Annotated in this window: 168 protein-coding genes, 21 pseudogenes and 1 riboswitch; of the genes and pseudogenes, 114 read left to right on the forward strand and 75 right to left on the reverse strand. The window is 56.8% G+C overall.

Going from position 1 to position 197,567, the window contains the following annotated elements:
- The first annotated feature begins 2 nt into the window (after positions 1-2).
- Positions 3-200 (forward strand): hypothetical protein, encoded by a 198-nt coding sequence (locus AC5YUO_RS26220; RefSeq protein WP_496156696.1) that lies wholly within the window; start codon positions 3-5, stop codon positions 198-200.
- Positions 201-221: 21 nt separating this feature from the next.
- On the opposite strand, the gene AC5YUO_RS26225 is transcribed toward AC5YUO_RS26220, so the two are convergent.
- Positions 222-452: a hypothetical protein gene (locus AC5YUO_RS26225; protein ID WP_496156697.1), complete on the reverse strand. Its 231-nt coding sequence runs from the start codon at positions 450-452 to the stop codon at positions 222-224.
- 151 nt (positions 453-603) lie between these two features.
- Between AC5YUO_RS26225 and AC5YUO_RS26230 the strand changes: the two genes are divergently transcribed.
- Positions 604-771, forward strand: a complete 168-nt coding sequence (locus AC5YUO_RS26230) for a hypothetical protein (protein ID WP_496156698.1) — start codon at positions 604-606, stop codon at positions 769-771.
- Between the two features lie 121 nt (positions 772-892).
- Positions 893-1,417 (forward strand): sigma-70 family RNA polymerase sigma factor, encoded by a 525-nt coding sequence (locus AC5YUO_RS26235; RefSeq protein ID WP_496156699.1) that lies wholly within the window; start codon positions 893-895, stop codon positions 1,415-1,417.
- A 1,058-nt stretch (positions 1,418-2,475) separates the two neighbouring features.
- Here AC5YUO_RS26235 and AC5YUO_RS26240 read toward each other — a convergent pair.
- The 3 genes and pseudogenes from AC5YUO_RS26240 to AC5YUO_RS26250 all read right to left on the reverse strand — a co-directional run.
- Positions 2,476-3,258, reverse strand: coding sequence for a Crp/Fnr family transcriptional regulator (locus AC5YUO_RS26240; protein ID WP_496156700.1), 783 nt, complete (start codon positions 3,256-3,258; stop codon positions 2,476-2,478).
- A gap of 15 nt (positions 3,259-3,273) precedes the next feature.
- Complete coding sequence (locus AC5YUO_RS26245; protein ID WP_496156701.1) at positions 3,274-3,633, reverse strand: hypothetical protein; 360 nt, start codon at positions 3,631-3,633, stop codon at positions 3,274-3,276.
- Between the two features lie 822 nt (positions 3,634-4,455).
- Positions 4,456-4,908, reverse strand: a pseudogene (locus tag AC5YUO_RS26250) (UdgX family uracil-DNA binding protein); the annotation flags it as partial.
- Between the two features lie 90 nt (positions 4,909-4,998).
- Between AC5YUO_RS26250 and AC5YUO_RS26255 the strand changes: the two are divergent.
- A complete protein-coding gene (locus AC5YUO_RS26255) occupies positions 4,999-5,649 on the forward strand; it encodes a Crp/Fnr family transcriptional regulator (RefSeq protein WP_496156861.1) in 651 nt (216 codons plus the stop codon).
- Here the strand turns inward: AC5YUO_RS26255 and AC5YUO_RS26260 are convergent.
- Positions 5,632-5,964: a DUF6894 family protein gene (locus tag AC5YUO_RS26260; protein ID WP_496156702.1), complete on the reverse strand. Its 333-nt coding sequence runs from the start codon at positions 5,962-5,964 to the stop codon at positions 5,632-5,634. The genes AC5YUO_RS26255 and AC5YUO_RS26260 overlap by 18 nt on opposite strands.
- Entirely contained in the window at positions 5,927-6,115 is a 189-nt protein-coding gene (locus tag AC5YUO_RS26265) for a hypothetical protein (RefSeq protein WP_496156703.1), read from the reverse strand. Before AC5YUO_RS26265 ends, AC5YUO_RS26260 begins: the two co-directional genes overlap by 38 nt.
- A gap of 149 nt (positions 6,116-6,264) precedes the next feature.
- Between AC5YUO_RS26265 and AC5YUO_RS26270 the strand changes: the two genes are divergently transcribed.
- Genes AC5YUO_RS26270 through AC5YUO_RS26280 form a run of 3 tightly spaced genes read left to right on the forward strand, consistent with a single transcriptional unit; the run spans position 6,265 to position 7,011 of the window.
- On the forward strand, positions 6,265-6,468 hold the full coding sequence (locus tag AC5YUO_RS26270; protein ID WP_496156704.1) for a hypothetical protein: 204 nt from the start codon (positions 6,265-6,267) through the stop codon (positions 6,466-6,468).
- A 42-nt stretch (positions 6,469-6,510) separates the two neighbouring features.
- Positions 6,511-6,699, forward strand: a complete 189-nt coding sequence (locus tag AC5YUO_RS26275; protein WP_496156705.1) for a hypothetical protein — start codon at positions 6,511-6,513, stop codon at positions 6,697-6,699.
- A gap of 21 nt (positions 6,700-6,720) precedes the next feature.
- The gene (locus AC5YUO_RS26280; RefSeq protein ID WP_496156706.1) at positions 6,721-7,011 is read left to right on the forward strand and encodes a DUF3175 domain-containing protein; all 291 of its coding nucleotides are present in this window, start codon (positions 6,721-6,723) and stop codon (positions 7,009-7,011) included.
- A 724-nt stretch (positions 7,012-7,735) separates the two neighbouring features.
- Here the strand turns inward: AC5YUO_RS26280 and groEL are convergent.
- Entirely contained in the window at positions 7,736-8,548 is an 813-nt protein-coding gene (gene groEL / locus AC5YUO_RS26285) for a chaperonin GroEL (protein WP_496156707.1), read from the reverse strand.
- A 3-nt stretch (positions 8,549-8,551) separates the two neighbouring features.
- A complete protein-coding gene (locus AC5YUO_RS26290) occupies positions 8,552-8,722 on the reverse strand; it encodes a transposase (protein ID WP_496156708.1) in 171 nt (56 codons plus the stop codon).
- Positions 8,723-8,934: 212 nt separating this feature from the next.
- On the opposite strand from AC5YUO_RS26290, the gene istA (AC5YUO_RS26295) reads away from it, so the two are divergent.
- Positions 8,935-10,440 (forward strand): IS21 family transposase, encoded by a 1,506-nt coding sequence (gene istA / locus AC5YUO_RS26295; protein WP_496156862.1) that lies wholly within the window; start codon positions 8,935-8,937, stop codon positions 10,438-10,440.
- Positions 10,437-11,329, forward strand: a pseudogene (gene istB / locus AC5YUO_RS26300) (IS21-like element ISRel5 family helper ATPase IstB). The gene istA (AC5YUO_RS26295) and the pseudogene istB (AC5YUO_RS26300) overlap by 4 nt, the downstream one beginning before the upstream one ends.
- A 78-nt stretch (positions 11,330-11,407) precedes the next feature.
- Here istB (AC5YUO_RS26300) and AC5YUO_RS26305 read toward each other — a convergent pair.
- On the reverse strand, positions 11,408-12,829 hold the full coding sequence (locus AC5YUO_RS26305) for an IS4 family transposase (protein ID WP_496156667.1): 1,422 nt from the start codon (positions 12,827-12,829) through the stop codon (positions 11,408-11,410).
- Between the two features lie 549 nt (positions 12,830-13,378).
- Here AC5YUO_RS26305 and AC5YUO_RS26310 point away from each other — a divergent pair.
- The 5 genes and pseudogenes from AC5YUO_RS26310 (at position 13,379) to tnpC (ending at position 18,205) form a co-directional block, all read left to right on the forward strand.
- A complete protein-coding gene (locus tag AC5YUO_RS26310; protein ID WP_496156709.1) occupies positions 13,379-14,086 on the forward strand; it encodes a Crp/Fnr family transcriptional regulator in 708 nt (235 codons plus the stop codon).
- An 86-nt stretch (positions 14,087-14,172) separates the two neighbouring features.
- Positions 14,173-15,272, forward strand: a protein-coding gene (locus tag AC5YUO_RS26315) for an IS3 family transposase (RefSeq protein WP_496156710.1) whose coding sequence is annotated in 2 segments (ribosomal slippage) — positions 14,173-14,425 and positions 14,425-15,272 — 1,101 coding nt in all. Because the reading frame shifts where the segments join, the coding sequence is not laid out codon by codon here.
- Between the two features lie 579 nt (positions 15,273-15,851).
- Positions 15,852-16,202, forward strand: coding sequence for a transposase (locus AC5YUO_RS26320; RefSeq protein WP_496156711.1), 351 nt, complete (start codon positions 15,852-15,854; stop codon positions 16,200-16,202).
- The gene (gene tnpB, locus AC5YUO_RS26325) at positions 16,199-16,543 is read left to right on the forward strand and encodes an IS66 family insertion sequence element accessory protein TnpB (RefSeq protein ID WP_012478067.1); all 345 of its coding nucleotides are present in this window, start codon (positions 16,199-16,201) and stop codon (positions 16,541-16,543) included. The genes AC5YUO_RS26320 and tnpB overlap by 4 nt, the downstream gene beginning before the upstream one ends.
- 74 nt (positions 16,544-16,617) lie before the next feature.
- Positions 16,618-18,205: pseudogene (gene tnpC / locus AC5YUO_RS26330) on the forward strand (IS66 family transposase).
- Positions 18,206-18,223: 18 nt separating this feature from the next.
- Here the strand turns inward: tnpC and AC5YUO_RS26335 are convergent.
- Positions 18,224-18,725, reverse strand: a pseudogene (locus AC5YUO_RS26335) (DDE-type integrase/transposase/recombinase); the annotation flags it as partial.
- A 106-nt stretch (positions 18,726-18,831) separates the two neighbouring features.
- On the opposite strand from AC5YUO_RS26335, the gene AC5YUO_RS26340 reads away from it, so the two are divergent.
- The 8 genes and pseudogenes from AC5YUO_RS26340 to fhuB all read left to right on the forward strand — a co-directional run bounded on the left by AC5YUO_RS26340 (position 18,832) and on the right by fhuB (position 26,536).
- Positions 18,832-19,329 (forward strand): transcriptional repressor, encoded by a 498-nt coding sequence (locus AC5YUO_RS26340; RefSeq protein WP_496156712.1) that lies wholly within the window; start codon positions 18,832-18,834, stop codon positions 19,327-19,329.
- Between the two features lie 35 nt (positions 19,330-19,364).
- Positions 19,365-20,528, forward strand: coding sequence for a CobW family GTP-binding protein (locus tag AC5YUO_RS26345; RefSeq protein ID WP_496156713.1), 1,164 nt, complete (start codon positions 19,365-19,367; stop codon positions 20,526-20,528).
- 47 nt (positions 20,529-20,575) lie between these two features.
- Positions 20,576-21,685, forward strand: a complete 1,110-nt coding sequence (locus tag AC5YUO_RS26350) for an NAD(P)/FAD-dependent oxidoreductase (protein ID WP_496156714.1) — start codon at positions 20,576-20,578, stop codon at positions 21,683-21,685.
- 37 nt (positions 21,686-21,722) lie between these two features.
- Positions 21,723-22,070, forward strand: a pseudogene (locus tag AC5YUO_RS26355) (class I tRNA ligase family protein); the annotation flags it as partial.
- 8 nt (positions 22,071-22,078) lie between these two features.
- Positions 22,079-22,447: a hypothetical protein gene (locus AC5YUO_RS26360; RefSeq protein WP_496156868.1), complete on the forward strand. Its 369-nt coding sequence runs from the start codon at positions 22,079-22,081 to the stop codon at positions 22,445-22,447.
- Positions 22,448-23,257: 810 nt separating this feature from the next.
- On the forward strand, positions 23,258-23,632 hold the full coding sequence (locus AC5YUO_RS26365) for a TonB-dependent receptor domain-containing protein (RefSeq protein WP_496156715.1): 375 nt from the start codon (positions 23,258-23,260) through the stop codon (positions 23,630-23,632).
- Positions 23,633-23,661: 29 nt separating this feature from the next.
- The gene (locus AC5YUO_RS26370) at positions 23,662-24,561 is read left to right on the forward strand and encodes an ABC transporter substrate-binding protein (RefSeq protein WP_496156716.1); all 900 of its coding nucleotides are present in this window, start codon (positions 23,662-23,664) and stop codon (positions 24,559-24,561) included.
- Position 24,562: 1 nt separating this feature from the next.
- Positions 24,563-26,536, forward strand: coding sequence for a Fe(3+)-hydroxamate ABC transporter permease FhuB (gene fhuB / locus AC5YUO_RS26375; protein ID WP_496156717.1), 1,974 nt, complete (start codon positions 24,563-24,565; stop codon positions 26,534-26,536).
- A 186-nt stretch (positions 26,537-26,722) separates the two neighbouring features.
- On the opposite strand, the gene AC5YUO_RS26380 is transcribed toward fhuB, so the two are convergent.
- Both AC5YUO_RS26380 and AC5YUO_RS26385 read right to left on the reverse strand, forming a co-directional pair.
- A complete protein-coding gene (locus tag AC5YUO_RS26380; RefSeq protein WP_496156718.1) occupies positions 26,723-27,142 on the reverse strand; it encodes a BLUF domain-containing protein in 420 nt (139 codons plus the stop codon).
- Entirely contained in the window at positions 27,139-28,809 is a 1,671-nt protein-coding gene (locus tag AC5YUO_RS26385; RefSeq protein WP_496156719.1) for a putative bifunctional diguanylate cyclase/phosphodiesterase, read from the reverse strand. The genes AC5YUO_RS26380 and AC5YUO_RS26385 overlap by 4 nt, the downstream gene beginning before the upstream one ends.
- Positions 28,810-29,150: 341 nt before the next feature.
- Between AC5YUO_RS26385 and AC5YUO_RS26390 the strand changes: the two genes are divergently transcribed.
- Complete coding sequence (locus AC5YUO_RS26390) at positions 29,151-29,510, forward strand: response regulator (RefSeq protein WP_496156720.1); 360 nt, start codon at positions 29,151-29,153, stop codon at positions 29,508-29,510.
- 94 nt (positions 29,511-29,604) lie between these two features.
- Positions 29,605-30,678, forward strand: coding sequence for a sensor histidine kinase (locus AC5YUO_RS26395; protein WP_496156721.1), 1,074 nt, complete (start codon positions 29,605-29,607; stop codon positions 30,676-30,678).
- 348 nt (positions 30,679-31,026) lie between these two features.
- On the opposite strand, the gene AC5YUO_RS26400 is transcribed toward AC5YUO_RS26395, so the two are convergent.
- Complete coding sequence (locus tag AC5YUO_RS26400; protein WP_496156722.1) at positions 31,027-31,320, reverse strand: hypothetical protein; 294 nt, start codon at positions 31,318-31,320, stop codon at positions 31,027-31,029.
- 172 nt (positions 31,321-31,492) lie between these two features.
- Here AC5YUO_RS26400 and AC5YUO_RS26405 point away from each other — a divergent pair.
- The 3 genes from AC5YUO_RS26405 to AC5YUO_RS26415 all read left to right on the forward strand — a co-directional run bounded on the left by AC5YUO_RS26405 (position 31,493) and on the right by AC5YUO_RS26415 (position 34,653).
- Positions 31,493-32,274, forward strand: a protein-coding gene (locus AC5YUO_RS26405; protein WP_496156723.1) for an IS5 family transposase whose coding sequence is annotated in 2 segments (ribosomal slippage) — positions 31,493-31,823 and positions 31,823-32,274 — 783 coding nt in all. Because the reading frame shifts where the segments join, the coding sequence is not laid out codon by codon here.
- 189 nt (positions 32,275-32,463) lie between these two features.
- Complete coding sequence (locus AC5YUO_RS26410) at positions 32,464-34,119, forward strand: sensor histidine kinase (protein ID WP_496156724.1); 1,656 nt, start codon at positions 32,464-32,466, stop codon at positions 34,117-34,119.
- A 171-nt stretch (positions 34,120-34,290) separates the two neighbouring features.
- The gene (locus AC5YUO_RS26415; RefSeq protein ID WP_496156725.1) at positions 34,291-34,653 is read left to right on the forward strand and encodes a response regulator; all 363 of its coding nucleotides are present in this window, start codon (positions 34,291-34,293) and stop codon (positions 34,651-34,653) included.
- A 216-nt stretch (positions 34,654-34,869) separates the two neighbouring features.
- Here AC5YUO_RS26415 and AC5YUO_RS26420 read toward each other — a convergent pair whose 3' ends face one another.
- The 3 genes from AC5YUO_RS26420 to AC5YUO_RS26430 form a co-directional block, all read right to left on the reverse strand.
- A complete protein-coding gene (locus AC5YUO_RS26420) occupies positions 34,870-35,250 on the reverse strand; it encodes a cupin domain-containing protein (protein WP_496156726.1) in 381 nt (126 codons plus the stop codon).
- Positions 35,251-35,298: 48 nt separating this feature from the next.
- Positions 35,299-35,628, reverse strand: coding sequence for a hypothetical protein (locus AC5YUO_RS26425; RefSeq protein ID WP_496156727.1), 330 nt, complete (start codon positions 35,626-35,628; stop codon positions 35,299-35,301).
- Between the two features lie 1,067 nt (positions 35,629-36,695).
- Positions 36,696-37,208, reverse strand: a complete 513-nt coding sequence (locus tag AC5YUO_RS26430; protein ID WP_496156728.1) for a transposase family protein — start codon at positions 37,206-37,208, stop codon at positions 36,696-36,698.
- A gap of 82 nt (positions 37,209-37,290) precedes the next feature.
- Here AC5YUO_RS26430 and AC5YUO_RS26435 point away from each other — a divergent pair, with 82 nt between their 5' ends.
- Positions 37,291-37,539, forward strand: coding sequence for a hypothetical protein (locus AC5YUO_RS26435; RefSeq protein WP_496156729.1), 249 nt, complete (start codon positions 37,291-37,293; stop codon positions 37,537-37,539).
- A 7-nt stretch (positions 37,540-37,546) separates the two neighbouring features.
- Here the strand turns inward: AC5YUO_RS26435 and AC5YUO_RS26440 are convergent, their stop codons facing one another.
- Positions 37,547-37,807, reverse strand: coding sequence for a hypothetical protein (locus AC5YUO_RS26440; RefSeq protein WP_496156730.1), 261 nt, complete (start codon positions 37,805-37,807; stop codon positions 37,547-37,549).
- A 1,420-nt stretch (positions 37,808-39,227) separates the two neighbouring features.
- On the opposite strand from AC5YUO_RS26440, the gene AC5YUO_RS26445 reads away from it, so the two are divergent.
- The gene (locus AC5YUO_RS26445; RefSeq protein ID WP_496156731.1) at positions 39,228-39,698 is read left to right on the forward strand and encodes a hypothetical protein; all 471 of its coding nucleotides are present in this window, start codon (positions 39,228-39,230) and stop codon (positions 39,696-39,698) included.
- Between the two features lie 583 nt (positions 39,699-40,281).
- Here the strand turns inward: AC5YUO_RS26445 and AC5YUO_RS26450 are convergent.
- Positions 40,282-40,467: a DUF3072 domain-containing protein gene (locus AC5YUO_RS26450; RefSeq protein WP_496156732.1), complete on the reverse strand. Its 186-nt coding sequence runs from the start codon at positions 40,465-40,467 to the stop codon at positions 40,282-40,284.
- Between the two features lie 40 nt (positions 40,468-40,507).
- On the opposite strand from AC5YUO_RS26450, the gene AC5YUO_RS26455 reads away from it, so the two are divergent.
- The 3 genes from AC5YUO_RS26455 (at position 40,508) to AC5YUO_RS26465 (ending at position 42,855) form a co-directional block, all read left to right on the forward strand.
- Positions 40,508-41,590, forward strand: coding sequence for a HipA domain-containing protein (locus AC5YUO_RS26455; protein ID WP_496156733.1), 1,083 nt, complete (start codon positions 40,508-40,510; stop codon positions 41,588-41,590).
- Positions 41,591-42,115: 525 nt separating this feature from the next.
- Positions 42,116-42,553: a VOC family protein gene (locus AC5YUO_RS26460; RefSeq protein ID WP_496156734.1), complete on the forward strand. Its 438-nt coding sequence runs from the start codon at positions 42,116-42,118 to the stop codon at positions 42,551-42,553.
- Between the two features lie 116 nt (positions 42,554-42,669).
- Positions 42,670-42,855 carry a hypothetical protein gene (locus tag AC5YUO_RS26465; protein ID WP_496156735.1) on the forward strand — a complete coding sequence of 62 codons (186 nt, stop codon included), beginning with the start codon at positions 42,670-42,672 and terminating at the stop codon, positions 42,853-42,855.
- Positions 42,856-43,268: 413 nt separating this feature from the next.
- On the opposite strand, the gene AC5YUO_RS26470 is transcribed toward AC5YUO_RS26465, so the two are convergent.
- Entirely contained in the window at positions 43,269-43,391 is a 123-nt protein-coding gene (locus AC5YUO_RS26470; protein WP_496156736.1) for a hypothetical protein, read from the reverse strand.
- Positions 43,392-43,435: 44 nt separating this feature from the next.
- Here AC5YUO_RS26470 and AC5YUO_RS26475 point away from each other — a divergent pair, with 44 nt between their 5' ends.
- A complete protein-coding gene (locus AC5YUO_RS26475; RefSeq protein ID WP_496156737.1) occupies positions 43,436-44,809 on the forward strand; it encodes an alpha/beta hydrolase family protein in 1,374 nt (457 codons plus the stop codon).
- 655 nt (positions 44,810-45,464) lie between these two features.
- Here the strand turns inward: AC5YUO_RS26475 and AC5YUO_RS26480 are convergent.
- Positions 45,465-45,596: pseudogene (locus tag AC5YUO_RS26480) on the reverse strand (transposase domain-containing protein); the annotation flags it as partial.
- Between the two features lie 333 nt (positions 45,597-45,929).
- On the opposite strand from AC5YUO_RS26480, the pseudogene AC5YUO_RS26485 reads away from it, so the two are divergent.
- Positions 45,930-46,199, forward strand: a pseudogene (locus AC5YUO_RS26485) (tyrosine-type recombinase/integrase); the annotation flags it as partial.
- A gap of 101 nt (positions 46,200-46,300) precedes the next feature.
- Complete coding sequence (locus tag AC5YUO_RS26490; RefSeq protein WP_496156738.1) at positions 46,301-46,438, forward strand: hypothetical protein; 138 nt, start codon at positions 46,301-46,303, stop codon at positions 46,436-46,438.
- Between the two features lie 722 nt (positions 46,439-47,160).
- Here the strand turns inward: AC5YUO_RS26490 and AC5YUO_RS26495 are convergent.
- Together AC5YUO_RS26495 and AC5YUO_RS26500 are read right to left on the reverse strand one after the other, a co-directional pair.
- Positions 47,161-47,328, reverse strand: a pseudogene (locus AC5YUO_RS26495) (ISL3 family transposase); the annotation flags it as partial.
- A gap of 44 nt (positions 47,329-47,372) precedes the next feature.
- Positions 47,373-48,794, reverse strand: coding sequence for an IS4 family transposase (locus AC5YUO_RS26500; RefSeq protein ID WP_496156667.1), 1,422 nt, complete (start codon positions 48,792-48,794; stop codon positions 47,373-47,375).
- A 228-nt stretch (positions 48,795-49,022) separates the two neighbouring features.
- Here AC5YUO_RS26500 and AC5YUO_RS26505 point away from each other — a divergent pair.
- Both AC5YUO_RS26505 and AC5YUO_RS26510 read left to right on the forward strand, forming a co-directional pair.
- Positions 49,023-49,753, forward strand: a pseudogene (locus AC5YUO_RS26505) (ISL3 family transposase); the annotation flags it as partial.
- Between the two features lie 63 nt (positions 49,754-49,816).
- Positions 49,817-50,506 (forward strand): FAD-dependent oxidoreductase, encoded by a 690-nt coding sequence (locus tag AC5YUO_RS26510; protein ID WP_496156739.1) that lies wholly within the window; start codon positions 49,817-49,819, stop codon positions 50,504-50,506.
- 273 nt (positions 50,507-50,779) lie between these two features.
- On the opposite strand, the gene AC5YUO_RS26515 is transcribed toward AC5YUO_RS26510, so the two are convergent.
- Positions 50,780-51,817 carry a PAS domain S-box protein gene (locus AC5YUO_RS26515; RefSeq protein WP_496156740.1) on the reverse strand — a complete coding sequence of 346 codons (1,038 nt, stop codon included), beginning with the start codon at positions 51,815-51,817 and terminating at the stop codon, positions 50,780-50,782.
- Between the two features lie 1,167 nt (positions 51,818-52,984).
- On the opposite strand from AC5YUO_RS26515, the gene AC5YUO_RS26520 reads away from it, so the two are divergent.
- Positions 52,985-54,766 (forward strand): methyl-accepting chemotaxis protein, encoded by a 1,782-nt coding sequence (locus tag AC5YUO_RS26520; protein ID WP_496156741.1) that lies wholly within the window; start codon positions 52,985-52,987, stop codon positions 54,764-54,766.
- A gap of 22 nt (positions 54,767-54,788) precedes the next feature.
- Here the strand turns inward: AC5YUO_RS26520 and AC5YUO_RS26525 are convergent, their stop codons facing one another.
- Positions 54,789-55,019: a hypothetical protein gene (locus tag AC5YUO_RS26525; protein WP_496156742.1), complete on the reverse strand. Its 231-nt coding sequence runs from the start codon at positions 55,017-55,019 to the stop codon at positions 54,789-54,791.
- A complete protein-coding gene (locus AC5YUO_RS26530; protein WP_496156743.1) occupies positions 55,016-55,936 on the reverse strand; it encodes a cyclic di-GMP phosphodiesterase in 921 nt (306 codons plus the stop codon). Before AC5YUO_RS26530 ends, AC5YUO_RS26525 begins: the two co-directional genes overlap by 4 nt.
- A gap of 250 nt (positions 55,937-56,186) precedes the next feature.
- Here AC5YUO_RS26530 and AC5YUO_RS26535 point away from each other — a divergent pair, with 250 nt between their 5' ends.
- A complete protein-coding gene (locus AC5YUO_RS26535) occupies positions 56,187-58,016 on the forward strand; it encodes a bifunctional diguanylate cyclase/phosphodiesterase (protein ID WP_496156744.1) in 1,830 nt (609 codons plus the stop codon).
- Positions 58,017-58,321: 305 nt separating this feature from the next.
- Positions 58,322-58,579, forward strand: a pseudogene (locus AC5YUO_RS26540) (transposase); the annotation flags it as partial.
- Between the two features lie 256 nt (positions 58,580-58,835).
- Here AC5YUO_RS26540 and AC5YUO_RS26545 read toward each other — a convergent pair.
- A complete protein-coding gene (locus AC5YUO_RS26545; RefSeq protein WP_496156745.1) occupies positions 58,836-59,879 on the reverse strand; it encodes an IS110 family RNA-guided transposase in 1,044 nt (347 codons plus the stop codon).
- Between the two features lie 64 nt (positions 59,880-59,943).
- Between AC5YUO_RS26545 and AC5YUO_RS26550 the strand changes: the two are divergent.
- A pseudogene (locus AC5YUO_RS26550) lies at positions 59,944-60,782 on the forward strand (IS3 family transposase); the annotation flags it as partial.
- Positions 60,783-61,118: 336 nt separating this feature from the next.
- Here AC5YUO_RS26550 and AC5YUO_RS26555 read toward each other — a convergent pair.
- The 6 genes from AC5YUO_RS26555 to AC5YUO_RS26580 all read right to left on the reverse strand — a co-directional run bounded on the left by AC5YUO_RS26555 (position 61,119) and on the right by AC5YUO_RS26580 (position 69,358).
- Positions 61,119-63,416: a penicillin acylase family protein gene (locus AC5YUO_RS26555; protein ID WP_496156746.1), complete on the reverse strand. Its 2,298-nt coding sequence runs from the start codon at positions 63,414-63,416 to the stop codon at positions 61,119-61,121.
- Between the two features lie 120 nt (positions 63,417-63,536).
- Positions 63,537-64,940 (reverse strand): hypothetical protein, encoded by a 1,404-nt coding sequence (locus AC5YUO_RS26560; protein WP_496156747.1) that lies wholly within the window; start codon positions 64,938-64,940, stop codon positions 63,537-63,539.
- Positions 64,941-65,021: 81 nt separating this feature from the next.
- Positions 65,022-66,545, reverse strand: a complete 1,524-nt coding sequence (locus AC5YUO_RS26565; protein ID WP_496156748.1) for a tripartite tricarboxylate transporter permease — start codon at positions 66,543-66,545, stop codon at positions 65,022-65,024.
- On the reverse strand, positions 66,545-67,024 hold the full coding sequence (locus AC5YUO_RS26570) for a tripartite tricarboxylate transporter TctB family protein (protein WP_496156749.1): 480 nt from the start codon (positions 67,022-67,024) through the stop codon (positions 66,545-66,547). Before AC5YUO_RS26570 ends, AC5YUO_RS26565 begins: the two co-directional genes overlap by 1 nt.
- A 10-nt stretch (positions 67,025-67,034) precedes the next feature.
- Positions 67,035-68,000 (reverse strand): Bug family tripartite tricarboxylate transporter substrate binding protein, encoded by a 966-nt coding sequence (locus AC5YUO_RS26575; RefSeq protein ID WP_496156750.1) that lies wholly within the window; start codon positions 67,998-68,000, stop codon positions 67,035-67,037.
- 116 nt (positions 68,001-68,116) lie between these two features.
- Positions 68,117-69,358 carry a CaiB/BaiF CoA transferase family protein gene (locus AC5YUO_RS26580; RefSeq protein WP_496156751.1) on the reverse strand — a complete coding sequence of 414 codons (1,242 nt, stop codon included), beginning with the start codon at positions 69,356-69,358 and terminating at the stop codon, positions 68,117-68,119.
- Between the two features lie 248 nt (positions 69,359-69,606).
- Here AC5YUO_RS26580 and AC5YUO_RS26585 point away from each other — a divergent pair, with 248 nt between their 5' ends.
- The 8 genes from AC5YUO_RS26585 (at position 69,607) to AC5YUO_RS26620 (ending at position 77,303) form a co-directional block, all read left to right on the forward strand.
- Positions 69,607-70,539, forward strand: a complete 933-nt coding sequence (locus AC5YUO_RS26585; RefSeq protein ID WP_496156752.1) for a hydroxymethylglutaryl-CoA lyase — start codon at positions 69,607-69,609, stop codon at positions 70,537-70,539.
- Between the two features lie 86 nt (positions 70,540-70,625).
- Positions 70,626-71,930 carry a CitMHS family transporter gene (locus AC5YUO_RS26590; protein WP_496156753.1) on the forward strand — a complete coding sequence of 435 codons (1,305 nt, stop codon included), beginning with the start codon at positions 70,626-70,628 and terminating at the stop codon, positions 71,928-71,930.
- Positions 71,927-72,328, forward strand: coding sequence for a PaaI family thioesterase (locus AC5YUO_RS26595; protein WP_496156754.1), 402 nt, complete (start codon positions 71,927-71,929; stop codon positions 72,326-72,328). Before AC5YUO_RS26590 ends, AC5YUO_RS26595 begins: the two co-directional genes overlap by 4 nt.
- Positions 72,329-72,445: 117 nt before the next feature.
- Positions 72,446-73,156, forward strand: coding sequence for an IclR family transcriptional regulator (locus AC5YUO_RS26600; protein ID WP_496156755.1), 711 nt, complete (start codon positions 72,446-72,448; stop codon positions 73,154-73,156).
- A 311-nt stretch (positions 73,157-73,467) separates the two neighbouring features.
- On the forward strand, positions 73,468-74,436 hold the full coding sequence (locus AC5YUO_RS26605; protein WP_496156756.1) for an ABC transporter substrate-binding protein: 969 nt from the start codon (positions 73,468-73,470) through the stop codon (positions 74,434-74,436).
- A 44-nt stretch (positions 74,437-74,480) separates the two neighbouring features.
- Complete coding sequence (locus AC5YUO_RS26610; protein ID WP_496156757.1) at positions 74,481-75,458, forward strand: FecCD family ABC transporter permease; 978 nt, start codon at positions 74,481-74,483, stop codon at positions 75,456-75,458.
- Between the two features lie 2 nt (positions 75,459-75,460).
- On the forward strand, positions 75,461-76,498 hold the full coding sequence (locus AC5YUO_RS26615) for a FecCD family ABC transporter permease (RefSeq protein WP_496156758.1): 1,038 nt from the start codon (positions 75,461-75,463) through the stop codon (positions 76,496-76,498).
- Positions 76,499-76,505: 7 nt separating this feature from the next.
- Positions 76,506-77,303: an ABC transporter ATP-binding protein gene (locus tag AC5YUO_RS26620; RefSeq protein ID WP_496156759.1), complete on the forward strand. Its 798-nt coding sequence runs from the start codon at positions 76,506-76,508 to the stop codon at positions 77,301-77,303.
- On the opposite strand, the gene AC5YUO_RS26625 is transcribed toward AC5YUO_RS26620, so the two are convergent.
- The 3 genes from AC5YUO_RS26625 to AC5YUO_RS26635 form a co-directional block, all read right to left on the reverse strand.
- Positions 77,293-77,985, reverse strand: coding sequence for a class I SAM-dependent methyltransferase (locus AC5YUO_RS26625; RefSeq protein ID WP_496156760.1), 693 nt, complete (start codon positions 77,983-77,985; stop codon positions 77,293-77,295). The genes AC5YUO_RS26620 and AC5YUO_RS26625 overlap by 11 nt on opposite strands.
- A gap of 461 nt (positions 77,986-78,446) precedes the next feature.
- Entirely contained in the window at positions 78,447-79,646 is a 1,200-nt protein-coding gene (locus AC5YUO_RS26630; RefSeq protein WP_496156863.1) for a GTP-binding protein, read from the reverse strand.
- A 72-nt stretch (positions 79,647-79,718) separates the two neighbouring features.
- Positions 79,719-80,159, reverse strand: coding sequence for a Fur family transcriptional regulator (locus AC5YUO_RS26635; protein WP_496156761.1), 441 nt, complete (start codon positions 80,157-80,159; stop codon positions 79,719-79,721).
- A gap of 212 nt (positions 80,160-80,371) precedes the next feature.
- On the opposite strand from AC5YUO_RS26635, the pseudogene AC5YUO_RS26640 reads away from it, so the two are divergent.
- The 12 genes and pseudogenes from AC5YUO_RS26640 to AC5YUO_RS26695 all read left to right on the forward strand — a co-directional run.
- A pseudogene (locus AC5YUO_RS26640) lies at positions 80,372-81,500 on the forward strand (CobW family GTP-binding protein).
- Positions 81,497-81,811, forward strand: a complete 315-nt coding sequence (locus AC5YUO_RS26645) for a hypothetical protein (RefSeq protein ID WP_496156762.1) — start codon at positions 81,497-81,499, stop codon at positions 81,809-81,811. Before AC5YUO_RS26640 ends, AC5YUO_RS26645 begins: the two are co-directional and overlap by 4 nt.
- Before the next feature lie 160 nt (positions 81,812-81,971).
- Complete coding sequence (gene aztA / locus AC5YUO_RS26650; RefSeq protein ID WP_496156864.1) at positions 81,972-82,775, forward strand: zinc ABC transporter ATP-binding protein AztA; 804 nt, start codon at positions 81,972-81,974, stop codon at positions 82,773-82,775.
- A complete protein-coding gene (gene aztB, locus AC5YUO_RS26655) occupies positions 82,772-83,647 on the forward strand; it encodes a zinc ABC transporter permease AztB (RefSeq protein WP_496156763.1) in 876 nt (291 codons plus the stop codon). The genes aztA and aztB overlap by 4 nt, the downstream gene beginning before the upstream one ends.
- Before the next feature lie 23 nt (positions 83,648-83,670).
- Entirely contained in the window at positions 83,671-84,609 is a 939-nt protein-coding gene (gene aztC / locus AC5YUO_RS26660) for a zinc ABC transporter substrate-binding protein AztC (protein WP_496156764.1), read from the forward strand.
- 67 nt (positions 84,610-84,676) lie between these two features.
- Positions 84,677-86,497 (forward strand): ZinT/AdcA family metal-binding protein, encoded by a 1,821-nt coding sequence (locus AC5YUO_RS26665; RefSeq protein ID WP_496156765.1) that lies wholly within the window; start codon positions 84,677-84,679, stop codon positions 86,495-86,497.
- 88 nt (positions 86,498-86,585) lie between these two features.
- Positions 86,586-87,167, forward strand: a complete 582-nt coding sequence (locus AC5YUO_RS26670; protein WP_496156766.1) for a class I SAM-dependent methyltransferase — start codon at positions 86,586-86,588, stop codon at positions 87,165-87,167.
- Positions 87,168-87,205: 38 nt separating this feature from the next.
- Positions 87,206-87,395: riboswitch (cobalamin riboswitch) on the forward strand.
- A gap of 141 nt (positions 87,396-87,536) precedes the next feature.
- Complete coding sequence (locus AC5YUO_RS26675; protein ID WP_496156767.1) at positions 87,537-88,553, forward strand: ABC transporter substrate-binding protein; 1,017 nt, start codon at positions 87,537-87,539, stop codon at positions 88,551-88,553.
- A 44-nt stretch (positions 88,554-88,597) separates the two neighbouring features.
- Entirely contained in the window at positions 88,598-89,611 is a 1,014-nt protein-coding gene (locus AC5YUO_RS26680) for a FecCD family ABC transporter permease (RefSeq protein ID WP_496156865.1), read from the forward strand.
- Positions 89,608-90,366: an ABC transporter ATP-binding protein gene (locus AC5YUO_RS26685; protein ID WP_496156768.1), complete on the forward strand. Its 759-nt coding sequence runs from the start codon at positions 89,608-89,610 to the stop codon at positions 90,364-90,366. Before AC5YUO_RS26680 ends, AC5YUO_RS26685 begins: the two co-directional genes overlap by 4 nt.
- 11 nt (positions 90,367-90,377) lie before the next feature.
- Positions 90,378-90,803, forward strand: coding sequence for a pseudoazurin (locus AC5YUO_RS26690; protein ID WP_496156769.1), 426 nt, complete (start codon positions 90,378-90,380; stop codon positions 90,801-90,803).
- Positions 90,804-90,847: 44 nt separating this feature from the next.
- Positions 90,848-91,411: pseudogene (locus AC5YUO_RS26695) on the forward strand (transposase family protein); the annotation flags it as partial.
- Between the two features lie 85 nt (positions 91,412-91,496).
- On the opposite strand, the gene AC5YUO_RS26700 reads toward AC5YUO_RS26695, so the two are convergent.
- Positions 91,497-92,222, reverse strand: coding sequence for an aspartate/glutamate racemase family protein (locus tag AC5YUO_RS26700; protein ID WP_496156770.1), 726 nt, complete (start codon positions 92,220-92,222; stop codon positions 91,497-91,499).
- A gap of 482 nt (positions 92,223-92,704) precedes the next feature.
- Between AC5YUO_RS26700 and AC5YUO_RS26705 the strand changes: the two genes are divergently transcribed.
- The 6 genes from AC5YUO_RS26705 (at position 92,705) to AC5YUO_RS26730 (ending at position 100,842) form a co-directional block, all read left to right on the forward strand.
- The gene (locus AC5YUO_RS26705) at positions 92,705-94,042 is read left to right on the forward strand and encodes a purine-cytosine permease family protein (protein ID WP_496156771.1); all 1,338 of its coding nucleotides are present in this window, start codon (positions 92,705-92,707) and stop codon (positions 94,040-94,042) included.
- Positions 94,032-94,430 (forward strand): hypothetical protein, encoded by a 399-nt coding sequence (locus AC5YUO_RS26710; protein WP_496156772.1) that lies wholly within the window; start codon positions 94,032-94,034, stop codon positions 94,428-94,430. The genes AC5YUO_RS26705 and AC5YUO_RS26710 overlap by 11 nt, the downstream gene beginning before the upstream one ends.
- A gap of 727 nt (positions 94,431-95,157) precedes the next feature.
- Positions 95,158-95,703 carry a VOC family protein gene (locus tag AC5YUO_RS26715; protein WP_496156773.1) on the forward strand — a complete coding sequence of 182 codons (546 nt, stop codon included), beginning with the start codon at positions 95,158-95,160 and terminating at the stop codon, positions 95,701-95,703.
- Between the two features lie 164 nt (positions 95,704-95,867).
- Positions 95,868-97,907, forward strand: a complete 2,040-nt coding sequence (locus tag AC5YUO_RS26720) for a hydantoinase/oxoprolinase family protein (RefSeq protein ID WP_496156774.1) — start codon at positions 95,868-95,870, stop codon at positions 97,905-97,907.
- Positions 97,904-99,628, forward strand: a complete 1,725-nt coding sequence (locus tag AC5YUO_RS26725) for a hydantoinase B/oxoprolinase family protein (RefSeq protein ID WP_496156775.1) — start codon at positions 97,904-97,906, stop codon at positions 99,626-99,628. The genes AC5YUO_RS26720 and AC5YUO_RS26725 overlap by 4 nt, the downstream gene beginning before the upstream one ends.
- 92 nt (positions 99,629-99,720) lie before the next feature.
- Positions 99,721-100,842 (forward strand): porin, encoded by a 1,122-nt coding sequence (locus tag AC5YUO_RS26730; RefSeq protein WP_496156776.1) that lies wholly within the window; start codon positions 99,721-99,723, stop codon positions 100,840-100,842.
- Positions 100,843-100,924: 82 nt separating this feature from the next.
- Here the strand turns inward: AC5YUO_RS26730 and istB (AC5YUO_RS26735) are convergent, their stop codons facing one another.
- Positions 100,925-101,719: an IS21-like element helper ATPase IstB gene (istB, locus tag AC5YUO_RS26735; RefSeq protein WP_496156777.1), complete on the reverse strand. Its 795-nt coding sequence runs from the start codon at positions 101,717-101,719 to the stop codon at positions 100,925-100,927.
- Positions 101,709-102,650: pseudogene (locus tag AC5YUO_RS26740) on the reverse strand (Mu transposase domain-containing protein); the annotation flags it as partial. The gene istB (AC5YUO_RS26735) and the pseudogene AC5YUO_RS26740, both read right to left, overlap by 11 nt.
- A 59-nt stretch (positions 102,651-102,709) precedes the next feature.
- Between AC5YUO_RS26740 and AC5YUO_RS26745 the strand changes: the two are divergent.
- The gene (locus tag AC5YUO_RS26745) at positions 102,710-103,714 is read left to right on the forward strand and encodes an IS110 family RNA-guided transposase (protein ID WP_496156778.1); all 1,005 of its coding nucleotides are present in this window, start codon (positions 102,710-102,712) and stop codon (positions 103,712-103,714) included.
- Between the two features lie 229 nt (positions 103,715-103,943).
- Here the strand turns inward: AC5YUO_RS26745 and istA (AC5YUO_RS26750) are convergent.
- Positions 103,944-104,558, reverse strand: a pseudogene (gene istA, locus AC5YUO_RS26750) (IS21 family transposase); the annotation flags it as partial.
- Between the two features lie 86 nt (positions 104,559-104,644).
- Here istA (AC5YUO_RS26750) and AC5YUO_RS26755 point away from each other — a divergent pair.
- The 4 genes and pseudogenes from AC5YUO_RS26755 to AC5YUO_RS26770 form a co-directional block, all read left to right on the forward strand.
- Positions 104,645-107,173, forward strand: a pseudogene (locus tag AC5YUO_RS26755) (Tn3 family transposase); the annotation flags it as partial.
- A gap of 69 nt (positions 107,174-107,242) precedes the next feature.
- Entirely contained in the window at positions 107,243-107,647 is a 405-nt protein-coding gene (locus AC5YUO_RS26760) for a hypothetical protein (protein ID WP_496156779.1), read from the forward strand.
- Positions 107,648-107,724: 77 nt separating this feature from the next.
- Complete coding sequence (locus AC5YUO_RS26765) at positions 107,725-108,480, forward strand: carbon-nitrogen hydrolase family protein (protein WP_496156866.1); 756 nt, start codon at positions 107,725-107,727, stop codon at positions 108,478-108,480.
- Between the two features lie 1,160 nt (positions 108,481-109,640).
- A complete protein-coding gene (locus tag AC5YUO_RS26770; RefSeq protein WP_496156780.1) occupies positions 109,641-110,207 on the forward strand; it encodes a recombinase family protein in 567 nt (188 codons plus the stop codon).
- A gap of 407 nt (positions 110,208-110,614) precedes the next feature.
- On the opposite strand, the gene AC5YUO_RS26775 is transcribed toward AC5YUO_RS26770, so the two are convergent.
- Positions 110,615-111,334 (reverse strand): GntR family transcriptional regulator, encoded by a 720-nt coding sequence (locus AC5YUO_RS26775; RefSeq protein WP_496156781.1) that lies wholly within the window; start codon positions 111,332-111,334, stop codon positions 110,615-110,617.
- A gap of 478 nt (positions 111,335-111,812) precedes the next feature.
- Here AC5YUO_RS26775 and AC5YUO_RS26780 point away from each other — a divergent pair, with 478 nt between their 5' ends.
- The 13 genes from AC5YUO_RS26780 to AC5YUO_RS26840 all read left to right on the forward strand — a co-directional run bounded on the left by AC5YUO_RS26780 (position 111,813) and on the right by AC5YUO_RS26840 (position 127,698).
- Positions 111,813-112,847 carry an amino acid ABC transporter substrate-binding protein gene (locus AC5YUO_RS26780; protein ID WP_496156782.1) on the forward strand — a complete coding sequence of 345 codons (1,035 nt, stop codon included), beginning with the start codon at positions 111,813-111,815 and terminating at the stop codon, positions 112,845-112,847.
- A gap of 73 nt (positions 112,848-112,920) precedes the next feature.
- Positions 112,921-114,057 carry an ABC transporter permease subunit gene (locus AC5YUO_RS26785; RefSeq protein ID WP_496156783.1) on the forward strand — a complete coding sequence of 379 codons (1,137 nt, stop codon included), beginning with the start codon at positions 112,921-112,923 and terminating at the stop codon, positions 114,055-114,057.
- A gap of 11 nt (positions 114,058-114,068) precedes the next feature.
- Positions 114,069-115,148 (forward strand): amino acid ABC transporter permease, encoded by a 1,080-nt coding sequence (locus AC5YUO_RS26790; protein WP_496156784.1) that lies wholly within the window; start codon positions 114,069-114,071, stop codon positions 115,146-115,148.
- A 7-nt stretch (positions 115,149-115,155) separates the two neighbouring features.
- Positions 115,156-117,318, forward strand: a complete 2,163-nt coding sequence (locus tag AC5YUO_RS26795) for a N,N-dimethylformamidase beta subunit family domain-containing protein (RefSeq protein WP_496156785.1) — start codon at positions 115,156-115,158, stop codon at positions 117,316-117,318.
- Positions 117,319-117,417: 99 nt separating this feature from the next.
- Positions 117,418-118,797, forward strand: coding sequence for an aspartate aminotransferase family protein (locus AC5YUO_RS26800; RefSeq protein ID WP_496156786.1), 1,380 nt, complete (start codon positions 117,418-117,420; stop codon positions 118,795-118,797).
- An 80-nt stretch (positions 118,798-118,877) separates the two neighbouring features.
- Positions 118,878-119,621: an amino acid ABC transporter ATP-binding protein gene (locus tag AC5YUO_RS26805; RefSeq protein ID WP_496156787.1), complete on the forward strand. Its 744-nt coding sequence runs from the start codon at positions 118,878-118,880 to the stop codon at positions 119,619-119,621.
- Positions 119,622-119,635: 14 nt separating this feature from the next.
- Positions 119,636-121,192, forward strand: a complete 1,557-nt coding sequence (gene betC / locus AC5YUO_RS26810; protein ID WP_496156788.1) for a choline-sulfatase — start codon at positions 119,636-119,638, stop codon at positions 121,190-121,192.
- 237 nt (positions 121,193-121,429) lie between these two features.
- Positions 121,430-122,308: a 4-hydroxy-tetrahydrodipicolinate synthase gene (dapA, locus tag AC5YUO_RS26815; RefSeq protein WP_496156789.1), complete on the forward strand. Its 879-nt coding sequence runs from the start codon at positions 121,430-121,432 to the stop codon at positions 122,306-122,308.
- 59 nt (positions 122,309-122,367) lie between these two features.
- Positions 122,368-123,606, forward strand: coding sequence for an NAD(P)/FAD-dependent oxidoreductase (locus tag AC5YUO_RS26820; protein ID WP_496156790.1), 1,239 nt, complete (start codon positions 122,368-122,370; stop codon positions 123,604-123,606).
- A 34-nt stretch (positions 123,607-123,640) separates the two neighbouring features.
- Positions 123,641-125,116: an aldehyde dehydrogenase family protein gene (locus AC5YUO_RS26825; protein WP_496156791.1), complete on the forward strand. Its 1,476-nt coding sequence runs from the start codon at positions 123,641-123,643 to the stop codon at positions 125,114-125,116.
- Between the two features lie 11 nt (positions 125,117-125,127).
- Positions 125,128-126,162 (forward strand): proline racemase family protein, encoded by a 1,035-nt coding sequence (locus AC5YUO_RS26830; protein ID WP_496156792.1) that lies wholly within the window; start codon positions 125,128-125,130, stop codon positions 126,160-126,162.
- A gap of 9 nt (positions 126,163-126,171) precedes the next feature.
- On the forward strand, positions 126,172-126,930 hold the full coding sequence (locus tag AC5YUO_RS26835; RefSeq protein ID WP_496156793.1) for an SDR family NAD(P)-dependent oxidoreductase: 759 nt from the start codon (positions 126,172-126,174) through the stop codon (positions 126,928-126,930).
- A gap of 12 nt (positions 126,931-126,942) precedes the next feature.
- Positions 126,943-127,698: an SDR family NAD(P)-dependent oxidoreductase gene (locus tag AC5YUO_RS26840; RefSeq protein WP_496156794.1), complete on the forward strand. Its 756-nt coding sequence runs from the start codon at positions 126,943-126,945 to the stop codon at positions 127,696-127,698.
- Positions 127,699-127,819: 121 nt separating this feature from the next.
- On the opposite strand, the gene AC5YUO_RS26845 is transcribed toward AC5YUO_RS26840, so the two are convergent.
- The 7 genes from AC5YUO_RS26845 to AC5YUO_RS26875 all read right to left on the reverse strand — a co-directional run bounded on the left by AC5YUO_RS26845 (position 127,820) and on the right by AC5YUO_RS26875 (position 135,674).
- The gene (locus AC5YUO_RS26845; RefSeq protein WP_496156795.1) at positions 127,820-127,981 is read right to left on the reverse strand and encodes an SDR family NAD(P)-dependent oxidoreductase; all 162 of its coding nucleotides are present in this window, start codon (positions 127,979-127,981) and stop codon (positions 127,820-127,822) included.
- 186 nt (positions 127,982-128,167) lie between these two features.
- The gene (gene acs / locus AC5YUO_RS26850; protein ID WP_496156867.1) at positions 128,168-130,144 is read right to left on the reverse strand and encodes an acetate--CoA ligase; all 1,977 of its coding nucleotides are present in this window, start codon (positions 130,142-130,144) and stop codon (positions 128,168-128,170) included.
- A gap of 148 nt (positions 130,145-130,292) precedes the next feature.
- Complete coding sequence (locus tag AC5YUO_RS26855) at positions 130,293-131,093, reverse strand: BtpA/SgcQ family protein (RefSeq protein WP_496156796.1); 801 nt, start codon at positions 131,091-131,093, stop codon at positions 130,293-130,295.
- Between the two features lie 344 nt (positions 131,094-131,437).
- On the reverse strand, positions 131,438-132,307 hold the full coding sequence (locus AC5YUO_RS26860; protein ID WP_496156797.1) for a carbohydrate ABC transporter permease: 870 nt from the start codon (positions 132,305-132,307) through the stop codon (positions 131,438-131,440).
- Positions 132,304-133,260, reverse strand: coding sequence for a carbohydrate ABC transporter permease (locus AC5YUO_RS26865; RefSeq protein ID WP_496156798.1), 957 nt, complete (start codon positions 133,258-133,260; stop codon positions 132,304-132,306). Before AC5YUO_RS26865 ends, AC5YUO_RS26860 begins: the two co-directional genes overlap by 4 nt.
- Positions 133,261-133,271: 11 nt before the next feature.
- On the reverse strand, positions 133,272-134,546 hold the full coding sequence (locus AC5YUO_RS26870) for an extracellular solute-binding protein (protein WP_496156799.1): 1,275 nt from the start codon (positions 134,544-134,546) through the stop codon (positions 133,272-133,274).
- Between the two features lie 69 nt (positions 134,547-134,615).
- Positions 134,616-135,674, reverse strand: coding sequence for an ABC transporter ATP-binding protein (locus tag AC5YUO_RS26875; protein WP_496156800.1), 1,059 nt, complete (start codon positions 135,672-135,674; stop codon positions 134,616-134,618).
- 383 nt (positions 135,675-136,057) lie between these two features.
- Here AC5YUO_RS26875 and AC5YUO_RS26880 point away from each other — a divergent pair, with 383 nt between their 5' ends.
- The 8 genes from AC5YUO_RS26880 (at position 136,058) to AC5YUO_RS26915 (ending at position 143,826) form a co-directional block, all read left to right on the forward strand.
- Complete coding sequence (locus AC5YUO_RS26880) at positions 136,058-136,888, forward strand: DeoR/GlpR family DNA-binding transcription regulator (protein WP_496156801.1); 831 nt, start codon at positions 136,058-136,060, stop codon at positions 136,886-136,888.
- A 141-nt stretch (positions 136,889-137,029) separates the two neighbouring features.
- A complete protein-coding gene (locus AC5YUO_RS26885; protein WP_496156802.1) occupies positions 137,030-137,863 on the forward strand; it encodes a DeoR/GlpR family DNA-binding transcription regulator in 834 nt (277 codons plus the stop codon).
- Positions 137,864-138,156: 293 nt separating this feature from the next.
- A complete protein-coding gene (locus AC5YUO_RS26890) occupies positions 138,157-138,933 on the forward strand; it encodes an SDR family NAD(P)-dependent oxidoreductase (RefSeq protein ID WP_496156803.1) in 777 nt (258 codons plus the stop codon).
- A 267-nt stretch (positions 138,934-139,200) separates the two neighbouring features.
- A complete protein-coding gene (locus AC5YUO_RS26895) occupies positions 139,201-140,532 on the forward strand; it encodes an ABC transporter substrate-binding protein (protein WP_496156804.1) in 1,332 nt (443 codons plus the stop codon).
- 93 nt (positions 140,533-140,625) lie between these two features.
- A complete protein-coding gene (locus AC5YUO_RS26900) occupies positions 140,626-141,501 on the forward strand; it encodes a carbohydrate ABC transporter permease (protein WP_496156805.1) in 876 nt (291 codons plus the stop codon).
- Positions 141,502-141,503: 2 nt separating this feature from the next.
- Positions 141,504-141,752 carry a hypothetical protein gene (locus AC5YUO_RS26905; RefSeq protein WP_496156806.1) on the forward strand — a complete coding sequence of 83 codons (249 nt, stop codon included), beginning with the start codon at positions 141,504-141,506 and terminating at the stop codon, positions 141,750-141,752.
- Position 141,753: 1 nt separating this feature from the next.
- Entirely contained in the window at positions 141,754-142,569 is an 816-nt protein-coding gene (locus AC5YUO_RS26910) for a carbohydrate ABC transporter permease (RefSeq protein ID WP_496156807.1), read from the forward strand.
- Between the two features lie 39 nt (positions 142,570-142,608).
- Positions 142,609-143,826, forward strand: a complete 1,218-nt coding sequence (locus AC5YUO_RS26915; RefSeq protein WP_496156808.1) for an MFS transporter — start codon at positions 142,609-142,611, stop codon at positions 143,824-143,826.
- 323 nt (positions 143,827-144,149) lie between these two features.
- Here AC5YUO_RS26915 and AC5YUO_RS26920 read toward each other — a convergent pair whose 3' ends face one another.
- Positions 144,150-145,607, reverse strand: coding sequence for a caspase family protein (locus AC5YUO_RS26920; RefSeq protein WP_496156809.1), 1,458 nt, complete (start codon positions 145,605-145,607; stop codon positions 144,150-144,152).
- 569 nt (positions 145,608-146,176) lie between these two features.
- On the opposite strand from AC5YUO_RS26920, the gene AC5YUO_RS26925 reads away from it, so the two are divergent.
- Positions 146,177-146,749, forward strand: coding sequence for a hypothetical protein (locus AC5YUO_RS26925; protein ID WP_496156810.1), 573 nt, complete (start codon positions 146,177-146,179; stop codon positions 146,747-146,749).
- A 62-nt stretch (positions 146,750-146,811) separates the two neighbouring features.
- Here AC5YUO_RS26925 and AC5YUO_RS26930 read toward each other — a convergent pair whose 3' ends face one another.
- Positions 146,812-147,141, reverse strand: a complete 330-nt coding sequence (locus AC5YUO_RS26930; protein WP_496156811.1) for a hypothetical protein — start codon at positions 147,139-147,141, stop codon at positions 146,812-146,814.
- 231 nt (positions 147,142-147,372) lie between these two features.
- Here AC5YUO_RS26930 and rpe point away from each other — a divergent pair, with 231 nt between their 5' ends.
- The 10 genes from rpe (at position 147,373) to AC5YUO_RS26980 (ending at position 158,590) form a co-directional block, all read left to right on the forward strand.
- Positions 147,373-148,047, forward strand: a complete 675-nt coding sequence (gene rpe / locus AC5YUO_RS26935) for a ribulose-phosphate 3-epimerase (RefSeq protein WP_496156812.1) — start codon at positions 147,373-147,375, stop codon at positions 148,045-148,047.
- A gap of 62 nt (positions 148,048-148,109) precedes the next feature.
- Complete coding sequence (locus tag AC5YUO_RS26940; protein WP_496156813.1) at positions 148,110-149,603, forward strand: FGGY-family carbohydrate kinase; 1,494 nt, start codon at positions 148,110-148,112, stop codon at positions 149,601-149,603.
- On the forward strand, positions 149,603-150,283 hold the full coding sequence (locus AC5YUO_RS26945; RefSeq protein ID WP_496156814.1) for an HAD family hydrolase: 681 nt from the start codon (positions 149,603-149,605) through the stop codon (positions 150,281-150,283). Before AC5YUO_RS26940 ends, AC5YUO_RS26945 begins: the two co-directional genes overlap by 1 nt.
- A complete protein-coding gene (locus tag AC5YUO_RS26950; protein ID WP_496156815.1) occupies positions 150,273-150,578 on the forward strand; it encodes a N,N-dimethylformamidase alpha subunit family protein in 306 nt (101 codons plus the stop codon). Before AC5YUO_RS26945 ends, AC5YUO_RS26950 begins: the two co-directional genes overlap by 11 nt.
- Positions 150,579-150,670: 92 nt before the next feature.
- Positions 150,671-152,929, forward strand: a complete 2,259-nt coding sequence (locus AC5YUO_RS26955) for a N,N-dimethylformamidase beta subunit family domain-containing protein (protein ID WP_496156816.1) — start codon at positions 150,671-150,673, stop codon at positions 152,927-152,929.
- A 120-nt stretch (positions 152,930-153,049) separates the two neighbouring features.
- Complete coding sequence (locus AC5YUO_RS26960) at positions 153,050-153,838, forward strand: SDR family NAD(P)-dependent oxidoreductase (protein WP_496156817.1); 789 nt, start codon at positions 153,050-153,052, stop codon at positions 153,836-153,838.
- 436 nt (positions 153,839-154,274) lie between these two features.
- Positions 154,275-155,654: an ABC transporter substrate-binding protein gene (locus tag AC5YUO_RS26965; protein ID WP_496156818.1), complete on the forward strand. Its 1,380-nt coding sequence runs from the start codon at positions 154,275-154,277 to the stop codon at positions 155,652-155,654.
- A gap of 103 nt (positions 155,655-155,757) precedes the next feature.
- Positions 155,758-156,651, forward strand: coding sequence for a carbohydrate ABC transporter permease (locus tag AC5YUO_RS26970; protein ID WP_496156819.1), 894 nt, complete (start codon positions 155,758-155,760; stop codon positions 156,649-156,651).
- On the forward strand, positions 156,651-157,517 hold the full coding sequence (locus AC5YUO_RS26975) for a carbohydrate ABC transporter permease (protein ID WP_496156820.1): 867 nt from the start codon (positions 156,651-156,653) through the stop codon (positions 157,515-157,517). Before AC5YUO_RS26970 ends, AC5YUO_RS26975 begins: the two co-directional genes overlap by 1 nt.
- A gap of 11 nt (positions 157,518-157,528) precedes the next feature.
- On the forward strand, positions 157,529-158,590 hold the full coding sequence (locus AC5YUO_RS26980; protein WP_496156821.1) for an ABC transporter ATP-binding protein: 1,062 nt from the start codon (positions 157,529-157,531) through the stop codon (positions 158,588-158,590).
- 278 nt (positions 158,591-158,868) lie between these two features.
- On the opposite strand, the pseudogene AC5YUO_RS26985 reads toward AC5YUO_RS26980, so the two are convergent.
- Positions 158,869-159,048 (reverse strand): annotated as a pseudogene (locus tag AC5YUO_RS26985) (IS21 family transposase); the annotation flags it as partial.
- Between the two features lie 94 nt (positions 159,049-159,142).
- Between AC5YUO_RS26985 and AC5YUO_RS26990 the strand changes: the two are divergent.
- Positions 159,143-159,400: pseudogene (locus tag AC5YUO_RS26990) on the forward strand (transposase); the annotation flags it as partial.
- 256 nt (positions 159,401-159,656) lie between these two features.
- Here AC5YUO_RS26990 and AC5YUO_RS26995 read toward each other — a convergent pair.
- A complete protein-coding gene (locus tag AC5YUO_RS26995) occupies positions 159,657-160,700 on the reverse strand; it encodes an IS110 family RNA-guided transposase (protein WP_496156822.1) in 1,044 nt (347 codons plus the stop codon).
- Between the two features lie 64 nt (positions 160,701-160,764).
- On the opposite strand from AC5YUO_RS26995, the pseudogene AC5YUO_RS27000 reads away from it, so the two are divergent.
- Positions 160,765-161,604: pseudogene (locus AC5YUO_RS27000) on the forward strand (IS3 family transposase); the annotation flags it as partial.
- Between the two features lie 73 nt (positions 161,605-161,677).
- On the opposite strand, the gene AC5YUO_RS27005 reads toward AC5YUO_RS27000, so the two are convergent.
- Positions 161,678-161,854 (reverse strand): hypothetical protein, encoded by a 177-nt coding sequence (locus AC5YUO_RS27005; RefSeq protein ID WP_496156823.1) that lies wholly within the window; start codon positions 161,852-161,854, stop codon positions 161,678-161,680.
- Between the two features lie 26 nt (positions 161,855-161,880).
- Here AC5YUO_RS27005 and AC5YUO_RS27010 point away from each other — a divergent pair.
- Positions 161,881-162,481: pseudogene (locus AC5YUO_RS27010) on the forward strand (SDR family NAD(P)-dependent oxidoreductase); the annotation flags it as partial.
- A gap of 122 nt (positions 162,482-162,603) precedes the next feature.
- Here AC5YUO_RS27010 and AC5YUO_RS27015 read toward each other — a convergent pair.
- The 8 genes and pseudogenes from AC5YUO_RS27015 to AC5YUO_RS27050 all read right to left on the reverse strand — a co-directional run bounded on the left by AC5YUO_RS27015 (position 162,604) and on the right by AC5YUO_RS27050 (position 171,765).
- Complete coding sequence (locus AC5YUO_RS27015; RefSeq protein WP_496156824.1) at positions 162,604-163,722, reverse strand: DUF2218 domain-containing protein; 1,119 nt, start codon at positions 163,720-163,722, stop codon at positions 162,604-162,606.
- Positions 163,712-164,527: an ABC transporter ATP-binding protein gene (locus tag AC5YUO_RS27020; protein WP_496156825.1), complete on the reverse strand. Its 816-nt coding sequence runs from the start codon at positions 164,525-164,527 to the stop codon at positions 163,712-163,714. Before AC5YUO_RS27020 ends, AC5YUO_RS27015 begins: the two co-directional genes overlap by 11 nt.
- Positions 164,527-165,609 (reverse strand): FecCD family ABC transporter permease, encoded by a 1,083-nt coding sequence (locus AC5YUO_RS27025; RefSeq protein ID WP_496156826.1) that lies wholly within the window; start codon positions 165,607-165,609, stop codon positions 164,527-164,529. The genes AC5YUO_RS27020 and AC5YUO_RS27025 overlap by 1 nt, the downstream gene beginning before the upstream one ends.
- Complete coding sequence (locus AC5YUO_RS27030; RefSeq protein ID WP_496156827.1) at positions 165,606-166,769, reverse strand: ABC transporter substrate-binding protein; 1,164 nt, start codon at positions 166,767-166,769, stop codon at positions 165,606-165,608. The genes AC5YUO_RS27025 and AC5YUO_RS27030 overlap by 4 nt, the downstream gene beginning before the upstream one ends.
- Before the next feature lie 17 nt (positions 166,770-166,786).
- Positions 166,787-169,267, reverse strand: a complete 2,481-nt coding sequence (locus AC5YUO_RS27035; protein ID WP_496156828.1) for a TonB-dependent siderophore receptor — start codon at positions 169,265-169,267, stop codon at positions 166,787-166,789.
- Between the two features lie 115 nt (positions 169,268-169,382).
- Positions 169,383-170,315 carry a FecR family protein gene (locus AC5YUO_RS27040; RefSeq protein ID WP_496156829.1) on the reverse strand — a complete coding sequence of 311 codons (933 nt, stop codon included), beginning with the start codon at positions 170,313-170,315 and terminating at the stop codon, positions 169,383-169,385.
- An 88-nt stretch (positions 170,316-170,403) separates the two neighbouring features.
- Entirely contained in the window at positions 170,404-170,913 is a 510-nt protein-coding gene (locus tag AC5YUO_RS27045) for an RNA polymerase sigma factor (RefSeq protein ID WP_496156830.1), read from the reverse strand.
- Positions 170,914-171,133: 220 nt separating this feature from the next.
- Positions 171,134-171,765: pseudogene (locus AC5YUO_RS27050) on the reverse strand (recombinase family protein).
- 129 nt (positions 171,766-171,894) lie between these two features.
- Here AC5YUO_RS27050 and AC5YUO_RS27055 point away from each other — a divergent pair.
- Complete coding sequence (locus AC5YUO_RS27055) at positions 171,895-174,867, forward strand: Tn3 family transposase (RefSeq protein WP_496156831.1); 2,973 nt, start codon at positions 171,895-171,897, stop codon at positions 174,865-174,867.
- A gap of 675 nt (positions 174,868-175,542) precedes the next feature.
- Here AC5YUO_RS27055 and AC5YUO_RS27060 read toward each other — a convergent pair.
- The 6 genes from AC5YUO_RS27060 to AC5YUO_RS27085 all read right to left on the reverse strand — a co-directional run bounded on the left by AC5YUO_RS27060 (position 175,543) and on the right by AC5YUO_RS27085 (position 181,749).
- Positions 175,543-177,282, reverse strand: a complete 1,740-nt coding sequence (locus AC5YUO_RS27060) for a M14 family metallopeptidase (protein WP_496156832.1) — start codon at positions 177,280-177,282, stop codon at positions 175,543-175,545.
- A 143-nt stretch (positions 177,283-177,425) separates the two neighbouring features.
- On the reverse strand, positions 177,426-177,830 hold the full coding sequence (locus AC5YUO_RS27065; protein WP_496156833.1) for a RidA family protein: 405 nt from the start codon (positions 177,828-177,830) through the stop codon (positions 177,426-177,428).
- An 89-nt stretch (positions 177,831-177,919) separates the two neighbouring features.
- Positions 177,920-179,323, reverse strand: coding sequence for an FAD/NAD(P)-dependent oxidoreductase (locus AC5YUO_RS27070; protein WP_496156834.1), 1,404 nt, complete (start codon positions 179,321-179,323; stop codon positions 177,920-177,922).
- On the reverse strand, positions 179,320-179,610 hold the full coding sequence (locus tag AC5YUO_RS27075) for a (2Fe-2S)-binding protein (protein ID WP_496156835.1): 291 nt from the start codon (positions 179,608-179,610) through the stop codon (positions 179,320-179,322). Before AC5YUO_RS27075 ends, AC5YUO_RS27070 begins: the two co-directional genes overlap by 4 nt.
- A gap of 1 nt (position 179,611) precedes the next feature.
- Positions 179,612-180,805, reverse strand: a complete 1,194-nt coding sequence (locus tag AC5YUO_RS27080; protein WP_496156836.1) for an NAD(P)/FAD-dependent oxidoreductase — start codon at positions 180,803-180,805, stop codon at positions 179,612-179,614.
- Complete coding sequence (locus tag AC5YUO_RS27085; protein WP_496156837.1) at positions 180,802-181,749, reverse strand: dihydrodipicolinate synthase family protein; 948 nt, start codon at positions 181,747-181,749, stop codon at positions 180,802-180,804. The genes AC5YUO_RS27080 and AC5YUO_RS27085 overlap by 4 nt, the downstream gene beginning before the upstream one ends.
- 146 nt (positions 181,750-181,895) lie before the next feature.
- Between AC5YUO_RS27085 and AC5YUO_RS27090 the strand changes: the two genes are divergently transcribed.
- Positions 181,896-182,786: a LysR family transcriptional regulator gene (locus tag AC5YUO_RS27090; RefSeq protein ID WP_496156838.1), complete on the forward strand. Its 891-nt coding sequence runs from the start codon at positions 181,896-181,898 to the stop codon at positions 182,784-182,786.
- Between the two features lie 245 nt (positions 182,787-183,031).
- Here AC5YUO_RS27090 and AC5YUO_RS27095 read toward each other — a convergent pair whose 3' ends face one another.
- The 9 genes from AC5YUO_RS27095 to AC5YUO_RS27135 all read right to left on the reverse strand — a co-directional run bounded on the left by AC5YUO_RS27095 (position 183,032) and on the right by AC5YUO_RS27135 (position 191,029).
- Entirely contained in the window at positions 183,032-184,090 is a 1,059-nt protein-coding gene (locus AC5YUO_RS27095; RefSeq protein WP_496156839.1) for a DMT family transporter, read from the reverse strand.
- Between the two features lie 135 nt (positions 184,091-184,225).
- Positions 184,226-185,008 (reverse strand): SDR family NAD(P)-dependent oxidoreductase, encoded by a 783-nt coding sequence (locus AC5YUO_RS27100; RefSeq protein ID WP_496156840.1) that lies wholly within the window; start codon positions 185,006-185,008, stop codon positions 184,226-184,228.
- A gap of 5 nt (positions 185,009-185,013) precedes the next feature.
- Positions 185,014-185,862, reverse strand: coding sequence for a fumarylacetoacetate hydrolase family protein (locus AC5YUO_RS27105; RefSeq protein WP_496156841.1), 849 nt, complete (start codon positions 185,860-185,862; stop codon positions 185,014-185,016).
- Complete coding sequence (locus AC5YUO_RS27110) at positions 185,862-186,287, reverse strand: cupin domain-containing protein (protein ID WP_496156842.1); 426 nt, start codon at positions 186,285-186,287, stop codon at positions 185,862-185,864. The genes AC5YUO_RS27105 and AC5YUO_RS27110 overlap by 1 nt, the downstream gene beginning before the upstream one ends.
- 23 nt (positions 186,288-186,310) lie before the next feature.
- Entirely contained in the window at positions 186,311-186,709 is a 399-nt protein-coding gene (locus AC5YUO_RS27115) for a RidA family protein (protein WP_496156843.1), read from the reverse strand.
- Positions 186,699-187,118 (reverse strand): acyl-CoA thioesterase, encoded by a 420-nt coding sequence (locus AC5YUO_RS27120; protein ID WP_496156844.1) that lies wholly within the window; start codon positions 187,116-187,118, stop codon positions 186,699-186,701. The genes AC5YUO_RS27115 and AC5YUO_RS27120 overlap by 11 nt, the downstream gene beginning before the upstream one ends.
- Positions 187,119-187,130: 12 nt before the next feature.
- Entirely contained in the window at positions 187,131-187,841 is a 711-nt protein-coding gene (locus AC5YUO_RS27125) for an enoyl-CoA hydratase-related protein (RefSeq protein WP_496156845.1), read from the reverse strand.
- 35 nt (positions 187,842-187,876) lie between these two features.
- Positions 187,877-188,671 carry an SDR family NAD(P)-dependent oxidoreductase gene (locus AC5YUO_RS27130; protein ID WP_496156846.1) on the reverse strand — a complete coding sequence of 265 codons (795 nt, stop codon included), beginning with the start codon at positions 188,669-188,671 and terminating at the stop codon, positions 187,877-187,879.
- A gap of 9 nt (positions 188,672-188,680) precedes the next feature.
- Positions 188,681-191,029, reverse strand: a complete 2,349-nt coding sequence (locus AC5YUO_RS27135) for a bifunctional salicylyl-CoA 5-hydroxylase/oxidoreductase (protein WP_496156847.1) — start codon at positions 191,027-191,029, stop codon at positions 188,681-188,683.
- 230 nt (positions 191,030-191,259) lie between these two features.
- Between AC5YUO_RS27135 and AC5YUO_RS27140 the strand changes: the two genes are divergently transcribed.
- The 5 genes from AC5YUO_RS27140 to AC5YUO_RS27160 form a co-directional block, all read left to right on the forward strand.
- Positions 191,260-193,413 (forward strand): thiamine pyrophosphate-dependent enzyme, encoded by a 2,154-nt coding sequence (locus tag AC5YUO_RS27140; protein ID WP_496156848.1) that lies wholly within the window; start codon positions 191,260-191,262, stop codon positions 193,411-193,413.
- Between the two features lie 9 nt (positions 193,414-193,422).
- Complete coding sequence (locus AC5YUO_RS27145) at positions 193,423-194,970, forward strand: indolepyruvate oxidoreductase subunit beta family protein (RefSeq protein WP_496156849.1); 1,548 nt, start codon at positions 193,423-193,425, stop codon at positions 194,968-194,970.
- A gap of 142 nt (positions 194,971-195,112) precedes the next feature.
- On the forward strand, positions 195,113-196,414 hold the full coding sequence (locus AC5YUO_RS27150) for an MFS transporter (RefSeq protein ID WP_496156850.1): 1,302 nt from the start codon (positions 195,113-195,115) through the stop codon (positions 196,412-196,414).
- 51 nt (positions 196,415-196,465) lie between these two features.
- A complete protein-coding gene (locus tag AC5YUO_RS27155; protein WP_496156851.1) occupies positions 196,466-196,825 on the forward strand; it encodes a hypothetical protein in 360 nt (119 codons plus the stop codon).
- A gap of 420 nt (positions 196,826-197,245) precedes the next feature.
- Positions 197,246-197,567 (forward strand): hypothetical protein (locus tag AC5YUO_RS27160; protein WP_496156852.1); only part of this gene is annotated, 322 nt, incomplete at its 3' end.

Below are 197,567 nucleotides of genomic sequence, written 5' to 3' on the forward strand. Positions count from 1 at the left end.
CCGTGACAGAAGCCATTGATCACGAAACCAGTAACAGTCTGCACATTGAGGCTTCGACCCCCAAGGTGATCAAGATTGTTGTGGGTGAGCGTACGGTTCTGGAAGGCGTGCTGAACACCGGCAGCGTCTTGACAGTACAGACAAAGGAAGGCGCCGAGCCACAGTCCATCGAACTTTTTGTCGAGGATTTGGCCCGGTGAAGATCGTCGTTTGCGATAGCACTACCCCCTGAAATCGCCCTCGTTCGTTTCCCGTTCGCCGTAGTTGATATCCCAGTCCTTCTCGGGTTTCTTGACGCCGGGCGGCGGCTTGTTGGCGGTTGCATCGTCGGAGCCGGTGATAACCCTTGGCTTCGCGCTTGCCACGCCATTGTTATCAGAGGTTTTTTTACCGCGTGCGAATTGCGGTTTGCTGTCCTTGTGGATCTGCTTGAGCGTGTCGTCCTTGTTCATGACATCCTCCTTGATGTCTCCCTAACCTTTTTCCTTGGTCTTTGTTCCCTCAAAGCCTCCGCCAGCCCGGAACCTCTTCAGGTTGTCTGGGTTAGAAAGGTGGGCCGGATGAGCGATCCATCATTCTGTACTCACAAGCGGAGATGAAGCGATGAGTCGATCAGAGGACGATACAAAGCCGGAGCCCGGTACGGACGACGCCCGTTCCGGCGATAGCGAAGAAAGCCGCCGGGATCGTGAACAGACGCGAAAAAACGCGGAACGCATGATCGAACAGAGGCATGGTGGGCAACAATCTGGTGGCGCGGAAAATACCTGACCATCAAGCCGGGTTCACGTGGCTTAGATTTTCCAGATCAACGCGCCCCTACCCTTTGTACGCTGTCGTACGGCAACCAAGCGGCTGCCGGGGCATTTCCTCATTGTGAAAGGATGGGAAAATGGCCAAGCACGCTGTGAGTGGAGTTTCCGGAAACACATTGAGTGATGCGCAACTGGAGGTGTTGCGTGTCGGTATTGCCGATCAAGCGCCGGCTTTGACAGCTTTTGCACGGCGCTTCGTCAGAAATGAGGAGGATGTGGACGATCTCGTTCAGGAGACGATGTTACGGGGACTTCGCTCTATCCATGGTTTTACCCCCGGCACGGCGCTGAAATCATGGCTCTTCACCATTTTGCGCAACACTTTCTGCACCCGTTACAAGGTGTCGAGACGTGAATGCATCGGTCTGCCTGTCGGTATCGAGCAAGCCATGTCAACGCCCGCCAGCCAGGAATGGCGGGTGCGGCATCAGGAGGTCATGCGGGCTATTCGCGATCTGGACAAGGATCAAAAAAAAGCTCTGCTGCTCGTGGCCGGAGGGACGAGTTATTCCGATGCCGCTGCGATTTGCGGCTGCCGCGTGGGCACCATCAAAAGCCGTGTCAACAGGGCAAGGGAGTCGCTACGGCGAAATCTGGACTGAGGGTTGTGCGCGTCGATCGTAAATCGTGCGATGCAGCCTTCGTATAGCCTTCATCAATGCTGTCATGCGGGCTCATCGCCTGCGATTCGTCCGGGAACCTCAACTCCCAGTCTTGCCAGTTGCCTCCGGCAGAGTGCCAGCCCATGGGGCAATCCATCAGTTCTGAATGAAACATGGCGGCGGTAACGCAGAAACCCGCATTTGCGGCCTCCAGAAACCAGGTTGATCCGTGACTGCGAGGAGCCCGGAACGAGGTACAACCCACCTGAACAGGTGAACGCTATCTGTCCTGCTGGTGACCTTGATGGGTCGTGTTTATCTTTATGTCTGCCTGTCTGCCTGTCTGGGTCGAAACCTTCTCTCCCTGATGGAGGAAGTATCTTCAGTGCTTAGCCGGTCATTGTCGCCAGGACCTTCCTGGCTTCGGTTGTCTTCGGGAATAGGGAGTGTTTTCTTGGTCATGTTGCACCTCGTCCCGTAATATTTCTGTGGCGCAACCCGAACCATGCTTGCGCAGGTTTGTTCCCGGTCCGCCTACGAGGTTTCATACTGCAACCAAATAACGTCTGGCGGGAAACCGGAATGCAACATCATCCCATCTACCGGCATCACAAAGCGCACAATTTTTCCCGGAGACGGCAAGAAACGTCCCGTCTAGCGAAATCGAGCCTGAGATTAAGGCGAGTTGCGTCGCGTAAGACCGGACATCAGCCGACGAGCAATTTGGTTCTAAAATAGAGAATTGCCAGCCGCTGAAGTTTCAAGGGATCGACAACGCCGCGATCATACATTTTCAGGACATAACGGGCGACGTCCGCCCGGCATAAAGCAGGATCTCGTTCCGCAGACAGAACATTCTCGTAGGCTGCCTTAACGATGTTGATGTCTTCGTTCAGAAAATTCCGGAACTCTGGTACTCGTGATTGGCGTGCATTTCACCTCCTTGAAACGCTTCCGGCGTTTCATAGCGCGAGGGAAGATACATCCATGCTATAGGGAAACGACCAAAGGTAAATGTCCGCAAGAGTACCCAACGGTGATTGAAAAGACAGTCCGGCTTAGCGAACCAAGCCGTTCCCAACCGCAGTGAGGTCGCCAAGCGGGATTTCAGACCGGTAGTCATGCAGGAACCGGGCGAACATGCGATTGCTCTCCTCCTCGGGCATGCCGTAGAGGTCGTGTGCATAGGTTGCGAGCGTCTCGCGGTTCCTGATCGTAATTCTTCCCCTTTCGGAACGAATGAACCCATGGCTTTCGAGAACGTGGAGAGCGTCCGTCACACTCGCGCGTCTGACTGCCAGCATGGTGGACAAAAAGTCGTGGGTCAGTGGCAGATGATTGCCTTCGACCCGGTCGTGGCACATCAGGAGCCACCGGGCGAGGCGCTCCGTTACGGACTGGGTGGCATTGGAAGAGGCCGTGTATTCCACCTGGGTTCTTGAAACGTGCAGGGCGCAGACAAGGATATCGTAAAACACCCGATATTGTGCAAGAAGGGCGTCAAACGACCTTATGCCCATGAAAAGTGCTTCGCCCGGAGCCTGCGTAATGATCTCAGTCTGGTTTGTTTGCGCGCCAGCCACCGCTCCTGTTGGCGCAAAACCCTCTCGCCCGACAATTCCCGCTTCGATTTTGCGCCCTGATTTGGTGACCACCACGACGGAGGCGATGCCCGATGACAGGAAGAAAACACGCTCGATGGGTGCGCCGGCGGATATCAGCACATCGCCCAATGCCAGCTTGAGGGGGCTGCAGGCGCCCAAAATCTCATGCCGGATGTCATCGGGCAGAAGAGAAAGCAGGATGTTTACTTCACCATGGCCCTCGGGTCGTTCCAGCATAATATGAGCCTCGCTTTAATGTCTGATGCCCCCTCCTTGCGCCATCAGAGCGGAAACAATGGTTTCGATGTCTTCCGAACGTCCGGAGAGGACAAAAGGTCCCGGCTCGCCGTCGATAATCGTCTCCGGCACAAAAAAAAGATAGGGAATGGCTTCTTCATCGAGTTGCTCGGTGAGGCGCAGCATGACATCCGCCTCGTAACGTACGTCGATAATTGCAGCCGCAAATTTGAGGGCAACCTCACTCTCAATGAAGCTGGCGGCGTAGGGTCCCTCCAGGCCGATCTGGGCATGAAACCAGGCCATTCTGATTTCCGATGTAACAGTATCTGTCATACCGATGATCGCGATGGTGAGGCGTTTAACAGTCTGCATCCTTTACTCCTCGCATGCCACCGGCATGCGTGTGCCTGTCTGCCCACCATAACGCCTGAACGGGACGATTTCAGCCGCCCAGTCAACGAATTTATTAAATAGGCACGGGTGCCGGGGGATATCCCATGCCGGTGAAAAAAAGATGATTGATGCGACGTGGGAAAGTTTCGGACACGAAAAGGACATGAACCGACTTTTACGCGAAAGGCTCGATGCGAAATTCTGGGCCGTCGTATAGATGATGGGGATTTTCGCGGGCGAAAACGACCGTGGAAAGCCTTGACGACGTAAATGCTGGCTGTTGCGATCACGCCCTATTTTTTCTGATGGAAATGCACCCTGGCCGCGCCGCATGAGGTGAGGCCGGCCGCCATCGGGTTATACTTTGCCGTCTGCCAGATTGAGGCCGCCGATCGATGATGGAAAACTGACTTCTCCGCTTCTCCGCCGCAAGGGAATATCCACCTGATAGGGCACAGCCACCACTAGCTGGAGCGAACTGCGCAACAGGCTGGGTGTCGCGGCGTCGGTCAAGGTCAGATAGGTAGTTGCAGTAAAGCGTTCCGCCTCCTGCGTCGGGAGCACATCGCTCTCCAGCAGCTTTGCTGCCGCCAAAGCCAGATGCCGGCTGGGGTAAACAGCCCTCATGACCTCAGACACGACAAGAGCCCACCCGTTTTCATGCGCCACGATCTGGTATTCGATATTCTTTTCCATGGTGTTCAAGCCTCCCTGTTCGGTCGCACCTAACCACGATGGGAAAAGCTTGTTCCTGACAGTGGGGGGCGAATGCGGCAGGCCGGTTTCGCTAGGTCGCCTCGCCAAGAATTCCCCTATTTTATGCAGGTCGGACACAAAGGCGCGCTGCTGTCGATCCGCCTCCTGCCGGTCGCGAAGGCGCAACAGGTAGGACGGATGAATGGTGACGAGAAGACATGTGCCGCGCGGCGTCAAAAGGACGTGTCCGCGCTCCTTCGTCACACCGCTTGTCCGTCCCGTCAGCGCATAAAAGGCCGTGGCCCCCATCGCCACGATAAGGTCTGGATCGATAAGACGCAGCTCCGCTCCCAGCTACCAGGCGCAATGCTGCACTTCCCCGCCGTTTGGCCGGGCATGTATCCGACGTTTCCCACGCTGCTCGAATTTGAAATGTTTTACGGCGTTGGTCACGTAACATTGCGAACGATCTATACCGGCCTCCAGGCATTGGTGGAGTAAACGGCCGGCCGGGCCGACGAAAGGCCGGCCTTTCAGGTCTTCTTCATTGCCGGGTTGCCGGGCGGTTTCCATTCGTGCTTCTGGCCAAGGTGTGGCTCCCGCTGAAATAGTCGTCATTCCCGATTCCGTAACGGTGCGGGACGACATCTGCCGGCGGGACACCAGCTCGTTGCGGCTGGCAAGCCCATTTCCCATCTCTGTTTTATCGAAGCCGGTCTCGCATCGACCGTTGTTCATGATGACGGCGGCAAAAGCATTGAAACTGTGCTGGTCGGGCGGGAAGGGATTACCGGCTGGCCCGTTCTTCTGGGCGCGGAAACCACGCCGGATGAAACCATCATGGGCGTGGGCGGCCGTGGCTTCCTGATTCCGGCTGCTGACATACGACGGGAAATGGAGGAAGATGCGCGCCTGCGTGTGCTTTTGCTGGGCTATATCAATGTCTGCCTGCTTCAGGTCGGCCAGCTTGTGCTTGCAAACGGACAATATAGTCTGCGGGAAAGGCTCGCACGCTGGCTGCTGATGTGCCATGACTGTCTCGATACGGATGACCTGCCCATTACGCATGAGTTTCTCTCCACGGTTCTCGAGGTGCGGCGGCCGGGCATCACCAACGAGTTGCATGTTCTCGAAGGCATCCATGCCATCCATCCCAGCCGCGGAAACATCAGGATCATCAGCCGCAGCATATTGGAAGACGTTGCCAACATGACCTACGGCGTCCCGGAAAAAGAATATGATAGGCTGATCGCCCGTATGCAGATGCATGTTACCGCACCATCACTCTTTTCTGTCTAGCGCGTCGGCGAAGCGGACGACCTTCAGCACTTCCTGTTGTTGGTTCCGGATAATGATGCATCCCTCGGAAATGTCGCGGCCTTGCAGGATCGCTTCGCTCATCAGGGCGCGCGCATCCTTGAGAGCCTCTTCGATCGCCCGATCCAGCGACGGGAGGTCGCTCCCCTCCAGGTCATCAAGGAAATTTTTGCCGCTGATCACGGTGAAGAAAAATCTTGGCATTGCGGTATTCCCAAGAAATGGCATGGTCGCCGCCGGCGCATTGAACGGCTTCTCTTCAGCCAAATTGCCGCAGATATTGGGCTTGTTTCTCAAGCCGCGTTGCAAGTTCGGAAATGCTCATATTCGTCGCGCACAAATTAATCGCGCATTCCAGGAATTGCAGCGACGAGCGTCTGAGAAAATCCTGTTGCTGCTTATACGCAATTCTGGAAATGCGATCGGATTTTCCGGATTTGTCCGTCATCGTTCGCTCCCTCGGATTGAATGTCTGGCTCGCCTAACCGGGGGAGAGCGTAATTGTTTCGAAAAAATCCTCCTTCGGCCTCCCGGTCTTTGTGGAACATTGCCGCAGCAAAGTGGTTGGGGAGCGTTAAAATCCAACCGGAGGCTACGATGCCCAATAATTCTCCACGAGATGGCGCTCCCGGCACCACCGACCAATCGCCACGCTGGGAAGGGCCCAAGGAAAGCCGGCCCCGAGGCTATATGAAACCCACGGACGATCCCCAGCACGACCGGGACGCCGTTGGCGAAAACCTCAAAGACCCGCGGAAGAAGCGAGTTTCCGATGCGATGAAAACCCGCGACGACCAATAGGTGCAGCGGCTTATCCACTGCCACCAACGACAGGAGGAATAGATGTCCACCTCGACCAAAACACCGGTAAGCATCCGGCAGGGCGGGCTGGGGGCCTCGCACGAAAACGCAAAGGCACCTCTGGAAGTCAAGAAGCCTGCAGCAGACAATGGCAAGCGCTCAAAGAGCAGGGTTTCCGGGGGAGTGGGCGAACGTGACAGTCACCATACCCATGACCCCGAACGAAAATAATGATTTGCCGGGAGAAGAACGATGAAAAAGGCAAAAAAGAAAAAGAAATGGTCGCAGAAGGTGACCGAGGAAAGCGATGCGCTCAATCTTGAGAAAGGCGTGTTCACCAAAAACGATCCCTCGCAGATCGCACGTTCGCTAAAAGCCTCAGCGGAGCAATCCTCCAGACGCAAGGCCAGTCCATTCCGGTCTGCGGTGTCGATGCTGGTCTTCTACATCAACCGTGCCGGTCGGACGCTGCCCGGAAAACGCAAGGAAGTGCTGGAGGACGCGAAGGATGAGCTTCGCAAGGAATTCGGTAAGTCGCGATAGACGCGTGCTGATGGGTGCCACGGCCCATGGATCTGGTCGGGATCGTCAAGGCTACAGCAAGGTAAAAAGGGGTGTATGATGTCAAGATATTCAACAATGCCGCCCATCCCTGGAGCCACGTCGCCTATTGGGATCAGCTCGTTCCAGGCGGACCGAGCCACCCGGCAGGGAGGCTCGCAGCCTCCCTATAGCGCCTCCCTTTATTGTGCAGACAATCATGGGAAACGAGGGCGTACGATCGAGCACAATCCCAGCGCGTCTTCAATACTGTTTCAGGTATGAATTGTAGGGGCAGGGTCGGCGGGGGTTCGCTTTGGTCTTCGCACTAGAGGAGTGGGGGTCGAGGTGCTTCTGGTGGAGGCAGGATAGCGCTGTTGCTTGAGATGGTCTGCTCCGCCTTGGAACGGATCGCTTCAAAAGATTCAAGCGCTGCCGACAGCAACTGCGCGCGATCTCGTATTCCCTTGTTATACAGTTTTGCCACCGAGGTGGTCAGCTTCCCGATAGCAGCCGCGTCGCGAGCAACGCCCCGCAACGCGGCGATTTCTTTGACAACGCTGGCGCAAAGGCGTGCGTGTTCTTTCGACGGTAAGCTCATAGATACTCCGCTAGTGGCTCGCCCAGGTGTTGAGGCTAGCCTGACTTGATAGCTTAGAAATCCATGCTGGTGCCAGCCGGGAGGGCCGGAGCGGATTCCTTCTTGGGCTTCTCGGCGATCATCGCTTCAGTCGTCGCCAGAAGACCGATCGATGACGCCTTGCGTATAGAGTTCACCATATTCGCCGGTCTGGGCGTTCCAGCTGTAGGAGAAGTCGGTCTTCTCGCGCAATTTGCCGACAATGATCGAGCCTTCCCCGCCGGCATTCTCGGCGATCTGGCGAACAGGTGCCTCGATCGCCCGGCGAACGATCTCGATACCGACCTTCTGGTCCTGGTTGGCGGCGTCGAGATTATCGAACGCCTTCACGGCACGCAGCAGAGCGACACCGCCGCCCGGCAGGATGCCTTCCTCGACGGCGGCGCGGGTGGCATGCAGCGCATCATCGACGCGGTCCTTCTTCACCTTCACTTCGACTTCGGTCGAGCCGCCAACACGGATTACGGCAACGCCACCAGCGAGCTTGGCAAGACGTTCCTGCAGCTTTTCGCGGTCGTAATCGGAGGTCGTCTCCTCGATCTGGGCGCGGATCTGCGCCACGCGGCTGTCGATCTCGGTCTCGGACCAGACACCGTCAATGATAGTGGTGTCTCTTTCTCTATCGCCACTTTCTTCGCGCGACCGAGCCTTATTGAATGTAACATTCTCGAGCTTGATGCCGAGATCTTCGGAAATAACACTACCGCCAGTCAGGATGGCGATGTCTTCGAGCATGGCCTTGCGGCGGTTGCCGAAGCCAGGAGCCTTGACGGCTGCGATCTTCAGGCCACCACGCAGCTTGTTGACGACGAGCGCCGCAAGCACTTCGCCTTCAACGTCTTCAGCGATGATGACCAGCGGCTTGCCGGACTCGACGACGGCCTCGAGAACCGGAAGCATGGACTACAGATTCGAGAGCTTCTTTTCGTGGATCAGGATACCCGCCGCGCGAGCAATCTCAGAGATAACCGCGCCTGGCTCAAAGCAGACCGAGACGAGGCGCTCTTTGTCTTCGGGTGACCAGCGCCGACGGCGCTCTACGGACGTGATCACCTCAATTGGATGCTTCGTCATATGACTACTCCTAACGTTACCACTAGGACTGGCTGCATAGCGGCAATCTAGGTGAGATTCAGCGTCAATCAGGATGAGACTCGCGCCGGGGTGTGACGGAGTGAGGGCGTAGCCCGATCGTAGTCATACCCCGGCGTGGCGCAGATTTTCGGCGTCTCAAGATCGCGGTCGGTTCGGTACATTTGCGGTTTTCTGGATTGGAGAACCAGTTTGTGCCGGGTCGCCATGTAACCGATCATCAGATGAGACTCTTCATGAAGTACCGACAAACGCATTCCGTCGAGGTCGCCGCGTCAAAGGCGTCGATCAGCCGAGCCACGGCATACCGCCTTGATAAGGAGGTACAACTGCCATCTCAGAGTAAAGCGCCGCGTGGACGCCGCCGCCCTGATCCCTTGGAGCCGATATTCGAGACCGAGGTCATCCCGCTGCTGAAGGCGGCACCCGGCATCCGTGCTGTCGCCGTCTACAACGAGATGCTGCGCCGACATCCAGAACTCTTTGAAGGCATCCGCCGCACGCTTGAGCGACGCATTCGGTCGTGGCGTGCTGTCCATGGCGAAGCGCAGGAGGTCATCTTCCGCCAGACGCACGAGCCAGGCCGGCTGGGCCTGTCGGATTTTACCGACGCCAGCGGTCTTGGTGTGACGATCGCCGGCCAGCCGCTTGATCACCTGTTCTATCACTTCCGGCTTGTCTGGTCGGGCGTCGAACATGCCCATGTCATTCTCGGCGGGGAAAGCTTTGTCGCGCTGGCCGAAGGGCTTCAAAATGCCCGGTGCTCCGTGGGCGGTACGCCGCTTTATCATCGCAGCGACAGCCTATCGGCGGCATTCCGCAACCTCGACGCTGATGCCAAGGTCGATCTCACGCATTGTTACGACCAGCTTTGCTCTCATTATCGGATGACCCCGACGCGCAACAACAAGGGCGCCGCGCATGAGAACGGCTCGATCGAAAGCTCCCACGGTCATCTCAAAAATGCCGTTCATGATGCCCTGCTGATGCGGGGGACCAAGGAATTCGACGATCTCGGTTCTTATCGCGCCTTTGTCGACGAGATCGTCAGCCGTCGCAATGCTGCCCATGGCAAGCGCATTGATGCAGAGAGATCCCATCTGCAGGCACTGCCCGAGCGCCGGACCACGGACTTCGAGGAGATTGTCGTTACGGTGTCCCGGACGAGCGGCTTCACCTTGCGCAAGGTCTTCTACACCGTGCCATCCCGCCTGATCGGCCACAGGTTACGAGTTCGCCTGTTCGACGATCGGCTGGATGTCGTCGTTGGTGGTACGCATCTGATGACGTTGCGTCGGGGACGTGGCCACGCTGACGGGCGACACAACCAGGTCGTCAACTATCACCACGTCATCCATTCCCTGCGTAAAAAGCCGATGGCGCTCCGTGGCCTCGTTTATCGCGACAAGCTCTTCCCGCGCGAGGAATATTGCAGAGCTTTCGATACCCTCATTGAACACCTTCCCGACAAGCAGGCTTGCAAGATCACCGTCGAGCTTCTGGCAGTGGCGCATGATCGCGGCTGCGAGCGTGAGCTTGCCGAAGAATTGGCCAGAACACTCGATGCCGGCGATTTACCGGATCTGGTCGCCATGCGAACGCTCTTCGGCCCGGATCCAGCCAAGCTGCCGACCGTGCATGTGCAGCTCGCATCGCTCAACGGCTATGAGGCCTTGATCGGGACGGGAGAAGCCGTATGAAGAACGCCCACGCCATCGATGAAGCACGGCTCGGCATCATGCTCAACGAACTTCGGCTGCCGACCATCAAAACGCTGTGGCCGCAATTTGCCGAGCAGGCGGACCGGGAAGGATGGCCAGCAGCTCGCTTCCTGTCGGCTATTGCCGAGCACGAGCTGGCAGAGCGTGCCAATCGCAGGATTGAACGGCATCTCGCCGAGGCGCACCTGCCGCCCGGAAAGACCTTGGACAGCTTCGCCTTCGACGCTGTAGCCATGATCTCGAAGGCGCATGTCATGGCAATTACCGCCGGCGACAGTTGGCTCGCCAAAGGAGCCAACATCCTCATGTTCGGTCTCCCCCGGCGGAGGAAAGAGCCATCTCGCCGCCGCTATCGGCCTTGCGCTGATCGAGAACGGATGGCGGGTCCTCTTCACCCGGACCACCGATCTTGTGCAGAAGCTCCAGGTCGCCCGCCGGGAACTGCAGCTCGAATCCGCTATCGACAAACTCAACAAGTACGACCTGCTCATCCTCGATGATCTCGCCTACGTCACCAAGGCAGGCGGAAACAAGCGTGCTCTTCGAGCTGATCTCGGCACGATACGAGCATCGATCGATCCTGATCACTGCCAACCAGCCATTTGGAGAGTGGAACCGGGTCTTTCCCGATCCTGCCATGACACTCGCCGCAGTCGACCGGCTCGTGCACCATGCCACAATCTTCGAGATGAACGTCGAAAGCTATCGCCGCAGAACAGCTCTTGAGGAAAAGCGCCAACGGGGCCGGCCGGCTTCGTTGGCGACAATCAAAACCTCAACGCTGTCTGTCGCGGAGCGGCAATCAGAAAACGACGAAGACCTTGTCAGCGACAATCAGCGTGATCACTTGATCCCGACCGCGACCTAAGAATCTCATCCTGATTGCCGCGCTATAGACTGGCAGTCAGCAGGCCGTCATCGCAAGACGGCCTTCACCGTCTTGCAATTACCCACATCTGAGTGTCGTTGCCATTTCGGTTCCGAGGCGAATGTCTGTCAGCCGACTGAGGCCGCGCCAGACGACCGTATTTCCCGGTGGCGGATCTGATGTTCTTGCAAGATAACCACCCAAACGAGCGAGTTTGGTGAGATAAAAGTTCAGCGATCCCGGCGTCGCTTGCCGGTTGCCTGCGTTGCTGACCATTTGATCGAGAATTTCAATTTCCTGTTCGGTGAGAGCCACGGTTGGCGGTGTTTCGGGCGCAGTGCGCGCGAGCATTGTCAACCAAAGCACTCTCCAGCTCATGATGCAGAACACAGCGACGAGGTTTGCCAGTCGATCGGCTGTTCGTAATCTTGCATCTTCAGCCCGGCAACCGGACTTGAGGATCTTATGGAAGACTTCAATCTTCCAGCGCATTGCATACCATTTGATTTTTTCGATTGCGTCCTCGCAGCTATTCACCTCCAGATCGGTCAGTAGCTTCCACTCGATGCCCTTGCGGCTGGCCGGGGGGTTGGGCTCCACTGCATGGATGACGGTCAGGTCTAAAGCAGGATATCGTTTCTTCTTGCCGATGGGCGGCAGCACCCGGATCCGTTTGAATCGGATATCCAGGTGGACTTTGGTGACCTCGTCGGTATCGGCGCGAACTTCGATGAGATGCCGGCCAACATTTTCAACATCGCGCATTTCAGCCGATATCGTGTGATCCCCGTTGCCAGCTAGCCGGTCCACGATGGTGCGCACGATGAAGTGCGTGCCAAGCTCCTTGGTCAGGCAGTAGAGTTCGTAGATATCACTTTCGCGATCGCCTACATGAATGCATCGGTCCGGTTGACCGAGAAGCCCGACGGATTGGCGCAGATTTTCAAGCCAACGGATGCTTTCCTTGGTTTCGATCGGAACACGTGTCGGATTGATCTTGCGTTTGAGCTGAGCCGTGCCCTTGAATTTGTCGCGGCTCCAGAACTTGACGGCCGCCAACCCTAAGGGTAGCCCATCCAAGGTTACCGCAAGGCTCGAATGCATCAATATCCCGCAGACCGTATGGTGGCGCAGTCGCTCCTGTTTGTCGCGGCCACTGTTGACGCTCTTCGTAAAGCCGACGGCATGCGGATTGCGGCGTTGATAGGTAAACTCGGTCGTATCCTGCAGCACCAAGATCGGACCATTGGATGCGTCGTAGCGTTGAGCGGTCGCGGCGAAATGCCCGTTGAGGATATCACCTTCCTCAACGTTCGGATTGGAGAAAAACCGATAAGCGGCTTTTGTGTTGGCCCAGTCCTGGCAGGCGAAAGGAATGGAGCCGCCCATATGCTCTCCAAGCTGTCGTAAAAGTTCTGTGCAACGTCGGCCAAGACGAGCATCCTTGAAAGACCCCGCGTCTATTTCCTGCTTGCTCCAATGGCCGTCACTATCAGCCATCACATCGTCTCGAACCGACATAAAGCACCGCCTTAAAAGAATCAGGTGCTCGACACAGAATCACAAGTGATTCTTTCGATTCAAGATTTCGGCGAAAGCTTTTCGTAAACGAGTCCGTTACTTATGGGTAATTGCAAGCTTCACCATGGGCTTACAGCCAGTCGGCGTTCTCAAGGACAGTGAATTCAACCACCTCGAGTTGCGCCGTGGCTATCCACGATAAACCCGCTTTGCAGAGTGCCAATTTTAACACGAAACCGTTTCTTGGTGATATCTTTGATATTACGACAGATGAGAGCGTGAAATCTCAGGCGCTCCGGGCAGCCTTAGACTAAATAAAATCTCAGAATAGTCAGGCCCACGGCGGCGAATTCTGCCCCTTGTGTCGATCCGTTGCTTCCGAGATCACAGCCGCATTTCGCGAATTATCCTGGGACAAAGGGAGGTGGCGGTTTCGTCCTACCTTATAGCGATGGGAGGACGTTTCTTCTAGTTGACACCGCTCGTACTTCAGTTTTTCTTCCACACAACAGCGCTATGGAGGACGTTATGACGAAGTGGTCAACTGGCCCGGTGGACGTTGCTGCAAATTGTCTCGCTTGTAATGTCAGGCTAACAGGGATTTGCGCGGCCATGACGCCTGATCAGCTGAAAGTGGTAGGGCGCCAGATCATAAAACGGTTAGTTCCTGCAGGAGCAGTATTGTTTTATGAAGGCGATGATGTTCGCACGCATACGAATATCGTAAAAGGTGTCGTCCAACTGTCAAAGGGTATGGCGGACGGGCGTCAGCAGATCGTGGCCTTGCAATTTGCACCTTATCACCTGGCATCGAGAACCAGTCGGGTATCGGCATTTACGGCAACCGAGAGCGAGATATGTATGATTCCAGCCTCGCTGATGCAGTATGTGACGGATCACAACCCTGAGGTGGAGAAGGTGATGTTCAGGCAAACATTAGCAGACCTTGACGAGAGTAGAAACTGGATGCTCTTGATTGGGCGAATGACAGCTTTAGAGAAGGTAGCGAGTTTGCTTTTTATGATTCTATTGCGTGGCAATCCTGCCGCTCAGAATGGCCAGCAGTTTGATCTACCGCTAACAAGATCTGATATGGCGGACTTTCTGGGCTTAACGATAGAGACGGTTAGCCGCCACATGACGAAACTGAGAGTGCTTAAGGCTATTGAAGTGACAAACAATCGAACCGTCACTGTCCTTTCGATACAGCGCTTGAAAGAAATCGCGAGTGGTTAACCGGGATCAAATGAAGCCTTCTGACCTGAGCCCCTGAACTTCCTCCAGATTTTGGTAGAGTCCGTCGTATCAAGGAGACGGACGGAATGAAGCATTCACGGTTCACGGACGAGCAGATCATCGGGATATTGAAAGATCAGGAGAGCGGCATGCGGACTGCCGATGTCTGCCGCAAGCACGGGATATCCGAGGCGACCTTCTACAAATACAAGGCGAAGTTCGGCGGCATGGAGGTATCCGATGCCCGCAAGCTGAAGGCTTTGGAAGACGAGAACGCCAAGCTGAAGAAGCTGCTGGCCGAGACCATGCTGGACAATGCCATTCTGAAAGATGTCGCTTCAAAAAAGTGGTGACGCCCGATGTGAAGCGGGACGCTGTGGCTCATGTCTGCAAACAACATGGGGTGAGCCAGCGTCGGGCGTGTGAGGTTTTGTCCGTAGATCGGTCGAGCGTGCGATATCGTAGCGTTCGACCGGATGACGCTGATATCCGTGAGGCAATGAAGCTGGTGGCGTCCGAGCGCCGTCGTTTCGGCTATCGCCGCATCCACGTCATGCTGGGTCGGCAGGGCATCATCATGAACCTGAAGAAACTGCGGCGTCTCTATCGCGAAGAGAAGCTGACGGTGCGCAAACGTGGTGGACGCAAACGGGCTTTGGGGACGAGACGCCCTCTGGCGCTGCCCTCGCGTGCCAACGAGCGTTGGAGCTTGGATTTCGTCAGCGACGCTTTCACAGATGGTCGTCGCTTTCGGGTTCTCGCCGTCGTCGACGACTTCACCCGCGAATGCCTGGCGCTGGTCGCCGACACGTCGCTCTCAGGCCGGCGGCTTGTGCGTGAACTCGATGCTGTCATCGCTCGACGAGGCAAACCGCGAACAATTGTCTCCGACAACGGCACGGAGATGACCAGCATGGCCGTTCTGGAATGGTGCCAAAGCACGCATGTCGAATGGCATTATATCACACCGGGCAAACCCATGCAGAACGGTTTCGTAGAAAGCTTCAACGGCAGCTTTCGTGACGAGTGCCTCAACGAAACACTGTTCTCGTCACTGACACAGGCGAGGATCGAAATCGCGGCATGGAAGGAGGACTACAATCGGAACAGACCGCATTCCTCACTGGGCAACATCACACCCAGCGAATTCGCAATGAAAATGGCTATGGAAAAACAGGCCGCATAAGGCCAGATTGAAAATCCAAGACTCTCCTGAAAATTGGAGGGACGATGGGGCTCAGGTCACTTCTTAAGGATAATCCGTTATGACTTTCAGTGCATGGGTGGGCCCCTTTAAGTAAACGGAGAATGGTCTGAGGCGGAGATTATCGCTTTAGCGCGCAATCGATGCAGTCTGCTACCGTTTGCAGCAGGCTGGAGACGACTCCGCCGCCGATAGCGGCGAGTGCGGACGTAGCCATCCAGCCCCCGCCAAGACGGGATCATCGCCGACGCGAGCGGCCCAAGCCCAGAACACGCCATTCCGATGAGAAGCATTGCTTGGTGGACGGCAAGAAGTGTCAGCCACTGAACCTAGTCGTCATCTCTTTTCCTTTTGTTAATTGACCACTGCTCTGGGACCAAACCTTGGGCCGCCAGATGCTTGAGTTTTCCGGCTTTGATCACGATGGCTGGCTGGTTGTTCCGTAAGCGGCAAGCTGACCCCATCTAGCGTAGTTGGATCGTTCGCCTGTATTTGAGACAGACGATTTACTAACTGTGAGCTTCTATGTCTGCGCCTAGCTCTGGAACCAGGAACTTCCATATGATCGAGGCCGTTGCGGAACGGCTTGAAGGTGCGCCGAAGCAGTTTCGGCGGCGTTGGTCCGATGATTTCAAGGAGCGAGCGGTGGCTGAGGCGATGGAGCCTGGAGCGAGTGTCTCGGCAATTGCGCGTCGCATCGGCATACACCCATCACAACTATTTTGCTGGCGTCGTGATGCTCGCGCCAGACAAGAGGGCTTTTCGGTGCCTGCGGCTGTCGAGGCGTGTTTTGGGCCGATTTGTGCGCGGGCGGTGATCGAGGTGGTTATCGGCGACATGATTATCCGGGCGGGGATGGATGCCGATGAAGCACACCTCAGTCGCGTGATCCGAGCGGTGCGGTCGGCATGATCCCGTCGAACGTAAAAGTCTTTCTGGCGAGCCATCCGATCGACTTCCGTAAGGGACCTGACAGCTTGCTGTCACTGGTTCGAGATGCTGGCAGTGATCCGTTCAACGGAGCTCTTTATGTCTTCCGGGCGAAACGAGCAGACCGTATCAAGATCGTATGGTGGGATGGCTCCGGCGTTTGCCTTTACGCCAAGCGGCTGGAGAAGGCCCAGTTCTGCTGGCCGCGCATCGGACATAGCCGGGTCCAGCTCAACAATGCCCAGCTTCTGGCTTTGGTGGATGGGATGGACTGGAAACGCGTTCGATCAACACCCATCAAGCCGCCCGAGATTGTTGGGTAAAACCCCTGCGGCGAATTGAATCATGCACCTGAAACTGCGGGCGGATCACAGCAAAATATGCTCTGATCATACCAATGACGCGACCCGATATAGAGCTCCCGGATGATGTAGAGGCACTCAAGGCCATGGTTCTTGCCATGGCCGAAAAGGCCGCTCGCGTCGAGGCTTTGGAAAAGCAGGTCGATGATCTCGAGGCCCGAAATGCTGACGCCGATGAGCGCATCGAGCGGCTGACACAGATCCTAAAAGCTTTTGACCGCGCGCTTCGGACGGCGTTCAGAGAAGCTTGCAGCGGCCAGTGTTGATGACGAGCAGCATGCTTTTGTCTTTGAAGAGATCGAGACCGGTATTGCGGCGATCAGGGCCAAGGTTACGAGTGGCATCAACAAAGATGGCAAACGTCCACCGAGGCCACGCAAGGGCTTTGCGGCGCATCTGGAGCGTATCGAGGTGGTGATCGAGCCGGAAGATTTGCCGGAGCATGCGGGTAAGACCAAAATCCTGATCGGAGAGGGCATATCCGAACGCTTGGATGTCGTTGCAGCGAAGTTCCGTGTCATTGTTACGCGCCGTCCCAAATACGCTTTTAAGAACGAAGACGGCGTGATCCAGGCTGCGGCCCCGACACATATCATTGAGGCGGGCATTCCAACAGAAGCGCTTCTGGCTCAGATCGCCGTGTCCAAATATGCCGATGGCCTGCCACTCTATCGGCAGGAAGCGATTTACGCCCGCGACAAGGTCGAACTTGACCGCAGGCTCATGGCTCAATGGATGGGAAAGCTGGCGTTCGAGCTCGACATCCTCGCCGATTACATCCTGGACGAAATCAAGAAGGCGGAACGAATATTTGCCGACGAGACGACCCTGCCGACACTGGCGCCTGGATCCGGGTCGGCGAAGACAGCTTGGTTATGGGCCTATGCCAGGGATGACCGAACGTTCGCAGGCAACAGCCCGCCCATGGTGGCCTATCGCTTCGAAGACAGTCGGGCGACCGACTGCGTGGCACGACACCTCAGCGGCTATCGCGGGATTTTGCAGGTTGACGGGTACGGGGCCTACAGCAAACTCGTCCGCAAGGACGGCGGCAACGACGGCGTTATTCTGGCTGGCTGCTGGGCACATAGCCGTCGCAAGTTCTATGAATTGCATGTCGCCAAAAGCTCCAAGGTGGCAACAGAGACAGTCGAGCGAATGGCAACGCTCTGGGAAATAGAAGATACCGTCCGTGGTCAAAGCCCTGAGGCGCGTGTCGCTGCCCGACAAGAACGCTCGGCGGCGATAGTCCGTGACCTCTTCGTTCTCTGGCAGACGACTTTGCCGCGAGTATCAGGTAAATCCAAACTCGCCGAAGCTTTACGGTACTCGATCAAGCGTCGTGACGTCTTCGAACGCTTCCTCACGGACGGCCGTGTCGAGCTCGACTCCAACATCGTCGAGCGAGCGATCAGACCTCAGGCGATCACAAGAAAAAATAGTCTCTTCGCCGGCAGCGACGGCGGCGGCAAGACATGGGCGACAATCGCGACACTTTTGCAGACTGCAAAAATGAATTCTGTCGATCCCCAGGCCTGGCTGACGCAGACGCTCGAGCGCCTTGCAAACGGCTGGCCTAGCAGCGAAATCCATACCCTTATGCCGTGGAGCTACAAGGCCTGAACGGCCTCAGCTTGCCGCTTACGTTGTTCCACCGGGATTATGCAGGTCAATCGGGACGTTATATCCGATCGCCGCGTGAGGACGTTCCTCGTTATAGTATCGACGCCAAGTCTCCAACTTTTCGCGCGAATCCGCAAGGGTCAGGAACCAATGGGCGTTCAGGCGCTCCGCGCGCAGCTTGCTGTTGAACGCCTCGATGAAGCCATTGTCGGTCGGCTTACCAGGCCGCGAGAAGTCCAGGGTGACGTTGTTGGCATAGGCCCACAGGTCGAGATCACGAGAGATGAACTCACTGCCGTTATCCACCCTTATTGTCTTCGGATAGCCGGTCTTCCTGCAGATGCCTTCCAGAGTCTGGACCACGTCTTCGCCTCGATAGGTGAAGCGGGCGTCGGCGGCTGGGCAGTAACGCGAGTGCGTATCGACCACGGTTAGGATACGCAGCTTCTTGCCCGGTCGCGAGCTGATCGTGAACGAAGTCCATCGCCCAAACATCGTTCGGTCCGACAGCTGCATGACGGCCAAAGCCATCTCTCGTCACTCCGGATGTTGTCCTTGATTTGCAGTGTGCAACGTTATAACATTTCAGGCAAGAGACAAACGGCAGCCGAGGGAAGCTGGCTGAAATGTATAACCATCTGCGCCAGATGACGCATCGGAGTGCTGAAGTGATTGCAGCGGGCATGCGAACCGCCAAAATCCTGTGTCTCGCTCGCGGACTCAATCTCACCTGTACCCGTCGGCTCGTTCTGGAGATCCTTTGGCGGTCCAGCCAACCGATGGGAGCTTACGACCTTATCAGGGATCTCGCGGACCAACTGGGGCGCCGTGTTTCGCCGCCGACGGTCTATCGAGCATTGGAGTTTCTTCAGACGAAGGGGTTCGTTTCGAAGATTGAGACGAAGAACGCGTTTGTCCCCTGCGCATACGCGGAGCAGAGCCAAGCGTATGTCTTCTTCATCTGCGAGCATTGCGGCACCTCCGCGTCGATCGAAAACGAAAAGGTCGAAGCGTTGTTCGCCGAGTGTGCGGCGTCGCTCGGGTTCAGCATCGGCAAAAGCGTCGTCGAAATGCAGGGCCGTTGCGCGGAATGCCTTTCAACAGAAGAAGCCGACCGAGGCTGATCTCCAATCAACAATCTTGTATGAGGACACGTCCATTGGAGCCGGAGCATATTGCGCATCCCATTCCTGTCTCCCTGTTGACCGGCTTTCTCGGAACCGGAAAGACGACGGTTCTCAACCATCTGCTGCGACATCCCGACCGTTCGAAGACTGCGGTCGTCATCAACGAGTTCGTTAAGATTGGGCTCGATCACGAACTGGTCGAGTCGAGCACAGAGAACATGGTCTTGCTGCAGTCGCGATGCCTTTGCTGCACCATTCGTGGCGATCTCGTCCACACGTTGCATAATCTGTTTGACCGGCGCGAGCGCGGCGAGATCACCGCATTCGATCGCGTGATCAGCGAAACGACAGGCCTGGCCGATCCGGCGCCGATCCTGCACACGCTGATGACGGACGGCATGCTGTCGCACGAGTTCGTGCTCGATGGAGTAATCACATTGGTCGACGCGGCCGCCGGATCAGCGACGCTCGACGCCCAGATCGAGGCGGTCAAGCAGGCTGCGGTTGCCGACCGCATCCTGCTGACGAAGACTGATCTGGTCGATCCCGCCGAGACAAAGATGCTTGAAGAGCGTCTTCGTGCGCTTAATCCGGCCGCCCCGATCATCCGGGCTCACAATGGCGCGATTGATCCCTCACGCATCCTGGATGCCGGGCTTTACAATCCGACCGACGTCCAGAACTGGCTCAAGGCGGAAGCCTTTGCGGGGCCGGGGCACCACCACGCCCATCATCATGATCATGATAGCCGCGGTCACGGCGATGCCCATAGCGGCCATGATCATTACGACCATGACGTGAACCGGCACGATGACCGGATTTCGGCTGTCACCTACACACTCCACGAACCGATCCCGGCTTCTCTCTTCGATGTCTGGCTCGAGACTCTGATGCTGCTGCGAGGGCCAAACATCCTGCGCATGAAGGGCATCGTCAACGTGGGAGGCGCGCCGACGCCGTTCGTTCTCCATGGCGTCCAACACATATTCCATCCGCCGGTTTTGTTGAAGGACTGGCCGAGCGACGACCGCCGGTCCAGGATCGTGCTGATCGGGCGTGACCTCACCGATACATTCCTGCAGCAGAGCTTCGGCTTCCTGGGCTCTGCGTCTCGCCGGCACCACAACCATCGTCATGCCGCCGATCATCATCATGGTGACACGGGACACGAGCATGTCCGGGAGGCCCATGCTTGAGTGCATCTGCCGCAAACCACACAGTGAAGCGTGATCGGAACCGCTCTTTGAACGCCAATGTCGTCATCGTCGGCGCCGGTCCCGCCGGCCTCGGAATGGCCCGGGTGCTGCGGGACCTTGCCATTCCCGATGTGCTTATCGTCGAGCGTGAACGGGTGGGGGCATCCTTTCGCCGCTGGCCGCAGGACATGCACTTCATCTCGCCATCCTTCACCGGCAACGCCTTCGGGCTCACCGACCTCAACGCCATCAGCTTCGACAGCTCTCCGGCCTTCGCCCTGAAACAGGAGCATCCGAGCGGCGCCGACTATGCGAGCTATCTCGACCAGGCCGTTCAGATATTCGGGTTGAATGTGACGACAGGCATCGACGTGAAGGGGATCGAGCCTCGTGGCGAAAAAATCGTACTCCATACAAATGCCGGCGAAATTCGCGCACGTTTCGTGGTCTGGGCGGCTGGGCAATTCCAGTATCCGGGCACAGGGGACATTCCCGGAGCCGAGCATGGCTTGCACTCGAGCCGCATCCGGCGTTGGTCGGAGCATCCGGGTGATGAGGCGATCGTCATTGGTGGTTACGAAAGCGGCATTGACGCGGCGATCGGTCTTGCCGCAGCTGGAAAACGCGTCACCGTTCTTGCCCGGTCGCCCGCCTGGGAGAGAAATGACACAGATCCGAGCGTGGCCCTCTCACCTTACACCCGCGGCCGCCTCGCGGCGGCACGCCGCAGTCAACTGATCACCCTGGTTGGCGATGCAGACATTCTGGGCCTCGATCGTCCGAATGGCGCCGTCCATGTGCTTGCCGCGGACGGACGAAGCTGGTCAACGCAATCGGCGCCGATCCTTGCAACCGGATATGTCGGCAGCACCTGCCTGATTGAGGACTGGCTCGATTTCGACAACGACGGATGCCCGGCTGTGACGGCGCAAGATGAGTCGACCCGCTTGCCCGGTCTGTTTCTCGTTGGGCCGGAACTGAAGCATCGGGGCCACCTGTTCTGCTTCATTTACAAATTCCGCCAGCGCTTCGCCGTGGTCGGCCGCGCTATCGCCGGCCGGCTCGGCATCGATACCGACCCGCTCCAGGCTTACCGGGCCAACAACATGTTCCTCGACGATCTGAGTTGTTGCGACATCGAGAACTGCCGCTGCTGAGCCATTGCCCGCGTTCGCGCGCCTTTTTGAGGAATCCATGACCCTTTATCTCACCAACAGCCTTGGAGGCCGCAAGGAAGTCTTCGTTCCGCAAAATCCGGACGAGGTCAGAATGTATGTCTGTGGTCCGACGGTTTACAATTTCGCGCATATCGGCAATGCGCGGCCGGCCGTCGTCTTCGATGTGCTGGTGCGTGTGCTGCGCCGCCATGTTTTGAGAGTGATCTATGCCCGCAATCTGACGGATGTGGATGACAAGATCAATATCGCTGCTTCGGTTGAGGGCGTCCCGGTCCGCGTCGTCACCGAACGTTATACACGGGCATATCGTGACGACATGGCCGCTCTCGGAGTCCGCCCGCCGACGATCGAACCGAAGGTTACGGATCCCACGTGCTCGATGCGGCCAATCTGGCGGCCGAGGGTTATGTACTGGTTTCAGAGGACATGTATTTCCGCCAGTGGGCGGAGGCGGCGACCTCGTCGAAAGGCGTTTGGCTGCAGACCGTTTTCTCCTTTGCTCACGAGACCGGAAAAATCGATCACAAGCGGTTCTCGGCCTTGCTGGTCAAGCTTGCCTGGCGTCGACATGGCCATTTGTCGATCGGCGTGGAATCTCTTCTTAATGCGTTTGACGCGGATGCCGCTAAGCAATTGCCTGACTTCAAAGCCCTCGCACATTTCATCGGCACCAAAAATGCTGAGATGAAGTCCCATCTCAGCGTCGTCATAACCTTTTTTGAACCGCATCTGGAGCGATAGCTCACCGGACACCGCCCTCAGGGCCATGAACGCTACAGGGATGTTGCTCGAGAATCTGGTCCGCTATACGGGTCGCAATTGGGCGCTGACCCTCGCGCTGATCAAAAGCAGTTCGGGTGGCGACTTGCAGGACTACATCGACGGGTGGGTGAAAGGACATTTCTTTTCACCAAGTGATTTCGCCAATGCAGAACGCGAAATCAAGCAGATGAGCGCCCGGATCAGAGCGGGCCGCACCAGAGGGGTAGCCGCACCTCAAAAAATCTCGCCGAGACTGGCAGTCGGCAAAAATGGGAAAGGAAAAGGTCGTAGATCGAACCGGAGTAGGCGACGTCTCTGAGGAACGACCAGTTTAAGGACGTACCTCGGCGATCGCCACTGAAGAGCGCCGGGCTTTGGCCATTCTCAAACACAAGCATCCAAAAGCGCCTTGATCTGAGGTTATTCCTCTTTGATACCCGCTTGGGTTTTCCAGGGTGCTTGGTTCAAATCCCTTCACATCATGGCCGCCTGTGTTGTCTTGCGACAACAGTTACATACAAAAACATGACAACGATGATCATGATTTTTATTATGCGTCGTCAAAAACGTTGCGAAATCAGTGATCTAAGTAAAATGAGCGCTCTGCAGGTAGCTGTATCAGTGGGTTGCCGTGCTTATAACATGACAGTATCGAACTGCTTGTTGGCGGTAAATACAGCATAGCCAGCAGAGCGTCTTCGGGTTGATAGAGTCCAAACCTTCATGACTAGCTGGTTCAGCAGAATTGAGCTCCTCTTCCAAACGCATCGATGCCGCCTGGAATCGGTTGTGCGCAAGAGTATTCGGGATCCGGATAACAGCGGAGCAGTGCCCAGCCCGGAAGAGCCTCGTCACACTTTCAAGTTCTGGGGGCAGTATGCCGTTCAGGGCGGCAACTATGAGGGACTGACCTTTGGTGCTGGCGGGCGCATCATCAGCAGCACGCAACGCGGTTCAGGAAACGGATTGACGGATACATCGCGGCAGGGAGGCTATGCCGTGATCGATGCCCAGGTCGGCTACAAGTTCAATGAACACCTCGACGCGTCACTGACAGTCAAGAACGTATTCGATCGCGTCTACTTCGACCGGTTGCCAACGAACTTCTTCGGGATTTACGGCGAGCCCCGTAGCGTCATGGTCAGTCTGAAAAGCCACTGGTAGATCGGCGCGGAAAACCGACCGGTTACGACATGACAATCCCATTCACACGTCGGAAATTGATAGCCTCGTTCGGTGCTGCGGCTATCACTAACGGGTGTTCTCCCAGGTCGTTCGCCGCGACCTTTCGGGACGATCAAAGGACCGTTGTTCTCGATTGGGCGCTGGCAGCGACAGCGCTGGCGTTGGGAGCAACCGTCATTGGTGTTCCCGCAATCGATTACTATCGGGAAGCAGTCGTCCAGCCGGAAATGCCAGACAGTGTGCACGATGTCGGCCTGTTGTTCACGCCGAACTTCGAGATGCTCGACGCGCTTAAACCCGATTTGATTGTCATTCCTCCCGCGCTCAGCCCAGCACAGTCGTTTTTGGAGCGGATTTCTCCTGTGCTGACTGTTGATCTTTCACCCGATGGTACCTCATCACTCGCCGCCGCAAGGGCGGGCACGCTTCGCTTTGCCGATGCGTTGAGTTTGAGATCGAGCGCACTCCATCTCATCGAGGAGACCAACCAGGCGATCGAGGGGGCGGCAAGAAATGCCGAAGGCTGGCGCAGTCGTCCCATCCTGATCGGTTCTCGTCTCGATGATCGGCATATGATGCTGTACGGTCCGGGTAGTCTCTTCGCTGACGTGGTCGACGCGATGTCTCTCTCCAATGCCATCGACAAAAGTGGACCTTTCGGTGGGCGGGCGACGGTTGGTCTTGAACGGGTTGCCGAACATCCGGAAGCGATCCTGTTTCTGATCGATCCGGATAATAATGCGGGTGCCGACCAGGCTCCCAAGGCTAGCCTGTTCTGGCAGGCGCTTCCGGCTGTGCGCGAAAATCGCGTGGTGAGACTTGCCGTGGTCATGGAGAATGGCGGACTCCCCGCGGCCGCTCGCCTCGCGAACTTGCTTTCCGCGTCATTGGCGGAGCGCAACCGATAGCATGGAACACGCAAGCAAGCATCGTTCCTTTTTCGTCATATGCCTCATCTTGGCTGCGATTTCGATTGGCTTGTGTGTCCGCGCCGTGATGGGCTTGCTGCCTCCCACTGCCTGGTGGAACGCAATCCTGTCGCCCAATCCAACCTCGTTGCCACAGCTGACCCTGCATTATGTCGCGTTGCCGCGCATCGCCTGCGCATTGACTGTCGGAGCGGCATTGTCACTGGCAGGGAGGCTCATGCAGTTGGTGCTGCGTAATCAGGCTGCGGAACCAGCCACCCTGGGTGTAGCTCCGGGCGCATTCCTCGCGCTTGCAGCAGCCTCTATATGGATGCCGTCGATCCTGCAGGAGAACCGAACCGCGGTGGCCCTGGTTGGCGGCGCTCTTGCTGGTTTTCTGGTCTTTGCGATAGCAAGCCGTAGTCGCTTCAACCCGCAAGTACTACTGCTTGCTGGCCTCCTGATCGGCCTATTGGTTGGTGCGCTCAACACCCTGCTCATCATGCTGCACGGCGGCCTGATCCGCCTGTTCGTATGGGACAGCGGTTCACTGGTGATGCAGGACTGGAGTGTTTTTTCGTATCTCGTTCCGAGGCTATTGCCCGCCTGCTCGTTGAGCTTTGCGTTGGTTCGCCCGATCTCGCTTCTGGCATTGTCGGATGAGACAGCCCACGGCCTCGGTGGATCGCCAACGTTGATCAGGACCGTGGTTCTCGCACTTGCGGTCTGGATGGCGGCTGTGTGCGTTTCGGCCGTCGGCGTGATCGGCTTCCTAGGTATCGCTGCCGGCGAGATCGTACGCAGTGTTGGACACAGGCGCATTGGCGCCCAACTCACGGCATCAGCGGTGATCGGCGCGTTGTTGCTACTTTGTACTGACCAGATACTGCAGGCGCTCGACACACCATCGGAAATACCAGCTGGCGCCGCAGTGGCATTTATCGGTTCTCCATTGCTTCTCTGGTTGATGGGGCGCCACAGTCCCAATCAGGTGCCACTGATCGAGCCCATGGGCTTGGTACAGCGGGTTCAACGACCGGGCTTCGTCATGGTACTGCTCGCGAGCGTCGCCGTCCTTGCGGCAGCTACATCTCTGCTCGTCGGCCGCGGCATCGACGGCTGGACATTTGCAGGACTTTCCGCGCCTGAGGCGACGCTGTTCTGGAGAGGGCCGCGGTTGGTCGTTGGCGCTGCTGCGTCAATTTTGGTCTCGATCAGCGGGGTCATCGTACAGCGGCTAACGCTCAATCCGCTCGCTAGTCCCGAGATGCTTGGTATTAGCGCCGGTGCGGCATGCGGCGTGATCGTAGCGATCCTGCTTCCTGCCGGCGGCGCTTACTTGGCTTCTCTGCTGGGAATGGCTGGAGGTGGACTGGTTCTGACCCTGATCTTTGCCTTCGGGCGTCGGAACCACTTCGCTCCTCACAACACGCTGATGGTCGGGATCGCTGTCACGACATGCTTCAGCGCCGTCGTGTCTGTTCTGATGAGCAGCGGTGATCCGCGCATGTTTGATCTGATGGCCTGGCTCAGCGGTTCCACATTTATGGTGCAGCCATGGGAAGCGTTCGGCCTTGCTGCTGCTGCGATGCTCGCTCTGGCGTCGCTCCCGTTATTGAGCCGTTGGCTCGCCCTATTGCCATTGGGAATGGCGGTGCCAAGGGCACTCGGCATGTCTTTGCAAAAGAGCAGAGGATTTCTGATCGCCTTTGCATCGGTGTTGATAGGTCTTTCCGTATTGGTGATTGGCCCGTTGAGCTTTGTCGGTCTCATGGCGCCCCATATGGCGAGGATGCTGGGGTTTCGCCGACCATTGGCCGAAATCGCCTCGGCGTCTCTCATTGGCTGCTGCTTGATGATCGTTGCCGATTGGGTGGGGCGAAACCTGCTGTTTCCGGATCAGATTCCTGCCGGCCTGATCGCGACGCTCATCGCTGCACCCTACATGCTGGTGCTGATGGCGTCGCGCAGATAGCTGCTAAGGCTCCCTTCCAGTCGCGAAGCTGCAGATTTCGCAAGTGTTTAGCAGATCAAGTCAGCGGGTCAAAGGTTCGGATTCGTTCAAGACCCCAGGCTTGTTACTGCGCACATCCCCTTCAAGTCCCTCTTTGCGCCGGTCTCGATCATTGTTCAGCGGCAATATCAGAAATGTGTTACACCTCTACTGCGGATCGTTTAGAAGATCCTGCAAGCGGCTGAGCAACTGCACCCCGTCGAGATTTCTGGGATCGAATCCGCTGCGCGAAGCAACGGTCGAGAGGCTCGGCGAAACGTTATCGGGCAGGCCAATAAATGCCATCGACCATGTCTGGAAACTCCGTGTCGGCGCTGCTGCAAACTCCAAAAGGTGAACGTTGCCATGCCGCTGATCCTGCTGGATCCGCTCAAACGTGCTCTCGATCGCTGGTTGCGTGCCTTCAAGCACCTGCGCGAAGTAGCCGGAGTTGAACATCAGCGCTCCCGAAATTCTCACAAGCACATTGTTCTTGCGGCTCGCTGCCAGGATCGCCTCGATCTCACTTTCCAGCCTGTCGGGCGGAATTCGGTTTTCGCTGTAATAGACAAGGCGGAAGTCGGTCATGGTGTGCTTTCGTTGGTTTGTACGTTTGAAGCGACAAGCTCGTCAGCCAGTTCCGCGATTAGCGGCCTTCCGGTGAGATAGCCCTGGACCTGCTGACAGCCCTTCTTTTGAATCTGTGTGAACTGGTCTTCAGTTTCCACCCCTTCGGCGATGGTCGTCAGTCCAAGAGTTTTGCCAAGTGCACAAATCGCCCGGATGATCGACAGGCTGTCGTGATTGGCGGAAATGCTCCTGACGAAGGACTGGTCGATCTTGATCTTGTCGAATGGGAATTGCTGGAGATAACTGAGCGACGAGTATCCGGTTCCGAAATCGTCCATGGAAAAGCGCACGCCGATTGCCTTCACCTGGCGGAATGTCTCCATGACCGACGCGCTGTTCATCAGGATTGCACCTTCGGTGACTTCGAGATCAAGTCGCTTCGGCTCAAGCCCTGAGCTCTCAAGCGCCGCTGACACCATCGACACGAGGGTCGGGCTACGAAATTGCAACGGCGATATGTTGACCGAGATCGAGATGCCTCCTGGCCACGATGCCGCCTTTCGGCAGGCGGTCCGCAGGACCCATTCACCGATCGGAACAATCAGCCCAAGTTCTTCCGCGAGCGGTATGAATTCGGCCGGGGAGATCGGGCCTTGCTCCGGGTGGTTCCAGCGTAGCAGCGCTTCGAACCCGACGAGGCGGCGACCCTCCACTTGGTATTGCGGCTGATAGACGAGCGAGAACTGTCGTAGCGCCATCGCCTTTCGCAACTCGGCCTCAAGCATTCGTTTTCGCTGCAGGGTGTCATGCATTTCGGCGGTGAATGTGCTGGCTTGATTACCACCATCGGCTTTGGCTTGTCGGAGCGCCAGGCTGGCGTTGCGCAAAATCGCCTCAGCATCCAGAACATTGATCGCTGCGATGCCGATGCTTACGGTGGAATAAATCATCTTGCCATCGACGAGGTGTGGACGGCCGAGAACGTCAAGCAGTGCCTCGGTCAACAACGGTCCTTCCTCTTCGCTTGCGACGAAGAGGAATTGACCACCACTCGGGTGGGCAAGATACGCACCGGTCCCGCCGACTTGAGCGGCAATGCGTTCAGCGATACGGCGGACGAGATGGTCTGTAACGGCATTCCCATAACGTTCGGTCAGCTCACCGAAATTGTCGATTTCGAGTTGGAAGACGAGCGATCCCCGGGATTGTTCGACTGATCCATCCAGCGCCGCCAGGAAGCCGCGTCGTGAAAGCAGACCAGTTGCCGGGTCGTTGTGGTCCGCCTCCGCCAGAGCACTTGAGATGTCCGTCCACTCGATGCGTCGCTGACCGCTACCGAGCGCCTGACTTTGCAAAAGGAATGTTCGGCCGTCCTCCATGCGAAACGTTGTCGATCCTTTCTGAAGGCCAGCGACGATGCGATCGACAGTCGATCGCGACATGGTTCCGAATCTTGTCGCTTCATGCAGCAGGTCGACAAATGGCCTACCGACCGGGTTCTCGCAGCTGAGCGTTATACATGCCGCGGAGTTGCACCACTCGACAGTGCCTTGCCTGTCGAGATCGACGAAGCTGGTCAACTGATGATGGATCGTTCTCTCGTTGCACGGAGCACCGTCATTTCTTACCATCAAGCTCAAGCCCTTCGCATAATTGCGCTCATCATAGGCCTCCGGCGAAAACACCTGGTTAACCGGGATAACTGAATGCTGGGGGGAGGGTTCAGTTGCCCGCCATGCGTTGGCCACATCGACAGAGGTTCGGTGAACGACGCCCAGGTTCTCGTACAATGTTTGTGAAGGAGCGCCACTTGGCCGTCTCATAAGCTAATTGTTCAGCGCCATAAGCCATCCGCACTTTTGCGTTGGTGGCAGTCCGATCGCCAATCCACTATGTCACTGACAATGAACGGAAAGGCAATGGCAGGCGGTCCGCGATCTCCTCGCGAGAAGAGGGAATGCAAGTGAAGGAACTAGTCGCCTTGACGCGTGTTTCCAATTTCTGAATTTTAACCGGTAAAAGTATCGTGCCGCATCTGACCGTTCTGATCATCGAAGACGAGCCGATTATCCGCATGACCGTTGCTGGCGACCTTGCATCTGCTGGGTTCGATGTGGTGGAAGCATCGAATGCGGATGAAGCGCTCGCCGTGCTTGAAACCCATCGATCAATCGCGGCGATTTTCAGCGACATCGACATGCCCGGATCAATCGATGGTCTCGCACTTGCCCGGATCGTCCGGGATCGATGGCCGCCGGTCCATATCATCCTGACCTCTGGCCACATGCGGCCAACTGATGAGGATCTGCCTGATCGGGTTCGCTTCTTGCCAAAGCCCTACCTCCATCAAACGGTAATCGGCACCCTCAAGCAATTCCTAGCGTAGGACAAGTGTCGCACACCGTTTCGTCGAAATCGATAGCAACCCATAACTCGACCTGTTATGCACGGTTTGTTCTCCTCCTAAGCAAAGTATCCCGATGACCGAACCCGAAGATCAGCGACCAACGGCTGCCAGTGTTGCAGATCTTCCGCATCTTGCCGAAGCGCTCGACGATGATCGGTTCCGGCAGTTCCTCGACCATGTGCCGTTTGCGGTCGCGGTGTCGGAGCTGGGAGAAAACGAACATCTTATCTACGGAAATATCGAGTTCGAACGATTGACGGGCCTTCATGCCGAGGATCTCCAGGGGCAACCCTGGACCGTCCTGCCGTCCACTCCCTCTGTTGCGAACGGTCCCGAACTTGCTGTCGCTTTGCTCGAGCAGGAAGAATATCTCGGCGCATTCATTTTGCAGGGATCGGATGGGACTAACACTGTTGATGCCTGGTCGAACACGATCGTCGATGACGCCGGCACGCCGCTATTTCGCCTGCTGGCAATCTCAGAACGGGAACGGTCGGATGTCGAGGCATCGCTGACGCAATCGCTTGCTGAAAAGGACATCCTGCTGAAAGAGCTTCAGCACCGGGTGAAGAACAACCTTCAGATGATCACGGCGCTGATCCGCATGGAGGCCCGCAACGCGCAGCGCCAAGAGGAGAGCGAGCGCTTTGCTCAGCTCGCCGGTCGGATCGAGGCACTATCCATTCTGTACCGCTCACTTTATGGCAGCAACGAAACGGAAACCGTCGATCTCGGCATCTATGTGAGCCAGATCGCGTCGTCCGTCATGGCTGCACACGCTCTCGAGGGGATCCGCCTCGACATGAAGGTCGACACATGGCCCGTCTCCGTCAATGTCGCCATGCCCGTCGGACTGGTTGTCAATGAACTCATGACGAACGCCCTTAAATACGCCTTTGCCGGCCGGGATGGTGGCGAGATCAAAGTCCGTTGCACGGTCGATGAGGAGGGCTGCAAGGTCCTCGTCGCGGACGATGGGATCGGGCTTGCTGACAAAGCCGACTGGCCGCGCCGCGGGAAGCTCAGCGCGATGATTGTGCAGTCCGTCAGACACAATGCTCACGCAGAGATTGACGTCGTGTCAGAACCGGGTTCGGGAATGGCCGTCACGATCACGTTCAAGCGAAAGGATGCGGTCGAAGCTTGAACCCGATTGATTTCCTTCACCAAAATCTCTGCAAATTCACGTTTTGAGCGGCGAATGGAGCTATCTCAGCCTGGTGCCAGATAATAACCATCCGTTTCGATGCCTTTGACGACAGTCTCGGCGTCAGCGCCTAGTATGGCCTTGTCCAATTTCACGGCCTTCCAGGGAACCCACGATTTTCCATCGGGATGACCGGGCCTGGAAGAGTTCTGATCAGGAACGAACAGATAGGGTCCGAACGAGCCGGCGTGGTCTGTCGAGAATATGTAAGCGTCCACCACGTTCCCTCGCAGCTTTCGGTTTAGCGCCGCTTCGTCGAGCGACGTGGCAACTCGACCTCACTTCAGGTCAATCGCCGGCTTCAAACTTTTCTGGCCGCGCTTTTATCAAATGCCTGCGTAGCGAATTTGGCCGAAACACCGACGGCAATCGGTCACCGGTATTCTTGGCGATGTACATGTATTCGTCGGCGCGCTCAATACGCGCCGTGTCGCCGGCATGCAGGAATGTTGCCCCGTCAGCCGCCCCTTCGAATTTGACCTTTCCACCAATCCGCATGGGCTTGAACACCCGCTCCATTCGCTCCTTGAGGGAAGACTGCAGCTCACTGGCAATTCTGCGGTCCATGTCGAGTATGATCACAAATTCATCTGCTCCCGATCCTGTCTAAGAAGTTCGTTGTCGGTGCTCCGATCAGCCTCGAAACGTCCATTGGTTTTACGATAAGATCGGATACGAGTTCTAGGTCCTGTTGACAAAGTGGATTCCCAAATCAGCGGAAGCATGATTCAAGACTGGCTTTTAGGAGGCAGTTTTGGCTCGCGGCGACCTGACGGATATGGAATGGCGGATCATGGAGGGGTTTTTGCCCACCGAACGCGGCAGGAAATCCCGGCCCTCGCACGATAATAGACGATACCTGAACGGTATGCTGCATGTTCTTCGGGTCGGATGCCCCTGGCGCGACATGCATGAGCGCTACGGAAAGTGGAATTCGGTCTATGTGCGCTTCCGCCGTTGGGCCGAACAAGGCGTTTGGGATGCTCTGCTTGAGACCCTCGTCGAACTGGGGCTGACGGATGACTGGCAGCACATGATCGACAGCACCACGGTTCGCGGCCACTCTCAGGCTGCGGGCGCTAAAGGGGGACTTATCAGGAGGCTTTTGGTCGATCACGCGGCGGCTTTACGACGAAAATCCACGCCCGAGCAGACGGTCAGGGCCGCCCTCTTGGCTTCATCCTGACAGGAGGCGAAGCTTCGGATTACAACGCTGTTCCAGACTTGCTGGCGAAACCGGTCGGCAAGCCGAGGCTGTTCCTTGCCGACAAAGGCTACGACGCTGACTTTCTGCGTGAAGAACTCCTGATCCACGGGATCAGGCCGGTCATTCCGCCGAAAGCAAACCGGAAGAACCCGCCTGCCTGCGACTTCCGGGCTTACAAGGACAGGAACCGCATCGAGCGGATGTTCAACCGCCTCAAGCAGTTCCGTCGCGTGGCGACCCGTTACGACAAGACCCGAAAATCCTTCTCAGCATTCCTCGCCCTCGCCGCCGCAAAGATATGGCTGCCATACTTTGTCAACAGGACCTAGAACTGCGCTGGCAGCCTAGGCGTTTTTCGCGATCCGTCGAGTTCTTCTGATTTGGCTGTTGGACAACGCTGCACATCAGGGTTGCAGCATGGCCCGGTCTTTCCGAAATGGTTTTGGCGCCCGCCCGAAAACGTTGTAGCATTTGGAACTGATTTGGGCACGGAGGGCGGGGGCAGCATGAGGAAGCGGTTGTTCGCGGTCGCGGCTGCGGCGTTGATACCCGCTTTGGGACTTCTCGCCTATAACGAGCTGTCGTTGCGCACCATTCGCAATGCCGAGGTCCATACAGAGGCGGAACGCGCCGCAAAACTCGCAGCCTCCGAAATCGACCTGGTCATCGAAGGGGTCCGCAGCCTGGTCATTGCCGTGTCGGCGATCCCGGCGGTCAACGAGATGACGCCAGGCGATTGCGAAACCGTCGTGTCGGATGTCGTTCGACCGGTGGATTCTATCGAAGCGATCCTCGTTCTCGACAAGACCGGAAAGGTTGTCTGTTCCACGACGGGCGTGCCGCCTGGGGTTATGATGGCTGACCGGCAATATTTCCAGGACGCTCTGCGGCGAGACGATGTCGCGGTCGGCGGCTACACACTGGGCCGGCTTTCCAAAACGCCGGTTCTACCGGTCGCACGCGTCATGAAACGTAGCGGCCAGGTTACCGGCGTCGTCGTTGCCGGCATCAAACTCGACTGGCTGCAGCAGCGGCTCAACGAGCGCGGTGTCGTTCCGGGGGGCGCCTACACGATCGCGGACCGCGACGGCATAATCATCGCGCGCAATCCGTTTCCAGAACGTTTTGTCGGGACCGTCATCCCGGAGAGGTTCAAGCAGCTCGTCAATGCCCAACATCCAGGCACTTTGGAAATCCTTAGCCAGGATGGCACGGAAAGGATTTTGAGTTACCGACCGGTCTCCCCGACATCGCCGCTTTATATCAGCGCCGGCCTGTCGCGCGCGGAAGCATTTGCCAACATCAATAGAGCGACTTGGGCCAGCATCGCGATTATTGTCCTCGGCGCTATCCTGGCACTAAGTGCTGCCAACTTCGTCGGGGTTCACTTCATCATCAGGCCTATCGAGAGGATCGTGCAGGTCATCCATCGTTGGGCGGCCGGCGACATCGCCGTGCGCACACGAATGGCGGGGGCTTACGGCGAGATTGGCCAGGTTGGAGCCTCAGTGGACGAGCTTCTCGACGAACTCGACCGTCGGTCTCAAACGACCCGCGAAGCCGAAGCCGCCAAAGAGCTGGTTTCGCGCGAACTCGCGCACCGGGTGAAGAACACGATGTCGATCATCCAGGTGATCGCCAGGCAGACATTAAAGCGGTTGGGAAACACGGCCGAGTTCACGACCTTCACCGAACGCCTTGCATCGTTGTCAGGCGCCTACGACGTCCTGCTTTCGAACAGTGGCCACGGGGGCAACATCGGCGACGTGATTTCCAGGGCGATCGGTCCGCACAACGACCCGGAACGACCCCGCTTTAAGTTGCGGGGCTCTGAAGAGGTCGAACTTCCCCCGGACGCGGCACTCGCTCTGACGATGGTCGTGCACGAGCTCGCCACCAATGCCGCCAAGTACGGCGCGCTTCGGCATGACGACGGTCGGATTGACGTCGCATGGCAGGTAGACGGCAACAAGGTTTCGATGTCCTCGTCAGAGCATGACGGCCCGCCGGTGGAGCCGCCGAAAGGGGAGGGCTTCGGCTCCATGCTTATCAAGCGCGCGTTCACGCAGGAGTATCATCCACAGACTCGATCTGTTTTTGAGCCCGACGGATTGAAATTCCGTCTTGATTTCGAGTTGCCGAAACTCGACTTTGCCGTCAAAGAGCCGGTCTAGCTCGATGTCCCAAGAGCAGAATTATGCGTCCGGGAGCCCAGGCCGGCCGAGGTGCCATTCGCGTCAGCCACTTTCTGTAGCCGAAAACTTTTGGACCGCCGCCCACGGATCAAACAGCGGCGTTGGACGTTCATCGGCAATCGGAGAGCTGGAAGTGCCAAGAGCCTGGTGATGTGTGAGTCGACTGTCGTTCTGATCGTTGAGGATGAGCCTCTGGTTCGCCTGGACATGGCGGACTGTCTGACCGATGCAGGGTTCGAGGTCATCGAAGCGTCCAACGCCGACGAAGCAATCAAAGCGCTAGAGGCTGACAGTCGCATTCGGCTGTTGTTCACGGATGTCGACATGCCCGGGACGATGGATGGCCTGAAGCTCGCCCGCTTCGTCGCCGACCGCTGGCCTCCCGTGAGAATTATCGTGACATCTGGACATCGCCTCGTCGAAATCACCGATATACCCAACGGAAGTGTCTTTTTCGCCAAGCCCTACCGGCAGGATGCGATCGTGGCATCAATGCGCGAGATGATCCTGTAGGAGTTGCAATAGCGGTTGCGGGTTGACTTGTCGAACGTTGTCCCGTTCAAACGAAAACGGCTTTCCAGCGGCACCATTCGAAGCGGAGCGATCAGCTTGTGGATCATCCAGGGTGCTCATCCTTTCCCAGCTTTCTTCATGCCGGATTAACGCGAAGCTTGCCGGCGACAAAGAACTGCACGTGCTGTCGAATGCCATAGTTGAGGTTGGCCTGAGCTATCTATCGCCGTCGCCGATTTGGCTTTCAATGGATTTCGTCAACGGCGTTTCGACATCGCCGGTGTGCTTAGTGGTGACGGTTTCGATCAAGACGATCGAACACTCCTCGTCGGCAACAGGATTGTGGAGCACGCCCTTCGGCACGACGCACATTTCGCCGGCATTGAGCACTGTTTCCTTGCCCTGTTCGAATTGAATGGTGAGGCGACCTTTGACGACGAGAAACAGTTCATCTTCGTCGTCGTGCTTATGCCAGGCGATCTGTCCCAGCACCTTGGCGACCTTCACGTATTGATCGTTGACCCTCGCGATGACCTTTGGCGACCAGTGCTCCGTGACGCCCTCGAGCGCCTTCCCAAAATTCACGACCCCTACCACCGCATTCTCCTTTATGTCTCGTTTAGCTGGCATTTTCGTTTGTTGACATCAATCTGTATTGAACGATTGTGCAGGCATCACATTGTATATACGCCGGTCGAGAGCACCTTTCGCCTGGCTCTCTTTGATGATGGCGGAAGCTTCTCTTGGCCAACGATCGGGAAGATAACATCGTAGACCCGTCGCCGGTTCATGGATCGAGGCGACAGCGATGTCGACCGGCAGCTTCTCCTTGCTGTAATTCCGTTCGATACCCTTGGCGATTTCGCCGATCACGTTGGGCTTCGAGCGCGACCCGATCTTGTGGACGGTCTCGACCAGCAGATCGACCATCGCGTCCGTCAACTGCGCTTGCCGCGACAAAAAGGTAAATCGCATAGAAACCGACCTGCGTTGTCGGCGTCTCCCGTCGCATCTCCCAGGCCTTCTCGCCGGCGACACGCCGAACGATCTGTTACATCAATACCCTGTCTGTCGTGGCCACAATGCCGTGTGGCAAGGCAAGATTCTGGTGAAAGAGCTTGGCTGTCATGCCGAGAATGTTGTCGAGGGAAGCCTGCCCGGCGTCCCATCTCTTCGTACTGAAGCCGGTCAGGCGGTCCGCATCGGTACGCGATCCTTCAATGCGATAGTGCGTCCAGGCAAGCGAAGACCTGTCCCGGCCACCAGGTCCTCCTGATATTTCCTGATATTGCTGACGCTGCGACCGAACCAGGCGTTCCAGCTCCTTCGGCGACGGGGCCGTATATGCGCCGGTCCCGACACCAGAGGAAGACCTCTTCCAGCATGGCGCTTGCCGATTGCCTGGTAGGGCAAAGGTCGCTGGCGATCCAGGAGACCAGTTCCTTTCGGTCCGTCTGCTTCAGGCGCCGAAAGCCATGATGCTGCAAAATCTCGGCGCAGTGCCGGCGGGCAGTTCGGCCACCGAAGTCGTATTCGCATGGCATTGACATCAAAACCGAGCTGCTCTGCCAGATATGTGACACTGTCAGCCGGGATTGCGCTGCCAGCCCAAGGCGTGCAGCCCTCGGTTTTGCGGTTACAAATTCGATATAGGAGAAGCTCAGGCTCCAGCGCTCGTCCAAATTCTCATGACAAATACTCAAACCCGCTAATCCCACTGGATAAGACGGGAGCGGAATGTCGGGTTCCGGCAAATCATCCTCCAATCATCGAGTCGCTGTTGTCACAACGTTTTTCAACTGGCGAAAATCGCACCTTCGAGCCGACAGGTCCTACGCGCGGCCAGGGTTACGTACGAGCGCATTCCAAACGCTAGAGAGCCCTTGCCCTCTCCAGTCCTAGGTCTGCCGAACATGTTCTCGATCTTGTGGCGCTTTTTGTAGAGTACCGGCTCATGCGAGATCAGCGCCTTGTGGTTTGCCCGTGATGGAATGCAGGCCGATATCTTGCGTTGCGCCAAAGCTTCTCGAAACCAGTAAGCGTCATATCCCTTGTCGGCCGAGGGTCTTTGCCTTGGGAAATGCGTGGAGCACCCGCGCGGCGCCTTTATAGTCGCTCATCTGCCCTTCGCTCAGAAGCAGGATCAGTGGGCGGCCGTGGCCATCACAGACGGCATGCAGCTTGGAGTTCAACCCGCCTTTGGTGCGCCCGATACGTCGGGGAACATCCCGTTTTTTCGCAGACTGGCTGCGGTGCGGTGGGCTTTCAAATGGGTGGCGTCGATCACCATCCGTTCTGGTTTGCCGCGCCTGGCGATCAATTTGGCCAAAATCCGGTTGAATACGCTGGCCTGCTCCAGCGGATGAAGCGGTTGTAGATCGTCTTATGCGGGCCATATTCCCTGGGCTCATCGCGCCATCGCAACCCGTTGCGGAAGACGAAAATATGCCACTCAGGATCAATCGGTCATCAACCCGTGGAGCGCCGTGTGACAGCGGAAGGTAGGGCTCGATCCGGCGCATTTGCCCGTCGGACAGCAGTAGCAGATCACTCATCGAAGGCCTCCTTCGATCAAAGTGAATCAAAACATCTTCGGCCACGCTAGCTATTTAACAGGTCCTGAGCCTTGTCAATGCAGTGGTCGCCAACGCTTTCAAATACGCGTTTGATAATTCTAACGGTGGAAATCTGTCCATTTCATTGGCGAGCGAAACCGATGAGGCCGTGTTGATCATTCGCGACACCGGAAAAGGCTTCAATTTGGAAGCTGTTCGCCATGGCATGGGAAACAGACTGATCGCCGGCTTTGTCTCCCAGTTGAAAGCGACCCAAACTTACACATTTGATGGTGGGATGGTCTTTACGCTGCGAATGCCCCTCGACTGAATCTACTTCAAGGCGTCGCCGCGGCGGGCAAGAGTCGTTTGAGCTGAACCAGCTCTGAGCCAGATGAATCACCTTCATCAAGCCCCGTCTTCTCGGTCGGCTTGCCGTGTTCGAGTTTTTGCCAATAGCCCGCAATGGGTCGCGGAATTCCGTGCTCATCGCATTTTTTGGCGAGCTTTATCGCGTCCACGCCATATTCAGCGGCAACGGTTCGCATCGGCTTGGCCCAGATCAGATCGTATAGTTGCGCCCGCGTGAAAGTGATCATGTTGTCGCCTTAAAAATCAATCGCTCGAAAAAGATATCTGTGGTCAAACGCTTTGATAAATCAATCGAAGCGTTGCTAGAATCCGCTGAACCTTATCTGCCCGGCATCGATAGAATATCTGCTGCGCCTGACGCCGGGTTTCAACGAGTTCCGCTGCTCTGAGCTTAGCAAGATGTTGTTTTCCGCGTCGTCAGCAAAGCGAAACAACGTTTCTCGTTCTTTTGCATCCTCGCTCATTCGCCGCCCTGCTATATCTCCGTCTTCTTCCAGTTTAGACGCTTCAGGTGGCCATGCCAATAAGCTAGCGGCAGATGTATGGCCAAATCCGGCAACCTCGGGTGAAAGGCCGGCGGGATGAAGTGGTCTACCGGTATGACGATCAGTCACATTTCGCGTGTGCGCAAGTGTCTGGCGGATGCCGGAGGAAGTATAATAATCCACATCTAATGGGGCTTTTCTATTTGCTGAGAGAAGGATGATGCCGGGCCGGTTCAGTCAGAAATAGCTCAGGGGGCAACTGGTGACGCGGTTCTCCCTCTTTCTCGGCCTGCTAAGGGTAACGATGATCGCAGGCATACTTGGCCCCATTTCGCTGGTCCTACAACTATAGGCGACACTAACCGCTCGGTCCGTCCAATTATCGCCGAGAGCGTTGCTGGAAGTTTAGGAAAAATCCGCATCGACGTTTTTCAGGACGGCACCATCGAGGCGGCAGACGACGGACCTGGTATTTCGTTATCTGAAAGGGAAAAAATCGAGCCATTTACCGGGTGACACCGAAATCGGTTGGAGCAGGGCTTGGTCTCAGTGTTCTCAGCCAGATCGCATGACTGCAAAAAGGCTCGTCGGCGTGATCGAAAACCCTTGGGGCGCGAGGGTTCGCTTACAACTTGGCGAACGTTGCGGATCTGAATTAGTAAATGCTCATTGACGCGCAGCGTAATGTTGCTGCAATCTTGACGCTAACATAGGGAGTTTGGCAATAAGGTCCGACGTCTCCAAACAGACCCGGTATTGCAGAACTTCGCCAAAGCACCGAAAGAAATCCAAGGATATCCCTTATGACTGGCAGGTACCTCTCTATCACCGTTTGTTTCGCCTTGGCGTCCATTGGCCAATGCATGTCAATGCGCAGAGCGTCGAGGAGACAAACAAGAACATCGATCAAGTTCTCGGGGACTATGTTGCCTACCAAGAGTTTTTTGAGGCTTTGAAGGCCGCTACAACTCTTGGAGATAAGAAAGCGGTATCGAATATGTAAGATATCCGCTCAAAACTAAGGTGTACGGTAAGTCGGGGGTCATAAAAACTGCTCAGGAGTTTGTCAAAAATTACGATGGGATAGTCACAGCCAACGTCTGGAATGCTATTTCGTGACAGACATATTCTTCAGTCGTGGCGAGCTGGCAAGGTATTAGCGTTGGCGACGGGATTGTCTGGTTCAATGGGGTCGGTGGTAAGCCGCCATCCGTTAAAGTTCGCATCATTGCTTTCAACAACTAAGAAGACGCGTTGTTGTCGCACCTTAAACATTTTTGAAGGAATGGAAATGACTGAGCCAAGCCCCGGCGATCGCACGCCGGAAGAGCAAGTGCATTATGAAATAGACGAGCGTGCAAGAATCCGCATGATGGGCGAAATCATGCGCGTAATCCAAGAGACACATAATCAAACGACTATTGAATTGGCGGATGCTGGGCTCGTTCATATGCCAATCCCTTACGAGTATCTGGTCGCCGTCGTGGGCCACCAGATGTACTGTATTGAGTGTGGGGCTGATCCACAGGATATGAAAGGCGGGGATCCGGAAATTGCATATGCACTGATCCGGAACCGTCAAAATATTGCGAAGCATTATTGGGGGGCTGATATCGAGCCATATCCATACTGATGCGGCCATCAGTCTACACCGTCACCTAAATATCGGCTAAGCGGTAAGGCCATTCCGGCAAAGGTCACCCATGTTGCGCATACTGCCCATCATCCCGCTAGCCATATTGATGAGTACTGAGAGGGAGGCATTAGCCTCTCAGTCTTGGGAGCAGAAAAAGTGCGAGATTTATGGAACCGCATGGCAGGAAGCACGTGAGTTTTTCGGAACTGGATTCAGAGAGGATTTCGTAGAGCGGAACCAGAAGTTCGAGGGCATAAATAGTTCAGTCGTGGTTATGGTCAGAGCAGGAGCGTCTGGGACATTTCTTCCCGTTAATAGCACTTCATCGACAAGCGGGGCGCAGGCAACCGAGTGCTCTTGGGTGAGATGAAATACCCCATGTGGTTGTTTTGGGAACACTTTTGTCGGTCCCCTGATCACGCCCCTGAATGACGGTCGCTTCCTGCCGATCAAGGCGTCCTTTCGCGGTTGACGATCCGTAAGTGCTGCATCGCGCAAAAGTTCCGAAAGTATGGGACCCCGATGGCTCACCTGTGGTCAGAGACTGCACGTCACTCCAGGAAGAGCGATGCTTGAGATCCTAAATCCGTTTTGACGCTTCCGCCTTGGTCAGATCCTCGGCATAGGCATCGGGCTGATGCGACTGCTCCGACAAGGTCTTTAGATAGGAGCGTTGCGCGCCGGTCATCGGTTCATCACCGCCGATCCAGTCGTCCGGGTCTTTCTGCGTGTTGGACGAGGTATCGGTTTTCGGGTTCTTACTCATAACGATCTCCTGAATTCGTTCTGAAAAACTTCTGTGGTGGTTGTCGGAGCATCACAACTTTTCATGGGGAAGTCAGGAGATTTTCAATGCCCCTGTTGGAGTGCAGACGATCTTAAACCTGCCGACACGTCTTCAAGGGGCAAAACAGCCATATAACGTCGTTACACGTCTCATGGCGAAGTCGTCCCATGTACTCAAGACGGGCCGCCGATATAAGTCGAACATCGCGATCGTCGAAGATCTCCACGATTTAGCCGGCCTTCCGGAGGATGTCCTTGAAGGTCGGCTGGCAAACTTTCAATCCGAGGGCTTGTTCACTGGCGCTGACAATGGACCCAAACAGCGAGAATTTGACGATAATTTCCAGGAAAAGCTGGCGCGCCTGTTCTCGTCGGCTGCGACACCGCGCCTCGCGGGCGTTCAGATCAAGGCGCCTATGTGCCTTCGCGAAAACGGTGAGTTGATCGTAGCAGTCAATGCCCCCTTCACCCACATTCTCAAACCCGTCGGCACGAACGGGTTTGAACACCTCCCGATATTCGAGTGGATTGGTCTTTCGTTCGCGCGGGCCGTCGGTTTCGAGGTGCCCGAAGCAGCCCTTGTGCCGATGCCGGGCGGTATGACGCCAGCCCTTCTTGTGGAACGGTTTGATGTTCGCCGATCCGGAACGATAGCCGTCGGTTGGCTATGGAGGATCTCTGCTCGATCCTGGAGCTTCCTGCAGAAAGAAAATACGGGGGACTATCGAGCGGATGGCAAGGGGCCTGCGGCCGTTGTCGACCTCACTGGAGGAGGATCTGAAAACTCTATTTCTTCGAGCATTGTTTGCATGGTTCATCGCCGACGGAGACATGCATTTGAAGAACTTGGCCATGTTGAAGGTAGCGGAGAGGGGGAGGACCAATTCACCTCAGTTCGCTTTGCGACTGTATATGACGCCGTCACCACCCGTGTCTTTCCAAGCCTGGAGACGGATCACATGGCGTTAAAGCTCAATAGCAGGGATGATCGTTTATCACCAGAGGATTTCATGACACTGGCGCGAACAAGCGAATTTTCGCTCCGATGGGCATCGGATGCCATGGCGAGGTTTTGCGCGCAGCATGACGGATGTGTCTGGTGAGCTTGCCGTGCCTCGAAGTCTCGAGAACGAAGGCAGGAGAACAGTCGAACGCGTCTACGCAATTATTCGCGCTCGAGCCGAACCATTTATATAGATGGCCTGCCTGCAAGCACCGAGACGAGGTCGGATTAGCCAGATCGCCCTCAGCACAAACCCATAAGCAACTCGATAGGCCATCAAGGCACGTGGCCCACACCACCCGTCAAGATAAGGGGTGAAGCGGCAGGTACAATTGAGTAGTCCCGGGTTTCGTAGACACCCCTAGGCTAGATTGTTTTCTGCTGCTCTCGAACTCGATGTGCGATAGCATCGCTTTCCTGATGTGCTCGCCACCTCGGATTTGAAGACGGTTTCACCTTTCTAGACATGTGGAACCATTTGAGCGGCAGTGATCGAGTCGCAAAGCATCTCTAATGGAGAACGATCTGTCGCAATCTACTAGAAACTCGCAACGAACCGGCTACTGCCATAGGACGGACTAACTTCTTAGATATGTCGGGGCAGTGATTCAGGAAGAGGCGTAAAATGATCGAAGATATTAGTATTCAGCTTTCCTTTTTTGTCGAACATGGGCGAGAGCGAGAAGCCGCGAATTTCTATACAGCGGCTTTCGATGTGCAGGAGATGGACACCTACACCATAGACGGCGCACTTGCTGGCGTCGCCATGCGGTTTGGCGAGTTGGCCGTGACGGTTGCCGGTTCAAATCCAAATCGAGAAAGGACGCCCTCCTATGGCGGCCCATTCTTCCCGAAGCAGAAGGGGGCAGTCAGTGCGATATTCCAGATCAGTGTTGGTGATATCGATACCGTGTTCAGGCAGGCCATCGCGGCAGGCGCTCTGATCCGCGACGAAATCCAGATCGACACGCTCGGCCGGCGTATAGCCTCGATCTTCGATCCCTTCGGCCACATTTGGGCGCTGGTGGAACGGAAGCCGAAAGCTGCCTCATTGGCGGCGTGATCGTCGCACTTGCATGGAGATTGCGTTCCGGTCCTTGGAACCAGCGACATTCTCGAACTCCGATCATGGTTCGCTGACGCCGAGTTGTCGCGTCGTCTGTCATATCCAACCGACGAATGGTTCGCCTACGTGACGGCTGGAGCGGGCTCCCACTGCTGGGCGAGGAGGGCGGCAGCACCATCGGCGTGGCGCAGGTTGATCAGGAGGATTCCGAACGGGGTTATCTCGATCTTGCTGCCCCGATCTCAGAAGCCAAGGGATCGAGACGACGTTTCTGTCAGGACCAGGACGCGCATATTTGACCTTGGAGGGACGCATTGAGCCGGACAACGTGGCAAGTCTCGCTTGTAGCCAACGTTGCGGGTTCGAACTCCTTCCGCAACTGGATGCGGATGGCTTGCTTCGAGCGATCTACCATTCGTCACGCACGTCCTGAATTTCGAGTGCGTCAAAACTCATATCTTTTCACGCCGAATCGGTTTATGAACCTCGCGTTCCGTGTATCTTGCAAACGCTTCTAGCATTAAAGGGTAGCGGTTATTTTGCATCCTCTTACTATTGATGACGTCCTTGCGCTACGAGAGTTTCCAGTAATCTGCGGGCCGCAATTCGATATTGATCCAGCCGGAGCCCTATTGGCGTTCTGTGTCCCCAGAAGCCTGAAGGATGCCTCGCGGTTCTTCCTCTCTGCAATTGGCGGTGGCGAGGGTGAGCTTCAGATAATCGACTTGAATACGGGTGATTTGCGGCTGCCGATCGCCTGTGGTGATCTGGGCGTGCTTTCACCGCTGTGGTCGCCCGATGGCGCGATGATCGCCGTGGCCGTAACAGACCACATTTCTCCATCCTGCCATCGTTGACCCAGAACTGGGGACGATGCGGGTGTTAATCGAGCGCAACCTCGAACTCCCCGGTACCCGCCATTTCTTCAGATGGCTTGATAATAACACCCTTGCATGTGAGCTTACCTCTGGAAACACGCCTACTCTGTGGCTCGATGTAGAAACGCGGGGTGCGCGCGCAAGCATCGAGGCGTGGAAGCGAGCTTGGGCCGGTCGGAATACCACGGCGAGCAAACTGACCAGCGAGCAGTGCGCCGTAAAGTGGAATCTTTCCGAACCTTGTGCGATTGATATCTCCACCGGCAACTATCGGACATTCGAGCCAAATGCGGAGCTACCGGAAATGATGCGCGCGTTTGTTGAGCGGACAGGGTCGGACTACCCGCCTCGCTGCGTTGGAGAAGGGAAGCCAGTCCCTTATGAAAGTGTAGAGGTCACATCTCATCCCGAAAGAGGGCAGACCATCTATCTTGCCCGCAGCGATGACAGCACACGGGTTCTGCGGCTGGCGAATGGTGAAGTCAGCACCTTGTTCGAAACCGATACCCATATGCGAGCGGTGCTTGCGTCCGCGAGACGGCATATTCCATTCACGACGACGCAGGGCCGTCATGAAATGCTTCTAGCTATCCTGCCTCCCGACTATCGCGGCGGCGAGAAACGCCCGGCCGTTGTTTGGGTGTATCCGGGGACATCTGTTGCGGACAATCTGGTTCATCGGCAGCATGGCATTAACGAGCCTGGCGCTTTCAATTTGCACCTTCTAGCCGCGCGTGGTTTTGTCGTCATCGTACCGGGCATTCCTATCGATGACGAGGCGCGAGGTGGTCGGGAACTGTCCGAATGCCTCGCGGATTCGATACTGCCAGCTTGCGAAGCTGCCATGGCGGCTGGCTATGTCAATCCGGAACACATCCATGTAGCTGGCCATAGTCTCGGCGGCTGGGCGGCGCTGGTGTTGCTGTCCGAAACGGATGTCTTCCGCTCCGGTGTTACCCTTGCGGCTACCAGCAATCTTCTGTCGAGGTGCGACGATGTTCGGATGCGATACGGGGAAATCTGTCAGGATGATCAGCAGGTGATGATGGAAGAGAATTTCTTTCTTTCGGGACCTCCTTGGCGAATGCTCGATCGCTATGTCCGTAACAGTCCATTGTTTTCGGTCGAGAAAATCAAGGTGCCTGTCCTGATGCTGCACGGGGATCAAGACTATGTCGCGATCGGTCAGTCCGAACAGATGTTTTCCGCTCTCCGTTCGCTTGGCGGGAAAGCAGAGCTGGTGCGCTATTGGGGAGAGGGCCATGTTCTGGAGAGCCCAGCGAATATCAGGGATGCCTGGGTTAGGATAATTGACTGGTTGGGAGCTTTCTGTTTGTCAGATAGCCACGAGACACCTGCGTCGCATAATTCCTAATTTTGCGCTGTTGCAGAAATCAGCTAATCAAATCGGACAAAACTAGGGATTTTAGCAAGAAGAAGGATCGGGGGCGCTTTTGAGCTCGATTCCATCTTCCGATCTGCGCCGAACCTTGATTTTTCGGCTATGGCGGTTCCGGAAAAGTTGGTTGGCTCGCAAGCTTGGCGATTTATTGCAACGCGCGCCAGCCCATCTCAACTATCTCCGATGAGAGCTTAGAAATTATGGGATAGTCCGAAATACTCAGCTAATCGCGGAAGCCGGAAACGCTGACAGTTGGTTTTAGGGGGATGTGTATGAATGGCTAGCGAATGTCGTCCTGCACAGGGCTACAATATTAATCCGGATCGACCCGCCAGAAATGAGTGTATCGCCAACTCCACAGAGCGTGGACTACCAAGAGTGGTGGTAGCGAGGAGGCATTTTAAGAACTCCTAGAGTTGATCGCGTGCACATAATTGAAGCTGTTTGAAGGAACCAGAGCAACCCCGTCTCGAATGGGGGGGCCGGAGTGGGATGGTCATTCGAGCTACATTCGATGGTCGTAGATCATTGCAAAATTTGGCATTCTTTGAATTGCAATGATGATTGAGCGGAGAAAACAAAATGAGCGATCATCCGGAAGAAAATCCATTTGATGGTAAGCGTCCGGTCAAGCCACTTCTGACGGAACTTTCAGGTTCCATGGCAAGAGCTCATCGATCCGGTTTATCGGATGATCCGAGCTACGGGTAAGGAAATCCCGGAGATAGGCTTCGGGATTGAGACCGTTGAGCTTTGCGGTTTATGCCGACCGTCGAACTATGCCGATTAATCAACTTTCTGCCAACGTTTCCGGTATCATAGCGGGCAGCTAGTCGGCATAGTTTAGGGTCTCTCCGTCGCGGTTGACGCGAAGGAGAGGACACATGAACGCAAGTGACTATTTGAATCGCAGCGCCCTATACCGGAAGCTGGTCTATGGTCCGTATCGGGAGTTTGCATCTGAAGGGCTTAATCTCGAAGGCGCTGGCCGACTGTGTGCCGTCCATCCGCCGCTGGCGACTTGCCGGCCTTCCAACATTCCTGCCACGAGAAGGTCCAGAAGGTTCTCGATGCCTGTGATCGGACGACGGCAATGGGGCATCGCGACTATGCGGTTCTGATGATCCTTGCCAAGCTCGGTTTGCGCGCCAGCGAAGTTGCCACCCTCAATCTCGATGATATCAACTGGCAGTGCGGCACGATACTCGTAAATGGCAAGGGGCGGCGGCAAGCGACAATGCCGCTACGTCACGACGTCGGAACAGCTATCGTCGCTTATATCCGGCATGGGCGGCCGGCTTCCGCGTGTCGGCGAGTTTTCTTGCGAACCCTTGCGCCGCACGTGGGTTTTGCCTCCGGCTGCGCCATCACGATGATCGCGAAGCAGGCGCTCGAACGGGCGGGCATTGACGGCTATGCGCATCACGGTGCCCATCTTTTCGCCACAGCCTTGCGACCGACCTTTTGCGGTCAGGCGCCAGCTTTGCGGAGATCGGCCAATTGCTTCGCTATCGAAGCATCGACAGCACAAGTATCTATGCCAAGCTCGATATCGAGAAGCTGCGTGAACTGAGCCTGCCCTGGCCGGGAGGTGTCCAATGAGCCAGCTTCGAAGCTGAACAGCTACCAGAGTTCATCGGAGGATAGGGAGCATTCTCTCATGAGGCAATACGAATCTCACCTAGATTGCCGCAATGCAAAGAAACTGCGATATACCTCAATCTTATCGGTTTCCGCCTCGAAACTGTATCCTTTAAGATACTCAAGGGATAACCACGTACGATTTACAACCGCGCTTTGTCGCCCCGTGAGCCCTCCGGCTAAAATATCGCCCAAGATACTAATTGCGCAGTGCCTGAGATTGTCATATTATAAAATAATCAATTTTGACGTGCACATATGTTTTTATAATTTATAGTACTATGCAAAAAAATATTGGAGATACGATTGCGATACGTAGTAATTCTGAGAACGAAGAATGGTGAAACACCTGTCTTTGAAGATGACGACATCACCCGTTGCGTTAGGTGGATTGACAATCAGGAGAAAAACCATCCGGCAATTTCATCGGAAAACTGTAGGGTAGCCGATCGCGATTTTGAACAAAGCGCTGTTTGGCAGAACGAGGGCTATTCAACGAAAAGGGTATGACGTCCGGTCGACTTGTTGTCCTTGATCTCGTCAACCTTCACCAATTGTTAATTGTCACTGAAAACAGGTAGCACGGGATATTTCCACCCAGATGGCTCTGACGCACATTTGCTGACGTTCCGCTCCTACTATGCGCCGATCAGTCGTGCTTGCAGCAAATCGAGCTTTGCTCTTCAGTACATCTGGCGGTTGACGAGCTTCGAGCGTGTGATCTGACCTTCCGTTTGCCCATTTGACCACGGTGAGATGATTGCATTCCTCACGGCTTCGAGGTCCTTCTCGACGCCGCCAGCAAACGACCCGACCAAGCTGTTCCGAGCGGCTTCCAACCATTCGTGGAGCTTTCGCGCGGTCTTCGAGCGTAACCGCCCGGTTGCTCTTGCAATTACCCACATCTGAGTGTCGTTGCCATTTCGGTTCCGAGGCGAATGTCTGTCAGCCGACTGAGGCCGCGCCAGACGACCGTATTTCCCGGTGGCGGATCTGATGTTCTTGCAAGATAACCACCCAAACGAGCGAGTTTGGTGAGATAAAAGTTCAGCGATCCCGGCGTCGCTTGCCGGTTGCCTGCGTTGCTGACCATTTGATCGAGAATTTCAATTTCCTGTTCGGTGAGAGCCACGGTTGGCGGTGTTTCGGGCGCAGTGCGCGCGAGCATTGTCAACCAAAGCACTCTCCAGCTCATGATGCAGAACACAGCGACGAGGTTTGCCAGTCGATCGGCTGTTCGTAATCTTGCATCTTCAGCCCGGCAACCGGACTTGAGGATCTTATGGAAGACTTCAATCTTCCAGCGCATTGCATACCATTTGATTTTTTCGATTGCGTCCTCGCAGCTATTCACCTCCAGATCGGTCAGTAGCTTCCACTCGATGCCCTTGCGGCTGGCCGGGGGGTTGGGCTCCACTGCATGGATGACGGTCAGGTCTAAAGCAGGATATCGTTTCTTCTTGCCGATGGGCGGCAGCACCCGGATCCGTTTGAATCGGATATCCAGGTGGACTTTGGTGACCTCGTCGGTATCGGCGCGAACTTCGATGAGATGCCGGCCAACATTTTCAACATCGCGCATTTCAGCCGATATCGTGTGATCCCCGTTGCCAGCTAGCCGGTCCACGATGGTGCGCACGATGAAGTGCGTGCCAAGCTCCTTGGTCAGGCAGTAGAGTTCGTAGATATCACTTTCGCGATCGCCTACATGAATGCATCGGTCCGGTTGACCGAGAAGCCCGACGGATTGGCGCAGATTTTCAAGCCAACGGATGCTTTCCTTGGTTTCGATCGGAACACGTGTCGGATTGATCTTGCGTTTGAGCTGAGCCGTGCCCTTGAATTTGTCGCGGCTCCAGAACTTGACGGCCGCCAACCCTAAGGGTAGCCCATCCAAGGTTACCGCAAGGCTCGAATGCATCAATATCCCGCAGACCGTATGGTGGCGCAGTCGCTCCTGTTTGTCGCGGCCACTGTTGACGCTCTTCGTAAAGCCGACGGCATGCGGATTGCGGCGTTGATAGGTAAACTCGGTCGTATCCTGCAGCACCAAGATCGGACCATTGGATGCGTCGTAGCGTTGAGCGGTCGCGGCGAAATGCCCGTTGAGGATATCACCTTCCTCAACGTTCGGATTGGAGAAAAACCGATAAGCGGCTTTTGTGTTGGCCCAGTCCTGGCAGGCGAAAGGAATGGAGCCGCCCATATGCTCTCCAAGCTGTCGTAAAAGTTCTGTGCAACGTCGGCCAAGACGAGCATCCTTGAAAGACCCCGCGTCTATTTCCTGCTTGCTCCAATGGCCGTCACTATCAGCCATCACATCGTCTCGAACCGACATAAAGCACCGCCTTAAAAGAATCAGGTGCTCGACACAGAATCACAAGTGATTCTTTCGATTCAAGATTTCGGCGAAAGCTTTTCGTAAACGAGTCCGTTACTTATGGGTAATTGCAAGCCGGTTGCTACCGCGTAGATTTGGCTTTGATGCGAGCGACGAGCAGCTCGTTGTCAACAAAGCTGTCGAGGAAATCGTACCATTCTTGGGATGCAGTATGAGGGATATCTGCGGCGTGAAGAGGCAAACACCGTCATTCGTGATCTCGTCGGCGAAGGTGTATCCATCAAGGAGATCGTGCGCCGAACCGGGCACAGCCGGAAGCTGGTCCGTAGTGTCGTTCGCGGTCAGCGGACCGACATCTTCAGGGTCCGGCAAACTTCCCTGGAACCGCATCTGCCTTGGCTTGAAGCGCAATGGATGCGGGATTGCGAAACGGCGCTGAACTTTGGCGGCAGCTTCGGCTGGCTGGGTTTGGCAGAGGCCTCCGCGTTGTCACGGAATGGGCAACACGACGAAGGTGGGCGGAAAAGGCCGAGAACGGAGTCGGCCACGCGCCCGCAGCACGCACCGTCGTCCGTCTAATGACCCTTGACCGCAACAATTTGACCAAGGCTCAGACGATGACGGTCGCTGCGATCGAGGAGCGACTACCAGACCTTGTCGAGGCCAGAGATGTCGTGGAGAGCTTCCACGAAATGCTGCGGCGCAAGTCTAAAGATGACATGGACACGTGGATCGACCGCGCAGCAACAAGCTTGGTCGCGTCATTTGCCAACGGCGTAATCCGCGACAGAGCCGCGGTTCAGAATGCAATCACTTCAATTTGGTCGAACGGCCAGACAGAGGGCCAAATCACCAAGCTAAAACTCATCAAGCGCCAAATGTACGGACGCGGGAAAATCGATTTGCTTGAGGCACGTATCGTCGGAGCACCCTAATGTCATCGAGATTGCGTCAGACCCCGTTTGGACGCCGATTGCCCCATGTGGGGTCCTTATTCCATGCCTAATCACATTCTGCAGGCCGAATACGTCGTTGCTGCTCTCCCGCCGCGGCTGTTCGAGGCAACGGTCGCGTTCACGCCGGAACAGGAGACCGGAACGGCAGCGCGCTGGCGCAACACGCCGACATGGATGGCACCGCACGCGAAGTTTTTCGCCGTTTACGACCAGCCGTTCTGGCGATCCGCCGGGCTTGCGGGCACGGGGCAGAGCATGGTCGCCCCATTGGTCAAGATCCACGACGCGACCGGGTCTTCGAGCAAGGCGGCGCTTTTCGGCTTCCTCGGCGTCGGTGCAAGCCAGCGGACCGTCCTCGGTGACAACGCCATCAAGCACGCTTGTCTTACCCAACTCGGAAGGCTGTTCGGACCGGAGGCACTGGCGCCAAGGGCCGCTATCCTGAAGGACTGGGCGTCCGATCTCCTGACGTCGACGGAAGCCGATCTTTCCGACGGCGGTCATCCTGAACCCGGCGACGGTCGATGGGTCGACGGTCCTTGGAACGAGCGCCTCGTGCTGGCGGGCAGCGAAACCAGTCTGTCCGAACCGGGCTACCTTGCCGGCGCCGTCGTGGCCGAGAAGCGCGCGGTATCCGATATATTTTCGAGAATGGATCCCGATGACGCCGAAGATGGGGTGAACGCCGATCAATCGATCGGCGATCGATTGCCACGGCAACGCTCATGTTAGCTTCCGCCAGGCAAGTGATGCAACTGGAACAGCGGACATCACCCACATCCAACGCGAAGCTCTGAGAGAGACTGCCTATTTCCGGCACCACCGTAAAGCGGGTAAGGGGTGGCTAATCCATTCTTAGAGAACCTGATCAGCAACTGGAACCGATGGAACCGGTGGAATAGAGCTTCATCGGCGGGCAGCCGATACTGCGATCGACAATCGTCGGCAAGACTATCCAGCCCTATCTACGCTAAGGCCGTGTCGCGGATGCGTTTTGCAAAATCGTCAGATCGTTAATCGCTCCAGGGGCACGTCGAGCACGATATGCAATCCGTCGGCGAGCCATTCGCGGGACAGGGTCCCCTCGATCCCCTGCAGCGCCGCCCGCTCCAGCGTTGAGCCGAAACCTTCACTTCGCTCGCTCTCCCCCAACGGCGCGCCCCTCTCCGACCATGTCATGCGAAAAACGTCGCCGGTCGTTTCACAGTGAACCCCTAGAACGCCCTGGGTCACGGAAAGCGCTCCATACTTCACGGCATTGGTCGCCATCTCATGCAGAAGCAGGGCGACCGATGTCAGAGCGTTATTAGAGAGCGGCGCATCAGTCCCACCGATCGATATTCTCGAGCCATACTGGTGATCGTGAGGCGCGAGAATAGCTTTCAAAAGGGTTGCGAACGTGGTCGCTGTTTCCGCTGGCACAGCGCCTGAGAGATCGGGAAGGGTCAGGGAGTGAGCCCTGGCCAAAGCCTGCATTCTCGCCGAAAGGTCGGTGACGAGATCTGCTGTGTTGGTGGAAGACTTCGCACTGATGGATATAAGCGCTCCTGCGAGCGTGAAGAGATTTTTGATGCGGTGGTGCATTTCCCTGAGCAGGATCGATTGCTGAGCGGCAGCCCGCTTCTGGGTGCTGATATCTCGCGCGATTTTGGAGGCACCGAGAATTTCGCCCATTTCATTGCGGACAGGCGATACTGTTAGCGATACTTCGATGAGCTCTCCGTTTTTGCGGCGCCGAACGGTCTCGAAGTGGTCGATCCGCTCTCCAGCACGCAGACGGCTGAGAATGTTGCCTTCTTCGTCATGACGATCCTCGGGAATGACCAGAATGATCGGCTTGCCGACAGCTTCGGCTGCGGTATAGCCAAACAAGTGCTCGGCGCCGCGGTTCCACGTGGTTATGACGCCGTCTAAGGTCTTGCTGATGATGGCTTCGTCCGAGTTTTCGACAACGGCGGTGAGCCATGCAGCCGTTTCGAACGCCGCCCTTTTGGTTTCGGCGGCGGCGCGTATTAGCTGAGAATCGTTGGCGTTATCTATCATGGGGTCCTCTAGGCGAACATATTCCCGAGGGATCTTGTTGCTAGGTGAAAAGCGAAGCGGTACATATAGTGGGCTTATCCGACAATCCCAAGTGTTAAAACCATTACCACCTTATCAGGCGCTTGGGCCGACGGCCGAAGGAGCCGCGACCATGATCCAGAAAGATTGGTGCCGTCGAGGTGTGATTCCAACAAGTCGGTGTCGTTGACATCGAGCCTTTGCGGCATCCGATGGAGAGTTGTCATCGCCCACGACCAGAAAAAGACGCGGCTTATCGCGGCAGGAAACAAAGGCGACCGCTTACCGATATATACAGGCACCTCATTTTGAAGGCCTCCCAAACCGATATGGACATCTCGCCGGACTATATCGCTCGTCGCGGGAACCCCGTTAGTTCCTGAAGACCTATTCGATCAAAGCTGGGACGGGTTTAATCTCAGGCAAGGCGCCCCCATTGGCCGCGCCGGAAAGGAGGGCAAGATATTCGTTGCCGTTCAAACCTTCTATCGAAACCAGCAACGGCGACGTCGAAATACAACGGGCGCTAGAAGACCTCGCCATCGCGTCTCCGAGCCGAAACGGTCGAGGAGGCAATTAGGTCCAACAGGCTCGTGCGCTGTTTTACAGCAATTCAACTCTGGCGACGGTGACGACCTGCGTCGCGTCGGGGTGAATATGCCGGCGCGGGTGCTGTGCTTCGTCGACTGTGTCGTGCAGCGAATGAGTACATAGTCCGCAATCCTCGCCGGACCAAGAGACAGACATCCCATCACTGCGGCGTCGTTGGCCGCTCCCATTCAATGACCTGCGCGCAGATCAGCAAGTGTTCGGCGATCTCTCGGCATTACGCAGGCGTTAGCGAATATTGCTCCGAGTGCTCGCCCTTCTCAGCTTGTGGATCTGCGACCGTCAACTTCAGGAGGCAGGCCGTGCCTTGCTCGATGAAGCGGGCGAAAGCAAGTAATGGCAGACCGATCATCCGACCATCCGACCCAATTATGGGCTGGCTCATCATGCTATCCCGCTTCGCGTTCTTGATTTTTCCTGCAGATGAAGTGTGTCCTGAAGAGGTTAAAATTATCGTTAAACTGTAATTAAGATCGGGGTGCGACTATTGGCACTGCGGCTTTTGAGGGGTTCGCCGCTTTTTAACACTGGAGCACGGGCATGAATTTATTTGGTCGTGGTGCAAACGCCGCCACAGCGCTGGCTGCGATCTCAAGATCTCAGGCAATGATTGAATTCGATCCGCACGGCAAGATCCTGACGGCGAACGAAAACTTTTGCCGGACACTCGGTTATCAACTGAGTGAGATCGCCGGCAAGCACCACAGCATGTTCGTGGAAAAGGACTACGCCGCAACCCCCGACTACAAGGCGTTCTGGGCAAAGCTGACCTCCGGATCGTTCGACCAGCGGCAATACAAACGGATCGGCAAGGGTGGCCGGGAAGTTTGGATCGAAGCGTCCTATAATCCGGTGATCCGCGGCGGCAAGGTGATCCGGGTCATCAAGATCGCCACGGATATCACCGTTCAAAAACTGAAAGCCGCGGAAGACGCCGGTAAGATCGCCGCACTCTCTCGCGCCCAGGCCATTATCGAGTTCACGCCGGCGGGCGAGATCGTTGACGCCAACGACAATTTCCTGGGCGCACTCGGGTATTCTTTGCCGGAAGTCAAAGGCCGGCATCATTCGATGTTCTGCGAGGCTTCCTACGTCTCTTCTGATGAATATAAGGCCTTCTGGCGAAAGCTTTCGAACGGAGAATTTGTCGCCGACGAATTCATGCGCCTCGGCAAGGGCGGTCGCAAGGTCTTTATCCAAGCGTCATACAACCCGATCTTCGATATGAATGGCAAGGTATTCAAGGTCGTGAAATTTGCGACGGACGTCACGCCACGTGTCGAGAATGTCGAGCAGCTTGCCGCCTGCCTTACCAGGCTGTCCGATGGCGATCTTTCCCAGTCGATCGACCGGCCGTTCATTCCATCGCTCGATCGGCTGCGCGTCGACTTCAACACAGCCACCGACAAGCTCAAAAACGCCATGGCAACAGTCGCCGACAACGCTCGCGCCATCTCATCAGGTTCTAAGGAGATTGGTAGCGCGGCTGACGATCTCGCCAAGCGTACGGAGCAGCAGGCTGCCTCGGTCGAGGAGACCGCCGCGGCTCTTGAGGAAATCACCACGACGGTAAAAGATTCCAGCAAACGCGCGGTCGAAGCCGGCGAATTGGTCAACCAGGCCAGGACGCACGCGGAACATTCGGGTCAAATCGTGCGCGATGCCATCGCGGCCATGGATCAGATTGAGAATTCGTCCCGTGAGATCTCCAATATCATCGGGGTGATCGATGAGATTGCTTTCCAGACAAACCTGCTTGCTCTGAATGCCGGCGTCGAAGCAGCGCGTGCCGGAGAAGCCGGTAAGGGCTTTGCGGTTGTAGCTCAGGAGGTCCGCGAATTGGCGCAGCGGTCAGCCAACGCCGCTAAGGAGATCAAAACCCTCATCACTGCCTCGACTGGGCATGTTGCCAACGGCGTCTCTCTCGTCAGCAAGGCAGGCTCGGCACTGGAAGAAATTGCCACGCAGGTGAACCAGATCAATGGCAATGTTGTTTCGATTGTCGAAGCGTCCCGGGAACAGTCGACAGCGCTTGGTGAGATCAACCACGCCGTCAACACCGTCGACCAGAGCACGCAGCAAAACGCTGCTATGGTCGAGGAACAGACCGCTGCCAGCCACAATCTGGCGCAGGAAGCGGCAGCACTGTTTGCGCTACTGGAACAGTTCAAGTTCGGTGGTGACGTGCCCACCCGTGTTGACATCCCTGCCCCGGTCTCACGCCAACCCGCCACAAGGATAGCGCACGCTCAGCCGCGATCGGCGCCGCTTGCCGCCGCTTCCGCGGCTGTTGCTCACCAAGCAAGCTGGGAAGAGTTTTGACGGTGGGACATTCGGGGCCGGCCTACTGGACAAGGTGGTCGCGCAGTTCCCGAAACCCGTGCAGCCCGATTGCTTTACAAAGCCGGAAGATGGTTGCCTCACTGACATGCGCCTCGACAGCGATTTCCGGGGGGCTCATCAATCCAAAGGCGTCGGGGTCCGCGAAAAAGAGATCCCGCGACCCGTTGCTCGAATGGTCTGAGCGTTTCGTAGGCGGCCTTAAACCGATCGATGATTTGCACGCGACGATCATTCATCCGCTGACTGTGCCTCAAAATCGAGACTGTGAAAGAACCGCATGAGCAGACGGCGGTCGAACTGTCCCTCGGCCGCCAGCATAAAACGGGCAGCGTCAGCCGCACTCCATGGTTTTTTGTAAGCGCGACGCGAGGTCAGCGCGTCATAGACATCGCAGATGGTGCAAATCTTGACCGGCAAGCTGATCTGATCGCCGTAAAGCCCCTGGGGATAACCTTTGCCGTCGATGCGCTCGTGATGGCTGAGACATATGTCAAGGACGGCCTTTGGGATCTCGCTTTGCCGATTTAAAAGCTCATGGCCGAGAACCGGATGGGCTCGAACGTGGTCCATCTCGCGATTGGTCAACGGACCCGCTTTGTTCAGCACGGCAAGACGGATACGCATCTTGCCGATGTCGTGGACAAGTCCTCCCATTCCGATATCCCTGATGATCTCTTCATCGAGTTCAAGCGCCCGAGCGAGATGGACCATCAGGGCGCAAACGGCAATGGAATGTAGAAACGTGTATTCGTCGCGTGACTTGAGGCGGGTCAGAGCGATCAGGGCGCGGCCGCCGTCACTCATCGATCCGGAAATATGTTCGACCGCGGTCGTGGCGCTTGTGTACGAGACTTGCTTGCCAACTTTCGCCTCTTCGAATACTGCTTTGACCAATGGTTTGGAGAGCTCTATAGCCCGGAGCGCGCGCTGAACTTCGGGCGTCAGCATATTTTGCGCCGGGTGCTCAGCCTTGCCTTTGGCCGTGTCGATAACCACGGCCTCGACGCCGCTCCCTCGTAGCTGCCCGACATCGTCATCGCGCTCCAGCAGAAACTCTCCGCGCCAGAATGGTCGATCGGGCCAAACGCCCTCGATCGAGACAATATACATTCCGCGCCGGACATCTGCCGGCCTGATGCGTTTGAGCATGTCCCACCCCGATAAGGCAAATACCTCGTGGATCGCTAAGAGCTAGCGTAACACCATTCCGCAAATCGCGTCATCCACTTTGCGACAGATTTCGGTATGGTGTCTCGATCTCGGCCTATTTTGCAGGTTCCGATCGAAACCGTCAGATATTGGTAACCCTTTGGTGAGCACGACCTCCAAGAAACAGCTCTTTGATAAGTAATTTGCAACTCCGACGTCGTTCAATACTTTCGGCGGGATGGAGACCACGATGTTACTTGGACTACAAAACAGCATCCTCAGAATGGTGGCGCAGGGTGACGACCTGGGCGCTACGCTTGTGAAGCTATGCTCGGAAGTGGAGCTGCTGCTGCCCGGAACTTACGCGTCCATTCTGACCCTCGACAGCCAGTGCCAACTTCACCCTGCGGCAGCACCGAGTTTGCCCGCTGGATACTCTGCCGCGCTCAATGGCCTCGTAATTGGCGCCGGCGTAGGGTCCTGTGGCTCGGCAGCCTTTCTGCAACAGGCCGTCACCGTAACCGATATCGAGCACGACCTGCGTTGGGCCGACTTCAAGGCTCTCGCCCTTCCTCTTGGCTTGAAAGCCTGCTTTTCGAGCCCGATCTTCGGTAGCAAGGGCCGGGTGCTAGGCACGTTTGCGCTATATTTTCGCGAACCGCGTTCGCCCTCTCCACTCGAACAGAGCATCGTTGAAGGTTGTCTGCCGCTTTGCATGATCGCGCTTGAGCGTTACGAGCGGCTTCTCGAGCACCGTCGCCTGGCATTTACCGACGTGCTGACCGGCCTGCCAAATCGCGCCAAGTTCAACGACACGCTGGAGAAGATCACTCGGCAACAGAGCTGGGCCCTCCTGCTGGTGGATGTGGACGATCTCAAGACCGTCAACGACACGTTCGGGCACGCGGCGGGCGACGACCTCATCGCTGCCGTTGCGCTCGCGCTTTCGCGAGCCGCGGCCCGGCTGCCGGTCTATCGCCTCGGCGGCGATGAATTCGCGATCGTTATCGATCGTGCCACAAAAGAAGACGCTGAACGGCTTGCCATTAAGGTTGCAACTGAGATTCGCAGGCCCGTCATCTGCGCTGGGCATACCGTCAATCCGTCCGTGACGGTGGGTGTTGCCCATTCCAGGGAGCAACTTTCCAGTGCGGATGTGCGCCACCACGCCGATATCGCCCTCTACCACGCCAAAGAAGAGAAGCGCGGAAGTTTTGCCGTATTCGACAGTGCGCTGCGATCGACTATCGCCAAACGAACCGAGACCATTCACGCCGTGGCAGCCGCGCTGAAAGAGGACCGGGTTGAGGCCTGGTATCAGCCGATCGTGCGCATCGATACCGGCGAAATCGTTGGCCTGGAGGCGCTCGCCCGCATGCGACTTGCCGATGGCACGGTAGTGCCGGCTGGATTGTTTCACGAGGCAACCAAAGACGTCTTCGTGGCTGCCTCTCTCACGCGCCAAATGATTGCCTGCATCGCTCGCGACGTCGGACAATGGTTAAGCCTGAACATCCCGTTACAGCATGTCGGGATCAACGTGTCCGCAGCGGACTTTAGCAGCGATGAACTCCCGGCAATCCTTGTTCACGCCTTCGAGCGCGAGAATGTCCCTCTCCACCACGCAATCCTCGAAGTGACCGAGTCCGTTTATCTCGGAGGTAAGGACCAGACCGTCGCCACGAAGATCGCGGCCTTGCGCGCTTCCGGCCTGAAGGTCGCTTTGGACGATTTTGGCACCGGTTTCGCCTCGCTTACCCATCTGATCACTGTTCCAATCGACATCATCAAGATCGACAAGTCCTTCATCGACCGGTTCGCGCCCGATGATGTTGGCACAGGCATCGTCGAGGGCATTTTGCACATCGCCACACGATTAGGTATTCGGGTCGTCGCAGAGGGCATCGAGACTCTTTCTCAAGCGGAAATGCTGCTGGAACGCGGCTGCCTCCTCGGTCAGGGCTACCTATATTCGAAGGCAATCCCGGCGACGGAGATGACTGCCCTCCTTCAATCTAGGTCGCAAAGGCTTGACTCACCCGCCGTCGTACGGAAATTTCCCACTCGGAACACGGCCTGATATCAAGCAGACCTTGCTCGGCAACGATGGCTGCACTATCAGGCAAAGATCGTAACCGGATGTCAGCAGGCATCGAGAAATGGAAAATAGGGGAAGAATGATCGGAGAGTGGGCGGAGCTTCTTAGCGCGCTTGCAAATCCGAAACGATTACAATTCCTGCTTCTTCTTGTACAACACTGAGAGATGTGCGTGGGTAAACTCGTCCAGAAGGTGGACCTCAGTCTGCTTTGATCCCCAAAAACTGGATCGTTCATAACTGGAGTTTTCCGCGTTAAATTCCCGGCTGGGAACAGGAGCGGAAGCTATGAAGGCATCGAAGTTTTCGGACGCGCAGAAAGCGTTCATTCTAAAGCAGGGCGATGACGGAGTGCCGGTGGCAGAGATTTGCCGTAAGGCGGGCATCAGCCAGGCGACTTATTTCAATTGGGGCAAGAAGTATGCTGGGCTGCTGCCCGACGAGGTGCGCCGATTGAGAGCTCTGGAAGATGAAAATACCAAGCTGAAGCGGATCGTCGCCGATCTGACACTGGACCGCGAGATGCTCCAGGACGTCATCCGCCGAAATGTATGGTCCGCCCTGTCATTGCAAGGATTTTAGGTTCCGGCGATAGCAGTTTGCGTAAATGTATCCGGCCTCTCGCGAGTGGACTGCTGTTGCAGCCAGGCCCTGATGAGATCCGCACATTCTGTTTCCAAATAGCTTCTTCGGGCACGAAGCCCGCTTTCGACCAGGATTTACAGAATGTCGATCAACTGTCTCGTCATCACCCTCGAACCTCGCAATCTGTCCGGCCTCAACGGCCAGAAAGGCGATTTGGTCAAGCTGTTACCTGACGCAGGTACGTAGCCCCCGGCTTTGTCAGAACAACCCAAACGATACGGGCCAGCTTGGCAGCCAAAGCTACGGTCACCTTGTTAACGTGCATTCTCAGCCGCAAGGTATCGATCCAGACGCCAAGACGATCCTTGCCGCGATCGAGATGCAGCATGGATGACCGTGCCCCATGAATGATCAAGCGACGAAGGTAGTTGTTGCCGCGTTTGCTGATGCCCAGGAGGTTCTGCTTCCCTCCGGTGGAATACTGTCGAGGCACCAGACCCAGCCAAGCCGCAACATCCCGGGCTTTGGAAAACCGTGTCGGATCACCGATCGCGGAAAGAATGGCGGTTGCGCCAAGCGGCCCGATCCCCGGAATTGTCATTAGGCGTCTTGCGCGCTCGTCGGTATCGGCGATCTTCTCAATGTCGTCAGAGACCTGTTTGATCCGGGCTTCGAGCCGGCGGAAATCATCATGCAGATCTCGTAGAACAGATCGCGCCATAGGTGTCAGATCATTGTCGAGGTCATCCATAACCCGGCAAATGTCGACCTTGAATACGCCAGCTCCCTGTCGCATCGCGACACCATGCTCGAGGCAATAGGCACGCATTTGGCAAATCAGGTTCGTCCGGGCCGATACCAGTCGGCTACGAACCCGGTGCAGCATTTGAAGGTCAACCTGATCCGTTTGCTTGATACCAACAAAACGCATTGCCGGTGGCGTTGCAGCCTCGGCGATTGCCGCGGCATCGATGATGTCATTCTTGTTCGACTTCACATAGGGCTTGACGAATTGCGCAGGGATAATGCGGACGGAATGACCCATCGTCTGCAGTTTGCGCGCGAGCCATTGCGATCCCGGACAGGCTTCCATTCCAACAAGCGTCCGGTGAGCCCGTTCGAAAAACTGCAACAAAGTCTCACGTCGGAATTTGACGCGCTGAACGATCGCGCCCGAGCAATCAAGGCCCACGACATGGAAGAGGTTCTTTCCAATGTCTACTCCAAAGACGGCGCACTCCTGCGGTTGGTTACGATTCATAATCAGGGCCCTCCTTTGCCCATCCCCACTATGCTCTCGGGAGACAGGGCGGACCATCCCATTAGCTCTGAGGCCTGCCAGGCAGCGCAAGCTGATAGATGGGATGCTGGTGGATTGGGGCGTCTCGATCAGAGGGGCCTGCAAGGTGTTGAGGCTCGACACATCGACCTACCATTACAAATCCCGCCGCACCGGACAGGCCCCACTCGAACGACGCATCAAGGAGATTTGCGAGACGCGCGTGCGATATAGCTATCGGCGTGTCCATGTCCACCTGCTCCGCGATGGATGGAAGATCAACATGAAGAAGACACGCAGGATTTACAGAGAGTTAGGTCTTCAGCTGCGCAACAGGCATCCCAAGCGCCGGGGCCAAGCTTCGTGACGATCACCAGGAAGCTGTCGGACCGAACGATGTTTGGGCGATGGACTTCGTTCACGATCAGCTCGCGACCGGGCAAGAAGCTGCGTATCCTAACCGTGGTCGATACGCACTCGCGTTACTGCCCAGCCGCCGACGCCCGCTTCACCTATCGAGGCGAAGACGTGGTCCAGACTCTGGAAGGCATCTGCAGGAAGACCGGCTATCCGAAGACAATAAGGGTGGATAACGGCAGTGAGTTCATCTCTCGTGATCTCGACCTGTGGGCCTATGCCAACAACGTCACCCTGGACTTCTCGCGGCCTGGTAAGCCGACCGACAATGGCTTCATCGAGGCGTTCAACAGCAAGCTGCGCGCGGAGCGCCTGAACGCCCATTGGTTCCTGACCCTTGCGGATTCGCGCGAAAAGTTGGAGACTTGGCGTCGATACTATAACGAGGAACGTCCTCACGCGGCGATCGGATATAACGTCCCGATTGACCTGCATAATCCCGGTGGAACAACCAGCCAGCCATCGTGATCAAAGCCGGAAAACTCAAGCATCCGGCGGTCCAAGGTTTGGTCCCAGAGCAACAAAACCCAAGGCTCTCCTGAAAACCGGAGGAAAGATGGCTCTGTCGAAGGGCTGACCGGTGGAGCGGTGAAGTAAGATTTCGTCGCGCAGGAAACGCGACTTAGCGTGGGAAATATGAAATTGATGATCGATTCAACCCAATATCCCGAGTCTGGTCTACCTGACGAACGAATGGAAGTTGTGGTCAGTTCAAAGTGGTGGCGGCCTGCTGCAATCGTTTAAAGCAGCAGGCCCGGCGAGACGACGCGTTGATGACGAATACCGTCACTCGTAGCTGCAACGTTAGTTAGTTACGCGATAGCGGACCAGATGTGGGTCCGCCTCAATATCTTCTTCGTTGAAACGCCAGTTCACGATTCGGCCTGAAGCATAGGCTCTTGTCATATCAGACGCATGGAGCGATCTCGGATTACCCGACAGGGAGTAAACAATCATGCCGCGGCTCTCTACGCGGTCTTTGCTGTATTCGGCGAAATAGACAAGGCTGGTGCTGCCTGCTGCGGCATAACCCTTCTCGTGAGGTTTGATACCGATTGGATTAAACAGCCCATCAGCATTCACACTTCCGCGCTGAGCGATGCGCTCGTCGTTGAAGAGAGTGAACTGCACGTCTCCGAGCCTCGCGTCCAATGGAATCTGCTTCTCATTAAGTTTCTTGACCGCGACGACAAGGGCTTCGAGCACCTTCGGATCGTCGGTGGCTAGTTGCCTGGGCGTGTTTACAGGATCCGCCGGGTTGAAGGGGATTCGGTAAACAATGCCTCCGGCCTGTCTGAACTCACGGAAGAGATGAGCCCCGCGGGCATCGATATCGAAAGTTCGGTTCCAGCCGGAAAGTGCTTCGCAGGCTGGTTTCAAGTCCACCGACAGCACGTGTGAACCTGTGTTCGCCCTGCATAGTGCCACGAGATCGTCCACGACCAGCTCTCCTATCTTGGAGCGGCTACGAAGGAATATCTCCTGCGCGTTGGCCAGATCGAACTTTTTTCCGGGTAGGCCGTCAACGCCCGCGATACGGTCCTGAACCATTGTCAATCCCATACGGGCACGCGGAGTAAGTTCGGCCTTCTCTTCACCGAAAACTCGCGCCAGGCCAACTACCGGTTCATCCGGCACCGACATCCAAGGCCCGTTGTTCGAATTTGCGACATAGGGTGCGCCGATTCGAACTACCCCCTTTGAAGGACTGTATATGCCGGGTCTAACCGCGTCGGCGTCCGCTCCCCACTCGCACTCCGACCTTGACCCATCGAGGATGTCTACCGTTCCGCACCGCTGTAGTTTTTCGTTCGTGATATGCGGGATGTTCCCAACGTCCGCCAGCAGCGTTTCCTTCGCATCGACCGCTATCGTGTTGTTGTCCTGCACCTGGTAGCGCTTGAGTATTTCCAGCATGTCGCGAACCGAAGTTGCCTGTCCCAGCGCCAGCTTATGCTCTTCGACCCGGATATTTTCCATCGGCGTGTTAGCTGCACGGACGGTGTATGCCGTCTCTCGGGTCCAAGGCATCTCCTCATTCGAGAAGACAGGGCCATAGTGGCTGTAGTAAATTGTCGTCGTCCGTGGCTGGATTCGGCCACCATCGTCCTTCACCTGTACTGTTACCTCGCGAGACGTCATTTTTCTGGGCTGGCCATCGTAAATATAGGTCGTCGGATCGGATGGATCGAGCTTGAGGCGGTATACGGAGTGACGCTCAGCGGTCGAAACCGTGTGGGTCCGTGCGACCTTCTCATTCATGGCAAAATGGTGCGCGATACTCCCCATGCGCGTGATCCCGATAGCATTGTAGGTGCCGGGTATCGTGGCGTGGTAGAGTTGGTACCTTCCGGGTGAAAAGGCAGGAGGCGTCGTAACCTCCCATGTCGTATGGGGAGACCCGACCAAGAGGCCCGTGCCATTCACCGTGTGTTCGGGGCCTATGGCCCAGCCGTTGCTCGCTTCCATCATCTCAGGGTCGTGTTCGAGGTTGAGATCGCTCTTCTTCACGGGCGTCTCGAAGATCGACGCTTTTCCTGGAGGGGTGGCGCGGGAAATGTCGGCGGTGAATTCCAGCGTGCCCCGGCGACCAATCGTGCGCATGCGCAGATAGTCAATCTCGGAGGTCGGTTTCACCCATGGCTTGCGTGCACATCTTGGATCAGGGAGACCGGCACCTTTTTCCTTGAGGTACTGGTTGAAGCCCGCGACGTAGCCTTTTACCAAATCGAGATAGTCCGCGCTTGGGCGAGTTTTCTCGTTATCGAGCAGGGTCTCCGTCACGCCTGTATCGATGTGTGCCTTTCGATAGAAGTCGCTCTCCAGATTTCCACCGGACGGTCCGAAATAAAGCGACCTTTCTCCGCGGGCTGTGATCTGTATCTCCAGCATGTCGCAGACATTTTCTTCGGCCAGAGCATACCCGATGCCAAATCCAAGACCGTCCCATCGGTCTGCTTTGATGTGAGGAATCCCATACTCGGTTCGTCTGATGTCCGCGGAATATTTCCCATCTTCGGCGCGGGCCGCGTTCACCCCACCAACGCTTGCCAGCAGCAATGAAGCTGAGGCTATGTATATTGATCCATATACCAGGCGCATGCTTTCCCTCCTTTTGCATTTACCGGAAATGAAGTGGCCGCGATCCTAAAGCCGCACACAGGCGAAGGCCTGTCGTCATCGCGGACGAAAGCTTTGTTCAATCGTTGGAGCTGAGGTGGTCTAAGGCCGGGCAAGGCCTTTTGCCGAGATATACCAATCGCGTTGTTCAAGACGCCAGTTGCCATTGAAATCGCGAAGCTTGCCGGCTGCGAATGCAGCCTCGGCGCTTGGCACCAGTTTACTTGCTCGAAGATTAAGATCGATGGCCGTGGTCGCGGGCCACTTACCTGTCCTGATCCTTTCCAGAAGCACATCCAGCGCGGCCGCATCCTCTGCTAGCGAGAAGTTGCAATGCTCCGCCCTTGCGACGAAGGCAGAACGAAGCAGGTCGAGCTTGGCGCTGTTTCCGACGAGTTCATCATAGGATTGGTTCTGGGCAGCGATGATCAGTTCATCGCCGATGGTGTGCATACGAAAGACTGGTACGCCCAAGTCGCCGCGAGGTGTCCGGGCAGGGTCGTCGAACCAATGGGTCTGCGCTTCCTGTCCGGCAGGTATTCGGTGGGAGGATTGGACACGCCTAACGTCCTGCTCCAGATCAAGCCCGGCTTTGGCATAAAGGGCTTCAGTGAGCCGACGTGCTGCTGGATCGGCATTGCGGAAGTAGGCCTGATAGTCCGCCCCGCTGTTCCCTACCAGAGCACCTTGTCGTTCGTACATGAACTGTCCGGGCAGGATTTTTGGAAGTGCCGTAATGGTTTTCTTCAAGGTTTCCGTAAGTGCCGTCTGGTCGTTGTCGTCCGGCCATGCGATGCTAGGCGTGGTGTGGGCTGGCCACTGCGTCATGGCCAATGCGAGTGAAATCCTCGCTAAGCCGACATCGGACTTGATTGCATCAGCCAGCAGGCCGTTCCAGCCCGATACCGCGGACGCGCTATCATCTGGAAGTGCTGCAAACACGATGTCGTCGCGCCCGGGAGCAAGAAGCTCCTTCAGCACAAAGAAAAGGTCGAACCGCTGGCCGCTGGTCAGAACCGGGATAGAAGGGCATTCGGAAATCGCTCCATCGACCCGACCAGCCTCGGTCTCCGCGATAACGAGCGCGTCGTTTCCGCCACTCGATGTGCCCCATTGAATTGTCGTTTTGGGCTTTCCGACAAGTTCTTCGAATTTATCGAGAACCGCGATCAGGTTTCGGCTTTGCTGGGCTGGATCGAAGATGTAGCGGCGTTTCGGATGTCGCCCTGTACCGGCCGCGGCGAATCCTTTCGAAAGAAAATACTCCCCAAGCGGTTTGGTGGATTTCGGCAGGTAGTCCAGGTCGTTGATAAGGGTACCATTCCAGTCGTTCGGAACGCGTATCAGCCAAGGTGTTCCGTCAGGAAACGTGCCGGAAAACTCCTTGTAGGCGGGGGCGTCCCCTGCCGTTGCTCGGTTACACTCGTGAATGCCACCGAAAGTCATGCATATCAAAGCCGAAAGAAAGACGGCGGTTGATTTCCGCCTGTGTCGGTTCACTTGCATTACGATCCTCCCATCAAAACACTGGACTATCGACCCGCAGCCGCGCTGCGAGCCCGTCGCCGACGTCCGCGGACGTCAAGCTCAAACGCTGCGCTGTCCCTCGGCGACAGGCTCTTCGACGCGCCGGGCGCGCCTGAACTGGACGATCAGTGGGACGACGAGCGCAAGGATCGCGATCGCAATGAGCGTTGCGGATATCGGTCGGGTCACGAACACAGACAGGTCGCCCTGACTGATCGTCATGGCACGCCGGAACTGCTGCTCGGCGAATGGACCAAGGATCATGCCGATGATCACGGGGCTCGTCGGGAAATCATATCGGCGCATGAAGAAACCGATGATCCCGATAATATACAGCAGCGCGAGGTCGAATACCGACTGGCTGATGCCATAGGTTCCAATCGTCGCGAACAGAAGGATCCCCGCATACAAGTACGGTGTCGGGATCTTCAGAACCTGCACCCAGAGACCGACCAGCGGCAGATTGAGTACGAGAAGCAGGACGTTGCCGATGTAAAGGCTTGCGATCAGGCCCCAGACGAGGTCGGGTTGAGACACGAGCAACTGCGGTCCGGGATTGATGCCGTAGGATTGGAACGCCGACAGCATGATTGCAGCAGTGGCGGAAGTCGGCAGGCCGAGCGTCAGAAGAGGAACGAATACACCGGCCGCGCTCGCGTTGTTCGCGGCTTCCGGACCTGCCACGCCTTCGATCGCACCGTGACCGAATTCTTCCGGGTGCTTCGACAACCTTTTTTCGAAGAAATAGGAAAGGAATGTCGGGATTTCGGCACCACCCGCGGGCATCGCTCCGATCGGGAAGCCGATGAACGCACCGCGCAGCCATGGCTTCCACGAGCGTGCCCAGTCCTGCCGGTTCATCCAAAGGGATCCCTTGATCGGGATGATCTCATCGTTTCCGGCTCTATACCGGGAAGCGAGATGAAGAGTTTCTCCGACAGCGAAAAGCCCGACACAGACGATGACGACGTCCACGCCGTCGAGCAGAGACATATGACCGAATGCGAAGCGTGCCTGGCCCGTCTGCAGATCGACACCGATCAGGCCGATGAACAGACCGAGCGCAAGGGCCGTCAGACCGCGCACCATGGATGATCCCAGAACGGCCGACACGGTGACGAATACCAACAGCATCAGCGCGAAATAGTCGGCAGGTGAAAACGTCAGAGCGAATTTTACGATGATGGGTGCGAGCAGGGTTATGCCGACCACTCCGAGCGTACCCGCCACGAACGATCCGATTGCGGCGGTGGCGAGAGCAGGGCCACCACGACCCTTCTTGGCCATCTTGTGGCCTTCGAGAGCAGTGACGATAGTCGCGCTTTCGCCAGGCGTGTTGATCAGGATCGAGGTTGTCGAGCCGCCGAACATTGCGCCGAAATAGATACCGGCGAACAGGATGAACGCCGCCGTCGGTTCGACCTGGAATGTGATCGGGAGAAGCATCGCGATCGTCAGGGCAGGCCCCAATCCGGGCAGGACGCCGACGAAGGTCCCAAGCGTTACTCCGATCAGCCCCCACATCAGGTTGGCGGGGGTCAGAGCGACGGCGAAACCGTTGGCAAGTGAGACGAATGAATCCATCAGAAAAGATCCTCGATCAGGCCATTACCCATGCGTAGGTCAAGGACACGCGCGAACCCGTAATAGGCGAGGAGAGCTAGAAGAAAGCCGACGATCGCGGCAAGCCAAACGCGCCGGCTTCCGAATGCCTTGGCAACGAAAACGAACATGGCCGTGGATGCGAGGATAAAGCCGACATAACTGATCAGGACGAGGTTAATCGCCAGTCCGGCGATCACCCACGCCATGGGCTGCAGATCCAGTCGATCGGCATCCTCGTCCGTGGCCTCGCAGGACCATGTGCCTGAAAAGACGTCTCGGAAAAGAAAACAGCCAAGACCGATCAAGGCCGCGCCGACAGTGTAAGGGAAGATCGTCGGGCCGACTTTCGCATACGTCGGCGGTACAGCGATCTGCGTAGTCATGAAGACCACGCCTACCCCGAGCGCGATGACGCAGAGCGCCACCGCGGTAAGTTCAAGATTGCGGGAGGGAGTCATTAGCCGGGTCTCACGCCAATCCGAGGTCCTTGAGGATGCCCGCAATGCGCTGCGTATCTTCCTCAAGGTATTTGCCGAATTCATCGCCTGCGAGGAACAGTCTCGTCCACGAGCGTGTCTTGAGTTCGGACTGCCATTTTTCCTCGGCATCCATCTTGGTCACGAGGTTGATGAGGTTGGCTTTCTGCTCTTCGGAAAGATCAGGGCCACCGAAGACCGCACGCCAGTTCAGCAGCTCGACATCCAAGCCCTGCTCCTTGATCGTGGGGGCATCGATGCCCGCCACCCGCTCTGGGGCGGAGAGCCCGAGAACACGAAGGTTGCCGGCGGCCACCTGCTCGGAGAATTCGCCCCAGCCGGAAACGCCGCAGGTTACCTGATTGCCCAGAAGGGCGGCCATGGCTTCACCGCCGCCTGCAAAAGCGACGTAGGAAATCTTGATTGGATCGACGCCGGCTGCCTTGGCAACCAGGCCCGCGAGAATGTGGTCGCTACCTCCGGCAGAGCCCCCCGCCCAGGATACCGAGCCGACATCCTTTTTCAAGGCTTCGACCAGATCGGCCATCGATTTCAGAGGCGATGCGGCCGGGACAACGATCGTCAGGTATTCGCCTGTCAGACGGGCGATTGGCGTGACCGCCGAAAGATCCACAGGGGACTTGTTGGAGATGATGGCACCGATCATCACCATGCCGCCGGTCATCAATGCGTTGCCATCGCCCTTATGCTGGTTGATGAACTGGGGAAGGCCGATTGTGCCACCTGCGCCGCCAACGTTGGTAATGCGCGAGTTGCCGATGAGTTTTCCGTTTCGCATGACGGCATCCATCACGCGGGCCGTCTGATCCCAGCCGCCACCGGGCGCGGCGGGAACGAAAATCTCAAGGCGCTTCATGGTCTGCGCCCGCGCCAGGCTCGGCACTGTCGCCATGACGGTTGCGATGCTTGCAGATGCTAGGAAAGTACGGCGGTTCATTTTGGTCTCCTCCCAGGTTGAACTCATTGTGTTCCGGATTTCCGGATGATTTGGAATCGGCCCTCCAAGCCGATCAGGACGGGGCACGGCACCTGGCCTATGCCCCCCGTCGTTATTCAGGCAAGTTTGCGAGCCTCGTCCTTCTGGCTGGTCGCGTCGTCTGCAACCACTCCGCCGGACACCATCTTTTCGATGTCTGCGGCCGTGTATCCAAGTTCGCTCAGCACCTCTGCGCTATGCTCGCCGCAGCGTGGAATGTCATAACGAAGACCCAAACGCTGACCGTTGAAGTCGATCGGGAGTGTCGGCACCTTCGTTGGTGTACCATTCGGCAGAACGATATCCACCATGCCGCCGGGCTGCGTTACGTGAGGATCGTCGAAAAGGTCCTGCGGCTTTGCGATCGGCGCGAACGGAAGGCCGATTTCCTCGCAACGGGCAAACGCATCCGGCAGGGTCATGCCGTCGAAAATCACACGGATCGCCGGCATGAACTTTTCACGGTTGGTAACGCGTTCGGCATTCGTCTGAAGATCAGGATCCGAAAGGAAATGCTCGAGGCCGAAGGACTTGCAGAAAGCCGCCCACTGCGTGTCGCTCACCACGCCGACGAAAATCTGCTTCCCATCACCCGTATCGAAGAGATCGTAGACGGCCCATGCCGAAATCCGCTCAGGTAGCGGCGCTGCGGCTTTTCCAGTGACTGCCATCTGCATCATGTGCTGTGCGACGAGGAAGACGTTGTTTTCGAACAGGGCGCTGCGGACAAGCTGTCCCTTGCCCGTTTTCGATCTTTCCTGAAGTGCCGCCAGAATTGCGATGGCTGCAAACATGCCTCCCATCACGTCGTTCACCGACGCTCCGGCGCGCAACGGGCGTCCCGTCGGGCCAGTCATGTACGCCAGTCCACCCATCATCTGCACAACCTCGTCGAGGGCCGCGCGATGCTCGTAAGGACCCGACAAAAAGCCTTTGAGCGAGCAGTAGATGAGCTTGGAATTGCGGGCGATCGACTTGTCGTAACCGAAGCCTAGCTTGTCGAGTGCGCCCGGACGGAAATTTTCGATCAGAACGTCGGCCGAATCGATCAGCTTCTGCGCAGCAGCATGGCCTTCGGGGGATTTGAGATCGACGACGAGGCTGCGCTTGTTGCGGTTGAACGTCGGGAAAAAGCCCGCGCCGGAACCGTTCAGACGGCGCGTGTTGTCACCATTTGGGAATGGTTCGACCTTCACCACGTCCGCTCCGAGGTCGGCCAGGATCATGCCGCAGCTGGGGCCCATGATCATGTGAGAGAATTCAACGACCTTGATCCCGGCTAGTGGAAGCCCTGTGTTATAGCGGAAAGTGTCGGACATAGTTTCTCCCTAAATTCTGTCAGATAGAAATCATTTCTGACTTACTGCAGGGGAAACTGCGCAAGTGTTTGTCGACTGTCAAGCTAATTGCTTGCTGCGCTGCATCATCAAATACGAAGCGAAACGATAGTTTGGGCCATTATGCCCTGAGGCGTCCGAAATCGATTGGATCAAAACCTGTTTGACGGGGATCGAATTTCTATCTAATGGAAATGACTTCTGTTGAAGAGAATTGGAGGAGCAATCTCATGAGACCAGGCAAGCGGGACGTTATCGTCAGCGAAGTAGGTCCACGCGACGGGCTTCAAAGCATCAAGCGAACAATGCCGACGGCGACCAAGATCGACTGGATCAAGGCCCTTGCTGATGCCGGTCTGTCGGAGATCGAAGTAGGGTCTTTCGTTTCCCCCAAATTGCTGCCTCAGATGGCAGACTGCGGCGAGCTTGTGGCCGCCACGCGGGATATGCAGGATTTGACCGTTCTTGCCCTCGTGCCCAATTTGCGTGGAGCGCAGGCCGCGTTCGATGTCGGCACACCGAAGATTACCATGCCTGTCTCTGCTTCCCAGGCTCACAGCAAGGCAAACATCAACCGTACGGTTGAAGAGGCCGTGGAAGACGTTGCTCGCGTCAACGAATTGCGCAACTCGCTGTCTGGAGATTACCGTCCGGGTGTGGAAATCGGCATTTCCACTGCTTTCGGATGCGCGATGGAAGGCAATGTTTCCGAAGACTGGGTGATCGAGCTCGCGGTGAAGCTTGCTGCGGCCGGGGCCGATTCCATCGGCCTGTCTGATACGACCGGATACGGCAATCCTGCGCAGGTCAAACGTCTTTTTACCAGACTGCGTTCGGAGCTCGGTGAAAAGGCCGGCGGCGCGCATTTCCATAACACGCGCGGTCAAGGGCTCGCCAATGTCGTTGCAGCGCTGGAGGTCGGGGTCACCACGTTCGATTCCTCCCAGGCAGGTCTCGGCGGCTGCCCGTATGCTCCGGGTGCAACCGGGAACATCGTGACCGAGGATCTTGTGTTCATGCTCGAATCGATGGGCCTGAAGACCGGTGTCGATATCGACAAGCTCGTGAGCGCTCGCCCCATCATTCTTTCCGGCCTGCCGGGAGAGAACCTCTACGGCCACGTCCAGGACGCCGGCCTGCCTAAGGGCTTTCAGTACGCCTGAGCTCGCCGAGCTCTCTATACCAAGTGTTATCGAACCCGCGGCAGTGGTCACGCGCATTACCGCGCGCGAGTTCGGGAGGATACGCAATGCTGACTTTTCTTGGATATTCGATGGTCGCGGCCTTCATGGCGCTGATCATGACAAGGCGCATGACAGCCATGGTTGCGCTGATGGTCGTACCAATCGTGTTCGGCCTTATCGCTGGCGCAGGCGCCGATATGGGCAAGATGATGATGGACGGCCTGGTGAAGCTAGCACCAACAGCCGCCATGCTTTTTTTCGGGATCATTTATTTTTGCATCATGACGGACGCGGGCCTCTTTGATCCGCTGATCAGACTCGTGGTGAAAACCGCCAAAGGAGATCCGCTCAAAATCATCGTCGGCACTGCCGTGATGGGTACTGTCGTCGCATTGGATGGAGACGGCGCCACCACATATGTCATCTGCACGGCAGCGCTGCTCCCCGTGTATCGCCGTCTCGGCATCAGGTTGCAGTACATGGCGACGCTGCTCCTCATGTCGATCGGGATCATGAACATCCTACCATGGGGCGGCCCAACGGCGCGAGCAGCCAGTGCAATGCATCTCGATGTCAGTGAAGTCTTTGTTCCCCTCATACTGCCGATGCTGACAGGATTCGCTTACGTTCTATGTGTGGCGTTCTATTTCGGTCTGAAGGAGAGAAAAAGGATCGGACGGATCAGCCAGCGTGACGTTGCGGCGATTGAGGAGAGCCTGGATCAGGTGCCCGAATTCAGGCGTCCTCGCATGCTGCCGCTCAATGTCATCCTGACGGCGACGCTGATCTTCGCTCTTATCCAGGGGCTCCTGCCTCTGCCTATTCTCTTCATGGTCGCCACCGCCATCGCTCTGATCCTGAATTATCCAAGCGTATCCGAGCAGAAGGAAAGACTGAGCGAGCACGCCTATAATGTCTTGGCAGTGGTTTCTCTCATCTTCGCCGCAGGCATTTTCACGGGCATCCTGAACGGCACGGGGATGCTCGACGCGATGTCGAAAAGCCTGCTCTACATTACTCCGGATGCTTTCGGTCCCTATCTGGCGCCTTTCACCGCAGTGCTGAGCGGTCTTGCGACATATGCCGTGACCAATGACGCATTTTACTTTGGGGTGCTTCCGATCCTGGCAAAGACTGCGGCGGCTTACGGCATCACTTCGGCCGAAATGGCGCGCGCATCGCTGGTCGGTCAACCGCTCCATCTGCTCAGCCCCCTTGTGGCATCCACCTATCTTCTCGTGGCACTTCTGGACATCAATTACGGTGAGAACCAGCGCGCCTCAATCCTCTGGGTTATAGGATTGATGTTCGCAATGCTTGCCGGAGCCCTGATCTTCGGTGCGATTCCCTTGAGAGGATCAATCGGATGACCGAGAACGAAGACTGGAGCATCGAAGACGACGACGGGTTCATCGCTCATGTCGGGCCGGTTTATCATGTGCCATTTTCGGCGGGGGAGGGGCGCTTCAGGTTCGTCGCCGAAGCCAAGCACAGGAACCGCGCCGGGTTCGTTCAGGGCGGCATGCTGATGACTTTCGCAGATCGTGCAATGGGGCGGACCGCAAGGCAAGCCGATGAAAAACGGGCGCAGGCGACAGCGCAGTTTTCAATGCAGTTTTACGAGCCGGTCAAGGTGGGTGAAACGGTAGAGATTTTCTGCACGATCCAGAAAGAGACGCGGCATCTGGTCTTCATGCGAGGAGAATTGCATGCCGGCGGGCGCCATGTCGCGAGCGCCACCGGCGTGTGGAAGATCATCGGCGTGTAGCAAATGCAGCGGCCGATCCGAGACTTGCGGCCTTTGTGACGCGATTTCATTGTCTTGTAGGCCCGTGACGCGCTATGCGTTCACGGCGAGCAAAGGCGATCATTCGGAGGTTCATTGATGGCGGTTCAGAAAGAGCAGAAAGTCGAAGCCGTTGAACGGGCATTGACGATACTGAACGCCTTCACCGACGCCGAATCTCGTCTGACCCTCAATCAGATCGCCGCCAAGACCGGTTTCTACCCCAGCACGATCTTGCGCCTCGCCGGCTCGCTCGAGCGGTTCGGATACATCAACCGCGAGCCCGATGGCCGATTCCGTCTGGGGTCGACACTCTACCGACTTGGAAACCAGTATCAGCGAACGTTCAATCTGGCTGATTACGTTCGGCCCGTCTTGCGGAAGCTTGTCGAGGTCACAGAGGAAACCGCTGCTTTCTACATCAAGGATAATGATCGCCGCATCTGTCTCTATCGGCACCATGCGGACCGGATCTTCAGACACTATCTGGAGGAGGGCGCCTCGCTCACGCTCGACAAGGGAGCAACCGCGCGTATCCTCATGGCGTTTTCTGGAGAGCCCGGCGTTTTCTACGATGATATTCGCGACAAGGGCTACTACATCTCGCTCGGAGAGCGAGATCCCGAAACGGGAGCGATAGGCGTCCCAGTTTTTGGCGTAGGCAACAATCTGGTCGGTGCATTGGGACTCACCGTGCAGATGCAGCGTTTCACCGCGGAAGCGCAGTCTCGACAACTGGAGCTTTTGACAAGTACGGCTAGACAACTGTCCGGCAGACTTGGTTCCACAAGGCACCCTTCCGAGCGATAACGTCGCAGACAAGACCGCGGCCCCCCGTCCCGACGAGCAGAAGGCAAGCCTCGTGAGAGCCTTTTTTGCGGCACTTCTCGAAGTCAGAAATTCAAGGGTGACACCACCACGCCAATAAGGCGGGCGAAGTTGCGACCGGAAAAACTCTTCGCCAGTCATTCCAAATAAACATGATTGTAAAACTCTTATTTGCGGTCTAAGCATCGAGTCGCTGCAACGGGAGTGCGCGGCCGCCGCCTGTGAACCAGTCTGGCTTCGCCGTGGTCCCTATGTCCAAGACACAACAAACCAGCGATCCAGGAGGATACACAATGAACTCACAGAGCTCGCGCCTGCGCTCGATCATCGGCGCTGCAGCCATGCTGCTCGCCGGGAGCGCCGCTGCCCAGGATGTCAGTCACGTTACCGTCAAAGACGATCGCGGCGTCGAAGTCCAGGTTCCAGCCAACGCAAGCCGGATTGCCGCCGTTTCCTATCTCGCTGTCGACGTAGCGCTCGCTCTGGGCATCAAGCCAGTCGCGACCACGTACATGACTGCGGATCGCAATCCTGACTTCCTTCTGGGGCTCACCAAGGACATGAAGGCGATCGGTCAGCGGGCAAAACCGAATTTGGAGCTGCTTTCCGAGATCAAACCGGACGTGATCGTCGCCATGCGTCGATATACGACGGCGAATGCGCCACAGCTCGAAAAGCTTGCGCCCCTCGTTGCCTATAATATGGAGCTTTTGAGCCAGAGCTACCAGGAAGTCGCTGATCTCTCGAAGATTTTCGGCGAGCCGGAGCGTGGTGAAGAGCTGAATGCGAACTTCAAACGCGACCTCGAAACCTATGCCGCCAAGGCACCGAAGGGCGAGAAGCCACGGTTCCAGATCATGTGGGCCGGTGACACGCCGTTCTCGTTCCATACGGAAAACACGACCGCTTCGATTGTCACCGCGCTGGGTGGCGACAACATCATTGGGCCCGTGACGCAAGACGGCAAGTTCGGCGTTCAGGTCAGCCTCGAGACGATGCTTGAGAAGGACCCGCAGGTCATCTTCGTTTATGATGGCGGGCCGAACCGTCCGCATGAAAACAATCCGATCTGGCAGCAATTGTCCGCGGTCAAGAACAACCGCGTTCATTATGTCGGCGACCATTGGGTTGAGACTCAGGGGCCGATCGCACGCGAGATCGTGTTGAAAGAGGCCGCTCATTTCCTCTATCCGGATACTTTCCCGGCAGTCGATGTTCGCGCGGAAGCAGCGAAGATGATTCCGGCTGAACTGCAGAAGTGAGCAACGCATTGAGCGGGAGAAATTCAGCAATTGATGCCCGTTCGATGGCACTGGCGATCATTCTTTTGATCGGCAGTGTCATCGTGACTATCGGTGGTCTGACAATCGGCATGCGCCCCATCCCCCATCATGCACTGTGGACTGTGCTTTCCGCACCGGACGGCAAGATCGACTCCATCCTTGTCTGGACCCTGCGGCTGCCAAGAAGCCTTGCGGCATTCACGGCCGGCACTGGGCTCGGCGTTTCGGGATATCTTTTGCAAACGTTGACCCGCAACCCGCTCGCGGGGCCGGGCCTGACCGGCGTGACGGCTGGCGCCATCGCACCGATTGTGCTCTGTTTCGTCTTCTTTCCGTGGTTATCGTCATTCTATTATCCGCTTGTCGGTCTGGCGGGAGGTCTCGCAGCATCGCTGGTTACCTTCTGGATCGCCCATGGCGGCACCGCCCGACCGCTTCATCTTGCTCTCGGCGGGATCAGCGTTTCGATGTTTCTGGGCGCTGTCACGACCTGGGCGATCCTCTCGACCGGCCCTCAGATTCCATCGCTGCTTTTCTGGCTTTCCGGAGGTTTTCAGGGACGCTCATGGGTGCAGCTTGGTTATATGCTCCCCTGGGTCGTTGTAGGCGTGGTCGGAACGCTCGCCTGTCATCGGATTGTCGGACTCCTGACCCTCAGTGAACAGGCAGCCGCAGGGATGGGATTGCAACTCGCATTCTGGAAACCGCTGCTCCTTCTCATCTCGGTCATTCCGGTGGCCGGGATTACGCCGGTTGCGGGCCCCGTTGCTTTTATTGGGTTGGCATCACCCCATATCGCGCGCCTGTTGAAACCCAGGAATACGCTCTGGAGCATCGTTCTGGCCGCTGTCATCGGCGGTTTCATGGTGGTGCTTGCCGATGTCATCGCCCGCAGCATTGCGCCGCCACGCGAGATACCAGTCGGCATTGCTACGGCGCTGATCGGCGGACCGATCTTCATCTTCCTGGTGCAGCGGCGCAATTTCGCGGGCAGGGGGTAACGATGACCACGAGAGAAATCTCGACAACAACGTCGCACTCCACCAGGTTCATGGTGAGCGTCGCCCTTTTGACCGTGCTGTCACCTATTGTGGCCGTCTTTCTCGGGGTTGCGGACATTCCGCCCGCCGATGTTATCGCCGTATTCGGCGGTCACGGCTCGGCTCAGGCGACCTCCATCATCTGGGACATAAGGCTTCCACGCATCGTGACCGGAATGCTCGCAGGCATCCATCTGGCCACTGCCGGACTGCTGCTGCAAAACATCACCCGCAATCCTCTGGCCGATCCCTCGATCATGGGGGTCTCCCAGGGGGCCACATTGGCAGCGGGCCTGTTCCTGCTGTTTTCCGTCTACATCCATCACACCGGGTCGACGGACCTTCCCGATCTGCCGCTGGAATGGCTTCCGACAGTTGCCACATTGGGCGGATTGGTCGCGGGCGGCCTCATCTATCTTCTGGCGTTCCGCCTTGAACTCGGACCATTGCGCATCACCTTGTGCGGCATTGCCGTTGGGGCGGTGATGCAGGCGCTGGCGATCGGCCTGATCGCAGGCTGGGGGTCGAGCCGTCTCGAAGTCCTGCTCGACTGGTTGGCGGGCAGTCTCTATGCCCGCACCTGGGAACATGCGCTTTTCCTTCTGCCCTATACGACATTGGGGCTGGTCGTTCTGCCGATCATCCGGCGGCCGCTGGATCTGCTTCGGTTCGATTCGCAGGTGGCGCGATCGTTCGGCCTCTCCTACCGTTGGCAGTTCTCCTGCGCGCTCATGGTGTCCTGCGTGCTGGCCGCCAGCGCTGTCGGCACTGTCGGGCCAGTCGTGTTTGTAGGTCTCGTTGTACCGCATATCGCCCGTTTCACCGCTGGCAGACGGGCGGGACTTGTCCTGCCGTTAACGATCGCTTTCGGAGCGGTCTTCATGACCCTCGGTGATCTCATCGGGCGGTTGGTCGGACAGGCCGAAGAAATCCCCATCGGGGTCATCGCTGCACTCGTCGGCGTACCGATCCTGATCATGCTCATTCGCAAGACCCCATGAGGCACAGATGCTGCTATCCTGCTCCGGACTAACCGTCGATTATGGCTCGCGCCGGGCATTGAATGCCCTGAACCTCTCCGTCGGAAAAGGTGAGGTGAGGGCGCTGATCGGCCCCAACGGCTCGGGCAAGAGCACAGCGTTGCAGGCCCTTGCAGGCCTCATCCGTCCGACGTCCGGCGAAGCGGCCATTGACGGCGCGCCGATCGCGTCCATGTCCCGCCGTCAGATCGCGCGCCAGCTGGCGTTCATGCCGCAGCAGCCCACCGCGCCGGACGAGATGACGGTGGAGCAACTGGTGCGGCAGGGGCGTTTCGCGCATGTGGGCCTGTTCAAGTCATACGGGCCGGAGGATGAAAAGGCGATCCGCTGGGCGCTGGAGGCAACAGGACTGTCGGATTTTGCGGCCCGCAGCCTGAGCGCTTTATCGGGTGGCGAGAGGCAGCGCGCCTGGATATCGGCGGCACTCGCGCAGGAAGCCGGCATACTTCTTCTCGACGAGCCGACTTCATTTCTCGATATCGGCTATCAGATCGAGGTTCTGGATCTCATCCATCACCTCAGCCGGGATCGTGGCGTGACCGTCATCATGGCGATCCACGATCTCAATCAGGCCATGTCGATCAGTGATCGCATCTGCCTGCTGAAGCGCGGCGAGATGGTATTCGACGGAGAGCCGAATGACCTTGCCGGAAGTGGCCTGATCGAGAGCGTGTTCAGAGTACGGGGGCGTTTCGTCGAGATTGCTCCCGACGCGCCCCCGCATTTCGACGTGGAACTGGCCCGCCGGACAGCCGTCAGGACTTGATCAGGCGGAAGACGATTTTCGTCTCGGTGTAATAGTCCAGCGTATCGGCAAAATCCGGCATCCAGCCGCCGCTCACGTAAGGCAGGAAACCGTCGAACTGGAGCTTGCGGGCCGTCACCTTGAGGCCGGCGGCTTCGAAAACCTTGGCGTAATCGGTGATCGAACGATCCTGAACGACCGTATTGGTGCGTTCGGCAACGAGGGTGCGCCACTTCGGCCAGAGCGGGTTGTCTGTATGGCAGCCCGTTACGGCGTAATAGACGCTGCCCGGCTTGAGCGCACGCCAGATGTCGGCGGCATGCTGGGCGATGTCTTCGATCAGATAGATCACCTCGTGGCTGAACGCGACATCGAACTGCTCGTCCCAGCCGTCGAGACGCGCCATCGCCTCGTATTGCACCGGGAGTGTTCCCTTGAGTGCGTTCGCCTTGGCGATGGACTGTTCGGCGATATCGGTGCCAAGAGCTTTCCGGAACGGACGGATTGCATAGAGATGACGCAGGAAACCACCCTGATTGCATCCGAAGTCGAGGATCGTCTTGGTCGCCAGGTCACGCTCCGGCATCATGTCGATCAGATGCCGCCAGATGGGTGCATGCCCGTCAGCCATGGCGTCTTCGGCTTGCGGGTCGATGTACCAGGTCGAGATGGTCTTATCGCTTTGCTTGGGTGCCTGTGTCATATTGCATTCCTACTGCTATGTGAGGGACATTTTAGTGTCGCGATGAGTGATCATCGTGCCGACAAGGACGCTCCGCAACGGATCGCTGAATCAGCTCTGGTTCGAAACGTTTCGAAGATGTTTTGAGGGATCAGCTTCGCCCGTTCAAGTGCGCGGTTTGTGGAAATTCGCGGCATCGAAGGATCGGGCCGTAGAACTGCATCTTCGCTTGAGACCTCTTTTCCAAGAAGGTGCCCTGAGACGCTTTGGGAAAACGCGTGGCCCGTCGCGCGAGCGAAGTATCGATGACTGGACCATTGCCAGGTATGGCGGAATCCCGCTGCATTCGCGTTTTGCGTATGTCGTCGCAAGCCGGGCCGCGTCCACGATGGGTAAGGCCTGCGCGGGGATCGCGATGAGTATCGCGAGAATCAGGCCACCCGCAAAACCGGCGGATGGCCAAAATCCGGCGTCTGCAGGCGTCATGCCGCCTGCCTTTGCCACGACGGGAATGGATCAGGCATACCCTGCCAGCGATTTGGCACGAATTCGGTGCTCTCTATCAGGCATGCATTCAGTTCTGCCCGAATAATCGCCTCATTCATAGGGTCTGCTCCGATGAACACGATCTCCTGCCGTCGGTCGCCCCAGACGGGATCGAGATAGGGTTTCATCATGTCCAGAAAGCCCGGATCGCGGGGCCACTGATCCTTCGGTACCGATGTCCACCACAGGCCCATTTTCTGCGTGCGCACGAGGGCGCTTGCCTGACTTAGTTCGCCGACGTGATCCGGACGCGTGGCGAGCCAGAAGAAGCCTTTCGCGCGGACCACGCCCGGCCACGAGCGGTTGATGAAGGATTGGAACTTCGCTGGATCGAACGGCTGCTTCGCGCGATAGACGAAGGACCGGATCCCGTATTCCTCCGTTTCGGGGATATGGTCGGCAAATCCATGGAGTTCCTTGAACCAGAGCGGATGGGTTTCTGCCTTGGCGAAGTCGAAGCGTCCTGTGCCCAATACCTCCTTTAGGTCGACCTTGCCGAAATCGGCCTCGATGAGTTTTGCATCGGCGTTGAGGCTGGCGATGATTTTGCGCGCAGCATCACGCTCTGCAGAGCTTGCCGTACCGATCTTGTTGAGGATGACGACATCGGCGAACTCGATCTGTTCGACGAGGAGGTCGACGAGCGTTCGGTTGTCGCCGTCGCCAGCCGTCTCACCACGGTCGGCCAGGAAGTCGGAGGAACTGTAATCCTTCAGCAGGTTGGCAGCGTCAACGACTGTCACCATCGTGTCGAGCCTTGCGACATCGGAAAGACTGCGGCCATTCTCGTCGCGGAAATCGAACGTCGCTGCGACTGGCAGCGGTTCAGCGATACCAGTGGATTCGATCAGAAGGTAATCGAACCGCCCCTGTTCGGCGAGTGAACGAACCTCCTGAAGGAGGTCGTCGCGCAATGTGCAACAGATGCAGCCATTGGTCATCTCCACCAGCTGTTCCTGCGTCCTCGAGAGGTTGGCCCCGCCGTCGCGTACAAGGGCCGCGTCGATGTTGACCTCACTCATGTCGTTGACGATGAGTGCAACGCGCAGACCATCGCGATTGGTGAGAATGTGGTTGAGAAGGGTCGTCTTTCCGGCGCCGAGGAAGCCCGACAATACCGTTCCGACAGTTTCGATGTCATTTGCATCTCCATTTTTTTGGAAAGGGAATTGGGAAGCGGCACGCGTTCGGATCCGGGCGGTATCCTTTCACGCCTCGCGGATGATCGGACGACCGGACGTTCTGCATTCCTCGCAGACTCCGTGGATTTCCAGACTGCTATGGCGTATCTCGAAGCCATTCATTTTGGCTTGGCGCTGGAGCGTCAAGTCGACGCGTTCGTCGTGAAACTCTTGCGCTCTGCCGCAGTCCTTGCAGATCTGGAACGCTGTGATGTGATTATGGACATGACCACGGACCGCGTGACAGCAGGCCACGAATGCATTCAGGCTTTCGAGCCGGTGAACCCGCCCGAGTTCGACGAGCTTTTCCAGTGCGCGATAGATCTGCAATGGTGCGTTGAGGCCAGCCTCTCGCAATTCGTCCAAGATGCGGTATGCCGTTAAGGGGCGATCGGACTCTTCCAGTACGCTGAGGACCAGGTGCTGGTTTCGGGTCAACCTGAGGTCTACAACGCTGCCTGAATGCACTGGCTTTATCCTTCATGGATACGAGCCACCGAGCAGAAAAATGCAGTCTCGGTAGCGAATGTGATGTTATAACGAAACAATCGTTGACCGATGTAATACCATTACATATGACGCGACTGTCAAGCCGTTTCGTGTTCGGTCCCCAGATTCGATGAGCCATCTGGTCGATCGGCAACCCGACCGCGACACACAGCCCGAACAAGCGAGGAGACATGTTCGCCAATCCATTTGCCAAGCGTAAATCAGCCGCGCAGGCATCGATCACATCATCTGAATCTGCGCCTGCGACCATACCGGTAACACTGCTGACAGGATTCCTGGGCGCCGGGAAGACGACCCTCCTCAACGACATTCTCCGGGATCCCGGAATGGCGAGGGCGGCGGTGATCGTGAATGAGTTCGGTACTGTCGCGATCGATCATGCGCTCGTCCGTACAGGATCCGAATCCTATTTCCAGACGACGACAGGCTGCATCTGCTGCACCGCCACGAGCGATATTCGGGTATCGCTCCACGAGCTGCACGACGCTGTCTCAAAAGGGCAGGCGCCGCCAGTGGATCGTGTCATCATCGAGACGACCGGCCTCGCCGATCCTGCTCCCATCATCAACAGCCTCATCCCTGGCGGAGCTCCGGCGATCGGCCTGCGCGATCATATCGTTGCGCGCACCTTCCATCTCGCAGGGGTCGTCACTGCCTTCGATGTTCTGAGCGGTCGCGCCATGTCGCAGAGTATAATGGAAGGCTGGAAGCAGCTCGCGTTTGCGGATCACGTCGTTCTCACGAAGACCGATCTCGCAGCATCCCCACACGACTGGCCTGCCGAACTGCGTGTCCTCAATCCCTCCGCCCGGTATCACGACCGCAATGGTCCCGCGTTCGTCCTGAGTGATCTGTTCAGCAGTGAGCGGTATGCATTGAACGGGCGGAATGAGGATGTTCGCGGGTGGATTGCCATGCAGGAGCTGGCTCATCATGCCGATCACCCGCATGATCAGAACAGGCAGGGTGAGGAGATAGAAGCGGTCCCACTCGTGCATGACGTGCCACTTGATCCCCAGGCTGTCATGACATTCCTCCACATCGTGACCACGAATGTGAACTCCGGTCTCCCGAGACTCAAGGGGATCTTTGCCGTGACTGACGACTGACCGGCCAATCGTCGCGCATGCCGTCCAGCACAAGCTCTATCCTCTTCAGCGGCTCGACGCCTGGCCGGACGACGACCAGTCCACGCGCGTCGTGCTGATAGGCCAAGACATGCCGCTTGGCCCGATCCGAGATTTGTTCGAGGTGCTGGCCCCCCACCATGCACGAAAAAAAGCGCGGAGATCGCGATGAGTGGCGCCTTCAACAATCCCTTAGGCCGGCGGTCACCGGGCATCGTCTCCAAGGCGAGGGAGATCAAACTCTGGACGCGGGAGCTTCTGGCATTGCCGGACGATGCGATTGTTTCCGTGAACGAACTTTCCTGCGCCCTGCCAGACTGCCCCCCAAAAGAGATCATCGTGTTGGTGATGCATGACGGAGACACGAGGCAGGTTTCCTTGCACACCGCCTTGGCGGATGTGACGAAGGAGCTTCTTGCGCCAGCGCTGACGCGCGTCAATGCAAATGAAGATGCCAGCTCCAGTCGTCCGAACCGGGTCTGAATCCCCCCGGTCCCGACCCACACTTCCACGTGATTCATCTTTTCTGGTGGTGAGGTGATTTTTGGGTTGCCTCCCCGAAAGCCGGCGGCTAGATGATATAACATTACATGCAAGCGACGATGATCTACGGTCGCCTTGATTGATGAAAGACGTGTCTGCCGTGTCTCCAGCCTGCCTTAACTTCAGCGATCTGACCTTGGGCTACGACCAGCACCCGGCCGTGCATCATCTGACCGGCGAAGTGCCTAGGGGGAGCCTTCTGGCAGTCGTCGGAGGGAATGGCTCGGGCAAGTCCACGCTCATGAAGGGTATAGCAGGATTGTTGAGGCCAATGGGCGGTGACTGTGCCGTCGCCTCTGGAACCCGGCTTGCCTATCTTCCGCAGCAGTCCGAACTCGACCGGACTTTTCCCGCCCGGGTCATCGATCTGGTTTCGCTGGGGCTATGGCCGCGTCGCGGTTTGCTTGGACGGCATCGCGCGGAGGACCGCCAGGCGGTGTCGAAGGCGCTCGTATACGTGGGTCTCGAAAATTTCGAGAAGCGTGCGATCGACACCCTGTCCGGCGGTCAGATGCAGCGCGCCCTTTTTGCTCGGGTTCTCGTTCAGGATGCCGATCTGATCCTTCTCGACGAGCCATTCAACGCCGTCGATGAGCAGACGATCGTGGATTTGATCGGACTTATCAAGGTTTGGCACAGTGAGGGGCGTACGGTCCTGGTAGTCGTCCACGATCTCGATCTGGTCCGGGAGCATTTTCCGCAAGCGCTTCTTCTCGCACGCCACCCGGTGGCGTGGGGCGCGTCACGCCAAACCCTTTCTCCGGAAAACCTTCTGAGAGCCCGGCATTATCGAGAGGCCTGGAATGAGAATGCGCCTTGGTGCGGGGGCGAAGCGCCCGAGCCCACTCACCTGCACCACGATCAATCACACCCTCATGATCCGGTAAGGGTTGGGGCGCGATGACGATGGTTTACGACGCACTGATCCTTCCGTTTCTCGAATTTGCATTCATGCAGCGGGCGCTGGCGGGCGCAGTCATGCTGTCGCTGAGCGCCTGCCCCGTGGGCGTGTTCCTGACGCTTCGGCGCATGAGCTTGACAGGCGATGCCATGGCACACGCCATTCTTCCAGGCGCTGCCGCAGGCTTCCTCCTGTACGGACTTGAGATCGTGCCGATGACGATAGGCGGCCTGATCGTCGGCATAGTGGTTGCGCTCGGAGCCGGCGCGGTGGCGAGACTGACCGTTCAGAAGGAAGACGCGTCCATGGCCGCCTTCTATCTGATTTCGCTATCCCTGGGCGTTCTGATGGTTTCGCTCCGGGGGTCGAGTGTGGATCTGATGCATGTCCTGTTCGGTACCGTCCTTGCTCTCAACAACGACGCATTGATGTTGATCGCCATGGTCACCGTCCTGACGCTGGGCATGCTCGGAGTCTTCTGGCGCGCACTGGTCGCGGAATGCATGGACCCCCTCTTTCTGCGGTCCGTGTCTCGTCTCGGATCGCCAGTCCACTTCATATTCCTCGGGCTTGTGGTGACCAATCTCGTCGCGGGGTTTCAGGCGTTGGGGACGCTACTCGCCGTGGGTCTGATGATCCTTCCTGCGGCTGCCGCAAGGTTTTGGACGCAGCAAGTATCCGTCATGTGTGTCGTTGCAATCGGCATTGGGCTTGTCTCGTCTGTCGGCGGGCTGCTCCTGTCCTACCACGCCTCGCTTCCTTCGGGGCCGGCGATCATCCTCTCTGCAGGGGCGCTCTACTTCGTCTCGATCGTTGCCAGCCCGCGCGGGCTGCTCTTGTCGCGACTTCCGCGGTCTGCCCATCGGGCCGCCTGAACTCAAACGATACTGGAATAATCATGAAAAAAATGAAGTCCCTTCTGACTGGCCTGACCTTTGTGGCTCTATGCTCTACGGCGCTACCCGGCTATGCCCAGGACAAGAAACTCGCCGTCGTGGCCAGTTTCTCGATCATCGGGGATCTGGCCAAGGAGGTCGGTGGCGACCGCATCGAGCTCAGGACTCTGGTCGGACCGAACAGCGACGCCCACGTCTACGAACCCCGCCCGGCCGACGCGCTGGCTCTGGCTCGCGCGGATGTCGTTCTTGTCAACGGCTTGATGTTCGAAGGATTCATGGATCGCCTGATCGAGGCCAGCGAATCCAAGGCTCCGGTCACCGTACTGACCGATGGCGCGGAAATCCTCAACGATCCCAAGGGCGGACATTACCACTATATCGATGGCAAGGCGATCTTCCACGCGACGCCGAATGACCCCCATGCATGGCAGTCGGTCGGCAACGCCAAGGTCTATGTCGGTAACATCGCCAAGGCATTCTGCGCTGCGGATAAGGACGGGTGCCCGACTTATGAAAAGAATGCCGCCGCCTATGACGATAAGCTGACGGGCCTTGCAGCCGAGATCAAGACTGCGATCGACAGCCTGCCCAAGGAACGCAGGGTCGCCGTCGTGGCCCACAACGCCTTTCGGTACTTTGAGAAGGACTTTGGCGTGACTTTCCTGGCACCGCAGGGCGTATCGACGGAATCCGAAGCATCCGCGGCCGACGTTGCCTCGCTCATCCGCGAGATCAGGGAGAAGAAAGCCGCAGCGGTATTCTCGGAAAACATTTCGGACGCGCGGCTCGTCGAGCAGATCGCCTCCGAAGCTGGCCTCGAATTAGGCGGTACTCTTTATTCCGACGCCCTCTCGCCAGCGGACGGCCCGGCAGCAAGCTACCTCGAGATGATGCGCTACAACGTCAAGACACTCGTGGAAGCTATCAATCGCGGCTGACTCCGCAAAGTCAGCGGCAAATCTCGACCATCGGATGTTACGATATATCATTAAATAGGAGAGAACTTTGAGACATCTTACCTTGGGCGTATCCGCCCTTGCACTTGCGGCAAGCCTGATCGGGCCAGCGGCGTTCGCCAACGACGATGAAGAAGACGTCACGCTGTATCGCGTGTTCGTCGGTGATCATGCAGCCGGAAAGGTGACCGCCTTCGACCTGAGCAAGCCGGAAAACCGTTGGACGTTCGAGACGACGGGTCAGAACAAGCTCTACAGCGTCAATGAAGGCGCCGCCATCGTCTCGGTTCAGTCGGACGATGACGTCGTAAACTTCATCAATAGCGGCATCTCCCTGCATGCCCACGGTGATCATTCCGACATCGAGATCGCCGATCCGAAGGCTGTGGACAAGACGCTGACCGGCCCGCGCCCGTTCCACGTCATCGATCATGACGGCAAGATCGTCATCAACTTCGACAAGGGTGGATACAACGACATCGTCGAGGCGCATGAGCTGTCGAATGGCGAGATCGAATCCACGCGGATGAAGCAGGCCCACGCACACCACGGTTTCGCGGCACCTGTCGGTCACAGCTGGGTCACGACGGTCGCTTCGGATGCGCCGGTCGAGGGCGACGCCGCTCCGACACGCGTCGGTCTGCGTGAAGTCAAGGCCGATGGCACGCCGGTTGGTGACGTTGCAACGTGCACCGGCATTCATGGCGAGGCCTTCTCTGGCGTATATCTCGCCGCAGGTTGCAAGGAAGGCATCCTCACCGTAACGCCCGGCAAGGACGGCCTTGTCATCAAGCTGCTGCCGTATCCGGCAGACCTCCCGAGCGGCCAGGCCACCGGCACACTGCTCGGCGCAAAAAGCATGCAGGTCTTCATGGGCAATTATGGCGCCAAGGGCCTCGTCGTCGTCGATCCGGTCGATGCTCCGAACTTCCGTTACATCGAGTTGCCGTTCCGCCGCATCGACTTCGCACTTGATCCGGCCAATGCCCGCTTCGGATATGTTCTGACCGAAGACGGTTCGCTCAACCAGATCGACGTTCTCAAGGGCGAACTTGCCAAGAGCGCCAAGGTCACCGACCCCTATTCCATGGACGGTCACTGGAACGATCCGCGTCCGCGCATTGCAATGGCTGGCGACGAGGTCGTCATCACGGATCCCAATGCAGGACTGGTTCGCCGCATTTCCAAGACCGAACTGAAGGAAGTCGGGACGATCAAGGTTGAAGGCAAGCCTTACAACATCGCTGTCGCAGGCGGCAGCGGCAAGGTTCATGAGCATGGCGAAGGCCACGACCACGAGGGTCACGATCATGCGCATGCACACAGCCATGGCGACCCGCAGATCTACAAGGGCTATTTCGAAGACAGCCAGATCAAGGATCGTCCGCTTTCCGATTACGCTGGCGACTGGCAGTCGGTCTTCCCGCTTCTGAAGGACGGTTCGCTTGAACCCGTATGGAAGCATAAGGCCGAGAATGGCACTGCAAGCGTCGAACATATCCGCGCCGAATACGAAGCCGGATACAAGACCGACGTAGATCGCATCGCGATCGAGGGCGACGTTGTGTCCTTCTACAAGGACGGCAAGCCGACCAAGGCCAGCTATGCCTATGATGGCAAGGAAACCTTGACATACAAGAAGGGTAACCGCGGCGTCCGCTTCATCTTCAAGAAGACCGATGGTGACAAGTCTGCACCTGATTTCATTCAGTTCAGCGACCACAAGATCGCTCCGGAGAAGACCGACCACTTCCACATCTTCTGGGGCAACGACCGTGCAGCGCTTCTTGAAGAAGTGACCAATTGGCCGACCTACTACCCTGCGTCGCTGTCGGCGAAGCAGATCGTCAGTGAGATGAAGGCCCACTAAGGCACGCTTGCAAATGCGTCCGGCCCAAGGGCCGGGCGCTACGCGACCAACAGGTCGTCGATTTAATGCCAAATCAGTCAGGTGAAATATGAAGGCAGCGCCCAACACTGCACAGGCCATCTCCGAACATTGGAACGGTCGCGCTCATCGCTTTAATGATGCCGCCTCCCATGTACGGCTCCACGAGGGATGGAAGCGTGTTTTCTCGACGGCGCTCGGTAGTGAAGCCAGAGAGGCCATCGACCTTGGTTGCGGTACGGGCGCATGCACTCTGCTTCTTGCCGAGTGTGGACATCAGGTGACCGGCGTGGACGGGTCCGAAGGCATGCTCTCATATGCTCTCACGGATGCAGCCAATCGCGGGCTGAATGTCAGCTTCATTCATTCCTCGATGGATGACGCGGAGCTTCCCGACGACAGCGCGGATATTGTGACCCTGCGAAACGTTCTCTGGACACTGGAGAATCCGGCGGACGCCCTGGCGCTGGCCGAACGCGTCCTGCGACCTGGTGGACGGTTGCTGCTCTCGGATGGTCTGTGGTTCGTTCATAGGGCAAACAACAGCGCGGAAACATTCGGTGCCCATCTGCCTTTCTACAACGGCCTCACGGCGAGCGATAGCAGTCGCGAGATCGACTTTTTCGTCATGACTGCGACAAAGCCGTTCTGACACTGATCGAAAGCTTGCTTCGCGTTATCAAGCCTGTATAGCTTTCAACCGTCGGTTCCCGAAAGGGACGAACAGGGAATTCGAGGTGGAGTGATCCGCCAAACGAAACTGCCCCCGCAACTGTAGACGGCGAGCATCCTTTCATCGGCCACTGAGCACTACGCTCGGGAAGGCGAAAGGAGGCGACGACCCGTCAGTCAGGAGACCTGCCGACATCGATTAACTTATCGCCGGCGGGGTGTCCGGAGGGGAAGCGGATGTTTGCTGCGTATTTGCATGCTGTTCCGAATGATGGTGAAAGCCGTCATGTGGATTTCCGTGCCGTCTTGATGATCCCGACCGTATTCATTTCTACATAGGAGATTGATCATGACGAAACTCAAGGCAGCCTTTGCCTTCTCGACGATCCTGCTTGCTAGTTCGGGTGCATTCGCTGCTTCGACCAGCTATCCGCTTCAGATCAGCAATTGCGGTCAGGAACTGACATTCAAGGCCGCGCCGAAGAGCGTTGCTGCAGTCGGCCAGTCAACCACGGAAATGCTTTATGCTCTCGGCCTCGGCGACAAGGTCGTTGGCACGTCCGTCTGGTTCAATGAAGTGCTTCCGGAATTCAAGGATATCAACGCCAAGATCCCACGTCTGGCAGACAATCATCCGGGATTCGAGGCTTTGGCCGCAAAGAAGCCGGAACTCGTGACCACGCAATTCGAGGTGCATGTCGGTCCACAGGGAGTTGTCGGCACGCGTCAGCAGTTCAACGAGCTCGGCATCAATGTCTATGCGATGCCAGCGGATTGCGTCGGCAAGGACAATCTCGCGGGAGGTGACGGTTCGCGTAAGGTGCCGTTCTCCATCGACACGGTCTATCGTGCCGTCGATGAGCTTTCGACGATCTTCGACGTGCAGGAGCAGGGTGACAAGCTCGAAGAGCAACTTCGCTCCCGCGTGTCGGCTGCGGCCGACAAGGCGAAATCCCTCGGTAACAAGAATGTCTCGGCCGTCTTCTGGTTCTCCAGCGCCGATATCGATCTCGATCCTTTTGTTGCCGGCCAGAAGGGTATTCCGGGCTTCATCCTGAATACGCTCGGTGTGAAGAACGTGGTCGAGAGCGATGAGGAGTACCCGTCGGTTGGATGGGAAACCATAGCCAAGGCAAATCCGGACATTATCATCCTTGCACGCATGGATCGCCGCCGGTACCCGGCCGACGATTATCAAGTGAAACTCGACTACCTGAAGAGTGATCCGGTCACCCGTGAGATGAAGGCGGTCAAGGAAGGCCGCATCGTCATTGTCGATGCGCACGCCGTACATGCAGGTATCCGCATTCCGGATGGTATCGAAGCGGTCGCTGCTGCCCTTGAAGATTATAAGGCAAAGCAGTGATAGATACGGAAATCGGGCAGGGCGTTGGGGTGGCCTATCGGCGGATGGGCTACGTGGCGGGCTCCATCGCCCTGCTCGTCCTCGCAATTGCGCTGGGCGTCTCCGTTGGGGAGACGTCCATGCCAATCCATCTTGTGGCGCAGACGCTGGCCAACAAAATGCTGGGGTCGACCTACACGATCGATCCGATCGACGCGGGCATCATCTGGAACTATCGCCTGACCCGCGCAATCGTTGCCGCATGCTGTGGTGCGTCACTCGGTGTATCCGGTGTCGTACTGCAAGCCATGCTTCGTAACGCGTTGGCGGATCCATACATTCTCGGCATCTCGGCAGGCGCGTCGACTGGTGCTGTGACCGTACTGATCCTTGGCATCGGGGGAGGGGTTCTCTCCCTGTCACTGGGCGCTTTTGTAGGCTCTTTGATCGCTTTCATCATTGTCGTCACGCTGGCAAGGGCGGCGGGCGGCGGCGTGGGTATCCAGGCGACAGGCTTGATCATTCTCGCCGGGATCGCGGGATCTCAGCTCTTTAATGCACTGACTTCTTTTATCATTACACGCTCGGCAAATGCCGAGCAGGTTCGGGGCGTCATGTTCTGGCTCATGGGTAATCTCAGCGGTGTGCGCTGGAATGATGTTCTCCTCGCTGTGCCGATCGCCATCCTCGGTGTCTGTATCTGCATCTGGCACAGGCGCGCACTGGACGCCTTCACCTTCGGAGCGGATTCGGCTTCATCGCTCGGTATTCCCGTCCGCAAAGTCCAGGCGATCGTCATCGGCACAGCCGCGATGATGACGGCCGTTATGGTCAGTATTGTTGGCTCAATCGGATTCGTCGGGATCGTTATTCCGCATGCGGCACGATTTCTGGTTGGCCCGCGGCATGCCCGTCTCCTACCCGTTTCTGCCCTGATGGGCGCTGTTTTTCTCGTGCTTGCCGATATCGGTTCGCGGGTTCTGGTGCCCAATCAGGTTCTGCCGATCGGCGTCATTACCGCACTCGTCGGAGCGCCGGGTTTCGCGCTGATACTCATTCGGGGGAGGCGGGTCCGATGAACATGACCGCGACCAGTCTCGGCTGGAAAGTAGGGGCTACCCCTATTGTGCAGACGGTGTCGCTCGACATTCGTCAGGAGGAGACACTCGGGCTTGTCGGCCCGAATGGCTCAGGCAAATCGACGCTGCTGAAACTTCTGGCGGGAATCCTTGCGCCATCATCGGGGGACGTGCGTATAAAAGGCACGCCCATGACGACGATGAGCAGGCGGCAGATCGGTCAGACAATGGCCTTTGTCGAACAGCAAAGCGACACCTTTGAAAGGCTCACTGTCCGCGACGCTGTCGAACTTGGCCGGACGGCCTGGCTTTCTGCGCTGCAGCCGTGGTCGGCAAAGGACGATCAAATCGTTGCCGGTGCTCTTCAGCAGGTGGACATGGCCGGAATGGAAAAGCGCCTCTGGCACACTTTGTCGGGTGGTGAAAAGCAGCGTGTCCACATCGCGCGCGCCCTGGCGCAACAGCCCGGAATTCTACTTTTGGACGAGCCGACCAATCACCTTGATATCCAGCATCAATTGTCGATCCTCGGATTGGTCAAGGCCTTGCCAATTACATCAGTGATCGCGCTTCACGATCTCAACCAGGCCATGAACTGCGACCGCGTCGGCGTGATGTTCAAAGGAAAACTGATTGCCCTCGGCGCGCCCGCACTCATCCTGACCCCCGAGCTGATCCGCTGCGTCTTCGGCGTCACCGCGAGCTTCATCGCAGATATGGACGGCACGAGACTTATCCGGTTTCAATCCACGTAATGAGGTATTCCATGCGATCAATCATTCTCGCCACTCTCGTTAGCCTGATGCCGTTTGCCGCTCGGGCGGAAACGTTCGAAGTTAAAATGCTGAACGGCAACGCGACCGGTGGTATGGCCTTTGAGCCGGACTTCCTTTCCCTGAAGCCGGGCGACAAGGTGAAGTTCCTGGCCACACAGCGTGGACATAACGCTGCTACGATCAAGGATTTTCTTCCTGCAGGCGTGACACCGTTCAAAGGGAGAATAAATCAGGAAATCGAGGTCAACTTCACAGAGGAAGGCTTCTACGGGATCATGTGCACCCCGCATTACGACATGGGAATGGTGATGATCGTGCGGGTCGGAGAGACACCCACATCCGAGATGAAGCTGCCTGAAGACGTCCGCCCTGGTGCCATAAAGCGGATAGCCCAGATCACCGACCGGAACCCGTAAGGGTTCTTGGGCGGGTTGGTCGAGAAGCCTCGCCGAGTGCTGCTGTTCTTGATGGCCAGAACGTCAAGATTACCGAGAGCGGCCGCCCTCGTGGCTATGACGCAGGCAAGAAGGTCAAAGGTCGCAGGCGACAGGCGATGGTGGACATGGATGGTCGTGCGCTCGTGCTTGACTCCCAGCCTGCCGATCCAGGACCGCGACGGTGCGATCTCGGTCTTGCAAGTCTCGCGAAAGTCGTTCCCGTTGTGGAGAAGGCGTTTGCCGACATAAGCTACTCTGGCAACAGGCCGCAGAGCGCGACGCTGATCGATATCCAAATCGTCGGCAAGGCAAAGGATCAGGTCGGCTTTGCGGTTCATCCGAGGCGATGGGTGGTCGAGCGCTTCTCCGCATGGATCAGCCGGCAACAGCGGCTCTGGAAAGACCCGGAAGCGACGATCGAATCCACCGAGGCATTCCTCTACGCGGCATCCGTGACGACACTCATCAGACGGATTGCGAGCCAGTCATCAATTCTCGGACGGTCTCTGAGCGACGTCGAGCTTCCGTGCCATCCCAAGGTGACGGGCAGGCCGCTAAGCAATACCCGACGCCGGGGGGCCACATAGAGGTCTCAGTCTTGTCGCCGTGGGGGGAGCTTCTCCACGCCGGGCCATATTCACAGTGGGGTCGCCGAGGAAGGTGTCACTTTGATTACATTTGCACGGGAATAGCTCGGCGCATCTCTCCGCGAGGTGTTGGATAAGCGCGTTTACTTTGAGATAAGTTCATTTTCACGAGTGCTTCGCACATCCGAAGGCCAACCACGCCGGCGTCGATCACAGGTATGCCAAGAGCCTCTTGGGCTTCGTTCGCGACTCCCACCATTCCGGTGCAACCAATAATCAGCGTATCGGCGTTGTCATCATTTATCGCCTTTCGGCCTTCGGCTATTGTCTTTTCCAACAATGCGCCGTCGTTTTCCATATCTGTGAACGGCACTTCAATAGATCGAATTGACGCTAAGCGATCATCCAGTCCGGTAGAACGAATCTTGTCAAGCATGAACCCGTTGCCGCGGCTAAGGGGTGAAAGCCAGGTGAATCGTCGACCTAAGAGGTTAGCGAGTGCAACGGAGGACTCCATAATGCCGACGACAGGAATTCGTAGGCACTCTTTGGCTGCAGAAACTCCTGGATCTGCAGCACAGAATATCACCACGCCATCGAAATAAGACTGGTCTGTGCTTTCAATCTCTTGGGTCAGGAATGTCATCTGAAGGCACTCCCAAAAGTGTTGTTCAGGAGACTCGATTCCCCGATCCAGCGCGACCCAACTCAGCTCAGTATCGGGATCGCGAACAGCTTCGTAAGCACGATTGAGCTTCTCCATCGAGGTCCGGTCCGCATAAACGCCTGGTTCTATTATCTTAATTTTCATTCTGATGCTCCCATTTCCGCTCGGCCTTAGGTTTCTCGTTGGAAACTCATTTCGCAATCTTGCTTTTCCGCGTCTGATACACCGACAAAAGATCGAGTTTGCGACTACCGGAAAAGGGGAACGTTTGTTCTCGAAAGCTTCGGCGGTCAGTTTCGCTTCACATTAGCGCGGCGTGAGAATTGCAGCAACTGGCCGTCTTTGCGTGATTTCGTTGTTAAAAACGCAAGATAGCGAGTCTGTGCTGGCGAAGAAAATGTAGAACTGACAGGCTCACATCATCCTCAATTCTGTTATCGGAGACCGTAGGCCGTTTTGGGAAGATAAGAGCGTGGCTGCTGAAACAAACAGGTATCCGTCAACCCCGCAAATTCATCCTTAGCAAAGATTACCGCCGGTTTATCGAAGGTGCTCAGAACCGAGAGGAGGAGACCAACTCGTTCTGATCTAAGCCTCGAATAGTAAGCGCAGGGAGGCGCTCTGAAATGTCCATTATTAAACGTCTATCGGGGATTGTTGAAGGCCATCCGCAACATGGTCCAGCAGAAGTTGATATGCAGCGGTGGCCATCAATGACTATGCTTATAGTGGGGGGCATTATTTCCGTCCCACTTTTTACGTTCGGAGGCGAAGTCGGAAAGCTTGCTGACTATACAACCATCATTCAGGCCCTTCTGATTAGCAGTATTTTTCTCGGCGTGTTTGGCGTTACCACCGGCTATATAGGTATCGTCACGCGGCTGCCCACGGCGATGATCCTTCAGCGAACGTTCGGTATTCGCGGTTCTCTTGCGATTACGATAATGTTGACGTTGGTGTCCATTGGCTGGTTCGGGATTCAGCTTCAGATTATCGTACAAAGCGTCGCTGCAATACTGCATAAACAATTGAACATCAGCCTGGACGAGCACGTTGGAATAGTTCTTGCTGGGCTATTGATCTCATCGACAGCTATCATCGGAATCAAGGCGATGGGAAAGGTCGCGGTCATCGGAGTGCCGCTGCTTTTGATAGCGACACTTATCCCGCTCGGTATGGGTCTGTCCAATGGCGGTCTTGATACCCTTTTCGCGACGCGTGACATTCCACATTCTTACAGCCTGGGAATGCTTGTCTCGCTGATTATCGGTACCGAAGTGTTCCCGGTCTCCATTAACCCTGATCTGTCACGCTTCCTAAAGACGAACCGCGACAACCGAATCTCGATGTTGTTGGGGTTCGCCTTGGCTTTCCCTTTGCTGGTCGCGCTCGCTGCAGCGTTGGGAATTATTTATAACAATGCTGATCTCGTAACGACAATGCTGATAGCGGGCATCGCCCTGCCAGGACTGGCGGTGATAATTCTGGCAACCTGGACCAACAACGACCAAAATCTTTACTCGTCGGCACTATCCTTGTCCGCTATCTTCCCAAAAATGCAGCGTTGGCATCTGGCGTGTCTGGCAGCGCTGGCGGGCACCGGACTCGCGGTCGCCGATGTTCTCAGCCACTTCATATTGCTGCTGAATTTTATGGGGCTCGCGCTCGCGCCGATGGCCGGTGTATATGTAGCGGATTTCTTTCTTGATAGACCCCGCTACGCAGCAAACGCACCCGAACTGCCCCCTTATCGCGCCTATCCGATCACATCCTGGATATTTGGAACGACCGTGGGTTTTCTCACTCTTCCCAGCTCAGAGTCGGGCCTCGGGTTGTTCCAAGTAACAGGAGCCCCCGCACTTGATGCGCTCGGAACCTCAATGCTGTTCGTGTTTGTCACGAAGAAGTTATTCTCCGCTAACGTAAGCCGTAGACAGATCGTGGGCGATGAAAATGCCAGGTAAAAACGTGAAAACTAAGATGTGCCCAACTGAAAATGTAATAACCATTTTTTTTGATTGGTGGAACGGAGCATACCGCGAAGGCAGCTTCAGCCCTGAAGGCTTTGGCCGCTATTTCACATCCAATGCCCTGTTTGTGGTTGATGGAACGTTACGGGCAACCGGTCCTGAAGAGCTCAACCGGCACTTTCAGCACATCAAAAAAGAGAGCGACGACGTTGCAATCGTAACACCGGTCATCGCAACTTTTACCGAAAATGCTCTTGGATTCGTACGCTACCGTGCCACTTTTCACGATGGCGTTAAATTCGGAGCGGAAGAGTGCTTGGCGTGGGTTCGACTGCGCGGCGACCTGATTTCCGAAATGGAAATTTTCAGCCGATCTGCATAAGTGGACGCTAACCCCAAGCCCCGGACAGGTTTGACGCCTGGCCGGGGCTGCGGCGGGGCCTTAATTGCGCCTTCGGGAGAGACCAGGTAAGACCCGAACTCCCGCCGCACCAATGGTCGGCCTGTTGTGTTTGTTATTCTGCATGGGAGCCCAACTCGATTGGAAGCGAGCCGGTGTTAACGCAACTATGTGCGCCAACGGTCGTAGCTTCCTTTCCTACCCGCTTCGCGACTGGTCGCTTATTTCCTCTTTAGCCTCAGCAATCCCAACCTAAATTCGTTTTGCCCTCGATGGGAAGCCAGGAATTTGCTGCGTTAGGTGCTGAAACGAACCAATGACGTCGCTTTTTTCCAAGCTCCTTTACCGAGCTACCGCGCTCTCAATTGTTGGAAGACGTGGGGTTACCGACCCTGATCGGAAGTTGAGGGCGGTGTGAGACCCATTCCAGCCACGCGGACGTTGACCTCTTTGAGAGAGCCATCTTGCATTTCAAGCAACAAAAACATGCATAGATGGCCGGTTGTCGCAAATTGTAGACCGCGTTAATATGAGCCAGAAACAAGCGCTAGAACCTTGGAGGAGAGGGGAGCGCCCAGGTCTCGAAACTCGCCTGCTCAGCTTTTCCAGAACATAAGCCAAGTGCCACGAGCGAAACTCTGGATCCATTATCCCAGTTGAACATTTGGCTGAACGAAGCTGACAAGCCATTCCTCGGGAGGAGGACTTCATGACTGACAAACCCGCCAAGACACTTCTAGGGCAGTTGGGCCTGGATCATATTGGCATTACCGTACCCGATCTTGATGAAGCGGTCGCTTTCTTTGCTGGATTGCTTGGCTGTCAGAAAGTGCTGGACTTTGGCCCTATTGGCGACGACCACGGATCATTTATGACGGACGTCCTTGGTGTACATGCTCGTGCCCGTATCGAACGCGCGGCGGTTGTCCGCACTGGTCACGGCTCCAACATCGAACTCATGCAGTATTCAGCGCCCGAGCAACAGGAACTCACAGGACGCAACAGCGACATCGGCGCGTTCCATCTGGGTCTGTATGTGAGTGATATCGCATCAGCAAAGGCCTTTCTTGATGAGGCTGGCATCGCCACGAGATTTGGACCCATCCCTATCACGGCTGGACCAATAGCTGGACAGTCGATCCTTTATTTTCAGGCCCCCTGGGGCTTGGAACTGGAGGCGGTTAGCTATCCCAATGGGATGGCTTACGAAGCCGAGAGCGCGATCCTTCTTTGGGATCCGCGGAAATCAGCCTGATTTCGAAAAATGGATAACTGTCCAGCCGGCCACGCATCGGCTCGGTGAAAAGTCAGCAAAAACACGGCGCGCAGACCATTTTGTGCGTCGCGCAACGATAACCCCAAAATGTGGCAAGACATGCAATATAGCAGTTACATTAGCAGCAAACGAAAGGTGCGCGCATGAAGCGCTATCGCGTAGCAGTAGATATCGGCGGCACGTTCGTTGATTCAATTCTCTTGGACAGTCAATCGGGAAAAACCCGTCTGGCAAAGGCCTCGACGACCCCGGATGAACCGGTACGGGGTGTGCTCGAAGCGTTGGGGCGGCTGGATGTCGATTTGAAGGAAACCGACCTGTTTGTCCACGGAACAACCCTCGGTCTTAACGCACTGATCGAGCGACGCGGTGTACCCACGGGTATCATCACGAATAGCGGTTTCCGGGATATTTTTGAGATCGGTCGCGCAGACGTACCGCCGGCCTCGATGTATGACTTTCGCTATCAGCGTCCTCCCTCAATCGTGAAAAGACGCCATCGGATCGGCGTGGGCGGCCGCATTAACGCACAAGGCTTCGAGATCCAACCGCTCGATGAAGGTGCCGTCCTGGCAGCAGCTGGCGAACTCGTAGCTGGCGGAATTCGGTCGATCGCGATCTGCTTTCTGCACAGCTATCGAAATCCGGAGCATGAAAGGCGCGCGGCCGCTTTGATCCAGGAAGCGTTTCCCGACGTAGCGGTCTCCGCTTCCCATACTATCTCGCGTGAATACCGCGAATATGAACGCACCGCGACCGCAGTCGTTGATGCATATATCAATCCTATCTTCAACGATTACGTCGGCAGATTGGAGGGCGGCCTTGGTCAAGCCGGCTTCGACGGCAACTTGCTGATCATGCGTTCCTCTGGCGGCGCAATGGATGCGGATACTGCAAGACGAGCTCCTATCTACACGGTGCTTTCCGGCCCCGCCGGCGGCCTTATCGGCGCGGGTAAGCTCGCAAAGGTGATCGGTCGCGATCGTGTGATAACGCTGGATTACGGCGGCACCAGTCTTGATGCGGCCGTCATTGAAAACGGCGAACCTCTAGTGATGCACGAGGCACATTTCGCTGATCTGCCAGCCCAGATTCCTGTGTTCGATATTCGATGCATCGGCGCGGGTGGAGGCTCGATCGCCTGGGTCCAGGAAGGATTGCTTCAAGTTGGCCCGCAGAGTGCCGGCGCACAGCCCGGTCCAATTGCCTATGGCCGCGGAGGCAGCGAACCTACCACGACGGATGCTGCCTTTATCTTGGGCTTCCTTGAACCGGCATCGTTCCTCAATGGCTCGGTGAAACTGGACGTAGAAGCCGCTCGTCGCGGCATGGAAAGCAAGGTATCAGGTCCGCTCGGGATTGACGTTACGCGTGCCGCGGCCGGGATTTTCGACGTGCTTGTTGCTCGTACTGCCGGTGCAATCCGCGAGATCACCGTTGAACGTGGCCGCGACCCCCGGGACTTTTCGATGGTTGCTTTTGGTGGTGCCGGGCCGATGATCGCTCCCCTGATTGCACGTGAAGTGGAGAATGCAGAACTTATCGTGCCTCAGTCCCCAGCCGTCTTCTCTGCTTGGGGAATGCTGATGTCTGACGTTGTGACGGATGTTTCTCGCACAGAGCTGCTTCTTCTTGATCCGGCATCCGAAACGGTCGTCTCGGCAGCCTTCGAAGAACTGGTCGCGGACGCCCGTGAAGGTCTCGCCTCACAATCCAGCGAAAGCGTGAGCGAGGAAATCCTTCGCCTTGTCGAATGCCGCTATGTGGGACAGGAACATACACTCAAGGTCGAGCTTTCCGAGAGCCACCCCTTCTGTACTATTCGGGACCGCTTCGATGTTCTCCATAAGGAACGCTACGGCCACGCTATCGATACGGCGGTTGAAATCGTTACGCTGCGAGTTCGCGCAAGCGCGGTTCTGCCTAAACCTGCACTTCCGATTGTCCCAGCTGCGACGGGTCCCGTATCGGATGCAGTGCGCGGTCAGCGGGAGTGCTTCTGCTTTGCGCTCCGCAATCACACTACCTTTAAAGTGTATGACCGCGGAAAACTGGGCTCGGGGCATCATTTCGAAGGTCCCGCAATCGTTGAAGAAGGCACCACCACCACAGTCATCCATTCGGACCAGACCGTCCATGTTGACGATCATGGCCATCTCATCATTCGCAGGAGGGTCGCATGAACCTGGACGGCGCTTCCGTTGAAGTCGTTCGCAGCTATCTCGTTTCCGCAGCGGAAGAGATGCGGCGAACCTTAATCAATACCGCATTTAATCCTGTCATCTACGAGGTCCTTGATTTTGGCATTTCGATTTACGATGCCGATCTGGAACTCATTGCAGATGCGCCAGGTCTGGCGTTTTTCCTCGGCGCGAACGACTATGCGATCCGCAAGGGCGTAGAGCATGTGGGCAGGGAGACACTCCGGCCTGGCGACATCTTAGTGATGAACTACCCTTATTGGAACTCAGCCCACGCTGCCGACGCCACTCTTTTCGCGCCGGTTTTCGCACCCGGAGCGGACAAACCCTTCGCATTCACTTGCATTCGCGCCCATTGGATGGACCTCGGGGCAAAGGACCCAGGCTATGTTCTAGACTCTACTGATATGCACCAGGAGGGCTTGATTTTCCCGGGCACACGGGTGTACCGCGAAGGCAAAGCTGTTCAGGAAATTTTCGACCTGATCCGCTTTAACTCGCGTATGCCGGAGGCCGTGCTGGGGGATCTCGAGGCACAGGTCGCAGCGACCCGCACCGGAATATTGCGCTTGAACGCCATTCTCGAAAAGTTTGGTAAGGAAGCTTTGAACGAAGCGGTCGCACGCATCAAAGCCCATAGCGAGACGCTTGCTCGTAAAGCGCTGGAAGAATTGCCGCGGGGTACATGGGAGGCGTCCGATCTCGTCGATGATGACGGTGTCACTGACGATCCCGTCCCGATCCACGTTCGGGTGACAATCGATGATGAGGGGATGACATGCGATTTCACGGGTTCATCGCCGGCAGTGCGCGGCCCAATCAACATTCCGATCGGACTGACCGAGACCGTCTGCAAATTTGTGCTGAAATCTCTGACCACGCCCGAGCAACGCAACAATGAAGGCACCTTCCGTGCGCTCAAGGTGATCGCGCCCGAGGGTAACCTTTTCCATGCTGTTTATCCTGCCGCCACCTACACGCAGTGGACCGCGACACTTGCTCTTGAACTGATATATAAGGCACTGGCACAGGGAATGCCTGACCGAATTACGGCGTGTTCAGGAGGCGACACGCTCGGGTTCATGATGGTCGGCACGAACCGCACCACCGGCGAGATGTATGCCGTCTCGAACAATGAACCAGTGGGTTGGGGGGCAAGCATTACCCACGACGGGATCAACGCCGCCAACCATATCTCGGACAGCCTTGTGCGAAACACGCCGACTGAAGTCATCGAAATGAAAACCGGTATGTTGATGGAGTCGTTCGAGATCCTCGCCGACAGTTGTGGCGCCGGACGGATGCGTGGCGGAGCTGGAACGATCCGGAATATTCGTTTTGTCGAAAATGGCGAATTTCTTTCCATCACGAAAAGAAGCAAGGAAAAGCCATGGGCGTTGGCTGGTGGGGGAGAACCTGAACCACATGCCGTCTACGTGGCGTTAGGTACTGATCAACAGAAGAAAGTTGGCACTTACCGAACCCGGGTTCGGGAGGGGGACCGGATGGAGGTGAGGGCGGCAGGAGGGGCCGGCTTCGGCAAACCGCAGGGACGATCGCCGGAGGCTGTTCTTGAAGACGTGCTCGATGGATACGTCAGCGCCGATGCCGCACAGGCCCTTTACGGCGTCGCGATCGTCGACGGCGCTATCGATGAGGACGCTACACACTCGTTAAGATCGCTGAGCTTGATCAAAGCCTGAGAGATTGACGCACATCGGAATGAATACGGCGGGCAGCATACTGCCCGCCGGGTGAGGAATATTGCCTGTTAAAACAAGAAGAGGGGACCAACATGAAAGCAACGTTCATCGGATTCGCCGTGGCACTCGCGGCAGGTTCAATCGCCCACGCATCGGATGCAGTTATATCACCTAGTAACGAGACTGTCGATTACCTGCCCGTATGTGACGCCTATGGCGCTGGATTTTTCTACATACCGGGAACTCAGACATGCATGCAGTTGTCAGGTTACGTTTGGTTTGAGACGGGCGCAACTAATGACAAACGTAACGGCAGGTTCGATCCGGTGACCGGTCGGTACGACGGCGATACGGGAAACTATAATTTCTTCCCCAAGGGGCGTACAACATTCAGCAGCGCTCGCATCAATGTCGATGTGCGTTCGGACACCGAGCTGGGTGCGTTACGATCATATGCACGCATTCAAGCTGAATCGGGCGATCCGTATGATGGAAGTGCGCGCCTCGAACAAGGGTATATCGAGCTGGGCGGGTTTCGCGCCGGACGTGTCGAATCGGCGTGGACTGAGACAGTAAATGGCGTGTCCAGTATGGGTTCGCACTCGTGGAACGGCATGTGGAAAGGCTATCAATTTCGTCAACTGATGCAATACAACTTCAAGGACGACGGCCTTTTTGGCACATTGTCCTTTGAAGATCATGCGCCAGGAGAGTCAAGCAACGTCCCAGATGTCGTCGGCCTGATTGGATATGAAAAGGAATGGGGCGCAATTTGGCTCCGTTCGGGTTACGTCCCTGAGTATGGCGATGATCTGAATGGCTTCGGTGTTTCCGTCGGAAGCCAGATTAATATCGGATCGAGTGGTTCTTCACTTCGACTGCTTGGGTTTTATGCGGATGGAGATCATCACTACGGCACCGGGGGCCCTACCTGGGTAGCCGGCGGGTGGGGTAACGCCGAATGGTCGTTGCTGGGATCGTATTATCAACAGGTAACCGAGACCGTCGGTGCTTCAGTAGCCGTTCAATATTTCGACGGCTTCTATCGCCCCAACAGCAATCTGAAAACGAGCATAAATGGTTGGAGTGCCGAGGTGGCCGCAGCGTGGATGCCGATCAAGAACTTCGAAATTCGCTCTGAAATTCAATATGACGTAGTAGATGGGATGGAGGGCGTTGTATCGGGTTATTTTCGAATTACCCGAGCATTTTGAACGTCAACAATGTTGGTTTCCACGCAGAACTGAGCCGGTTTTTCCACCGAGAAGTGAGCCACCTCTGAGTATGGTTTTCTGATCAGGGTTTGGTCAAGGGATTGGTTTTTTCTCCTCTCTTCTGTGCTGCCGCGGCCGAACTGGCCCTGAAGCGGAAGCTGTCGTTTCCGGTTTCCAGGATATGGCAGCGGTGGGTCAGGCGGTCGAGCAGAGCGGTCGTCATCTTGGCATCACCAAAGACCGTGGCCCATTCGCTGAAGCTGAGGTTGGTGGTGATGACGACGCTGGTGCGTTCATAAAGCTTGCTCAACAGGTGGAAGAGCAGCGCTCCGCCTGAGGCACTGAACGGAAGGTATCCGAGTTCATCGAGGATCAGCAGATCGAGACGGACCAGCGCCTCGGCGATCTGGCCTGCCTTGCCCTTTGCCTTCTCCTGCTCGAGCGCATTGACCAGTTCGATGGTCGAGAAGAAGCGGACTTTTCGGCGGTGATGCTCTATCGCCTGGACACCGAGGGCGGTCGCGACATGTGTTTTGCCTGTGCCCGGTCCGCCGACGAGGACAATGTTTTGCGCTCCGTCGATGAACTCGCATCGGTGCAGTTGGCGAACCGTCGCTTCGTTTATCTCGCTGGAGGCGAAGTCGTAACCGGAGATGTCCTTGTAGGCAGGGAAGCGGGCTGCCTTCATATGATAGGCAATGGACCGGACCTCGCGCTCAGCCATCTCGGCTTTCAGCAACTGAGACAGAATCGGCACGGCCGCATCGAAGGCTGGTGCTCCTTGCTCGATCAGGTCGGTGACCGCTTGGGCCATGCCATACATCTTCAGGCTACGCAGCATGATGACGACGGCGGCGCTGGCAGGATCATGACGCATGACGACCTCCCACGATCCGGACACGCAGGCCATCATAGCGCTCCACGTTTGCCTTGGGTTCGCGAGCCAAGGTCAGCGCCTGTGGCGTGTCGATATCAGGACCGTCGGTTGTCTTCCCATCGATCAGACGATGCAGCAGGTTCAGCACATGCGTCTTGGTCGCTACGCCTTGATCCAGAGCCAGTTCCACAGCCCTGACGACGACCTGTTCGTCGTGATGAAGCACCAGAGCGAGGATGTCGGCCATCTCCCGATCACCACCGGGACGGCGAAGCATCTGGTCCTGCAGTTGTCGAAAGGCTAGCGGCAATTCCAGGAACGGAGCACCATTACGCAGGGCACCAGGCTTGCGTTGGATAACGGCAAGGTAATGCCGCCAATCATAAATCGTTCGCGGTGGTTTGTCGTGACTGCGTTCTATGATCCGCGGATGTTCGCAGAGGATATTGCCCTCGGCTGCAACGACCAGCCGCTCAGGATAAATCCGCAGGCTGACGGGCCGGTTAGCAAAGGAGGCCAGCACGCTGTAGCGGTTCCGTTCGAAGGTGATCAGGCATGTCGGCGAGACCCGCTTGCTCTGCTCGACGAAGCCGTCAAACATGGCGGGCAATGCCATCAAAGCAGGCTGCTCATCAGCCCAAACATCGGCGATCGAACCGGGCAGGCTCCCGTGAGATGTCTCCTGCCACAGGTTCTGGCAGTGCTGCTCCAGCCAGAGGTTCAACGTTGCCAAATCCGGGAAGTCGGGCATCTGTTGCCACAGGCGGGGACGAGAATCCTGAACGTTTTTCTCGACCTGCCCTTTCTCCCAGCCCGCAGCAGGATTGCAGAACTCAGGTGCAAAGACGTAGTGGTTCGTCATCGCAAGGAACCGGATGTTGACCTGTCGCTCCTTGCCCCGGCCGACGCGATCGACCGCTGTCTTCATATTATGGGATGGACGCCTCCCTCCGAACTGTCAGAATAAAGGGCAAACCAAAGGAGGAAGTCATGACGTATGAATTGCTTGCAATCGATCTTGGAAAGTTGTCATTTCACCTGCATAGCATCGCTGCAGATGGAGCCATTCTTTCGCGCAAGGTCAGCCGGTCGAAGTTAGCCGAGACTGTAAAAGCGATTTCTCCGAAGACAATAGCAATGGAAGCCTGCGCCAGCGCTCATCATTGGGGAAGACAGTTCAGGCAAGCAGGACGAGAAGTCCTTCTCATCAATCCACGCTTCGTGAAGCCATTTGTACGCGGCTCCAAGAACGATGCGGTCGACGCAGCGGCGATATATGAAGCTGCGACACGGCCAACCATGCGTTTCGTACCGGTTAAGTCTACCGCGCAGCAGGACCTTCAGTCGCTGCACAGAATTAGAGAGCGTCTCATTATCCAGCGCACATCGCTTATCAATCATGCACGCGGCCTTCTCGCCGAATATGGGATCGTGCTGCCACAAGGACCGTGGCGCTTTGCAGCCCAAGCACCCTCGGCTGTCGAGAATGCACCTCTGTCCGATCTTGGACGTGAGCTATTCCTAGAACTCCTGGATCAACTTACCGATGTGAATGGCCGCGTTACCAGGATCGATAGGAAGATCAGTGAGATTTGCCGCGAACGAGACGATTGCCGTCGTCTCTCCGAGTTGCCAGGCATCGGCCCTATCATTGCGACTGCATTGGTGGCGAGTGTCGAAGATGGGCGCCATTTCAAATCAGGGCGAGAACTGGCAGCATGGATCGGGCTGGTCCCGCGACAATATACGACCGGCGGCAAACCACGCCTCGGTGGAATTGGGCGCCGAGCGAACCACTATCTCCGTCGACAGATGATTCATGGCGCCCGCGCAGTTATCAGCCGACTTGCCAGTCACGATGATCGCCGATCTCAGTGGCTGAAAGAGCTCGTCGTTCGCAGGGGATTTAATAAAGCGATCGTAGCACTTGCCAACAAGACCGCGCGGATAGCATGGGCTCTGCTTACCCGGCAGGAGCGCTATGCCGCACAATAGCCATTTACCAATCGTTGCCTATGAGGCAATGATGAATGCGAGGTAAGAATTGATGGCGTAACGGCACGGACCGCAGCTTCGGATCCTGATTTACGACAAGGCCACTAAGGTCGATCATGTTATGAGGACAGAGGTAGCGGACTCCCATCAAGGCCAGGAGCGTGATCGCTCCAGCGATAGGCCGGATAGATTCACGCATCCAATGCCGAGTTGCCGCCAAATGTTCTTCTCGCCCGGGAGGCGTCCATAGATTATCGTAGATGCCGCGAGCAGGGACGCCGCCGAACACACGGAAGCCGTGCCAATGGGCGTCAAACAGCATCTCGTGCGTCTGCAGCAGATACGCCCTGACCAAAAACGCGCGACTGTGCGATAGCTTGATATGCGCGACCTGCAGCTTCGTGCGCTCGCCGCCAATGACGGCATAGTCCTCACTCCAATCGAATTGGAATGCTTCGCCTGGGCGGAAAGACAGCGGAACAAATATGCCGCGGCCCGTCGTCTGCTGCTCACGTTGTCGTTCCGCTCGCCAATCACGGGCGAAGGCGGCAACCAGACCATAGGAGCCGGTAAAGCCGAGAGCCACCAGGTCGGCATGAACCTGCTTCAGTGTTCGTCGCTGTTTGCGCGACTTCCCGGCCTCTGTCTTCAGCCAGGCCGCCAGCTTGTCGGCAAAAGGATCAAGCTTGCTCGGTCGTTCCGGTACGGTGAATGTTGGTTCGATTGTACCAGCGTTCAGATACTTCGCGATCGTGTTCCGCGACAGCCCCGTGCGCCGGCTGATCTCGCGGATCGACTGCTTCTCACGCAGCGCCATCCGACGAATGATATTTAAAAGTCCCATGTGGATCACTCCGTTGCCCCCGTCGCTCTCCGCGTTGGGGGAAGGTTCACATGGCTCAATTCTCAATGGAAATTATGCGCCTAACCGGCTCAGTTCTGCGTGGAAACCAACATCGCAATATCTATGGTCCTTCGGCCAAAGAACTCGAGCGGCTGGTCCGGTCGCAACGCCAGCAATATCTGGATAGTTGGCTTTGTGAGGTGAGCACCGCCCTGCCTGCCGAGACCATCGTTTTGATGGAAAGCTCCCTTGCCGACGCAGATGGACCGACCGGCTTCAATGCGATGAAGGCCGACGCGGGCCGGGCAACGCTGGACAATATTCTGGAGGTGAACGGGCGGCTGGCGTTCATCCGGAAACTCGATCTTCCCCGGAAGATGCTTTCGAATATCAATCCGGCATGGGTCGATCAGATTGTTCGTCGCGTTTCCGGCGAAAAGGCATCGGAGATGCGCCGTCACGCGGAGGCCCGCCAGCTTGCTCTTTATGCGGTGTATCTGATGGCGCGGGAAACGGCGATGACCGATGCAATGGTCGAGTTACTCGTGGAGACGGTACACAAGATTGGAACCCGGTCAAAACGGAAGGTGGTGGGCGACATCGCCAAGGATGTCGAACGGGTCTATGGCAAAGAGCGGCTACTTATCGATATTGCGACCGCATCGATTGACGATCCGAACGGTCGCATCTGCGATGTCATTTTTCCGGTTGTCGGCAAGGAAAAGCTGGCGGCAATCATCAAGGAAGGCAATGCCAAGGGTGCACTCGACCGCCGCATCTATGCCGTCATGCGCAATTCATGGGCCAATCATTATCGCCGAATGCTGCCAAGTCTGCTTTCCGTACTGGAGTTTCGCTCGAACAATGCGGTCTGGCGACCGGTCTTGTCCGCCCTCGAATGGATCAAGGCGAGGCTGGATGATGGATGCCGGTTTGTACCGCAGCGGGATGTACCGATAGACGGAGTAATCCCGGCAAAGTGGCGCAGTTCAGTCATCGACGGAAATGGTCGCGTCAACCGAATTAGCTATGAGCTCTGCGTCTTGACCCAACTGCGGGAGTGCATCCGGTCCAAGGAAATCTGGGTTGTCGGTGCTGACCGTTATCGCAATCCCGATGATGACCTGCCGAAGGATTTTGCGGCTCGACGCACTTCTTATTATTCGAAGCTGAATCTGACGCAGAATGCCCGAGAATTTGTAGCAATGGTTCGTAAGGAACTGGAGCACGAGTTGCTGCTTCTGAACGAAACAATTCTACGAAACGAGAAGGTTCGAATCCTCTGGCGTGGGGAAAACCGGATTTCGATCACGCCGTTCAAGCCAGCGCCGGAACCGAAAGGGCTGGCAGCCATCAAATCGGAAATCGGCCAACGCTGGCCGATGACGGGCCTTCTTGACGTTTTGAAGGAAGCAGCTCTCGACACCGGGCTTCTCGATGCGTTCGAGACCTCGGCCTCTCGCGTGGCCATGCCCAAGGCAGTTCTGGATCAACGGCTACTGCTTTGTCTTTATGGCCTCGGGACCAATGCCGGCCTGAAGCGCGTCGCTGGTGCCACCACGGATGCCAGCTATGAAGAACTTCTGCATGTGCACCGCCGCTTCATTCACGCGGGTGCTTTGCGGGAGGCCTGCGCCCGCGTTGCCAATGCCACGCTTGCAATTCGCAATGCGGTGGTCTGGGGTGATGCCGGGACGGCCTGCGCATCGGACTCCACAAAATTCGGGGCCTGGGATCGCAATCTGATGACTGAATGGCATGCCCGCTATGGCGGGCGTGGCGTGATGATCTATTGGCATGTCGAAAAGCGTGCCACCTGTGTCTATTCCCAGCTCAAACGGTGCTCGTCATCGGAAGTCGCATCGATGATCGAAGGGGTTCTGAGACATTGCACCGATCTGGAAATCCAGCGGCATTATGTCGACAGCCATGGACAGAGCGCCGTTGGTTTTGCCTTTTGCCGGTTGCTCGGCTTTGAACTCGCCCCGCGCCTGAAGGCGATTGCCCGGCAAAAGCTGGCATTACCGGATGCGAGCTTCCGGGCAAGATTGCCGAACCTGCTTCCGATCCTGTCCAACCCGATCAACTGGGAGGAGATCGAGCAACAATATGACGAAATGGTCAAGTATGCCGCGGCCATGCAGACACGAACGGCCGATCCCGAGGCTATCCTGCGCCGTTTTGCGCGATCAGAGGTCATGCATCCGACCTACAAGGCGCTCAGCGAACTCGGACGTGCGGTCAAGACGATCTTTCTATGCCGCTATCTGCGGCAGGAAGCCTTCCGCAGGGAAATCCATGAAGGACTCAACGTTGTCGAAAACTGGAATAGCGCCAACGGTTTCGTCTTCTTCGGTAAGGGTGGTGAAATGGCGACCAACCGCATTGATGAGCAAGAGGTTTCGGCACTGGCGCTGCACCTCCTTCAGGCTTCGCTCGTCTACGTGAACACGCGTATGCTGCAAACGGTGCTCGCCGAGCCCGCCTGGCACGGCCGTATGGCACCGGAAGATTATCGCGGTCTCACGCCGCTGATCTATGCCCACGTCAATCCCTACGGCAGGTTCGACCTCGATCTGGACAACCGGATAGATTTCGGCAAAATCGCTGCCTGAGCAGCGGTGTTAAATGCGCGATGCAAAATTCTAGCTTTTGTTGGGATTTTTGCGAAAGAGGAGAGCCATATGAAAACCGACTGGAATCTGATCCGGGAAATGATGAGCGCGGCGATTGATGCCTGTGAGCGGATCGAAGCGGCCGGCTATATTGAAAACGATCGAGACGCGACCATTGACGTTGAAGGCCAGCAGGTCAGCGTTCACGATTTTCTTGTCAGTGCGTGGACGCTACCGGAGAGCCTTCGTTATCAGATCATCCGCGAACGCCACGACCAAGCGACAGACCTGTCCTATGTGCCGGAGGCGGCCCGCGTTCTCGTTGCAATGGCGCAGGCAGGCGCGGAACTGATCGGCGCAGGCGATACAGCTCCGGCCGGGGCTGGCATCCAGAAAATGGTTCAGTGGTTTGGTAACCATGCCGCTCCCGGTGTTGAGCAAGCTATCGCTGATCGCCGGCGCGCTGTCGCGTAACTCCTAGAATCCGCATGTTTGCAGGTGTCGGGATTTTCGCAACATGTCTCAAATCATCATGCGGTACAAACCCGATCATGAAAACCGTTAGAATCGCTGCTGTCCAGACCGCTGAATTCCTAGAGGATATCGACGCGGCACTAGAATGCCTGACGATCACCATCAATCGCGCGGAAGCAGAAGGCGCGGCATTGTTGTGTTTCCCCGAAGGATTTCTTCAGGGGTATCTAACCGATGAGCAATCCGCACGACGCAATGCCATTGACCTAGCATCACCGGAGTTCGAAGCCATTCTGAGCCGGTTACCGAGAGCGGGGCCAATGCTCGTTTTCGGTTTGATCGAATCTGAGAATGGACGTCTGTTCAATACCGCTGTCGTCGTGGATCAAGGTGCCATTGTCGGGCGGTATCGAAAGGCGCACCTCCTCCCTGGCGAACAATGTTTCGATGCTGGAAATGACAGTTGCGTCTTTGAAGTCGATGGCCTGCGCTTCGGAATTAGCATTTGCTACGATACCAATTTCCCAGAGACGGCGCAGAAGATCGCGGCGCTTGGTGCGTCTCTGATTGTGTGTCCTGCCAACAATATGCTCAAGCGCGAGACAGCAGAAGCGTATAGGGATTTGCACAACATGGTGCGGGGTGACAGATGCCGGGAAACGGGCCTCTGGCTCGTTTCAGCAGATGTGACCGGTGAGCGTGAGGGGCGAGTTTCGTTCGGCCCTACTGCGGTTATTGATCCGAGAGGCCGGGTCGCGGCTCAACTACCACTGGGCGAAGCCGGATTGCTGGTCTTCGATCTGCCCTGCGATGGGAAAAACATAAGATGCTAGATGAAATTCAGAGTATCGCATCGACCGCTAGACAATTTATCGAACCCGTATGGCTCCACTGGCATCAAGCGCGAGGCCGAATCGTGCCGCATCCCACATCGAGATACACTTGCGGAAGAACCAGCTTATTTCTACGGGACGTGCTGAGGCACGGGGGGTATCGCGCCGAATGGATGAGCGGCACACCATATGCCGGAGGACGCGCCACACCTGATGCCGCATGTGGGTTCTATTCTGGAACACGATGGGAAGGTCATGCTTGGGTCGTTTCTGGTGACACCATAATTGACATCACCGCTGACCAATTCGGCGGTGATCCAGTTCTCATTACTTCGGTGGCCGACACCCGCTATGCTGCCTCTATGGATTTGGCTGACCATGACGCAATAAAGGCACGTCGCGAGGCTGTGGCGGCGCTATGGCCAGGCTGGATGGTTTTTCGTTCGTCGCTAAACTCCGATTTTTTGACAGCGTCCTAAGAGAGCTGAGACGAAAGATGCCGAACACGAGGGAAACGCTTGCAGCAGTATTGGAGCTACTAAAAGATTGCAGCGTCGAATGTGATATTTTCGGAGGATGGGCGGAGGAGCTTCTTGGTGTGCGCCAACCTTGGCAACATGGCGACATCGACTTGGTTTATCGAGGCGCTAAATTCGCTCCTGTAGACATGGCAATTAGGTACCAGCGGCGAAGGTTTTCCGAAGTCGCGGGAAAGCGATTCCGCCATAAAAGAGCGTTCAAGTTTCGGGAAACGTTGTGTGAAATCATCCTTGTCCAAGATTCCAGTACAACACCGACGACGTATTATTGGGGTGACGTACCGTTCCGATGGCACCATCCATTTCTGCACCATGAGGCGGTCGACCTATATGGCAAGTCTGCAACCATCGTCTCTTCCGCAAATCTTCAAAGACATCGCGATCTATGGAAGGAGACGCAGCCCCACCGCTGGCGGAGCCCCGAATCCTTGGAACCTTGAGGCGTCTCCTCGACAGCTGAGACATGAGGAGTTTTTGCGAGGGCATTGAATACGATTGTCACGTTTGGGTACACCCTTGAGTAACATTCAAATGTGACGCGCGTGGAGTGTAACAAAAGGGTGGATTTTCGATCAAAGTGACGTTACACAATCGATGCCACCCTAACGTTACAGAATCGCTATGGCCCGCATCGGATACGCTCGCGTCAGCACTACAGACCAAGACCTCGATATTCAGAAAGAGCGTCTGAAGGCCGCAGGTTGCGAAATCATCCGCTCGGAAACCGGATCAGGAGCGTCCCGAAAGGGGCGGTCCGAGCTGGAAACCATCATGCAGTTTTTGCACGCGGGCGACGAACTGGTGGTTCTGCGGCTCGATCGGCTCGGCCGTTCCACACGCGACGTTCTCAATCTCGTTCATGAACTTGATGAAAAGGGCGCGTCACTCCGCATTCTTGAGCCCGAAGTCACGACAGCCGGAAGCATGGGTCGAATGGTCATCACCATCCTCGGTATGGTCGCCGACATGGAACTCAAGTTCATCAAAGACAGGCAACGAGCGGGCATCGACGCAGCAAAAGCTGAAGGCATATACAAGGGCCGGAAAAAGAATGTCGATGACGCCGAGATCCGGAGGCGTATCACTGCTGGCGCAACCAAAGCCGCCGTCGCCCGTGATCTCAATGTATCCAGGATGACCATCTACCGTGCCTTGGGAGATAAAGGCGCGCAGTCAGATTCTATTTGATCTGGCGTTCTCCATCCGTTCGTTGAGTTGGCCAAAATCGCAGCCTCGGGCCGACTGGGCCCAGACGGCCGAAGGGATTTACCTGACCGTTGAGTGCTCGCTTGATATATTCGGGAAATCGTCTGATGCCATGGCATTCGTGTCCGGATAGCTCGGATGCCAGGATGACGTCTCTCATGAAGCGGGAGTCGATTCCCGTCATTCCTATGGCCATGAATGTGTCGTAAAGGAAGGTGCCCATGTCATCGACTGAGCAATACCTCTCCTGCTGATCTTGCATGCCAAAGGTCCTCCGGTGCAGCTGCGGCGGCTCTCCGTCGACGGGAGCCTGTCCGGACGAGTACGAGTGGGGCCGGCGGTTCGTCAAACGGCTCCGGCGCCATGCCGAGTATGAAACTCGAACCTCGCTACTCTGCAGCAAACATGGGCTGGAGCGGCACGCGGTCCGAGTAGTTTTCCTTCAAAAAGTTTATGAAATTCGCTTGGAACTGTCTTGTGTGGGCGTGCGCAAGCTCATCGGCCCTCTCAACATCCTTATCGCGGATTGCATCGAGCATGTCCTTGTGCTCGTCAGTCAGAAGATAGCCATCATGCGTCCGCTCAAGATACTCGAAATGCAGGTGCAACATGCGTTGGCCTTGATTGAGCAAGCGCTCGTAGAAGGAAGCGAGATAGGAGTTTTTGCCTGCGTCGGCGACAGCGATGTGGAACTGCTTGTTTGCTTCAGACATTTTGAGGTGGACGCCAGTGCGAACCGCTGCGGCGAAATCCTTTTCCTTGCGCGCAATGATCTTCAGGTCTGCATCTGTACGAAGGGCCGCCGCCAGACGAGTGTTCATGCGTTGGGCAATGTCGAGAGCCTCGACGTATTTGGGAAACGAGGCGATTTCGATCGGCGCCACGATCGTGCTCCGGTTTGAAAGCGCGACGACCAGCTCTTCTCCCGACAAACGGATAAGAGCCTCCCGGATAGGAGATCGAGACATATCAAAACGTTCAGCTAGGGTCATCTCATCGAGGAGCTGGCCGGGCGGAAGGGTCATCGACAGAATTTCATTGCGTAGGGTCTCATAAACATTCTTTACGCCCGTTCCCCGTACGCGCTTGGTCTCGAATTCTTCGGACACTCAGTTTTGCTCCCTAGGAAATTGACAACCAATTTACACCGACGCTGTCATCTTGTCGACATGGAGACGACGAGATAAACCTCAAACAGGCAATATTTTTTACTTGACTTTGTCGACATGCAGACGACTAATTAATCGCAGTCGACACGAAGACGACAAAAGATTGTCATGTGTTCGGCCGGGAACAACGTTGCAAGGCAACATCCAAAAGGGAGGTCCGCGTGTACAAATCAGCGGCTTCATTTTGCACGGCAGTCAGCAAGGCGTTCAGCGCGATACGCGGGCTTCTCGTCCTCGGTCTTAAACCGTTTCCGGACGACGATGACTGGTGTTTCTGCCCGGAGACCGGGGGGCTTTTTTTGACCCATCCCGATCTCCCGCAAGAGAAATCCTGAGTTCTTAAGTGCCGACTGGTCCTGAGCCTGATGGCTCGAGGCCCTCGTTACCCGATCGACTTCAACAACACTGGGAGACTGCCATGAAGAATCTTCTGAGACTTGGATGCGCTTTTGCGGCCCTTATGGCTTGGCAGCAGGGCACGGCGTTTGCCGCATCGGGCGATACGCTGAAGGCCGTGCAAACGCGCGGCAACCTTAACTGCACGTCCGGCGACGGCAATTTCGAAGGGTTCTTCGAGGTGGATGCTCAGGGCAAGTGGCACGGCCTCGATATCGACTACTGCCGTGCCGTCGCAACCGCGATCTTCGGCTCCGACGACAAGCTGAAGCTGATCCCGATCAGCTGGGCGCAGCGCTTCCCGTCTCTCCAGTCTGGCGACCTTGATCTCGTCATCAAGGCGACTGGCTGGACGATGAGCCGCGATACCGAACTCGGTGTCCAGTTCAGCATGCCGTACTTCGTCGGTGAAACCAACTTCATGGTTCACAAGGATCTGGGGGTGAAATCTCTTTCTGAAATGTCCGGCGGCACGATCTGCGTGGCGGGCGGCACCAGCACGGAAAAGCTGATCAGCGACTACCTCGCTCAGAAGAAATATGACGTGAAGCTTGTCACCTACGAGAAGAACGACGAAGCGACATCCGCATTCTTCGCCAACCGCTGCGACGCCTATGCCGAGTGGGGCCCGGTTCTTGCTGCAAGCCGAGCATCGCAGAAGGTTCCGGATGACTTTGTGATTCTTTCCGACACCCTCTCGATAGAACCCGAGTCCGTGGCAATGCGTCAGGGTGACGAGGCCTGGGTCGATCTGGTCAACTGGGTTATCCAGGTACCCCTCATCGCCGAGGAAAACGGCGTGACCAGCGAGAACGTGGACCAGATGAAGGCCAACCCGCCGAACACGGTCGTGGGCAAGCTTCTCGGCGCCACGCCGGGTATCGGCAAGCGGCTGGGACTTCCCGACGACTGGGGCTACAAGGTGATCAAGACCCTGGGCAACTCCGAGGAAATCTACACCCGCAATCTCGGCGGCAACTCAAAGTACAAGCTGGAGCGCGGTAAGAACGCACTCTGGTCGAAGGGCGGCGTGTTCTATCCGCTGGTTCTCGACTGATACCGTATAAAGCGACCCGCTGGCCCTTTGGCCAGCGGGTTCCGAACAGCATACAAAGCCAGGTGGGAATGAAATGGCAGCGCTTCTAGGCAACCGGAAAACACGCGACATTGCGTTGCAGTCGATATTCGTTGCTGTAATCGGTGCGATCATCGTCACCGCCATTTTGGAGGCCAGGAAGAACATGGCCATCCAGAATGTCAGCATGGGTTTCGACTTCCTCGGCTACTCGACGGGATCGGGAATCCATTTCACACTTATCCAGTACGATGTGACATCCACTTATGCACGGGCTTTGCTCGTGGGGTTCCTGAACACTTTGCTGCTGGGGGGCATTTCCGTCACACTCGCTGTCATCCTTGGAACGCTGATTGGTACGGCTCGCCTCTCCGGCAATCGCATGTTGGCCTGGGCTACGTCCTGGTATGTCCAGCTGTTTAGAAACGTCCCTCTCATTCTACAGCTCTTCTTCTGGTACAACCTGATCACGCATATGCCTGGACCGCGCGGCGCGCTTTCGATTTTCGGCGGACTCTTCATTTCCAATCGTGGCATCGTGATGCCCGCGCTGAATGTGGAAACTGGTAACCTGTTGCTAGCAGTTCTCGCCTTCCTCGTCGGCGGGGCGCTCGTCGTGCCTATCCTCAAGCGACTAGGGCGCAACGTGGCCCTCGCTTGGACGGCCCTTTCCTTAGTCGTGATCGCTCTCGTCCTGATGAATGGTCGCCTGCCGGATACTTCGTTCCTGGACATCCCGCAGAGGAAGGGTCTCGGGTTCACCGGTGGTATGACGGTGTTTCCGGAGTTGACCGCTGCGATCGTAGCAATCGCACTCTTTGGCGCGGCCTATGTTGCCGAGGTCGTTCGCTCCGGGTTTCAGGCTATCCCGCCGGGTCAGATCGAAGCTGCTCACGCTCTTGCACTGAACAACTGGCAAATTTTCTGGAAAGTCAGGCTTCCTCTGATGATCCGCATCGTCCTTCCCACGATGACGAACCAGATCATCTGGCTGATGAAAGCCACCACCATTGGTCTTGCGATCGGTTATTCCGATTTCTTTGGCGTGATCGCCAACTCAATCAATAACTCCGGGCAGACGCTCTCCCTGATCTTCATCCTGATCCTTGGGTTCTGGGCGATCAACCTGACGATTGCGCTAGTCATGAATACGATCAATCGCGCTATCGCCATCCCCGGACACAAGAAGTGAAGGTGAAGCCCATGGCTCTCGCTACGACCACCGACGAAGCACCTCCCGTATCGCGGACGTCCTTTCTCAAAGATTTCTTCCCGACACCTATCCAGTCGGGCCTCACGCTCCTTTGCATGGCGCTGCTGCTGCTGGCTCTCTGGAAAATCGTGGAATGGGCTTTCATCGGTGCAGTATGGACGGGAACGGCGGACGATTGTCATGCGGCTGCCGGAGCATGTTGGGCAGTCATATCTGACCGCTATCGTCTCATCTTCTTCGGACTCTACCCTTACGAGGAACAGTGGCGCTCGGCTCTGGCCTGTCTGGCGATACTTCTGACCGTCATCCTGTCGTGCATACCCTTCTTCTGGTCGGCGAAACTGCTCCCATGCCTATGGCTACTTGGGTACGCAGCCTTCTACTTCCTGATGCGTGGCGGAATTTTCGGTCTGCCCGTCGTCCTGGAGACGCAGTGGGGTGGACTTGCCCTGACGACATTCGTATTCGCTTCGACAGTGCTTCTCGGCATGCCTCTCGCCATTATCCTGGCGCTCCTCCGGCGCTCGAAGCTTCCGGTGATCAGTCTTGTGACCAGCTGGATCATCGATGGCGTGCGTTCGCTACCGCTTCTAGCCATTCTCTTCACTGCTGCCATCGTTCTTCCGTTCGCGCTTCCGGACTTTCTGGTCGGCGACAAGCTGTACCGCGTGATTGTGGGATTTGCCTTGTTCTTTGCGGTCTATCAGGCGGAGGTCATTCGCGGCGGCATGCAGGCTCTGTCTAGCGGCCAGGAGGAAGCAGCCGTCGCGCTCGGCCTCAATTACTGGCAGACGATCAGCCGGATCGTGCTTCCACAGGCGTTCAGGTACGCGCTTCCGCCGACGATCAACCAGGTGGTGATTGCGTTCATGGAGACCTCGCTGATTGTCATCCTTGGCTTCTTCGAGGTGACGGCTTCCGGGAACGCCGCCTTCACTGCTGGTGGTTGGAACTCGTTCTACATCGAAGTCTATACCTTCGTCGGCCTCATCTATCTGGCCTTCACCCTCTCGCTTTCACGCTACGGCGCATACCTTGAAAAGAAGCTGAGTGCTTCGTCCACTCGGTGAAATGCATATGTCAGGATTTGAAATGAAACTGAGCGGATACACGGATCGACTGTCGGTTCGAGGTGGCGAATCCATCGAGGTGAGGGTCTCTAGCCATCACTCCGAAGATTTCACTGCGGAACTTGTTCGTATCTTTTCGGCAGACCCCAACCCGGCAGGTCCGGGCGTCGATCTCCGCCGCGTCCCGTCGGCGGTGGATGGAGCCTACCGTTCGATCGAGAAGGGATCGTATCCTGGCTCGTTCGCACTGGTTCCGCTCGGCACTGTCGCCGCGGAAAACTATACGCTGACGATGCGCTTCCAGCCACGGCTGCTTAGGGACGAGCAGCAGACTGTTGCCTCACTCGTTTCCAGTAGTGGGCCATCCCTGCACATTGGTGTTTCGTCAGACGGCCTCTTGCTGACACTCGGGAGCTACGAGATATCTCTTCCGATAGAGTTTGAGGTGCGCGATTGGTACGAGGTCCGCTTGGCAGTAAGCGACGGCGAGGTTGCCTTGGTCTGCTACTCGGTAAAAAGCGGTGCCAAGATCGGCGATACCCGCATCCAAGCAGTCCCGCCTGCGTTCAGTGAAATGGTCGTCGCCGCTCGGCGGCTGCCCGGCACCGACAGGATGACTTCTTTCCTGAATGGCCGCGTAGAGTCTCCGTCCTTCGTTTCCGGTTCCAACCTCCCGGAGGCGTTGGACGGTGCCGATGCGGCTGCTCATTTGGCCTACTGGCATTTTGGACTGGATATTTCTGGCGACGTCCTTCGCGATATCGGGTCGCAATCCCTCGAGGGACGCGTCTATAACTTGCCGACGCGGGGCGTTCGCGGGTCACGGTGGAGCGGGCGCGAAATGTCCTGGGCTCATGCGCCGGACGAATATGCGGCGATCCACTTCCACGAGGGTGACCTCTACGACTGCGGCTGGGCCACGGACTTCGTTTTCGATGTACCGGAAGACCTGCCCAGTGGCGTTTACGGCTTCCGGCTACGCTGCCAGGAGTCGGAAGATATCGTCCCGTTTTTCGTCAGGCCAGCGGCCGGGGCTCCGAAGGCGAAGGTCGCGGTGCTATTCTCCACGCTGACTTATCTCGCCTACAGCAACTATCCCCGGACCAACTACGACGACAAGTACATCGCCCGAAGCGAGGCCTGGGGAAGCTTCCCGCATCATCCTGCTCTCTACCCGCAGTTCGGGCGCTCGCTCTACGATGTTCATTCGGATGGTAGCGGCGTGATGTTCAGCTCGATGCTCCGGCCACAGCTGCTGATGCGCCCTGGTTTCTTCGCCTATATCGACGAGCACGGCTCTGGCCTGCGTCATTTTCCAGCGGACATGCATCTGGTTTCATGGCTAGCCGCAAAGGGCATCGAAGCTGATGTCGTCACCGACCACGACCTTGATGCGGAAGGCGTCGCAGCCCTCGATGGCTACGCGGTTGTCCTGACGGTCACGCATCCGGAGTATCATACGACGGCGACCCTTGACGCTATCCAGGACTATATCTCCCAAGGCGGCAATTTCGGATACCTCGGCGGTAACGGTTTCTATTGGAGGGTGGCGACGAGCCTCCAATATCCTGGTGCAATGGAACTCCGCCGCAGCGAAAGCGGCGTGCGCATGTGGGAGGTCGAGACGGGCGAAGCGTACCAGGCTTTCGACGCCCGATATGGCGGCCTTTGGTTGAAGAACGACAGGCCTCCCCAGCGGCTGGTGGGCATCGGCATGTCAGCTCAGGGCGCCTACAATGCATCCTACTATCGCCGGACTGAAGCGTCTCGCGATCCCAATCTGGACTGGCTGTTCAAAGGCATCGACGACGAGGTTCTAGGAGATTTCGGACTGTCCGGTGGGGGAGCTGCCGGGTTCGAGCTCGATATCGTTGACTATGATCTCGGTACGCCGCGGGATGCGATCGTGCTGGCAGTTTCCGAGACCCATTCGGACGATTACGCGGTCGTGCCGGAGAAGCTTTGGGATCCGGACACGCATTTCAGCGCGGAATGGCAGCAGACGCAGATTCGTGCCGACCTCACTCTCATCCCGCATCCTGCCGGGAACTACGTGCTTTCGACGGGTTCGATCATGTTCTGCGGGAGCCTTCCGATCGACGGTTACCACAACAACATATCTCGGCTGCTGGAAAATTTTGTGAGTGGCTGCGTGAGCCGTTTAGACTGACTTCGTCGGCAAGAGGCTGACAACCGTTTGACGAACCGCCGGTATCATTCCGTACTCGTCCGGACGCCGCTCGAGAGACAGGCAAGAAATGAGTTTGAAATGAGCATCTCCAATTCGATCATCGACAAGGATCTGTCGCATTACATCCATCCGTACACCAACCTCGCCCGGCATCAGGAAGTCGGTCCGGTCGTAATCAGCGGTGGCAATGGCGTAAGGGTCATCGACGACAAAGGGAATTCCTACATCGAGGCAATGTCGGGGCTCTGGAGTGTCGGTCTGGGTTTCAGCGAGCAGCGCCTGGTTGCCGCTGCAACCAAGCAGATGAACGCGCTGCCGTACTATCACAGTTTCTCGCACAAGACCCACTCTGCGGGAGTCGAGCTGGCCGCGAAGCTGGCCGAACTGGCGCCGGGCGACCTTAATCATGTCCACTTCACGAACTCCGGATCGGAAGCCAACGATACGGTCGTGAAATTGGTCTGGTACATGAATAACGCGCTCGGACATCCGAAGAAGAAGACGTTTCTCGCACGCAAGCAGGGGTACCATGGCGCGACCATTGCGTCGGGCAGCCTGACCGGACTGCCATCTGTCCATGCCGATTTCGATCTTCCCGCCATTCCCGTCCGTCATTTGACGTGCCCGCATTTCTATCGGTTCGGCCTCCCAGGTGAATCCGAGGTGCAATTTAGCGAAAGGCTTGCGCGGGAGCTCGAGGACACAATCCTCGCCGAGGGCCCGGAGACGATCGCGGCCTTCATCGGCGAGCCACTCATTGCAGCAGGCGGGGTAATCCCTGCGCCCGAGGGCTACTGGAAGCGCGTGCAGGAGATCTGCAAGAAGTACGACATCCTTTTCGTCGCTGACGAAATCATCACCGCCTTTGGTCGTCTAGGCGAAATGTTCGGCTCCAACTACTACGGGATCCAGCCGGACATCCTGGTCCTCTCCAAGCAGCTTACGTCATCCTACCAGCCGCTGGCGGCAATTGTTGTTTCCGACGCCATCAATGATGTGCTGGTCCAGCAGAGCGTAAAGCTCGGAAGCTTCGTCCATGGATTCACCACCACTGGACATCCGGTGGCGACAGCCGTCGCTTTGGAAAACGTGCGCATCATCGAGGAAGAAGGGCTCGTCGAACGTGCGAAAGGCCAGGGCGCGAAGCTGCAGGCGGGACTGCGGGAGTTCTCTTCGCATCCGCTCGTCGGCGAGGTGAGGGGAGCTGGCTTTGTTGGCGGTATCGAACTGGTTGCTGACAAGGAAACCAGGAAGACCTTCGATCAGAAGGGTGCACTTGGAGCCTACATCTTCCGGCGCGCTCACGACCACGGTCTGATCATCCGGGCAATCTATGACACCATCGCATTCTGCCCGCCGCTGATCTCCACTGAGGACGATCTCTCACAGATCTTCGAGGCTTTCGACAAGACGTTGACGGATGCCACCGACTGGGCCGCCAAGGAAGGCCTGGCCTGACACTGTACGCTGGGCGCCCGCTCCAACGGGCGCTCGGCAACACAAACCGCATGAATTGCGAAAAGGGGAAGGAAGCAGCAATGACGAACGGCTTGGCAGTTGATGCCCAGAACGTCGGGAAATTCTACGGTCACCATCAGGTGCTTCATGGGGTGAATCTGAGCGTTCGCGCCGGAGAAAAGATCGTAATCTGTGGGCCGTCCGGATCTGGGAAGTCGACGCTCATCAGGTGCCTGAACAGGCTGGAAGAGCATCAGTCTGGCACGATCCGTGTTCTCGGGACCGAGCTGAACGACAATATCTCGAACATCAACGAAATCCGCCGCGAAGTCGGAATGGTTTTCCAGCACTTCAACCTGTTCCAACATCTGACGGTGCTCGAGAACTGCATCCTGGCTCCCATGCTGGTTCGAAAGCAAGACAGGAAGACTGCCGAAGCGACTGCCATGAAGTATCTGGAGCGAGTCCGTATCCCTGAAAAGGCACAAAGGTATCCGGGACAGCTCTCGGGTGGCCAGCAGCAGCGCGTAGCCATCGCACGTGCGCTCTGCATGCGACCGGAGATACTGCTGTTCGACGAGCCCACGAGCGCCTTGGACCCCGAGATGATCGCCGAAGTGCTGGACGTGATGACCGAACTGGCCGAGGGCGGCATGACGATGCTCTGCGTCACCCACGAAATGGGCTTCGCCCGGAAGGTTGCGGACCGCGTCGTGTTTATGGACCAAGGGCGCATAGTGGAAGAAGCGGCTCCCGCCGAGTTCTTTGATAATCCGAAGCACGAGCGCTCGAAGCTCTTCCTCAGCCAGATTCTCGGACACTGAAGGGGGGCTGCGTTATGTCTCGACAGACGTCTCCCAATATCCTTCTGATCATGTGCGATCAGCTTACCGCTTTCGCACTGTCCAGCTATGGGAACAAAGTCTGCAAGACCCCGGCGATCGAGCTTCTTGCGGCTCAGGGATCGCTGTTCGAGAACGCATACTGCAACTATCCACTCTGCGCGCCGTCCCGCTTCGCTCTGATGAGCGGTCGCCTGCCGTCGCGTATCGGAGCGTTTGACAACGCAGCCGAATTTCCTGCGGCGGTTCCGACCATCGCTCACTATCTGCGCGATCTTGGATACTACACCTGCATTTCCGGAAAGATGCATTTCGTCGGACCCGACCAGCATCATGGATATGAGGATAGGCTGACGACCGAAATCTATCCGGCAGACTTCAGTTGGGTGCCGCCGAAGACCTATGATGAGCTTGAAGACGAGGAAGTCGTCGCGAAGGGCAAGGTGCCGTTCGGCGTTTCCAGCGTGGAAACGATTGCCGACGCCGGGCCGCTCGCCCGCTCTCAGCAGATCGACTACGACGATGAAGTCGCCAGGCGAGCAACCCAGCACATCTTCGATTGGCGTCGCTACGGTGACGGTCGACCGCTCTTCATGACGGTGTCGTTCACACAGCATCACGATCCATACGTCATCACCCGCGAATACTGGGACCTCTACGCGGATGAGGGAATCGACGACCCGAGAACCGCCAGGATACCGCTGGAGGACATGGACCCGCACAGCAGGTCGCTGTACTTCCACTACAGTCTCGACAAGTTCGACGTGACCGATGACATCTATCGCCGGGCGCGCCGGGGTTACTACGGCATGATCAGCTACGTTGACCGCAAGCTAGCTGAGCTCAGAAAGGCCTTGGACGAGGCCGGGATCGCGGACAACACCATAATCATCTTCACGTCGGATCATGGTGACATGGTTGGTGAACGCGGGCTCTGGTTCAAGAAGAACCTCTTCGACCCTGCGATACGCGTCCCGCTGATCGTTTACCGACCGAATCAGAAAGGGCTTCCCCGCATCACAGCTCCGGTTTCGTTGGTGGACTTGTTGCCGACGCTCGTCGAGATCGGGGGCGGATCGCAGGGCTCCGTCGTCACGCCGCACGAGGGCCGCAGTCTGTTGGGGCTGCTGGATCAGGATGATCCTGCGAGGGAAACGATGGCCGAGCATATCGACGGCGGCACCAAGGCTCCGCGCGTCATGTACCGAAACGGTCCTCACAAGATCGTGGTCTCGGAAGCTTATCCCACACAGCTTTATGACCTGGATTCGGATCCGGGCGAGACACGGAATCTTGCCGAGAATCCCAAATGGCAGACGACGCTTGATGCCATGAAGGACAAGGTGGCTTCGATATGGGATCTCGCTCAGCTTCGGCAGGAGGTCATGCGAAGTCAGCAAGTGCGGCAATTCGTAAACCGCGCCATGCAAAAGGGGCGGCAACGGTCCTGGGAGCATTATCCAAACCCGATTGAGGAGCATACGAGGTTTGTGAGAACGGGAGAGCGCTTTCCCGATGTTGAACGGCGCTCATACCTTCCGTACGCCGACTGATAGCCGGATGTGCCCATCGAAAATAACTTAGCCATCGGGGTCGCCCGAGGGGGCTTTGTGCGTTCTTTTCAAGAAGAATAAATATAATGAAATCAGCGATTTGTGCGCTTCAGCAAAGACAAAAAAGGAACTTGACTTTGTCGACATGGAGACGACATACTCAACTTCAGTCGACAACGAGACGACACGAAAATGGAACTCGCCGCGGCGGGACGACACCAGATCAGGAGATCAGCTATGAAACTTTCCGGCGTTATGCCCGCGCTCATCACTCCGTTCGATGCGAACGGCAAGGTGGACTTCAAAGCATACGAAAAGCACCTGACAGCCATGCGCGCAGCTGGCGTGACGGGCTGGGTTCCGATGGGTTCGACGGGTGAGTATTCCGCGCTCTCGAACGACGAGCGCATTGAAGTGCTGAAGTTTGTGAAGGACTTCGCCAACGAAGGGGAAATCCTGATCGCGGGCACCAATGCTCCGGCAACGCGCGAGGTGATCGAGAACACGCTGAAGGCCAAGGAAATTGGCTACGACACAGTGTTGTTGGCGACACCGTTCTATACGCGCCCGACGCAAGACGAGCTTCTGGCTCATTTCCAGACTGTCCTGAAGGAAGCGGATGTAAACCTCGTACTCTATAGCTATCCCTACAAGGACGGCGTCGAGATTGGTTTCGACATCATGGATGCGCTTGCTGATGATCCTCGCGTTCTCGGCATCAAGGAAAGCTCCGGATCGCTCCAGCGCGCAATCGACATCCATGCCCGCTACAAGGGGCGCATCGACCTCGTCTCCGGGTCGGATGACATCGCGCTGGACTTCATGTTCTGGGGCGCTGACTCATGGATCTGCGGCCCGGCGAACTGCATGGCAAAGGCCTGCGTCGATCTCGACCGGACCTTCCGCTCTGGCGATCTGAATGCTGCCCGCGAGAAAATGATTGTTCTCTACCGTGCGATGAACATCCTCGAAAGCGGCAAGTTCGTGCAGAAGATCAAGTATGGATGCGAGCTCCAGGGCTTGCCCGTTGGCAATTGCCGCGCGCCGCTCGGCGAACTGACCGCCGACGAGAAGGCCGAGTTCAAGGCTGCCATGCAGCCAATCCTGAGCTGGTAAGGCTTATGGGGGTCGAGGCATAGTCTGTCCCGACCCCTTCACATCGTCGGGGAAATGAAGTGGCACAAACCGTAGTCGTCGGCGCCGGGATCATCGGCACAGCAATCGCATATCAGCTACAGCGCCGTGGTGGGTCCGTGGTTCTTGTGGACAGGAACGATCCGGGCAAAGGCGCGTCCTATGGCAACATGGCAAGCATCGCCGTCACCGAATTCATGCCCGCATCCCGTCCCGGGATTTGGAAGCAGATGCCCGGCTGGATGCTCGATCCGGAAGGTCCGGTACGTGTCCGCCCTTCATATATGCCCCGCCTTGTTCCTTGGTTTCTCCGGTTCATGGCGGCGAGCCGCCCTTCAAAGCTTCGCGAACTCGAAGAGGCGGGTTCGATCCTTTGCCGCCGTGTCCACGAGGATCTCGACGCTCTCCTTACTGAAACGGGTCTGCAGCAGATGCTTTCGGCAGAAGGCTGCCTGAGCGTTTACGCCGACGACGCCGAATTCAAGGCCGATTACGCGCACATCGAAGTTCTTGATCGCTTCGGTTTTCGCTACGAGGTGCTTGGTGGGAACGCCATCCGGGACCTTGAGCCTGCCGTGACGACGAAGATCAGCAAGGCCGTTTTGCTTCCTGACAATCGTTCAATCGCCGATCCGTACAAGCTCGTTTCGCGTCTGTCAGACAAGTTCCGTGAACTTGGTGGCACGATCGTGAGGGGAGACGTCGTGGGTTTCGAGCATCGCGGTTCAGAAGTGAGTGCTGTTCGTCTTGGTGACGGACGCAAGCTTGACGCAGGGAGGGTCGTTCTTGCTGCTGGCGCCTTTACAGGACGCCTTTCTGCGATGATTGGCGAACCGATCCCGCTCGAGACCGAGCGCGGCTATCACACGCAGATCATGGCGCCGGGCGTTTCGATGCGCCATTCGATTATCTGGCCCGCACGGGCTTTCATGGTCACGCCTACGGCAGGCGGCATTCGCGTCGGCGGCACCGTCGAGATGGCGGGACTTGATGCTGCTCCCGACTACCGCCGTGCCAAGGTCCTGGTGAAGCGCGCCAAGGAAGCGCTACCCGACCTCAAAGTCGAAGAAGCTACCGAATGGATGGGTCATCGCCCGGCAATGCCTGACACTGTTCCCGTAATGGGCCGTTCGGCCAAGCAGGGCAACGTCTGGTATGCGACGGGACATGGCCATCTCGGTCTGACCTACGGTGCCACAACCGCCAGATTGATGGCGGACCTCATTTCGGGCGCGACGCCGCCCGTGGACATGAAACCCTATCGAGTCGACCGATTCTGATCCGGCCGCGACCAACGAAGGAAGGGAACAAAGAATGCGCACCGAACTCTATATCGACGGCAAGTGGGTCAAGCCCGTAAAGGGCGGCTCCACAAGCGTGATCAATCCGGCGACAGAGGAAGTCATTCAGCCGATCGCTTCGGCTAGTGTGGAAGATGTCGACATCGCGGTGAAGGCCGCCCGACGGGCATTCGACAAGGATGGCTGGCCGAAGCTGACGGGTGCTCAGCGTGCAAAATACCTACGCGCCATCGCGAACGGCATTCGTGCCCGGCAGTCTGAGATCGCCCGCCTTGAGGTGCTCGACAACGGCAAGCCGTTTCCTGAGGCCGATTGGGACATCGCCGATGCCGCGGGTTGCTTCGACTACTACGCAGGGCTCGCCGAGCAACTCGACAATAATCCGGAAGAGATCGTTGAACTGCCCGATGAGCGCTTCACGTCCAAGGCTGTCAAGGAACCTATCGGGGTGGCCGGAGCGATCATTCCGTGGAACTTCCCGTTGCTGATGGCCGCCTGGAAAGTTGCTCCGGCGCTGGCCGCCGGGTGCACAATGGTCCTCAAACCAGCCGAACTCACGTCGTTGACGGCGCTGGAACTTGCTGCGATCGTTGACGAGGTTGGTCTTCCACCGGGTGTCCTCAATATCCTGACAGGCTCAGGATCCGTCGCGGGGCAGGCGATTATCGACCACAAGGGCGTCGATAAGCTGGCATTTACCGGATCCGGTCCCGTCGGCTCTAAGATCATGGCAGCGGCCGCCCGTGACATCAAGCGCGTCAGTCTTGAACTTGGTGGCAAGTCGCCGTTCGTCGTCTTCGAGGATGCGGATATCGACCAGGCCGTCGAATGGGTGATGTTCGGGATATTCTGGAACCAGGGACAGGTCTGCTCGGGGACGTCGCGCGTGCTCGTCCAGGACACCATCTACGATCGCTTCCTGGCACGTCTCGTCGAGGAGACCAACAAGATCAAGATCGGCGACGGCCTCGACGAAGGTGTTCTTCTCGGGCCACTGGTCTCCAAAAAACAGCACGAGAACGTCGTTGCTGCGATCGAAGGCGCACGAAAGGCTGGTGCTACCGTCGCATGCGGCGGGGAGCGTCCTGAAAGATTCGAAAAGGGTTACTACCTGCAGCCGACCGTCCTGACAGACGTTCCGCTCGACAGTGGTGCCTGGGTCGAAGAGATCTTCGGGCCTGTGGTTTGCGTCAGGCCGTTCAAGACGGAAGAGGAAGCCGTTGAGCTCTCGAACGACTCTCGCTTCGGACTTGGTGCTGCAGTCATGTCGAAGGATGACGTTCGCGCCGAGCGCGTAGCAGCTGCGTTCCGTGCGGGCATCGTGTGGGTGAATTGCTCGCAGCCAACGTTCACCGAGGCTCCCTGGGGTGGTTACAAAGAGTCTGGTATCGGCCGGGAGCTGGGCCGCTGGGGTCTCGATAACTACCTCGAAACCAAGCAGATCACGAAGTACGTCACCAACAAGCCCTGGGGCTGGTACATCAAGTGAGGTCGGTCGCCGTGGCTACCGGAAACAATCTCGAGATTCTGCTTGTCCACTGCCAGGGCGAGCTCGGTCACGTGCTGATCGGCGGCGCTCCGGAAATTCCCGGCGCGACCATGCTCGACAAGATGAACCACATCAACAATGTCGACGACAGCCTTCGTCGCTTCGTGACTTTCGAACCGCGGGCCAACGTCGCCATGTCAGTCAATCTGCTGGTCGCGCCGACCCGACCCGATGCGGACGCAGGCTTTATCGTCCTTCAGGCGGATCGCGCGCACCCGATGTCAGGCAGCAACTGCATCTGCGTTGTGACGGCACTCCTTGAGACGGGTCGCGTTCCGATGGTCGAACCCGAAACGACGGTCAGGCTCGATACGCCCGCCGGACTGATCGTGGCGCGCGCCAAGTGCGCCAACGGCCGTTGTGTGGGCGTCAGTCTCGATAACGTGCCAAGCTTCGCAGAACTCCTCGACCACGAGATCGACACTCCACAGTGGGGCCGCATCAAGGTCGATGTCGCGTTTGGCGGGGTCTATTACGCGCTCGTGGACGTGGAGCAGATCGGCCTGAAGATCGAACCGGACAACGCCCGGGAGCTCGCCGAGGCGGGCATAGAATTGAAGCGGCAGCTGGCGCAGCAGGTGAAGGTTTCTCATCCGGCATTGTCCGGCGTTGACGAGATCGCATACGTGATGTTCCGCGACAAGGAGCCGGACGGTGCTGTGCGCACTTGCACAACCTTGCAGCCCGGTCGCGTGGACCGTTCGCCATGCGGCACTGGAAGCTCCGCGAACTTGGCGACGCTCCATGCGCGAGGTCTGGTTAGTGTCGGCGATACCCGGATATCGCGTTCGATCATTGGTGGCGAGTTCAAGGCCGAAGCCATAGGTGAAACCGAAGTCGCCGGGCGCAAGGCGGTGCTTCCGCGGATCACGGGCAGGGGATACGTCTATGGTCGGACGGAGCTGCGGGTTGCTGATGACGATCCCTTCAGGAGCGGGTTTGCGCTTTCGGATACTTGGGGGCCGCAGGTCGGCCTCCTGAAATGAGGTGAGGACATGACGAAGGTACTCGACGGACAGGTCGTTCTGGTGACAGGAGCATCGGGCGGCATTGGTGCGGCAATCGTGAAGCAGCTTGCGGAGGAGGGCGCCCGCCCGGTCATCCACTATGGCCGTGACAGGGCAGGTGCCGAAGCCCTGCTGGCCGAAATTGGTGGAAGCGGCTGGATCGTTCAGGCCGATCTCTCTTCCGATGACGGACCATTCGAGCTCTGGTCGAAGGCGGTCGACGTCTCCGGAAGGGTGCATAGCCTCGTCAACAACGCTGGCATCCGGACAGAGATATCGATCGAGGCATCCGTTGGCGACTGGAAGGCTGCCTGGCAGCGTGAGTTCCAGATCAACTTCTTCGCCGCAGCCGACCTCAGCAAGGAGGCGATCCGCCATTTCAAGGCCAACGGTGGCGGCAGGATCGTCAACATGGCAAGCCGGGCAGGCCAGCGCGGATATGCTGCCGACGCGATGCCCTACGGGGCAACCAAGGCGGCCCTCGTGAATCTGACGAAATCAATCGCCCGTAGCTTCGGCGCCGACGGTGTGACCGCAGTGGCAATTGCGCCTGGCTGGGTCGGCACTGAGATGGCACAGGATTTCATTGCCACTCACGGGAAGGCCGCTGCTGTCTCCGATATCCCAATCGGTGAAATTGCATCAACGAAGGAAATTGCCGATCTCGTCGCCTTCGTGCTTCGACCAGGACAGGCATCGCTGAACGGCTCGACGCTGGACGTCAATGGCGGCAGTTATATTCGCTAGGAGGAAGTGTCCATGGAGCGTTTTGAAAACAGGGTTGCAGTTGTGACGGGAGCGGGTGGCGGCATCGGGTCGGCCATCGCCCGGCGGCTCGCCTCCGAAGGCGCACTCGTCGTGATCACGGACGTGAACGAAGCCGCTGCCAAGGAAGTAGTCGACGAGATCAAGGCCAACGGCGGGGACGCCGTGGCTATCGCGGCCGATATATCAAACAAAGAGGCTTGCGCGTCACTCATCCAGCAGTCGTTCTACTTGAAGAAGAGGATAGATGTTCTCGTCAACAACGCGGGCATCAATCGTCGCGGAAACCTACTGTCGTTGAGCGACGAGGATTGGGACATCAGCTTCACCGTGAACCTGGATTCGATGTTCCATCTTTGCCGGGCGGCTCTTCCGCATATGATCGCCGCCGGCGGCGGAGCAATTGTAAATACAGCCTCGCAGTGGGGGCTGTATCCGGCGCCGAACCACATCGCCTATAATACCACCAAGGCGGCCGTGGCTGCCTTCACGCAGAACCTCGCCCGTGACTATGCTCCCGAGAAAATCAGGGTGAATGCCGTGTGCCCGGGCGAAATCCACACTCCGATGTTGGAAGCGGGAGTAAAGCGCTCCGGACGCACGATTGCCGATCTCGACAAGCTCGTACCATTCGGGCGTATTGGAAAGCCGGAAGAGGTGGCGGCGTTGGTCGCCTTCTTGGCGTCGGATGAGGCAGCGTTTATGTGCGGCTCCCTGGTGGAGATCACCGGAGCCCAGGCCGTAGCCTGACCGACGGCTTTACTGCGGGGAGCTTCGAAATAATTTAGGCTTCATTTGAACCGAGACGATCACCGAAGAGAAGATCGACTGTATGATGACGGTACTTCTCGAAGTGGTAAAGGTGGATCCGTTACTCCTCTAAACCCCGTGACATCCTCATCTTCGCTATTCGACCACGATGAATGATACCGGCGTTGTTCACGAGGATGTCGAGCCGCCCAAAGTAATTTCGGGCCCATTCGACTAGTCCTTCAGGTTCTCCGCCGTCGTTAACGTCGCCGCGGCTGGACATCACAGGGTATCCATTATTGATAGCTCACCACATAGGTTTGCGCCTGCAAACTCATCGCGACCGGTAATCAGTAACGATGCGCCTCGTTGACAAAAATCCATCGCGATCGAAGCCCTATTCCTGACGTTTCGCCTGTAAGCGATACACTCATTCCAACGAATCCTCGCTCTCCACGCTTGATACCCTTCAGAGAGCTTCAGAAGCGTTCTGCCTGTTGGCGATCAGGTCATCGACCACAGCTGGATCGGCAAGCGTCGATGTATCGCCCAGCGAACCGAAATCATCCTCGGCGATCTTGCGCAAGATTCGGCGCATGATCTTGCCCGACCGGGTCTTCGGCAGCCCAGGCGAAAACTGGATCTTGTCGGGAGCGGCAATCGGGCCGATCTCGTTGCGGACATGCTTGATCAGCTGCTGGCGCAGCTCGTCCGAACCCTCGTTCCCGGCCATCAGCGTGACGTAGCAATAGATGCCCTGACCCTTGATCGCATGCGGATAGCCGACAACCGCCGCCTCGGACACGAGGCTGTGCGACACCAGCGCCGATTCGACCTCGGCCGTGCCGAGACGATGGCCGGAGACATTAAGCACGTCATCGACGCGACCGGTAATCCAGTAATAGCCATCCTCATCCCGCCGGCAGCCGTCGTCGGTGAAGTACTTGCCCTTGTAGGTCGAGAAGTAGGTCTGAATGAAGCGCTCATGGTCGCCATAGACCGTGCGCATCTGCCCCGGCCAGCTGTCCGTGATGCAGAGATTTCCGTCTGCGGCTCCCTCGAGCACGTTGCCTTCATTATCCACCAGCTGCGGCTTGACGCCGAAGAACGGCTTGGTCGCCGATCCCGGCTTCAGATCGGTCGCGCCAGGCAGCGGCGTGATCATGTGGCCACCCGTCTCCGTCTGCCACCAGGTGTCGATGACAGGGCAACGCTTGTCGCCGACAACGTTATAGTACCATTCCCAGGCTTCGGGATTGATGGGCTCGCCCACCGTGCCGAGCAGACGCAGGCTGGACCGCGACGAACGTGTCACGAAGTGATCGCCAGCACCCATCAGCGAGCGGATAGCCGTTGGCGCTGTGTAAAAGATGTTGACCTTATGCTTGTCGATGACCTCCCAGAAGCGTCCCTGATCTGGAAAGTTTGGAACACCCTCGAACATCAGCGTCGTCGCGCAGTTCGCAAGCGGACCATAGACGATATAGGAATGGCCGGTGACCCAGCCGACGTCAGCCGTGCACCAGTAGATATCGCCTGGATGATAGTCGAACACATATTCGTGCGTCATCGCCGCGTAGACGAGATAACCGCCCGTCGTGTGCAGCACACCCTTCGGCTTGCCGGTAGAACCCGATGTATAGAGAATGAAAAGCGGATCTTCCGCCTTCATCTTGGCGGGCGGGCACTCCGGCTTCACCGTCGCCACTTCCTGGTGATACCAGAGGTCGCGACCCGGCGCCCAACCCGTCTTGCCGCCGGTGCGGCGAACCACCAGAACCTTCTCGACGATCACATGCTGGCGTGCTGCGATATGGATCGCGGTGTCGGTGTTCTCTTTCAGCGGCACCGGCTTGCCACCGCGCACGCCCTCGTCGCAGGTGATGACGAAGGTTGATTCGCAGTCGACAATGCGCCCCGCCAGTGCTTCCGGCGAAAAGCCGCCAAAGACGATTGAATGCACGGCGCCAATGCGGGCACAGGCAAGCATTGCATAGGCCGCCTCGGGGATCATCGGCATGTAGATGGTGACGCGATCGCCCTTCTTGACGCCATGCTTCTTCAGTACGTTCGCCATGCGGCAAACATGCTCGTAGAGTTCGTTATAGGTGATCTTCTTGTCGATGTAGGGGTTGTCGCCCTCGAAGATGATCGCGACCTGATTACCGTTGGTCTTCAGGTGCCTGTCGATACAGTTGTAAGAGACGTTCGTCTGGCCGTCTTCGAACCACTTGATCTTCACATTGCCGGTGAAAGAGGTGTTCTTCACCTTCGTATAAGGCTTGAACCAGTCGATCCGCTTGCCATGCTTGCCCCAGAACTTATCCGGATTTTTGACGCTCTCCTCGTACCATTTCTCGTACTTGGCCTTGTCGATCAACGCATGGTTTTTAACAGGCTTTTGCACCGGGTATATTTCCAATGGCGACCGTTCATCCTGGGGCATCATCTAACTTTCAACTGAAGGGAAACGGTGAGCATCAATTCAACAAGCAAACCGCCGGTCGGCGCGTGGCCAAGCCGGCGGTGCCCCTCGGGAGGAGGATGCTATCTGCTAACGCCGTGATGGCGGCGTCGGTTATTCAACATTGGCTTCAGCGGATGGACTTTACCTTGTCCATGAATGCCTTCACACGAGCTGGATCGACCTGGTTTGCGAATTTTCCATCGATCTTGAAGGTGGAGCCAACAACAGCGCCGTCGGCGACGGCAAGCTGGCGGTCGATGTTCTCCAGACGGCAGCCGGTGTTGCAGAGGACGACGGTGTCCGGAACTGCCTGCTTGACCGACGTGAGAATCTGGGTGTCCGTTTCAGCGCCGGCTGTCAGACCCGAAACGCAGAGGGCGTCGGGAAGGTTGTTGAAGACGGTGCTCTTGGCGATATCGACGATGTCGCGGTTTCCGAGGTAGCTCGCGGCTTCCGGGACGATGTTGTAGAGCATGCGAAGGTTTGGCGTAAGGCGAGCCTTGTGACGGACGGTCTCGCCGACGTTGGTGTTCCATAGGCCGAAGTCACTGGCGTAGACGCCGCTGATGATCTCGCGGATGAACAGTGCGCCGGTCGCGGCCGCCAGGTCGATCGAGGCAATCGGGTCCCAAAGGACGTTGACGCCAAACGGAACCTTCACATGTGGCATCATCTCGCCGATTGCACGTGCCATAGCCGCAGTGGTCTCGGTCTTCACCTTCGTCAGGTAAGGAAGGGAGAATTCATTCGAGAACATCACGGCGTCAACGCCACCGTTCTGAAGGTGCGTCAGGTCTTCGAGAGCCTTGTCGATGACCTTCCGCATACCACCCTTTTCGTCGTAATGGGGATCGCCGGGCATGGCCTGCATGTGGCACATCGCGATGATGGGCTTCTTGACGCCGAAGACTTCCTCAAGCCAGTTCATTTTTTCTACCCTATGTTAGTGTGGCACCGAAAACTGTCTGTTCGTCAGGCTGGCTGACTGTGGGCATGAAGGGTTGGCGCTTCCGTTTTGCACCGATCATTGCCTCACCGAACTGCATTCGAACATTGTGTGTTTGTTTGCGTTAATTATTGTTCGGTTAAGGTCATGATTAGCAGGGAATGTGTTCGTGTCAATGATAGATAGTTGTTATTTGTTCGAATTAACTGAATTCCGTGCGCGATTGTGTGAGTTATCGGCACGCTCAGAGTGAAACGAACACGGTTACGCGAATGATGGTGGCCAAGCGCGCTGGGACCACGCGCCTGGCGTCAAACCTCCTGAGGTCACTTGTTCGCGCCGGCAGCGAGGCCCCGAACCAAGAAGCGGTTGAGGAAAATCACCACCAACAGCGGAGGTATTGAGGTCAAGATGCCCGCGGCATTCATCAGTCCGTAGTCGACGTAATTCTTGGCGACGAACTCGGTGATCAGGACGGTGAGCGGCTTGGTGCTGAGCGTCGGAGAGAATACGAGAGGGACGATGAATTGTCCCCACGCGCCAAGGAATGTCAGGATCGCCGCGGCCACAATGCCTGGTGCAGCGAGCGGCATCACGATGAAGCAGAGCGTGTAGAGCCTGCCGGCTCCATCCAGCGCTGCCGCTTCTTCCAGCGAAATCGGGAGAGCTTTGTACGTGCCGCGCATCAACCAAAGAGCTAGAGGAAAGAATGTCGTCGTGTGAACGAGCGTCACGCCGAGGTACGTGTCGACCAGCCCAGCTGACACCATCATGCGATAGAGCGGAATCATGACCGTGTAGGCCGGGATCGCCAGCGTCGCTATGACCGCCATGAATATGGCATCGCGGCCAGCAAACGATATGCGGGCAAAGGCATATCCCCCGAATGCAGCCAGTGCCGTGGTCACCAGCGTCGCTGCAGTCGAAACGAGGACGCTGTTGATGACGGCCTTGCTGAATTGAGGCCAGACTGACGAGATTGCCTGACCCTGAAAGGTACTCACCGCGCCGAGCAAGTTTCGATAGTGCTCGAGGGTGAAGACAGGCGGCCAGTAGTTGGGCGGTACTGCGGTCATGTCGACCGGGCGCATGAAGCTGCTGACCAGGGCCCAGTAGATAGGTCCGATCGACCAGATCAAGAGCACGGCAATTCCAACAAAACGAACTGCGTGGGTAGTTTTGCTTGTGCGGATCATGAATCTAGTCCTGTCTCGCGCTTGATGCGGGCGATCAAAATGAGCGAGGCGATGATGGTCGCGATCATCACAAGGACCGATAGCGCCATGCCTCGAGAGAATTGCAGGTTCTGGAACGCGAGCATGTAGACCTGGATCAAGACCGTGCGGGTATCGAGATTTGCGCCGCCGAGGAGCCATGCCTCATCGAATAGATTGAACGCATAGACGATGGATTGCGTCATCGCGATCGCAGCAACCGGCCAGATAAGGGGAAGGGTGATTGACCAAAACGATCGGAAACGGGTGGCTCCATCCAGATCGGCCGCCTCGTAGAGATCATCAGGAATGCTCTGTAGTGCCGCGAGGACAAGTACCGCTGTCAACGGCATCATTCGCCATGCGTGAACGATCGCGGCGAGGAATAGGCCGGTAGCGCGGTCATTGAACCAAACGTGGTAATGGTCGATGATTCCACTTCTGAACAAGATGTCGTTCAGCAGTCCGTAACTCGGGTGGTAAATCCAGGTCCAGATCAGTGCATTTACGACCGGCGGCATGGCCCACGGTAGGACGACAGCGGCCAGAAGCCACTTGCGACCAGCTCCCATGCCGTTCAGGAGTACCGCGATGGCGATACCGCCTACTGTCTCCAGAATAACGGCTATGATTACAATCCAAAAGACATTTGCCCAGGCAATGGCGATATCTGGATTGGACAAGACCGCTTTATATTCGGCGAAGCCGACGAAGGGAGTGTTCGCCTGCATCGGGTTAACCCGGTGCAGGCTGCTCCACAAGGTCATAACCAGTGGCAAGAGAACCATTCCGGCCATGACCAGAAGGCCAGGGCCAACAAGCAGGCTTGAAAGCCCTAAGTTTTTCCAGCCTTCGCGCCGCCGGGTGTTTTGGGGCGGTTTCGGCTGGTTCGGGAGAGCTTCAATTTGCATGTGCGTTCTCAATCCATCGGTCACGAGCCCGCTCCTTACTGTTGGGCGATGATTTCGTTCGTCTTGTCGACCATCTGTTTGATCGCGTCATCGACAGAAATCTGGCCTTTGGCAGCCTGGTTGATGGCGCTGGAAACCGCAGTGCTGAACTCGGGATACCAGGCCGGAGCGCCGGTGGAGAAGAAGGGCTGAACCTCAGCAACCTGGGACAGCACCGTCGGGTTGACCGCGACTTCACCCTTTTCGCTGAGAGTCTTGAGGACCGATGTCCGCGTAGGAAGATTGCCGAGCGCTTTTCGCATCTGCATCTGGGCGTCGGCAGTCATCAGCCATTTAATGAACTCGGCGGCAGGTTCCTGGTTGGGCGATGTCTTGGGTATGCCCACACCCTCCGGGAGGCCATAGATGCGAACCTTGCCGTCTTCGCTCGGAAACGTGGTCGAATCTACCTGTCCAGCGACCTTGGTTTTGGAAGCGTCGTTATAAACTTCGAGGTTTGCGACCCAGCCATTGAGGTCGATCGAGCCCGCGCCGCTCTTGAAGAGTTCTTGGACCTGGACGTCGGTCAGGCCAGTCGCACCGGGGTCAATGAGGCCGTCCTTGACTGCGGAAATCAGCCACGCCATGGCCTTGTAGCCGGCGGAGTCCTTATCGCCGAAGGCTGGTTTGCTATCGGCGTCCAGCACGTCGCCGCCGAAGGCCTTTGTCAGGAGATACCACGTCGTGGACGTACCTTCTGTCGCCGACAGGGGAAGAACGATCGGATAGTTCGCAATGCCCTTGGCTTTGATGGCCTTGGCCGCCGCGGTGACTTCGTCGAGCGTCTTTGGTTCGTCCTTGATGCCGGCTTTTGCCAGATGGTCTTTGTTGAAGATCAGGATACGGAAGTCATTGTTCCAGGGAAGGCCGATGATCGACCCGTCCGCTTCGAAAATGCGGGTCGGCGGCATGTCCTGCTTGTCCTCGTCGCTGACGAGGTCGTTCAGCGGTAGAAACCAGCCCGTCTGCCCGAACTGATTTGCCCAGGACCAGTCAACCTCGACGACGTCGCCCGGCGCGCTTCCCGCCAGCATCGAGGTTACAACCTTCGACCGGATTTGCTCCCATCCGAGTGTCTGCATGTCGACGTTGATACCGGTCTTGGCGGTGAAGTGATCTGTCATTTCTTTGGGAAGTGTGCCCCATGGCGGGAGAACGACGGTAACTGTACGCCCTGCGTATGGCTTGGCATCATCAGCGAACGACGGGCCGACAAAGCCGAGCGCGAGCACCATTGCCGCCGTGGCGAGTAAGGAACGTGAGATTGTCATTGGAATTCCCCTTTCTTCGGTTTTGTTTCTAGGCTTACGGAAATGAGAGCGCGAAGCTCCAGGTATCAGTCAGGCGATGCGCTTTCCGCTCTCCTTGTCGAACAGGTGCGTTTGCTCGGTTTGGGGCATCACGTGCACGCTATCGCCCGGTCGGGCCGAGAGGCGCTGCCTGCAAACAAGCAGGACTTCATCGTCGCCGAGACGTACGAGCAAATGCGTTTCAGCACCCGTGGGTTCGCAGACCAAGACCTTCGCCTGAAGACTATGATCTCCTGAAAGCTCCAGGTGTTCGGGCCGAATTCCGTAGATCGCGGTTTGGCCATTTCTGGCCGACGAGATTGCAGGAAGTGGCAACTTGATTCCGGAATCCGTGAGGAAGCCATCTTCTCGGATTGTCCCAGGCAGATGGTTCATTGCCGGAGAGCCGATAAAACTCGCCACGAACACATTCAATGGCTTGTCGTAGAGCTCCAATGGCGTCCCGACTTGTTCGATCTTGCCATCACGTAGAACGACGATCTTGTCCGCCATGGTCATGGCTTCGATCTGATCGTGCGTGACGTATATCGTCGTGGTCTTCAAACGTTGATGGAGTTGGCGGATCTCGGCGCGCATCTGTACGCGGAGTTTGGCATCGAGGTTGCTTAAAGGCTCATCGAACAGAAAGACCTCAGGATCGCGAACGATAGCGCGACCCATGGCCACCCGCTGGCGTTGGCCGCCGGAAAGCTGACGCGGATACCGATCCAAGAGCTTCGAGAGGTGAAGAATGTCCGCAGCTTTTTCGACTTTGGACTGAATGTCACCCTTTGCCACGCCCTTTAGCTTCAGCGAGAACGCTATATTTTCAGCGACAGTCTTGTGAGGATAGAGGGCGTAATTTTGAAAGACCATTGCGATGTTTCGGTCTTTGGGAAGGACCTCGTTGACCACGCGGCCTCCAATCGCAATTTGACCGCCCGAGATGCTTTCCAGCCCTGCGATCATGCGGAGAAGGGTGGATTTGCCGCACCCCGACGGGCCAACCAGAGCCACGAACTCACCGTCGGCAATTTCCGCCGAGGCTCCGGGGATGACATTGACGGCACTGTACGACTTGCGGACTTCTCGTAGGCTGACGCCTGACATCGCGATCTCCGATTCACATTGTTCAATTTGATTAATGACCGCCCTGCAAGTTCGGACATAACAGAACAATAACAAACATTGAGATGATTGCAACGAATTTGAGCGAGTTCCAGTGAGAATCTCGCCAGTCGAATGGATATGCATGGCGAAGGAATATCGAGATTCTCGCTAATCCATTGTTGTGCATATGATTTTGTAAAGGAGGCAAGGTTGCATCCATGATTGAGAACCAAAACGAGGGGTTCGATCTTGGCCTCAACTGACTGAATATTTCGCTCAAAATCACACCTGTTAAACGGCATCGAATACTGTTATGTTTCAAATTGTGTGATTTGATGTGCGAAATCGGTGCTGGGCGTCGTTCGCATAGATCAGAGGCGTAAATGACCAAGATGCGTATAAATGAAAAAAACATGGATCGCGCTGTTCGAACGAAAGTTCTAGGACGCGTCAGGAAGGAGCGTATGGCAGCCCGTGTCCGGGCTCAGGGCTTCCTCTCTAGCGCCGACCTTGCGGTCGAGTTCGGGGTCTCTGAAATGACGATCCGCCGAGATTTGGCCGAGCTGGAAGCGGAGGGGACCGTATACCGGACCCATGGCGGGGCGGTGATCGAGGAGGTCAAGTCTCAAACGCAAGACACGCGTGAGCCCTTTTTCGACGAACGAAGCGAGTTGAATGGTGGGGTCAAAGCCCTCATCGCGACCGCAGCGGCGAAGCTCATCGGTCCAAGTAACTCCATCGCTCTCGATGTCGGGACGACCACGTATGCCTTGGCCCAGGAGTTGTCAGGTCGTTCAGACGTTCGTATTTTCACCAATAACCTTCGAATCGCGGCCCTGGACGAGTCTCATCTTGCGCAGACGTATGTTGTCGGTGGGAGAGTGCGCCAACCAGAGATGTCGCTGTGTGGGTCCGTCGCAGTCCAACAGCTGTCGAAGCTTTGGTTCGATTTTGCGTTCATCGGCGTGTCCAGCATCTCCACAGCGGGGATTTTCGACTATTCCATCGAAGAGACCGAAGTTAAGCGCACCTATCTCGAGCGTTCCACACGTAAGGTCGTCTTGGCTGACAGCTCGAAATTCGGTGGCGTGTCACTCGTGGAAATCGGATCGCTGCGGACGATCGACACGCTGGTGACCGACGCGGAACCGCCTGGCGACTTATCCATTGCTCTTCGAACAGCTGGCGTGCATGTGATCGTCGCAGACGGTTGACACCGGTGCTGACGTTCGATCGCACGCCGATTTGGTAGAATAGTTGTTCGAATCTCCCCAAATGTTTGTTTGTGACAGGCTGGCGCTATCATTATTTTCACCTCGCTGCTAAGATGGAGTTGATCAACAAGAGAGCACGGCATGAGCACTGAGCAGGCAGAAATGAAAACCACGGAGCGCCCGAAGTACCTCGCTCAGGTCCGTCACTCGGCGATTTTGGATGCCGTCACTAAGCACGGCTCTGTCACCGTAACCGATATGGCCCAGCAGCTTTCGGTGTCTGAGATGACAATTCGTCGCGATCTGGTCGAGTTGGAAAAGGCAGGAAAACTGGTCCGTACCCATGGTGGAGCGGTTCGTTTGGACGATGGCAATTCTTCGGCGGCAGAAGAACAATTCGACCAAGAAGAACCAGCATTCGAACGCCGGCAATCTCGCAACGCCGATCTTAAACGGAAGATCGCGGCCGCTGCTGCTCAAATCGCCTCTAACGCACGCAGTGTCGCGATCGACGTGGGTACGACGACGTTCATGTTGGCTGAAATGATGGATGGTGAAACGCACGCTAAGGTGTTCACCAATAACATTCGCGCGTCGACAGCTCTTGCTGCCAAGGGCGTTGAGGTTTATCTCGCGGGCGGGCGTATCAGGGAAGAAGAAATGTCCACCAGCGGTCCGGCGGCGACGTCTCAGTTTGCGTCGCTCTGGTTTGATATGGCGTTTATCGGGGTCTCGGGCCTGACGGTAAATGGCGCGTTCGATTATTCCTTCGAGGAAGCCGACATGAAGAGGCTGTACCTAACCCGGGCAACGAGAAAGATCGTTCTATGCGATTCGACAAAGTTCGATCGCATGTCGCTCGTGAACGTGGGAGCGTTGGCGGACTTCAATACAATGATCACCGATGCAGAGCCGCCCGCCGCGCTTGCAGCAGCGTTGTCGAAAGCGGGCGTCGAGATTATCGTAGCCGCATAAGCAAATCCGGCGAATTCACATCCTACACCTGCGCTGGCTATTTCCGTCACTGAAGTCGGCGGAGCGATGACTGGTGCCGCCAAGGAGATGTTCAAAATTCTCTTGAAGCCTTGAAAATATGTTTGTTAATGTTTGGACTATGTGCTTTTATGTTCGCGTGTAACGATGTCGAGCAAGCCTGGTGGTTTGACGATGTGCGTATTCTCGCCTGGACAACACGAAATTGGGCTGGCCACGATGAACTCGGTCGGTGCGATCTACGGTCCTACGATTTCGACGAATAGGAGAATTTTATGAGTGTTCTTGAGAAGTTTGGTCTGAGTGGAAAAATTGCGGTAGTCACAGGCGGTGCGCGCGGAATTGGTCGCGCTATTGCCGAACTCGCCGCCGCATCCGGCGCTGACATCGCAATTATTGACATCCTCGAGGAGACTGCCCAGCAGACTGCGAAGGAGATTTCCGAGTCAAGTGGCAAGAAGGTACTGGCATTTGGTGCTGACCTGACGAAGCCTGCAGCGTCGACGGAAGTCACGGACAAGATCGTCGCCGAGTTCGGGCGGATCGATGTGCTGTTCAACTGCATCGGGATCAATCCGAACACCGCGGCACTGGACATTCCTCCGGAGGAATGGGCAGCGGTCATGAATGTAAACGTCAACGGCCAGTTCTTTATTTCCCAGGCGATTGCTCGAAAGATGGTCGAGCGCAAGTCCGGTTCCATCGTTGCGATCGGTTCGAATTCCGGCTTCACGGTCGATCGGCCTCAGCCGCAGGCCCACTACAATACCTCGAAGGCTGCCGTCCATCAGATGGTTAAGTCCTTGGCAATCGAACTCGCTCCACATGGGGTCCGCGTCAACGCTGTAGCGCCCGGCTATGTCATCACAGAAATGACTGCTCGCGGCATCAGCAATCCCGAGTGGTTGCCGATGTGGAAGGACATGACGCCTCTCGGCCGCTTCGGTCAGCCCGATGAAATTGCCAACCTGATGCTTTTCCTTGCCAGCGATGCTGCAAGCTACATGACCGGCTCCATCGTGCTCATCGACGGCGGCTATACCTGCTGGTAGGGACTGTTTTCAAAATAGATTGCCTGGAACGCGCCGTCTCGGACGGCACGTTTTTTTGTGTTTTGGAACAACGCGCATTCATCATCGCCCCTAATTCCATTGCTGTGTTCGTTGAGAAGAATCTGACACAAACGAGCAAATATAAACATATGAGCTTGCGAATTTGTTCGAGTTGCGCATTAATGCCTATGGTTGCTGTTTGTTTAGCCAGCGATGGCGTCATTCAGCCGGGTTGTTTCGGTCGCCTCTCAATCAAAGGGGAACACAATGGCGAACAGAATCTTCGAAGTATTTGTCTCCGCTGCGGTCGCGCTTATGCCGCTTCCGGCGCTTGGTATCGACTGGCAGCAAGCGAAAGGGGAGGAAGTCACTCTCTTGTTTAATGCCCACCCTTGGACGACTGCCGTCGAGAAGCGAATTCCAGAATTCGAGAAGCTCACTGGCATCAAGGTAAAGCTGCAGACTTATCCGGAAGACCTCTACCTCGACCGTATGCAGCTCGCGGTCCGCTCGACCCACCCGATTGCCGACGTCTATTTCGCATCGCTGGACACGGTAGCGTTTTCGCAGTGGTCGGCCGGACTGATGGAGCCATTGTCTCCTTACATCAATGATCCGTCACTGACGGACCCCAGCTACAACTTCAAGGATTTCCCAGAAGGCTTCCGCCTCAGCGCATCGTTCCCTCCGGGCGATCAGAACGCGCAAGTTTACGGCATCCCCATCACGTTCGAAGCCTATATGCTTTTCTACAACAAGAAGCTGGTGAGCCAGTACCTCGGCGGCAAGGTTCCGCAGACTATGGACGAGCTCGTCGCAGACGCTGCTAAGGTCACGGCCGAAGGGAAGGGCCAGGTCTTCGGCTCGGTAGCCCGCGGAGCTCGCAGCGTTGGTATCTTCGACACCGTGTCTGGCGTGATCTTCGATAGCTGGGGCGCGGCGTCACCAGCCCTGCCGTACAACATCTGGTTCGACGGTGACTGGTCCAAGCCCCGGATGACCGATGATCGCATCGTGGCCGGTCTCAAGAATTACACTGGTCTGCTCAAGGCAGCGCCATCGAATGCCCTATCGATGGATTGGCCGGAAGCCACCCAGCTCTTCAAGGATGGTCGTGCCGCGTTTTACGTCGATGCGAGCGTGTTCGGTCCGACGTTTGAGGACAAGGCACAGTCGAAGGTCGCCGGCGACGTCGGTTACATGCCTCTTCCGCCAGCGGTCGAGGGTGGCAAAACACGCTCTGGCCAATGGCTGTGGTCGCTCGCTATCCCAAAGAACTCGGCTCATAAGAAGGCCGCCTGGCTCTTCGTGCAGTGGGCAACATCGAAAGATCTCGACGTCAGCAATGGTATTGCTACCGGTGGCGCTCCGCGTCGTTCGACCTGGGACAACCCGATCTTCACGAAGGAGCTGAATGCGGACTTCACGAAGGCAGTCGGCGTGGCGATGGAATCGACATCCCCGACGGCCGTGTTCAAAGAAGGTTGGGAAGAAGGCGCGCTCATGGTCATCGACGCGATGCACCAGATTTACGGCGGCACCGATCCCAAGGACGCGGCAGCGGAACTGCAGGAAAACATCACCAGCGTCATCCATTGACACGACGAGCGCTCGCCCGAGGGCGAGCGCTTCCACTGCAATTCGCAGGCTGCTGGAGGTTCCAGTAAGCCTGGACGTCTAAGGTAAATCCCAATGCAAGACGGGAAAACTGCTTCCAATTCTCCTTGGCTGTATCTGCTGCCCACCATAGCGATCCTCGGGGCCGCAGCGCTATACCCCCTGATCCAGGCCTTCGTCCTGAGCCTCTACGATCTGCGGTGGGGCGAGAGCGCCCATTTCGTCTGGTTCCAGAACTTCGTTCAACTGTTTTCGGACGGACGCGTATGGAAGGTGTTTGGCCGGACGGCGCTATTTTCGGTCCTTTCGGTCAGCATTGAAATTGTCCTTGGGCTCATATTCGCTCTCGCAGTGGACCGCCTTCTCTGGGGGCAGGGAATCGTCCGCACCATCATTATCCTGCCGCTGATGATATCCGGCATTGCGACATCCCTAATTTGGAAGGTGCTTCTCGACCCGGCATCTGGGCTGGTCAACTATGTCCTGACTCTGGTTGGTGCGGCGTCTCCGCCAGCATGGTTCGGTTCATCGGCCATGGCTCTTCCTTCATTGGTACTCGTGGACACATGGTGGCAGACAGGCTTCTCGTTCATAGTGCTAGCGGCTGCCATTAAAGGCTTACCCGGCGAGACGTTTGAAGCTGCAAAGATCGACGGAGCCACGTCGTTTCAGACATTCCGTTTCATCACTCTGCCTCTGCTGCTGCCGGTGATCGGAACCATCGCGATCTTCAGGCTTATCGATACGCTCAAGGTCTTCGATATCGTCTTCGGCACGACGGGTGGTGGCCCGGCGCAATCGACAGAGATGATTCAGACATTTGCCTATCGGACTGCATTCAAGTTCCTCGAACTCGGACGGTCCTCTGCGATCATGGTGATCTTCTCGGTCATTTTCATTTTGATCTGCGCGATCCTGATTTTCCGGGCCGAGAAAGTGGAGGGGAAATAAACATGCGATTTCTCGACCGAACCCCTTCCGCACTGGTGATCTGCTTCGCCACGCTAGCGTTGGGAATGCCGATCTACAGGTTCGGATTTCGTACCGCCGAGTCGATCCCCGCTCCAGCAATCGTGCCGGAGACTGCAACCGGACTGCTCGCCAACCATCAACTAGCTACTGTGATCGTCCTGACAGTCGTTATCCTTGCCTTGATCGCGTTCGCGATGGTGGCGGGCTCGAAGGGCGACGGGAACCGATAACATGAAGTTCGTATCTGCTTTGCCACAACGACTTGTCGTCCTTGTCGCCGTGTTGTTTTCCGCATTCCCGGTTTACTGGATTGCAGCTATGGCGCTCAAGTCGCCGCTTGATGCCTTCGCGACGCCACCTCTTTTCGTGTTCACACCCGTCTGGGAGAATTTCAGCCGCGCCTGGGAAATGGGTAACTTCGGCCAGTCGATGACGAACAGTCTTGTCATCTGCATCGCGGTAAATCTGATCACCCTCGCAGCAGCCGTGCCGGCCGCATTCGCGCTGAGCCGTTCCACGTTCCCCGGATACAAGCTGTTTCTGGTGGCGCTGCTTCTGTTCTACCTTCTGCCCGAATTCCTGTTCATCATCCCGCTCTACAGCGTCTTCCAGAACATCGGGCTATTCGATACGCGCTTCGGCTTGATCATCGCCTACCAGGTATTCTCGCTCCCGTTTGCTATCTGGCTACTGCGCGGATTTTTCGCGGAAATTCCCCGGGACATCGCCGAGGCCGCGGCACTCGACGGCTGCTCGAACTTCTCGGTACTTTGGCGGATGTACATCCCGTTGAGCGTGCCGGGTATCGCGGCAGTCGTCATTCTTAACAGCATCCGCATGTGGAACGAACTGACATACGCCTTGGCGTTGACGTTCAGCAATTCACAGACCGTGCCGCTGTCGGTCGCTTCGTTTCGAGGCTATGGCCAGATGGACTGGGGGGCCATGGCTGCCGGAGCAGTCATTTCCGCCGCTCCGATGATCATCATGGCATTGTTTGCTCAGCGATATATCGTCCGCGGCCTTACTCTTGGCGCTGTGAAGTGATCTCAGCGAGGTAACATCAAGAAAGACCTTGAGGGCCAGTTGACCAGTTCTATTTCAAAGCGCCGTACCGCGCTTTTCGCATTCTTCTTCGTCCCTGGCCTCTGCATTTCGTCTTGGATTACGAGAACCCCGGCCATCCGCGATGGTCTAGGTGTTTCGATCTCGGAGATGGGTGCGGTGCTGATCGGACTTTCCGTTGGTTCGATGACAGGCATTCTGTGCGCCGGCACGCTGGTCAGTCGATTTGGTATCAGGGCCGTTATGGCGGCCGGACTATGGTTCATCGTCCTATCGATGGCGACAATCGGAGTCGGAATGCACTTTGCATCCGCACCGGTTGTCGCCCTTGGCCTGGGCTTTTTCGGCTTCGGGATGGGGGCGGCCGAGATTGCCGTCAACATGGATGGCGCAGAAGTAGAACGGATCACCGGGAAGCATCTTCTACACGCACTGCACGGGTTCTTTAGCCTTGGGACGGTATGTGGAGCCTTGGTCGGGCTTGGTCTCAACGCTCTCCGTTTTCCGGTCACGTGGCACATGGCATTGGTCGCACTCGCATGCGCCCCCGTCATTGCGACGATGATCAAGCATGTTCCTGTCGGGCGTCAGGGCGCTGTCGATGCCGCCGATCGAACGTCTCCGCGGGGAAGAAAGCCAGCCGTATGGAAAGAACCGGTTGTTGTCATGATTGGATTCATCGTTCTTGCCATGGCGCTTGCCGAAGGTGCTGCAAACGATTGGCTACCGCTGCTGATGGTGGACGACTACGGGTTTGACCCAACATGGGGGTCAGCTGTTTTCCTTGTTTTCGCGGCGGCTATGACAGTCGGACGGTTCGGTGGCGGCGTCGTGTTGAATTATTTCGGGCGTCGCGTGACCATCGCGATAAGCGCTTTGACGGGCGCGATTGGAATCGCAATCGTAATTTTCGCCACCGATCCTGCATGGGGTGCGGCAGCGGTCGTCCTTTGGGGGCTTGGCGCGTCGCTCGGATTCCCAGTGGCATTGTCTGCGGCGGGGGATTCCGGACCTGACGGCGCGGAACGAGTGAAGATCGTTGCGATTGCCGGTTATGTCGCGTTTCTGGTGGGCCCTCCGTTGCTCGGTTTCATCGGTGAAAATTACGGGCTTCGGAATTCGATGATCGTGGTTCTGGCCCTGGTAATAATTGCTGCCGCGGTTGCTCCAGTTCTCAACGTGATCGAGAGCGCTGACGCATCGGACGCGGATGGAGAAAATTCCCGTGAAGGATGCTAGTTTGTCGTCGCCCCGAAGGTGACCATGCCATTGATCAATACGCGCGGCGCAAGCCGGTCAACATCACTTCCACGGCTACAACGCCCATTGCCAAGTAAGGCGTGAAGTTGATCGTGAACTCTATCGCGTCGAAGCCGATCTGCGCGGTTCCCTTCCGGGAGCTCGGCTTGCTGGAAGGCAAGAATTATCAGCACCTTTGATCGCGGACTGTCGGAATTGCCTGCATCACCGTTCGCGCATCGTTGGCAAATCGCCCCTCACACAAGTGTTACACTTCGGGTTTCTGAGCAGGGGCTAAAATCAGCATGAACTTTGTCTATACGCTACGAAACTCCCCATCCAAAGGGGACGCCGATGAACTGTCCCGACTTTGGCGGTACGTCAAAATCGACTTTTAGCAAACGACGAGGAACAACCAGTTGCGTTGAAAGCTCTCGCTCGAATTCGTCTTTGGTTAGTCGTCGGACGAACACTGGATCGGTGTCATCGCTGCCATCGTCCGGGTCCAAGCGCGTCAGTACGTTCACCGTATCAATAAAGACACCCGTAACTCTTAGCCCATCCTTATGTGGTTTTGTCGCGATTGATGCCGACACCGAATGTCCCTTGCCAGGGACGGCGTGGAATCGGGCGTTGGCCGCCCTCAGCACATCTGAAATGAAGTCGAAGCTTTCTTTGTAATGGTCGTATAGCTGCAGTTCGAAAACCTCATCAAACATGTTTCCCTTTATCGCTTCCCGGAGATGCCCATTGGAATCAAAAAATATCTCGAAGAGTATGCCGTCGAGCAGAGCGCGAACCTTCGCGGAACTCATTCCAGTCGTCTTGCTGGTGAAGCTTTTGATGAAACTCTCGGCACTCCGTGAGCCACCGTTTGCAGCTTGATAAAGGTTTCTGCCCAGGACGAAGAGATTGTCTTCCTTCACCGTATCGAGGAAAGCTGGCCTTAGTTGTTCGACCGCAGGATTTTGAACGTACCAGTCGTGTGACTTTAAGCTGCGGATAATCTTGTGAGAGCCCTTCGCCGGATCGAGCACGAACAGACGATCCGCGATCGCCGAAGGTCCGTAGATGTTCACGACGCTGTTAGCACTTACATTGAAATAGAAGTCTCCAGAAAGGGACGTATGTTCCCACGTCGTTTGACGACCGTTCGTAGCCGCCGAGACAGCGTTCCTAATGCGCTTGAAAACTGTCTCGATGGGGCAATCAGGCGCATCGATGTGTTGAAGAAGAGCACCGGTGTATACTCCGTTCCCCACCCTTCCGTCGCTAGCGACCTGGCCAGGGGAAGTCGCGAACGCAATGATCGTTCCGCGAGGAGCGAAAACCGAGGCCAGGCCTCGCGTGGCTGGGGATCGGTGCCACGACCTCTCAAAGGGATTATCGCGGCAAGCATCCAGAATGATGATTTTGGTGTCAGCTTGCGATTTATCAAGTAAGTCGATCACCTGGTTAAGCGACAGGGAAGAGTATTTTGCTTCGTTTTCTCCTGTCGCGTCGGTATCGCAAGCAAACAGAAAGTTTTCTCCATCAATCTGTATCCCGTGCCCCGCAAAGAAAACAAGAGCACTGCATCCCGGTTCAAGCGAGGAGCCGAACTTTGTCAGCCCTGTCCGCATATCTGCATAGTTCCCGTCGGTCACCACTGTCGTTTGAAACCCATATTTCTCGAGCTTCGCCGATAAGGAGGTAGCATCGTTCACCGCGTTGCTCAGTCTTTGGGTGTTGGGCCCGACGTAATCGCTGTTGCCGATGATAAGCGCCGATCTCTTTTGCAAGTCCACTTCTCCGTATGGCAAGCTCACCGAAGTCGACGAGTTTGCGGTGTGATGTAGCCAGAGTCAGCAAGCCACGTTGAACGAGCCTAACGCCAGCGACTCATCGGCCCATATGGCTAGAAGTGTTGCGATCTGGTCAAGTCGTAGAGCATACGCATTCACCGCCGTCGGTTCTGCGGTCGTTGCGTTTCTGCAAGGGCATCGAGACAAAGGGCCAATGTTGTCGCGTCTTTGCAATAATCCTGTGGTCTTGCGCCCCCGAGCTGACGCAACGATTGCCTCAGCCAAAGGTCTGCGTGATCGGGCCGTGAAATCACGCGGGCGAACCTCAGTGCGAAGCTTGTTCAGGAAGGTTGTCTCGAGACCTCGCACATGTGGTTCTGCGGTCCTGAGCGCCCGGATTTTGGCGATGTCCCCGAGCACCTTACCCAAGCCGACGGGACTGTCGGCCGCCATTTCCGCTCGGCCCTTTCGTCGGCAATAAGTATCGCCATTGACCGCAGGGCGGCACTCTGGATCATCTCGCGAGGTGCGACGTCGAGGATGACCTCATCTAAGCTTCCGAGTGGATGACCACCGTAGCCGGAGACGTCGATTTCGAGCACATCCACATCCATCGCCGCAAGCTTCAGCAGTTTTTCTGGCGGGCAGCCATGAGTATTCCTGATTTCGATGAAGAGCCTTCGGTCGCCCGGGGTAATAGCAACGATGTCGGGGATGACGTCGCCCGCCGCGACCTCGAGACGGACGTCAGTCAGGACAATGGATTGTGTGGGCGTCACCTGGCGGCGCTTGCCTTCCATGTCGACTATCCACGTTTCAGGCAACGTGACCCTGCCATGTCGCGCGATGATCTCTTTCCCGAGGATGTGCAACGCCGTTTCTCCGGCGGTTGCGCAATTTGGCGTGATCTCGTCGGGACGATGGGCGAACGAATGTCTGCGCAGGCCTGCATGACTGCCGTTCCGGGCGATCAGGACGCGCCCGCAACCGAAGCAGACGCATCCGCATCTCAACCCGTTCGCCACCTGAGATATGTGGCGGGGTATCCCATCGAGAGCGTCGCGTGCGACGAGGACGGTGCCGTCATCGCAAGGAAAAAGGTCGGCGAGCGTTATACTGGTAGACATCAGTGCCCGTGAACGAGTTGGAGATATAGGGCTAGCCCCGGCAAGTCAGCATCAAGAGTTCCTTAGGGTTTCGCTCACCCCGCAGCGGATGTTCCACTATCGCAGCGGGGTGGACTGGCGCGGCGCGCTTGTACAGGAAATGAAACGCGGTTGGTGGCCTCTTTAAGGACCACCGAGTGTTCCTGCACCAGGCTCATCAACGCGTAGTAGATTTGGTCTTCGCTGAAACCGGCGGCAATGAGGTCGGGTCCGATCAATGTCAGGTCGACGCTACGCTCGGTGGTCGCACTTTTGGATATCATCGTCTCCAGAAACTTTTGTTTTAGCAAGGACTGATCCATTTTTAATTTTGTGGAACATAGAAAGAACATAGTCAATGCCTGCGCACTCAACTGCGCCGTCATTTTGATGAAACCATCCGAATTCCGTTCGTTTGAGTCTTGCGCGATGGCATTTTTTGTTTATTAATGTTTGAAAATGATAAGGATCGATGAGGGTGACGGGTTTTCCGAGGCCACATCATCAAAAGCAGGGCCAAACTGGGTGGGAAGTGTCGATCCCTCTTTGTTTTGAGTTCTTATTTGTTCGTATTTGGTTGTTTCGCGTTTGGGGCGCGTTTTAGGGGAGACTGTCGAATGGTGGTGTCGGTCATGCAACGCACGCCTATCATTGCTCCGTCGGTTCTGACGGCTGACTACGGACGCTTAGGCGAGGAAGTGGCCGCCGTGTATGAAGCAGGTGCGGAATGGCTTCACCTGGACGTTATGGATGGTGTTTTCGTGCCGAACATGAGCTTCGGAGCGGACGTTATCCGGAAGCTCCGTCGATACACAAAGGCTATTTTCGACGTCCATTTGATGATCCATCAGCCGGATGACTATCTCGAAGCGTTCGCCGGTGCAGGCGCGGAGCGCCTCACAGTTCATGCCGAAGGCAACGTCCATCTGCAGCGTACTCTGGCGCGCATTCGCGCTCTTGGCTTGAAAGCAGGTGTTGCACTCAACCCTGCGACCTCGCCGGACATCCTCGACTATGTCCTGGACGATATCGACCAAGTGCTGATCATGAGCGTGAACCCTGGCTTCGGCGGGCAGAAATTCATTCCTGCCGTCCGGGAAAAGATCGTCGAGACCAGAAAGAAGCTTGGCGACCGCCCGGTAAAGATCGTCGTCGATGGCGGTGTTACGGCGGAGAATGCCCGGGAGGTGTGCGCTGCCGGCGCGGACGTCCTCGTCGCCGGTTCTGCGGTGTACCAAGGTCCCGGGGGTGATCTGAAGACCAATATCCGACTGCTCAAAGGCGAGCAGTGACCCACAGCCGCGGGTGGTCCCGTGCAATATAGACTCCACTTCAAACTCGGAGAGAAACTACCGTGAGCTTATTTCTTGGACTGGACATCGGAACGACTTCGACCATTGGGATTGTCATTCGACTTCCCAACGAGGTCCTTGGCATCGTTTCGCGACCGGTTTCCTTCAGTGCGCCGAACGTCGGCTGGGCAGAAGAGAACCCAACCGAATGGTGGGATAACGTCTGCGCCATCGTCCAGGAATTTCAGGCCAAGGGCGTTGATACAAAGGAAATCGTCGGCATTGGTGTTACGGGGATGCTGCCCGCTGTTGTCCTGCTCGACGAGAAGGGCGAGCTGATCCGTCAGTCAATTCAGCAGAGCGACGGCCGTTGCGGCAAGGAAGTAGAGGAACTTCGGGCGGAGATCGATCCCGCCGCCTTCCTGAACAAAGCTGGAAACGGCATCAACCAGCAGCTGGTCACTACGAAGCTCCGGTGGATCGAGAAGCATGAGAAAGAGAACTTCGCCCGGATCGCGACCGTTTTTGGTTCATATGATTACATTAACTGGCGTCTAACCGGGAAGCGCGCCGTCGAGCAGAATTGGGCACTCGAGGCCGGCTTTACTGATGTGGCGAGCCAAACGCTGTCGGACGATCTGATCGCGCTGGCCCGTATCCGCAGGGAAGCTGTACCGCCGATCGTGCGGCCGCACGAGGTCTTGGGCGGTGTGAGCGAGGCTGCGGCCACCGCGACGGGGTTGCACGCCGGAACGCCGATAGTAGGCGGCGCGGCCGATCTAATCGCCTCGGCTTTGGCAGCGGGGCTTACTAAGAAGGGCGACGTCCTCCTCAAGTTCGGCGGTTCGGTTGACGTTCTCGTTGCGACGGATCATGCGGTTCCCGACCAGCGGATGTTCCTCGATTTCCACCTCGTTCCCGGTCTTTTCGTTCCCAACGGCTGCATGTCTACGGGTGGTTCGGGATTGAACTGGTTTGCCAAGACTTTCGGTCCCGCAGGGCAGGCGGCTTCGGAAGGCCTCACTATTCACCAGTGGCTCGACCGGCGTGCCGACGAAACGCCAGCTGGCGCTGACGGCGTTACAGTCCTCCCGTATTTCCTTGGCGAGAAGACACCGATCCATGATGCCGACGCTCGAGGCGTATTCGCGGGCATCAGTCTCTCCCACCATATTGGTCATTTCTGGCGGGCGCTTCTTGAAGGCTACGCCTATGCGATCGCCCATCATATGGAAGTGTTCGAGGACATGGGGCACGAGGGGCGGCATTATCTGGTGTCCGACGGCGGCTCGAACAGCCGCGTCTGGATGCAGATTGTTGCCGACGTCATTCAGGCCCCTCTGCAAACTCTCAAGGGTCATCCTGGCTCTTGCCTCGGCGCGGCATGGGCTGCCGCGATTGGCAGTGGCGCGACCGACGATTGGGGAGCTGTCTCCAACTACGTGACCTACGACTCCATTGTCGAGCCGCGGCCGGAGTATGCTGAACTCTACAGGGATGGCTATCGAAAGTATCGCCAGCTTTACCGCGACCTTTACGAGGGCGGAGCGCACTGATGATGGCGGAGATTAGAGCCATTGCCTGGGACATCGATGGCACGCTGGTGGACAGCGAGCCTCTCCATGATGAAGTATTGATAAGCACCTGCGCCGACTGCGGTGTCGATTTGCGGGACCTCCCTGCTGATCGCTTCCTCGGTGTCCATGTGAACGACGTCTGGTTGGCCCTCGAGGAACGGTTGATCGGACGCATCGAACGCGATGCGTGGATGCGCTTGTTGACCGGTACCTACGTCAACCGGAGCAGCGAATTGGCGGGCTTCCCCGACGTTGTTCCCGTCATGCGCGCTCTCGCTGCGCGCGGAATTCGTCAGGTCTGCGTGTCCAACTCTGGGCGAGAAATTGTTGACGCCAACCTGGCCGCTCTCGGCGTCGGCGACATGGTCGACTTCTCGATAAGTCTCGATGACGTCAACCACGGCAAGCCCGACCCGGAGCCGTATATCTCGGCGGCACGACGGCTTGGCCTTTCCCCGTCGCAAATGGCGGCCGTCGAAGACAGCCCGACGGGGTCTCGCGCGGCCCACGCTGCGGGGATGCGGGTATTTGGTATCGGATCATCGCCGATTCCGTTGGCTGAGATTACTGTCGCCACGCGGGAAGAGCTCCTCCCGTTCCTCATCAGCTCGAAGAGCGAACCAATCACAAGTCCGCGGAGTGCAGCATATGGTTCATAAGATCACACGGGAAAGCGACGGTCAGTACATCGAGGAGATGAGGGCCGATCCAATTGGTGTCCATAGTCCGGGCCTGCAACGTCTCCTCAACGTCATGCGCCTTTATCGCGGTGGCAACCAACCGATCCTGGTCGCGCGTCGCGAATTTCACGACTACGTCATCGGCCTCATGCCGCCGAACCGGGAAGACCCTATCGTCCTTGAAGATGATCGAGTGTTCACGACACGCGAAGAGGCCGAATGGGTACTGTTCTGCCGCCGCTGGCTCGAGCACACCGGCGAAGTCATCGAATAGAAAACAACTTTTCACCTGCAGAGCCGATCTTGGGCCAGCTCCCGGAGCCGTCGCCCATCGCGGCCACACAAAGCTAATGAAAGTGCGACACCATGCTGAAAATTACAGGCTATCCGGACCGATATAGCGCCGTTGCAGGGGAGACGATCGACTTCAAGGTTACCCTGGAGGAAGGGGATAAGTTCGAAGCCCGTCTTGTGCGCGTTATCCATGGTGACGCCAACCCAGCTGGTCCAGGACTCAAGTTTCTCCATGTCCCATCCAACGCCGATGGGGTGCACTCAGGAAAGCCGCAGCGCATTGACGCGGGCTCCTACGCGGCGGTTTCGGGCGTGCCCAAGATGGAAGGCGTTTTCACATACTTCGCGATGGTTTGGCCCACGCTCGTCCGCCACGATGATCAGACGCTCATTTGTCAGTGGGACTGCGACAGTAACAGGGGCTTTCATATAGGGCTGTCTGCTGGCGGCTTTGTGACGGTAACTCTCGGTGGACAAAGTGGAACCGCCAAGGCTGTTGCGTCCAAGGCAATGGTCGAGCGGCAGTGGTATTCTCTCGCTGTAGCGATCGATCCAGCGACGGGGGCGGTTAGCGTCGAGCAGCGTCCCGTGACCCGCTATGCCCATCTTGATGACAGTTTCTCGGAGGAGTTCACGCTCAAGCCGATGACGGCGGTGTCCGAGCCGATCCATATGGCTGGATGCCCGTTGCAAGACGGAACGATCGGCCGGCACTACGACGGCAAGATCGATGGACCTCTTCTCATTGCCGGAAAGGCGTCTATCGATCTTCATGACACCCTGATCCGACACCCAGCCGACCGCGAGCTCCGCACGCGTATCATTGCCCACTGGGACTTCTCTCGCGAAATCGAGACCCCGAACATCATCGACGTGGGCCCATACACCTACCATGGGACCATCGAAAACCTGCCCACTCGCGCGATGAAGGGTTGGAATTGGACTGGCGAAGAACACGACTGGAAGCGCAAGCCCGAGCACTACGGTGCGATCCATTTTCATCGAGACGACCTCTACGATGCGAAATGGGAGACGTCGGTGTCGCTTGTCCTTCCCGCGGACTTGAAGTCGGGCTCGTATGCCCTGCATGTTCGTAGTGGCGAGACGAACAGCGAGGCAACACGCGAAGACTACATCTCTTTCTTTGTGACGCCGTCTAAGGACAAGGTCAAGAGAGGTGAACGTCCAAAGGTCGCGTTCCTTGCACCGACATGCTCCTACATCGCCTATGCGAACCACGCCGAGCATATCATGGCCCGTGGCGTCGAGGTGCTCATGAACCGGATGGTGCATTTCGGCCATTCCGATCTCTACATGTATGAGCATCCGGAGCTTGCCGGCTCTCTATACGACGTCCATGAGGACGGGTCCGGGGTGGCCTATTCGTCGCGCCTGAAGCCCGTCCTCAACTTCAAGGCCCAATACCACTCCTGGCTCGGCGGGCACGGTTCGGCCGTGTACCAGTACAACGCTGATACCCATTTCTTCGATTGGATGGAGCATCTCGGTATCGATTTCGACGTTATCACCGATGAGGACCTTCACGAGTGCGGCCTCGACCTGATTGACTGCTACGACGTCATAATGACGGGAACCCATCCGGAATATCACTCCACGCGCATGTGGGACGCAATGAAGGATTGGATCGATCGTGGTGGAAGGTTGATGTATCTGGGTGGTAACGGCTGGTATTGGCGCGTTGCGTTCAACAGCCACTGGCCTGCCGCGATCGAGCTTCGCCGTGCGGAGGACGGTATCCGTCCGTGGATTTCGGAACCGGGTGAATACTTCCATTCGTTCAATGGCGAATATGGTGGGCTCTGGCGTCGTATCGGTCGCGCTCCCAACGTAATCGCGGGTGTCGGCTTTATCGCGCAGGGGTTTGATTTCTCCTCTTACTACCGGCGTGCTCCAGATGCCGATAACCCGCGGGCGGCGTTCATTTTTGAAGGTGTAGACGACGAGATCATCGGCAACTTCGGCCTCGTTGGCGGGGGCGCTGCCGGTATCGAGCTTGACTGCATCACCTCTGACCTCGGGTCGCCGCCGAATATGCTCCGACTAGCAAGTTCAGAAGGCCACGGGCCGCTGATGATGCTCGTCAACGAGGAGTTTGGTCCAGTGCCGGCGAATCTCGGCGGCGACCAGAACCTCCGGGTTAGGGCCGACCTCGCGTTCGGCGAAACGCCTTCAGGCGGCGCGCTGTTCGCAACGTCTTCAATCGCATGGTGTGGGGCTCTATCCCATAACAACTACGACAACAACGTCTCGCGCATCACCGAGAATGTTCTCCGCCGGTTCATGAACCCGGAGCCCTTCTCGACGAAGTAAACGGACCTCGGTCTCAAGAGCATCGCCGGTCGGATCGGCCCGCCACCGCCGCGGGCCGATAAGGAAGGCCTGTGCCTTGACGGCCCTTTCGGAACAGCAATTTTCAGAGCGAGGAAGATCATGACTGGACTTCAAATTGGACAGGACCTCCGTGGTAAGAGGGCGATCGTTACCGGCGGGGCGGTTGGGATCGGACGTGCAATCAGCAAGGCGCTGGCCGATCACGGTGTCCAGGTCACCATTGCGGACTTGAATCTTGAGAATGCGACGGCAACCGCGAAGGAGCTAGGTGACGGGCATCACGCAGTTCAGATCGACGTCCGAAAACGCGAATCTGTAGAGACCGCATTCGAGACTGCCGTTCGTACGATGGGAGGCTATGACATCCTGTGCGCCAACGCCGGCGTTTCCACCATGAACAGAGCTGTTGATCTGACAGATCAAGAGTGGGACTTCAACTTTGATGTGAATTCCCGTGGCGTCTTCCTCACGAACCAGATCGCAGCTCGCTATTTTCTTGCGCAAAAGCACGGCGTCATCGTCAACACCGCGTCGCTCGCTGCCAAAGTGGGTGCGCCACTGCTTGCCCATTATTCGGCATCCAAATTCGCCGTTCTCGGTTGGACGCAAGGTTTGGCGCGCGAACTCGCACCGGCTGGCATCCGGGTGAATGCGGTTTGCCCTGGTTTCGTCAGGACTGGAATGCAGGAGCGCGAGGTGCTTTGGGAGGCCGAGCTCAGGGGGCTCAGTGCTGAGGCAGTAATCGACGACTACATCTCGCAAACGCCACTCGGTCGCCTCGAAGAACCCGAGGACATCGCGGGATTGGTTGCCTTCCTTGCGTCCGACGCGGCCCGTTTCATGACAGGGCAGGGAATAAACGTTACCGGCGGCGTCTACACAACGTAAAATCGAACAAAAACAAACAGACGTTTCGAGTTGGTCGATTGGTCGCGGACGCCGTAACTGAACCCTGCAACAATTTCGTTTGAAATCGCGGTTCATTACTTGGAGCGTTGTATCTACGCGATTGCAAGCTCTCCAGTGTCTGAAACCTAACACATCTGCACTGTTTTTGAGCAACGTTGAAAAAACGATGTTCAAACAAAAAACAAGTTGCAAACGTCATAAATGTTACATTATGTTTGAAATGCGTAAGGGCAAGATCGAAAATGTTCGATGTATGTCTGTTTGCATCGAGCCGTATGGGGTGAGTACCGGCATCAAGGTGCCCGCGTGATCCATAAGGCGAGGAGTAGTCATCACCCCGACGGGTGAGCTAGCGGCGCAAAAACAAAAAGACTGGGAACGCTACTGCCTGTCCAAATATTTGGGAGTTCAAGTAATGCACAGCAATAGCCGGGGCCCGTTTGCTGCCCCCACGCGTCGCTCATTTCTCCTGTCGACCGCTGGTATTGCCGCAATCGCGGTAGCGGGGCCCAAGTTGGCGTTTGCCGACGATGGCACCTTCAAAGCAACCAGCGGCGATACGGTCTACTTCCGCGGCTGGCAGTTCATGCCGGACATCGTTGTCGAGAACGTGAAGAACTACAACGAAGCGAACGCCGGCAAGGTCGACTACCAGACCGTGACCGGTGATTATCCGGTGCTGATGGAAAAGTCGCTCGTCGCCAAGGACAAGCTCGACATCATCTACGGCAACCCGCCGACGATGGTCCGCTTCATGGAGGCTGGCTGGATCGAAGGCGCTGACGATGTACCCAACGCCGACGCCGCCAAGGCGGACCTTTACGACGGTGTCAGGGAGCTCTGGACGTACAAGGGCAAGCTCCTTGGCCTCAGCTACTTTCTGGCCACCCGCGGTGTCGTCGCGGTCAACCGTGCCCGTCAGGAAGAGGTGGGCATTAAGGACGAGCAGCTCCCCAAGGATTGGGACGCCTTCTACGCGCAGCTCGACGAATTGTCGGCCAAGGGCCACAAAGACATCTACCTTCCGCACTGGTTCAACGAATACTACGGTATCAGCTGGTCGTTCCTCTTCGAGGTCCTCAACCGCGGCGGAAAGATCATCGATCCCGAAACGCACGAGCCGGCGGTGACGGTTGACGGTCCGGCAGGGAAGGTGCTTACCGCGTGGAAGAAGGCCTGGAATTCCGGCCAAATCCCGCAGGAGGTTCTGACCTATACGGAAGCCAACATCGTCGACGGCTTCGCGTCGGGACGGTTCCTGTACTCGCCGCAGGCCTGCTACAACCTCGCGTACTTCAATACCCCTGAAAAATCCAAGATCGCCGGCAAGGTTGGTTTCCTTCCATACCGCGGCCAGAGCTGGGGCCTTCTGGACAGCGCGCTCTATGTCAAGACGAAGAGGGACCGTTCTCCAGAGTTCCAGGCCGACGTGAACAAGTTCGTCAGCTGGTATGGATATAAGAACAATGAAGGCAAGGTCGGCGTCGGTAGCCGTTGGATGAAGGAAGCGATGCTTTTCTCGGGCTACAAGTCCGTGATGGAGAGCCCCGAAACGAAGGCGTCGATGGACGCCAAGCTCGCGCGCAAGGGCGACACCGAAGAACTGCTCGAAATCTACAAGAGCACCAAGGCACCGACGGACGTCTGGCTCACCGTCTACGCCGAGGAATTCAATGCGTGGCTTCGCAAGCGTTTGTCGGACTTCGTTCTCAACGATCAGCCGGTTGATGGCGTCATCGCTGACATCACCAAGCAGGTGAACAGCCTGAACAAAAAGTACAAGATCAAGACCTGATTATCGCATGCGTTCGGTCGGCCGTGGAACCTCCACAGCCGACCGGATGATCTCGCAAGTGCCGACTATATGGGCGGACTGTTGCGGTTGTGGAGCATTCCTAATGAAGAAATCAAAGGCTGAAGCCGCAAATCTTAGATTTGCGCTGCTTCTCACCAGTCCTGTTATCCTGTTTTTGCTGTGTTTCATGGCCTATCCGCTCGGCTATTCGCTGTGGATGTCCCTGAACAACATTGAGTACATTTTTGGCAACGTGAATGTCGAGTTCGTCGGCCTTCAGAACTACGCCGAGGCGTTTGCCGATCACGCATTCTGGAGAGCCCTCCAGGTATCCTTGCGGTTCACAGCCGAATCCGTTGTGCTGACAATTGCCATCGGCTTGGGCCTGGCTTTGGTGATGAACTCCCGGGTAGGCAGATCGAAGCTCATCCGAACCATCATTATCGTGCCTTGGGCAGTCTCCCTCTACGGTACGGGCATCATGTGGTTCTACTTGCTCAGCGGTCAATCCGGCATCCCGACGACGATCCTGAGCTGGTTCGGCGATACGACGCCGCCAAACCTGTTCTCGCCGCAGTGGGTGGTTGAGGTGTTGGCGCTCGGGAACGCATGGAACATGGCCCCATTGGTTGCCTTTTTCCTGCTTGCCGGCATGCAGTCCACCCCGTCGCGTTTGTACGACCTGGCTCAGATCGACCGTCTTGGGGTGTGGGGCCAGTTCGTCCACGTCACGCTGCCACCAATCCGGTTCACCCTGTTTGTGTTCACCAGCATTGCAACGATCTTCTCGTTCAAGATTTTTGACTACATCAACATCATGAGCCGCGGCGGCCCTGGCGATTCATCCACGGTGCTGACCTACCTCATCTACGACATCAGCTTCCAGCAGACCCGGATCGGCTACGGCTCCGCCGTCTCGTTCCTGCTGCTCGCGGTGATCATCATTTCCACCTTGCTGCTCTACTTCTTCTGGGGCCGTCACGAGGAGCCGGTGTAATGCAAAGCTCGTCCACTCGTATATGGGCATACCTCGCAGCACTCGTTGCGGTGGTTTGGACCCTGTTGCCGGTTTACTGGCTTCTGAGGCTGTCGCTGCTAACACCCGCGGACATCTCGTCGTATCCTCCGCCGATTCTCCCGCCGAACCCCCATCCGGGCAACTTCCTGAACATTCTGGGTTTCAACTATGAACTGTCGGCCGATCGCGTTATGCGGGCCGCCGGCCAGTCGCGGCAGATTCTGCTTGGCCTTCAAAACAGTGCGATCGTGTCGATAACTGTAACGCTGCTGACGCTCGTTGTGGTGGTGCCTTTGGCGTACGTCTTCGGCCGCATAGAATTTCGCTTCAAGAACGGACTTTTCATGTGCGTCTTGTTCGCCGTCTCCGTTCCACCAGTGTCGACGCTGATCCCGTTCTACCAGTTGTTCGTCAACGCCGGCCTATCGGGAACGCGCACGGGCCTGGTGCTTATCTCACTTACACTGACCATCCCATTCGTCACTTGGATGCTGATCGGCTACATGCGCAGCCTGCCGCCGGTGGAGAAGCTTGCCGCTGTCGATGGATATTCTCGGATAGGAACGCTTCTGTTCGTGATTGTGCCAATGGCGAAGAACGGCATAGCAGTGTCGGCCGTGATCGCATTTCTGTTCTCGTGGAACGAGTTCGTCTTTGCGACGACGCTGGTGAACGGAACGGATGCGACTACCCTGCCAGCCGCCGCATCTGCGTTCCTTTTCCAGCAGCCCGAGCCCGGACATATGGCCGCGTCGATCGTCCTGTCCCTTATTCCCGCAGCATTGGTCGTGTTGTTCCTGCAAAGGCACATCACCGAAATGAACCTCGTTGATCCTGTACGTTGAGAGGTGCCGTCGTGCCCGATATTAAAATCAGAAACCTTCGCAAGTCCTACGGGAACTATACGGCCATCCATCAGATGGATTTGACCATTCCCGAAGGTGCGTTCTGTGTCTTCCTCGGCCCTTCCGGCTGCGGGAAGTCGACGACGCTCAACTGTATCGCTGGGCTGGAGGATGCCACCACCGGTCAGATTCTGATGGGAGATCGGGATGTAACCGACCTCCCTCCGTACCAGCGCAACATCGCAATGGTCTTCCAGTCGTCGCTTCTCTATCCCCATTTGACTGCGCTGCAGAACATCAAGATGAGCCTTCGTGGTTCCAAGGCGAATCCCGCGGAGCTGGAAAAACGCATCTCCGACGCGGTCGCAATGCTGAACATCGGAAAACTGCTCGAGAAGAAGCCGTCCCGAATGTCGGGTGGCGAGCGCCAGCGCGTCGCCATGGCAAAGGCGATTGTCCGAAATCCCGCTGCCTTCCTGATGGACGAACCGCTTGCGGCTCTCGACGCGGCTCTACGTCAATCGCTGCGATCCGACCTCGTGCACCTCCAGAAGCAACTGGGCGTCACCACCGTTTTCGTGACACATGACCAGGTTGAGGCAATGACAATGGGCGATCTTGTCGTCGTCATGAAAGATGGCAGGATCGAGCAGGCTGGTTCGCCTCAAGACATCTATGAGCGCCCCGCAACGCGGTTCGTCGCCGGCTTCATCGGCTCGCCTCCCATGAATTTCTTGAGCGGGGACCTCACAATGCTCGGGGACGAGCCGGCTATCAGAAGCGGCTCAACTGTAATCGCGCTGCCGAAGTCGCTTAACTTGCCGGCTAGCGGCGGGACGATCGAGATTGGCGTCCGACCTCAGCACTTTACTCTCCTTCAAGAACAACTGGAGGGGGCGGTACCGGCGACGGTTTACGCAATCGAGCGGCTCGGAAAGGAGAACGTCATTGTCCTCGAGTCGGAAAGCAAGGACACCATTCGCGTCCTGACTGGACCATCGGTTGTGCCTTCATTGGGCGAGCGTATGTTTGCGAAACCAGACGTCAAAAAAATCCATCAGTTCTCCTCATAAAGCTTGCTTCAGCGGGGCGCCGCACCTTTGCGGCGAACCACCACCGAGAAGGCGAACGAGAAGGCGTCGACCTCTTGGCTGATGCATAAAGTTTTGTCAGTAAGCTGCATTTGCGCTGACGCTTTTTCTTGCCTTCTGCTTCGTGCGACCCCTCCTCTGTATCGCCCCAAGTTCCATAAATGACGCTAATGCCGCATTGGCCGACGAGTTAGTGCGGAAATCCTAAGATTGTAAACACCTTCAGATCCACGACCGTAACTATGTGACGGCTAGGTCTTCACCCGCTCCCGCAGGTATGAAGCGAACGGATCGATGACCGTTGCGCGAGGCTTTCTCGGTCCATAAGCCGGAGCCTCGAGGCTCCGTTCAATGTATTTGGGCACCGTCTTGCGATCGATGCCTGTTTCTTTGGAAATGGCCGACACCGTCAGCCCCCGCTGATGCAGATCCAGGATCATGATCGTCTCCCTCTGACGTGCCCCCAATAAATTAGGCCATTTGGAACTGGAATTTTCCACTTATGATCCCTGTTGGGAAGAAGAGGAGAATTCGATGAAGGCCTCTAAGTTTTCGGAAGCGCAGATCGCGTTCGTGTTGAAGCAAGCGGAGGATGGAACGCCGATTGGCGAGGTCTGCCGCAAGGCAGGAATTTCGGACGCGACGTTTTACAACTGGCGCAAAAAATACGCCGGCCTCATGCCGTCGGAGATGAAGCGGCTCCGCCAGCTCGAAGAAGAGAATGCCAAGCTGAAGCGGATTGTCGCCGACCTTTCATTGGACAAGGCCATGCTCCAGGACGTGCTGTCAAAAAATGTATGGTCCGCCCTGTCATTGCAAGGATTTTAGGTTCCGGCGATAGCAGTTTGCGTAAATGTATCCGGCCTCTCGCGAGTGGACTGCTGTTGCAGCCAGGCCCTGATGAGATCCGCACATTCTGTTTCCAAATAGCTTCTTCGGGCACGAAGCCCGCTTTCGACCAGGATTTACAGAATGTCGATCAACTGTCTCGTCATCACCCTCGAACCTCGCAATCTGTCCGGCCTCAACGGCCAGAAAGGCGATTGGGTCAAGCTGCGATCTGACGCATGTACGTGGCCCCCGGCTTTGTCAGGACAACCCAAACGACACGGGCTAGCTTGGCAGCCAAAGCTACGGTCACCTTGTTAACGTGCATTCTCAGCCGCAAGGTATCGATCCAGACGCCAAGACGATCCTTGCCGCGATCGAGATGCAGCATGCATGACCGTGCTCCATGAATGATCAAGCGACGAAGATAATTGTTGCCGCGTTTGCTGATGCCCAGGAGGTTCTGCTTCCCTCCGGTGGAATATTGTCGAGGCACCAGGCCCAGCCAGGCCGCAACGTCCCGGGCTTTGGAAAAGCGTGTCGGATCACCGATCGCGGAAAGAATGGCGGTTGCGCCAAGCGGCCCGATCCCCGGAATTGTCATAAGGCGTCTTGCGCGCTCGTCGGTATCGGCGATCTTCTCAATGTCGTCGGAGACCTGTCTGATCCGGGCTTCGAGCCGGCGGAAATCATCATGCAGATCTCGTAGAACAGATCGCGCCATAGGCGTCAGATCATTGTCGAGGTCATCCATAACCCGGCAAATGTCGACCTTGAATACGCCAGCTCCCTGCCGCATCGCGACACCATGCTCGAGGCAATAGGCGCGCATTTGGCAAATCAGGTTCGTCCGGGCCGATACCAGTCGGCTACGAACCCGGTGCAGCATTTGAAGGTCAACCTGATCCGCTTGCTTGACACCAACAAAACGCATTGTCGGTCGCGTTGCAGCCTCGGCGATTGCCGCGGCATCGATGATGTCATTCTTGTTCGACTTCACATAGGGCTTCACGAATTGCGCAGGGATAATGCGGACGGAATGACCCATCGTCTGCAGTTTGCGCGCGAGCCATTGCGATCCCGGGCAGGCTTCCATTCCAACAAGCGTCCGGTGAGCCCGTTCGAAAAACTGCAACAAAGTCTCACGTCGGAATTTGACGCGCTGAACGATCGCGCCTGAGCAATCAAGGCCCACGACATGGAAGAGGTTCTTTCCAATATCTACTCCAAAGACGGCGCACTCCTGCGGTTGGTTACGATTCATAATCAGGGCCCTCCTTTGCCCATCCCCACTATGCTCTCGGGAGACAGGGCGGACCATCCCATTAGCTCTGAGGCCTGCCCGCAAGCGCAAGCTTGTCGACACGGTCAAGGTGGACTGGAAGGTCTCGATCCGGCGCGCATGTGCGGTATTGAAGATCGATCGGTCGCTATATGTCTACAAGTCCAGGCGCGGCGAGCAGGCCGAACTGAAGCTGAAGATCAGGGACATCTGCCAGACGCGGGTGCGCTACGGTTATCGTCGCGTTCATGTCCTGCTCAAGCGCGACGGGTGGCCGGTCAATCCGAAGCGAATCTATCGCCTTTACAAGGAGATGGACCTCCAGCTCCGCAACAAGGTTCCCAAACGACGGGTCAAGGCGAAGCTTCGCGCCGATCGCACGGAACCGACCCATTCCAACCATGTCTGGGCGATGGACTTCGTTCATGACCAGTTGGCCACAGGTCGCAAGATCAGGGTTCTGACGGTTGTTGATACCTTCTCGCGCTTCTCGCCCACGGTCGATGCACGCTTCAGCTACCGGGGCGAGGACGTGGTTCAGACACTGGAACGAGTATGCCGGCAGGTCGGTTATCCGGCCACCATTCGCGTGGACAATGGCAGCGAATTCATCTCCCGAGACCTTGATCTCTGGGCCTATCACAAGGGTGTCGTGCTCGACTTCTCGCGGCCTGGCAAGCCGACCGATAACAGCTATATCGAGAGTTTCAATGGCAAGTTCCGAGCCGAGTGCCTGAACGCCCACTGGTTCATGAGCCTTGACGACGCGCGCTCGAAGATGGAGGATTGGCGTAGAGACTATAACGAGTTCCGGCCACATAGCGCGATCGGTAACAAGGTGCCGATTTCGCTGATGAACGGTTCATCGGCATCCCCGCCGAACTGAGCCATAACCCCGGAAAATTCCAGCTCTCGCTGGCCCAAAATCGGGGAGCACTTCAAAAACCGCTGGAGCAAACTCAAAACTGGATAAAACTTGGGGGCAAGGTCACCTCAGCTTGATCACCAATATCCCCCTTCCGACCCTCGGAAGGAGTATCGGCGATGACGCGCCGCCGGGGAAGATTCATGGGGAATATTGCTCCGATACTGATACCAGCAATCGTAAGATATGTTTTGCATGCCGTGACTTTCATCGAGCCTCCTGAAGTGAGGTGAGGACATGACGAAGCTACTCGACGGACAGGTCGTCCTGGTGACAGGAGCATCAGGCGGCATTGGTGCGGCAATCGTGAAGCAGCTTGCCGAGGAGGGCGCCCGCCCGATCATCCACTATGGCCGCGACAGGGCGGCTGGATCGTTCAGGCTGATCTCTCTTCCGATGACGGACCATTCGAACTCTGGTCGAAAGCGGTCGACGTTTCCGAGAGAGTGCATAGCCTCGTCAACAACGCTGGCATCCGGACAGAGATATCGATCGAGGCATCCGCTGGCGACTGGAAGGCTGCCTGGCAGCGTGAGTTCCAGATCAACTTCTTCGCCGCAGCCGACCTCAGTAAGGAGGCGATCCGCCATTTCAAAGCCAACGGTGGCGGCAGGATCGTCAACATGCTGGTTCCGATGAAGCCGCCCCTTTGTTCCGAGATGATTGCGCCCCGTGATTCCGGGATGATCTCGCCCCCATCCGAGGAGATCTGCAGGCAGGTATTGTTGTCAGTTCGTTCAGGCTTGGTGTCAAGCGTTACGCGGCAGGTTTCGGCGCCAACGGTGTGACTGCAGTGGCGATTGCGCCAGGCTGGGTGGGTACTGATATGGCTCGTGAACATTAAAGGGGCACAGATATACGCTATGCTGAGCATGAATTGGCGGATAGCGCATCAGTATCTGGAAAGAAGGTGTCACTTGAGCTTTAGGCGGCATCTATTTTAATGCTGGTGCTACGTGCTCAATCATCCTTATCGTTTGGCCAGAGCTCACCCTCAGCTCTATCTTTGCGCCAATAGGCAACCGGAAATATATCTGTCTTGGTGAGTTGTAATTCGTCTCGCCAATAGCGGCGAATAGCCTTGAAGGCGGTGTACTCTACCCCGGCCATAGCATGGATACGAGTTTCCGGTGGAGGCATCACTATAGCACGTACCGCATCAATGAGTAGCGAGGTCGTACCCGCTTTTGCGCCGTTGCGGTGCAGCCATAGCAGTTCTATGTCAGAGTCGTGTTGTATCAACTGCTCTTCGCCCTCGTCCGAGACCTCGATGATTGCGGTACCTTTCGCACTCGGAGGTAAGGATTCCAGCATCCGAGCGATAACCGGCAGTGCTGTTTCATCGCCGACGAGCAAAAACCAGTCAGCCTCTGGCAAGCGACGCCCGATCGGTCCGCGAACGCCGACAATATCTCCAAGCTGAACATTATTTGCCCAGTCCGAGCCAGCACCATAGTATTCATGCAGGATTATATCGACATCAATGGTCCCCGCAGCAAGATCGAAACTACGTACCGTGTATGTGCGGACAGTTGGCCTTACTTGCTCCGGTGGGTCAATTGCTATGCCGTCCTGTCCGGGCACGGGCCACTCCGGCTTAGAAATTCCAGCAGGTGGAATGAATAGCTTTACATGGAGGCCGCCTGTGACATAACGCTCGAGCCCTGGTCCGGACAGCGTAATACGGCGCATATGCGGTGTGAGGTCAACGATCCGCTCGACTGTCATCTCGTGAAGGTTGGGAAACCTTGTCGCCCCGGCGCCATCGCCTGTCCAGGCAAAACGCGGCCGATGGCCGTTCAGGTGATCGACCAAATGACCTGCCATTATCTGTTTCGTATATGCCAACCATGCCAAGTCTACCGCCTGTGCGGTCATCACCAGACCGGTCGGGCTTGACCGCATCGAACCTTCGCCGAAGAAGAACGTGGCCGAGGCACCACCTTCGGTAAATTGGACATCGGCCCCATGTTCGATAAAATGGTGGAAGATTTCCCTGATGATGCTGTCCGGATCATCGATCTCGATCGATGCCTCCGCCTTTAGCAAACGTGGCGATCCAGCAGCTTTAGACTGCATGCGGCAACTCCTTCGAATTTGCGGGGCCATCAACCATGATGTGTAGACGACCGCGCGAGCATCGCTCGACGCGGGCCTCCACGCCGTAGACGGCAGATAGGGTGGAAGGAGAAAGTGCGTGCTCTAGTGATCCTTCAGCAGCAACCATCCCATGGTCGAGCACCACGAGATGGTCGACCCAGCTCGCGGCCAGTGTCAAGTCATGTAGAACCACGACGACTATCCGGTCCTCACGAGCAAGTTCCTGAACTACCGTCATCACATCAAGCTGATGGCGAAGATCCAGCGCGCTGGTAGGCTCGTCCAGTAAGAGCAATCGCGGGGCACGCACGATCGCCTGAGCAAGGCTAGCGAGCTGACGTTGGCCACCAGAAAGCTGGCCTATACCTTCCATTGCCAGATCAAGAATGCCAAGGCGCTCAAGGACGTCCACAGCGCGGCGGCGGGCGGCAGGACCGCTGGCGTCGAAATCTGATAGTGGTGACGCCTTCAACGCGCCGATGACGCCTTCCAAGACCGTTAGCGCGGCATTTTGCGGAAGTGTCTGTGGCATGTACGCGACGTGCTGCGCCCGTTCCGCAAGACCGAGTGCATTGAGATCAAGGTCGCCGAGCCGGATAGATCCTGCCGCGGGAACGAGCCCAGCGAGGCTGCGCAAAAGGGTAGACTTGCCTGCAGCATTGGGGCCGATGAGCCCGGTCACTTTGCCCGGAGTGATGGGCGCAAGGGTCACGTCGCGCAGCACCGGTCGGTTGCGGTACCCTGCTGACAGGTTCGACACGATGAGTTCTGGAGGACTAATCATTACAGGCGCTCCCGGCGCCGGAAAATCAGCGAGAAGAATACCGGTAAGCCGACGAGAGAGGTAACGATCCCGATTGGAATGATTACGCCCGGCGCGATGCTTTTGCTAGCGATATCTGCAAGGGACATGACGACCGCGCCCGTAAGCGCGCTTGCTGGCAAGAAAAAGCGGTGGTCCTCTCCAATTCGGAGCCGTGCAATATGCGGGCCGACGAGACCGATAAAGCCGATAGTTCCGACGAACGCGACTGAGGTCGCGGCAAGCAGACTGATCCGGAAGAGCGAGATGAAGCGTAACCGCGCCACGTTGACGCCGAAGGAACGGGCTCGGTCTTCACCGAGACGTAGGGCCGTTAGCTTCCATGATGCGCGGTACGAGAATGGCATAGTCAATACGACGATGAGGCCGAGGATGGCCGTTGCTTCCCAATTGGCGCGCGTCAGGCTTCCCATACTCCAGAATACCAGTTGTTGCAGGGAATCGGCCGATGCGACAAACTGGATCAATGCCACCAGCGCGTTGAAGGTGAATACGAGCGCTATGCCGAACATGACGAGACTGTCGACGCCGGCGCCGCGCAATCCCGTCAAGCTTTGAAGCAGAAGAACCGAAGCGAAAGCGAACATGAATGCGTTGCCCGTGACGATCCAGCTTTCCGGCACGCCTGGAATTCCTACGCCAAGCACGATGGCGAGTGCGGCACCCAGTGATGCGGCAGACGACACGCCAAGTGTGAAGGGACTTGCAAGTGGGTTGTTGAGTATCGTCTGCATCTCCGCGCCAGCCAGCGAAAGCGCGACACCGACTAGTACTGCCATCACCGCTGCAGGCATGCGAACGTCCCAGACGATCACCAGCGTGCTGCGTCCAGCGTCTTTTGGCCACAAGATCGCATTCAGTGTATCCATGAACCCGAGACTGGCCGGACCGGTAGTAAGGTCGATGAGAAAGGAAACGACAAGGATCGCGACTAGGAAACCTAAAATGGCGAGCCGTCGCAGGGCCTGCCGGTCGTAAGCGCTGATGACGGCCTCTCGGCGGTCAATACTCGAGCCGCCCGCATTGACGATTTCCTCGGTCATTGTTGCTCACCAGACCGTCGATCACCCACGGCGTCGAAGCTCGTCCAAAAGGGACCTTTGAGCGGCGTATTCAGGAAACGCTGGTTGATTTCGGCAAGTGTGGCGTCGGGGTCGATATCTGCAAAAAGTTTGGGGTGGAACCACTTGGCAAGCACCTCGAAGGTTACAAAGTTAAGTGGTGACCTCATAAGATATTGGTCAAGCGCATAGACACGGTTGTTGCGTACCGCCGAAAGCTCGGCAAGGCCCGGCTCGCGCTTGAGGGTGTCAAGTGCGGTCATGGCCTGCGACAGGCTGCGTGGCTGGCCGAACATCGAACGCTTGTCGGAAAAGAGATCGATCGCAACGAAGATCTCCGGGTCACGCTCGATGATGGCTTCGAGATTGTACTGAACGGGTGTACCTTTCGTTTCTCCGGCAATGTTTTGCACACCGAGCCCTCCGAAATACGCCGTCACGCCATTGTCTGGCGATGCTTGACAGCAAGGTACGCCGGGGCCGCGAGACATCATTAGCAATGTAGGTCGATTAATCCCCGGTGTTTTGAGCCGATCCGTGATCGTCCGTACATGGTGACGATAAAAGTCGATGAACTCGGCCGCCTTCGCGTCCGCGCCGAGAACCTTCCCGAGGATAGCAAAGCTTCGTTCTGTGTCTGTGACCGGATTTGAATCGAAGTCGACATACACGACTGGAACGCCCGCCTTGATGAACGTGCGCTCCAGCGCCTTTTGGGTAGGGGTGGGTCCCCCACCAATGACTATATCCGGCTGCAGTTCGAGCGCCTTCTCGACTGAAAATGCTGAGGACCAGACGGTCCCCATGCGCGGTTTGTCACTCAGGTCCTGCTCTGCTTCTGGCAATTCGTCTCCGGAATTCCTGGCGATACCGATCACTCTCTCGGCTGCTCCCTTGTCCAGAATCGCGAGTGCCGGGTACCAGGATGGAGCCGTGAGAAGAATACGCCTTGCGGGAGCTGCGATCGTCACCTCGCGGCCAGCGATATCTGTGACAATGATCTCGGCTTTCGATGCACATATGCCAACGAGGATGACACACAACGACAGCGCGAGCCGCACGCTGAGTGACTTCAGAAGCCTAAAGCCTTCATGCAGCGTCGCGACGCACGTGTGGAGTATTTGTTGTCTTGGACGGTCCATCGGCATCCCTTATGCCATCAGAAATTGAAGGTCGTGGACAGGCGAAACGTCCGAGGTTCGCCAGCGTACATGTAGTTACCTTCTGCCGTCTTCCAGTAACTCTTATCGAACACGTTATCGACGTTGAACCGGACCGTTATCGGCTTATCATTCCACGCGGAGGCAAAGACATAGCGCGCTCCGAGATCGAAAGTCGTCCAAGAGGGAACTGCCAGATCTGGGAAGGAATTATTGATAACCTGATTGCTCGTGTAAGCTACACGGCCTGTCAGTGTCAGCCCTTCGATGAAGGGTGTATCCCATTCACCGCCGATAACTGTTCGGACCTTGGGCGCGCCGTGCGCCCTCTCTCCATCGTACGTTCCATTGGCTGTTTTGGTTTGACGAGCATCGAGGAACGTGACGCCACCGAGCAACCGTACGCCGTCGACGAGTTCGCCATATGCGTTCAACTCGATGCCCCGGTTACGTTGCTCACCATCCAAGGCAAGTTTCGGGAGTCCACCTGACGTGGAGGCTACAGAGATCGTGCTCGGTCGAGCGATCTGGAATACCGACATTGTCGTTGTCACTGTACCCCAATCAACCTTCACTCCGGCTTCATATTGCTCACTAACGTAGGGGGCAAACACTTCGCCGGCATTGGCGTAGCCATTGCCAACCGTCGTTCCGGTCTCCAAACCTTCGACATAGCTACCATATACGGACACATTCTCCCAAGGCTTGACGACAAGACCGAAAGCCGGAGTCCACGCATTGCTTTCGTATTGCGAGGTTAAGAGAGCCGTATTTCGATTATAGCTTAAGGAATCAATTGTCTGATAGCGAACGCCCGCAGTGAATTGAATACGCTCATCGAACATGGAGATGGTATCTGCAATTCCAAAGCTGTTCGTTGTGATATCGCTACGCTTGTTGAGCGGCCCAAAAGCGGATTGAGGTGGTTCTGCGCCGAAAACTGGATTGTAAATTGAACCCGGGCGTAGCTCATATTCAGTGTACGGGTTTGAGTAGCGTTCATAGTGGCTCCGCGACACATTCAGATTAAGGTCGTGTCCCACCGGCCCGGTAATTAACTTTGCCCTCACGCCGCCCTGCTTCGATAAGACGTCGTTCTCCTGATGCTCAGTCCATGTTTCTGCTCTGTAATTTCCGGTTGAATCAAGCAAAACTGCTGGTCCGAGGCCCCTTGATTTCATCTCGCTTTGCTGGCCGCCGATCGCAGCATAAGCCATGATGTCGTCTGTAATATCGATTTCGCCACGTAATGTGCCGACAGTGGCTTTAGTCGAATTTTCGGCCCAGGGTGGAAGGAGACTTGTTCCGGCATCCGGCGCCTTGACCGGTAGACCATCAGGAGCGGGACGCAGGTAGTTTGGTCCCGCGCCGGCCTCTCGGGAGATATGCGCAATGTCGGCGGACAGTCTGAATTGTTCCCCACGATAGTCGAGGTTGAGGGCAGCTGTGCCATTCAGCGCGTCCTCCGGGCTAATTGGTGTATCTCCTTTGTCGAGAGATCCGTTGAAGCGGACGCCGAACTCATTGTTGTCGCCGTAGCGCCTGCCCAGATCGACGTGCGTTCCAAGCTGCGACCTGGACATGAAGCGCGTCGTCACTTGCGTGAGCGGCTCATCCTCGGCCTGCTTGGTGACGAGATTAACCGTGCCTCCAACATTTCCAGACGCCACCGCCATCGCGTTAATCAAGCCGCTCGGACCTTTGAATATTTCGAGGCGCTCAACAAAATCCATTGCCGGTGAAAATGATGGTGCCGCGCCGGGCAAACCATTCAGGTTGCGGCCGGAAGAAGTCGCCCAGGTTCGAAAACCGCGAATAGAATCGTTCTCATACAATTGCGTCGTGCCGCTGGCCGTCACCATAACCGACGGATCGTTATCCATCACATCCTGCACAGTCCGCGCCTGCTTATTCAAGATAGTCTTGTTTGTGTAATTGGTTTGGCTGAACGGCGTGTTCATTGCATCGCGGTTACCAAGCATACCGATCTGCCCACCTCGAGCGACTTGACCTCCGGCATAGGCTTCCGGCAGAGCTATCGTTGAGTTCGGGCTCGATCCCGCAATGATGATGGGTTGCAGTGTAGTCGCACCGCCAGAACTAACTACTGAACCATTAGATGGCCCGGAGATCGTGACAGCATTCGGAGCAGTGAAGTTAAAAGTAAGACCTGTTCCCGCGAGCAATTGGGCAATAGCAGCTTGTGGCGATAGATTACCGCTCGCGCCGGGGCTGCGAAGTCCCTTTGTCAATGAAGCATTGTAAAGAACCTGAATACCGCTAGTTGCCCCGAACCGCGTCAGAGCAGTATCAAGCGGACCGGCCGAGATCGAGTAGCTGGCCTCTTGCTGCGCACTGGCGATTGTTGTACCAGAGGCAACTGAAACGAGCGCGATCGAGGCTAGTAGCCGCACTAAGATCGGCTTCTGTTTCCGAAAGGTGTTCAGCCGATCAGCAACGAATATTCTGGTTTGCCCCATTTCACGCCCCTTAGATGTTTCGGGACAACACAGCTGCTGAACCCTCTAAACCTATCAACGGTATGAAATCGCGGACCCGCAAATTTTTCTGAGAAATTTAAATCGGTTCTGCCGATTACTGAAGAACCACGACGCCGCCTACCAGATTAATTGGTCTGACGTGCAACGTGCTTTCCAGATGTGCCAAAATTTCCTCCGGCCGATCCAGATGGAATACCCCAGAGACCCGCCGAGATCTAAGGCTGCTCCTCGCGATTACCACCTTGCCTCGACGATGACGATTCACGTCCGAGATTACATCAGCCAATGGCCGGTCGCGAAAGATGAGAAGTCCATTCCGCCAAGCTGCCGCGTCTTCCGTGTCGGTGTCGATCTTTTCACCAAGACCGGTTGCGGAGTAAGTTATGCCTTCCTTGGCGCGTAAAGCGGCCGTACCAAGACATTCGACGTCGATTTCGCCTTCGAGACAATCAACTGAGACATCCTCGACGCCGTGTTTCACTGAAACCGAAGCCCTTTGTGCTGTAGATTTTCCCGCTTTCGCCATCACGATGAAAGGCCGCCGCTGCTCAACGATGTTGAAGACTGCTGCCCCAGTGGCAAGGCCGACCTTGCGCGTCGCGTCTGAGAATTCCACAGTGAGCGTCGTCCCGCCATCCAACGTAGCCATTGACCCATCCGGGAGCTGTATCGTCTTCTGCTCACCCACCGCCGTTGCATAGTCAGACAACATAGCTTCGATCGTCGGAAGGACGCCCAGTTGTGAAAGTCCAAAGGTAAGACCAGCCATACTGGCGACAGCGGTTGCTCCTCCGACCAAGAAGCTGCGGCGACTTAGGACGCTGTGCGGCATCTCTGTATATGGAGCAAGTGCGGGCCCCAAATCTTTCCAAAGACGGGTAGCTTCACGAAAAGCATGTTCGTTATCGAGACTTCTAGCTCGCCAACGCATTAACGCATCGCGGTCGTCCGTCGTAGCCTCACCAGAGGTCAGTCGCACGATCCAAGCCAAAGCTTCCTTTTTTAGAGCCTCGAAATCGTCGCTCAAAATCGTCCCCTAAATGAGCTGCGTGACGCAGAATCCCCGCTTATGCATCTATCCCTATAGACGATGCTAAAAGGAGAAACCGCAAAAATTAGGCACGATTTAATTTCGCCAGCCGATCGGTGCAATAATCAAGCGCTTGTCGAATCTCAAGTTCAACCGTGCGTATCGAAATATCGAACTCTTCCGCCAGAGTTTTATGGCTGTGTTGTTCAAGGCGGGCTGCGATCAGCAACTTGCGCTGTCGCGTCGGCAACTCTTCCATAATCTCCATCAAGCGGGACAATTGGTTGCGGTCTTCTAACTGCCTATACGGGTCGGCTCGATTATCTGGAACCGCAAGAGATTCAGCGATATCTTCATGCGTGAGTTTCTTACGCTTAGCGCGATTGTAGTCGATACCAAGATTTCGAACAATTTTGACCAAATAGGGTACTGGAGTTGCCTGAGCGGCCGAGCCATTACGAGAAAGCTTGATCCAAGCCTCCTGGAATAAATCCTCGGCATCATGCGATGAACCGCTAACCTTGCGAAGATAGCGTTTTAACGACGACTCGTTCTCTAAGAACGCGACAATCAATTTGTTGTCATAACCCGTCATCAAACCCTCCGGGAACCATATTGATGACCGTAATATCGTTTGGCTGTGCCTTCCTCAATAGTAGAGTTTCGAAGTCAGCTTTATTTAGCTAAATCAATCAAGTTTGTTGAGTTAATGTCACAAAGATGGAATTGGGAGCACAAGGTTCTTCGGGTGCTAGAATAAGCGCAGGCAGTGCAGCTCTTGTGTGAGTGTCTTTAAACACTGGGCACGGCCATAGTTATCGCTTTACCTTGTGACGTTGGAGGAGCCGTTCTCCATCAGTGCGCAATTCACCTTTCGGCCCGACGAAACGATAGAGGGTTTGCCGGGTAATACCGAGCTCAGCGCAAAGATCAGCTACTTTTGTTTCGGGCTTCCCCATTGCTGCCTGTGCAAGACGTAGCTTCGCCGGCGTCATCTTGAACGGTGCTCCCCATTCCGGCCACGGGTACGGGCGGCGGCGAGGCCGGCTTTGGTCCGTTCAATGATCAACGCTCGCTCGAACTCGGCGAGCGCGGCGAATATGCCGAACACCAATCTGCCATTGGCGGTTGAGGTGTCGATTGACGCGCCTTCGCCAGCCAGCACTTTCAGGCCGACGTTCCTTTTCGTCAGATCATCGACCAGATTAACGAGGTGGCGAAGGTCACGGCCGAGGCGGTCGAGTTTCCAGACCACAAGCGTGTCGCCGCGGCGTAGCGCTTTTAAGCAAGCAGCCAGACCAGGACGGTCGTCCTTCTTTCCTGATGCCGAATCCTCATAGACCTTGTCGGCTTCGACCCCGGCTGCGGCCAGGGCATCGCGCTGAAGGTCATGCACTTGGCTGCCGTCGGATTTCGAGACCCGCGCATATCCAATCTGGGTTGTCATTTATACGTCCGTCTATGTGACAATTCTTATTTGGCCGTGCCAAAGCCTGTACATTGTCACATAACCCGTCTTGCAATGTAAGCTCTATGAACGTTTATCTCCGTTCTTTTTGTGACATATGGAGTGCCTATGCCTCGCCGGATGATTTTAACGGATGCTGAGCGGCAAAATTTTCTAGCGCTGCCAACCGACGATGACACTCTGATCCGGCACTGGAGCCTTGATGACGATGATCGCCGTCTTATTGAAACTCGACGACACGATGATACCAGATTGGGATTGGCCCTTCAGCTCTGCGCACTGCGTTATCCTGGCCGTTTGATTCGGCGCGGGGAGATCATTCCACTGGCCGCTATCGCATTTCTGGCCGAGCAACTCGGAACAGAACCGGACGCACTTGCAAGTTTCGCACGAAGAGCGCCCACGCGCTATGAGCAACTGGCTGTCCTTCGCCAACATTACGGGTTCCGCGAACTGACCCAGCCATTGCGCGCCGACCTGCTTGCCTTCGCGCGCGGCGTGGCGATTGCCTCGACCAAGGACAAATACGTTGTCGCAGCCCTCGCCGATGAGATGCGCCGACGGCGTATCGTCATTCCCGGCATCACCGTGATCGAAAGGTTGGCCGGGCAGGCCTGCACCGAAGCCGAGGAGGCGCTGTTCGCCGATGTGGCGGAAAGATTGTCGCCGGACATTATCGTCAGGATGGAAGCGCTGCTACGTATAGGACCGCGCACCCGTCAGAGTGGGGTCTCCTGGTTGCGCGAACCACCCGGAAAGTCGGGGGATGCAGCCATGCGGGGATTGATCGATCGGCTTGAGACAGTGCGTCATGTCGGACTTTGCACTCATGTGCTTCAGGCGGTCCCGGCCCATCGCGTGCGCCGCATGGCGCAGGAGGGTCGCCGCCTGACGGCTCAGAATTTTGAGCAAATGCGGCCCGTCCGACGACATGCGACGCTCGTGGCTTTTCTTCTGGAAATGGAGATCGCGATGACCGATGCGGCGATCAGCATGTTCGAGGTGTTGATCGGCAAGGCTTCCCGGCAGGCCGAGGCCATCCGGGACAAGAAATTGCTGGAAAACGCCACGTCGGCAACATCCGCCCTGGATTTCTTCGTGAGTTTTGGCGAGGCAATCGCCGCCAAGCGGGAAAACGGACTTTCTCTCGATGAGGCCGTCAATGCGGTCACCAGTTGGGAACAGTTGATACAGGCGACCGCGGCGGCAAAAGCCGCATCTCGTACCCGCAAGGATGACGACCTGATCGCCTACCTTCCAGCTCAATACGTGCGCATCCGGCGCTTCGCCATCCCGTTCATGGCTGCATTTACTTTCGAGGGAAATCGGCAGAACCGCGACTTCATCAATGTCGTAATTCAAATGAGAGCGGCACGGAAAGGCCGCCAGCGATCAACGAATCCGCCGTGGGCGAAGGACGCACTCGACCTTGTAGACAAACGCTGGAGCAAGGAGATTATTACAGCGGATGGTGTAGTCAATCACAGAATGCTCGAACTCTTCATAGTCATCGAGCTGAAGAACCGGATCGCTGCCAACGAGATCTGGATCAAGGGATCTCGCACCTACCGGGCCATCGACGAGGATATGATTTCGCAGCAAACCTATGCCATCATCAAGGCCGAGGCGCGCATTCCCGTTGCCATTCCGGTCGATGTCGAAACCTATCTCGCCGAGAAAGCCGAGGCACTGGACCAAAAGTTGCGTGAGGCGGCAAACCGGCTAGAAGCCGGCAGGGGAGACACTCGTATCGGCGCGAAAGGCTTGCGGGTGCCGGCCGTTAAAACCACAGAGACCGAAGCTGCAATCGCTTTTGCGAGGCGGGTCGCGACGGCCATGCCGCCGATTAGGCTGACTGATCTGGTCGCCGATATCGACCGAATGACCGGCTTCAGCACCCTGTTCGAGCATCTTCAAACAGGACGCACACCGAGTGACATGCGTGTGTTCTATGCGGCTCTGATCGCCGAAGCCACCAATCTCGGCTTCTCGAAAATGGCGCTTGCCTGCCCTGGCATCACACGCCGCCAGTTACAGCAAATGGCAATATGGCACTTCAGGGAGGAAACCTTTACCCTGGCGCTCGCTCGACTGGTCGAGGCCCAGCATGCTGCCCCGTTCGCGTCCGTATTCGGTTCGCACACCGTTTCAACGTCTGACGGTCAGCATATCCATCTCGGTGACGGCGGTGAAGTCGCGGGCGGCGTCAACGGTCGTTACGGCACGAACCCGATCATCAAGCTCTACACTGCGATCTCTGGTCGATATGCTCCGTTCCACACAAAGATCATCGCTGCTACGGCGAGCGAGGCCGTCCATGTGCTAGACGCGCTTCTCGAAACCGACGCCGGTCTGGACATCGTCCGTCATCACGTCGATGGCGGCGGTGTTAGCGATCTCGTCTTCGCATTTTGTCATGCACTTGGCTTTGCCTTTGTGCCTCGTATTCCTGATCTCGACGGGCGATGCCTCTACGGTTTCCGCGCCGCGAAACAGTACGGCATTCTCCAGAATGTCATGGGGGACCGCATCGACGCCGATCTTATCCGAGCGCATTGGGACGACATTTTGCGCCTCATGACCTCGTTGCGTACGCGCACCGTCAGCGCATCCCTGATGTTGAAGCGATTGTCGGCGACCACAAGGCAGAGCGGTCTCGCCCAGGCATTGCGCCAGATGGGCAGGATCGAACGCACCCTGTTCACCCTCGACTGGATCAATGACGAGGAGCTACGCAAGACCACCACTGCGGAACTGAACAAAGGCGAAAGCCGCAACAGCCTCGTCCGCGCCGTCAATCTTCATCGTCTTGGCCGTTTCCGCGATCGCAGCCAGGAAAACCTGTCGATACGGGCGTCAGCCCTCAATCTGGTCGTCACCGCCATCATCCATTGGAATACGATCTACACCGGTCGTGTCGTCGATGCGCTAAAAACCGCTGGACAGGCCGTCCCAGAGCACATGCTCTCCAGTCTGTCGCCGCTTACATGGGAGCATGTGAATTTGACCGGCGATTATCTTTGGGAAGACAAGCCTGCCGTTGATGAAACTGGCTTTCGCCCATTGTCGTTCACCGTCTGATCTGCCTGCCGTATATCTGTGTCCCTTTAATGTTCAGGGGCCGATATGGCCCAGGACTTCATTGCCACTCACGGGAAAGCGGCTGCCGTCTCTGATATTCCAATCGGTGAAATTGCGTCTACCACGGAAATTGCCGAGCTCGTAGCCTTCGTCCTGCGACCGGCATCGCTCACTGGCGCCACATTGGACGTCAATTGTGGAAGTTACATCTGGTAGGAGGATGTGCGCGTAACACGTTTTTGACAGCAAGGTCTCGGTCGTCGCCGGAGCTGGTGGTGCGCTTCTCGTAATCGCGGATATGAATGAGACTGCCGCGAGGGCAGGTAGCGAGGGACCACAACGAGGGTGGGCACGCATTGCCATCGCCGTCGATATCTTCAACAAGCAGGCTTGCGTCTCCCTCATGTCGCGCTCGTTTGAGTTGAAGAAGACGATCGATACACTTCCAGAGAATGCTGGCAGGACTTGAAGGCGTGGTCGCAACACACCGTACGTAAAGCGACCGAGGGTGGAGGATACCACTAGATTATGATGACGTTTGCTCGCTAAGTCCGATCGTTCTCCTGTAGATCTTGTGAATTTATTTTCCCGTTCTGCACCGAACAACTGATCCCAGAGCGCAGTATCTGCCTGAGCGATGGAGAAAAACTTATCAGGACGCTGTGCGCGTGTTGCTCAAACCACTCGGCCGATCGGATAAAGCATATGTCGGTCGTCATAATAGAACGAGCGTTGGTAGAACCACCTCAAACGTGCAGTTGGATTAGCCGCGAAGTCGGGCTCCGCGGCGAGTTTGGATTCGAATGCGGACTTCAATTCTGGATCGGAGGCCAACATTTCTTCGGCCATCGGCGCGATAACGTAAGGCTCCATATACTCAACCTGCTCCAGCATCCCTGAGATAAAGCCTTGCGAGAAGAGTGAGTCTGCGCAAGCCGGTTCCAGCAGATGTATCAAGAGATCGCCATGTGGCTGATCCGTAGATACATAGACCGATCCGGCAGGATAACATTCATTTCGAACTTCAATCATCGAGCAATCGGCCGACAATACGGGCCGCCGCTCCGACAGCCGCGGCTCGACGACGACATCGGCAAGGCGAACCATGGCGACCTCCACTTGAACCGCTTCAGGAGAGATCTGATAATCTATGTCATGAAGCTTGAGGTGCTCCATCACTCGGATCTCGGCGACCGGAATCCAATAGCCGCGTGGCCGCTTTATCGTTATGCTAGGCGTCGAGCCATAGTGGGGCAGTTCGACCGGAGGCAACGGGTTTCCAAGCCAACGCACCTCCTCCACGCCCGACGCCGTAGACACGTAAAGTTCCGACGCAATTGGGTGAAACAACACTTTGCGCATAGGGGTTTCGGACGCGTTCCATGTGAGGACCGTTTCGCGTGTTTTGCGCGCGCAGTCCTTCCGTACCGCGGCGCGCAAGGCGGAAACTTCCTGTCCTGCCAAGCGCAGCGTCGCCTCCAGAAGGGCATATGTGCCCAGCACCCGTTGCTTTGTAGGCTTCAAAGAGTGGTTCTCGACCAGGACCGTTGCCAGGTGCCGGAGGTCGCCATAACTATGAGAGAATCGAGGGGGAAAGCTCGGTAGCATCAAGCCGATTTCAGGTCGTCGATCATCGATCGGCAAAATCAGCGGCCCTGGAAGGTGCCCCTGTTCCGTCAGGGCTGAGGCGATTGCGGGACGATAAACGGCTTCGAGCCACCTATTGATGTTCGGGGATGCGCTGTAAGGTTCGTCCTGAAAACCGAAGGTAATGTCGTACTGATAATCGAGGCCATCCGTGACGTGCAAATCGAGAAAAAGGTCGGGGTTCAATTCGTTGATCAACTGCAAAATCGCTCGTATTTCCGGCGAGTCAGCCTTCATAAAATCCCGGTTGAGATTGAGCCCCTGTGCGGAGGCACGCCAACCTTGCTCCTCAGGGCCACGCTGATTGGGCCGGCTGAACGGGGAGCGCCGCTCATGACCATCAGGACTCAGAACAGGGACGAAATACCAGTCGCAGCCTTGAAGAAGATCTTCCCTTCCCCCAAAGGCGATATCCCGTAAGAGCATCAGGCCAGCGTCCTTGCCGTCGATTTCTCCCGGATGTATGCCGCATTCAACAAAGACACGCGCGCGATCAGGCGACTTGTCATGCGTCAGGCTTGCAATTACCAAGATGAGAGGACGGCCTTCTGCTGAATGACCGTATGTTCTCTGCCGAATAATCGGTGAGGCTTCAGTCAGACGCTCAAGATAATCCAGCGTTTCTGAATATGTTGGCGTGGTAAAAAAATCATCTGCCTCAGCTGCGGTGCGCCAGGGATCATTCGCCGGTGCAATCAACGCTTCGGTCGCACCGTTCCAAGGCTGTATGGGAGGAAGCGGCGCGCGCCAGCCCGTCGAAGCAGTCATATAGCACTCCTGGCCAACGTCCTGTGGGCGACCGCCTGTCGACGTTGGCTTCTTCTCTGTGTATTGTTTGAACTAATTGCAGCTACTCGCGACAGCATCGCACGTTGGGTTGTGCTTTTGCCCCGAGAGATTGCAATCGACGATTATTTCGAAACTACAGCTGTCGCTTCAATTTCCACAAGAAAATCTGGCAAAGCGAGGGCCGCCACCCCAATGAAAGTGTTGGGCGCCGGGATCGCGTCACCGTAAAACTCGGCAATTGCGCCGAGCACCGGGCCAAGTTTATCCGGTGAGTGGTCGACAACGTAAGTGCGCAATCTTACAACATCGGCGGGTCCACATCCGGTCTCTGCCAGAACAGCTTGCAGATTCGCCAGCGCTTGGCGTGTCTGGGCCGCGAGATCACCGTTTCCGACGACTTTGCAATCCTTGTCCCAGGCTACTTGCCCCGCCAAGTGCAGAAGCCCGCCCCCATGATGCAGTGTGCCATGCGAAAATCCGAAATTGAGAGAATTATAGAGATTATCAGGGTTAATACGGGTCAGCATAGTTTTCTCCTCCACTTTCTCCAAAATATCTCGCGCTCAGGCGAACAACAACGCACGTGAGGCGATAAAGATGTTGCGCAAGTCGCAAGCTAATTTGGCTGTTCATCTTCGGCGATGGTCGCAATAGGGGTGGGGCGTACAGGCATACGGGCTTCGAAACGTTGATCGGGTGCGCCCGAGCCCATCAGGGCGCGAATCTGATGCTCACATCCGCGTCCCTGGCACCGTCCCATGCCGGCACGTGTAAGCTTCTTGATTGAGTTGATACCGACCGCCGGATAGGCCTCGATTGCGTCAGTCACAGCACCTTGGTGGATATCCTCGCATCGACACAGGATCGTGTCGGGCGATGCAAGGTGCTCCCAAACTGGCGACGGATCGGATATCGACGAAAGGAGATCGGCAAACTTGCGCAAAGAAGCGAGCCGCCGTCTGAGGGGGTGGACAAGACGCTTTGCTTCCGCATCTTCCATCACGCCAGCGGACCGAGCCACGGCAAGGCCAGCAATCTGTCCCTCAATCATCGACGATTCCGCGCCTGCGACGCCAGTAACCTCACCTGCCACAAACAGGTTGTCGACCCCGGTGAACATCCACTCGTCATGGACAATCCGCCACCCTCCTGTTTTCGGGATAGGGGTCGCCTTGGCGCCCAGTGCTCGTGGTAGGTCGCACTGCGGAAGAAACCCAAAACAGGTAGCGACGGCGTCACATTTGATCTGTTCAATCTCGTCTCTGGGGACGCCGTTGACGACCTTGACGATCGTCGCTGCTTCCACCCTATCCATGCCTTCGGCCTTACCTATAGTCTGACCAAAATGGACAGGAACGCCCGCTCGCAGCAGTCGCACCATTGCGTTGCCCGCCGCAGCCAACAATTTCAGATGCGCTATCGCGGTAACGGGTGCGCCGAGCACGCGCAGTGAACGCATTATCGGTTGTGCAAAAAGAACGGCTTCGACTCTACCTCCCGCCTTCATGATTTGGTCAGCGAGAATGATTTGCAACGGATGGGTCCCGGCAAGAACAAATCTTTTGCCAGGCACGATCTGTTGCGCCTTGACGAATGCTTGTGCAGCGCCGGCAGTGGTTACCCCTGGCAAGGTCCATCCCGGAAATGCAACCGGCATGTCGTAACAGCCAGTGGCAACCAGAAGGCGTTTCGACAGAAGATGCGCTGCACCGGATGGGCCTGCAAGTTGGAGATCGAAACCGAACGTATCGCGGTAGGCGGAATGAACCGACATTCCAGAAAGAAAATGCACCGGCAATGCCTCAGCCCGCGCCAGCTGGGCCTTGACGTTATTGTATACCCGACCGGGTAGCCAGTTCTTCACCTGGAAATGTTTCGAGGGCTGCCTCAGTATCTGGCCACCAAGCTGCTGTTGCTCGTCAATGATAGTGACGGAGAGCCCGGCCTTGATGGCAACTTCGGCAGCCGCCATTCCCGCCGGCCCCCCTCCGATGATTGCGAGATCGGTTCTGTCATTCATGACTTCGGCAGTCCTGTCGTTATGCGCTGGCCGTCGCAAGCAGGCAACAGACAGGCGCGGACCGCAATTTCTTGGACACCTTCTCCGACCCGCACCATGCATTCGCAACAAGTGCCCATATTACAATAGAGCCCTCTCGGGCGGCCACGACTATCGTTTTTGAAGGCGTTGATCCCCGCCGCGATCATGACCGTTGCCACGGTTTCTCCGCAAAACCCGTGGACAGGCTCACCGTCCACAAAGATCGTAAGAGGAGCGCCCCGCGTGACTTTTTCAAGAATCCGCATGTCACCCCATGAAACTGTTTAAATGTTCGTAGCGCGCCGGGGAGAAATATTGAAACTCCTCGGTTCTGCGACCTGAAAGAATTTCTCCCGCAAGCAACCTGGCAAAAGTGGGGCCGAGCGTGAAGGCTGATCCGCCGCCAGCAACATACACACCGGGCATCCGAGGGACTTCACCAACAATCGGCAACTGATCGGAAGATACCGCGACCGTACCTGTCCACGTCCTGATTAGATTGAGCGAAGCCACCTGAGGCACCACCGCGATTGCGGCTTTCAGATTCCCGATTACGGATTCACGTTTCGGCTCTGGTCGCTTCGAAAGGTCAAATCCGCAATCAGGCCGCCATGCGAGCTTGCCGGGCCAGCCGCCCCCTATGAGGATGTTGCCGGCCGCGGCTTGCTTCATGGACAGCCTTCGTCCGACGTGCTGTACGAGGTGCGGGATCAGTGGCGCACATCTTTCTGTTACGTTCATGCTAAGACCGAGGGGAAAGATCGGCATGTGCAAATTCAACATGGCAGCGATCTGAGCGATCCAGGCACCCGCGGCAATGACAATCTTGTCGCCCGTCACCGGTTGATCCGGATGCGGACCGCCGAGTTTCGCTTCAAATCCCCCGTTACGTTGTTCGAGTGCCAGAACCGGGCTTTGAGATAATATGGTCGCACCCGCCTCTTCTGCCGCCGCGGCAAAAGCTGGTGTAACTTTCTTCGGATCGGCATGTCCCTCGTCGGGCGCCCACAGCGCCGCAGTGACGAGCGGACCAAGGTACGGGGCGATGTCGTGCGCTTCCGCGCCGTCAATCATTTTTGTAGCCATCCCGGCCGATTCTTCCAGCCGCGCTTTGCGCTCGAGGAGCGTAACCTGTTCCGGCGTCTCAGCCACCATCAGCCCTCCGCGCATTGTTACCCCGAGAGAGCGACCCAGCAGGTCTTCAAGGCCGCGCCAGTCGTGGATCGCTTGACGATTCAGGCTGATGACATGCGAGGCTTGTTCCATGAGCGCCTCGCCTTGTTCAAGAAACCTTCGTTCCATTTGGAAGTGGAGCGAACCTGCGTTTTGTCCGGAGGCGACTGAGTTCACATCGCCGGCCTCAACAAGCAATACCGATTGTCCAGCTCGTGCGAGGTGGCAGGCTGTCGCACAGCCCACCAGCCCTCCACCGATTATCAGGACATCGGCATGATATTTCATGCCGTTCGAGCCTGCTCAAGAGGGATACAATCAAGCGACCTTAGCGTCTGGGCGATCTGCTCCGCGTCGGCCGATGAGACATCCTGGAACGGGGGACGTACGTACCCGCCGGGAAGACCTCTCGCGTTGAGCGCCGCTTTTAATATTGCCGCGCCTGATCCGAATTTCCCCGTTAACGCTGGTGTAAACCAATCGCGCATCAAAACGCGGTCTTTAGCACCGCAAGCGCGCGCCGCCTCCACGTCCCCTCGCCATAGATTGTCGTAAAAACCAGGCTGATATTGGCCAAGGACGCCACCTGCGCCCATTGTTCCATCAGCATCGTGCGCTCTTACCAACGTTATACCAAGCTCATCCATCGGCAAACCAAACACGCGGACCTGGTCCTTGAGAGCGAAGAATGTTTTGATGAAACGCGAGAGATCAGATGTCGATTGCTTTATTGCGACCACCGCATCAAGTTCCGCTAACCGGCTGAGCAGATCGAAGGACATGTCGATATTTGTCCCGGGCGGCCAGTTGTAAATGCAGATGGGAAGCCGGCTGCGCTGTGCAATGTAAGCGTAAAAGGCGAAGAGATCCTTTTCGTCGGGCAGAGCGTAAGGCGGAGGGGTGATCAGCGCGCCCTCGAAACCGCAACCCTGAGCGTATTCTATATGGGCGAGGACTTCATCTGGTGTGTAAGCGCTACATCCAGCGATGAGCGGTAACCGTCGTCCCATCTGTGCACCTGCAACCGAGAACAGCTGGTGCCGCTCTTGACCATTCAGGCTGAACCATTCGCCGGTTGTACCCCCGATAACAAGCCCATGCATACCCTCGGCATGAAGCCATTCAAGCAATAAACCAAGGCCGGTTATGTCAAGCTTGCGCTCACTATCAAAGGGCGTCGTGATGGCTGGAATATAGCCCCGCCATTGGACTCGTGCCCGTTTGTCATTCATCGTTTCTGCCTCACAGCTTTGCGTTCTGCATAGTTTAAACACTTACTTCATTTTACTCCTAGTGTGACCGTTCGGTCTATCGCATCGATTCGTTGACATCATTGCATTCAGCGCAATATAATGTAAAAAAAATCGGAGGAGCATGAATGGAGACTGCATTGCGATATTTCTATGAAGCTGCAAAGCAGGGCTCTATGCGACTGGCAAGTGAGAAACTTGGCATCGCCGTCTCCTCGATCAGCCGCCAGATCGCTCAGTTGGAGACGGAGCTAGGCGTGCCTTTAATTGAACGTGGACGCCGTTCGGTGAGACTGACAGAAGCGGGTCGGTTGGCGTTCGAGTTTCACCGCAACAATCTGGTTGAACTCGACAACTTCCAATCGCGGATCCAAAGTCTGCGGGGAGTACGTACGGGTCTAGTGCAGCTCGCAGTGGGCGAAGGCCTGCTTGGCAGCGGGTTCTTCGAGACAATAAACGGTTTTTATTCCGCTAATCGCGGTATACGAATCCAGACGCATGTTGCCGCAACGACGGAAATCGTCCGTATGGTCAAGGATGACGAGGCCCATATAGGGCTCGTGCTCCAAATCGAACCAGAACCCAAAATTCGAGTGCGAGTATCTGTAAAACAGGATTTGGTCGTGTTGGCGCATCCCACTCATCCGCTTGCCAGCCGTAAAAGTCTAACAGTTTCAGATCTGTCTGAGCACGAATTGTGTCTTCCGCCACGAGAGTTTCGCATTCGTCAGATCCTTGCAAAAACGGAAGCCGCCCACGGCATTCTTCTCGAACCGTCAATCATCACTACTTCGATCGTAATGATGCGGGAAATGGCAGCTGGGGGACACGTGGTTACCGTCCTGCCGCGCGCTCTGAGCGGGCAATCAGCACCGCAGCTAGTGGCGATACCCTTTGCCGAAAACGAAATCGATTCGACTTCTGTCCATTTAATCTCCCGATTGGGTAGGCAGCTGCACGGCGCGCCAGCTAAGCTGATGGTGACTCTTGAGGCCAAGATGCGGGGCTGGGGTGCATGATCTGCTTTGGCCAACCGAACCGCTTGGCCTGATTAGCTTGTCGACCGTCGGAATCGACTCGGAAACATCGTTTAATAAAAGAGGTAGCTCGCGCACCCCAACGATAATGAAACTGACAGAACTGCCGAAAATATCCTGCAAGCTCTTTTCTGCGGCCGCCCCATCTTCGTCCCGATCGGACAAGCGATGTTATCATGGTTCGTCGCTTTGAGAGGCGGCAAACATGTCCCTTGCGCTGACCCCATTTACGGATTTTCCCGCACGGCGGATCGTCCCCATCTCGCGACAATGACTGTGCCGACGATCGCTATTGAGCCGCCTATCAGCGTCGAGCCAGATGGTTGCTCATTAAGGAAAAGGAACGCAAGAAGCGCCGCTAACGGAGCAATCAAATAGATGAAGTTGGCGGCCACACTGGCCGGGAGACGTCCAAGCGCGTAGGTCCACGTCAGATAAGCGATCAGCGTCGGAAACAAAGTCAATCCGGCAAGTGCGATCATTGTGCCGAATGAGGCATTGATGACCTCCGCAGTGCTTGCGGGCATCCACGGCAATAAAAACAGACCAGCGAAGACGAGCGTATAGCCGGTGCTGTAGGCTGCTCCATAAATTGGCACGAGGGGTTTCTGCAGCACGAAATAGAGAGCGGATGAAAGCGATGCCATCAGGATGAAGCTCGCTCCAGACCCGAAGCTGAGGCCACCGGGTTGGCCAAGCCCGATGTAGCTTACTCCAGCAAAGCTGATCAGGCATCCGGCCCAGCCCAGAAGACTAAAACGCTCGCCAAGCATTGACCAAGCGAGAAGGGCGGTAACAATGGGGATGATGTTGGTGATGAAACTGGCTGCGCTTGCCGAGACCGTTTTCTGGCCCATATTGATAAGGACGCTGTAAAGGGTAAGGCCGAGCAAACCACATGCAGCAAAGCGCACCATGTGCGGTAATGCGGGCAATGGCTTTCGCCTCCACAGCAGCCAGCCTAGGGCGAAGGCGGCAGCGATACCAAAACGTGCGGTCGCTAAAGTAACAGGCTTTAATTCGGTAAGCGAAAAGGTAATAGCCGGAAATGCCGCCGCCCAAGAAAAGACAGATATGGCTACAGCCGCATAGGCCCAGCTAATGTGTTTTTCGGTGACCTGCGTTATCGATGGAATTGGTTTGGCTTTCGACGTACGCTTCCAGTCGGCATCCTGCGAGATGCTGGCGCTGGTATTATAATCCTCTTTCAGCATTCCAAATTTGCCTATCTTTAAACGACTGAGTTTCACTTTTTGCGTCGTGACGTATTCACCGCTGTTGGTCATACCGAGGGCTTAAGAATCCGTTGCCGCAACCGGGAACGTTTCATCAAGACACCAAACAAGATTCCTGCGGTTCTTTCATCGTGGTCGAGTGCGTTTGACACGAAACAATCTAGCCCGCTGGCAAATGCAATTGCTTCAGGAGTTTAAAATCCCCGTTTCCGTTGCCACACGCCTGTAGGCCGCTCCCGCTGTAAATCCTCCATCGATCACGAAATCCTCGCCAGTCATGAAGCTCGATGCTTCTGATGCGAGAAACAGCACGAGCTCAGCGATTTCTTCCGGTTTTCCACTGCGCTTCATAGGCGTCATTTCGATCATCGGTTCGAGATGGGGACTGGAAGCGTTCAAGCCGGTCACGACAAGCCCCGGGCAAATCGCATTCACCCGAATCCCTTTCGAAACCAGTTCCATCGCGGCGCTGCGGGTCAGACCCCGAAGGCCCCATTTGCTTGCTGTGTATGCCGGATCATAGTGCCCGGAAAAGCCGCTATTCGACGAGATGTTGATGATGGATCCACCGCCACTTTCCGCCATCAATTGATAGGCGGCCTGGATGCCAAGAAAAGCCCCCGTCAGATTGACCTGCAGAACGCGGTTCCAGGCTGTCAGGTCAGTGCTGGCAATTGTAGACCTGTTGATAATGCCGGCGTTATTGACAAGAATGTCGAGGCGACCCGACCATTCTTTGACGATATCGATTGCTCCGGCCCAACTCGTTGGATCGCACACATCGAGATAGATAAATCGCGCTTGCAAGCCCTCACCCTGGAGCGCATCCGCAAGGGATCGTCCTTCGTCGGCGAGCACATCAGCGATGATAACTGATGCTCCTTTTCGGGCAAGGAGTGTGGCCTCCGCTTCGCCCTGGCCACGCGCGCCGCCGGTGACGATCGCCGTCTTTCCCTTCAAATCCGTCATGTTTTTTAGCTCCCCGTCGCAATTGTTGTCTGACGCTGCTCGCCCAGACCTTCAATGCCGAGCGAGACGACTTGTCCCGGCGTTAGAAATACTGGCTCCGGTCTGATACCCATTCCGACCCCGGGAGGGGTTCCTGTTGCAATGATATCGCCCGGTTCAAGTGTCATAAACTGGCTGATATAGCTGACGAGATGAGCGACCCCAAAAATCATCGTGGCGGTCGTGCCTGTTTGGCGTCGCACACCGTCGACATCAAGCCAAAGGGCAAGTTTTTGAGGATCCGGCACCTCTTCCCGTGTCACAAGCCAAGGCCCGATCGGCCCGAAGGTGTCGTGGCTTTTGCCTTTGGTCCACTGACCGCCACGCTCGGATTGGAAGGCACGTTCGGAGACGTCGTTGACAACGCAATAGCCCACGACATGATTGAGCGCTTCGGCCTCGGAGACGTATTTGGCACGTTTGCCGATGACTACGCCAAGCTCGACTTCCCAATCGGTCTTGGTTGAGCCCCGGGGGATCTCGATATCATCATTTGGCCCCACGACAGCATTCGTGGCCTTCATAAACAGAATCGGCTCATCCGGAGGAGCCTTACCAGTTTCCTTGGCATGGTCGGCATAGTTCAGGCCAACACAGATGAATTTTCCCGGGCGCGCGACGCAAGCCCCGATCCGATCCACCTGAACGATCGGCAGTGAAGCAATGTCGGCCTCACGAATGTGATCCAATGAGGCGTCGGAGAGGGCATCTCCGCACAGGTCGGTGATGATGGTCGACAGATCACGAGCCTGGCCGTCACGGTCGATGATGGCGGGCTTTTCGGCGCCCGACGGTCCATGGCGAAGGAGTTTCATCAGGCGCGCCGGAAGCCGACGAGAATGCTGTCATCGACATCTGGAAGGTTGACGACGATGTTGTCCGGCGTGCGCGTGGTGAGCCACACCAGCTCCTCCGTTGTCGACATGTTCACCTCGATATGAGGCCAGTGCGGCGGTACGAAGATGAAGTCGCCTTCTTCCATATCAAGATATTCCTGCCAGTTATCACCGAAATAGATCCGCGCTTTGCCCTTCAACACGTAGCCCCCGGTCTCCGCCTCGCCGTGATGGTGAGGATAGGAGCGATATCCTGGTTCATTCGACACTTTGCCGAACCAGATTTTGGTGGCCGGCGTGTGCTGCGGTCCTACGCCCGATATGCGCACGCATCCACCGGATTGGCCGGTCCCTGTATCTTCCTGACCCTTGCGGGTAATGACGGGCATAACCTTGTTGCTCATTTTTTCCTCCTCAACAGGTTTGATCAATCGGGCACGACAGCCAGCGCTTGGATTTCGACTTTGGCGCGGTCTTCCATCAACGCAACGACCTGCACAGCCGCCATGGGCGGAAAATGTCGGCCGATAATCTCGCGGTAGGCCGCACCGATTTCCTTCATTCGGGATTTGTAGGCTTCGCGGTCTGTAAAGTACCAGGTCATCTGGATCAGGTGCTCTGGCTTCGCATTGGCGGAACTCAGAACGCTGACGATGTTGACAAGTGCCTGGCGCACCTGGTCGACGTAATCATCGGAATGGAACTCGCAATGCTCATCCCACCCGATCTGGCCGCCCACCTGAACGATGCGGCCCCGGGCGCTGATTCCGTTGGAATAACCAATGGGCTTGGCCCAGCCGTCAGGCTGAATGATTTCATGCTGCATTTTGTGCCTCCAGATATTGAAGTAGGCCCTGTCTGATATCGTCGGGCCATGGATGGGACTTATGATTTTCGAGCGAGGTGAGGACGATCCTTTGCCGTACTGTCCAGATCAATTCCCCACGGACGGATACCTCTGTCCGGAGATCCAGCGATGCGCGGCCAACGGAACAAACATGGACGGCAAAGTCGAGGACGTCGCCGTATGTGGAGGGCTTTACGAATTCGACGTTCAAGGTCACGGTCGGGAGCCCCAAGCGCCTTTCGAACATGATTTCTTTCCAGGTGACGCCAAACGAGGCGAACATCGCTTCGTTCACATCGACGAGCATCGAGAAATATGCCGGGTGATAGGCAATCCCGGTGAGGTCGCAATCGCCAAAGCGCAGGGCCTTTGATTGTCGAAATGGCATCTAATTCTCTCCTTAGTAGAAGGCAGCGGTTTTGGCCGAATGAGGGGGGTCGGATAAGCTGGATTGCAGGATCGCCGCTCCGTAATTGCGAGCGACCAAGGAATGGGCAAGCTTTACGGCTACCGCCTCGACCTCATCAGCCTCGTGGAGCGCATTGTAGAATCCCCAGGCCAGACCTTCCCGTGCGCTCATGGAACGGCCGGTAAACAGCAGCTCTGCCGCGCGGCCCTGACCGATGATGCGCGGCAGCATTCCAAAAGCGCTTGTACCCGCACCGGCGAGACCGACGTGGGTGAACCGGAAGGCGGTTTTCGCTTCAGGTGTAGCGAGCCGCATGTTGCACGCCGTGGCAAGGATCGCCTCCACCCCGGCACAGACGCCGTCAACTGCGGCTATGATCGGTTGGGGGCATTTCATCATCGCCTTGACGAGATCGCCGCTCATGCGCGTGAAGGCGATCAGGTCCGCTACAGCCAAGTCGCCTAACGGCGCGATGTTCTCGGACACGCCGCAGGCCGAGAAGAAATTGCCGCCTACACCCATCAAGACGACGGCGCGGATATCCGACGCATCGGCGAGATCGCAGAAGAGGTCACGCAGTTCGGCATACATCTCGAAGGTCACCGGAGTCTTGCGTTCTGGCCGATTGAGCCGGATCGTCGCAACACGATCGTGATCAGTCATTTCCCAGAGGAAGTGCTTGGGCCGGTAATCCTTGAACAAGCTCTGGTGTCCCGCCGTTGAAGTCGGTGTAAGGCTCATCCTGCCAACACCTCCCCGCCGGCGACCGCGATCGCCTGTCCATTGATCGATGCTGCTCCGGGGGACGCCAGCCACAGAACCGTGTCCGCGACCTCCTCCGGCTTCACCAGCCGGCCCTGCGGGTTGCCCTTCGTGAACTCCTTCAGCGCCTGTTCGGCGGTGCGCCCGGTCTTTTCGACGATGGTCTCGATCGAACGGGCAATCAGCGGCGTGTCGGTAAAGCCGGGGCACACTGCGTTGACGGTGATACCGGTTTTCGACAGTTCCAGCGCGAGTGACCGGGTCATTCCGACGACGCCATGTTTGGCGGCCACATAGGCAGAGACATAGGCATAACCGGTGAGCCCCGCTGTCGAGGCTATATTGATGATGCGGGCGCCAACGCCATAGGCCCTGAGATCCGGCAGCACAGCCTGCGTCACCAGGAAGACGCCGGTGAGATCCACCGCCATGACCCGGTTCCACATGTCGAGCGAGGTTTTCTCGAACGGCGCGCTCGGGCCTTCACCGGCATTGTTGACGAGGATGTCGACCGGACCGAATTTTTCGCGTGCTGCTTTCAAGCCGGCTTCTATGGCGGCAGGATTGGTGACGTCGAAGCCGCTGACGACATTGGCTTTATCTAAGCCAAGGGTTTCGGCCAGTGCTTGCAGCGGCTCGGCACGGCGGCCAGCCAGCGTCACGCGCGCGCCGGCTTCCACCAGCGCGGCCGCAATCGCCGCGCCAATGCCGGAGCCTGCGCCGGTGACGAGGGCGTGCCGATTTGCCAATCTGCCGGAAGCCGCGTTCATGCCGTTTTCCTACTTCGCTGCAATCGTCGGGCCGACGGCCGGAGGCGCCGCGGCGGCGGCAGCACGCGCAAGACCCGTCTCGTATTGCGACTTGGCGGAATAATATTGCTTCGGCCACGGAATGTTCGTCAGGCCGATCTTTGCCGCCTCGTGCAGCACCCAAGCGGGGTCGGCCAGATGCGGGCGGGCGACGGCGCAGAGATCGGCACGGCCGGCAGCGATGATCGAATTGGCATGATCGGCTTCGGAGATCGCTCCAACGGCAATGGTCGGGATGCCGATCTCATTGCGGATCTTGTCGGAGAAGGGCGTCTGGAAGAGGCGGCCATAGACCGGCTTCTCTTCCTTCCAGACCTGGCCGGACGAGCAGTCGATCAGATCGGCGCCGGCATCCTTGAACATTTTTGCAAATATCGCCGCATCTTCCGGTGTATTGCCGCCTTCGAACCAATCATGGCAGGAGAGGCGCACAGAGACTGGCTTGTCGGCTGGCCAGACCTCGCGGACCGCCTCGAAGACTTCCAGCGGATAGCGGGCGCGGTTTTCGTGGCTGCCACCATATTCATCGGTGCGAACGTTCGTCAGCGGTGACAGGAAGCTCGACAAAAGATAACCGTGGGCGCAGTGCAGCTCCAGCCAGTCCGCGCCGGCTTCGGCTGCATATCTCGCGGCGCGGACGTGATCGGCCTTGACCCGGTCCATGTCGGCGCGGTCCATCGCCTTCGGCACCTGGCTGTTCTTGAGATAGGGCAGCGCCGAAGCTGAAATCAACGACCATCCGCCTTCCTCGACCGGCTGGTCAATTCCCTCCCAGGCGACCTTGGTCGATCCCTTGCGGCCCGCATGACCGATCTGGATACCCACCTTGGCGGCGGAGTTCTCATGCACGAAGGTGACAAAACGCTTCCACTGTGCGGCCTGCTCGTCGTTCCACAGGCCTAGGCAGCCGGGGGTGATGCGAGCGTCCGGGGAAACGCAGGTCATTTCAGCGAAGACGAGGCCGGCGCCGCCGATCGCACGGGAGCCGAGATGGACGAGATGGAAATCGTCCATCAGCCCATCCTTGGCCGAATACATTGCCATGGGCGACATGACGATGCGGTTCGTCAGATGGGTTTCGCGCAGCGAATAGGGCGTGAACATCGGCGGCAGGGTGCGGCTGTTGCTGGTGACGTCGAGGCCGTTCTTCTCGGCGAACCATCGCTCATAACCTTCCAGCCAGACGGGATCGCGCAGGCGCAGGTTCTCATGGCTGATGCGCTGTGAACGGGTGAGCATGGAATACATGAACTGCGGCGGCTCGAGCGTGTCGGCGTAACGCTGGCCGACGACCTCGAACCATTCCATGGCATTGCGGGCCGCGTTCTGGATGCGGGCCACGTCTACGCGGCGGGTTCCCTCGTAGGCTTCGAGGACGGCCGGAATGCTTTCCTTGGTGTGCCCCAGCTTGTTGAACTGGTTAGTCAGCTCGATCGCGTCATCGATTGCAAGCTTGGTGCCGGAGCCGATCGCGAAATGGGCAGTATGGGCGGCGTCGCCCATCAGTACGACATGCGAGTTGCCGTTGAAATGGCTCCACTTGCCGCAGATCAGGCGGTTGAAGTTCAGCCAGGCGGATCCGCGCAGATGCCGCGCATTGGTCATCAGCTCGGACCCTTCGAGAACCTCCGAGAAGAGGTCCTGACAGAAGTCGATCGACTGTTGCTGGTCCATCTCGCCGAGACCGTGCTTTTCAAAGGCCTCTTCAGTTGTCTCGACGATGAAGGTCGAGGTCTTGTCGTCGAACTTGTAGATATGCGCCTGAAACCAGCCGTGATCGGTCTTGCGGAAATCGAAGGTGAAGGCGTCGAAAAGCTTGTTGGTGCCAAGCCAGATATAGCGGTTCGGGCGTACCACGAGATCGGGCTGGAAGACGTCTGGATAGCGGTTGCGGGTTTTCGAGTTGAAGCCGTCGGAGGCGATGATGAGATCCGCATCCGGATAGTCGGTATCGCCGTTGGATTCGGTCTCGAAGACCAGTTCGACGCCGAGCGCCTCACAGCGGCGCTGCAGGATATTCAGGAGCTTCTTGCGACCGATCCCGACGAACCCATGACCGGACGTGCGCTGGCGCGTACCCTTGAAGAGCAGTTCGATATCGTCCCAGTGGTTGAACGCGTCCTCGATTTCGGCAGCACTTTCCGGGTCCCAGGCCCGCATCGACACCATGGTCGCATCGGAAAAGACCACGCCCCAGCCGAATGTATCATAGGGCCGGTTTCGCTCGATCACCGAGATCGAATGCTCGGGATGAAACTTCTTCATCAAGAGCGCGAAATAAAGTCCCGCGGGGCCGCCACCAATACAGACGATTTTCATCAACATTCTCCTCCAACCGCGAACGCGACAGCTACAGCTGGCTGCAATTGCTTGAAGCTTAAAATGACTTTGCCAACGGCGACGGTCAAGTGAAATTATATGTGAAATCATATTTTTTATCTGTGTAAGACCGCGAATAAGGCCAGCATAGGGGTGCTAAAATTTTCATTTGACAATAATCGGGCGTTTAAAATATGATTTTGCATATAACAAGAAAATTGGGAGGTCATATGGCGGAGCGATCCTTTGCTAGCGAAGTCCAGGATTTGAAGCTTGGGGAAGGTAAAATCTTCCGCGGCGAGGGTATTCTTGCGATCACCAAGGCGCTGCTGCAATCAGGGGTGTCTTATGTTGGCGGCTATCAGGGCTCGCCAATCTCCCATTTGATGGATGTGTTGGCGGATGCCAAGGACATCATGGAAGAACTCGGGGTGCATTTCGAGACCTCAGCTTCCGAAGCGGCGGCGGCGGCGATGCTATCAGCCTCGGTCATGTATCCGGTGCGCGGTGCCGTCACCTGGAAATCGACGGCCGGAACCAATGTGGCATCCGACGCGCTGTCCAACCTGTCCTCTGGCGGCGTCAATGGCGGCGCACTGATCATTCTCGGCGAGGATTACGGCGAGGGTTCTTCGATCATGCAGGAGCGCAGCCATGCGTTTGCGATGAAATCGCAGATGTGGCTGCTCGATCCGCGCCCCAATCTCCCGTCCATGGTACAGGCGGTCGAGGAAGGCTTCGAGCTTTCAGAAGCCTCCAACACACCGGTCATGCTGCAGGTCCGCATCCGGGCTTGTCATATGCACGGGCAGTTCGTTGCCAAGAACAACAAGCGTCCTGCCTATACACTCAAACAGGCGCTTGAAAATCCGGTGCGCGACGTTAATCGCATTGTGCTGCCTCCGGCCAACTTTGCCCATGAAAAGGACAAGCTGGAGCGGCGCTGGCCGGCTGCTGTCAAGTACATAAAGGAGCGCAAGCTCAACGAATTCTTTGGCCCCGAAGAGGGTGAGATCGGCATCATCACGCTTGGCGGACACTATAACGGCGTCATGCGTGGACTGCAGCAGTTGGGCTTGGCCGATGTCTACGGCAATTCCTCAATCCCGATCTATGTGATGAACGTCGCCTATCCGACGATCGATGACGAGGTCGTCGATTTCTGTCTTGGCAAGAAGGCCGTGATTATGGTCGAGGAGGGGGCGCCGGAATATGTCGAGCAGACGCTTCATACACTGATGCGTCGCCAAGACATTCAGACCAAGCTGCACGGCAAGGATATCCTCCCCCTTGGTGGCGAATATACGCCTCCGGTCCTGATGAAGGGCCTGAAGACTTTCATTGAAATCTATGACCGGATGCTGCTCGGCAACCAGCCGCCCGTACCGGACTCGACGTCGATCCTCAACGACCCGAAGGTGAAAGCCTTGGCTGAAGTCGTGCCGGCGCGCCCTGCCGGGTTCTGCACGGGTTGCCCGGAGCGTCCGATCTTCGCTGCCATGAAGCTGGTCGAGAAGGAACTCGGCGAACATCATGTCTCGGCCGATATCGGCTGTCATCTTTTTTCGATCCTGCCCCCCTTCAATATCGGAGGCACGACGATGGGTTATGGTCTCGGCCCGGCATCCGCTTCCGCATTCAATGTCGAATCGGACAAGCGCTCGATCGCGGTCATGGGTGATGGCGGTTTCTGGCATAACGGTCTCGCCACGTCGGTGGGCAATGCCGTCTTCAACAAGCAGGACGGCGTCATTCTCGTCGTCGACAACTACTATTCAGCGGCGACCGGCGGCCAGGACGTCCTCTCGTCTCGCGCCATCAATCCCAACCGCAAGACGAACAATTCCATCGTCGATGCGGTGAAGGGGATCGGTGCCACCTGGGTGCGCCAGATCGACCGTACCTATGACGTCGCCAAGATGCGCGACACATTGAAGGAAGCGCTCACGACGAAGGAAAAGGGTCCTAAGATCATCGTCGCCTCTTCCGAATGCATGTTGAACAAGCAGCGCCGCATCAAGCCGCAATTCGCCAAAGCGGTGAAGGACGGCCAGCGCATGGTAAAGGAGCGCTTCGGCGTGGACGAGGATGTCTGCACCGGCGATCATGCCTGCATCCGGCTTTCCGGCTGTCCATCTTTGTCGGTCAAACACACGGACGATCCGCTGAAGGACGATCCGGTCGCGGCGATCGACAATAGCTGTGTCGGCTGCGGCAATTGCGGCGAGGTTTCGGAGGCGGCAGTGCTGTGTCCGTCCTTCTATCGTGCCGATGTCATCCACAATCCGACTGGCTGGGACAAGTTCATGTCTAACCTGCGCACCAAGGTGATCGGCTGGCTGCAGACCCGTCGAGCGGCTGGCCGCATCGTGTTTGCGGATTGAGGGGTTGAGATGTATGAAATGGTGAACCCTAAATCTCTGCTCGCGGCTGACAAACCACTGACGATCGCGATCCTTGCAATGGGTGGCCAAGGCGGGGGCGTCCTGGCGGACTGGATCGTTGGCCTTGCCGAGGATCAGGGCTGGATGGCACAGTCGACGTCCGTGCCGGGTGTTGCCCAGCGAACCGGTGCAACCATCTATTATATCGAAATGCTGCCAGCACGCGGCGATCATGGCCCAATCTTCTCGCTTATGCCAACGCCCGGCGACGTCGATGTCGTGCTTGCCTCAGAACTGATGGAAGCTGGCCGATCGGTGTTGCGCGGCCTCGTCACACCGGACAGGACGACGCTGATTGCGTCGACACACCGATCTTTCGCCGTCGGGGAAAAGGAAAAGCCAGGTAACGGCATTGGTGATCCGACCGTGGTTGTAGGCGCTACGGATTTTGCCGCCAAACGTACGATCGCATTCGACATGGATACGTTGGCGCTGAAAAACGGCAGCGTGATTTCCTCGTCCATGTTCGGCGCCCTAGCTGCGGCTGATGTCTTGCCATTTCCAAAAGAGGCGTTCGAAGCGACCATCCGCGGTGGCGGCAAGGGCGTCGATGCCAGCTTGCGCGCTTTCAACGCTGCCTACGAGCGCACAAAGGCCAAGCCGCGCGACGAAATTTCCGCTTCGCCGCCGAAGCATTTCGACGTGTTGCCCGAAACTGCCGGACACGCAAAACTTGATCGGCTGGTCCATCGTCTTCGCGCTGAGTTCCCTGAAGGTGCCTGGCCGCTTCTTTTCGCTGGCGTGAAGAAGCTGACGGATTTCCAGGATCCGGCTTATGCCGGAGAGTATCTCGACCGCATCGGCAAGCTCCATGCACTCGACCACGCCCATGGCGGTGAGGAGCGAGACTTTGCCTTCACCGTCCAGTCTGCGAAATATGTCGCGGTCGCCATGGCCTATGACGATGTCATTCGCGTCGCCGACCTTAAGACGCGGGGCTCCCGATTTGACCGGGTTCGCAAGGAAGTCGGCGTGAAACCGAACCAGATTCTCTATATGACCGAGTACATGCATCCGCGCATGGAGGAAATCTGCGGAACAATGCCGAAGAGGCTTGGACTATTCGTCGAGAAGCGGCCCAAGCTCTTTGCCTGGCTCGACCGGCGCATCAACAAAGGGCGGCGGGTGCAGACTGGTAGGCTCGGGTGGTTTTTGATGCTTTATCTGCTGGCCGCCCTTCGCCACATGCGCAGAAGCACGCTTCGGCATGCCGAGGAGGCCGAGCATCGAGAGGCTTGGCTCAAGGCTGCGACCGCGCTTCTGCCAGGGAACTACGACCTTGCCGTCGAAGTCATCAATAACCGCCGCCTCGTCAAGGGATATTCGGATACTCACGCGAGGGGGCTGTCAAAATTCGACCGGGTAATGTCGGCCCTGGATATGCTCTCAGATCGCGACGACGGCGCTGTTTGGATGAAGCGGCTGCGCCAGGCAGCACTTCTTGACGAGGATGGAATTGCGCTCGATGGAGCTCTGAAGACTGTGGCGACGCTTTGAAGCCCGGCGGGTTTTGAGCTCCAAAAAGCAACCAACGACAATGAACAAAAAGTGACGGCGCTGTTCAGTGCACGCCGTCCACAGCACGAAACTTGAAGCTGTCTAAGAGGAACGACAACCTGCGTGGGAGGGGCACCGTATTATGAGACCATTTGATCCGCCAACTGTCAAAGTACCATCGGAAATATCGACACGAAAGAGCATGCTCGTCGTTGCGCTCTGCTGGTTTGCCATCTTCGCCGAAGGTTATGATGTCGGCGTCCTTGGAGCCATTCTTCCGGCGCTGGCCACAGATCCGGATTGGAAACTAACGCCTCTCGAACTTGGCGCCATGGGGAGCTATACAGTTATCGGCATGCTCCTCGGCGGCATCATCGTCGGAACGATGAGTGAGCTCTATGGGCGCAAGCCGATGTTCATCGGCTGCCTGAGTTTGTTCGCCGGCTGCATGATCATATCGTCTATGGCTCCGACCCCGTTGTGGTTCGGTGCCAGCCGCTTCGTGGCGGGCCTAGGGCTTGGAGGCATCATTCCTGTCGCAGCGGCTCTCACTGTTGAATACTCGAAGCCACACCGCAGGAGCTTCAATTATGGTCTGATGTATTCCGGTTATTCTGTCGGCATTCTCGTCGCCGCATTATGCAGCCGGGCACTGATCGCAGAGCATGGGTGGAGACTGATCGTGTTGATTGGCGCTGCGCCTTTGCTGATTGTGCCGATTTTCATTCTCCTACTGCCGGAATCGCTCGAATCTTTGGTGCTTCGCGGCAAATGGAATGCTGCTGCTAAAACAGCCAAGCGGATGCGCATAGCGTTGCCTGCTCCTGTTGTCCACCACACAAAAGCGCCTGGCTGGACTACGGTTATTGGTTCGATTTTTGCTCCGCAGAAGGCTTTCGAGACTATTTGCTTTTGGTGCGCGCTCTTCTTGGGACTCCTCCTTGTCTACGCACTGGCACAGTGGTTGCCGCAGATCATGCGCAAATCAGGTTACGAGCTTGGCGATAGCTTGCTTTTCCTCGCCGTGTTCAGTTTCAGTTCTGCAATTGGCGGAATCGTGCTGGGAACCTGGGCTGACAGGTTTGGCGTGATCAGGACCGTCGCCCTCTCTTATTTGTTGGGAGCTTTGGGCATCGCCGCGCTTGCACTCAAGGGGCCGATTCTCATAAACTATCTGTTCGTCGGCATAGCGGGTTTCGGCACGGTTTCCGCGTCTTTGATCCTAACTGGGTTTCTCGCGCAGCGACTTGACTCTTCAATTCGTTCGGCCGGAACAGGGTTTGCTCTCAGCTTTTCGCGTCTTGGAGCACTGACCGGTCCTTTGGTTGGTGGTTGGATCGCCAGCACCGAGCTCACGCCCGAATGGAATTTTTACGTATTTGCTGCTGTGGCGGCATTGGCAGCGGTCGCCACTATTCTAATCCCATCTCGCTCCCGGACGTGAATTGAGCGTTCCGTCACATCGTTCTCTATCATCAAAATTAGTGGAGGCAGAGTGCGTATAGGTGCTCTAAAGGAACTATGGTCAGGCGAGGCGCGCGTGGCGATGACGCCTGATTCTGCCCAAGCGCTGCAGAAGCTCAGGCATGAATGCCTTGTGGAAACGGGTCCCGGGCTTGGGGCCGATCTTTCGGACGAGGCCTATCGCGGCGCCGGCGTCACGGTGGTCGATAGTGCCGATGCGGTGTTTGCCGCCGCCGACGTGATCGTCAAGGTTCGGCCGCCGATGGCGGCCGAGACCGAGAAGCTCGCTACCCGCTCCAGCTACCTTTCCAACAAGAACAACGACGTCCAACAAGCACTGATTTTAAAGCGTTTTTTGCCTCGCGCGCGGGGGGGCGATGGTCGCGGTTGATACGTTCATGATGGTAGCTCTCCAAAACAAGAAGAGCGGCCGAACGGCGCCTCGCACCGGCAGTAGCACCGGCATGTTATGGTATAGCATTATACCTAAATATTTTCAAATTTAGGGAAAATAACAGCTTAAGATAGTATTTTTTGTGGAGGAATAGCGAAGGTTCTTTCCTGTCCTTTGTTTGATCACTGGCAAGCAATGCGGTGTGGGATTCATCCGAGCGACGTCTGACGGACGCCGCGAAAAAACCCCAGTCGAAAAACTTCCCTTTTGACTCATGTATTTAGGACGACTCAGGTGAGCGGCCCGAATATATGCATTCACAAATTGTATAATCTGTGATTTTCTCCCTTTTGCGCGCAAAATACCATTTCTAAGTGTCTTGCCTGAGTTTGTAATCTCTCAACACGGAGGAATACCATGGCTCGCGTAAAGTTTATGTCGCTCACCCACATTGCTTTTGCCTTAGCCACATCGATGGCTCTGGCTACCCCGTCAGCAGCAGAGACGACTAGTTCCCCAAAATCCTCGACCGCTGACAAGCCCACCCAATGGCAGAAGAATGAGTTCCTTTCGACATTGGACGAGCAAAAAGAATACGCCTTCCTCGACGTGAATGACCAATTTCTCATCAAATCAGTCCCACAGGATAATATGACGACGGTGCGACTAGCGGTGCTAGATGGAACGCGCTCAGAATATGCCTCCTGCGGAACGACAGGGAAAAAATGGGAAAAGGGAC

Source organism: Agrobacterium sp. LEGMi-208b (assembly GCF_059511785.1).

Coding starts and splice junctions, on each gene's coding strand:
- AC5YUO_RS26950 (WP_496156815.1), top strand. CDS start 150,273: ATGGTTCATAAGATCACACGGGAAAGCGACGGTCAGTACATCGAGGAG.
- AC5YUO_RS26995 (WP_496156822.1), bottom strand. CDS start 160,700: ATGAATCGTAACCAACCGCAGGAGTGCGCCGTCTTTGGAGTAGATATT.
- AC5YUO_RS26515 (WP_496156740.1), bottom strand. CDS start 51,817: ATGATAGATAACGCCAACGATTCTCAGCTAATACGCGCCGCCGCCGAA.
- AC5YUO_RS26395 (WP_496156721.1), top strand. CDS start 29,605: ATGACCGAACCCGAAGATCAGCGACCAACGGCTGCCAGTGTTGCAGAT.
- AC5YUO_RS26575 (WP_496156750.1), bottom strand. CDS start 68,000: ATGAACCGCCGTACTTTCCTAGCATCTGCAAGCATCGCAACCGTCATG.
- AC5YUO_RS26415 (WP_496156725.1), top strand. CDS start 34,291: ATGTGTGAGTCGACTGTCGTTCTGATCGTTGAGGATGAGCCTCTGGTT.
- AC5YUO_RS26425 (WP_496156727.1), bottom strand. CDS start 35,628: ATGCGATTTACCTTTTTGTCGCGGCAAGCGCAGTTGACGGACGCGATG.
- AC5YUO_RS26450 (WP_496156732.1), bottom strand. CDS start 40,467: ATGAGTAAGAACCCGAAAACCGATACCTCGTCCAACACGCAGAAAGAC.
- AC5YUO_RS26955 (WP_496156816.1), top strand. CDS start 150,671: ATGCTGAAAATTACAGGCTATCCGGACCGATATAGCGCCGTTGCAGGG.
- AC5YUO_RS26230 (WP_496156698.1), top strand. CDS start 604: ATGAGTCGATCAGAGGACGATACAAAGCCGGAGCCCGGTACGGACGAC.
- AC5YUO_RS26470 (WP_496156736.1), bottom strand. CDS start 43,391: ATGTGGTCTGTTACGGCCACGGCGATCATCGCGCCATCGGGCGACCAC.
- AC5YUO_RS26620 (WP_496156759.1), top strand. CDS start 76,506: ATGCTGCTATCCTGCTCCGGACTAACCGTCGATTATGGCTCGCGCCGG.
- AC5YUO_RS26615 (WP_496156758.1), top strand. CDS start 75,461: ATGACCACGAGAGAAATCTCGACAACAACGTCGCACTCCACCAGGTTC.
- AC5YUO_RS27080 (WP_496156836.1), bottom strand. CDS start 180,805: ATGAAATATCATGCCGATGTCCTGATAATCGGTGGAGGGCTGGTGGGC.
- AC5YUO_RS26970 (WP_496156819.1), top strand. CDS start 155,758: ATGAAGAAATCAAAGGCTGAAGCCGCAAATCTTAGATTTGCGCTGCTT.
- AC5YUO_RS26520 (WP_496156741.1), top strand. CDS start 52,985: ATGAATTTATTTGGTCGTGGTGCAAACGCCGCCACAGCGCTGGCTGCG.
- AC5YUO_RS27005 (WP_496156823.1), bottom strand. CDS start 161,854: ATGAAAGTCACGGCATGCAAAACATATCTTACGATTGCTGGTATCAGT.
- AC5YUO_RS26270 (WP_496156704.1), top strand. CDS start 6,265: ATGCCCAATAATTCTCCACGAGATGGCGCTCCCGGCACCACCGACCAA.
- AC5YUO_RS27025 (WP_496156826.1), bottom strand. CDS start 165,609: ATGACCGAGGAAATCGTCAATGCGGGCGGCTCGAGTATTGACCGCCGA.
- AC5YUO_RS26720 (WP_496156774.1), top strand. CDS start 95,868: ATGAAGCGCTATCGCGTAGCAGTAGATATCGGCGGCACGTTCGTTGAT.
- AC5YUO_RS26690 (WP_496156769.1), top strand. CDS start 90,378: ATGCGATCAATCATTCTCGCCACTCTCGTTAGCCTGATGCCGTTTGCC.
- AC5YUO_RS26765 (WP_496156866.1), top strand. CDS start 107,725: ATGAAAACCGTTAGAATCGCTGCTGTCCAGACCGCTGAATTCCTAGAG.
- AC5YUO_RS26570 (WP_496156749.1), bottom strand. CDS start 67,024: ATGACTCCCTCCCGCAATCTTGAACTTACCGCGGTGGCGCTCTGCGTC.
- AC5YUO_RS26860 (WP_496156797.1), bottom strand. CDS start 132,307: ATGATCCGCACAAGCAAAACTACCCACGCAGTTCGTTTTGTTGGAATT.
- AC5YUO_RS27120 (WP_496156844.1), bottom strand. CDS start 187,118: ATGCCATTTCGACAATCAAAGGCCCTGCGCTTTGGCGATTGCGACCTC.
- AC5YUO_RS27105 (WP_496156841.1), bottom strand. CDS start 185,862: ATGAAACTCCTTCGCCATGGACCGTCGGGCGCCGAAAAGCCCGCCATC.
- AC5YUO_RS26965 (WP_496156818.1), top strand. CDS start 154,275: ATGCACAGCAATAGCCGGGGCCCGTTTGCTGCCCCCACGCGTCGCTCA.
- AC5YUO_RS26710 (WP_496156772.1), top strand. CDS start 94,032: ATGCCAGGTAAAAACGTGAAAACTAAGATGTGCCCAACTGAAAATGTA.
- AC5YUO_RS26305 (WP_496156667.1), bottom strand. CDS start 12,829: ATGGCTGATAGTGACGGCCATTGGAGCAAGCAGGAAATAGACGCGGGG.
- AC5YUO_RS26240 (WP_496156700.1), bottom strand. CDS start 3,258: ATGCTGGAACGACCCGAGGGCCATGGTGAAGTAAACATCCTGCTTTCT.
- AC5YUO_RS26770 (WP_496156780.1), top strand. CDS start 109,641: ATGGCCCGCATCGGATACGCTCGCGTCAGCACTACAGACCAAGACCTC.
- acs (WP_496156867.1), bottom strand. CDS start 130,144: ATGCCCCAGGATGAACGGTCGCCATTGGAAATATACCCGGTGCAAAAG.
- fhuB (WP_496156717.1), top strand. CDS start 24,563: ATGGAACACGCAAGCAAGCATCGTTCCTTTTTCGTCATATGCCTCATC.
- AC5YUO_RS27115 (WP_496156843.1), bottom strand. CDS start 186,709: ATGCAGCATGAAATCATTCAGCCTGACGGCTGGGCCAAGCCCATTGGT.
- AC5YUO_RS26910 (WP_496156807.1), top strand. CDS start 141,754: ATGAAGTTCGTATCTGCTTTGCCACAACGACTTGTCGTCCTTGTCGCC.
- AC5YUO_RS26460 (WP_496156734.1), top strand. CDS start 42,116: ATGATCGAAGATATTAGTATTCAGCTTTCCTTTTTTGTCGAACATGGG.
- AC5YUO_RS26760 (WP_496156779.1), top strand. CDS start 107,243: ATGAAAACCGACTGGAATCTGATCCGGGAAATGATGAGCGCGGCGATT.
- AC5YUO_RS26585 (WP_496156752.1), top strand. CDS start 69,607: ATGAGACCAGGCAAGCGGGACGTTATCGTCAGCGAAGTAGGTCCACGC.
- betC (WP_496156788.1), top strand. CDS start 119,636: ATGTCTCGACAGACGTCTCCCAATATCCTTCTGATCATGTGCGATCAG.
- AC5YUO_RS26610 (WP_496156757.1), top strand. CDS start 74,481: ATGGCACTGGCGATCATTCTTTTGATCGGCAGTGTCATCGTGACTATC.
- dapA (WP_496156789.1), top strand. CDS start 121,430: ATGAAACTTTCCGGCGTTATGCCCGCGCTCATCACTCCGTTCGATGCG.
- AC5YUO_RS26525 (WP_496156742.1), bottom strand. CDS start 55,019: ATGATCGTCGCGTGCAAATCATCGATCGGTTTAAGGCCGCCTACGAAA.
- groEL (WP_496156707.1), bottom strand. CDS start 8,548: ATGCTTCCGGTTCTCGAGGCCGTCGTCGAGTCCGGCAAGCCGCTGGTC.
- AC5YUO_RS26785 (WP_496156783.1), top strand. CDS start 112,921: ATGGCAGCGCTTCTAGGCAACCGGAAAACACGCGACATTGCGTTGCAG.
- AC5YUO_RS27020 (WP_496156825.1), bottom strand. CDS start 164,527: ATGATTAGTCCTCCAGAACTCATCGTGTCGAACCTGTCAGCAGGGTAC.
- AC5YUO_RS26855 (WP_496156796.1), bottom strand. CDS start 131,093: ATGAACTGGCTTGAGGAAGTCTTCGGCGTCAAGAAGCCCATCATCGCG.
- AC5YUO_RS26310 (WP_496156709.1), top strand. CDS start 13,379: ATGACGAAGTGGTCAACTGGCCCGGTGGACGTTGCTGCAAATTGTCTC.
- aztC (WP_496156764.1), top strand. CDS start 83,671: ATGAAAAAAATGAAGTCCCTTCTGACTGGCCTGACCTTTGTGGCTCTA.
- AC5YUO_RS27015 (WP_496156824.1), bottom strand. CDS start 163,722: ATGCAGTCTAAAGCTGCTGGATCGCCACGTTTGCTAAAGGCGGAGGCA.
- AC5YUO_RS26265 (WP_496156703.1), bottom strand. CDS start 6,115: ATGACGGACAAATCCGGAAAATCCGATCGCATTTCCAGAATTGCGTAT.
- AC5YUO_RS26845 (WP_496156795.1), bottom strand. CDS start 127,981: ATGTCCAGCCGCGGCGACGTTAACGACGGCGGAGAACCTGAAGGACTA.
- AC5YUO_RS26225 (WP_496156697.1), bottom strand. CDS start 452: ATGAACAAGGACGACACGCTCAAGCAGATCCACAAGGACAGCAAACCG.
- AC5YUO_RS26725 (WP_496156775.1), top strand. CDS start 97,904: ATGAACCTGGACGGCGCTTCCGTTGAAGTCGTTCGCAGCTATCTCGTT.
- AC5YUO_RS26440 (WP_496156730.1), bottom strand. CDS start 37,807: ATGATCACTTTCACGCGGGCGCAACTATACGATCTGATCTGGGCCAAG.
- AC5YUO_RS26875 (WP_496156800.1), bottom strand. CDS start 135,674: ATGTCAGGCGTCAGCCTACGAGAAGTCCGCAAGTCGTACAGTGCCGTC.
- AC5YUO_RS26430 (WP_496156728.1), bottom strand. CDS start 37,208: ATGAGTGATCTGCTACTGCTGTCCGACGGGCAAATGCGCCGGATCGAG.
- AC5YUO_RS26235 (WP_496156699.1), top strand. CDS start 893: ATGGCCAAGCACGCTGTGAGTGGAGTTTCCGGAAACACATTGAGTGAT.
- AC5YUO_RS26730 (WP_496156776.1), top strand. CDS start 99,721: ATGAAAGCAACGTTCATCGGATTCGCCGTGGCACTCGCGGCAGGTTCA.
- AC5YUO_RS26510 (WP_496156739.1), top strand. CDS start 49,817: ATGCCTAATCACATTCTGCAGGCCGAATACGTCGTTGCTGCTCTCCCG.
- AC5YUO_RS26590 (WP_496156753.1), top strand. CDS start 70,626: ATGCTGACTTTTCTTGGATATTCGATGGTCGCGGCCTTCATGGCGCTG.
- AC5YUO_RS26465 (WP_496156735.1), top strand. CDS start 42,670: ATGGTTCGCCTACGTGACGGCTGGAGCGGGCTCCCACTGCTGGGCGAG.
- AC5YUO_RS26680 (WP_496156865.1), top strand. CDS start 88,598: ATGGGCTACGTGGCGGGCTCCATCGCCCTGCTCGTCCTCGCAATTGCG.
- AC5YUO_RS26885 (WP_496156802.1), top strand. CDS start 137,030: ATGAGCACTGAGCAGGCAGAAATGAAAACCACGGAGCGCCCGAAGTAC.
- AC5YUO_RS27135 (WP_496156847.1), bottom strand. CDS start 191,029: ATGAAAATCGTCTGTATTGGTGGCGGCCCCGCGGGACTTTATTTCGCG.
- aztB (WP_496156763.1), top strand. CDS start 82,772: ATGACGATGGTTTACGACGCACTGATCCTTCCGTTTCTCGAATTTGCA.
- AC5YUO_RS26245 (WP_496156701.1), bottom strand. CDS start 3,633: ATGCAGACTGTTAAACGCCTCACCATCGCGATCATCGGTATGACAGAT.
- AC5YUO_RS26605 (WP_496156756.1), top strand. CDS start 73,468: ATGAACTCACAGAGCTCGCGCCTGCGCTCGATCATCGGCGCTGCAGCC.
- AC5YUO_RS27070 (WP_496156834.1), bottom strand. CDS start 179,323: ATGAATGACAGAACCGATCTCGCAATCATCGGAGGGGGGCCGGCGGGA.
- AC5YUO_RS27030 (WP_496156827.1), bottom strand. CDS start 166,769: ATGGACCGTCCAAGACAACAAATACTCCACACGTGCGTCGCGACGCTG.
- AC5YUO_RS26580 (WP_496156751.1), bottom strand. CDS start 69,358: ATGTCCGACACTTTCCGCTATAACACAGGGCTTCCACTAGCCGGGATC.
- AC5YUO_RS27100 (WP_496156840.1), bottom strand. CDS start 185,008: ATGACGGATTTGAAGGGAAAGACGGCGATCGTCACCGGCGGCGCGCGT.
- AC5YUO_RS26565 (WP_496156748.1), bottom strand. CDS start 66,545: ATGGATTCATTCGTCTCACTTGCCAACGGTTTCGCCGTCGCTCTGACC.
- AC5YUO_RS26800 (WP_496156786.1), top strand. CDS start 117,418: ATGAGCATCTCCAATTCGATCATCGACAAGGATCTGTCGCATTACATC.
- AC5YUO_RS26280 (WP_496156706.1), top strand. CDS start 6,721: ATGAAAAAGGCAAAAAAGAAAAAGAAATGGTCGCAGAAGGTGACCGAG.
- AC5YUO_RS26960 (WP_496156817.1), top strand. CDS start 153,050: ATGACTGGACTTCAAATTGGACAGGACCTCCGTGGTAAGAGGGCGATC.
- AC5YUO_RS26870 (WP_496156799.1), bottom strand. CDS start 134,546: ATGACAATCTCACGTTCCTTACTCGCCACGGCGGCAATGGTGCTCGCG.
- AC5YUO_RS26595 (WP_496156754.1), top strand. CDS start 71,927: ATGACCGAGAACGAAGACTGGAGCATCGAAGACGACGACGGGTTCATC.
- AC5YUO_RS26905 (WP_496156806.1), top strand. CDS start 141,504: ATGCGATTTCTCGACCGAACCCCTTCCGCACTGGTGATCTGCTTCGCC.
- AC5YUO_RS26930 (WP_496156811.1), bottom strand. CDS start 147,141: ATGACGGCGCAGTTGAGTGCGCAGGCATTGACTATGTTCTTTCTATGT.
- AC5YUO_RS26320 (WP_496156711.1), top strand. CDS start 15,852: ATGATCGAGGCCGTTGCGGAACGGCTTGAAGGTGCGCCGAAGCAGTTT.
- AC5YUO_RS27090 (WP_496156838.1), top strand. CDS start 181,896: ATGGAGACTGCATTGCGATATTTCTATGAAGCTGCAAAGCAGGGCTCT.
- AC5YUO_RS26675 (WP_496156767.1), top strand. CDS start 87,537: ATGACGAAACTCAAGGCAGCCTTTGCCTTCTCGACGATCCTGCTTGCT.
- AC5YUO_RS26500 (WP_496156667.1), bottom strand. CDS start 48,794: ATGGCTGATAGTGACGGCCATTGGAGCAAGCAGGAAATAGACGCGGGG.
- AC5YUO_RS27045 (WP_496156830.1), bottom strand. CDS start 170,913: ATGACGGGTTATGACAACAAATTGATTGTCGCGTTCTTAGAGAACGAG.
- AC5YUO_RS26780 (WP_496156782.1), top strand. CDS start 111,813: ATGAAGAATCTTCTGAGACTTGGATGCGCTTTTGCGGCCCTTATGGCT.
- AC5YUO_RS27110 (WP_496156842.1), bottom strand. CDS start 186,287: ATGAGCAACAAGGTTATGCCCGTCATTACCCGCAAGGGTCAGGAAGAT.
- AC5YUO_RS26745 (WP_496156778.1), top strand. CDS start 102,710: ATGACGTATGAATTGCTTGCAATCGATCTTGGAAAGTTGTCATTTCAC.
- AC5YUO_RS27145 (WP_496156849.1), top strand. CDS start 193,423: ATGTATGAAATGGTGAACCCTAAATCTCTGCTCGCGGCTGACAAACCA.
- AC5YUO_RS27055 (WP_496156831.1), top strand. CDS start 171,895: ATGCCTCGCCGGATGATTTTAACGGATGCTGAGCGGCAAAATTTTCTA.
- AC5YUO_RS27035 (WP_496156828.1), bottom strand. CDS start 169,267: ATGGGGCAAACCAGAATATTCGTTGCTGATCGGCTGAACACCTTTCGG.
- AC5YUO_RS26900 (WP_496156805.1), top strand. CDS start 140,626: ATGCAAGACGGGAAAACTGCTTCCAATTCTCCTTGGCTGTATCTGCTG.
- AC5YUO_RS26790 (WP_496156784.1), top strand. CDS start 114,069: ATGGCTCTCGCTACGACCACCGACGAAGCACCTCCCGTATCGCGGACG.
- AC5YUO_RS26805 (WP_496156787.1), top strand. CDS start 118,878: ATGACGAACGGCTTGGCAGTTGATGCCCAGAACGTCGGGAAATTCTAC.
- AC5YUO_RS26555 (WP_496156746.1), bottom strand. CDS start 63,416: ATGCGCCTGGTATATGGATCAATATACATAGCCTCAGCTTCATTGCTG.
- AC5YUO_RS26370 (WP_496156716.1), top strand. CDS start 23,662: ATGACAATCCCATTCACACGTCGGAAATTGATAGCCTCGTTCGGTGCT.
- AC5YUO_RS26670 (WP_496156766.1), top strand. CDS start 86,586: ATGAAGGCAGCGCCCAACACTGCACAGGCCATCTCCGAACATTGGAAC.
- AC5YUO_RS26895 (WP_496156804.1), top strand. CDS start 139,201: ATGGCGAACAGAATCTTCGAAGTATTTGTCTCCGCTGCGGTCGCGCTT.
- AC5YUO_RS26945 (WP_496156814.1), top strand. CDS start 149,603: ATGATGGCGGAGATTAGAGCCATTGCCTGGGACATCGATGGCACGCTG.
- tnpB (WP_012478067.1), top strand. CDS start 16,199: ATGATCCCGTCGAACGTAAAAGTCTTTCTGGCGAGCCATCCGATCGAC.
- AC5YUO_RS26925 (WP_496156810.1), top strand. CDS start 146,177: ATGACCACCGTAGCCGGAGACGTCGATTTCGAGCACATCCACATCCAT.
- AC5YUO_RS26975 (WP_496156820.1), top strand. CDS start 156,651: ATGCAAAGCTCGTCCACTCGTATATGGGCATACCTCGCAGCACTCGTT.
- AC5YUO_RS27150 (WP_496156850.1), top strand. CDS start 195,113: ATGAGACCATTTGATCCGCCAACTGTCAAAGTACCATCGGAAATATCG.
- AC5YUO_RS27095 (WP_496156839.1), bottom strand. CDS start 184,090: ATGACCAACAGCGGTGAATACGTCACGACGCAAAAAGTGAAACTCAGT.
- AC5YUO_RS27065 (WP_496156833.1), bottom strand. CDS start 177,830: ATGCTGACCCGTATTAACCCTGATAATCTCTATAATTCTCTCAATTTC.
- AC5YUO_RS26290 (WP_496156708.1), bottom strand. CDS start 8,722: ATGACGAAGCATCCAATTGAGGTGATCACGTCCGTAGAGCGCCGTCGG.
- AC5YUO_RS27085 (WP_496156837.1), bottom strand. CDS start 181,749: ATGAATGACAAACGGGCACGAGTCCAATGGCGGGGCTATATTCCAGCC.
- AC5YUO_RS26890 (WP_496156803.1), top strand. CDS start 138,157: ATGAGTGTTCTTGAGAAGTTTGGTCTGAGTGGAAAAATTGCGGTAGTC.
- istB (WP_496156777.1), bottom strand. CDS start 101,719: ATGCGTCATGATCCTGCCAGCGCCGCCGTCGTCATCATGCTGCGTAGC.
- AC5YUO_RS27130 (WP_496156846.1), bottom strand. CDS start 188,671: ATGAACGCGGCTTCCGGCAGATTGGCAAATCGGCACGCCCTCGTCACC.
- AC5YUO_RS27060 (WP_496156832.1), bottom strand. CDS start 177,282: ATGACTGCTTCGACGGGCTGGCGCGCGCCGCTTCCTCCCATACAGCCT.
- AC5YUO_RS26685 (WP_496156768.1), top strand. CDS start 89,608: ATGAACATGACCGCGACCAGTCTCGGCTGGAAAGTAGGGGCTACCCCT.
- AC5YUO_RS26380 (WP_496156718.1), bottom strand. CDS start 27,142: ATGACCGACTTCCGCCTTGTCTATTACAGCGAAAACCGAATTCCGCCC.
- AC5YUO_RS26625 (WP_496156760.1), bottom strand. CDS start 77,985: ATGACACAGGCACCCAAGCAAAGCGATAAGACCATCTCGACCTGGTAC.
- AC5YUO_RS26715 (WP_496156773.1), top strand. CDS start 95,158: ATGACTGACAAACCCGCCAAGACACTTCTAGGGCAGTTGGGCCTGGAT.
- AC5YUO_RS26560 (WP_496156747.1), bottom strand. CDS start 64,940: ATGCAAGTGAACCGACACAGGCGGAAATCAACCGCCGTCTTTCTTTCG.
- AC5YUO_RS26700 (WP_496156770.1), bottom strand. CDS start 92,222: ATGAAAATTAAGATAATAGAACCAGGCGTTTATGCGGACCGGACCTCG.
- rpe (WP_496156812.1), top strand. CDS start 147,373: ATGGTGGTGTCGGTCATGCAACGCACGCCTATCATTGCTCCGTCGGTT.
- AC5YUO_RS26545 (WP_496156745.1), bottom strand. CDS start 59,879: ATGAATCGTAACCAACCGCAGGAGTGCGCCGTCTTTGGAGTAGACATT.
- AC5YUO_RS26880 (WP_496156801.1), top strand. CDS start 136,058: ATGACCAAGATGCGTATAAATGAAAAAAACATGGATCGCGCTGTTCGA.
- AC5YUO_RS27075 (WP_496156835.1), bottom strand. CDS start 179,610: ATGCGGATTCTTGAAAAAGTCACGCGGGGCGCTCCTCTTACGATCTTT.
- AC5YUO_RS27140 (WP_496156848.1), top strand. CDS start 191,260: ATGGCGGAGCGATCCTTTGCTAGCGAAGTCCAGGATTTGAAGCTTGGG.
- AC5YUO_RS26275 (WP_496156705.1), top strand. CDS start 6,511: ATGTCCACCTCGACCAAAACACCGGTAAGCATCCGGCAGGGCGGGCTG.
- AC5YUO_RS26795 (WP_496156785.1), top strand. CDS start 115,156: ATGTCAGGATTTGAAATGAAACTGAGCGGATACACGGATCGACTGTCG.
- AC5YUO_RS26705 (WP_496156771.1), top strand. CDS start 92,705: ATGTCCATTATTAAACGTCTATCGGGGATTGTTGAAGGCCATCCGCAA.
- AC5YUO_RS26825 (WP_496156791.1), top strand. CDS start 123,641: ATGCGCACCGAACTCTATATCGACGGCAAGTGGGTCAAGCCCGTAAAG.
- AC5YUO_RS26600 (WP_496156755.1), top strand. CDS start 72,446: ATGGCGGTTCAGAAAGAGCAGAAAGTCGAAGCCGTTGAACGGGCATTG.
- AC5YUO_RS26645 (WP_496156762.1), top strand. CDS start 81,497: ATGAGTGGCGCCTTCAACAATCCCTTAGGCCGGCGGTCACCGGGCATC.
- AC5YUO_RS26535 (WP_496156744.1), top strand. CDS start 56,187: ATGTTACTTGGACTACAAAACAGCATCCTCAGAATGGTGGCGCAGGGT.
- AC5YUO_RS26340 (WP_496156712.1), top strand. CDS start 18,832: ATGTATAACCATCTGCGCCAGATGACGCATCGGAGTGCTGAAGTGATT.
- AC5YUO_RS26840 (WP_496156794.1), top strand. CDS start 126,943: ATGGAGCGTTTTGAAAACAGGGTTGCAGTTGTGACGGGAGCGGGTGGC.
- AC5YUO_RS26835 (WP_496156793.1), top strand. CDS start 126,172: ATGACGAAGGTACTCGACGGACAGGTCGTTCTGGTGACAGGAGCATCG.
- AC5YUO_RS26530 (WP_496156743.1), bottom strand. CDS start 55,936: ATGCTCAAACGCATCAGGCCGGCAGATGTCCGGCGCGGAATGTATATT.